This is a genomic window from Thalassospira sp., assembly GCF_030690045.1.
Lineage (GTDB): Bacteria > Pseudomonadota > Alphaproteobacteria > Rhodospirillales > Thalassospiraceae > Thalassospira.
The window spans coordinates 1-171,268 of record NZ_JAUYHK010000020.1 but is presented as its reverse complement, the minus strand read 5'-3'; the positions used below and the strand labels follow the sequence as shown (position 1 = coordinate 171,268).

The 171,268-nt window shown below is 54.4% G+C and carries 153 protein-coding genes and 2 pseudogenes; 79 read left to right on the top strand and 76 right to left on the bottom strand.

Features of this window, described 5'->3' with window-relative positions:
* Nucleotides 1–559 precede the first annotated feature (559 nt).
* A complete protein-coding gene (locus Q8O73_RS17355) occupies nt 560–1,873 on the top strand; it encodes a M23 family metallopeptidase (RefSeq protein WP_305559458.1) in 1,314 nt (437 codons plus the stop codon).
* A gap of 70 nt (nt 1,874–1,943) precedes the next feature.
* Here the strand turns inward: Q8O73_RS17355 and Q8O73_RS17350 are convergent, their stop codons facing one another.
* Entirely contained in the window at nt 1,944–3,740 is a 1,797-nt protein-coding gene (locus Q8O73_RS17350) for an ABC transporter transmembrane domain-containing protein (protein WP_305559457.1), read from the bottom strand.
* Between the two features lie 45 nt (nt 3,741–3,785).
* On the bottom strand, nt 3,786–4,118 hold the full coding sequence (gene cyaY / locus Q8O73_RS17345; protein WP_305559456.1) for an iron donor protein CyaY: 333 nt from the start codon (nt 4,116–4,118) through the stop codon (nt 3,786–3,788).
* Nucleotides 4,119–4,343: 225 nt separating this feature from the next.
* Here cyaY and rpmE point away from each other — a divergent pair, with 225 nt between their 5' ends.
* Nucleotides 4,344–4,571, top strand: coding sequence for a 50S ribosomal protein L31 (rpmE, locus tag Q8O73_RS17340; protein ID WP_305559455.1), 228 nt, complete (start codon nt 4,344–4,346; stop codon nt 4,569–4,571).
* 227 nt (nt 4,572–4,798) lie between these two features.
* Entirely contained in the window at nt 4,799–6,547 is a 1,749-nt protein-coding gene (locus Q8O73_RS17335) for an adenylate/guanylate cyclase domain-containing protein (protein WP_305559454.1), read from the top strand.
* 29 nt (nt 6,548–6,576) lie between these two features.
* On the opposite strand, the gene Q8O73_RS17330 is transcribed toward Q8O73_RS17335, so the two are convergent.
* Together Q8O73_RS17330 and Q8O73_RS17325 are read right to left on the bottom strand one after the other, a co-directional pair.
* On the bottom strand, nt 6,577–7,026 hold the full coding sequence (locus Q8O73_RS17330; RefSeq protein ID WP_305559453.1) for a DUF1465 family protein: 450 nt from the start codon (nt 7,024–7,026) through the stop codon (nt 6,577–6,579).
* A gap of 410 nt (nt 7,027–7,436) precedes the next feature.
* Complete coding sequence (locus Q8O73_RS17325) at nt 7,437–7,631, bottom strand: DUF1192 domain-containing protein (RefSeq protein ID WP_305559452.1); 195 nt, start codon at nt 7,629–7,631, stop codon at nt 7,437–7,439.
* Between the two features lie 107 nt (nt 7,632–7,738).
* Between Q8O73_RS17325 and Q8O73_RS17320 the strand changes: the two genes are divergently transcribed.
* From Q8O73_RS17320 to Q8O73_RS17310, 3 genes are all read left to right on the top strand, one after another.
* A complete protein-coding gene (locus Q8O73_RS17320) occupies nt 7,739–8,746 on the top strand; it encodes an NAD(P)H-quinone oxidoreductase (protein WP_305559451.1) in 1,008 nt (335 codons plus the stop codon).
* A 268-nt stretch (nt 8,747–9,014) separates the two neighbouring features.
* The gene (locus Q8O73_RS17315) at nt 9,015–9,683 is read left to right on the top strand and encodes a DUF1013 domain-containing protein (RefSeq protein ID WP_305559450.1); all 669 of its coding nucleotides are present in this window, start codon (nt 9,015–9,017) and stop codon (nt 9,681–9,683) included.
* Between the two features lie 163 nt (nt 9,684–9,846).
* Complete coding sequence (locus Q8O73_RS17310) at nt 9,847–10,656, top strand: DeoR/GlpR family DNA-binding transcription regulator (RefSeq protein ID WP_305559449.1); 810 nt, start codon at nt 9,847–9,849, stop codon at nt 10,654–10,656.
* Here the strand turns inward: Q8O73_RS17310 and Q8O73_RS17305 are convergent.
* A complete protein-coding gene (locus Q8O73_RS17305; RefSeq protein WP_305559448.1) occupies nt 10,635–11,540 on the bottom strand; it encodes a LysR family transcriptional regulator in 906 nt (301 codons plus the stop codon). The genes Q8O73_RS17310 and Q8O73_RS17305 overlap by 22 nt on opposite strands.
* Before the next feature lie 105 nt (nt 11,541–11,645).
* Between Q8O73_RS17305 and Q8O73_RS17300 the strand changes: the two genes are divergently transcribed.
* Nucleotides 11,646–12,212 carry a GNAT family N-acetyltransferase gene (locus Q8O73_RS17300; protein WP_305559447.1) on the top strand — a complete coding sequence of 189 codons (567 nt, stop codon included), beginning with the start codon at nt 11,646–11,648 and terminating at the stop codon, nt 12,210–12,212.
* Nucleotides 12,213–12,230: 18 nt separating this feature from the next.
* Here the strand turns inward: Q8O73_RS17300 and Q8O73_RS17295 are convergent, their stop codons facing one another.
* Together Q8O73_RS17295 and Q8O73_RS17290 are read right to left on the bottom strand one after the other, a co-directional pair.
* Nucleotides 12,231–14,132 carry a propionyl-CoA synthetase gene (locus Q8O73_RS17295; RefSeq protein WP_305559446.1) on the bottom strand — a complete coding sequence of 634 codons (1,902 nt, stop codon included), beginning with the start codon at nt 14,130–14,132 and terminating at the stop codon, nt 12,231–12,233.
* Nucleotides 14,133–14,500: 368 nt separating this feature from the next.
* Nucleotides 14,501–14,665 carry a YdcH family protein gene (locus Q8O73_RS17290; protein WP_305559445.1) on the bottom strand — a complete coding sequence of 55 codons (165 nt, stop codon included), beginning with the start codon at nt 14,663–14,665 and terminating at the stop codon, nt 14,501–14,503.
* Nucleotides 14,666–14,776: 111 nt separating this feature from the next.
* Between Q8O73_RS17290 and Q8O73_RS17285 the strand changes: the two genes are divergently transcribed.
* Complete coding sequence (locus Q8O73_RS17285) at nt 14,777–15,394, top strand: UbiX family flavin prenyltransferase (RefSeq protein ID WP_305559444.1); 618 nt, start codon at nt 14,777–14,779, stop codon at nt 15,392–15,394.
* Here Q8O73_RS17285 and Q8O73_RS17280 read toward each other — a convergent pair.
* Nucleotides 15,391–15,780 carry a helix-turn-helix domain-containing protein gene (locus Q8O73_RS17280; protein ID WP_305559443.1) on the bottom strand — a complete coding sequence of 130 codons (390 nt, stop codon included), beginning with the start codon at nt 15,778–15,780 and terminating at the stop codon, nt 15,391–15,393. The two genes, Q8O73_RS17285 and Q8O73_RS17280, sit on opposite strands and share 4 nt — an antisense overlap.
* Before the next feature lie 104 nt (nt 15,781–15,884).
* Here Q8O73_RS17280 and Q8O73_RS17275 point away from each other — a divergent pair, with 104 nt between their 5' ends.
* Nucleotides 15,885–16,997: an NADH:flavin oxidoreductase gene (locus Q8O73_RS17275; protein ID WP_305559442.1), complete on the top strand. Its 1,113-nt coding sequence runs from the start codon at nt 15,885–15,887 to the stop codon at nt 16,995–16,997.
* A gap of 43 nt (nt 16,998–17,040) precedes the next feature.
* Here Q8O73_RS17275 and Q8O73_RS17270 read toward each other — a convergent pair whose 3' ends face one another.
* Both Q8O73_RS17270 and Q8O73_RS17265 read right to left on the bottom strand, forming a co-directional pair.
* A complete protein-coding gene (locus Q8O73_RS17270; protein WP_305559441.1) occupies nt 17,041–17,544 on the bottom strand; it encodes a TIGR02444 family protein in 504 nt (167 codons plus the stop codon).
* A 41-nt stretch (nt 17,545–17,585) separates the two neighbouring features.
* The gene (locus Q8O73_RS17265) at nt 17,586–18,692 is read right to left on the bottom strand and encodes an ATP-dependent 6-phosphofructokinase (protein ID WP_305559440.1); all 1,107 of its coding nucleotides are present in this window, start codon (nt 18,690–18,692) and stop codon (nt 17,586–17,588) included.
* A gap of 121 nt (nt 18,693–18,813) precedes the next feature.
* On the opposite strand from Q8O73_RS17265, the gene Q8O73_RS17260 reads away from it, so the two are divergent.
* Nucleotides 18,814–19,020, top strand: a complete 207-nt coding sequence (locus Q8O73_RS17260; RefSeq protein ID WP_305559439.1) for a YdcH family protein — start codon at nt 18,814–18,816, stop codon at nt 19,018–19,020.
* Here Q8O73_RS17260 and Q8O73_RS17255 read toward each other — a convergent pair.
* A complete protein-coding gene (locus Q8O73_RS17255; RefSeq protein WP_305559438.1) occupies nt 19,010–19,894 on the bottom strand; it encodes a GGDEF domain-containing protein in 885 nt (294 codons plus the stop codon). The genes Q8O73_RS17260 and Q8O73_RS17255 overlap by 11 nt on opposite strands.
* Nucleotides 19,895–20,204: 310 nt before the next feature.
* Here Q8O73_RS17255 and purE point away from each other — a divergent pair, with 310 nt between their 5' ends.
* The 3 genes from purE to Q8O73_RS17240 all read left to right on the top strand — a co-directional run bounded on the left by purE (nt 20,205) and on the right by Q8O73_RS17240 (nt 22,653).
* The gene (purE, locus tag Q8O73_RS17250) at nt 20,205–20,708 is read left to right on the top strand and encodes a 5-(carboxyamino)imidazole ribonucleotide mutase (protein WP_305559437.1); all 504 of its coding nucleotides are present in this window, start codon (nt 20,205–20,207) and stop codon (nt 20,706–20,708) included.
* A gap of 99 nt (nt 20,709–20,807) precedes the next feature.
* Nucleotides 20,808–21,914, top strand: a complete 1,107-nt coding sequence (locus Q8O73_RS17245; protein ID WP_305559436.1) for a 5-(carboxyamino)imidazole ribonucleotide synthase — start codon at nt 20,808–20,810, stop codon at nt 21,912–21,914.
* Between the two features lie 130 nt (nt 21,915–22,044).
* The gene (locus Q8O73_RS17240; protein WP_305559435.1) at nt 22,045–22,653 is read left to right on the top strand and encodes a thermonuclease family protein; all 609 of its coding nucleotides are present in this window, start codon (nt 22,045–22,047) and stop codon (nt 22,651–22,653) included.
* A gap of 181 nt (nt 22,654–22,834) precedes the next feature.
* On the opposite strand, the gene Q8O73_RS17235 is transcribed toward Q8O73_RS17240, so the two are convergent.
* The 5 genes from Q8O73_RS17235 to Q8O73_RS17215 are packed head-to-tail and all read right to left on the bottom strand — an operon-like array spanning nt 22,835 to nt 28,162.
* Nucleotides 22,835–23,740 (bottom strand): SMP-30/gluconolactonase/LRE family protein, encoded by a 906-nt coding sequence (locus tag Q8O73_RS17235; protein ID WP_305559434.1) that lies wholly within the window; start codon nt 23,738–23,740, stop codon nt 22,835–22,837.
* A complete protein-coding gene (locus tag Q8O73_RS17230; RefSeq protein WP_305559433.1) occupies nt 23,737–24,738 on the bottom strand; it encodes an ABC transporter permease in 1,002 nt (333 codons plus the stop codon). The genes Q8O73_RS17235 and Q8O73_RS17230 overlap by 4 nt, the downstream gene beginning before the upstream one ends.
* Nucleotides 24,735–25,661 carry an ABC transporter permease gene (locus tag Q8O73_RS17225; protein ID WP_305559432.1) on the bottom strand — a complete coding sequence of 309 codons (927 nt, stop codon included), beginning with the start codon at nt 25,659–25,661 and terminating at the stop codon, nt 24,735–24,737. Before Q8O73_RS17225 ends, Q8O73_RS17230 begins: the two co-directional genes overlap by 4 nt.
* On the bottom strand, nt 25,658–27,136 hold the full coding sequence (locus Q8O73_RS17220; RefSeq protein WP_305559431.1) for a sugar ABC transporter ATP-binding protein: 1,479 nt from the start codon (nt 27,134–27,136) through the stop codon (nt 25,658–25,660). The genes Q8O73_RS17225 and Q8O73_RS17220 overlap by 4 nt, the downstream gene beginning before the upstream one ends.
* Before the next feature lie 12 nt (nt 27,137–27,148).
* Nucleotides 27,149–28,162: an ABC transporter substrate-binding protein gene (locus tag Q8O73_RS17215; protein WP_305559430.1), complete on the bottom strand. Its 1,014-nt coding sequence runs from the start codon at nt 28,160–28,162 to the stop codon at nt 27,149–27,151.
* Nucleotides 28,163–28,389: 227 nt separating this feature from the next.
* On the opposite strand from Q8O73_RS17215, the gene Q8O73_RS17210 reads away from it, so the two are divergent.
* The gene (locus Q8O73_RS17210) at nt 28,390–29,595 is read left to right on the top strand and encodes a sensor histidine kinase (protein WP_305559429.1); all 1,206 of its coding nucleotides are present in this window, start codon (nt 28,390–28,392) and stop codon (nt 29,593–29,595) included.
* Entirely contained in the window at nt 29,576–30,310 is a 735-nt protein-coding gene (locus tag Q8O73_RS17205) for a response regulator transcription factor (protein ID WP_305559428.1), read from the top strand. Before Q8O73_RS17210 ends, Q8O73_RS17205 begins: the two co-directional genes overlap by 20 nt.
* 101 nt (nt 30,311–30,411) lie before the next feature.
* On the opposite strand, the gene Q8O73_RS17200 is transcribed toward Q8O73_RS17205, so the two are convergent.
* On the bottom strand, nt 30,412–31,383 hold the full coding sequence (locus Q8O73_RS17200) for a 2-hydroxyacid dehydrogenase (protein WP_305559427.1): 972 nt from the start codon (nt 31,381–31,383) through the stop codon (nt 30,412–30,414).
* A gap of 115 nt (nt 31,384–31,498) precedes the next feature.
* Nucleotides 31,499–32,260, bottom strand: a complete 762-nt coding sequence (locus Q8O73_RS17195; protein WP_305559426.1) for a GntR family transcriptional regulator — start codon at nt 32,258–32,260, stop codon at nt 31,499–31,501.
* A 172-nt stretch (nt 32,261–32,432) separates the two neighbouring features.
* Between Q8O73_RS17195 and dctP the strand changes: the two genes are divergently transcribed.
* The 6 genes from dctP (at nt 32,433) to Q8O73_RS17165 (ending at nt 38,408) form a co-directional block, all read left to right on the top strand.
* Nucleotides 32,433–33,458, top strand: a complete 1,026-nt coding sequence (gene dctP / locus Q8O73_RS17190) for a TRAP transporter substrate-binding protein DctP (protein WP_305559425.1) — start codon at nt 32,433–32,435, stop codon at nt 33,456–33,458.
* Nucleotides 33,459–33,521: 63 nt separating this feature from the next.
* A complete protein-coding gene (locus tag Q8O73_RS17185; protein WP_305559424.1) occupies nt 33,522–34,049 on the top strand; it encodes a TRAP transporter small permease subunit in 528 nt (175 codons plus the stop codon).
* A complete protein-coding gene (locus Q8O73_RS17180; protein ID WP_305559423.1) occupies nt 34,039–35,343 on the top strand; it encodes a TRAP transporter large permease subunit in 1,305 nt (434 codons plus the stop codon). The genes Q8O73_RS17185 and Q8O73_RS17180 overlap by 11 nt, the downstream gene beginning before the upstream one ends.
* 17 nt (nt 35,344–35,360) lie before the next feature.
* A complete protein-coding gene (locus Q8O73_RS17175; protein ID WP_305559422.1) occupies nt 35,361–36,560 on the top strand; it encodes a mandelate racemase/muconate lactonizing enzyme family protein in 1,200 nt (399 codons plus the stop codon).
* A gap of 31 nt (nt 36,561–36,591) precedes the next feature.
* Nucleotides 36,592–37,359, top strand: a complete 768-nt coding sequence (locus Q8O73_RS17170) for an SDR family oxidoreductase (protein WP_305559421.1) — start codon at nt 36,592–36,594, stop codon at nt 37,357–37,359.
* Nucleotides 37,360–37,370: 11 nt separating this feature from the next.
* Nucleotides 37,371–38,408 carry an L-idonate 5-dehydrogenase gene (locus tag Q8O73_RS17165; protein ID WP_305559420.1) on the top strand — a complete coding sequence of 346 codons (1,038 nt, stop codon included), beginning with the start codon at nt 37,371–37,373 and terminating at the stop codon, nt 38,406–38,408.
* A 104-nt stretch (nt 38,409–38,512) separates the two neighbouring features.
* Here the strand turns inward: Q8O73_RS17165 and Q8O73_RS17160 are convergent, their stop codons facing one another.
* The 7 genes from Q8O73_RS17160 to Q8O73_RS17130 form a co-directional block, all read right to left on the bottom strand.
* Nucleotides 38,513–38,989 carry an Lrp/AsnC family transcriptional regulator gene (locus Q8O73_RS17160; protein WP_305559463.1) on the bottom strand — a complete coding sequence of 159 codons (477 nt, stop codon included), beginning with the start codon at nt 38,987–38,989 and terminating at the stop codon, nt 38,513–38,515.
* A 162-nt stretch (nt 38,990–39,151) separates the two neighbouring features.
* Nucleotides 39,152–40,807, bottom strand: coding sequence for an ABC transporter ATP-binding protein (locus Q8O73_RS17155; RefSeq protein ID WP_305559419.1), 1,656 nt, complete (start codon nt 40,805–40,807; stop codon nt 39,152–39,154).
* 2 nt (nt 40,808–40,809) lie between these two features.
* On the bottom strand, nt 40,810–41,649 hold the full coding sequence (locus tag Q8O73_RS17150) for an ABC transporter permease (protein ID WP_305559418.1): 840 nt from the start codon (nt 41,647–41,649) through the stop codon (nt 40,810–40,812).
* Nucleotides 41,650–41,651: 2 nt separating this feature from the next.
* Nucleotides 41,652–42,602 carry an ABC transporter permease gene (locus Q8O73_RS17145; protein ID WP_305559417.1) on the bottom strand — a complete coding sequence of 317 codons (951 nt, stop codon included), beginning with the start codon at nt 42,600–42,602 and terminating at the stop codon, nt 41,652–41,654.
* Between the two features lie 84 nt (nt 42,603–42,686).
* Nucleotides 42,687–44,300, bottom strand: coding sequence for an ABC transporter substrate-binding protein (locus Q8O73_RS17140; protein ID WP_305559416.1), 1,614 nt, complete (start codon nt 44,298–44,300; stop codon nt 42,687–42,689).
* Between the two features lie 333 nt (nt 44,301–44,633).
* The gene (locus tag Q8O73_RS17135; protein WP_305559415.1) at nt 44,634–46,007 is read right to left on the bottom strand and encodes an aspartate aminotransferase family protein; all 1,374 of its coding nucleotides are present in this window, start codon (nt 46,005–46,007) and stop codon (nt 44,634–44,636) included.
* Nucleotides 46,008–46,018: 11 nt separating this feature from the next.
* Nucleotides 46,019–46,855, bottom strand: a complete 837-nt coding sequence (locus Q8O73_RS17130) for a GNAT family N-acetyltransferase (protein ID WP_305559414.1) — start codon at nt 46,853–46,855, stop codon at nt 46,019–46,021.
* A 394-nt stretch (nt 46,856–47,249) separates the two neighbouring features.
* Here Q8O73_RS17130 and Q8O73_RS17125 point away from each other — a divergent pair, with 394 nt between their 5' ends.
* A complete protein-coding gene (locus tag Q8O73_RS17125) occupies nt 47,250–47,918 on the top strand; it encodes a haloacid dehalogenase type II (protein WP_305559413.1) in 669 nt (222 codons plus the stop codon).
* A gap of 13 nt (nt 47,919–47,931) precedes the next feature.
* On the top strand, nt 47,932–49,209 hold the full coding sequence (locus Q8O73_RS17120) for an FAD-binding oxidoreductase (protein WP_305559412.1): 1,278 nt from the start codon (nt 47,932–47,934) through the stop codon (nt 49,207–49,209).
* A gap of 100 nt (nt 49,210–49,309) precedes the next feature.
* On the opposite strand, the gene Q8O73_RS17115 is transcribed toward Q8O73_RS17120, so the two are convergent.
* From Q8O73_RS17115 to argE, 4 genes are all read right to left on the bottom strand, one after another.
* Complete coding sequence (locus Q8O73_RS17115; protein ID WP_371135100.1) at nt 49,310–50,770, bottom strand: NAD-dependent succinate-semialdehyde dehydrogenase; 1,461 nt, start codon at nt 50,768–50,770, stop codon at nt 49,310–49,312.
* 15 nt (nt 50,771–50,785) lie between these two features.
* On the bottom strand, nt 50,786–52,249 hold the full coding sequence (locus Q8O73_RS17110) for an aldehyde dehydrogenase (protein ID WP_305559411.1): 1,464 nt from the start codon (nt 52,247–52,249) through the stop codon (nt 50,786–50,788).
* Nucleotides 52,250–52,403: 154 nt separating this feature from the next.
* Nucleotides 52,404–53,327 (bottom strand): glyoxylate/hydroxypyruvate reductase A, encoded by a 924-nt coding sequence (locus Q8O73_RS17105; protein ID WP_305559410.1) that lies wholly within the window; start codon nt 53,325–53,327, stop codon nt 52,404–52,406.
* Between the two features lie 25 nt (nt 53,328–53,352).
* Nucleotides 53,353–54,477, bottom strand: a complete 1,125-nt coding sequence (argE, locus tag Q8O73_RS17100) for an acetylornithine deacetylase (RefSeq protein WP_305559409.1) — start codon at nt 54,475–54,477, stop codon at nt 53,353–53,355.
* 212 nt (nt 54,478–54,689) lie between these two features.
* Between argE and Q8O73_RS17095 the strand changes: the two genes are divergently transcribed.
* The 5 genes from Q8O73_RS17095 to Q8O73_RS17075 all read left to right on the top strand — a co-directional run bounded on the left by Q8O73_RS17095 (nt 54,690) and on the right by Q8O73_RS17075 (nt 60,371).
* Nucleotides 54,690–56,012, top strand: coding sequence for an FAD-binding oxidoreductase (locus tag Q8O73_RS17095; RefSeq protein ID WP_305559408.1), 1,323 nt, complete (start codon nt 54,690–54,692; stop codon nt 56,010–56,012).
* Between the two features lie 43 nt (nt 56,013–56,055).
* Nucleotides 56,056–56,958, top strand: a complete 903-nt coding sequence (locus tag Q8O73_RS17090; RefSeq protein ID WP_305559407.1) for a GNAT family N-acetyltransferase — start codon at nt 56,056–56,058, stop codon at nt 56,956–56,958.
* Nucleotides 56,959–57,609: 651 nt separating this feature from the next.
* Nucleotides 57,610–58,596 (top strand): ABC transporter substrate-binding protein, encoded by a 987-nt coding sequence (locus tag Q8O73_RS17085; protein ID WP_305559406.1) that lies wholly within the window; start codon nt 57,610–57,612, stop codon nt 58,594–58,596.
* Nucleotides 58,597–58,665: 69 nt separating this feature from the next.
* Nucleotides 58,666–59,445, top strand: a complete 780-nt coding sequence (locus Q8O73_RS17080) for an ABC transporter ATP-binding protein (protein WP_305559405.1) — start codon at nt 58,666–58,668, stop codon at nt 59,443–59,445.
* 2 nt (nt 59,446–59,447) lie between these two features.
* Nucleotides 59,448–60,371: an ABC transporter permease gene (locus Q8O73_RS17075; RefSeq protein ID WP_305559404.1), complete on the top strand. Its 924-nt coding sequence runs from the start codon at nt 59,448–59,450 to the stop codon at nt 60,369–60,371.
* A gap of 59 nt (nt 60,372–60,430) precedes the next feature.
* Here Q8O73_RS17075 and Q8O73_RS17070 read toward each other — a convergent pair whose 3' ends face one another.
* Together Q8O73_RS17070 and def are read right to left on the bottom strand one after the other, a co-directional pair.
* Nucleotides 60,431–61,123, bottom strand: coding sequence for a COQ9 family protein (locus Q8O73_RS17070; RefSeq protein WP_305559403.1), 693 nt, complete (start codon nt 61,121–61,123; stop codon nt 60,431–60,433).
* Entirely contained in the window at nt 61,120–61,686 is a 567-nt protein-coding gene (gene def / locus Q8O73_RS17065; RefSeq protein WP_305559402.1) for a peptide deformylase, read from the bottom strand. The genes Q8O73_RS17070 and def overlap by 4 nt, the downstream gene beginning before the upstream one ends.
* A gap of 243 nt (nt 61,687–61,929) precedes the next feature.
* Between def and rpsU the strand changes: the two genes are divergently transcribed.
* Nucleotides 61,930–62,133, top strand: a complete 204-nt coding sequence (gene rpsU, locus Q8O73_RS17060; RefSeq protein ID WP_007091098.1) for a 30S ribosomal protein S21 — start codon at nt 61,930–61,932, stop codon at nt 62,131–62,133.
* A 141-nt stretch (nt 62,134–62,274) separates the two neighbouring features.
* Here the strand turns inward: rpsU and Q8O73_RS17055 are convergent, their stop codons facing one another.
* The 8 genes from Q8O73_RS17055 to Q8O73_RS17020 all read right to left on the bottom strand — a co-directional run bounded on the left by Q8O73_RS17055 (nt 62,275) and on the right by Q8O73_RS17020 (nt 70,404).
* A complete protein-coding gene (locus Q8O73_RS17055; RefSeq protein ID WP_305559401.1) occupies nt 62,275–63,411 on the bottom strand; it encodes an ABC transporter substrate-binding protein in 1,137 nt (378 codons plus the stop codon).
* Nucleotides 63,408–64,625 carry an MFS transporter gene (locus Q8O73_RS17050; RefSeq protein WP_305559400.1) on the bottom strand — a complete coding sequence of 406 codons (1,218 nt, stop codon included), beginning with the start codon at nt 64,623–64,625 and terminating at the stop codon, nt 63,408–63,410. The genes Q8O73_RS17055 and Q8O73_RS17050 overlap by 4 nt, the downstream gene beginning before the upstream one ends.
* Before the next feature lie 4 nt (nt 64,626–64,629).
* Nucleotides 64,630–66,219, bottom strand: coding sequence for a TonB-dependent siderophore receptor (locus Q8O73_RS17045; protein WP_305559399.1), 1,590 nt, complete (start codon nt 66,217–66,219; stop codon nt 64,630–64,632).
* A complete protein-coding gene (locus tag Q8O73_RS17040; protein ID WP_305559398.1) occupies nt 66,197–67,006 on the bottom strand; it encodes a TonB-dependent receptor in 810 nt (269 codons plus the stop codon). The genes Q8O73_RS17045 and Q8O73_RS17040 overlap by 23 nt, the downstream gene beginning before the upstream one ends.
* 168 nt (nt 67,007–67,174) lie before the next feature.
* On the bottom strand, nt 67,175–68,134 hold the full coding sequence (locus tag Q8O73_RS17035) for a FecR domain-containing protein (RefSeq protein ID WP_305559397.1): 960 nt from the start codon (nt 68,132–68,134) through the stop codon (nt 67,175–67,177).
* A gap of 102 nt (nt 68,135–68,236) precedes the next feature.
* The gene (locus tag Q8O73_RS17030) at nt 68,237–68,776 is read right to left on the bottom strand and encodes an RNA polymerase sigma factor (RefSeq protein WP_305559396.1); all 540 of its coding nucleotides are present in this window, start codon (nt 68,774–68,776) and stop codon (nt 68,237–68,239) included.
* Nucleotides 68,777–68,929: 153 nt separating this feature from the next.
* Nucleotides 68,930–69,616, bottom strand: coding sequence for a Crp/Fnr family transcriptional regulator (locus Q8O73_RS17025; protein WP_305559395.1), 687 nt, complete (start codon nt 69,614–69,616; stop codon nt 68,930–68,932).
* A complete protein-coding gene (locus tag Q8O73_RS17020) occupies nt 69,598–70,404 on the bottom strand; it encodes a sirohydrochlorin chelatase (RefSeq protein WP_305559394.1) in 807 nt (268 codons plus the stop codon). Before Q8O73_RS17020 ends, Q8O73_RS17025 begins: the two co-directional genes overlap by 19 nt.
* A 187-nt stretch (nt 70,405–70,591) precedes the next feature.
* Between Q8O73_RS17020 and Q8O73_RS17015 the strand changes: the two genes are divergently transcribed.
* From Q8O73_RS17015 to Q8O73_RS16970, 10 genes are all read left to right on the top strand, one after another.
* The gene (locus Q8O73_RS17015; protein ID WP_305559393.1) at nt 70,592–72,319 is read left to right on the top strand and encodes a nitrite reductase; all 1,728 of its coding nucleotides are present in this window, start codon (nt 70,592–70,594) and stop codon (nt 72,317–72,319) included.
* A gap of 86 nt (nt 72,320–72,405) precedes the next feature.
* On the top strand, nt 72,406–73,218 hold the full coding sequence (gene cobA / locus Q8O73_RS17010; protein WP_305559392.1) for a uroporphyrinogen-III C-methyltransferase: 813 nt from the start codon (nt 72,406–72,408) through the stop codon (nt 73,216–73,218).
* Nucleotides 73,202–73,549, top strand: coding sequence for a cytochrome c (locus Q8O73_RS17005; protein WP_305559391.1), 348 nt, complete (start codon nt 73,202–73,204; stop codon nt 73,547–73,549). Before cobA ends, Q8O73_RS17005 begins: the two co-directional genes overlap by 17 nt.
* Entirely contained in the window at nt 73,546–74,718 is a 1,173-nt protein-coding gene (locus Q8O73_RS17000; protein WP_305559390.1) for a cytochrome D1 domain-containing protein, read from the top strand. The genes Q8O73_RS17005 and Q8O73_RS17000 overlap by 4 nt, the downstream gene beginning before the upstream one ends.
* Nucleotides 74,719–74,727: 9 nt before the next feature.
* Nucleotides 74,728–75,189 (top strand): Lrp/AsnC family transcriptional regulator, encoded by a 462-nt coding sequence (locus tag Q8O73_RS16995; RefSeq protein ID WP_305559389.1) that lies wholly within the window; start codon nt 74,728–74,730, stop codon nt 75,187–75,189.
* Nucleotides 75,180–75,725 carry an AsnC family protein gene (locus tag Q8O73_RS16990; RefSeq protein WP_305559388.1) on the top strand — a complete coding sequence of 182 codons (546 nt, stop codon included), beginning with the start codon at nt 75,180–75,182 and terminating at the stop codon, nt 75,723–75,725. Before Q8O73_RS16995 ends, Q8O73_RS16990 begins: the two co-directional genes overlap by 10 nt.
* A complete protein-coding gene (locus tag Q8O73_RS16985; RefSeq protein ID WP_305559387.1) occupies nt 75,712–76,170 on the top strand; it encodes an Lrp/AsnC family transcriptional regulator in 459 nt (152 codons plus the stop codon). Before Q8O73_RS16990 ends, Q8O73_RS16985 begins: the two co-directional genes overlap by 14 nt.
* Nucleotides 76,157–76,681 (top strand): Lrp/AsnC family transcriptional regulator, encoded by a 525-nt coding sequence (locus Q8O73_RS16980; protein WP_305559386.1) that lies wholly within the window; start codon nt 76,157–76,159, stop codon nt 76,679–76,681. The genes Q8O73_RS16985 and Q8O73_RS16980 overlap by 14 nt, the downstream gene beginning before the upstream one ends.
* Complete coding sequence (gene nirJ, locus Q8O73_RS16975; RefSeq protein ID WP_305559385.1) at nt 76,669–77,916, top strand: heme d1 biosynthesis radical SAM protein NirJ; 1,248 nt, start codon at nt 76,669–76,671, stop codon at nt 77,914–77,916. The genes Q8O73_RS16980 and nirJ overlap by 13 nt, the downstream gene beginning before the upstream one ends.
* Nucleotides 77,917–77,918: 2 nt before the next feature.
* Entirely contained in the window at nt 77,919–79,496 is a 1,578-nt protein-coding gene (locus Q8O73_RS16970; protein WP_371135101.1) for a cytochrome D1 domain-containing protein, read from the top strand.
* A 208-nt stretch (nt 79,497–79,704) separates the two neighbouring features.
* Here Q8O73_RS16970 and Q8O73_RS16965 read toward each other — a convergent pair whose 3' ends face one another.
* On the bottom strand, nt 79,705–80,826 hold the full coding sequence (locus Q8O73_RS16965; protein WP_305559384.1) for an iron-containing alcohol dehydrogenase: 1,122 nt from the start codon (nt 80,824–80,826) through the stop codon (nt 79,705–79,707).
* 425 nt (nt 80,827–81,251) lie between these two features.
* On the opposite strand from Q8O73_RS16965, the gene Q8O73_RS16960 reads away from it, so the two are divergent.
* The 7 genes from Q8O73_RS16960 (at nt 81,252) to pdxA (ending at nt 88,203) form a co-directional block, all read left to right on the top strand.
* On the top strand, nt 81,252–81,707 hold the full coding sequence (locus Q8O73_RS16960; protein ID WP_305559383.1) for a tripartite tricarboxylate transporter TctB family protein: 456 nt from the start codon (nt 81,252–81,254) through the stop codon (nt 81,705–81,707).
* Nucleotides 81,708–81,738: 31 nt separating this feature from the next.
* Nucleotides 81,739–82,695, top strand: a complete 957-nt coding sequence (locus Q8O73_RS16955) for a tripartite tricarboxylate transporter substrate binding protein (protein ID WP_305559382.1) — start codon at nt 81,739–81,741, stop codon at nt 82,693–82,695.
* A 70-nt stretch (nt 82,696–82,765) separates the two neighbouring features.
* Nucleotides 82,766–84,256, top strand: coding sequence for a tripartite tricarboxylate transporter permease (locus tag Q8O73_RS16950; protein WP_305559381.1), 1,491 nt, complete (start codon nt 82,766–82,768; stop codon nt 84,254–84,256).
* 11 nt (nt 84,257–84,267) lie between these two features.
* Nucleotides 84,268–85,155 carry a dihydrodipicolinate synthase family protein gene (locus tag Q8O73_RS16945; RefSeq protein WP_305559380.1) on the top strand — a complete coding sequence of 296 codons (888 nt, stop codon included), beginning with the start codon at nt 84,268–84,270 and terminating at the stop codon, nt 85,153–85,155.
* Nucleotides 85,152–86,117 (top strand): phosphoglycerate dehydrogenase, encoded by a 966-nt coding sequence (locus Q8O73_RS16940; RefSeq protein ID WP_305559379.1) that lies wholly within the window; start codon nt 85,152–85,154, stop codon nt 86,115–86,117. The genes Q8O73_RS16945 and Q8O73_RS16940 overlap by 4 nt, the downstream gene beginning before the upstream one ends.
* A 1-nt stretch (nt 86,118) precedes the next feature.
* Nucleotides 86,119–87,168 carry an Ldh family oxidoreductase gene (locus Q8O73_RS16935; protein WP_305559378.1) on the top strand — a complete coding sequence of 350 codons (1,050 nt, stop codon included), beginning with the start codon at nt 86,119–86,121 and terminating at the stop codon, nt 87,166–87,168.
* Nucleotides 87,169–87,210: 42 nt separating this feature from the next.
* Nucleotides 87,211–88,203, top strand: coding sequence for a 4-hydroxythreonine-4-phosphate dehydrogenase PdxA (gene pdxA / locus Q8O73_RS16930; RefSeq protein ID WP_305559377.1), 993 nt, complete (start codon nt 87,211–87,213; stop codon nt 88,201–88,203).
* 70 nt (nt 88,204–88,273) lie between these two features.
* Here pdxA and Q8O73_RS16925 read toward each other — a convergent pair whose 3' ends face one another.
* Complete coding sequence (locus tag Q8O73_RS16925; protein ID WP_305559376.1) at nt 88,274–89,020, bottom strand: FadR/GntR family transcriptional regulator; 747 nt, start codon at nt 89,018–89,020, stop codon at nt 88,274–88,276.
* Between the two features lie 21 nt (nt 89,021–89,041).
* Nucleotides 89,042–90,118 (bottom strand): four-carbon acid sugar kinase family protein, encoded by a 1,077-nt coding sequence (locus Q8O73_RS16920; RefSeq protein WP_305559375.1) that lies wholly within the window; start codon nt 90,116–90,118, stop codon nt 89,042–89,044.
* A gap of 218 nt (nt 90,119–90,336) precedes the next feature.
* On the opposite strand from Q8O73_RS16920, the gene Q8O73_RS16915 reads away from it, so the two are divergent.
* Nucleotides 90,337–91,239, top strand: a complete 903-nt coding sequence (locus tag Q8O73_RS16915; protein ID WP_305559374.1) for a LysR family transcriptional regulator — start codon at nt 90,337–90,339, stop codon at nt 91,237–91,239.
* Nucleotides 91,240–91,255: 16 nt separating this feature from the next.
* On the opposite strand, the gene Q8O73_RS16910 is transcribed toward Q8O73_RS16915, so the two are convergent.
* Nucleotides 91,256–92,200, bottom strand: coding sequence for an isoaspartyl peptidase/L-asparaginase family protein (locus Q8O73_RS16910; RefSeq protein ID WP_305559373.1), 945 nt, complete (start codon nt 92,198–92,200; stop codon nt 91,256–91,258).
* 359 nt (nt 92,201–92,559) lie between these two features.
* On the opposite strand from Q8O73_RS16910, the gene Q8O73_RS16905 reads away from it, so the two are divergent.
* The 5 genes from Q8O73_RS16905 to Q8O73_RS16885 all read left to right on the top strand — a co-directional run bounded on the left by Q8O73_RS16905 (nt 92,560) and on the right by Q8O73_RS16885 (nt 98,988).
* Nucleotides 92,560–94,389 (top strand): ABC transporter ATP-binding protein, encoded by a 1,830-nt coding sequence (locus tag Q8O73_RS16905; RefSeq protein WP_305559372.1) that lies wholly within the window; start codon nt 92,560–92,562, stop codon nt 94,387–94,389.
* A 112-nt stretch (nt 94,390–94,501) separates the two neighbouring features.
* A complete protein-coding gene (locus tag Q8O73_RS16900; protein ID WP_305559371.1) occupies nt 94,502–96,007 on the top strand; it encodes a glutathione ABC transporter substrate-binding protein in 1,506 nt (501 codons plus the stop codon).
* Between the two features lie 68 nt (nt 96,008–96,075).
* Complete coding sequence (locus Q8O73_RS16895) at nt 96,076–96,996, top strand: ABC transporter permease subunit (protein ID WP_305559370.1); 921 nt, start codon at nt 96,076–96,078, stop codon at nt 96,994–96,996.
* A gap of 9 nt (nt 96,997–97,005) precedes the next feature.
* On the top strand, nt 97,006–97,908 hold the full coding sequence (locus tag Q8O73_RS16890; RefSeq protein WP_305559369.1) for an ABC transporter permease subunit: 903 nt from the start codon (nt 97,006–97,008) through the stop codon (nt 97,906–97,908).
* 24 nt (nt 97,909–97,932) lie between these two features.
* Entirely contained in the window at nt 97,933–98,988 is a 1,056-nt protein-coding gene (locus Q8O73_RS16885) for a P1 family peptidase (protein WP_305559368.1), read from the top strand.
* Nucleotides 98,989–99,002: 14 nt separating this feature from the next.
* On the opposite strand, the gene Q8O73_RS16880 is transcribed toward Q8O73_RS16885, so the two are convergent.
* The 9 genes from Q8O73_RS16880 to Q8O73_RS16840 all read right to left on the bottom strand — a co-directional run bounded on the left by Q8O73_RS16880 (nt 99,003) and on the right by Q8O73_RS16840 (nt 108,925).
* Nucleotides 99,003–99,824 carry a M55 family metallopeptidase gene (locus Q8O73_RS16880; protein WP_305559367.1) on the bottom strand — a complete coding sequence of 274 codons (822 nt, stop codon included), beginning with the start codon at nt 99,822–99,824 and terminating at the stop codon, nt 99,003–99,005.
* Nucleotides 99,825–99,988: 164 nt separating this feature from the next.
* Complete coding sequence (locus Q8O73_RS16875; RefSeq protein ID WP_305559366.1) at nt 99,989–100,465, bottom strand: DUF3830 family protein; 477 nt, start codon at nt 100,463–100,465, stop codon at nt 99,989–99,991.
* Nucleotides 100,413–101,825 (bottom strand): dihydropyrimidinase, encoded by a 1,413-nt coding sequence (hydA, locus tag Q8O73_RS16870; protein WP_305559365.1) that lies wholly within the window; start codon nt 101,823–101,825, stop codon nt 100,413–100,415. The genes Q8O73_RS16875 and hydA overlap by 53 nt, the downstream gene beginning before the upstream one ends.
* Before the next feature lie 57 nt (nt 101,826–101,882).
* The gene (locus Q8O73_RS16865) at nt 101,883–102,611 is read right to left on the bottom strand and encodes an amino acid ABC transporter ATP-binding protein (RefSeq protein ID WP_305559364.1); all 729 of its coding nucleotides are present in this window, start codon (nt 102,609–102,611) and stop codon (nt 101,883–101,885) included.
* On the bottom strand, nt 102,608–105,565 hold the full coding sequence (locus tag Q8O73_RS16860) for an FAD-dependent oxidoreductase (protein ID WP_305559363.1): 2,958 nt from the start codon (nt 105,563–105,565) through the stop codon (nt 102,608–102,610). Before Q8O73_RS16860 ends, Q8O73_RS16865 begins: the two co-directional genes overlap by 4 nt.
* Nucleotides 105,566–105,576: 11 nt before the next feature.
* On the bottom strand, nt 105,577–106,482 hold the full coding sequence (gene dapA / locus Q8O73_RS16855) for a 4-hydroxy-tetrahydrodipicolinate synthase (RefSeq protein ID WP_305559362.1): 906 nt from the start codon (nt 106,480–106,482) through the stop codon (nt 105,577–105,579).
* Between the two features lie 20 nt (nt 106,483–106,502).
* The gene (locus Q8O73_RS16850) at nt 106,503–107,195 is read right to left on the bottom strand and encodes an amino acid ABC transporter permease (RefSeq protein WP_305559361.1); all 693 of its coding nucleotides are present in this window, start codon (nt 107,193–107,195) and stop codon (nt 106,503–106,505) included.
* Nucleotides 107,196–107,315: 120 nt separating this feature from the next.
* Complete coding sequence (locus Q8O73_RS16845) at nt 107,316–108,140, bottom strand: ABC transporter substrate-binding protein (protein WP_305559360.1); 825 nt, start codon at nt 108,138–108,140, stop codon at nt 107,316–107,318.
* 137 nt (nt 108,141–108,277) lie between these two features.
* On the bottom strand, nt 108,278–108,925 hold the full coding sequence (locus tag Q8O73_RS16840) for a GntR family transcriptional regulator (protein WP_305559460.1): 648 nt from the start codon (nt 108,923–108,925) through the stop codon (nt 108,278–108,280).
* 82 nt (nt 108,926–109,007) lie between these two features.
* Between Q8O73_RS16840 and Q8O73_RS16835 the strand changes: the two genes are divergently transcribed.
* The gene (locus tag Q8O73_RS16835; protein ID WP_305559359.1) at nt 109,008–109,700 is read left to right on the top strand and encodes a GntR family transcriptional regulator; all 693 of its coding nucleotides are present in this window, start codon (nt 109,008–109,010) and stop codon (nt 109,698–109,700) included.
* A 24-nt stretch (nt 109,701–109,724) separates the two neighbouring features.
* On the opposite strand, the gene Q8O73_RS16830 is transcribed toward Q8O73_RS16835, so the two are convergent.
* Nucleotides 109,725–110,642: a LysR substrate-binding domain-containing protein gene (locus Q8O73_RS16830; RefSeq protein WP_305559358.1), complete on the bottom strand. Its 918-nt coding sequence runs from the start codon at nt 110,640–110,642 to the stop codon at nt 109,725–109,727.
* Nucleotides 110,643–110,752: 110 nt separating this feature from the next.
* Here Q8O73_RS16830 and Q8O73_RS16825 point away from each other — a divergent pair, with 110 nt between their 5' ends.
* The 9 genes from Q8O73_RS16825 to Q8O73_RS16785 all read left to right on the top strand — a co-directional run bounded on the left by Q8O73_RS16825 (nt 110,753) and on the right by Q8O73_RS16785 (nt 118,868).
* Nucleotides 110,753–111,787 carry an ABC transporter substrate-binding protein gene (locus Q8O73_RS16825; protein WP_305559357.1) on the top strand — a complete coding sequence of 345 codons (1,035 nt, stop codon included), beginning with the start codon at nt 110,753–110,755 and terminating at the stop codon, nt 111,785–111,787.
* 83 nt (nt 111,788–111,870) lie between these two features.
* Complete coding sequence (locus Q8O73_RS16820) at nt 111,871–112,938, top strand: ABC transporter ATP-binding protein (RefSeq protein ID WP_305559356.1); 1,068 nt, start codon at nt 111,871–111,873, stop codon at nt 112,936–112,938.
* Entirely contained in the window at nt 112,935–113,795 is an 861-nt protein-coding gene (locus Q8O73_RS16815) for an ABC transporter permease (protein WP_305559355.1), read from the top strand. Before Q8O73_RS16820 ends, Q8O73_RS16815 begins: the two co-directional genes overlap by 4 nt.
* Nucleotides 113,792–114,589: an ABC transporter permease gene (locus Q8O73_RS16810; RefSeq protein ID WP_305559354.1), complete on the top strand. Its 798-nt coding sequence runs from the start codon at nt 113,792–113,794 to the stop codon at nt 114,587–114,589. The genes Q8O73_RS16815 and Q8O73_RS16810 overlap by 4 nt, the downstream gene beginning before the upstream one ends.
* Nucleotides 114,586–115,689, top strand: a complete 1,104-nt coding sequence (locus Q8O73_RS16805; protein WP_305559353.1) for an FAD-binding oxidoreductase — start codon at nt 114,586–114,588, stop codon at nt 115,687–115,689. The genes Q8O73_RS16810 and Q8O73_RS16805 overlap by 4 nt, the downstream gene beginning before the upstream one ends.
* Nucleotides 115,682–115,981 (top strand): (2Fe-2S)-binding protein, encoded by a 300-nt coding sequence (locus Q8O73_RS16800; protein ID WP_305559352.1) that lies wholly within the window; start codon nt 115,682–115,684, stop codon nt 115,979–115,981. Before Q8O73_RS16805 ends, Q8O73_RS16800 begins: the two co-directional genes overlap by 8 nt.
* Nucleotides 115,978–117,366: an NAD(P)/FAD-dependent oxidoreductase gene (locus tag Q8O73_RS16795; protein ID WP_305559351.1), complete on the top strand. Its 1,389-nt coding sequence runs from the start codon at nt 115,978–115,980 to the stop codon at nt 117,364–117,366. The genes Q8O73_RS16800 and Q8O73_RS16795 overlap by 4 nt, the downstream gene beginning before the upstream one ends.
* Before the next feature lie 12 nt (nt 117,367–117,378).
* Nucleotides 117,379–118,503, top strand: coding sequence for an FAD-binding oxidoreductase (locus Q8O73_RS16790; protein ID WP_305559350.1), 1,125 nt, complete (start codon nt 117,379–117,381; stop codon nt 118,501–118,503).
* A 20-nt stretch (nt 118,504–118,523) separates the two neighbouring features.
* Nucleotides 118,524–118,868: a RidA family protein gene (locus Q8O73_RS16785; RefSeq protein WP_305559349.1), complete on the top strand. Its 345-nt coding sequence runs from the start codon at nt 118,524–118,526 to the stop codon at nt 118,866–118,868.
* A gap of 241 nt (nt 118,869–119,109) precedes the next feature.
* Here the strand turns inward: Q8O73_RS16785 and Q8O73_RS16780 are convergent, their stop codons facing one another.
* The 5 genes from Q8O73_RS16780 to Q8O73_RS16760 form a co-directional block, all read right to left on the bottom strand.
* Nucleotides 119,110–119,784, bottom strand: coding sequence for a class I SAM-dependent methyltransferase (locus tag Q8O73_RS16780; protein WP_305559348.1), 675 nt, complete (start codon nt 119,782–119,784; stop codon nt 119,110–119,112).
* 425 nt (nt 119,785–120,209) lie between these two features.
* Nucleotides 120,210–123,341, bottom strand: a complete 3,132-nt coding sequence (locus tag Q8O73_RS16775; protein WP_305559347.1) for an efflux RND transporter permease subunit — start codon at nt 123,339–123,341, stop codon at nt 120,210–120,212.
* Nucleotides 123,338–124,459: an efflux RND transporter periplasmic adaptor subunit gene (locus Q8O73_RS16770; protein ID WP_305559346.1), complete on the bottom strand. Its 1,122-nt coding sequence runs from the start codon at nt 124,457–124,459 to the stop codon at nt 123,338–123,340. The genes Q8O73_RS16775 and Q8O73_RS16770 overlap by 4 nt, the downstream gene beginning before the upstream one ends.
* Entirely contained in the window at nt 124,440–125,843 is a 1,404-nt protein-coding gene (locus Q8O73_RS16765; RefSeq protein ID WP_305559345.1) for an efflux transporter outer membrane subunit, read from the bottom strand. Before Q8O73_RS16765 ends, Q8O73_RS16770 begins: the two co-directional genes overlap by 20 nt.
* A gap of 196 nt (nt 125,844–126,039) precedes the next feature.
* Complete coding sequence (locus Q8O73_RS16760; protein WP_305559344.1) at nt 126,040–126,870, bottom strand: MipA/OmpV family protein; 831 nt, start codon at nt 126,868–126,870, stop codon at nt 126,040–126,042.
* A gap of 341 nt (nt 126,871–127,211) precedes the next feature.
* On the opposite strand from Q8O73_RS16760, the pseudogene Q8O73_RS16755 reads away from it, so the two are divergent.
* Nucleotides 127,212–127,645 (top strand): annotated as a pseudogene (locus Q8O73_RS16755) (IS481 family transposase); the annotation flags it as partial.
* Here Q8O73_RS16755 and Q8O73_RS16750 read toward each other — a convergent pair.
* The 3 genes from Q8O73_RS16750 to Q8O73_RS16740 are packed head-to-tail and all read right to left on the bottom strand — an operon-like array spanning nt 127,642 to nt 130,289.
* The gene (locus Q8O73_RS16750; protein WP_305559343.1) at nt 127,642–129,078 is read right to left on the bottom strand and encodes a HAMP domain-containing sensor histidine kinase; all 1,437 of its coding nucleotides are present in this window, start codon (nt 129,076–129,078) and stop codon (nt 127,642–127,644) included. The pseudogene Q8O73_RS16755 and the gene Q8O73_RS16750 sit on opposite strands and share 4 nt — an antisense overlap.
* Before the next feature lie 8 nt (nt 129,079–129,086).
* Nucleotides 129,087–129,764, bottom strand: coding sequence for a response regulator transcription factor (locus tag Q8O73_RS16745; RefSeq protein ID WP_305559459.1), 678 nt, complete (start codon nt 129,762–129,764; stop codon nt 129,087–129,089).
* A 33-nt stretch (nt 129,765–129,797) separates the two neighbouring features.
* Nucleotides 129,798–130,289 (bottom strand): PepSY domain-containing protein, encoded by a 492-nt coding sequence (locus Q8O73_RS16740; protein ID WP_305559342.1) that lies wholly within the window; start codon nt 130,287–130,289, stop codon nt 129,798–129,800.
* A 666-nt stretch (nt 130,290–130,955) separates the two neighbouring features.
* Between Q8O73_RS16740 and Q8O73_RS16735 the strand changes: the two genes are divergently transcribed.
* Nucleotides 130,956–132,161 (top strand): AraC family transcriptional regulator, encoded by a 1,206-nt coding sequence (locus Q8O73_RS16735; protein WP_305559341.1) that lies wholly within the window; start codon nt 130,956–130,958, stop codon nt 132,159–132,161.
* 253 nt (nt 132,162–132,414) lie between these two features.
* Here the strand turns inward: Q8O73_RS16735 and Q8O73_RS16730 are convergent, their stop codons facing one another.
* Entirely contained in the window at nt 132,415–133,518 is a 1,104-nt protein-coding gene (locus Q8O73_RS16730) for a LysR substrate-binding domain-containing protein (RefSeq protein WP_305559340.1), read from the bottom strand.
* Between Q8O73_RS16730 and Q8O73_RS16725 the strand changes: the two genes are divergently transcribed.
* Nucleotides 133,468–134,745 carry a 3-phosphoshikimate 1-carboxyvinyltransferase gene (locus tag Q8O73_RS16725; RefSeq protein WP_305559339.1) on the top strand — a complete coding sequence of 426 codons (1,278 nt, stop codon included), beginning with the start codon at nt 133,468–133,470 and terminating at the stop codon, nt 134,743–134,745. The two genes, Q8O73_RS16730 and Q8O73_RS16725, sit on opposite strands and share 51 nt — an antisense overlap.
* A 16-nt stretch (nt 134,746–134,761) precedes the next feature.
* Here Q8O73_RS16725 and Q8O73_RS16720 read toward each other — a convergent pair whose 3' ends face one another.
* The 8 genes from Q8O73_RS16720 to Q8O73_RS20160 all read right to left on the bottom strand — a co-directional run bounded on the left by Q8O73_RS16720 (nt 134,762) and on the right by Q8O73_RS20160 (nt 142,581).
* On the bottom strand, nt 134,762–135,361 hold the full coding sequence (locus tag Q8O73_RS16720; protein ID WP_305559338.1) for a metallophosphoesterase: 600 nt from the start codon (nt 135,359–135,361) through the stop codon (nt 134,762–134,764).
* A gap of 73 nt (nt 135,362–135,434) precedes the next feature.
* Complete coding sequence (locus Q8O73_RS16715; RefSeq protein WP_305559337.1) at nt 135,435–136,313, bottom strand: phosphonopyruvate hydrolase; 879 nt, start codon at nt 136,311–136,313, stop codon at nt 135,435–135,437.
* A gap of 18 nt (nt 136,314–136,331) precedes the next feature.
* Nucleotides 136,332–137,549, bottom strand: a complete 1,218-nt coding sequence (locus tag Q8O73_RS16710; RefSeq protein WP_305559336.1) for a pyridoxal phosphate-dependent aminotransferase — start codon at nt 137,547–137,549, stop codon at nt 136,332–136,334.
* A 69-nt stretch (nt 137,550–137,618) separates the two neighbouring features.
* Entirely contained in the window at nt 137,619–138,593 is a 975-nt protein-coding gene (locus Q8O73_RS16705) for an extracellular solute-binding protein (RefSeq protein ID WP_305559335.1), read from the bottom strand.
* 14 nt (nt 138,594–138,607) lie between these two features.
* Nucleotides 138,608–140,248 (bottom strand): iron ABC transporter permease, encoded by a 1,641-nt coding sequence (locus tag Q8O73_RS16700; protein WP_305559334.1) that lies wholly within the window; start codon nt 140,246–140,248, stop codon nt 138,608–138,610.
* On the bottom strand, nt 140,245–141,324 hold the full coding sequence (locus tag Q8O73_RS16695; RefSeq protein ID WP_305559333.1) for an ABC transporter ATP-binding protein: 1,080 nt from the start codon (nt 141,322–141,324) through the stop codon (nt 140,245–140,247). The genes Q8O73_RS16700 and Q8O73_RS16695 overlap by 4 nt, the downstream gene beginning before the upstream one ends.
* Before the next feature lie 509 nt (nt 141,325–141,833).
* Nucleotides 141,834–142,334 (bottom strand): IS5 family transposase, encoded by a 501-nt coding sequence (locus Q8O73_RS16690; protein ID WP_305559332.1) that lies wholly within the window; start codon nt 142,332–142,334, stop codon nt 141,834–141,836.
* Nucleotides 142,335–142,455: 121 nt separating this feature from the next.
* Nucleotides 142,456–142,581 carry a transposase gene (locus Q8O73_RS20160; protein WP_371135099.1) on the bottom strand — a complete coding sequence of 42 codons (126 nt, stop codon included), beginning with the start codon at nt 142,579–142,581 and terminating at the stop codon, nt 142,456–142,458.
* Nucleotides 142,582–142,886: 305 nt separating this feature from the next.
* On the opposite strand from Q8O73_RS20160, the gene Q8O73_RS16685 reads away from it, so the two are divergent.
* The 14 genes and pseudogenes from Q8O73_RS16685 to Q8O73_RS16620 form a co-directional block, all read left to right on the top strand.
* The gene (locus Q8O73_RS16685) at nt 142,887–144,602 is read left to right on the top strand and encodes a PAS domain-containing sensor histidine kinase (RefSeq protein WP_305559331.1); all 1,716 of its coding nucleotides are present in this window, start codon (nt 142,887–142,889) and stop codon (nt 144,600–144,602) included.
* A complete protein-coding gene (locus Q8O73_RS16680; protein ID WP_305559330.1) occupies nt 144,568–145,956 on the top strand; it encodes a sigma-54 dependent transcriptional regulator in 1,389 nt (462 codons plus the stop codon). The genes Q8O73_RS16685 and Q8O73_RS16680 overlap by 35 nt, the downstream gene beginning before the upstream one ends.
* Nucleotides 145,957–146,198: 242 nt before the next feature.
* On the top strand, nt 146,199–147,536 hold the full coding sequence (locus tag Q8O73_RS16675; protein WP_305559329.1) for an ABC transporter substrate-binding protein: 1,338 nt from the start codon (nt 146,199–146,201) through the stop codon (nt 147,534–147,536).
* 21 nt (nt 147,537–147,557) lie between these two features.
* Complete coding sequence (locus tag Q8O73_RS16670) at nt 147,558–148,871, top strand: ABC transporter substrate-binding protein (RefSeq protein ID WP_305559328.1); 1,314 nt, start codon at nt 147,558–147,560, stop codon at nt 148,869–148,871.
* 75 nt (nt 148,872–148,946) lie between these two features.
* Complete coding sequence (locus tag Q8O73_RS16665; protein ID WP_305559327.1) at nt 148,947–149,846, top strand: branched-chain amino acid ABC transporter permease; 900 nt, start codon at nt 148,947–148,949, stop codon at nt 149,844–149,846.
* Between the two features lies 1 nt (nt 149,847).
* Complete coding sequence (locus Q8O73_RS16660; protein WP_305559326.1) at nt 149,848–150,795, top strand: branched-chain amino acid ABC transporter permease; 948 nt, start codon at nt 149,848–149,850, stop codon at nt 150,793–150,795.
* A complete protein-coding gene (locus tag Q8O73_RS16655) occupies nt 150,792–151,568 on the top strand; it encodes an ABC transporter ATP-binding protein (RefSeq protein WP_305559325.1) in 777 nt (258 codons plus the stop codon). The genes Q8O73_RS16660 and Q8O73_RS16655 overlap by 4 nt, the downstream gene beginning before the upstream one ends.
* Nucleotides 151,565–152,227, top strand: a complete 663-nt coding sequence (locus Q8O73_RS16650; RefSeq protein WP_305559324.1) for an ATP-binding cassette domain-containing protein — start codon at nt 151,565–151,567, stop codon at nt 152,225–152,227. Before Q8O73_RS16655 ends, Q8O73_RS16650 begins: the two co-directional genes overlap by 4 nt.
* A gap of 27 nt (nt 152,228–152,254) precedes the next feature.
* Complete coding sequence (locus tag Q8O73_RS16645) at nt 152,255–153,409, top strand: iron-containing alcohol dehydrogenase (protein WP_305559323.1); 1,155 nt, start codon at nt 152,255–152,257, stop codon at nt 153,407–153,409.
* 15 nt (nt 153,410–153,424) lie between these two features.
* Nucleotides 153,425–154,897 (top strand): NAD-dependent succinate-semialdehyde dehydrogenase, encoded by a 1,473-nt coding sequence (locus Q8O73_RS16640; RefSeq protein ID WP_305559322.1) that lies wholly within the window; start codon nt 153,425–153,427, stop codon nt 154,895–154,897.
* A 22-nt stretch (nt 154,898–154,919) separates the two neighbouring features.
* Nucleotides 154,920–156,074, top strand: a complete 1,155-nt coding sequence (locus tag Q8O73_RS16635) for an iron-containing alcohol dehydrogenase (protein ID WP_305559321.1) — start codon at nt 154,920–154,922, stop codon at nt 156,072–156,074.
* A gap of 401 nt (nt 156,075–156,475) precedes the next feature.
* Nucleotides 156,476–156,991 carry an MbcA/ParS/Xre antitoxin family protein gene (locus Q8O73_RS16630; RefSeq protein ID WP_305559320.1) on the top strand — a complete coding sequence of 172 codons (516 nt, stop codon included), beginning with the start codon at nt 156,476–156,478 and terminating at the stop codon, nt 156,989–156,991.
* Nucleotides 156,988–157,665 (top strand): RES family NAD+ phosphorylase, encoded by a 678-nt coding sequence (locus tag Q8O73_RS16625; protein WP_305559319.1) that lies wholly within the window; start codon nt 156,988–156,990, stop codon nt 157,663–157,665. The genes Q8O73_RS16630 and Q8O73_RS16625 overlap by 4 nt, the downstream gene beginning before the upstream one ends.
* 61 nt (nt 157,666–157,726) lie before the next feature.
* Nucleotides 157,727–158,063: pseudogene (locus Q8O73_RS16620) on the top strand (transposase); the annotation flags it as partial.
* 62 nt (nt 158,064–158,125) lie between these two features.
* On the opposite strand, the gene Q8O73_RS16615 reads toward Q8O73_RS16620, so the two are convergent.
* The 6 genes from Q8O73_RS16615 to Q8O73_RS16590 all read right to left on the bottom strand — a co-directional run bounded on the left by Q8O73_RS16615 (nt 158,126) and on the right by Q8O73_RS16590 (nt 170,890).
* The gene (locus Q8O73_RS16615; RefSeq protein ID WP_305559318.1) at nt 158,126–160,321 is read right to left on the bottom strand and encodes a site-2 protease family protein; all 2,196 of its coding nucleotides are present in this window, start codon (nt 160,319–160,321) and stop codon (nt 158,126–158,128) included.
* Nucleotide 160,322: 1 nt separating this feature from the next.
* Nucleotides 160,323–161,663 (bottom strand): efflux RND transporter periplasmic adaptor subunit, encoded by a 1,341-nt coding sequence (locus Q8O73_RS16610; RefSeq protein ID WP_305559317.1) that lies wholly within the window; start codon nt 161,661–161,663, stop codon nt 160,323–160,325.
* Nucleotides 161,663–162,445: an efflux RND transporter periplasmic adaptor subunit gene (locus tag Q8O73_RS16605; protein WP_305559316.1), complete on the bottom strand. Its 783-nt coding sequence runs from the start codon at nt 162,443–162,445 to the stop codon at nt 161,663–161,665. The genes Q8O73_RS16610 and Q8O73_RS16605 overlap by 1 nt, the downstream gene beginning before the upstream one ends.
* A gap of 23 nt (nt 162,446–162,468) precedes the next feature.
* Nucleotides 162,469–164,025: a TolC family protein gene (locus Q8O73_RS16600; protein WP_305559315.1), complete on the bottom strand. Its 1,557-nt coding sequence runs from the start codon at nt 164,023–164,025 to the stop codon at nt 162,469–162,471.
* Nucleotides 164,026–164,094: 69 nt separating this feature from the next.
* Nucleotides 164,095–169,782 carry a DUF4347 domain-containing protein gene (locus Q8O73_RS16595; protein WP_305559314.1) on the bottom strand — a complete coding sequence of 1,896 codons (5,688 nt, stop codon included), beginning with the start codon at nt 169,780–169,782 and terminating at the stop codon, nt 164,095–164,097.
* 172 nt (nt 169,783–169,954) lie between these two features.
* Entirely contained in the window at nt 169,955–170,890 is a 936-nt protein-coding gene (locus Q8O73_RS16590) for a sulfotransferase (RefSeq protein WP_305559313.1), read from the bottom strand.
* Nucleotides 170,891–171,268 lie beyond the last annotated feature (378 nt).

The following is a 171,268-nucleotide window of genomic DNA, read 5'->3' as shown; positions in this document are numbered from 1 at the left end:
GCGCCGCCCGCGCATCCCTTCCTTCTGATCTACAATGTCAAAGAACTAATCAAAATCTTCCAAGGACCGAAGCCCCGCACCAACGTCAACACCGCAGTTCCCTGCGCCGCACCCCGTCGGTGGAGGCGGGTTATAGGTCCCCATCCCCAAACTGTCAAACCCTTTTCGTAAAAAAAACGACATAAATCGCAAAAAAATCGAAAGGGTGATTTTCCGGGCGGCTTTCCGGAATTCAAGAGCCGGAATACTGGTTTGACCATCCATCCGGTGCAGCAGAGTATTATATATATGTGTCGATAAAAATGCCGACCGTGCCTTTATATTGCCATGGTGGCTTGGCATTTGACGGGCGCAAGAAAAAAGGGCGTCGCCAATCGGGCTTCAATCGTTCGTAAACTTCTTGCCTGCACTATGGGGCGAAGCAAGGGTTCTGGCGTCAACGCATTTGGCGGTTAACTTTTGTGAGTCTTTTTTGTATAAGGTTGGTACTGATGTTGCCATCAAGAGCAACTCATTGGGTACACTGTATTTTTTGATGAGACAGGGGAGTTCTGCCACCATGGCCGGAAGACAGATGGTATCGATTGCCGCGATTGCGGCCGTCCTTGGCGGAACAATTGGTTTTGTCTTTTCTGAAAATACTTCAAATCCCCATGACAGTGCCCTGTCTGCCCATGCGGCAGAAACCGGGCTTCCCCCCTCCGGCACCCCGTCTGAAACCGCCCGCGCCATTGGCCCCGAAGAACTTGAACCCCGACTTGAAACGGTCACCCTTGAAAAGGGGTCCAATCTGATGGTGGCCCTCACCAATGCCGGGCTGGATCGTTCCATTGCCTTTCAAGCGATTGAAGCGTTGCGGGATGTCTATAATCCGCGCAAGCTCCGGGCGGGTCAGGAATTCGACCTGGTTTATGCCAGCGAATCTGCCGGTGATTCTGATTTGCTTGACGCCCTGCGGTTCCAGCCCGACCCGGAAACCATTGTTTCGGTATCCCGAACGGAAACCGGCTTTGAAGCCAGCGCCGACAAAATTGAATTAACCGCCGCACGATCCATTTCCGCAGGCACCATTGACCAAAGCCTGTTTCTGGCGGCCGAAAAGACCGGCATGCCGATTTCAGTTCTGATGGATTTGATCAATATCTATTCCTATGAAGTCGATTTTCAGCGCGACATTCAGCCCGGCGACAGTTTCGAGGTCATGTATGAAGCCTTGCAGAACGACAAGGGCGACCTTGTGCGCCACGGCGGCGTTCTGTATGCCAGCATGACCCTGAGCGGGCAGAAAGTCCGGCTTTATTCCTATACCGACAGCACGGGCGAAACCGGTTATTACAATGAAAAGGGCGAATCGTATCGCCGCGCCCTGATGCGGACCCCGATCAACGGTGCGCGCCTGTCATCGGGATTTGGCAAACGCAAACATCCGATTCTGGGCTATACCAAAATGCATCAGGGGGTTGATTTTGCCGCCCCGCCCGGCACTCCGATTTTTGCCGCAGGCAATGGCACTGTTCAGCAAATTGGTCGCAATGGTGGTTATGGCAATTATATCCGTCTGCGCCACACGGATTCCTATGATACCGCCTATGCCCATATGAAGGGATTCGCCAAGGGATTGCGTCAGGGGGCGCGGGTCAAACAGGGCGATGTGATTGGTTATGTCGGCACCACCGGTGCCTCGACCGGACCGCATCTTCATTTTGAAATTTTGCAGAACAACAGGCAGGTCAACCCGATCAACGTCAAAATGCCCAGCGGCAAGACCCTGACCGGCAAGGAATTGAAAAGTTTTCAGGCCGAAGCCGAAGGGCTGCGCCAGCAATATGCCGAATTGTCGCTGGAGAATCGCCGGGTTGCCAGCGCCCAATAAAACGGGCGATCATCCGACAGCCAGACAAGAGCCCCGCCCGGCATTCCGGACGGGGCTTTGCTTTTATCTTTCAGGCGGCGTCGCGTTGGAATTGCAGGCGGGCCAACCGGCCATAAAGCGGATTGCCATCCAGCAATTCCTGATGGGTTCCAACGGCAACCAGACGGCCATCCTCGATCACGGCAATGCGGTCGGCATGCTGAACCGTTGACAGCCGGTGCGCAATAACCAGTGTCGTGCGCTGCGCCATGATGGTTTCAAGTGCCTTTTGCACCACCTGTTCGCTTTCGGCATCCAGCGCACTGGTCGCTTCGTCCAGCAACAGCACCGACGGATTGCGCAGGATGGCGCGGGCAATCGCAATGCGCTGACGCTGCCCGCCCGAAAGCCGCACGCCCTTCTCGCCAAGGAAACTGTCAAAGCCATCAGGCAGACGATCCAGAAATTCCGAGGCATAGGCCGCATCGGCCGCCGCACGCACTTCGTCATTGCTGGCATCGGGGCGGCCATAGCGGATATTGTCCCAGGCATTGGCGGCGAAAATCACCGGGTCCTGCGCCACCAGCCCGATGCGGGCGCGCACATCCACCGGGTCGGCCTGACGGATATCGACACCATCGAGCAAAATCTTTCCCGCCGACGGATCATAAAATCGCAGCAGCAACTGGAAAACCGTGGTTTTACCCGCCCCCGATGGCCCGACCAGCGCCACCGTCTCTCCCGCCTTCACATCCAGCGAAAAGCCGGTCAGGGCGGATTGATCCGGGCGGGCCGGATAATGGAAAGTCACATTATCAAAAGACACATTGCCCTGATGGGGTTCGGGCATTTTCACCGGATGGGCCGGTGCGGCAATCGCCGGTTGGGTCGCCAGCAGGGCCATCAGCCGTTCGGCCGCCCCGGCCGCACGTTGCAGATCGCCAATCACCTCGCTGATGGCGCCCACCGATCCGGCAACCACAACGGCATAAAAAACAAAGGCCGACAATTCACCGGCACTGATTTTCCCATCCAGCACATCATGGCCGCCAATCCACAGGATCGTGCCCACCGCCCCAAAGACCAGAACAATGACAATCGCGGTGAGCAACGCCCGCGCCGCAATGCGCGACACCGAGGTGCGAAAGGCCTGTTCGACAAACCCGCCAAATCGGTCGCTTTCGATTTTTTCGTGGGTAAAGGCCTGTACGGTGCGCAGGGCATTGATTGATTCTTCGGAAAACGCACTGACATCGGCAATGCGATCCTGGGTATCACGCGACAGGCGGCGGACCTTGCGGCCATAGATAATGATCGGGGCCACCACCAGCGGCACCACCAGCAAAACCAGCGCCGTCAGTTTCGGGCTGGTAATTGCCAGCATGGTCAGGCCGCCGACAAACATCAGGGCATTCCGCAGCGCAATCGATACCGAAGACCCGATCACGACCTGCAACAAGGTTGTATCGGTGGTCAGACGCGATAAAACCTCGCCGGTGCGGGTGACTTCAAAAAAACCGGCATCAAGGCGGATGATATGGGCGTAGACCGCACTGCGAATATCCGCCACCACCCGCTCCCCGATCCACGAGACCAGAAAAAACCGGCAATAACTGGCCCCGGCCAGCAACACCGTGACGGCAAACAGGACAAACAGCGCCTGATCAAGCAAACCGGTATTGCCACTGACAAAACCGCGATCCACCAGCATGCGCAGGCCATTGCCCAGCGCAAGCACCGTCCCCGATGCCACCACAAGGGCGGCCATCGCACCCGCGACATGCAGGCGATAGGGTTTGACAAACGGCAGGATTGCCCGCAGCGACGAGAAATCCCGGCTGGTTTCGCGATCTATCGGGCGGGATGAAGTCCGGGGATTGAAAGCCAAGGTTATGTTCCAGTTATGTCAGCCTGAATGCCTGCCCCGTCCGGCCTAGTCGAGAACGATCTTCTGACCGGTCTTGACCGACAGATCGGCAGACAATTGTTCATGCAGGGTGGTTGCCCCGCGGGTCGAGCGCCAGCTTTCGGTGTCTTCGTCATAATCATAATGGCTGGCACCGCTGACCGGCGAAGACATCCAGATTTGCCGGTTGGGGCTGTGCTTGTTGATCACAAACTGTTCCCCCGAATCGAGTTCAAGCGACAGGATGCCCGATTGCAGATCGACATCAAGCGTATCGCCCAAAAGATCGTCGAGACGATCCGAAACCGTTTCGATGGTCTCGTCTGCGAGGCGGTGAAATTCGGTTTCATCAAAGGCCACAGTCTGACTCCGTCTGTCACAGGGGCTGATCACGCCCCCCTTAAAAACGATCTTTTATTCATGCTGCGGCACCATACTATATAAAGACAGGGGTGCAAGTACACATCATAGGGAATGGGGGTGAAAATAGCGCGACATCCCGGTTTGCACTATTTCCATCACAGGGCTTGCGCAGTTGCTTTTTTTCCCCTATACACCGCCCTTCAAATTCCGGAGTGGCAGGCGATGAAAAAAGATATCCATCCCGAATATCATGAAATTACCGTTCAGATGACGGACGGCACCACCTTCAGCACCAAATCGACCTGGGGTAAACAGGGCGACTTGATGAAACTTGACATCGATCCGAAGAGCCATCCGGCCTGGACCGGTGTACACCGTCTGCTTGACAGCGGTGGGCAGCTTGCCAAGTTCAAGAAGCGTTTTGCCGGTTTCAATATCGGGAACAACTAAAACAGATTCTGTCATTTTGACAGTCTGTGGGATTTACGTCCGTTGCGTTTTGACGCTGCGGGCGTTTTTCTTTTGTACCCTCGCGCCCGCCCAAACCGCTACGGTTGTATAGGTCGGGAGTTCTTGGGTGGTCAGAATGTGTTTTTCTTGCCATAATTGGCGCAGGGACGAAGAATGTTGCCTTTTCGGGGGAAACCCCTGCTCGTCAGGAAGACCGGATCAGAACGATGAACCAGGTGATCGCGCGCAAGCAGGTCAGCTATGAGGTCTATATTAAAGACCGTTCGGGGAAGTGGGTCATCCACGCCCACTATAATTCTGCGCAAAAAAAGGCCGCAGAAGAAGAAGCATTGACTCTTGAGCGCATGTCCCATGTGCAGGCCGTCAAGGTCATCCGCGAAGTTTATCACAACGATTCGAACCGTTCCGAAGACTATATTATCTATCAGACCCGCGGTTCAGGCAAAAAAACCGAGGCCGTCGCCCAGCCAAAGGTAAAATCGGGCAACGATAACCGTCCGGCCGCCAAAACACCGGAACCGCAGGCCGACAGCCTTGATGACATGCCGGTGATTGAGCGCGTGCGCCACAAACCCGCCGCACAATCGGGCGAAACCGGTTTTGTTGGCCTGATCCTGAAAGTCGTTCTGATTTTTTGTGCCGCCCTTGGCATTGGTCTTGTCGCCATGCTGGGCGCGGCACGCCTGCTGGAATATCTGCCCGGTGTCGGCATCGCCATAAGTCAGGGTTTTTACGACAAGGCGAATTTCATCGCCTTTATCGTCGGTTTCCTTGCCAGTGCAGTGCCGATGTTGATGTCTGTCACCCGCAAAATACGGGGCCCAAAAAATTCTGGGGGCAATAATGTGGCGTCGCGTGCCCGAACCACATCAACAGCCCGGACCACCGGCAGGCCCACCCGCAGATCCATGCCGGGGAACCGCGGCATTCCCGACAGTGCCACCGATACGGCGGATGCCGACGAAACGTCCGAAAGTACCCCGGTCGAAGACAGCGCCGATACTGATACTGCCGCCCCTGAAATCGCGCCGGTGCCCGATACGCCTGCCCTGCATGCCACACGGCAAGTCATGAAATCCTTCATCACTGGTTCGATCGAAACGATCCGGCGCAATATTCCCAGCATGGATGCCTACCACAAATTCGGGATCAATCTGTATGTGGCCGGGGCCTGTGATGCGTGCAGCGAAAAAAACGCCCTGCCGATGCAGGATGGCCGCATCATCCTGAAAGACTGCATTGCCGCCCTTGGCGCCAATGGCAGCATGGCCGATACATTCTGCAAAAATGTCGATCAGTATCTGCTGGAACCGAAATACAAGGACATGTATGGCGCGGGCCGGTCCTCGATGGACAGCTATATGAAAGACGAGACCAGCATCACAACATCGGTTTCGCAGGCCATTAGCCAGTGGAGCGCACAGCCCGCAGCAGCCGGTGCCGCCCCCGCCGGGAAAAAGCTGCATGCCCTGATGTTCACCGACATCGTCAATTCCACCCAGATGACCCAGGAACTCGGCGATATGGGGGCACAAAAGATGGTGCATGCCCATAACAATATCGTCCGCACCGCCTTGCTGAACAATTACGGTAAGGAAGTCAAACATATGGGCGATGGCATCATGGCGGTCTTTCCGTCATCGGCCAGTGCGGTTGAGGCCGCCCTTGAAATCCAGAAAAACATGGCCGCCCACAATCAGCGCGGCGATCTGGTATTCAAGGTGCGCATCGGCATCAATGCCGGAGAAGCAATTACCGAGGAAAATGACCTGTTTGGTACGGTTGTGCAGCTTGCCGCCCGTGTCTGTGCCGCCGCCGGGGCCGATGAGGTTCTGGTATCGTCCGCCGTGCGCGATACCTATGCCGGAAGCCGGGCGGCCTTTACCTCACGCGGGACCAAAGCCATGAAAGGCTTTGCCAACCCGGTAGAGGTTTTTGCCGCCACATCCCGCTAAAATCCGGCCTGCCCCACCAAAACACCTGTTTATGGCGCGCTACGGGCGGCGACCTGTAATTCCATTCGGGCAACCCGCATATAAAGCGACTGCGCGCGTTCCATCAGGTCAAGCAAGGCCGGGGGTGTCATGACGCATTCATCCCGTCGATCTTCGATGCAGATTTTCAAATCAACCATCAGATCGTCGATATCAACCGCCTCGTCCCAGCCGATTTCCCCCGCATCCACCGCGCGGACCGACAACAGCCACGCCATCGCCCGGATCAACCGGGTTGTCATGCGCATTTCTTCGCGGAACTGGACCAGACGCAACCCGCCATTCAGGTTCCGACGGTCGTTTTTTAGGCTCCATGTCAGATAATTTCGGGCTTCAACCAAAAGGGTGAAAGCCTCGTCATATGTCCGGGAAAACGGCACAATAGCAAAATTGCTGTCATAGCGGCGTTCAGGACCAAGAGGGGGATATTTACCTGCCATTTCCCTTATATTGGGAGGATATCGAATGGCGTCAAGGCAACAAACGACAGCAGCATGGCTCAAAAACAGAGAGACCGTCCCAAAGGACGGTCTCTGCCTCAACCTGCTAAACTTGCCGGACTATCTTTGTTTTTTTGAGACACTATAGCCCGTTCCACAGGGGGTCAAGGCCCTAAATGGCAGAAATGTGACACTACGTATTAGTACGTATTCCAAACGGCACATAAAAGAAACCGCCCGAAAGACGGGCGGCAAGTTTAACAGGGAGGCATCGAAATATCATGTTCGACAAGAGGTCAGGATTTGACCCATGATTCAGATATAGGACATGAAGTTTAAATTTCAATTAACCCAGAGTTTTTTGTGTTGATTATTTTTATCCAAAAAGAACATGCTTCTTTTTGACGATATCAGGATCGAAACAGCGCCTCGGCCCCTTTGATAACACCATCGCGTTTTTCCAGCATCCCATCCACCCTTGCGATTTCATTTTCAAGGGCGGTCTTGTATTCCTTCAGGGCAACGACCGACAAATCATCAAGATTGCGGGGTAATCCAATGCCCGACATACCGGGGTCTTGCGGGAAAATATCAGCTTCATCCATTTTATACCTCCTGTCGTCTTCTTGATCCGGCAACCCTGATTGTGTCAGGGTTGATGTCTATCCGGATCAGATAGGGAGCAAATCACCCAATCGCCATGGAGAAAACAATGCCCGGTTCAACAGCCTCCGCAAAAATGCAGGCCATCGTCATCGATAAAACCGGCGAAACACCGGTTCTGATCATGGGCGAAGCCGATATGCCGGTTCTGACCGATGGCTGTGTTCTGATCCGCATCAAGGCCGCCGGGGTGAACCGCCCCGATCTGATGCAGGTGGCGGGCATGTATCCACCACCCCCCGGTGCGTCCGACATTCCGGGGCTGGAACTGGCCGGGGAAATTGTCGCCTGCGCCCCGGATGTTACCGACTCGCAGGTGGGCGATAAAGTCTGTGCGCTGGTAACTGGCGGCGGGTATGCGCAATATGCCGTGGTGCCTGCCGGGCAATGCCTGCCGGTGCCCGATGGATTTTCAATGGTCGAGGCCGCATCGCTGCCCGAAACCTTTTTTACCGTCTGGCATAATCTGTTTGAAAAAGGTCGGCTTCAGGCCGGGGAAACGGTTTTGATCCACGGTGGATCATCGGGGATCGGCACCACCGCCATTCAAATGGCAAAGGCCTTTGGCGCACATGTGATCACCACGGTTGGCACCGATGAAAAGGCCCGCGCCTGTCGTGATCTGGGCGCGGATGCCGTCATCCATTACCGCACCGAAGATTTTGTGGCACGGGTGATGGACCTGACCGATGGCAAGGGGGCCAATGTCATCCTTGATATGGTGGCAGGGGATTATGTCGGGCGCAATTTCAAATGTGCGGCCTTTGAAGGCCGGATTCTGATCATTGCCTTTTTAAACGGCCCCAAGGCGGAAACCAATTTCACACCCCTGTTGCTGAAACGCCTCACCCTGATGGGATCCACCCTGCGCGCGCAGCCCGTCGCCCGCAAAAGTGAAATTGCCATATCCCTGAAACAACATGTCTGGCCACTGATCGCGCAGGGCAAAATCAAACCGGTGATTTATCAGACCCTGCCCCTGTCCAAAGCACAAAAGGCCCATGAAATTTTGCGCGACGGTCACCATATTGGAAAAGTGGTGCTGGAAAACGGGTAATTAACCCGGTCAAATCACGAAAACAGGGGTAATTCGGCCCTGAAATAAATATTCTTGGGTTTCAGAGTGAACAGAATGTTGCTTTTGCGCGCGCATTGACCCAAAAGAACGCTGTGGCATTTCCGGTCACGCGCAGCGCCGACCCGTGGTTGCCTTGCGGCGTTGCCGGAATACCAAAACAGATTATATTCTGGGGCAGATATTCCCGCGTTTTTGGGGCGTTGAACCCATCGTCGGTCTCCAGAATTTGAATGAAACAGGAGGAATTATGGCTCAGCCCCTCATGCCAAAGGCAACTGCCGTCTGGCTTATCGACAATACCGGCTTGTCTTTCCGGCAAATTGCCGCCTTTACCGAACTGCACGAGCTTGAAATTCAGGCGATTGCCGACGGCGATGTCAGTCAGGGTATTGTCGGTGCAGACCCGATTGCCAATAGCCAGTTGACCCGCGAAGAAATCGCCCGCTGCGAAGCCGACCCGCGTCAGCTTTTGAAAATGGCAAAAAGCGACCTGCCACGCCCGCGTGCGCAGGCCAAGGGTGCCCGCTATACCCCGGTATCGAAACGTCAGGATCGCCCGAATGCGATTGCATGGTTGCTGAAACACCATCCGGAATTGTCGGATGCGCAGATTTGCAAACTGATTGGCACCACCAAGGACACCATTGGCAAGATCCGCGATCGCAGCCACTGGAATTCCAGCAACCTGACCCCGCGTAACCCCGTCACCATGGGGCTGTGCATCGAACTGGATCTGGAAAAGCAGGTGGTGATCGCCCGCAACAAGAACCCCGAAAAAGTGGTTCGCGATCTTGAGCCCGATCCGCTGCCCGAAGAATTGCAGATCACGCCGGAACCCGACCTGCCCGGCAAGGGCAAGGAAGCCAACCGGCCCCAGGATTACAAGGCCGCTGCCGAGAATTTGTTCCGCAGTTAAAACATTGGATAAGGGCTGCCTTCGGGTGGCCCTTATTGTTTGACAGATGAACAATTGCGGGTCGGCGTTGTTTCATATGAATGCCGTGAAACCGTCACACTATTGAAATGCGCAGGATTTACATTCATACGCAAATCATAGCGCCAGAAAAGAAAACGGTTTCATGCAAAAACGCCCCACTGAACGTCAGGCCAGCATCGTTGAAATGGTCCGTGCCGACGGTTTCCGCACCATCGAAGACCTTGCCGAGCGTTTTCAGGTCACCGCCCAAACCATCCGCCGTGATGTCAATGCCCTGTGCGACGAGGGATTGTTACGTCGCCGTCATGGCGGGGTCGAACCGGCCCTTGAACATGAAAACATCGCCTATCGCGCCCGCAAGGTGTTGCATGTCAATGAAAAACGCAAAATTGCCGCCCTTGTTGCCCGCATGATCCCCGATGGCGCATCCCTGTTTTTCTCGATTGGCACAACGCCGGAACTGGTCGCAAGCGCCTTGTTGCAGCATCGCAATTTGCGGATTTTCACCAACAATCTGAATGTCGCCTATGTCGCCGCCACCAATGACAGTTTTGATGTCACCCTGATTGGCGGGCGATTGCGCAACCGGGATCGTGATGTTCTGGGGCCCGAGGTCGAGGCCTTTTTCAACAGCTACAAGGTCGATTACGGTATCTTTGGCGTCGGTGGCATTGATCCGGATGGCAGTCTTCTGGATTTTGACGAACAGGAAGTCCGCGCACGGTCGGCGATTCTGGGCAATTCCCGGCAAAGTTTTCTGGTGGCCGATCATACCAAATTTGGCCGCAACGCCGTGGTGCGCGGTGGCAATATTGCGCAAGTCACCGCCTTTTTCACCGACTGCCCGCCGCCCGATGCCATTGCCCGTTTGATTGAAAAATCATCGGCCACCCTGCATGTCCCCGAACCGGGGGCGGAATTCCCGACCCTTTATGTGCCCGATGAAGATTGATCGGTGGCGGCTTGCATGATGCCATCGCGCACCTCGCGCAGGCCTGCGGTCAGTTTCTTGTCCCGCCGCATCACCAGGGCCAGTTGACGGCCCAGCGACGGGGTCAGGGGCCGGACGATCAACGGCAATTGTGTCCGCCCCGGCAAAACCCCCATCCCCGGTAAAATGGACGCTCCCAAACCGGCCCCGACCAGTTCCTTGATCGCCTCGACACTGCCCAGTTCCATGATGCTGCGGGTCGCCACTCCGGCCTGCTGTAACCAGCCATCGACGATCTTGCGGGTATGTGCGCCCCGTTCATACAAGACCAGCGGCACATCGGCAAAAAATGTCGGCGGGACAATATCGGGCAATCCGTTTTTGGTTGCGGCAATCGCGACAAAGGCATCCTCCAGAATCGGAATGGTGTCAAAACACCGCCCCGTGACCGGTTGTGTCACCAGCCCGATATCCAGACTGTTTTCTTCAATCAGTTTCAGGATATCCACCGTATTGCCGGTTTTCACGACAATTTCGATATTCGGAAACCGCCGTTGCAAGGCGTCCAGAACCTTGGGCAACAAATAGATACAGGCCGTCGCCCCGGTGCCGATCCGCACCATGCCCGTCATCCCGTCGGCATGTCCGGCCACCGCCGCAAGGGCATCGTTCATCGCCTGATCAATCCGCCCGATATGGGTCAATAATTCCTGCCCGGCCCGTGTCGGCATGGCGCGTTTGCCGACCCGCTCAATCAGACGCACACCCAGACGGGCTTCAAGTTGCCGGATTTGCTGGCTGATTGCGGGCTGGCTCAGATTCTGGCGCACAGCCGCGGCGGAAAAACTGCCCAGTTCAATCACATCGGCAAAGGCATGAAGCTGATCGGGATTAAGCCCACGCATACCAAATTTTTCCTTATGATTGGCATAACAAAACAATCTTTCATTTATACCAAATCACCCTCTATTGTCATGCCAACAGATTGACCCCAGCGAGACCACCTTATCATGACCCATATCAGCCCCTCCCTTGCCACTGCCATCCTCCTGCGCGATGCCCGTCCCGACGATATGCCCAAAATTACCGCCATTTATGCCCATCATGTGCAATCGGGCACCGCCTCGTTCGAGGAAACCGCGCCCGACATCGCCGAAATGGCAAACCGCCATGCCGCCATCCTTGATAAGGACCTGCCGTGGCTGGTGGCCGAATATCGGGGGGATATCGTCGGATATTGTTATGCCGCGCTTTATCGGCCCCGGTCAGGCTATCGGCATACGCTGGAAAATTCGGTCTATATTGCCGACGGCATGGCGGGAAACGGTATTGGCAGTTTGTTGATGGAATCCCTGATCGCGCGATGCGAAGCTGGCCCGTGGCGGCAAATGATTGCCGCGATTGGCGACAGCAACAATGCCGCCTCCCTCGCCCTGCACCGCAAATTCGGGTTCGAGCCGGTCGGCACCCTGCGTCATGTCGGTTTCAAATTCGGGACATGGCTGGATTCTGTGCTGATGCAACGCGGGCTGGGAACAGAAAAACCGCCCATCGCCCTGGCGGCAATGGACGGCTGATATCAGGCCGATATTGAATTACACCGGTTTGGCATATCCGATATCGCGCAGCGCCTCGGCGATTTCCGGCAAAATCGCCGGATCGTCGATGGTGGCTGGCGGGTTCCAGGCTTCGCCATCGGCGATGGATCGCATGGTTTTGCGCAAAATCTTGCCCGACCGGGTTTTGGGTAAACGATCGACAATGGTCGCCTGTTTGAATGCCGCCACCGGGCCGATCTGATCGCGGACCATCGCCACCACTTCGCGCACGATCTCGTCACCATCGCGATCAACACCCGATTTCAACACCAGAAATCCCAGCGGCAATTGCCCTTTCAAATCATCATGCACACCAATCACCGCGCATTCCGCCACATCGGGATGCCCCGACAAAACTTCTTCCATCGCCCCGGTTGACAGGCGATGCCCGGCGACATTGATGATGTCATCGGTACGCGACATCACATAAATATAACCATCCTCGTCAATGAACCCGGCATCGCCGGTGGCGTAATAGCCCGGATATTCCGCCAGATAGGATGATTTGAACCGCTCGTCATTCTGCCACAATGTCGGCAGGGCCGCGGGCGGCAATGGCAATTTGACGACCAGCGCCCCGATCTTGCCCGCCCCGACTTCCTTGCCGCCTTCATCCACCACCCGCACGTCCCAGCCACAGGCCGCCACCGTGGGCGAGCCATATTTGACCGGCAATAATTCAATGCCGCGCGGATTGGCACAAATCGACCAGCCGGTTTCGGTTTGCCACCAATGATCAATCACCGGCACCGCCAGATGTTTTTCCGCCCATTGCAAGGTATCGGGGTCGGATCGTTCCCCGGCCAGATACAGGGCCTCGAAACAGGACAGATCATAATCCTGCATCAATCTGGCGTCGGGATCATCGCGCTTGATGGCGCGGAACGCGGTGGGGGCGGTAAACAGCACCTTCACACGATGTTGCGAAATCACCCGCCAAAACGCCCCGGCATCCGGGGTGCCAACCGGTTTGCCTTCATACAGAACCGTGGTGCAACCTGCCAGCAACGGCGCATAGACAATATAGGAATGCCCGACAACCCAACCAACATCTGATGCCGCCCAATACACATCACCAATACCCACACCGTAAATATTCTTCATCGACCAGTTCAGCGCCACCATATGGCCGCCATTATCGCGCACCACCCCCTTGGGCTGCCCGGTGGTCCCCGATGTATACAGAATATAAAGCGGGTCGGTCGCCGCCACCGGCACACATTCCGCCGGTTGGGCGCCCTCACATGCCGCCTGCCAGTCCAGATCACGTCCGTCGATCAGGGATGCCGTCGCCTGCGGGCGTTGAAACACCAGAACCTTTTGCGGTTTGTGGCTGGCCTGTTCAATCGCCCGATCCAGAAGCGGCTTGTAGGCAATGACCCGCGATCCTTCGATCCCGCAACTGGCGGTCAGGATGGCAACCGGTTTGGCATCATTCAGGCGGGTCGCCAATTCATGGGCGGCAAAGCCGCCAAACACCACCGAATGAATGGCCCCGATCCGCGCACAGGCCAGCATCGCCTGGGCGGCCTGCGGGATCATCGGCATATAAATGATCACCCGGTCGCCCTTGCCCACACCCTGCGCCTGCAAGGCCCCGGCAAGGCGGGCAACATCGTCGCGCATTTGACGATAGGTAAAGGTCTGAACCGTATCGGTGACCGGGCTGTCATAAATCAGGGCCGCCTGCTCGCCGCGCCCCGCCTCGACATGACGGTCCAGCGCATTGTAACAGGTATTGACCATCCCCCCGGCGAACCAGCGGTAAAAAGGCGCCTTGCTGTCATCAAGCACCCGGTCCCATTTTTGATACCAGACAAGACTTTCTGCCGCCTCGGCCCAAAAGCCTTCCCTGTCATTGATCGACCGGGCATAGATATCCTGATAACGACCCGTCATTTGAACCCTTCCTCTTTGCGGCTTTGTGGGGTGCCGCTTTGTCTGCTGTTGGTGACGCCGGGGCTGTTAATGCCCCAAACGTTAAATCGGCATTATAATACCGATTTAAATCCATCCCGCCTTTTAGACATTGGTAGGGCGCAACTCCTGATCTTTACACGCATTCAAAATTGATCGGGGGGAGATCCTTGTCCGTACCGGAAATACAGATTTCAAAGGCAGGATAAAATTACCGCCTCGCGGTGTGGGCATAACCGGAGGCGGTAGCAGAAAACACGTATCAGGCAAACCGGTGATATCCCGAAAAAGGCAGATCAACAGGACCTGCAACCGGGATCAAACGACAGTTTGCCGCAGAAGATCGGTCGTCAATGGTCCATTCGGGTGATCTCGTCCTTGATTTCAAGTTTTCGACGTTTAATGTCATGCAAACGTGATATGTCAGGCGCCGGACGGCGTTGTTCGAGGTGGAGTTCCTGCTCTAGTGCAGCGTGCTTGGCAGTCAGAGCTTCGATATGGGATTGAACACTCATTCGCCTACTCCTCTTCTACTGGCCCACAATAGGATGGTAGTAATTCTGTAACGTGATTGCCAGTCTTTCGATGCAGATTTCTTGTAAATTTTGTCGCGGAACAAACACAAAATGTCCCAAAAGGATCGACTTATCATTGGCATAACCGGTGCATCCGGGGTGATTTATGGCATCCGGTTTCTTCAGTTGCTGCAAAACACCCCGACCGAGACCCATTTGATCCTGTCGCGTGCCGCCGAACGCACAATCGCCTATGAAACGGACTTCAAAATCCGTGAAATCAAGGATATGGCGGACATTGTGCATGACAATAGCGACATCGGCGCATCGATTGCGTCGGGGTCGTTCCGGTCCCGCGGCATGGTGATCGCCCCCTGTTCGATGAAGTCCCTGGCCGAGGTGGCAAGCGGAGTCGCCGATAATCTGATTGCGCGGGCGGCCGATGTGATCCTCAAGGAACGCCGTCGTCTGGTGATGATGGTCCGCGAAACGCCACTGCATGCCGGGCATTTGAAAAACATGCTGGCCGCCACCGAATGCGGCGCAATCATCGCCCCGCCCGTTCCGGCCTTCTATGCCCGCCCCGCCAGTCTGGACGAAATGGTCACGCAAAGCTGCGGCCGGGTTCTGGATCTGTTTGATATTGATCTGCCCGAAACGGCACGCTGGGGCGATGAAACAGCCCCCCACCACATCCCGGTCACCGGCAAGCCCCGCAAGGCGGATTAGGGGGCGGGCAATGCCACCGGTTCCGCGATGCGACGATCAAACATATCCTGCGCCTGACGCACTTCGGGCATATGGCTGATGATCCAGCCATACAGGGCTTCCAACGCCGGTTGCAATGTCCGGCCCAGCCCGGTGATTTCATATTCGACACGCACCGGCGATATCGGCACCACCCGGCGTTCGACCAACCCGTTACGTTCAAGACGGCGCAAACAATGCGTCAGGGATTTTTGTGTCACCCCTTCAAGACGCCGCCGGATTTCATTAAAACGCAGCGGCCCGTTATCCAGCACCGCCAGAACCATCATCGACCATTTGTCGGAAATCTGGTCGAAAATCGGGCGGGCGGGACAGCTATCGGCGAATTTCAAACAGTCTTCGTTCATGGCGGTTTCCTCAACGATACCTGGGTACGATAAAGTACCTTATTGACATCTAGTATATATCAGATACCTCTATCTCAACAAATCATTTCACGGAGTATCGATATATGTCCAATGCAGCCTCGTTGTTTCGCCCGTTTCAGTTAAAATCCCTGACGTTGAAAAACCGGATCGTCATGGCCCCGATGACCCGGCAATTCGCACCCGAAGGCATTCCGGGCGATGCCAATGCCGCCTATTACCGCAAGCGCGCCGAAGGCGAGGTTGGCCTGATCCTGTCCGAAGGCACAGTGATCGACCGTCCTGCCGCCCGGAACGAAGGCAATATTCCGTTCTTTCATGGCACAGACGCCCTGCGCGGCTGGCAGAAAGTCATTGAAGAAGTCCATGCCGCAGGCGGCAAAATGGGTCCGCAAATCTGGCATGTCGGTGCCGCACGCAGCCATTCCGGCTGGGTTGCGCCCGGCCCGGTGGACAGCCCGTCCGGCCTGAATGGCCCCAATGATCCCAATGGCACCCCCATGCGCGACGAAGACATCGCCGACACCATCGCCGCCTATGCCAGGGCCGCAAGTGATGCCAAACGGCTTGGCTTTGACGTTCTGGAAATCCATGCCGCACATGGTTATCTGATCGACCAGTTTTTCTGGCAGCAAACCAATCTTCGCACCGATAATTACGGCGGCGCGACGCTGAAGGAACGGTCGCGTTTTGCCGCCGAAGTCATTGCCGCTATCCGTACTGCCGTCGGCCCGGATTATCCGGTTTTGCTGCGGATCAGCCAATGGAAACAACAGGATTTCGCTGCCCGTCTGGCCGAAACCCCCGATGAAATGGCCGAATGGCTGCTCCCCCTCAAAGAGGCCGGTGTGGATATTTTCCATTGTTCGCAACGCCGTTTCTGGGAACCGGAATTCCCCGAAATTGATGGTGAAAACGGGCTGAATTTTGCCGGATGGGCCAAAAAACTGACCGGGGCGGCAACCATATCGGTCGGATCGGTCGGGCTTTCCAGCGATTTCATCGGCGCCTTTGGCGGCGAAGGATCATCGGTTGCCGGTATCGACAAACTGGTCGAACGCATGGACCGCGACGAATTCGACCTGATCGCGGTGGGCCGCGCCCTGATCAGCGACCCGCGCTGGGTGGCGAAAATACAGACCGGCAATCAAAGCGAACTTAAAAACTTTGACCCGTCGGCGCTGGCCGAACTGGTCTGACCCTGCGATGCGCGGATGCCCCGGTCCGGGGTGTCCGCGCATTTTATAACCCCGCATCCGCCGGGGCCATCGGGGCCGTGCCTTGCATGGCAATAACCTGCTGGCACAAAATGGCAAGTGCATGGTCGCATTCCTTTTGCGTCAGGTTAAACCGGGTCGGCGACACATAGGCATGGGCGGCGGCAAACGGATCATTGGCCGGAACGGCTTCGACCGCCGCGCACAGTAATTTCTGTTCGATTTTTTCGGCGGCCAGTTCATCCTGTTTGATCCGTTCGCGCAATTTCTCAATATCGGGTGCCGGGTTTCCCCGCAAATAACGCCGGGTGGCCCGCAACGGCACAATCACCTTTTCCCGCCAGTCGCGCACGGCGTTTTCAAGGGCGGCGATGCTGTGCGGGGCCTGTCCCTGTTGCCCCAGACACAGCAAAAACAACACCATATTCACATCCAGTCCGCATCGTTCCTGAAGGTCCAAGCACAGCGGCGCCACCCCTTCGCGTCCGTACAGACTGACGGTAAAATTCCAGACATTTTGCGCGTTCATTCCCATCCTGCCATTGTTTCCGGCAGTTTTCCGGTCTGGACTCAGACCGTGGCCGCCGTTCTTTTGTGTTTTGGCGGATGGCCCAGATAGGCCCCCATGCCAATTGCCGTTGAAACCATCGCATCATCGGTATCGACAAGGCGCGGCCCGGTAATCACATCGGTCATCGCCACATCAATCACCTTGCGTTGCGACCATGCCACCACACGGTCAAATTTGCCCTGTGCGATCAAATCCACCGCATGAACGCCAAACGCCGTGGCAATCACCCGGTCACGTGGCGATGGAATGCCGCCCCGCTGCACATGACCCAAAACCGTCACCCGCGTTTCCCAGCCGGTGCGTTCGCCCAACTTGTCCGCCAACCAGTGACCGATCCCGCCATAACGGGCCTTTTGGTCATCCGCGCCCTGATATACCGGTTCACCGGTATCGGTGCGGACCGCCTCGGCGACAATCACCAGCGCGTGGTGGCGTCCGCGTTTGCGGATGTTAAGGCAATGTTCAGCCAGATCATCAATGCTGTAATCCATTTCCGGCATCAAAATCGCATCGGCCCCGCCTGCCAGCCCGGCAAACAGGGCAATATGCCCGGCATCGCGCCCCATAACCTCAAGGATCATGATCCGGTCATGCGAGGCCGCCGTGGGCTGCAACCGGTCCAGTGCCTCGACCGCGACATTCGCCGCTGTGGTAAAGCCGACCGAATATTCGGTCTGGGCCAGATCATTATCGATGGTTTTGGGAATCCCGACCAGATTAAGCCCACCCTGCTGCGCCAGACGATGCAGGATCGCCATGCTGCCATCGCCGCCCACCCCGATCAACGCATCCAGACCCAGCGCCCTGTAACCGGCAATCACCTTGTCCGAAACATCGTCAAAACTGCCATCGGGCATCGGATAATGAAACGGGTCACCCTTGTTGATCGTGCCCAGAATCGTGCCGCCCAGCCGCAACATGCCATCATTATTGACATAATCATTCAGCGGGATCACCGCAGGCGGGTCCTGCATCAAACCATGCGTCCCCTGACGGATGCCCACCACGTCCCAGCCATAACCCAGCACCGCCCGGCGCACGACCGCCAAAATCGCTGCATTCAGCCCGGCACAATCTCCGCCGCTGGTCAGTATTCCGATCCGCATTCGTTTCCTCCGATCTTCTTTAACGTCTCTGATCCATTATGCATCAATATTCATATGGGTCACGGACACAGTTTCTGGTATTATCAACTCCCTTCGCGTTGATAACCAAGCTGGATCAAAAATGGACGAAATCAATCAGATCGAGATTGAAAAGAGACTCCTGTGGCTTCGCGAGGAACACCGCGATCTGGATGTTGCCATCGGCCAGATGGCAGATGGCCCGCATCATGACCAGTTGCGTATGGTCCGCCTGAAAAAGCGCAAACTCGCCCTCAAGGACGAGATTTTATATCTCGAGTCGCAGATTTTGCCCGATATCATCGCCTGACAACGCGCCCTTGCGGCAAGGGCGTTGACGCCATCAATCGTGCGCCATCCATTTCCCGGCAGGATCGCAACACCCCGTCTGTCGCGGCAAGGGCCTGATTGACTGTATCGCCAGGGCGAAGCTGATAAACCCCAAAGGCCGGTTGACAGGTCACCGTATGACCGCGCCAGTCAAAGGCCGCATCGCGCAGACTGCTTGTAATGGCTTCGGCCCGTTTCCAACCGCCCTGTTCATCAACATTGATCAGCAAGGCGGCAAAATGGTTGCACCCCAGATAACCCAGTTGATGGGGCGGCTGCACAAACCCGGCAATGACATTTGAAAACAGCGTCAGCACCGCGTCGCGACAGACATGGCCATGCCGCTGGGTCAGGGCTTCCATCCGGGAAATTTCACAAAACATCAGGGACCGCACCGCGTATTGCAGATGCGGCGACGATAATTCGTTCTCAAGGATTTGCAAAAACGCCTTGCGGCCCAGCAAACCGGTCAGGGCATCGTGACTGGCGGCGCGCATCAAGTCTTGCTGATGGCGGTGGACCCGTTCCAGCTCCCCTTTCAGGGTTTCAATGGTGCCCATCAGGCGCGAAACCGCAAATTCAACCGAAGGGGTAATTTCATCGCCGGGAATGCCATAAAGATTTGCGGCATCCACCACATGCGCGCTTAACCCGCCCTGCCCCCCGGCATCACCCGGGGCTATATTGCCGGCATTTGAACCCTGTTCTGATGCAGACTGATCACGCGATTGCCGACCATTGCCACGTCCGGCCAGCTTACCATAAGCATAAGCCGCACTTTGCCCGGCGGGGTTTCTGCTTTCGGAACCCGCGCCAGACGTCATTGCGGACGATCCGGTTTGTGTGACTTTCATGTCAATGTCTCTCGCGCTACCTGCGTCGGAGTTAAAATCACCGCAACTTGCGGTATGGAAAAACTATACCATAGCCTAAGCAGAATGGGAGATTTAATTTCACAGCAACACGGTTTTTCATCAACCTTTACGCGATTTTTGTGTGAAATTCCGCCAAAAGCCGTAGAACACCCCAACCACAGGGCAAAAACCCACCGCAATTTGCCGGGTCGGCCTGCCCTGCGATGGCGTTCCGCTTGCATGAGGCAAACACCCCCCTATAATGCCGGGCTTTGATGTTATAACCCCTGCGATTTACGGAGCCGCAATCATGAGCGCCACCCGCCCGGTCATCGGTATCATTATGGGCAGCCAGTCTGACTGGGAAACCATGCGCAATGCCGCCGAAATTCTTGATACGCTGGGCGTTGCCTATGAAACGCGGATTGTCTCGGCGCATCGCACCCCGGACCGTTTATATGACTATGCCAAAACGGCAAAGGATCGCGGGCTGAAGGTCATTATCGCCGGCGCAGGCGGCGCGGCCCATTTGCCCGGCATGGCCGCAAGCATGACGCCGCTGCCGGTTCTGGGCGTTCCGGTCGAAAGCCGGGCGCTAAAGGGCATGGACAGTTTGCTGTCGATCGTCCAGATGCCGGGCGGCGTTCCGGTCGGCACATTGGCAATCGGGGCGGCCGGGGCAAAAAATGCCGGCTTGCTGGCCGCCGGGATCATGGCACTGATGGATGATGCGCTGGCCACCCGCCTTGAGGATTGGCGCACCCGGCAAAGCGACGCCGTCGCCCAGGAACCGGTTGACCCTGCCCACGTCTGACCTTCCGTTCCTGTTCCGGCCCGAAAATTGCTTTGCCCGGATGACCCTGTTTTCGTAAAATCTGGGGCGGTTTGACCCGCCCGGCGAAGGACGACCGACATGACCCAGGATTTCAACAGCCGCATCATCGCACCGGGCGGCACCATCGGCATGATTGGCAACGGCCAACTGGGCCGCATGGCCGCCCTTGCCGCCGCCGAACTGGGATACCGCGTGCATGTTTTTGGCCCCGGCCATAACAGCCCGACCCAACAGGTTTGCGCCCAGGCCACCGTCGCCGCCTATGACGATCACGATGCCCTGCGCACCTTTGCCGCAAATGTCGATGTTGTGACCTTTGAATTTGAAAATGTGCCTCATGACAGCGTGAAATTGCTGGCCGGGCTGGTGCCGGTGCGGCCAGGCTGGCAATGTTTGCATATTTCGCAAAACCGCCTGCGCGAAAAAACCTTTTGCAACGATCATGGCATTGCCACCGCCCCCTTTGCCGCCGTCCGTTCGTTTGACGACCTGACAAATGCCGTGGCACGTCTGGGCCGTCCATCCGTTCTGAAAACCACCGAACTGGGGTATGACGGCAAGGGGCAGGTCAAAATCACCGACGACACCGACCTTGCCAGCGCCTGGACCGATATGAACGGTGCCGAAGCCATCCTCGAAGGATTTGTGACGTTCGAACGTGAAATTTCGGTCATTGTCGCCCGTGGCATTGATGGCAAGACTGCCTGTTTCTGTGCGGTGGAAAACCGCCATGCCAATCACATTCTCGATGTCACCATTGCCCCCGCCCCGATCCGCCCGGCCCTGCGGCAACAGGCCGAACATATTGCCTGCCTTCTGGCCGAAAAAATGGAATTTGTCGGCTTGCTGGCGGTCGAGATGTTTGTGACCCGCGACGGGGCCATTCTGGTCAATGAAGTTGCCCCGCGCCCGCATAATTCCGGGCACTGGACGATTGATGCCTGTGTTACCAGCCAGTTTGAACAATTCATCCGGGCGGTCTGCGGCCTGCCGCTGGGCGATCCGGCCCACCATTCCGAGGCCGAGATGAAAAACCTTCTGGGCGACGATATCGACGCATGGCAGGCAATTTTGTCCGACCCGGATGCCAAACTGCATCTGTATGGCAAGGATGAAGCCAAGCCGGGCCGCAAGATGGGCCATGTCACATGGTTAAAAACCACCCGGCCCAATTCCGCCCTTTAGGGCAACATCCTGAAACATCTGCATAATGCGCCCCAAACCGGGCGCATTTGCATTTTGGCCCGTACCCTTGCACAAACTGGCACCGCATTTGCTTTTATCCCGATACCCTCTTTTACCGGGATAACCGACGATGAAAAAATTGCTTGCCGCCCTGATCCTTGCCACTGGCTTTGCCCTTCCAGCCGTTCCGGCCCTTGCCGCACCGGGGGCGGCGGGTTTTCCGCAAGTCGTTCAGGGGGACCGGTTGCAATTCGGGTCGATGATTGTCGAATTGTTTGGCATTCGCGCCCCGCAACCCGGCATGATCTGCCGGGCAGGCAATGTCAGCTATCAATGCGATGTCGCCGCCACCCAGGCCCTGGACCGCATCATTGAAAATTACGCGATTGCCTGCCAGCAGGTTTCCGATACCCAACTGTTCCCGATGCTGACCGAATGCAGGATCGGCCAGACCGATCTGAACCGTCTGATCCTGCGCGCCGGATGGGCAATGGTGGATATGAACAGTTGCGATGGCAATCCGTCCTGCCCGGTTTATCTCGCCGATCAGGCCTTTGCCAAGGAAAACAGCAAGGGCATGTGGATGGGCACCCCGCCCGAAATGCTGGTCGCCCTGACCCGGCGCAATGGCACCTCCGGCGACATGATTGCCTATGCCCCCTTCACCATCGATCTTGCCGCCGAAAGCCGCCGCACCCCCGAACCCGACAGAACCCTGCTCAGCTTTTTGATGCCGTAATCATCTTTGGGGGGCAAGTCCACCCCACTGATATCATACCATCAATACACATCGACCGTCGCGGCACCCGCTTCCGGGTCTCGGATTCCACCTATGTAGCCACATGGACGGGGTTCGTTTATGTCTCCTTCGTCATTGATGTCTTGACCAGAAGGATCACCGGCTCGCGGCAAGCCGCATCTCAAGGTGTCACCGCCCCGCTATTGACATGAATGGCATAAACACTTGTGGTCGCTGTAATCAGCAATTCATTGCCGCGCACCCCGCCAAATGTCAGGTTGGATACGGTTTCGGGGACCAAAATCTTGCCAAGCAAGACTCCGTTGCGATCGAAACAATGCACACCGTCTGCGGCCGAGGTCCAGATATTGCCGTGGCAATCTACCCGAAACCCGTCCGGAATCCCCTGATCAAGGGAGGCAAAGTCACGGCCGTTATCAAGAAAATTATCCGCAGAAACATTGTAAACCCGAATAACGGCAGGCACATTGTCATCATGGCTGCGCCCGGATTCTGCAACATAAAGCAATGTTTCATCACGTGAAAAGGCCAGGCCGTTCGGCTGGATAAAATCCCGTGCAACAGAAACAATCCGCCCGGTTTCCGGATCAAGGCGAAAAACATTTCGATGGGGTTGTTCCGACGTCGCCTTGTATCCCTCATAATCGGATAAAATGCCGTATGTCGGGTCGGTAAACCAGATGGTGCCATCGGATTTGACCACCACATCATTGGGTGAATTCAGGCGTTTTCCGTCGAACCGGTCTGCCAGTGTGGTGATCATACCGTTATGTTCGGTCCGGGTAACTGACCGCGTCCCGTGCTGGCAACTGATCAGCCGGCCTTCGCGGTCCCGGGTGTTTCCATTGGAAAAATTTGAATTTTCCCGAAATACATTGACCGTTCCATCACTCATCCAGCGATAGATTTTCTGATTGGGAATATCGGAAAACAACAGGCATTGATGCGCTGGAAACCAGACGGGTCCCTCCGTCCAGAGATGTCCGGCAGAAATACGACGCAAACTGACATTGGACAGCACAAGATCGCGAAAACGGGCATCGATAATTTCGTATGGACCTTTCATATTTTGTGTCCCCTTTTGCTGGCCAGCGCCACCACGGACACAATAATCATCCCGGTCAAAATCAACCGGACTCCGGCACCAAAACCATAAGAATTAAGCATCGATACAATCAGGAACATAAAAAGTGCTGCCGCCCAAATACCGGGAACATTGGAATTTCCCCCGGCAATCGACGAACCGCCAATCACCACCACGGCAATCGACATCAGCATATATTCCGCCCCCATATTAAGGTTTGCGCCTCCCGAAAAATTCGCCAGCATAAAGCCTGTAAAACCGGCCAGAACCGCACAACTCAGATATACCCCGAAACGCACGGCATTCACCGGAACACCCCCCAGCCGGGCGGCACGACTGTTCTGCCCGGCTGCCGATATCCAGCGCCCGACAATCGCTTTTTCCAGAACGAACCATGCCAGGATGGAAACCAGAAGCGCGACCAGCGCAGCATTGGGTATGCCAAACGTGCCTCCGGTCGTAAAATCGGCCAGAATTTGCGGGGGCTTGATACGTAATCCCCGATTTGACCAAATCGCCAGCGACTGAAACAGGAAAGACGACGACAAGGTTGCAATGATCGGCGGAATCCGCAGCAACAGGATCAGCGAAAAATTAAACAGCCCACATGCCAGCCCAACCCCAAGCGCGATCAAAAGCCCCGGCAAGACCAACGCCCCGTCCGTTTCCATGAATTTCAGGGCAAGGGTTCCGGCAAGGGTCATGGTCGCAGGAATGGAAAGGTCCACATTGCCCGGGCCCAGAGTGATGACAAACATCTGCCCCACCCCGACAATAACGGCAAAGGATGCAAAGGTCAGTGCTGCATAAAGCAATGCCCAGGCCCCACCCCCAATCGAAACAACCAGAAGCGTTGCAAGATAGGTTATCCCCGCGGCCAGATAGGCCCATATCCATGGCTTGCGCAACATCGCACCAACCAGGTCTTTAAATCCCCGTTTTGCTATTTGCAGACGGTTGTTTCTGGTCAACATGTTCATACCAGTGCCTCCCGCCGGGTAAAGACAAGGCGCACCGCCAGAACAAGTATCAGGATCGCACCTTGCGCACCGATCTGCCAGTCAGGTGAAAGATGCAGAAAGGACAGAAAACTGGCCGCCAGTGTCAGGGTCAGCGCCCCAATGACCGCTCCGATAGGGGATACCCGCCCACCGGTGAATTCACCGCCCCCCAGAATCACACCGGCAATCGACAACAACGTATAACGCAACGCAATATTGGCGTCCGCAGATGTCGTCAAACCCACAAGTGCCATCCCGGCCAGCACACAAAACAGCCCGGCAATACCATAGGCAATCGCCTTGAGCACCATAACCGACCACCCGGATCGTTCCATCGCCTGTTCATTGCCGCCAACACCGCGCAACAACACCCCCAAAGCAGACCGTTTAACGAAATAATGCATGGTCAGCGCAATTATGATGGGCGCAATAATCGCCACAGGTAAAAAAGGCGTTTTGGCCGTCATCATCACCCGCAGCCATCCCGGCGCAGCACCGCCTGGCGATGGCAGGATCAAAATAGCCATGCCCGCCCAGAAAAAAGACATGCCAAGTGTCACGACAATCGCAGGCAAGCCGCGGGCATGGATGACGGCCCCCATGGCGGCATAAAGAAGGATGGCTGCCAACAGGATTGCGTATCCGACAACGGGATCACTTTGGACAAACGTTGCTGTCACACAGGCACAGAAACTGACAAAGGCACCGATCGACAAATCAATGTCATTGACCATCAGGATCATCATCTGGGCAATCGTTGCCAATGCGACCGGCACAGCCAGATTAAACAAAAGATTAAGCCCGAAATAGCTCATGGCGCGCGGTTGCATATAAAAAACGGCCCCCAGCAGGATCACCAGCGACATGACAGGCAGTAAAATGCGCACATGATCCCGGTTCATTGGCTCGTCTCCTGCATTTCAAAAGAGGCACGCAGCATGTTTTCTTCTGTAATCTCGTCACCATTCAGCTCGGCTGAAATTTTACCGTCCCGGAAAACAAAAACGCGGTCGCATTCCAGAATTTCATCGGTTTCAGTTGAATACCAAAGAAAGGTTCGCCCTTTTTCGGCTTCGTCGCGGATCATGCGGTAAACTTCCTTTTTGGTGCCGACATCCACCCCGCGCATCGGGTCATCCATCACCACAATCGGGGCCGATGATGCCAATGCCCGTGCGAACAGGACTTTTTGCTGATTGCCCCCGGAAAGAGACAGAATGGGGTTTTCAAGATTGTCGGTTTTTATCCCGATTTTACGGTGCCATTCCTTCGCCAGCCTGCCCTCTGCCTTTCGATCAACCAGAAAATTGCGGCTGAACTCCACAAGTGTTTGCAAGGTAAGATTGCGCATGATCGACCAGAGAGGCATCACACCATCCCGGCTCCGGTCGCCGGCGACAAAAACCACCGCAGGCGCACGTGATGCCCGCCAATCGGGGGACTGCTCAAGAAAACAACGTGCCAGTGCCTCGGCCTGTCCATGCCCGGCCAATCCGGCCAAACCGACGATTTCGCCTTTGCGCGCATTCAGGCCGTTTTCCATCCTGATGACTTCAGCGCCAAACACCTGTTTTTTCTTGGCTTCCGTCACTTCTGCGGCATCCGGCACAACTTGCCCCATGGCTGTCACAAGACTGGCGCGGGTAAAATTCCGGGCATCATCATTGGCAATAATGCGCCCGTCTTTCATCACAACGATACGGGTCGCCACATCAAAAATTTCACCAAGCATATGGGAAACAAAGATAATTGAACCGCCTTCGGCACAAAACCGCCGAATATAGCCAAGCAATTGATCTGCAATCGCCCCGTCAAGCGACGATGTCGGTTCATCAAGGATCACCAGCCGGGCATCCATATCGCGCCGGGAAAATGCGATGGCAATTTCGACCATTTGACGTTCGGCAATCGGAAGATCGTCAACCACGCGATAAGGGTCGATCCTGTTACCGGGAAAAATGGCATCCAGGGATTTGCGCACGGCCAACGCAGCCTTGCCCCGCCAGTTGCGAAGCGGCATTTTCCGGTACGGAATACGCAGATTTTCCAGAACCGTCAGGTTGGGACAAAGCGATAATTCCTGAAACACACTGCGTATTCCGGCATTTCTCGCCCGTTGGGCATTGCGGAAATCTGCCTTGCTCACTTCCCCGTTGTAACTGACATCTCCTCCGGTTGGAGACAAACGGCCATTGATCACATTGACCAAAGTGGATTTACCGGCACCGTTATGACCAACCACGCCGACACACTCGCCCGGCATGATTTTCAGTTCAATGCCGGTCAGGGCCTTTACCGTTCCGAATGAAACCCCGATATCCGTCAAAGTAATGATCGGCACCTCCCCGGTGCCGATCAATTTGCGGTTTACACCCATGATCCTATCGCCCTAATTCGTCGATTTGATCAGATTTTTCGCATCGTCCAAAGAATATTCCTGATTGGCGACCGAGCCTGCGGGCGTTTGGGCAAGGATTTCCTCAAGAGTATCCTGATCAACACGCAGGAACGGGACCGTCAGATCTTTGGCAACATCACTGCCATCAAGGATCTGCTGGGCAACCCAGAAAGCCAGCGTGCTGACCCCCGGTGCAATCGACAAAGAGGTGGTTTCATATCCGTTTGCCGCTTTTTGTTCAGACCACCATTGCAGTTCGTCCTGACGGTTGCCCATAATGATCGTCGGGGTCGGGCGGTTTGCCGCATGAATAGCCTGCGCCGCACCATAACCATCGCCCCCCTGGGTTACGACAGCCGTAATATCGGGAAGGCTTGGCAAAATACCGGCAACCGCTTTCTGGGCGACATCCTGTGCCCAGTCACCGTGCACGGACCCAACGATCTTGAAGTTGGTCCGGGCGACTTCTTCATGGATTCCGGCACTGATTTCATCATCGACAAAAACACCGGCAAGCCCCCGTATTTCAAGAAGATTTCCGCCATCCGGATGGCGATTTTCCAGATATTTGACCTGATCGCGGCCCATTTGTCTGAAATCAACCGCAATCCGCCATGCGCATGGCTCGGTGACAATGCCGTCAAAGGAAACCACGATAATACCGGCATCGCAGGCTTCCTTGACCGCGCCGTTAATGGCCGTCGGGGATGCCGCATTCACAACAATGGCATCATAGCCCTGCAAAATCATATTCTGAATTTGCGCGGCCTGCTCGGTCGCCTGATTTTCTGACGTGGTAAAGGCATCAGCGGCGGCAACAGTGCCATTGCTGACCGCCTCGGACGTAACCTTTTCCCAACTTTCGAGCATGGCCTGACGCCATGAATTTCCCGCATAATTGTTTGAAAGGGCAATGCGTTTGTCCGAAGTATCGGCCATGGCATGACCCGACGCCACAAAAGCAGTCCCGGCAATCATGCCGAGAAGCATGGTTTTGAGTTTCATTTTTCCTCCCTGACGCGACAGTGCCACGTCTTGTTTTGTTTCAATTTTGTCACCTTTGAACGGCGACAGGATTGTCTTGTTTTTTAGGAACGCGATTTTGGGCCACAGCAATAAAACCGTAAAGAGCACTCGCCGCATCAATATTGCGGGATCACACATCCACATTGCGGGTTCCCGCAAGACAGCCCAGACCTGTCGCCATATGATATGTGCGGGAGGAAACATTCATGTCGGATCTTGCTCATTACCTGCGCATTTCCAATCTGCTTGCAGGCAATCTTGATATCCATTCTGCCTTGCGTTCCGTAAAGGCGGAAATCGACAAGATTATCGAATTCGATCATCTGGATGTCTGCCTGACAGACACAGACAAGAAATGGAACACGTCCTACGAAGTCGGCCTCCAGACAAGCTGGAGCACCTCGCGCTCACTCGTACATAATTCCCCTGTCAGGGACATTCTGTTGGGGAAAACGGAATATCTGCTTACCGGGAATGCCCTGAAGGATCCACGGTATATATTCCCCGGTGCCGTAAGCGCCCCAATCCTCCATCATGAATTTCGCAGTCGCGTCAATGTTGCGATGAAAGTCCTGGGCGAAGGGATCGGATCCTTGAATTGCTCGTCGAAAAAGGAAAATTTCTATAACGAAAGCCATGTCGAACAGGTCCGCATTCTGGCCGATATGCTGGCCCCGTATTTCTATGCCCTGCGCGCCAACGAAAAGGCGAACAAAGAAGCCATCTTTCGCGCCGAAATTCTTGCCCGCGAAGAAGGATTACGTCTTGGCGCACTCAGCCTGACAGATGCACTGGAAACCGAACGGCAACGGATCGGAATGGATTTGCATGACCAGACCCTGGCTGATCTGACCCGTATCGCCCGCGATATCCGCCCCGGCCTGACAGAAGTGCAACATCATCGCCTGCAACAGCAGATCCAGAACATGATACAGGATTTACGCGATATTATTGACACCTCCATTCCTTCAATCCTTGAGCTTTTCGGCTTTCACCACGCGGTTCTCACCCATCTGGAACGCGCCGTCAGCAGCGAAAGCAAGATGCAGTTCAACGTCGAAGACCACACTGGCGGCGCCGTTGATACCTTGCCCGAAACGACCCGTATTGCCATTTTTCGTATCTGCCAGGAGGCCATCAACAACGCCGTCCTGCATTCGGGCGCAGCACAGATTTCCGTCATGGTATGCCATGATGCCGCAGAATATCTGACGATCCGGATTTCCGACGATGGCCGGTTCCGGTTACGCGATCCCAAACCGCGCAGTGGTCTGGCCCATATGAAAACCCGCGCGCAACTTATCGGGGCAAAATACGATATCACCACCCGAAAAGGAACGCGGATCACAATAAGACTGCCGGAAACCGCCAGAAAAAGCGAAGGGATCGGCCATGAAAATTTTGCTGGTTGAAGACGACAAAATGCACGCCGATTTTCTAAAGGAAATCGTCGAAAGTGCCTTGCCCGAATTTGAGGAAATCCTGATTGCCCGCGATGGCAAGGAAGGGGAAACGCTGGCACAACGCCACAAAATCCCCGCCATTGTGATGGATTTGCGCATGAAGGAACATAACGGCATCGAGGCGGCCAGAACGATCTGGGCCGAACGGCCCGAAACCCGCATTCTTTTCTGGTCGAATTATTCCGACGAAGCCTATTTGCGGGGCATTACCCATATCGTTCCCCATCAGGCAGCATATGGTTATGTGTTGAAAACAGCGACAGCAGAAAAAATGCGCCTGGCCCTGCGCGCCGTTCTGGTCGAAGCGCAGATCGTCGTTGATCGTGAAGTGCACCAGATACAAAATCAACAAATGCGATCCCGCAGTGCCCTGACCGAGTTTGAATACATCATCCTGCTTGATGTTGCGCTGGGTCTTCCCGACAAAGCCATCGCAACACGGCGCAAACTTTCGCTGCGCACCGTTCAGAACCGGTTGTTATCCTTGTATGACAAACTTGACGTCGAGGCACTCGATCAAAATGATCTCGGCATCCAGTTGAACAAACGTGCGCGCGCCGTCTCCAGCGCCATCGCCCGAAAAATCATCAACCGCGAGGGATTGGAAGCAGCGGAAAAAGAACTTCGGCTATGGCTTGCCCGCGCCCCGGCAACAGATAATTGACAAAAAGAAATACCAGGGTAGAGGGGCGGCCTCTGCCCCGGCTTCGACCGGACGCTTGGCGCATCCGGTCGGTGGGAGCCCATATCCAGAAAACACAAACTCTATCTGGAAATGCCATTCAGCGGATCGCGTCCCTGGCTGATCAGATTGACGTTATCCGCCATGGCTTTTCGACGCCGTTTGATGGTGCCGTGTGTCCAGCCGGACATGTGCGGCGTCATTGTAATATTGGCAAGCTGATGGAACGGCTTTGCCGCAGGCAGAGGTGCCGGGTTTTCCTTATCGGGATAACGGTACCAGGTATCAATGAACGCATGCGCAATCCTGTGATTGCTTAACGCATCATATAACGCGGCCTCATCGACAACCCCGCCACGTCCCACATTCACAAATACCGCATCCTGTTTCAGGCTTGCAAAAGCCGTGTCGTCAACAAGACCGGTCGTCGTCGCCGCAAGCGGCAGCGTGTTCACCACCACATCCACCTGTGGCAGCATATCCCTGAACCGTTCCAGCGACCAGAATACGTCAATCAGACCGGGATCCTCAACGCGGGAACGATTGGTAACATGGACCTGCATTCCAAACGCTTTTGCCCGTCGCGCAACCGCCTTGCCAATATGGCCATAGCCAAGAATACCGATCACTGTGTCACCAAGTTCCGTCCTCAACCCCGAAGGACCACCCGCCCAATATTTCCAGTCGCCTTTGCGCAAACGCGCGTCAGCATCGGCAAGCGGAACATGTCGCGAAAGCAAAGCCGACATCACATATTCGGCAATCGCGATTTCATGGCCAAAGCAATTGCAAAAAAACGCATTTGTCGGCAACCGGGACAGTTCAATACCGTCATACCCGGCACCCGGCACCTGATAAAGCTTCAGATTTTGGGGTTCAGGGCAATTGGCATCAAACTTTACCCCGATAATGACATCCGCCATGCCATAGGCAATCCGGTCAGCATCGCTTTCAAGATTGTCCGGCAACAAAACAAGTTCATGCTGCCCGTCAAGCAGCCCGGCAAAGCCAGGATAAAAAGTCGAGGCGTTTGCGCCATGGAATACGATTTTCACATTTCCTCCCATCATTTCTTTATCGTTTTTGATACCAAAAGATATATTCTGATATTTTTGAAAATATCAACGAAAAACATAACAGGTTCCCAACAGCATCCCCTTGGCCCGGTTTTTAAAACGGGTCGAAATCCTGCGTCACATCAAAGATATTGGGCGCAATATCATTTTCCAGAACCGGGAACATGGCATCAACAAATTCGATAAGCCGGTCGGACGCCGCCAAGGCATCCTCTTTTTTCCCCGCCACAACGGCGTTCAGGACATCAAGGTGGCTGTCTATCGTCACATCAAGGGACGCCCCATGTGCCGTCTGGGTATGATAAATCCAGCCCAGCCGCCGAAAAATCGTATGCAATGGGCGCAACGTATATTCAAGGAAAGGTTCACCACAAGCCGCCAGCATCAATTGATCAATGCGCCGGTCAAACTCATTGAATTCAACGATACTCATCTCGGCCCGGTGCGCTGTCAGCAACCCGGTCAGATGCCGCATCTGGCTTCTGTATGTGCTGCTGGCACGCTCGCTTGCCAGCGACACCACAAATCGCTCCATATCGCGACGCAACCATAACAACAAATGAGTCCGGGCCAAATCGATCGGCGAGATTTGAATCCCCTGGCGCGGTTGAATGATCATAAGCGTATCCGAAGACAGCCGCGTGACCGCCTGATGCACAGGCGTGCGATTGATGCCGGTCAGCGTCTGCAAATCCTGAATGCGCAAATAACTGCCCGGTTTCAGCGCACAGGTCACGATCAGTTCTTCAAGCTTGTAATATGCAAGCTCGTTAAGATTTTTTCCTGTACCGGAAAAATCGTTGCCCTTGGTGGCGGGATGGTCTGCCATATAGTCACTTGCCTGTATCGAGGTCATTGTTTTCTCGGGATATTTTTGCAAAGTTCATAATATATCTGTGTATATTCAGTATCATATAGACAAATTTCCCCGTTTGGGAAACTAAAACCTGTTGAAACACATACCCGGCAATGATATTGATGTTTTGTGAAATATCACAACATGTCACATAAGGGAGGAAACCAACGACATGAAAAACCTCAAAAAAAACCTGACGGCAATTGTAACAGCAACCCTTTTGACTTTCACCACAGGCCAGGCCATCGCGGATGAAGTCATGGAACTCCAGTTCCAGACACATCACAGCGCAACATCCCTGCAAGGAAAAGCCCTTCTGCGGTTTGCCGCACTGGCAAAAGAATTTTCCAACAACACTGTGCAGATCGAAATGCACACAAGCTCGTCCGTCGTAAATGCAAGCGAAGCATTTGAAGCATCCAGCATGGGCATCATTGATGGCGATGCAACCGGTGCCGGCTATATCACCGGCAAAAATCCGGCCTTCCAGTTTTATGGTGACATTATGGGGGGCTATAGCGATCCGGAACAACTTTTGGGCTGGTATGACGATGGCGGCCTTGATCTTGCCAATGACCTTTACCACCAGTTCAACATGCACCTTATCGGTGTCTTTATTGCAACCCCCGAAGCGCTGAGTTCAACCTCGCCCCTTTCCGGGATCGAAGATTTGAAAGGCTGGAAATTCCGGTCGCCGCCCGGCATGGAATCCGAAATTTTCCAAAGCCTTGGCGCAGGCCCTGTTGTCATGCCTTTCGGTGAAGTGTTTACCGCCATGACAACAGGTACCGTATCGGGCGCAGACGCCTCCACCCTTGCGGTGAACAAGGGTCTTGGCCTGTACGACATCGCGAAATACGCCACCTATCCCGGCTTTCATTCCATGCCCATCGAACACGTCACGATGAATCTGGAAAAGTGGAACGCGATGAGCGAGCTTCAGCAAAATGCCCTGAAAAAGGCAATTGCCACCATCGCTCCGGAAGTGGTCGGGGAATCAAGGAAACTTGATCAGGAAGCAGCAGAAGAACTTGTAAAAGCAGGCGTCACCCTCGAAGACTGGAGCGACGAAGACCGTCTCGTCTTCCGCAAAGCCGCACAGAAAGTCTGGGCAGACTGGGCAACCCGAAGCCCCGAGGCAAAAGTCGCCTATGACGCGCACATCGCATACATGAAAAAAACCGGCATCCTTGACTGATCAACAGTTCGAGCAACCAATCCCCGGGGCACCTCGCCCCGGGGCCCTCATTGGAGGCATGAGATGCAAGCTACCCCCAGACGCATTCGGAGCGTCCAGTTCGTTGTTGCGCTTTTTTCCCTGTTATTGCTGGTGATCGTCGCCGTTACTTTTTACGAAGTGATCGCACGGTATATCTTCAGAACACCCACAATTTGGGCAAATGAACTGGCTTTATGGCTTTCGGCGATCCTGTTTCTGGCTGCCGGCATTTACGCCATGCAACGTGATCAACACCTTAGAATCACCGTTTTCTACGACATCGCCCCGGTCTGGTTGAAACGTGTTTTCGACCTCATCACATTGCTGTGCACCCTTGCATTCTGCCTTGGTATTGCCTGGTCCGGGGCACCCAGTTCCTGGCAGGCTTTGATGAATTGGGAACCTTTCGGCACCGCATGGAACCCGCCAATTCCAGCAACAGTAAAGCCTGCCATTATTGTCGCAACCAGCCTGATGGCGGTCTACGCAATCGTTAATTACGTCAAAAAACTTCTGGGCTATGCCCCTGAAAATCAGGCTTTGCTGACGGAGGACAATCGTGTCGATTGAACTTGTCTCCGTTCTTCTTGTGGGGGGCGTTTTCGCCCTGATGATAATCGGCGTTCCATTGGCTTTTGCCGCCGGATCGCTCGCCATGCTGATCGGCTATCTGAAATTCGGACCTGCGGTCATCGCCCTCGCGCACAAAACAGTCTATGGCCTGGCCACCGAATATTCCCTGCTTTCCGTTCCATTGTTTATTTTGATGGCAACCTTGCTGGAACGCTCCCGTCTCGCCCTTGACCTGTATGACGGGCTGTATAAGGTTTTTGGCAACCTGAAGGGCGGCGTTGCAACCCTGACCCTGGTCATTTCCGTTTTCATGGCCGCAATCAGCGGCATCATAGGGGGTGAAATCGTCCTGCTTGGCCTGATCGCCTTGCCGCAAATGATGCGGTTGAACTATGATCACAAGCTGTCGATCGGCATCATTTGCGCGGGTGGCTCTCTGGGGACGATGGTCCCGCCCTCAATCGTCTTGATCATTTATGGCCTGACGGCCGATGTATCGGTTCACAAGCTGTTTCTGGCCTCCTTTGTGCCCGGCTTTGCGCTCGCATTCGCCTATTTTGCCTATATCTATATCCGCTGCACATTAAACCCGTCCCTGACACCAAAACCGTCGGAGGCCGCCGTCCCCTTTACCAAAAATGATTTCATTCGGGGAATTCTTCCCTTTCTGGTTCTGATCGGCATCGTTTTTGGTTGTATCTATGGCGGCATCACATCAATCACAGAAGCCGCCGCCATCGCAGTTGGCACAACCCTGATCATCATCTTTCTGCGCTCGGAACTGAATGTAACGATGCTGTGGCAGGCCTTGACGAGAACATTGCAATCCTGCGGCATCATACTCTGGATCACATTTGGCGCCGCCGTTCTGATCGCCATCTACAACCTGTCGGGCGGACAGCGTTATGTCACCGGATTGATCACCGGGCTCGACATACCTCCCATCATGACAATCATGATCATGATGACAATTTTCATTGTTCTGGGCCTGTTCATGGACTGGATCGGCATCCTGTTGCTGACCATCCCGATCTTTGTGCCCATTGTCACGCAGCTTGGCTACGACCCGGTTTGGTTTGGCGTTCTGTTCTCGCTCACGATGCAGGTCGCGTTCCTGTCACCGCCATTTGGCCCTGCGGCCTTTTATCTCAAAAGTGTCGCACCCCCGGAAATCACCCTTCAAACGATTTTCGCCTCTCTCTGGCCGTTCATGCTCATTCAATTGGCATTTTTGGCTTTAATGCTGGCGTTCCCCTCAATCGCACTCTGGCTGCCCAACGCTTTCAACTAATCATTCCGGATCAAATCATGAAGATAACTTCCATCAAAACCTTCCGCCTTGCGGAATTTTCAAATGTCCTTTGGGTCCATGTCGAAACAGATCGTGGCGTTACCGGGCTCGGCGAAACCTTTTATGGTGCGGGCGCTGTCGAAGCCCATATTCATGAAACGCTTGCCGGTCGCCTGATCGGCCAGAACCCGCTTCATATCGAAGCCCTGCACAAGGAAATGGTCAATCTGCCAATGGCACAATCGTCAACCGGTGCCGAATACCGTGCGGCATCGGCCATCGACATTGCCCTGTGGGATATTTTCGGCAAGGTCTGCGACCAACCTGTCCACCAGATGCTGGGCGGTCTGTGCTGGGATAAAATCCGGATTTACAACACATGTGCCGGATACCGGTATGTGCGGACCAACAACATCAAACCGGTCTCGAACTGGAACCTTGGCGAACCCGAAGGTCCCTATGAAGACCTTGATGGCTTTATGAACCGCCCGGCCCAATTGGCCGAAAATCTTCTGGAATCGGGTATCACCGCCATGAAAATCTGGCCGTTCGATCCGATGGCGGCCGAAACGCGCGGGCAATACATCACCACCGAACAGATGAAAAAGGCGGTCCGCCCCTTCGAGGAAATCCGTAAAGCCGTCGGCGACAGAATGGAAATCATGGTCGAGTTCCATTCCCAATGGAATCTGCCGACTGCCAAAAAGATCGCCCGCGAACTCGAACAGTTCAAACCCACCTGGTACGAAGACCCGATCCGGATGAATTCACCACAGGCACTGGCTGAATTTGCCGCATCGACCGATGTCTGGACCTGCGCCAGTGAAACACTGGGATCGCGCTGGCCCTACAAAGACATGCTGGACCGCGATGCAACCCATGTCGTCATGGTTGATCTGTGCTGGACCGGCGGCCTGACCGAAGGCAAAAAAATCGCCGCCCTCGCAGAAACCTGGCATCGCCCGTTTGCCCCGCATGACTGCATCGGCCCGGTCGGCTTTGCCGCCGCCATCCATATGTCATTCAGCCAGCCCAACACCCTGATTCAGGAAAGCGTCCGCGCCTTTTATAAAGGCTGGTACAACGAACTGGTAACCGCCGTTCCAAGAATCGAAAACGGCTATGTTTATCCGATGGAAGGACCGGGTCTTGGTGTGGAACTGCTGAAATCCTTCTTTGACCGCCGCGATCTGACCGTACGCGAAAGCAAAGCCTGAAAAAACAACACGCCACAGGAGGAAACATAACATGTCTCTGGAACTTTTCTCGCTTGCCGGAAAAACGGCACTGATCACCGGATCGTCGCGCGGCCTTGGCCGCGCCTTTGCCGAAGGTCTGGCCGCTGCGGGGGCGTCGGTCATCCTCAACGGCACCAATCCCGAACGCCTTGAACAGGCGAGAAAGGAGATGTCGGACGCGGGCATGACGGTCGGCACATCCCTGTTTGATGTCACCGACGAAATCGCGATCAAGGCGGCCTTTGACGGTTTTGACAAGGCCGGTATCGAAATCGACATCCTGATCAACAATGCAGGCATCCAGTTTCGCAAACCGATGCTCGAACTCGATACGGCCGATTGGCAACGGGTGATTGATACCAACCTGACATCCGCTTTCATGATCGGACGCGAGGCGGCAAAACGCATGGTTGCGCGCGGCCACGGCAAAATCGTCAATATCGGCTCGCTCACCAGTGAACTGGCACGGGCAACTGTTGCCCCCTACACGGTCGCCAAGGGCGGCATTAAAATGCTGACCAAGGCCATGGCGGCAGAATGGGCGGAACTGGGCCTTCAGGCCAATGCCATTGGCCCCGGCTATATGCTGACCGATATGAACGCTGCCCTGACCGCCAACCCTGAATTCGACGCCTGGGTCAAGGCCCGCACCCCGGCCCGGCGCTGGGGCAAACCGGAAGAACTGATCGGCACCGCCATTTATCTTTGCTCCGATGCCTCAAACTATGTGAACGGTCAAATCATCTATGCCGATGGCGGCATGATCTCCGTCCTGTAAGGAGAAACAGTATGTATTCGGTTGTCATTCATGCGCCGCACGACCTGCGTCTGGATCATATGGATGATCCGGACACGCCCGACGACAATGCGGTGACGGTCAGGATCGACAAGGGCGGCATATGCGGCTCGGATCTGCATTATTATCATCATGGCGGATTTGGAACTGTCAAAATCCGCGAACCGATGGCCCTGGGCCACGAAGTCGCTGGCACCATTATCGCCACAGGCAAAAATGTCGAAGGCTTTGCCATAAATGACAAGGTTGCCGTCAATCCGTCCATGCCCTGCAATCAGTGCCAGTATTGTCGGGCCAATATGCGTAACCACTGTACCGACATGCGGTTCTTTGGCAGTGCCATGCGCTTCCCACATCAACAGGGCCTGTTTCGTCAACAAATCAATATTGCCACCGGTCAACTGGTAAAACTTCGCCCGGAAACCCGCATGGAACACGCGGCGTGCAGTGAACCGCTTGCCGTTTGCCTCCATGCCGTGCGTCAGGCGGGCCCGCTATCGGGCAAAAAAGTGCTCGTATCGGGATGCGGGCCAATCGGCTGTTTGACGATTATAGCCGCGGCCCATTCGGGTGCGCATTGGATCACGGCGACCGATCTGTCACAGCCACCGCTTGAAATTGCCGCACGGGCGGGTGCCGGTCACGTTATCGACATCGCCCGCAATGCCATGGAGTTTGGGCAGCTTTCGCAAAACAAGGGAACACAGGATGTCGTGTTTGAATGCTCCGGCAGCCCCCGCGCACTTGCCGGTGCATTTGATGTCATCAAACCGGGGGGCACGATTGTCACCGTTGGCTTGGGCGGAAATGGTGAACTTCCCCTAAGTCTTGCTGTGACCAAGGAAGTCAAAATGATCGGAAGCTTTCGCTTTGATCCGGAATTTGCGCAGGCTGCCGAACTGATTGACCGGGGGATCATTGATGTATCGCCACTGATCAGTTCCGTCTTGCCGTTCCGTGATGCAAAAACGGCCTTTGACCTCGCTTCCGACCGCAGCCAATCCATGAAAGTACAACTGGATTTCAATTGACCGGATGGCAAGGAAAAACGGATCACTGTGATCTGGCAAGATTGCTTTATGATACCCGGAGGATACTCAACCACCTTTGAACAAACAATAATCCCAAAGTCAGATTACATCTCGAACAAGGCAGCAAGAGGCACCTGGTTTTTGGTGATCGGTGATTTCAAAACGACAAAGCTGAAATATTTGTCGATGCCGCTGTCGATATCGGTCAAATGTTCCATGATCAGCTGATATTCTTCGATATTCGACGTAACAAACTTCATCAAATAATCATACCCGCCTGAAATCAGGTGGCATTCCACAACCGCATCAATTTTTCTGACGGCGTCCAAAAATCTGGCAAAATCGATCTGCCGGTGATTTTTAAGGGTTACCTCGGTAAAAACCGTCAGGCTTGGCCCCAGTCTGGCAATATCGATCTGGGCGCAATAGCCGGTGATATAACCAGCCTTTTGCAATTTCCGGACCCGGACAAGGCAGGGGCTGGCAGACAGATTGACCATATCGGCCAATTCGACATTGCTGACCCGGCCGTTTTTCTGCAAAGCGGCAAGAATTTTAATGTCTATACGGTCAAGCTTCATATCCATGCCGGGGATTTTCACATTCAGCTGCGTTTTCGACCATACAACGGGGGGATATCGCGAAAAATCAAATCCGGAGAATGGCAAACCGGAACGAGCCTGCCACTGATCTGGCAGGATATCGCGCACAGATAAACATCACAATCGCGATTTTGCCTGTCATCAACGCCCCATCGCCGCAAAGCCCGAAATATCAAGATTGTCGAGCCAGTCCGGGTCAAGCCGCGGCACCGACGCATTCAATAATCGGGTATATTGGTGGTTCGACTCATCCCCCAATGCCTGCGCCGGGAACTGATCGACTTTCTGCCCCTCATACATGACGACAATTTCATCGCAAATCGACCGAACCGTCGAAATATCGTGACTGATAAACAGATAGGACAGCGAAAGTTCTTTTTGCAATTCCTTGAGAAGATCAACAATCGCCGCCGCCACCACGGTATCAAGGGCCGAGGTGATTTCATCACACAGGATCAAAACCGGGTCGGCCGCAAGGGCGCGTGCAAAATTGATGCGCTGCTTTTGCCCGCCAGAAAGCTCCGAAGGCAACCGATATCGTATGGATTTGGGCAGATGCACCAGATCAAGAAGCTGATCGATGCGGTCATCGCGTTCCTTGCCGTTCATGCGATGATAAAAGGTCAGGGGGCGGCCCAAAATCTCGCCAACCGGTTTAAGCGGGTTAAGTGCCGTATCGGCATGCTGGAAAACGATTTGCAGCTTGCGCAATTCTTCCCGCTGCCGATCTGCGGCCGCGGCTGCAATTTCGCGCCCGTCAAACTGAATGCTGCCGGAAAACGGCGGCAAAATGCCCGAAATCACACGGGCCAAGGTTGATTTTCCACAACCGGATTCACCAATAATGCCAAGGTTCTGACCTGCTTTCAGCTTCAGGGTAACGGAATCAACGGCAATAATGCGCGGTTCGCCGTTTTCGTCCCGTGCCCCGTAACCGGCCCGGATATTCTCGACCTCAAGAATATACCCTTTTCGGGGGGTGTCGGCATCGGCCTTTGCCCCGGCTGCCGGTGTCGGCGTAAAAGCCGCCAACAATTCGCGCGTGTAGGGATGACGTGCCGCTGTCAGAATATCGGCTTTCCGGCCTTCTTCCTGCACCTGACCATCCTTGAGAACGACAATCCGGTCCGCAATCTGGGCCACCACCGCAAGATCATGCGATACATAAACACCCGATGCACCGCTTAACCGCATCACATCCTTGAAAGCACGCAACACTTCAATCTGGGTGGTGACGTCCAGCGCCGTGGTCGGTTCATCAAAAATCACCAGTTTCGGATCTGATATCAACGCCATGGCCGCAGCCAGACGTTGAAGTTGCCCGCCCGAAACCTGATGCGGATAGCGATCCCCGATGGTTTCGGGTGACGGCAATGACAACGCCCGAAAAAGGACTATCGCACGCTGGCGCGCCTCTTCGGGCGACATCAAACGGTGAATAGCGGTAACCTCGATCACCTGATCCATAATCCGCAATGCGGGATTAAAGGCCGCCGCCGCACTTTGCGGCACATAGGCAATTTCTGTCCCGCGCAAGGAGGCCCGCTGTTTCTCCGACAGGGCCATGATATTCTGACCGGCAATCGAAATCGTACCACCACCAAACCGGCAACCGGGCCGCAAATAGCCCATGATTGACAGGGCCAGCGTGGTTTTCCCCGATCCGCTTTCCCCGATCAGGGCAACAATTTCGCCTGCCGGGATGTCCAGATCGACATTCCGGATGATGTCGATCATGCGCCCTGAATCGGTTTGCGCCTTGATGCCAAGCCCCCGGATTTCCACAAGATTTTCCATGATCAGCTCCGGTCGCGAATTTTTTGGGGCAGATTGTCGATCAGGATATTCACGCTGATGGTCAGGCTTGCGATGGCCAAAGACGGGAAAATGACCGCCGGTGCGCCATAGGAAAGCCCACCGACATTTTCCCGGACCAGTGCCCCCCAATCAGCATGGGGCGGCTGCACACCAAGCCCAAGGAAAGACAATCCTGACAACAGCAGAACGATAAAGACAAACCGCAAACCGAAATCAGCCAGAACAGGGCGCAGGATGTTGGGGAAGATTTCCGATATAATCAGGTAAAATGTCCCCTCGCCCCTTGTGCGTGCAACCGTGATAAAATCCATCGTATTGACATTGACCGATAAGGAACGGGCAAAGCGATACGAACTGGGCGCATAGATCACCGTCAACGTCATGATCAGCGCCGGGATGGACGACCCCACACCCGACACCACCACAAGCCCGAACAATTTGCTGGGTATGGAATTAAGCGCGTCCATCAGGCGGCTGAAGATTGTATCGAACCAGCCCCCCGTAACCGCCGCCGTCATGCCAAGACAAACCCCGATGCTGCACGCCAGAAAGACCGCAACCACCGAAATTCCGACCGTATAGCGCGTTCCCATCAAAATACGCGACAGCATGTCCCGCCCCAGATAATCGGTGCCAAGCGGAAAAGCCGAAGAAACCGGACCATAAAAATCATAATCGACAATCTTGCCGACCGGATGGGGTAAAATCAGCGGCGCAAACAATGCCACCATAATCCAGAACAGGATCACAATCGCGGCACACAGGCCAAGCCGGTTAAAACGATAGCCATATCGCTGAAAAACTGATGCGATGCTTGCCATGATCAACGCAACCTCGGATTGGCGATAATGGAAATGATATCTGCCAGCGTGATCAACAACAGATAGGCGACGCAGAAAATCATCGCACAAGACTGAACCAGCGGCAGATCCCGCGTTGCAACGGCATCGACCATCAGTTTGGCAATCCCCGGATAATTGAAAATCGTTTCAACAATGATGACCCCGCCCACCAGATAGGACAGGGATAATGCCACCGCATTGACAATCGGCCCCAGGGCATTGGGCAAGGCATGACGCAATACCATGCGACAACGTGATGCCCCCTTGAGCAAGGCCATCTCGACATAGGATGTCTTGAGCGTACCAATCACCGCCGCACGGGTCATGCGGATCATCTGGGCCGATATCACAAATGTCAGCACAATGACCGGCATGGCATAAACACGCAAAACTTCGCCAAAAGACCTGACCTCGCTAACGGTCACAATCGCAGGCAGCCATTTCAGATAAACCGCAAAAACCAGAACGGCAATCGTTGCAACCAGAAATTCAGGCACCGAAATCAGCGTGATCGAAGTGACCGTCACCATCCGGTCAAACAGCGATCCCTCGAACATCGCGGCCAGAATCCCGGTTGTCAGGGCAATCGGCACGGCAAAAAGCGTTGTCGCCGCAGCCAGTTTCATCGAATTGGCAAAACGGCTGCCGATCAGGTCGGCAACCGGCATGTTGTTGGCATATGAAACACCGAGATCACCCTGTATCAGACCACCAATCCACAGGAAAAACCGAAAAATTGCCGGTTGATCCAGATTCATGGCATGGCGCAGGCCCGCCACGGCCTCGGGGGTGGCAGACTGACCCAGCAGAATTTCGGTTACATCACCTGGTAAAAATGCTGTCGCAAAAAAAACAGCAAAAGACACGATCATAAGTGTCACCAAGGCAATACCGATTTTTCCCAGAACCAGAGAAAAAGCCAGCTTGTTCATTATGCCTCCTCACGGTTGGTCGATAATGACGGAAAGAAACGAATGACCGGGCCGCAACCGCAACCCGGTCATTCAGGCCTGGGCCTAGCTGTCCATCCAGACATATTCCGCAAAGGCATATCCCATCAACGCACCAAGCGGATTGGGTTTGAGGCCGTGCAATTTCGGCGAATGAGCCGCAACATCGGAAATGTAAACCGGAATGGCTGTTCCGGCATCTTCGGAAATCATGACCTGCATTTCGCCATAGATTTCCTTGCGTTTTTCCTGATCAAGCAGACCGCGTGCCTCAATCAGCATTTTATCAAATTTTTCCGATTTGAAACCCGACTCGTTCCAGGCCGCATCCGAGGCATAAAACAGCGAAAACAGGGTATCGGGGGTCGGGCGCGGATTGATATTGCCGAAATGGATCGGGGCCTTGATCCAGTAATTCGACCAATACCCATCGGACGGCACCCGGTCGATATCGAATTTCATGCCGATTTCAGCCCCGGCCTGCTGGATCACCGTCGCCATATCGACCGACGAAGACGCCGCGTCAGAGGCAACGATCGGCACGGATTGGCCCAAAAGACCGGCTTTCTCGAAATGGTATTTCGCCTTTTCCGGATCATAGGCTTTGGGTTTGAGATCGGCATTATGATAAAAACTTGCCGACGAGATCGGCTGGTCATTGCCGATTTCGGCCATACCGCGCAGGATCGATTTCTGGATCAGTTCGCGATCCAGCAAATATTTCATGCCGGTCACGAAATCGGCCTTGCTGCCCGGATCCATATCGAGACGCATATTCAGATTGGTGTAATTCCCCGACGTCGAGGCGAAAATACCCGCCGTCCCCTGATTTTCAAGCAAACGCACCGAACGCGGGCTGATTGATCCGGCAAGCTGGACATCCCCCGACAGAACCGCGTTGACACGTGCGGTATCATCGGGAATGGCAAAAAACTCAAAGGAATCAAGATAGGGACCGGTCGATTTCCAGTAATTCGGATTACGGACCGCAATGGATTTGACACCCGGTTCAAAAACCTCGCAGACAAAGGCCCCGGTACCATTCGCCTTGGAAAAATCAGTTGTGCCATCCGCAATGATCATGAACTGATGCAGGGCAAGCAAAATCGGCAAGTCGGCATTGGCACTGACAAGTGTAATCTCGATGGTTTCACTGTCCACGGCACGGATGCCCGTCATCTGTTTGGCAATCGCATTGGCCTTTGATCCCACAGCCGGGTCAAGATGACGCTGAAGCGAATAAACAACATCGCTGGCGGTCAGGGTTTTGCCGTCGTGGAAGGTCACACCTTTTCTGAGCTTGATCGTCCAGACCTGCGCATCCGCACTTTCAACAGTTTCAGCCAGTTCCATATGCAGTTTGCCCCCCTCACCAAGATAGGTCAGGCGGTTATAGAATGCACTGCACCGGCAATAATCGGTCTGATTCGCGGCCTTGGCCGGGTCAAGCGTGTCGGCGGTCGAGGATGTGTAACCGGCAACCTTGATCGCCCCGCCCATAACCGGCGTCGCGGCAAGTGCTGCGGTTGCCCGCCCCAGAATCGTCCCGCCCGCAAGAGTGGCAACACCCCCGACAGCCAGCATTTTAAGAAGATCACGGCGCGTCGCGCCACGGCGAATTGCGTCTTCGACCATGGCATCATCGGCCTTGGTCCAATTGGAAATGTTATATCCGGTCATGTGAAACCCCGTTCTGATAAAGCTTGTTTAAAAGTCTTCCAAATTCGCAAAGACGGGCGACAAAGAACGCAGTGGCATGGAAAACGCCGCAACGTTACGTGAACCCCGATCCGTATGTTTCCTGGACAGACTTTTTTTATTGCACCGTGACAACACAGACAGGTCGCGGTGATCCGTTATCATTTTCGCAAAAATCGCCATCCGGATGTGCTGAATCACCACAGACAGACAGCAGAAAATCACGAACATCGGCCCGAAACGGCATCCCGTCCCCAATACAGTCCCCGGAACCGCTACCTTCCGGCGGGAAAAGACGCCGTTTCAGACAAATTTTCACGACATCGCAGCACGAACATCGGGATCTTCAAGCGTCAGATCCAATGTTTTCCTTGTTCTTTCGATAATTAAATCAATATCTTGACTGGTACAGCACAGTGGCGGCGCATAACCGAGAACACCATTGCCAAACGCCCGGATAATCAGCCCTGCCTGCCAGGCGCGGTCAAAAATACGTGCAGCAGGATATGCTGCGGCGGGCAAAGGCGTTTTGCGTTCCTTGTCAACCACCAGTTCAATCGCCGCCAACATGCCCCGGCCCCGGACATCCCCGACAAGCGGGTGATCAGACAGGCTTTTTAACCCTTCCATCAGTTGCAATCCTGCCTTGCGGCCATTTTCCAGCAGTTCATCCTCATAAAGCCTGAGGACCGCCAGACCAATCGCGGCACTGACCGGATGCGCGGAATAGGTGTAACCGTGACCAATCGCGTTTGTCCCGGCGGCATCGGCAAGGGTTTGATAAAAACCGTCACGCATCAATACCGCCCCCATCGGGGCATAACCCGATGTCAGCCCCTTGGCGACCGTCATCAGATCGGGCACGATATCATCATCCGCACAGGCAAAAAGCGGCCCTGTCCGGCCAAATCCGGTAATCACCTCGTCGGCCACAAACAGAATGTCAAGTTCCCGGCAGGTTTCGCACATCGCTTTCATCCAGCCCGCAGGCGGCACCAGCACCCCCCCGGACCCCTGAATGGGCTCGGCATAAAATGCGGCGACACGATTCCCGCCAAGGTCATCGACCTTTTTGCGCAGGGCGGCAACAGAGGCGGCAATAATATCGGCGGGATTATCCCCGACCGGATTGCGATAGGCGTAATGAGAGGGGATTTTGTGTTGCCAGTCATACGGCACGCCAAAACCGTCATGAAAAAGCGGCAATGCCGTCAACCCGGCCCCAACGGTGGAAGACCCGTGATACCCGCTTTCCAGCGAGATGAACTGGTCTTTTTCCGGCCTGCCGGTTTTGGTGTAATAATAGCGGATAAACCGCACGGTGCTATCTACTGCGTCCGACCCACCAAGGGTGAAATAGACGTGATCAAGGTCCCCCGGTGCCCGTTCCGCCAGTTCGGCCGCCAGACGGATTGCACTTTCGGAACCCAACCCGAAATACCCGGTTGCATAGGGCAATTCCTGAAGCTGTCGCAGGGCCGCATCAATAATTGCCTTTTGCCCATACCCCGCATTCACGCACCACAAACCGGAAAAACCGTCAATCATCCGGTGCCCGGTTATATCGGTAACGGTGGCACCCTCGCCCGATTGCAAAACCCGCACCCCGGCCTTTTCATGTACGCGATAGGCGGACACCGGGTGAACCAGATGGGCGCGGTCCAGTTCGATCAAAGAATTGCTCAACATCTTTCGTTTCCTTATCCCAATGCCTGGCTGGCCAGGGCAAAGACCTGAACATCCATGTTTTTTTCGATATCAATCGCGTCTTTGATCATGACAACACCACCACCAGCCTTGCCAAGGCCGTGTTGTTCAAGCCAGGAAACCATCCCGGACTGGATCGGTGTATCCACCCGGACAAACGCGCCCGCACGCTGATGAAACATAAAAGATGCAAGGGCGATTGCATCCGCCAGATCGGCCGCAACAATCGGCCCGACAACATCCCCCCGCCCAAAAGGGCGCAGGGCGGCATATCCGGCAATGCCCCCGTCGCGGCGTAAAACGGCGATATCCGCCCGTGCGAATAACAGATCAATCAATCTGTGGCGGTCCATACCACAGGCCGCACGGTCCATGTCCCTGATCGCATCCAGATCGGCCCGGCTGGCCCGGTCTATATTGTCCGGTTTTTCTGCGGCCTGTGCGATCCCCTGCAACTGGACAATGTCACCCGTAACGACAAAGCCCAGCTTCTGATACAGCGGCAATCCCTCGGCGGTTGCCACAAGGCGGCATTCGCGTGACCGGGTGCGATCCAGTGCCGCATTCATCAAAACCCGGCCAATCCCCTGCCCCCGCAAGGACTGATCAACGATCACCATATTGATGGTTGCGGCATCATTGCCAAATTTGGTGGCCATCGCGGTTCCGATAACCTTGCCATCCTGAAGGGCAACCACCCCGTCGCTCAGTTCCTGCATCATGGCCCAGTCTTCCTTGCGGTGCGGCCAGTTCACCTGATCTGACAACCCGAACGCCGCATCAAGGTGACAGGGTTTAAAGTCTTCAAGCTCAATCGCCTGCTTTGTCATTGCCTGTGCCCAGTCATTCGATTTCGATAACCCAGCTTAACCGCCTGCCCAAAAAATAATGTTCCGACATTGCACCTAACAGGATCATCTTCGATCTGTTCCGGGCTTGTTTGCCGCATCTTCTGCCGTGTGCAAAATCCCCTTTCAAAGGCAACCTCTTGCTGACGACAATTCCGGCCCGGCCCCAAATCCTGACGGTTTCCGCCAGAAAGACCCCCCTGATGCATAGCCGGACGGATATTGACGGCACAACTCTGTGCCGTACCGTGCCGCAAATTAAGAACATTCTGCTTTGGATCCCGGCATATCCAGTGATCAAACAGTGTTGGTTATGCCTATCATGACATCCAGATCAAACCCGTCTGGCACATGACACATCTGGGGCAACGACGACATGACACAGTTCCGTCCGAAATATATTACCTTTGACTGCTATGGTACGCTGATCCATTTCGAAATGGCCGAAGCCGCAACCCGCGTCTATGGCGCGCAACTTGACAAAGCCCGCATGGCGCAATTTGTGACAAACTTTGCGGCCTATCGGCTTGATGAAGTCATGGGCGACTGGAAACCCTATAACGAGGTTGTCCATAACGCCGTCGAGCGGACCTGCCGCCGTAATGGCGTCACTTTTAAAGAAGAAGACGCCCGCCGGATTTATGAAGAAGTCCCGACCTGGGGACCGCATCCCGACGTTCCCGCCGGGCTGGCCAAAGTCGCAAGGGAAATTCCGCTGGTGATCCTGTCAAATGCGATGGATTCCCAGATCATGTCGAATGTTGAAAAACTCGGCGCACCGTTCCACGCAGTTTATACCGCCCAACAGGCCAATGCCTATAAACCGCGTTTTCAGGCCTTTGAATATATGTTCGACATGCTGGGTTGCGGCCCGGAAGACATTCTGCATGTATCGTCTTCTTTCCGCTATGACCTGATGTCGGCCTATGATCTTGGCATCAAAAACAAAATCTGGGTCAATCGCGGCCACGAACCGGCAAACCCCTATTACCAATATACCGAAATCAGGGATATTTCCGGCTTGCCCGGCGCTTTGGGCCTGTAAGAAAGCACAGACGATGTTCAGATCATACTGGCAGGATACCGCCCCGGCTTTTGACGGGTCGGCAACGGGCGACCCGGAACAATCCCCTTACGATGTTGTGGTGATTGGCGGCGGCTTTACAGGGCTGTCCGCCGCCCGCCATCTTGCCGCACAGGGGGTAAAAACCGTTGTTCTCGAATCATCGAGGATTGGCCGCGGTGCATCCGGGCGCAATGGCGGGCATCTGAATAACGGACTGGCGCACAGCTTTACCGCGGCCGTCCGGCATCTGGGCAAAGAACGTGCCGCGATGCTGTATCATGCCTTTGACCGTTCGATTGATATGATCGAAACCATCATTTCGCAGGAAAAGATCGATTGCGATTTCCGACGGGCGGGCAAACTGAAAATGGCGGAAAAACCTGCACATTTTGATGCCCTTCGGCACAATTTCGACGCCCTGCGTCAGGACGTCGATCCCGATATCGAATTGCTGTCCGCACAGGATATGAAAAACGACATCGGGTCGGATGCGTTTCACGGCGGCCTTTTATGGAAAAAAAGCGCCATGATGCACATGGGTAAATATGCCGTCGGTCTGGCAATGGCGGCGACACGTCACGGGGCGGCCATTTTTGAACATTGCCCGGTCACACAGCGCCACACGAAAAATGGCCTGCATCACCTCACGACACCAAGGGGAACTTTCGTCGCCCGGCATGTCCTGCTGGCGACCGGGGCCTATACCACCGGGCCATTCGGATATTTTCGCCGCCGTATCATCCCGGTCGGCAGTTACATTGTCGCGACCCGGCCGCTCGACACCAACGAAGTTGCAAAATATCTGCCCGGCAACCGGACCTATGTCACATCCAAAAATATCGGCAACTATTTTCGTCTGTCGCCTGATAACCGGCTGATTTTTGGCGGACGCGCCCGTTTTTCGGCGGCGTCAAACCCGCATGAAGATGAAAAAAGCAGCCATATTCTGCGTGCCCGGATTGCCGAAATTTTTCCGGGCCTTGCCGATATCGGCATAGATTATTGCTGGGGCGGGCTGGTGGATATGACCAGGGACCGATTCCCCCGCGCCGGTTTTGCCAACAATGTCTGGTTTGCCATGGGATATTCCGGGCACGGCGCACAGATTTCCACCCTGATGGGCATGGCAATGGCCGATGCCATCATGGGTCGCCCCGATCACAACCCGGTTGCCGGTCTCAAATGGTCGGCAATCCCCGGATATTTTGGCAAACCCTGGTTTCTGCCCATTATCGGTGCCTATTACCGCTATCGCGATCTGGTTTCCTGAGACGCTCCCTCGTCACACCCCGGGGAACCAGACAGGAAAAACGGCAACACCTTATGGGTATTGCCGTTTTTTCATTTTCCGGAATTTGACGGGGAATGGATCAGCCAAGACCGCCAATGTGGAAACTTTTGCTTTCGAGATATTCCTCGATCCCGCACTGCGCCCCTTCGCGGCCCAGCCCCGATTGTTTGACCCCGCCAAATGGGGCCACTTCGGTCGAGATACTGCCGGTATTCAACCCGATCATGCCAAATTCAAGGGCTTCACCCACACGCCAGGCCCGCTTGAGGCTTTCGGTATAGAAATAGGCCGCAAGGCCAAAGGGTGTCGCATTGGCGATGCCAATGGCCTCTTCTTCGGTATCAAAACGAAACAGCGGTGCCACCGGCCCAAATGTTTCCTCGTTTGCCAGCACCATATCGGGAACCGCTCCGGTCAAAACAACCGGCGATACAAATTGCATTCCTTCCGGCGTTCCCGAATGCCGGGACACAATTTTGGCCCCTTTGTTCAGGGCATCAGCAAGATGACGCTCGATCTTGTCAACCGCCGCCCGGTTGATCATCGGGCCGATATCCGTCCCCGCCGTCATACCATCCCCAACCGTCAGGCCAGAAACCCGGTCTGCCAGCTTTTTGGCAAAGGCATCATAAATACCGCCCTGCACCAGAATACGGTTGGCGCAAACACAGGTTTGGCCGCCATTGCGGAATTTGGACGCCATCGCTCCCTCCACCGCAAGATCAAGATCGGCATCATCAAACACGATGAAAGGGGCATTCCCGCCCAATTCCAGACTCAGCCGTTTGACCGTTCCCGATGATTGCTGCATCAAAAGCGATCCGATACGGGTTGATCCGGTAAAGGAAATTTTGCGCACCGTCGGGTTTTCCGTCAATTCCGCCCCAATATCGTGCGGCATCCCGGTCACAATATTGATCACCCCGGCAGGGACCCCGGCCCGTTCCGCCAGAACGGCAAGGGCAAGGGCCGAAAACGGCGTAAATTCGGACGGCTTGATCACCACACAGCATCCGGCAGCCAGGGCCGGGGCAACCTTGCGGGTAATCATCGCATTTGGAAAATTCCAGGGGGTGATGATGCCCGAAACACCGACCGGTTCCTTCAGAACAATAATGCGCCGGTCTGCTGTCGGGGATGGGATGGTTCCGCCCCCAATCCGGCGAGCTTCCTCGGCGAACCATTTGACAAAGGACGCCCCATATCTGATTTCACCTTCGGCCTCGTGAAGGGGCTTGCCCTGTTCTTTGGTCAGGATCACCGCCAGATCGCGCAGATTTTCGATCATCAGGTCATGCCAGCATTCCAGAATGGCGGCACGTTCGGCATGGGTCTTGCGTTTCCATGTGTCAAACGCCCTGGCCGCGGCCACAACGGCCTGCGCCGTTTCATCACGCCCCATATCGGGAACGGTTCCAAGAACATCACCCGTTGCCGGATTTGTCACAGCAACGGTTTTTCCCGAAATGGCATGACACCAGACGCCATCAATTACCGCCTGCTGGCGCAATAACCCCGAATCCTTAAGTTCCGTCATCATCTTTTGTCCTTGTCGCTAAAGGCTGATCAGTACACTTTTGGTTTGGCGGTTTGCCAGATAGGCTTCCCGGCCAAGGTCCTTGCCAATCCCGGATCGTTTGTAACCGCCGGTCGGCAATATGTGATCGCGGGACCGGCCATACCGGTTGACCCAAACCGTTCCGGCCTGCAATTGCCGTGTCACGCGCACCGCACGCGACAGGTCTTTGGTAAAAACCCCTGCCGCCAGGCCGTATACAGGATGATCGGCAAGTTCCAGTGCTTCCTGTTCGTCGGCAAATTCCTGCACCGTCAAAACCGGGCCAAATATTTCCTCGATGATGGCCGGGGATTGCTGCGTCACCCCGGTCAGGATTGTCGGCGCATAGAAATAACCGGGGTGATCCATCTGATGCCCCCCCAGAAGACATTCCCCCCCGTCATCCATTGCTTGCGCAACCAGACCATCAATCCGTCTGATCTGCCGTTCAGAGATAATTGGCGAATATTGTGTGCGTTCATCCCAGGTAAAGCCGGGCTGAACTTTCAATAAATGCCCGCAAATCGCATCGACAAGTTCGGCGGCGATTTTCCCGTCAACCAGCAATCTTGATCCGGAAACACAGGCCTGCCCCGCATTGGCCGTCAGGCTTTGGGCAATTGCGGCGGCGGCTTTTTCGATATCGGCATCGGCAAAAACCAGTTGCGGGCTTTTGCCACCCAGTTCCAGGGTCATGGGTCGAATGCCATGACGTGCGATATTTGTCATGATCGCCGCACCGGCCATCGTCGAACCGGTAAAACTGATTTTCGCAATATCGGGATGGGCGGTCATGGCGGAACCTGTTGTCGGACCATCCCCCAACACCACATTGAAAATACCCGCAGGTATCCCGGCCCGCACGGCCAGCTCCGCCATATATAATGTTGAAAAAGGCGTCATTTCCGACGGTTTCAATACCACGGCATTCCCCGCTGCCAGGGCGGCCCCCACTTTCCACCCTGCCATCGAAATCGGCACATTCCAGGGGGTTATCGCACCAACCACACCATAAGGCTCACTCATGGTCATGCCCAGATGATCGCCATCGGTCGGCACAAGATCGCTGCCTTCCTTGTCGGCGAATTCGGCAAAAAACCGGATCTGTTCGGCGGTAACGGCAATGTCACCCTCAATCAGTTGGCCAATCGGACGTGTGGAGGCAACCGCTTCAAGCTGCGCCAGTTTCACCGCCTCTTTCTCCATCAGATCGGCGAACCGATGGATCAGCCGCGCACGGTCGCGCGGGCGCATGCTGCCCCACTTGTTTGCACGCCATGCCGCTTTTGCATTTTCGACAGCCATATCGACAATATTCGCATCCGCCACCGGACATGCGGCAAAGGATACCCCGTCTGATGGGCGTTTCATTTCAAGAACACCTGCCGCATCCATCAGCCGACCACCGATAAAATGGCCTGTGGGCAAGGCAAGACGATCAGGATCAAAGCTTAAGGACATGGGTACGGTTCCGATATTATTGCTTGCTGCTACAGGGTCAGATTACGCCGGGCCGAACCAAACTTTGCGCCAAGGGTGACGCCGCAACAGATGCAAAGTTCCGTTTTGGCGCTTGCAACAGCGCTTTCTTTGGCCGTCGCATGACCTGACGGGTTCAATACCCTTTATACCGATCCACAAGACCAACCGGATCCAGACCGGCACGGTGTCGGCGAATATTGACGATGACCGCCGATGCGGCCGTTTCCGGCCGGGTAACACTGGCGATATGCGGGGTCAGGATAATGGCGGGATGCGACCAAAGCGGGTCATGTTCCGGCAACGGCTCCGGGCAGGTCACATCAATCATTGCACCGGCAAGATGTCCGCGATCAAGGGCATCGACAAGTGCCGCCGCGTCAAGCTGTTCTCCCCGGCCAACATGCAACAGGCGTGCTCCGGACGGCAGTTGCGCAAACAGCTCTGCGTTCAAAAACCCTCTGGTTTGCGGCGTAAGGGGCAACAGGCAGACAAGAATGTCCGACGATGCCAGAAACGGCGCAAGCCCCTTGGCCCCGGCATGGCACTCCACCCCGTCAATGCGCAGCTGTGACCGGCTCCAGCCCGACAATTCAAACCCGAACGGTTTCAGCCGGTCCAGTACCGCTGTGCCCAAAACCCCCAGCCCCAGAACACCCACCCGGCGACGGCTGGCGGGGGGCACCGGGCGGACATGCCAGTGCCGTGCTTTTTGCTGGGCAATATATCCTGGCAAATCACGATGCAGGGCCAAAACGCCAAGGGTCGCATATTCCTGCATCATGCGAATGATCCCGTCTTCAACCATCCGCACCAGTTTGATGCTGGCCGGCAATTTTGTCAGATCGAACTGATCCACACCGGCCCCGATGGAAAACAGGATTTCAAGGTTCCGGTATTTTTCAATGTCTTCCGGTGCTTTCCATGTCACCAGATACCGGATATCTGCCGGATCGAAATCCTCGTTCGGGCCAATAAAACCGACATCGGGCAGGTCTTCTGCCATGCGTGCCGCAAAAACCTTTGCCCGGCTTTCATCAGACTTGAACAACAATGTCATGTGCTGGGTCCTGTTGTTTGTCCGGCTATTGGCAAAGATGGGGGATCAATCCCCTGATCATATCCCGGCAGGCCGCCAGTTCGCCGGTTGTGATATATTCGTTGGGCCGATGGGCCCGCGAAATATCCCCCGGCCCGCAAATCACCGCAGGCATTCCCGCTTGTTCAAAAAGCCCGGCCTCGGTCCCGAAACTGACCGCCTGCGCAGGCGATTTGCCCGCAAGCCCGGTTGTGATTTTAACAATTTCAGCCGCTTCATTGCCGCTCAATGCGGGATAGCTGCTTATGATGTCCCAATCGATCTCAAACCCTGCCTTGCGCAAAGTCTCGGCCTCGTCGCGGATCGGAGACAACAGGCTTTCCGGGTTCACCCCGGAAATCGCCCGGACTTCAATTTCAGCCGTGCAAAGTTCCGGAATGATATTGATCGCACTTCCCCCCCGGATCACCCCGGCTTGCAAGGTGGAAAAGGGCGGGGCAAACCGGCAATCCTGTGCCCCGTGTTCCAGATCCTGCGCCTGTTCCACGGCTTTGGTGATGATTTTTGCCATGGCATGAATGGCGTTTTTGCCAAGATCGGGGCGCGACGAATGCCCGGATTGGCCCCGGACCGCAATTTTCACGGCGGCCTTGCCTTTATGGGCCAGAACCGGTTGCAGTCCGGTCGGCTCCCCGATGATACATCCCGTCGGGGGGGCACACAAATCGGGCAGTCTGGCAATCATATGGGGAACGCCCCGGCAACCGGCTTCTTCATCGTAACTAAAGGCCAGATGAATGGGACGGGTCAGTTTGCAAGCGGAAAAATCCGGCACTGCCGACAGGGCACAGGCCAGAAACCCTTTCATATCGCAACTGCCGCGCCCGACAAGATTGTCGCCATCACGGCGCAGGACAAACGGATTACTTTGCCATTCCACCTCATCGGCCGGAACAACATCCATGTGCCCCGAAAGCACAATGCCCGGCATGTCGCGTGGCCCGATACTGGCAAAAATATTCTCGCGGTCCCCTTCGGGGCCGGTCAAACGGGTGACTTCTGCGCCAATTTCGTCCAGATATGCACATATCCAGTCCGCAATCGTGCGATTGGACTGCCCGACAACCGACGGAAAACCAATCAGCCGCTCCAGTATCTCTTCGGTCTGCATACGCCCTGCCTTTGCGTTACCTGTCAACATCGCCCTGATCAGGGTTCATAAAAGGATAAGGCGGTTGCGGCTTCAGATACTGCGGAATAGCAATGGCTTTCAGTGTAAAATTGCAAAATCCGCCCTGTCTTGAGCGGAATCTGCTGCGCCGTTTCGCGATACTGAAACCCAAAGCATCCAGAACAGAAACACATGCCAAAGGTCCGCAGATCATGTCTCCCTCCCTCCGCACCATCGACAGCGACGAGATTTTTCCGCAAACAGCCGACGTTGTGGTGATCGGGGGCGGCATTGTTGGTGCAAGTACGGCCTATTATCTGGCGAAAGACGGCGTGTCGGTGGCCCTGGTGGAAAAGGGTGTCGTCGGTGGCGAACAAAGCAGCCGCAACTGGGGATGGTGTCGCCAGCAAAACCGTGACGAACGCGAATTGCCAATGGCGGGCCTTTCCTTGCGTCTTTGGGAACAATTCCAGACAGAAAGCGGCCATGATGCCGGTTTTCGGCGCTGTGGATTGCTTTATGCCACCGAAGACCCGCAACAATTGGCGGGTTGGGAAAAATGGCAGGAAACCGGCCACAGATTTGGTGTCGATACCCGGATGCTGAGTGCGAAGGAAACCCGCGACAGGACGGCAGGCGCCCACCGAAACTGGATCGGGGGTGTCCATTGTGTGGACGATGGCACGGCAGAACCGGCCCTCGCCGCCCCGGCATTTGCGCTTGCCGCCCGCGACAAGGGGGCCAATATCCAGCAAAACTGTGCTGTCCGGGGGCTCGATATCAGCAATGGTACGGTACGCGGTGTCTACACTGAAAAAGGTCTGATCCGGGCACGGGCTGTTGTCTGTGCGGGTGGGGCCTGGGCATCGATGTTTTGCCGTCATCACGGCATCTCTTTTCCCCAGGCCTGCATCCGTTCCAGTGCCCTCAGAACCACACTGTCAAACGGTTTGCCTCCCGCGTTTTACAATCCGGAATGCGCTTTCACGCAACGCCATGACGGCAGCTACACCCTGGCGATCAGTGGCAAGGGGCAACTTGAAATCACCCCGCAGGGTATCCGCTATGCCAAGGCATTCCTGCCGATATTCATCAAACGTCTCAAGGCGATTGAACTGGGTATTGGCCGTTCTTTTTTCTCCGGCCCGGAAAGCCTTGCCCGCTGGAAATCCGACGGCATATCGCCCTTTGAAAAAAATCGTATTCTTGATCCGGCCCCCAACAAACGTACGATTGCCGAACTGATCCGCCGGGCCCGGTCGCTTTATCCGGAAATCGAAAATATGGATATCCTCGAAAGCTGGGGATCCTATATTGACTCAACCCCGGATGCCGTCCCGGTGATCTCGCCGGTCTGGCAGATCAACGGTTTTTACCTGTCCGCCGGTTTTAGCGGCCACGGATTTGGCATTGGCCCGGCGGCAGGATTGCTGGGCGCGGAACTGGTGACAAACAAGACCCCGTCACTTGATCCGGCACCGTTTTCACTGGACAGATTTTCGGATGGCTCGAAAATCAAAGTCGGTGCACTCTGAAAGCCGAAACCATCCGTTCTGCGTTGGACAGAAAGAATATGTCATGATGACAGAAGACAGCTTTGACATCGGCTCTTTCAATCTGGCACTGCAAGACATTCGCAGCGTCGATCCGGACAGCCTGTTGCCGCTCTCGATCGGGGTAGGCTGGCCGCACCGGCTTTCGGACTGGTTGTTTCTGCTTGAAAACGGTCGCGGCCTTGTCGCACTCGATACGATCGGGCGGGTCTGCGCATCAGCGATGTGGTTTATACAGGATGACGATTACGCCACCATCGGCATGATGATCACCCCGCCCCGCCTTCAGGCCCGGGGAACCGCACGCCACATGATGGAACATGTGATCCGCGAAATCGGGCCACGGGCAATCGGCCTTAACGCCACACGCGCGGCCTACCGTCTGTATCTCAATTTCGGTTTCACGCCAGAACGCAAGGTATACCAGCATCAGGGAATTGCCGTTCCCTCTCCCTCCATGCCACAGCCCCTGAACGCTACCGGTGAAATCCGGGACATTACCCCGGATGATATGGCCGAAATCCACCGCCTTGACAGCACGGCCTATCATGCGGACCGGCGCGCAATTCTGACACACCTGATCACCGTGTCAGACGGGGCGGTCCTGACGGACAAAAACCGCATCAGGGGATATGCCCTGTGCCGGAAATTTGGCCGGGGGCGGGTCATCGGCCCGATCATTGCCCAAAACGAGGCCGACGCAATCGCTTTGACACGCTGGTACATCCGCAAACATCCGGGCGAATTCCTGCGGGTTGATACCCGCCATCAAAACGGAACATTCCGCGATGTCCTGTCGGCCTGCGGTCTGCAATTTTATGACACTGTGACAACCATGTCCCTGAAACGCCCTGTTACGACGGACAACGACTTCATCGACGACAATGGCCCCAACATTTTCGGCCTGGCAAGCCAGACTCTGGGATGAAATATCCCAGAATATCCAAATAATTGAACTACCCCCGAAAGTTGGACAACAACCTTCGGGGCTTCGCCAGCGGACCCGCCACCTGCTCCTGCCCCCCCAACTACCGGATGACACCCGACAACATCCGGGCACGGGCAGGTCCCGCCACCAACAAGACGCACCTCTCCCGTCTTGGCCAATGGCCGGGTTACAGCGTCCACACACTGCCCCCGTAATGACATTTCCACCCGCTGGTTACCCTCTTGCGGGTTCGCCCGCTGTCCTGTCTGTTATTTTGCCGCTGCATCATCGTCGTCTCTTTCAGTTGCCGCCAAACGCAAAAACCCGCAAGGCATGGTGCCTTGCGGGTTTTGTCCGGGCGCATTTGCCCCGTTGATTTTTCTGTTATGCCACAGCAAAAAGAACAAATCAAGAACTATTTTGCTCAAAAAGTAAAAAAACTTCACCCATCCTCAATAATGTCTTAAAATCAATGAGTTGAGAACAAAGTCAGGATGCAGAAAACAAGCCTGCATTCTTTGGCACCTCATCCGGGATCATATTTTACAATGAACAAGACATCTTGTTGACGGGATGTTTTGAACTCAGCATGATCCTTCCTGCAGGGCCGACACCCAAAGGACGGCCCCATGAATCAGGGAGTTACTGGTGATGAGAATACTGAAGTCCGGTGCGCTATCGGGTCTTGTTATGGTGGGCGCACTGATCGCGGCCCTGGGCAGTGCCGCGGCTGAACCGATCCGGGTCGGCATTGCCAATTTTGGCGAACATCCGCAATTGAACGCCTCCATTGCCGGTTTCAAGGAAGGCATGGCCGCCAACGGCTTTGTCGAAGGAACCGATATTGTCTATTCCGAAAGCCACACCAATTTCGATGCGTCCCTTGTCCCGCAGATGATTGCCAAACTGCAATCCGAACAGCCCAAACTGATTTATACCATCACCACCCCGGTTTCCCAGATTGCCAAACAGGCGCTGGCCGGGTCCGGCATTCCGGTGGTTTTTTCAGCCGTGACCGATCCGGTGGCGGCAAAACTGGTGCCCTCATGGGATGCCGGTGATACCGGCATGACCGGGGCCTCGGATTTGCAGGATATGGCCGCGGTGATGGCCTTTACCAAAAAACTCCTGCCCGGTGCTACCCGCCTTGCCCTGCCCTATAATCCGGGCGAGGCCAATGATGTGGCATTGCTCGAACATATCCGCGAACTTGCCCCGGCGGCCGGGTTTGAAGTGATCGCGGTGGGCGTTGATAACGTCAATGACATCCAGCAACGTGTCGCATCGCTGGCAGGCAAGGCCGATGTCATTTATGGCCCGGCCTCCAACCTGATCCAGCCTGCCATTGCTGCCGTGTCCGCCGCGGCCCGTCAAATCGGCATTCCAATTGTCAATTCCGATTCCTCGGCGGTTGCCAATGGCACCGTTCCGGCCAGCTTTTCGGTCGATTACCAGCAGGTCGGCGTCAATGCCGGTAAAATCGCCGCCGAAATTCTCAAGGGTGCCGATCCGGCCTCCCTTGCGCCATCGGCCCCATCTTATGAAGACCATGCGCCGCTGATCTCCAAAAAGGCGATGGCGGCCTTTGGCATCGAAATTCCGGCGGAATTTGCCGATTGCGGCTGCATCGTCGAATAATACCCGGCCTCATTTGCGTATTGGCGCTCCGCCTGAAACGGGGCGCCAATATTTTTAAGGAGCATACGGATGCTGGAAATCCGGTCTGCACGCAAAACCTTCTATAAGGGTCAACCCGACGAAAAAGTGGCCCTTGATAATCTTGACCTGACCCTTGCCACCGGCGAATTCGGGGTGGTGATCGGCTCGAACGGCGCAGGCAAAAGCACCATGCTCAATGCCATTTCAGGCGCACTGCCCCTGGATAGCGGGCAAATCCTGATCAATGGTGATGATGTCACACATATTCCGGTCCACAAACGCGCCACCCGGATTGCCCGGGTGTTTCAGGACCCGATGCTGGGCACCGCGGCCAGCATGACAGTGGCGGAAAACATGCTGCTCGCTGAATTGCGCAGCAAGAAACGCACATTGGCACGCGGCCTTAATGCCAAACGCCTTGCCGATTACCGCGAACGCCTGTCCATGCTGGGTCTTGGTCTTGAAAACCGGCTTGATACGCGGGTGGAATTGCTGTCTGGCGGACAACGGCAATCCCTGTCGCTGATCATGGCGGTGGGTGGATCGCCCGATTTGCTGTTGCTGGATGAACATACCGCCGCCCTTGATCCGCACACCGCCGATCTGGTGATGGGGGCAACCATCCGTGCGGTTGAGGCCCTGAAACTGACCACCCTGATGGTCACCCATAATATGCAACACGCGGTCGATTACGGCGATACAGTGATCATGCTTGATGCGGGCAAGGTCCGGCTGCGGATCAGTGGCTCTGAAAAAACCCATATCACCGTGGCCGATCTGGTCGCACATTTCGCCGTGAAATCCGATCACATGTTGTTGGGGGCGTAATCATGGATCTGATCCAGTCCATTTTCACAAGCTATGTCGCCCTGATCCCGGTCACACTGGCGCAAAGCCTGATCCTTGCCTTTGTCGTGCTGGGCATCATGATCCCGTTTCGCACCTTGCAATTCCCCGATCTGACCAGCGAGGGGGCCTTTCCCCTTGGCGGATGTATTTGCGGCATCATGATTGCCGCCGGGGCCAATCCGGCCCTTGCCATTGCCGCCGCCCTGTGTGCCGGTTTTCTGGCGGGCTGTTGCACCGCCTTCATTCATCTGCGTTTTCGCATTCACACGCTGTTGGCCGGTATCCTGATGATGACGATGCTTTACAGCATCAATCTGCGCATCATGGGAAAATCGAACCTGTCGGTGTTTGGATCGCCCACGGTTTATGAATGGGCCCCCTTTGTCACACCGGGCTTTCCGGTCAGCAAAATCATCATTGCCGGTTTGATCGGGGCGGCGGTTTTCATCATCCTCAATCTGTTTTTCAAAACCGAAAAAGGAACGGCCCTTCGCGCCGTTGGTGCCAACCCGGCAATGGCCGAGGCCCAAGGGATTTCGGTCTGGACCGCCACCATTGGCGGCGTTGGCCTTGCCAGCGCTTTTTCCGCAACCGGCGGGGCCCTGATGGTTCAGTCACAGGGCTTTGCCGATGTGAATATGGGCCTTGGCATTCTGATCAACGGCCTTGCCGCCCTGATGATTGGCGAGGCAATTGTCGGCAAAAAATCGGTGGCGCGACAATTGCTGGCCCCGTTTGTCGGCGCGATTGTCTATTACCAACTGGTATCGCTTTGCCTTGCCGCCGGTATGCCGCCGCCCGATTTGAAACTGGCGACCGGGCTGTTTGTGCTGGCCATGCTGGCATTGCCCAGCCTGAAACGATCACGCGGCGGCGCACCGGCACGCGAAACCATCCGCGAATGATAAAACAGGGGCGGGAACCCGCTGGCTCCCGCCCCTTTCTTTTAACGGCCTGACCGGTTTTAACGCGGACTGCCGAATTGCCGGAAAACCCGCAGGGGCGACGGAACGCACGATGCCGCCTTGCCGCCAAGGCGGGATACCCGTTCGGTGATCTTGCCTATTTGTGCCTGAATTTTCGGGATTTTCATCACATTGGCAATCCGCCGGTCCAGAAACGCCATCGTATCGCGATGGTCATCGGATGTATCATCCAGCCAATACAGCAAAGTCGAACCATACACCCCGGCCAGCAAGGCCCGTTTGGTATAACGGTTATAATCGGTCGCGGTATCGCCCGCCGCCACCCACATCAGATCAACCGTTCTGGCCGTCAATTTCGCCGACAGCGCCAGATTTTGTGGCAAGGCCAGCCAGGCCACCGCCGCCCGCACAGCATCCTTGTGCCCTTCGACCAGTTTCAGGCGTTCGCGCACCGCAGTCGCAATCCGTTCGCGGATTTTCATGTCGGGCAAATTCAGGGTTTCCAGATGCGCCACCATCTCGCGGTCTGTCATGGCGACATAATGTTCAATCGCCTGTCGCACGCCGCCGGGCAAAAGCCGGTCCACCTCCTCAGGTGCCAGACCAAGATCAACCGCCGCCGCCTTTAACGACATCATGCTCCAGCCATCAAAGGCGATATGATCAAGTGCAGCCCGGACCAGCGCATCGCGCTGTTGTTCCAGACGGGCAAGGCTTTCGGCGACACTCATTGTTCTTCTCCTGATTCTGCACCGGACAATGTAATCTCTGGCGGGTCGCGACGCAATTCTTCGGCAAAACCCAGCAGACTCATGTCTTCCATACGTTGCGGATACATCACCCCGATCAGATGATCATATTCGTGCTGTACGACGCGGGCGTGAAAACCGCTGGCAACCCGTTCCACCACATCACCCTTTTCATCGAGTCCCCGATATTGCACCTTCTGCCAGCGCGGCACATGTCCCTGCAAACCCGGAATCGACAGGCACCCCTCCCATCCGCCGACCATCTCGTCACCCAGCGGGATAACCTCCGGATTGATCAGAACGGTCAGGGGTATTTCGCCATCATCGGGGTCATCGGTGCTGCGCGATGGGGGCACGTAAAACATCATCACCGCCAGCGATGCAAACACCTGTGGGGCGGCAAGGCCCACCCCGCCCGCATCGCGCATGGTTTCCTTCATATCCCTGATCAGGCGCAGGATTTCCGGGTCTGCCGGGTTTTCAACCTGCGCTGCGACCTGGCGCAAAACCGGGTGGCCCATGCGGGCGATTTTTAAAATGGCCATGATTTCAACATCCTTCCGATACGCCCGAACTTTAACCACAAACCGGAATGAAATGCACGTTCGCAGCACGTCACCGGCCCCCATATCCCCGACAAACGCACCGGGCGAGAAACACGTAACCCTCTTTCCTTTTATGCCGGTTTGGATTATATAGCGCCCACGGTCGTTGTGATCGTATCAGCATCCGGAGGGCATCGCGCCCATCCGGTTACTTTTGTTTTTATTGAAAGGAGCGTGGTTTCCGTGCAGGTAATCGTTCGCGACAACAATGTCGATCAGGCTCTGAAAGCGCTTAAGAAAAAGATGCAGCGTGAGGGCATTTTCCGTGAGATGAAACTCCGCCGCCACTTTGAAAAGCCGTCGGAGAAGAAAGCTCGCGAAGGGGCGGAAGCAGTCCGTCGTTCCCGCAAGCTGGAGCGTAAGCGCATCGAGCGCGAAGGCTTCTAGTCTTTTTCACTTTCGGGGTTCCTCGAACGTGATACTGCACGATCGGTTTTGCTTGCAAAACCGGACCCGTGCGCCAAACCCGCCCGGAGCAATCCGGGCGGGTTTGGTTTTTTGGGAATGCGGGTGAAAGAAGAACCCCGGTTATTGCCCGGCTTCAAGGCTTGCAAAATAACCCGGTTTGTAATCAATCGGCAAAAACCGTTCATGCAACATCCGGAATGTTACATCCGGATCCAGATCGGCAAAAAGGTCGGGATGGAACCATTTGGCCATTTGTTGAATCGCAACAAACTGATAAGGGCTGTTGTAAAACTGGTGCCACACGGCATGAAAGGAACGGTTCTTTTGCGCAGAAATCCCGGTATAGGCGGTGCGCGTCGGATAAAATTCCAACTTCTTTTTAATTCTGTCTGCATCGGCACCGGGGCCGACCGGCACCCATTTTCCACCCGGAACATAAACGTCCCACTGGGCGCTTGTTACGATCACATGATCAGGGCTGGAAACAACGACCTGTTCGGCATTAACCTGACCGAATGTGCTTAATATCCATTCCTTGGCAACATTGTTGCCACCAGCCAGTTCTACCATGGCGCCGAAATTGCCATCACCAAAGGAATGGCAGCAATCTTCGTAAAAACCACCGGCACGATCAATAAAGACCTTGGGGCGTTCCGGATTGGTTTGGGCCAACCTGTCGGTAACGCGCGCAATTTGTTCGGCGCGAAACGTGATGAATTCTTCCGCCCGGGCTTCTTCGCCAAATAGCTTGCCAAACAAACGAATGGAAGGTTCGGTGTTTTGTTCCGGATTGTGACGGAAATCGACATAGATGACCGGAATGTTGAGTGCCCCGAGTTTTTCGACATAACTGGCTTCGTCGGCGGCTTGCTGTACTTCAAGGTTTAGAAAAACCGCATCCGGCTTTTGGGCTATCGTCGTCTCGATATCGATCAGACTTTGTTCAAGCCCCGAAAAAGTCGGGATATTGGCAAAATCAGGAAACTTTGCCAGATAAGCCTGATACGTGGCAGGATCAGCCTCAATCAGATCCTTGCGCCATCCGACAATCCGCTTGGCCGGATTTTCGCGATCAAGTGCCGCAATGATATAAAGCTGCCGACCTTCGCCCAGAACAGCACGCCGGATCGGAGTGTTTATTTCAATTTCGCGTCCGGTAATGTCAGTCACCGTTATCTTTTCAGCCAGAGCTGCATGACCGAACAGCAGACCCAAACCTGTGGCCGCGATCAGGCGGATTGTCATTTTTACGATCATTCCTGGTCTCCCGATATTTCTGATGGGTGGGCAAATGCGTTCATACGTGCTCGTACGGAAACGGTCAGAACCAGCCCGATGGCGTAAATAAAACCAACAAGGAAATAGATGTTTGAAAGCCCTGCCGCCTGACTGAACCAGCCGCCAAGCGCAATGCCCGCGATAGACGCAAATTGCGCAGTACTTTGTGCAAGCCCGAGAACATGCCCCTGCCGGTTATCCCCCGCTGCACCCGAAACAAGGGCGGTCAAAACCGGTGTGGTCGCGCCAAGCAACACACCCCAGACAAAATACATTGCGCTAAAAACAAAAATCGATCGGGTTCCCCCGGCCAACAGGGTCACAATGACGCATCCGGCAATCACCAGACACATTCTGCCAAGCACATCCCGCGCAACGCGGGATTCAAAATATCGCCCCCAAAACGAGGCCGAAACGACAAAACCAAGTGCCAAAAGCCCATAACACAATCCCACAGCCCAGTTTCCGACCTCAAAGATGCTCCGCACATAGATCGAAAATGGCGACTGCGTCACCATCCTTCCCAGCAAAAGCACCCCCAGAATGGTCAGAAGCCAAACGATTTGCGGTGATCGAAAGATACTGATCTTTGCCGCGGACCTTGCATTGGTGCCATCACCGATCCCTTTTGGTGTAACCCCCGGCAACAGAATCCAGACGGACACCAGGCAGGTGGCACACAGAATAGCCGCCGAAAAATTGATCCAGAAAAAGGCCGCATGATCAAGGATGACCCCGCCGGCCAAGGCCCCGATGAAAGATCCGATATTGGTCGATGCCTGAAGACGGACAAACAGCCGTGTCCGCCGTGCCGGATTTTCAATACTGACGCCATAGGCCTGTGCCGGTGCGATATAACCCGCGCAAGCCCCCTGCAAAAACCGCAGCATCAGGATCAACCAGACATCATTGGCATAGGCCAGTGCAAGCTGGGTAATGGCAAGTCCGAACAAGGCACGCATCATCATTGCCTTGTGACCAAACCGGTCGCCCTGATGCCCCCAGAAAGTACTGGTCAGCATGATCCCCAGCATCGGACCGACATAAACGGCAATACTGGTAAAAATGAACAGATCATCCGACGGGCTCAGTGAACGCAAATGAACGGGCCAAAAAGGCCCGCTCATTTCCATCGCGCCCATCGAAACAAGCTGGATGACAAACAGAAGATGTATCTGCCAGCGAACTGACATCACCCTAGAAATCGGCCGTCACAGACAAAAGAGCCGTACGGGGTGCCCCGACAGAAACCATGCTGAATTCATTCACGCCGTACCAATAATCCTCGTCAGTCACGTTCTGGATTGTCGCACGCAGTGTAATGGGTGTTTCAGCAACCTTGGTCTTGTAACGAAGCCCCAGATCAAGCGTCGTCCAATCCGGAATATCCTGTGTATTGGCTGTATCGATATATTGTTCGGAGGTGTGGGTGATCGTCCCGCTCAGCGTCATTCCCTTTACAAAGGGAGTATCCCATTCAGCAGTCAGATTTGCCTGCATTTCAGGCGCACCAACGGCACGGTTTCCACGGGTCGTGGCACTGTTGGTTTTGGTCAGTTCCGCATCAAGGAACATCACGCCGCCCAGCAGGCGCACATTTGACGTCACTTCGCCAAAGACGGTCAATTCAAGACCGCGGTTACGCTGCTCACCGTCACTGTCATAGCTGCCACTGACATTCTGGGCAAAGGGTTTGGAAATCTGGAAGACCGCCGCCGTCGCACCGAACGAACCAAAATCCAGCTTCACACCGGTTTCAATCTGTTCTGCAACATATGGGGACAATGCCTGCCCGCTGATCGGGTCGTTTGCTCCCTTGCTAAGACCTTCAAGATAGTTGGCATAAACCGAAACATGTTCCCAAGGCTTGAAAACCACACCGGCCATCGGCGTTACAACACTTTTGTCATACGCCGAGGTAACCGCCCCGGTTGCAGCACTGAAATTGTTGGTTTCAACACGTTGCTGGCGCACACCAAGCGTTACAAGAATCCGGCCATCCAATACCGACATTGTATCTGCCAGCGCCACACCGGTCATTTCGGATTCAGAAATCTTTGGCTTTGATGCCGGTGATGTCACTGCGATTGGTGCATTGGCAACAGGATTATAAATATTGGAAAACGGATCGGTGTCTGAAAATTCCTGCCCCCGTTTGAAAGTATCTTCGTAATGGCTGGCTTCCAGCGTTACCTTGTGCTTGATTTCAGATGTTTCAAACTCGCTTTTTACACCTGCATTTGCCGTCCATCGTTCTGTCTGAAACCGCATAAAGGACAGGCTGTCATCTTCGATCGTTCCATCATTTGCCCGAATGATCGGATAGCCGAACAAACGATCAACCTCTGTCTTGCCGCCACCAAAGCTGCCAAACAGGGTGTAGCTCTCATCAAAATCATATTCGCCTTGCAACATCGCGGATCGATCAACCGCATCCGACCATTCCCAGTCATGGGTGACGTTCTTGCTGCCATCCGGGGCAGAAGGCATCGTCAGGCCCGAAGCAATTCGGTATTCCCGGAACGGCGCATTCAGATTTTCACGCTGATCGATAACATCCAGCGATAAACGCAGGTCATCACCACGATAATCAAGGGCTAACGCACCAAGCGATGTTTCGCGCGTCTGGTGATCAAGATAGGTATCGCCATTGTGATAGCCGCCATTGAAGCGAACCCCGAATTCACCATCATCACCATAGCGGCGACTGATATCAACATTGCCGCCAGCCTGCTCCCCAAGCCCGTAATCAACGCTGACACGGTTAAGGTCGTCGTCCTCCTGCACGCTTGGGAACGATATTGATCACACCCCCGACACCGCTGTTCGGTGCCATGCCCGCCAAAAGGGCCGCTGGTCCTTTGAGAACCTCGACGCGCTCGGCAAAGCCCGATAGCGTGCGATAGGTGGGCGCAACACCATAAACACCGTTAAAGGCCATTTCACCGGAATTCCCGGTATTCACGTTAAAGCCGCGAATCTGATAGGTATCCAGCATACCACCGCCACTATTTGGCGTTCTGATCGATGGATCGTTTTTCAAAACATCCGCAATGGTTTGGGCTTGCTGATCGGCAATTTTCTCGCTGGTGTAACTGGTAATGCTGACCGGGGCATCCATGATATCGGTATTGCCCAACATCCCAAGTCGCCCGCCCGTCGCCACCTGACCACCGGCATAGGCAGGCGTCAGATCGTTGTTTACAGCATTGGCCTCAATCCGAACCGGATCAAGAAGCGTCGTCTCACCCTGTGTATCCGCGATACTCGGGTCCACCACAATCAGGGAATTGTTGCCTGTTTGGCGATAGGATAATCCCGTTCCCCGCAACAGCATCTCGACGGCTTGCGGCGTCGTCATCTCTCCCCGAACGACACGGTTTCCTTCAATTGGCGGCAAGTCGATGGTATAGGCAATCCGCCATCCTGAAATGGCACCGATTTCAGCTACACCTTCCGCCAGAGACGTTACACTGATATCAAATAAATAACTTGCCTGTGCGATCTCGGTCTGCGCCTGTGCGGCTGTCACCCCCAAGGTTGACGGCACGACAATTGCTGTTGAAACCAGCAACGCTGAAATCAGAGAATATGTTTTTGTTCTTGCCTGATTGAATATCAACTTCCCGCTCCATGAATTTCTTGTCTTTCAGGCAGGTCCCCCTGCTTCTGATAAAGACAAACGAGCGGGAAATCAGAATCCCCATACAGTTTTTAAATTTTTTGCGAATTTTTCGCATTATTAATACAAAACGGTCAGCCAGGGGGACGTTTTCATAACGTTGGCTCCGACCGCATCGGCCACAGTTTCCAGTGATCCGGCGATATCTGTCGTTGGAAAACTGCCCGAAATGGTTTGATCTGCAAGCCCCCCCAAAACGACGATCCGGCTGCTATCATAATTTTCAAGCCGAACCATCAAATCGGCAACGCGCATATTTTGCACAACCAGCCGCCCCTTCATCCATGCCAAAGCCTGCTGTATTTCGACAGTATCTGAGGATACAAGCAGGTCATCGGCTACCGTAATTTGTTGCCCCGGCCCGATCAAAACGCCACCCGTATCGGTCTTGCTGGCGACACGGACTGCGCCTTCTTCAACCATGACAGTCGTGTGTCCGGACAGAAAATCGACATTAAAGCGCGTCCCGACGACCTGAACCGTCGCATCCTGAGTATTAACCCGAAACGCATCCCCATTGCGGTGAACAACATCAAAAAATGCCTGACCGCGCAGCAGTTCAACATTCCGACGTCCGCCCGAAAAATCGGTCGCCACTGCACTGTTCGCCGCAAGATGGGCAACCGACCCGTCAGGCAACCCGATGCTGGTAACAACCGTCTGACCCGAAACGATATCGGCCCGGAAATTTTCAACAATGTCAGGATTGATGAAAATCATAACGACGGTGGCAAGAGCAATCCCAACAAGGGCGGTGATTGATCGGCGTGGAGAACAACGCGACATAACCATTGAAAACGCTGTTTTTCGTCGGCTTTCCGAAAACTGCCGGGCCGGTTCTTCAATCCGGGCCCAAAGAACGCGCATCTGATCAAAGGCAAGCCGGTTGCTCCGACTGGTATTCAGCCAGTCTTCAAATTCCTGTTCCTGCGCCACAGACATCGATCCGCCTGCACGCCGAACATGCCAGAGTGCGGCTTCATCTTTTTGCTGCCTGGTCGGCTCGAAATCGTCTTGCATGGCTTCCCGGACTATCCAGACGTTCTGCGGTTTATAGCAACACGGATTACGATCCGCCAACGACCTTCTCTATAAACAATAACGAATAACGGGAGAATATCCTCATCGTTCGTACGGGAATGATCCACTTTTGTCGAGATGGTCGGAAAGCCGCTCCTGACAATGCCGCATCGTGCGCGCCAGTTGCTTTTCCACCGCACTTACCGAAATACCATATTTTTTGGCAAGCCTTGCATTGGAAACCCCATCAACACGATGCAGGATAAACATCTCGCGCGCCTTGGGTGACACTTCAAGCAAGACCCGATCAAGGGCCGAAAGAGCTTGGCGGGCTTCGGCCTGATCATGCGGGGAAGATGTTTCACTCATCCACAATTGATCCGGCAGAATGCCGTCCATTGCGTGTCGGCGGCGGATGGTACTGCGATGATGATCAATGACGGCATTGCGTACGGATGCATAAAGTATTTTGGTATCCGCCTCATCTTCTCCGCTGCTGCCTGCCTGCATCATTCTGGCATAGACATCCTGCACAAGTTCCGCAGCAACTTCGCGGTCACGGATACGGCGAACAACCATGGCAATCAATTGTCGCCGATGATCCTCGAACAGTTTCGCAATCGCGCGGCGCCAGAACTTCATGTTCAGGTTCAATCACTATGACAGGAAGAAATCCGCTATTTACCTTGTCGACCGGCTCAAGCCAGCCACCCCAAAGCAGCATTGCGAGGGAACCTAACAGCAATGATAATCAGTTTCAATCTCAAAAACTTTGCTGTCCTGCCCTCTGATACCTCAACTTCTTTTGCCATCCGTCCGGGCGAACAGGCGCAAGGCTTTGTGGTCAAGGATTCTCATATCGCCCTCTGGCGCGACAAAGCCGCTTTTTTCCAGTTTGCGCAAAGACCGTGAAAAGCTTTCCGGTGTGACGCCAATCCGGCTTGCGATAATATGTTTGGGAATTGAAGCCCTGCTTTTCTCGGGGTGGGACAATAAAAACTGTGCCAGCCGCTGGGCCGGGGACCGCTGCCGGATCTGGTTGATTTCCCGATAGAAAAACCGTTCCCGTTCAATCAGGGACTGCATGACACGCCCGATCAGGCGGGCATCCTGTTTCAGATACGCAATGATGGCAGCCCTCTCAAACGCCACCAGTTCGCTGCCCGGATCACATTCCGCCGATACCGGATAAGCCTGCCCGGACAGAACCACCGCCTCGGCAAAGGATTCGCCGGGCGAAACCATGTGAAAAAGGCTGAAACGGCCATCTCCCTGCATGCGAAACAGCCGGACCTGCCCCTTCAGAAGAATAAAGAACCGTGTCGCCGGTTCCCCTTGCGAAAACAACAAATCGCAACCTTGATGCAACCGGACCGGCGAACGGCCGGTCATATCGCGAATTTCCGATGTGGAAAACGCGCCCAGCAACGGAATTTTCGATATCCTGTCAAAATCGGCGCGGGTCAGATTGCGGTGTTGCATAATACCCGTCTTTCCGAACCAAACAGGATATGTTCCGCCTCAAAACCGGGAAAATGGCACCGGATATACGCCATCAGCACGGATGGTAATTCCGGCCATATCCCGACCGGCTCCAGAATGTCCGCATCCTCCCCCGCCCCGGGGGCAATAAGGGCCGGAACATCCTGCGCGGCATGAACACCGCCCCCGGTCAGCAAGGGCAGAAACACCGAATGCCGCCCCCTCGCCTTGCTGCGCCAGTCAGACAGCGATGGATGCCCGTCAATATTGGCATTGAAAATATTCAATTCCGGCAAGCCTGTCTGGATATGCGCCATCAGATGCAGGATTTCCGGCAAAGGTGCCATTAGCGTTTTCAAGCCATGTGTCACCACAAACAGGGTGCTTTCCCGACCCGAACGGTGTCGCACTGCCAGATGATCCCGCAATCGCCGGGCCATCATATCGGCCAGTCCGTCCAGCGTGATGGCAGACGGAAGAAGCGTCGCCGCCCCGAAACCGGCATCACACAATCCGGCAGGCAATTCTGTTTTCACAAGATGCCCTTTGGAAAAAAACAGGGGGAAAACCAGCATTTCCCTTGTCCGATCATGATGCATCTGGGCCAAAACATCGGCGATTTGCGGTGATGCACGCATAAAGGCCAGCATCACCGTTTTCCCCGGCACCAAAAACCGCAACCTGCGCACAAAAATCGCCGCCGGATTGCCGCCCCGCAGGCTTGCACCATGCGCTACGACCAGAATGTCCGGTTGTTTTATGCGTGTATCTGATCTGGCATCTGACATCGCGGCAACCCTTGCTTTGGTGGGAATAACAACCGGTTTGCCCTGTCCGGGCGATCCGGTTCTTGACCGCGATCAAAAACCCTACTGGCGAAAGGGTCTATTTGACCATCATCAAGGTCACAAAGCCCCATCGGTTCGATTGTCCCGGCTTGTTAGCAGCCGCTTTCATATTCCTGAGGAGGGACACATGAAATTCACCGTTCGCCTGAAACATTCTGCTGCGCCGGTGGTGCTTGGAATCGGGTTGATGTTATCCGGGGTCGCATTTGCCCAGGACAAACATCCCGACCCCGACGCCACTTATGAACCCAGTCTGGAATCCCTGCCGACCGATGGCAGCCAACCCGGCGCCCATCCCGACGTTCCGTCAATGACCACAGATGAGTTTAATCAGGGTCGCAAGATTTTCTTTGAACGCTGCGCGGGCTGTCACGGTGTTTTGCGCAATGGCGCAACCGGTCCCGCATTGACCACCGATCTGACCCGCGAACTGGGTTATGATCATTTGCACGCCTTCATCACCTATGGCTCGCCCGCGGGTATGCCGAACTGGGGCACATCGAGCGATCTGACCGAGGACGAAGTCGATATCATGGCGCGTTATGTCATGCAGGATGCGCCGCAGCCGCCGGAATGGGGCATGGCCGCGATGAAAGAAAGCTGGAACGTGATTGTTCCGGTCGATCAGCGTCCGACCAAAAAAATGAACGATCTTGATATCGAAAACCTGTTTTCGGTGACCCTGCGTGACGCAGGCCAGATTGCCCTGATCAATGGTGCCACCTACAAGATCGAATATGTAATCGACACCGGTTATGCCGTTCATATTTCGCGCGTTTCAGCATCGGGCCGCTATTTGCTGGTGATCGGTCGCGATGCCAAGGTCGATATGATCGATCTGTGGATGAAAGACCCGCAAATCGTCGCCACCATCAAGGTCGGCCTCGAAGCCCGGTCGGTTGAAACCTCGAAAATGAAGGGATGGGAAGACAAATACACCATTGCCGGGGCTTACTGGCCACCACAATTCACCATCATGGATGGTGAAACGCTGGAACCGCTGAAAATAGTATCGACCCGCGGCATGACCTATGACGAACAGGAATTCCACCCGGAACCGCGTGTCGCCGCCATCGTGGCCTCGCACTACAATCCTGAATTCATCGTCAACGTCAAGGAAACCGGCAAGGTGATGCTGGTCAATTATGAAAACCTTGATGCCCTTCAAGTCACAACGATTGATGCCGAGCGGTTCCTGCATGATGGCGGGTTTGATTCGACCGGCCGTTATTTCATGGTCGCGGCCAATGCCCGTAACACCGTTGCCGTGATCGACACCAAGGACCGGGAACTGGAAAAACTGGTTGAGGTCGGCACCACCCCGCATCCGGGCCGTGGCGCAAACTTTGTCCATCCAACCCTTGGCCCGGTCTGGGCCACCAGCCATCTTGGCGATGAAACCATTGCCCTGATTGGCACTGATCCTGAAAACCACCCGGATCAGGCATGGACAATGGCCGGAACAGTGGATGGTCAGGGCGGCGGTTCGCTGTTCATCAAGACCCATCCGAATTCGACCAATCTGTGGGTCGATACCCCGCTAAACTCGGAAGCCGAACTGTATCAGTCGATTGCCGTCTTCGACATCAACAACCTTGATGCCGGTTACGAAGTCCTGCCGATTGCGGCCATGGCCGATCTGGGCAGCGACGGTGCCCAGCGCGTTGTGCAGGGTGAATACAACAAGGAAGGAACTGAAATCTGGTTCTCGGTCTGGAATGGCAAGGATCAGAAATCGGCCATCGTCATCATCGATGACAAGACCCGCAAACTCAAACACGTGATCCATGACGACCGTCTGGTTACGCCGACGGGCAAGTTCAACGTCTACAACACCCAGCACGATATCTACTGATCGCGCGGCCCATCGTTCGGGAGGGCTCCCGCCCCTCCCGAACAGCTTCCACTGCTTTTGCGACAGTCTGTCCGGGGATGAAAACAATGCAACAAACAGGACATGTCTATCTGGTTGGTGCCGGTCCGGGCGATCCGGAATTACTGACGATCAAGGCGGCCCGTCTTCTGGACCGTGCCGATGCGGTGGTTTTTGACCGGCTGGTTTCCGATGAAATTCTGGATCTGATCAATCCTGCCGCCCGCCGCATCTTTGTTGGCAAGGAAACCGGTTGTCACAGCCTGCGGCAGGAAGACATCAACGCCCTTCTGGTCGCCACCGCCCGTCAGCATCAACATATTGTCCGCCTCAAGGGCGGTGATCCCTATATTTTTGGCCGGGGCGGTGAAGAAGCCCTGTTTCTGGCGCAAAACGGCATTCCGTTTGAAGTGGTGCCCGGCATTACGGCTGCCGCCGGATGCATGGCGCAGTTAAACCTCCCTTTGACCCATCGCGGCCTTGCCACCAGTGTCCGTTTTATCACCGGTCATATGCAATCCGATGCCGAACCCGCGCATGACTGGCGGTCCCTGGCTGATCCCGATACGACGCTGGCAATTTATATGGGGGTGCGCACCATGCCGGTGATTGCCGCCCGTCTGATGGAAAACGGCCTGTCGGGTGCGACCCCGGCCATCATCATTGAAAACGGATCAACCCCGGAACAACGCCATCACCGCACGACATTGTCCCGGATTTGCGCCGATCTTGACCGGCTGAATTTTGATCCGCCCTGCATGATTGTGATTGGCCGGGTTGTCGGCCTGATCGACCATCTGCCGGTCCCCGTCATACAGGCCCCCAACAGCGCCTTTAAACGCGCCCCGCAAAATGATTATGCCCATGCCCACACCGCATGACATCCCCATCGCCGCAATCCTTGCGGGCGGACTGTTCGCTCTGTTCCTGATGGGCACCCGACCTGCGGGGGCCGCAGATGCAATTGATCCGCGGCAACTGGAAAATTTTGTCTTGCAGGATTGCGGATCATGCCACGGCATGACCCTGAAAGGCGGCCTCGGCAGTCCGCTAACTCCCGAAAACCTGACCCTGTTCAGCCACGATGATCTTGTGTCGGTCATTCTGGATGGCCGACCGGGCACGGCCATGCCGCCCTGGCGCGGCATTGTCAGCAATGCCGAGGCCGACTGGATTGCCAATTTTCTGAAAACAGAAGGACCCCGGCCATGAAAACAGCCTTTGTTCTGGGCGCACTTGCCATTCTGGCTGGATGCACATCCCTTGAACCGCGTGGCACCCACGATCTGGCCACCGTCATTGCCCGCGCCAGCGGCGAAGTCGGCATTATCGATACCAGCAACCGGGAAATGATTGCCGTCATTCCGGGGCTGGGCGATTTGTCCCATGCCTCGATCGTCTATTCGCGCGACGGGCGTTATGCCTTTGTCTTCGGCCGCGATGGCGGTCTGACCAAGGTCGATATCCTGACACACCGCATTGCCGGGCGGATCCTTCAGGCGGGCAACAGCATCGGCGGCGCCATCAATCAGGATGGAAGCCTGATTGCGGTCGCCAATTACGAACCCGGCGGTGTTCGGGTGTTTGATTCCCAAACCCTGAAAATGGTTGCCGATCTGCCCGCCCTGATTGGCCACGGCCCGGACCGGTCCAAGGTCGTCGGTCTGGTTGATGCGCCGGGCAACCGGTTTGTTTATAGCTTGTGGGACAGCGGAGAAATCCGCATTGCCGATTTTTCCCGCTCCCGTACCGATCCGGACATCACCGTCTTTGAAAATATCGGCATCCAACCCTATGACGCGCTGATTTCGCCCGACGGACGTTATTACATTGCCGGTCTGTTTGGCGAAGACGGCATGGCCTTGCTGGATCTTTGGCATCCCGAACGCGGTGTGACACGCATCCTGCCGGATTACGGCAAGGGCGAGGAACGATTGCCGGTTTATAAAATGCCCCATCTTGAAGGCTGGGCCATGGCCGGAGATCGTGCCTTTGTCCCCGCCGTTGGCCGTCACGAAGTTCTGGTGATCGACACGCACAACTGGGCCGAAATCGGCCGCATTCCTGTCCACGGACAGCCGGTTTTTGTCATGGCCCATCCCGATCAACGGACCATCTGGGTCAATTTTGCCGTGCCCGATTACGACACCATTCAGGTGATCGACAGCGAAACCATGACGATCATCCATGAAATCAAGCCCGGCAAAGGGGTTTTACACATGGAATTCAGCCCGCGCGGCGATCAAATCTGGATGTCTGTGCGCGATGACAATCAGGTTCTGGCCTTTGATCCCTACACCCTTGCCCCGATTGCCAGCCTGCCCTTAAACAGCCCCAGCGGCATTTTCATGTCGGCCCGCGCCGGTCAAACCGGATTGTAAGGATACGCCATGCCCCGCCCCGTCACCCCATTGCAAAAAAAACTGATCGATTGTTATCAACGCGGATTTCCCGTCACCCCACATCCCTATGCCGATATCGCCGCTGCAATCGGCAGCACCGAAGACGCCGTGATCAACGCCCTGGCCGATTTACAGGACCGAAAAATCTTGTCCCGGATCGGGGCAACCTATGCCACCGGGCGCGCCGGGGCATCGACATTGGCGGCAATGGCCGCTCCTGCCGAAAATCTTGAAAAAATCGCCCACCTGATCAGCGGCTTTACCGGAATCAATCACAATTACGAACGAGAGGATAAACTCAATTTGTGGTTCGTCATCACCGGCCCCGATCAGGAGGCCATCCGGCAGACCACCCGTGCGATCACCGATGCCACCGGTCTTGCGGTACATCACATGCCAATGATCGAACATTATCGTCTTGATTTGGGATTTCCGCTGTCATGGAACTAGGCACCCTGCATAAAAAGCTGATTGCAGCCCTGAAAGACGGCTTGCCGCTGGTGCCCGAACCCTATGCGGCACTGGCCGAAAAGCTGGATGTTGAAACCGGCAGGCTGTGTCAGGCACTGGAAGAATTGCACGACGGCGGCATCATCAACCGGTTTGGCCTGATCGTGCATCACCGGGCACTGGGTTATGATGCCAATGCCATGTGCGTCTTTGACATCGACGACGCCCGTGTTTCCGAAACCGGCCGGGCGATAGCGACCCTGCCCTATGTTACCCTGTGCTATCAACGCGACCGGGTTCCCGGCGTCTGGCCCTATAATCTGTATTGCATGATCCACGGGCGGGACCGCCTGACGGTCAAGTCGCAAATCCGCCATCTGGTTGCCCGGCTGGATCTGGCCGCCATTCCCCATCGGGTTTTGTTCAGCCGCCGCTGTTTCAGCCAATGCGGCGGCGATTACGGTCAGGCCGACAACCCTGGCACGGTCACGCCCCTGCCAACCCCCATGCCAGGAGAATATCATGACCCCGCTTGACCGCGCCCTGATCAATGGATTGCAGGGCGGCTTTCCGGTTTGTGATCGTCCGTTTGCCGAAATTGCAAAACAGTTTGGCAGTGACGAAACCACCATCATTTCCCGCATTGCCGCCCTTCAGGAGGACGGCGTGATCAGCCGGTTCGGCCCGCTCTACAATACGGAAATGCTGGGTGGAGCCGTCACGCTGGCCGCCATTGCCGTACCCGAAGAACGGTTTGATGAGGTGGCCGATATCGTCAATGGTTTTGACGAAGTGGCCCATAATTACAAACGCCACGACCGGTTAAATATGTGGTTTGTCATTCTGGCACAAAGTCAGGATGCGCTTTTTGATGTCATTGCTCACATCCGCACGGCTACCGGGCTTGATGTTTTGAACTTCCCCAAGGAACAGGAATATTTCCTCGAACTGCGTCTGGAGGTGCCCGATGACCAGTTCTGACACTGTCGATGAAATCGACCATGCCCTGATCCGCGCCACCCAGAACGGCCTGCCCCTGACGCCCCATCCCTATCGCGATATCGGGTTGGGTATCGGCCTTGGCCCCGATGATGTCGAACAACGGTTGCAACGCCTGCAAGATATCGGGGTTATCCGCCGGATCGGTATCATCCCCAATCATTATCGCCTGGGTTATCGCGCCAATGGCATGAGTGTCTGGGATGTGACCGATGACAGGGTGGATAATCTGGGATTTCAGATCGGGGCTTTGCACTTTGTCTCGCATTGTTATCGCCGCCCGCGCCATTTGCCCGACTGGCCGTTTAACCTGTTTGCCATGATCCATGCCACAACACGCGATGAAATCGATACCCGCATTGCCGATATTGCCAGCATTCTGGGCAAAGAATGCCGCAGCCACCGCGTATTGTTTAGCGAAAAAATCCTCAAAAAAACCGGCCTGCGATTACCCAAACCCAAAAGATGCGGAGCAAGACCATGCTCAGATTAAGCCAGTATATCCGCGCCGCCATCGATATCACCGAAAACGGTGCCCCGCCACCGCTGGCACCGGGCCGCAAAACCGCATCGCTGGTCAATCGCGGGCCGGTGGTGATCTGGAATTTGATCCGGCGATGCAATCTGACCTGTCGGCATTGTTATGCGTCGGCGGTGGACAAGGATTTCCCCGGCGAACTGACGACCGAAGAAATCTTTGCCGTGATGGCCAATCTCAAGGATTTTGGCGTGCCTGTCCTGATTCTTTCGGGCGGCGAACCCCTGATGCGGCCTGATATTTTTGATATTTCCGCCGCCGCCAGGGAAATGGGATTTTATGTCGCGCTGTCAAGCAACGGCACCCTGATTGACGAACACAACATCGACCGGATCGCCAGGGCGCAATATGATTATGTCGGGATCAGTCTGGACGGGCTGGACAAAACCCACGATTATTTCCGGCGACTGGATGGCGGGTTTGACCTTGCACTGCGCGGGGTGCGGCTTTGCCGCAATGCCGGGTTGCCGGTGGGTGTGCGGTTCACCATGACCCGCGAAAATTATCAGGATTTGCCGGGTTTACTGGATCTGGTCGAACGGGAACGGATCGACAAGTTTTACTTCTCACACCTGAATTATGCCGGGCGAGGCAATCATAACCGCAAGGATCATGCTTTTTTTGAAATGACGCGCGCGGCGTTGGAAATGCTGTTTGCCCGGTGCGAACAGGATATCCGCAAAGGTGTGATGCGCGATTATGTCACCGGCAACAATGATGCCGACGGCGTCTTTCTGAAATTCTGGATCGACCGCCATTACCCGCAGGCCAGCCCGCGCATCGAACAGATGTTACACCGCTGGGGCGGAAATGCGTCCGGCGTCAATGTCGCCAATATCGACAATCTGGGCAATGTCCATCCTGATACCATGTGGTGGCAACATACACTGGGCAATGTCCGCGAACGGGCCTTTTCCGATATCTGGATGGATACGGCAGACCCGCTGATGGCGGGCCTCAAACAACGCCCGCGGACCGTTCATGGCCGTTGCGGCCAATGCCGCCATCTCGATATTTGCGGCGGCAATACCCGCACCCGCGCCTATCAACTGACGGGCGATCCCTGGGCCGAAGACCCCGGCTGTTATTTGTCCGATGACGAACTGGGCATTGTCGGCGGCGATTTGCGCCTTGAAACCGTTCCCTTTTCAAAAGGCCCGCGTTACGGACAGATCGGGGTCGCATCATGAAGATGTTTCGGCGTTTTGCCACCGCCACAGCCCTTGCCTGGATGATATTGGCCCCGCTGGGTTTTTCCACATTCGCCTCCGAACATGGTCCGGCCACGGCCCTTTATGCCACCCATTGCGCGGCCTGTCATGGTGGCGATCGTCTGGGCGGCATGGGTCCGGCATTGCTGCCCGAAAGCCTTGAAAAATTGCGGGGCCATGCCCTGAATGATGTCATCACCCATGGCCGCGCCGCCACCCAGATGCCTGCCTTTGCCGATGAAATAACGGCGCAGGATATCGCCGGGATTGAGGCATGGCTGCGTGCGCCCCTGCCCGAAATCCCGCAATGGCCGATGGCGCAAATTCTTGACAGCCATGACATTCTGGTCGATCCGGCAAGCCTGCCTGACCGGCCACAATATGATGCCGATCCCCTGAACATCTTTACCGTGGTCGAGGCCGGGGATCATCACATCACCATTCTGGATGGCGACAGTTTCCGGCCCCTTGCCCGTTTTCCCACCCGCTTTGCCCTGCATGGCGGCGCCAAATATTCACCGGACGGGCGGTTTGTCTATCTGGCTTCACGTGACGGCTGGGTCGCGATGTATGATCTTTATTCCCTGCAACTGATTGCCGAAATCCGGGTCGGCCTCAACACCCGCAATGTCGCGGTATCGGGCGATGGCCGTTATGTGATGGCGGGCAATATGTTGCCCCATAATCTGGTATTGCTGGATGCCCGCGACCTTACCCCGATCCGGGAAATTCCGGTGGTCGGCGATCATGGCACATCATCAAGGGTGTCTGCCGTTTATACCGCTCCGCCACGCCAAAGTTTTATCATCGCACTAAAGGATTTGCCCGAAGTCTGGGAAATTTCATATGCCGACAATCCAAGGCCGGTTTACCCCGGATTTGTCCATAATTACGAACCGGGCATGATCGAGGCCCTCAATGTTCAGGACGGCCCCTTTCCCGTCCGGCGCATCCGTCTTGAAGACAATCTGGACGATTTCTTTTTTGACCAGGATTACCGTCATCTGATCGGCGCGGCACGCAATGGCCGCGATGGTCAGGTCGTCAATCTGACGGTTGGTCGCAAGATCGCCGATATCGCCCTGGATGGCATGCCGCATCTGGGATCGGGCATTACATTTGACTATCAGGGACGGTCGGTACTGGCGACACCGCATCTGAAAGATGCCAAAATCAGCATCATCGACATGCAAAACTGGCAAACCATCCGCACCATCGAAACACTTGGCCCCGGCTTTTTCATGCGCAGCCATAAAAACACCCCCTATGCCTGGGTCGATGTCTTTTTCGGGCCGGACAAGGATGCGGTGCATGTGATTGACAAACGCACCCTTGAAATCGTCAAAACCCTGCGCCCCGAACCGGGCAAGGTCGCCGCCCATGTCGAATTTGACCGCAACGGCAAACATGCCCTGGTCTCAATCTGGGATGACGATGGGGCGCTGGTCATCTATGACGCCGCAAACCTTGAGGAAATCCGGCGCATCCCGATGAAAAAGCCGGTCGGCAAGTACAATGTCTTTAACAAGATCACCTATTCCGAAGGCACCAGCCATTAAAAGACCTGTGCGCAGATAGCTGTAGACGCTGAGAATCATTGATGCATCAACACTGATGCAGAGTTCAGGAGATCAGCAATGAACCCTCATCGTATTGCGCACAAATCCCTTAAGCTGGCCTCACAAGACAAATCATCACCGTGCGAACAAACAAATTGAACCTGAACACCTCAATTCCGAACCCGAAAATTATTCCGGCAATGCAAGTTCACGATGCTGCCTTGTATAGCTCCAGGATATCCTGTTTTGACAGATCAACCGGGTTCCAATCGAGAAGGCGGCGAATGGCATGGGCCTCGGCCGCCATGTTTTCGAAATCGCTTTCAGGAACACCGTAACTGCCAATATCCATACGCATGCCCAGCGATGCGCAAAATGCCACGGACGCTTCCCGCAGGTCTTCGGTGCCATTATAATCTGCCAGCCCCAGTGCGCGGGCGATCTGGCGGGTTTTCTCAGGAACGGCAGGCTCGTTGATCGCAAGAACATGCGGAAACATCAACGCATTGGCCAATCCATGCGGAAGCTTGTGTCGCGTTCCAAGCGGATAGGAAACGGCATGACCCGCAGTTGTATTTACCGGACCAAGGCAGATACCCCCGTAAAATGCCGCCAATGCCATGCCTGATCTGGCCTCGATGTCGGCTCCATCCCTTACCGCCCGCGCAAGATATTTCCCCACCAGTTCGATACCCTGCAAGGCATAACCATCAATCAGCGGATGCGCACGTTTGGAGGTAAATGCCTCGACGCAATGCGCCAGAGCATCCACACCGGTTGCGGCCGTAACGTGGGGGGGCACAGAAACCGTCAGGGCCGGGTCGATGATTGCAATATCCGCCAGCATCTCGATGCTCTCGGTGGCAACCTTGTTCAAGCTCGCCGGATCCGTGACAAGCGCCCGCGTTCCAACTTCCGATCCGGTTCCCGCTGTCGTCGGTATCTGAACCAGCCCGACACGCCGTTTGGGCGCACGACCGGGGCCCGAAATGTTCGAAAGCAGCACATCCCGATCAACCATCACAGAAACAAGCTTGGCAAGGTCCATCGCAGACCCCCCGCCAAATCCGATGACCAGATCGCATCCGGCGGCCGCCTTGACCGCCGCATTGAGATTATGCGCGTCCGGCTCGGGTATCACATCGCCAAAAACAGCAACATCCAAAAGCCCGAGAACATCAAGCCTCACAACATTGACACTGTCCGAAACAACAAAGGGTTTCCTGAAACCATGCCCGCGAACCCATTCCGCCAGCGTGGACACCGCCCCCTCGCCAAAACGCAGAATGGACGGGCGTTGAATCTCGATCTGGCGAGAAAGGTTAAGCATCTTCGGACCTCTGGGTTGGTGACGACTTGTTAAATTCAGTAATTTACCGGCATGCCGTTTTGCGACTAGGGCCGCAAAACCCCTCAATATTTAGAGAGAATCGCCGCAGGAAGATGCCCACCATAGAGGCCGGTTTGTTAATTTGTCAATTTGTAATAATCATCATATTGAACAACATCATGCAACCTTTCAATCATATTCCAGAACGCAAACAAAATACAAAAATACACACAATATATTGATATAATTAAAATTTTTCCCAGTTTGCGAACTGCAAAAGCAGGGCTTTCTGATTTAAGGATCAAAAAGAAAGATGCCCAAAAAATAAAATAAGTTGACATATTTTCAAGCGAACTTAACCTGCCCGGTAACAAGAAGCAGAAAATGCCACGCAAACCCATCACACGCCCACAAGGGAGGAACGCGTGAGTGCAATCAGCGAATCACGCAGCAGCATCTGTATCGGCAGCGGACTTCTTGTCTTCTGCGGCTTTGCCGCATGGCGCACGTCGCTTGTAAAGGTGCAGGCTGCCAATACCGTGGCCGGGCCAACTTTTCTTCCGTGGATCATGATCGGGTTGCTCGCAATTCTGTCAGCAGCCCTGATTGTCCGTGCCCTGAAAAATAGAACGGGCACCACAACCATCCCGATGCCCGACAAAAAAATCCTGGCACGGATGGGAATATTTATCCTCTTGCTTGTCGCCTATGCCGCCGCGTTTATGCCGCTGGGCTATCTGCCTTCGACACTGATCACCTTTTGCGCCGGGCTGTATCTGATCGGCGAACGGCGTCTGACTGTCCTGATTGCGTTTCCATTACTGACAACCGGCATCATCTATCTCGGCTTCACAAAATTCCTGCAAGTGTGGCTGCCCTGATCAAAATCAAAATTCTATCAAGGAGGAACCCATGAACAAGAAACTCATCATGGCAGCGGCCCTGCTGTCAGCCACCCTTTCGACCGAAGCCCTCGCTTTCCCCGACCGGCCGATTCAGATCATTGTTCCTTATGCCGCAGGCGGCGGAACCGATCTTTCAATACGCCTTTTTGCCGAAAGTTTCGAACGCAACATCGAAGGCAGCACGATGGTCGTACGCAACCAGCCCGGTGGGGGTGGTTCGATCGGTACATCGGGTGCATTGTTTCCCCGACCCGATGGATACACGCTGGGCACCGGCGCACAGGGGCCCCTGGCCCTCCTGCCGCATCTGGGTGGCACGCCCTATACGATTGACGATGTTGAATTCATCGGGCTTTTTGGTCGCAACCTGCAAGTCCTGGTTTCCTGCAAGGATGCACCTTTCAGCAATTTCGACGAATTCCTTGAATATTCGAAAACCAAAGCTGCCCAAATCGGCAACTCGGGCGCAGGCGGGGCCAATCACATTTCGGCCGAAGCCTTTGCCAAGGCGGCCAAGATCAAAATTGAATCCGTTCCGTTCGGCGGATCGTCCGAAGCACGCACCGCATGCGTCGGCGGACATATTGATGCAATGGTTGCATCCCCGGCCGAAGCCCTTGGTCAGGTTGAAGCTGGCAATGTTTCGGTGCTGTTTGTAATGGAACCCGAACGGATCGACCTGTTCCCGGATGCGCCAACCGCCGTTGAAAAGGGCATCGATTTCACCTGGTCGTCATGGAAGGGTGTCATTGCACCCAAAGGCATCCCCGCAGAAGAACTTGCTTTCCTGCGTGATGCCGTCAAAACCACTGTTGCCGACGACGAATTCCAGAAAAAAATGGAAGAAATGGGCGAGTTCGTGATCTACGAAGGCCCCGAACAATACGAAGCACGCGCCCGCGCAGACAGCGAAACAGCAGAGGCTGTCATTCGGGATCTCGGCATGTATGGAATGAATAACTAAACCGGACAAACTCAGGGCTTCAGGTCACCTGAAGCCCCCTTCTTTTGTCGGTTTGAGCGAGTAGCTTTTTATGGATGTTCTTTCATCACTTTCACAGTTGTTTGAGTTCAACACCCTGTGGACCATTGCCCTTGGCACCCTTGGCGGGCTGATCATCGGTGCCCTGCCCGGCCTGACCGCGACCATGGGGGTTGCGCTGCTGATCCCGATGACATTCGGCATGGCCCCGGTTGTCGGGCTGAACATGCTGATCGGGATCTATATCGGCGGAATTTACGGCGGCTGTGTCTCGTCCATTCTGCTGCGCACTCCCGGAACGCCGGCGTCCGCAGCCACCGTTCTTGACGGCTACCCAATGGCCCAAAGAGGCGAAGCCGGAAAAGCCTTGGGCATGGCGACAATTGCCTCGATGATCGGGGGGCTTTTCGCTGCCATCATATTGGCAACACTGGCACCGCAACTGGCATCCATTGCGCTTGAATTCGGGGCACCCGAATATTTTGCTCTGGCCCTGTTTGGCCTGACGATCATCGCATCGCTGTCCGGTGATCTTCTGAAGGGTGCGATTTCCGGCCTGCTCGGCATCCTTGTTTCCTGCGTTGGCGCGGACCCGATTACCGGTGTGCTTCGATACACATTCGGCTTTTCGGGATTTGCATCCGGTTTTGCCTTCACCCCCGCGCTTATCGGGCTTTTTGCATTGTCCGAGGTTTTCACCCAGATGGAACGCCTTGGCAAATCCGAAATCCCTATTCGCAACGTTTCCGGTCGCTGGCCATCAAGATCGGACATGCGTGAAAGCAGGGGGGCGCTGGTCCGCGGATCGATCATCGGTACCATCATCGGCATTATTCCCGGCACTGGTTCAGGAACAGCATCCTGGATTGCCTATAACGAAGCCCGGCGATCCTCGCGCCATCCCGAAAAATTCGGCACTGGCTATGCCCCCGGCATTGCGGCAACGGAAAGTGCCAATAACGCCGTTTGCGCCGCCGCCCTCATTCCGCTTCTGGCACTGGGCATTCCCGGTGACGTGGTCACTGCGGTTCTGATGGGCGGGTTGATGATTCAGGGGCTGGCACCGGGACCGATGCTGTTTCAGACCAACCCCGATGTCATCATCGGCATTTTCGGCGGCACCTTTATTGCCACCATTTTCATGTTCATTTTCGGCATGGCACTCATTCCGGTTTTTTCCCGAATATTGCTGATCCCGCGTCAGATGCTGACAATGACCATTGTCATTTTCTGCTTTATCGGGTCCTTTGCCATCAACCTGAACCCTGTGGACCTATACACGATGGTCGGTTTCGGTGTGCTTGGCTGGGGCATGCACAAATTCGGGTTCAGTCAGGCGGCCCTGTGCATTGCCCTGATTCTCGGCCCGATGATGGAGGCCAATCTGCGTCGCGGATTGCTGCAATCCGGTGACAATCTTGTCACATTTGCATCCGGCCCGATCACCCTTCTGTTTTTGTCTCTTACGGTCCTTTCCCTTGGCTGGCCGATGGTTTCACGCCTGAAACAGCGCCGCCGCAACCACATCAAATCCCCGGAATAACAGGAAACATCATGACCAAATCGGCATATGTCGCCCTCGTCACCTGCTTTAATGACGATGAAACAATCAATTATCAGGCGACCCGCAATCAGGTAAAACGCCAGATCGCAGCGGGTAACAACATCATGTGCGCAGGCACTAACGGCGATTTTACCGCCCTGACCTTTGATGAAAAGGTCCGCCTGACCGAGGAAGTCGTTGATGAAGCGGGCGGCAAGGCAAAGGTCATTGTCAATGCGGGCATGCCCGCAACCTTTGAAACCATCAAACTTGCCCGTGAATTTGACCGTATCGGGGTTGATGGTATTGCGGTCATCACCCCGTTTTTCATTGCCTGTACGCAAGACGGTCTGATCCGCCATTTCACCGCAGTCGCCGATACTGTTTCGGTCCCCGTATATCTTTATGACATTCCGCCGCGCACCCAGAACCATATCGAACCGGAAACCGCCAAAACCCTTGCCCGTCACGGCAATATCGCCGGGATCAAGGATTCCGGCGGCACCAATGAAAGCCTGAATGCCTATCTTGGCATCAGTCGGGAAATGGATGGTTTTGATGTCTATTCCGGGCCGGATCATCTTGTGCTGTGGTCGCTGCAAAATGGGGCTGCTGGCGCAATTTCGGGGCTGGGCAATGTCTTGCCCGACATTCTGGCCGGTATTATAGACGGCTTTAATTCCGGCGATATAGCCAAGGCCGAAGTCAATCAGGAAATCTTTGGCAATTTCCGCAAGGACCTTTACGGCCTTGGATATCCCCCGGCCTTGGTCAAACGTGCGCTTTACCTGATGGATGAAACTGTCGGTGCATCGCGTCAGCCCGCCCTGCTGCCTGATCCGGAACAGGATCGAAAAATCGTCGAAATCCTTAAAAAATACGGACGCATCCAGCCATGACAGTCCTTCTGACAACATCGCCGGGATTTGGCAAATATGGGGCGGTTTCGGCCCGTCTTGACGAACTCGGCTGGGAACTGATCCGCTGTGTGGACATGACAAAACCGGATGGCGGTGTCAGCCAACATATCGCACGCGCGGATTATCTGGTGGTCGGTCTGGTGCCGGTAACACCTGAAACCATTGCGCAGGGCAAGAACCTCAAGGCCGTCCTCAAACACGGTGTCGGCGTTGACAATATCGATATCCCTGCCTGCACCGGATCGGGCCTGCCGGTCCTCAATACCCCCGGCGCCAATGCCGATGCCGTGGCGGAACTTGCCATCGGCATGATGTTTGCGCTGGCACGCAATATTGTCGCCGGTCACAATTCGGTCGTTTCGGGCGGATGGAACCGCACAATCGGCACCCAGATCGGCGGCAAGACACTGGGTATTATTGGCCTTGGCAATATCGGCAAGTCGCTTGCGCTCAAGGCGCGTGCGCTGGGCATGACGGTTATCGCACAGGATGCCTACCCGGATATTTCCTTTGCAAAAGCAAACGGCATTGACTTCGTCGATGTGAATACACTTCTTGCAAAATCGGACTATGTTTCGTTGCATATTTTTGGTGGCACAGAAAACACGGCCTTCATCAATGCGGAAAAGCTCGCACGGATGAAACCGGATGCCTGTCTTCTAAACCTCGCACGCGGCGAAGTGGTGGACCTTGATGCCCTGTCTGATGCCCTGTATGACAAAAAACTGGGCGGTGCCGGTATCGACGCCTATATTGTCGAACCCCCGCAAACCGGCCACCCGGTTTTTTCTCATCCGCGCGTTGTTTTCACACCGCACACCGGGGCCGATACTCAAGAGGCCTTGGCAAATGTCGGCCTGATGAATATCAGCGATATTGAATCCCTGATGCGCGGCGAGCATCCCCGGCGCGTCCTCAACCCCGAAGTTTTCGGGGGCTGATATGAGCGAAACCTTTGATCTGGCAGAACTGACGGATTTCGTATCAACCCTGTTTGTCAGGGCGGGTCTTGAGACCGACAAATCCGCTGCGGTTGCCTGTTATCTGATCGAGGCCGACCTGATGGGGCATACGACCCACGGGCTGGCGCTGGCCCCGTGGTATCTGCAAAGTGTGCGTGACGGCGTCATGAAGACAGGCGGAACTTATGAAATTCTGTCTGATCGCGGGGCGGCACAATGCTGGGACGGAAAAAGATTGCCCGGTGCATGGCTGACAAGCGAGGCCATGAAAATCGCGGTCAACCGTGCCCGCACGTTTGGCTCGGCGACCATTGCGATTGGTAACAGCCACCACATTGGCGCACTTTCGGCCTATCTTTCGATTGCAACCGACCAGTCGATGCTGGCATCGGTTGCGTCCTCCTCTCCCTCCGGGGCACAGGTGGCCCCGTTTGGCGGACTGGATGGCGTTTTCACACCGAACCCGGTGGCATGGGGCATTCCAACCAATGCCCAACCTCTTCTGATCGACATCTCAGCATCCATCACGACAGTCAATATGGCCACCCGTCTGAAACGCGAAGGGCGGGTATATGATCATGACTGGCTGATGGATCGCGATGGTCGCATCGGCAACGATCCCGAAATTCTGGATGATGGCGCAACCCTTCTACCCACTGGCGGCGTTGATCATGGGCAGAAAGGCTATGGCATGGCCCTGTCCGTCGAAGCCCTGACGCAGGGTCTTGCCGGGTATGGCCGCGCAAACGCCCCCAAGGGAACCAATGCCGCCGTCACTGTCAGTGTATATGACCCGGCGGCCTTTGGCGGGGTTGAAAACTTTGTCACCCAGACCGGCTGGCTGCGCGATGCCTGCCTTGCCAGCCGCCCCAAAGATCCATCGCATCCGGTGCGCCTGCCCGGACAGGCCGCATTGCTACGCAAGGCCGCATCCATCCGTGACGGGGTTCGCCTCTATCCCGGCATCGCCGACAGCCTGAATGCCGAAGCACAGCGCTATGGCATCGCCACGATTTCCGCACAAGCATAACCTTGGAAAACCGGGTCAAAAAACCCGAGACAGGAGACACAGATGACAATCGCCAGCACACCAGTTGCCATTACCATGGGCGATCCGTCCGGGGTGGGTGCCGAAGTCACCGTTCGGGCCCTGACAACCCTGACACCGGAAAAAAGACAGAACTATACCGTAATCGGTGATATCGACGTCCTGAATCGCGCCATTCGGGCCTGCGGGCTTGATATCGGCACCCATCAGGCTGGCGACACCCCGTCCGGGCCCTCTATCGTGGTGAATCATATCGCCATTGACAGTTTGCCCGACAAATTCGGCATCCTTTCGGATCGTTGCGGTGAAGCCAGTTTCCGTTACATCGAAGCTGCGGTGAAAATGGCGCAATCGGGTGAAGCAACCGGCATTGTAACCGCGCCGATCAACAAGGAAGCCCTGAATGCCGCCGGGCATCACTATGACGGTCACACCGGCATGCTGGCACATCTGACAGGATGCAAATCCTCGTGGATGTTGCTGGCATCCGAACGCCTGAATGTCATTCACGTTTCAACGCACGTATCCCTCAGGGATGCGATTGACCGCGCAACGACGGACCGCGTTCTTGAAACCATCCGCACCGGATATCGTCATTTCAAACGAATGGGATACGAAAACCCGAAAATCGCGGTTGCGGGCATCAATCCGCATTGCGGTGAAAACGGCCTGTTTGGCAATGACGACCCGGAACGGATTGAACCGGCTGTGAAAAAGGCACAGCAGGAAGGCATCAATGTTCACGGGCCGATTTCCGCAGATTCCGTCTATCACCGTGCCTATCGCGGGGATTTTGACCTTGTCATCGCCCAGTATCACGATCAGGGGCATATCCCGGTCAAACTCGTGGCATTTGATACCGCCGTGAATGTGTCGCTTGGCCTGCCGATTGACCGTACATCGGTCGATCACGGCACGGCATTCGACATTGCAGGCACCGGCCGCGCCAATCATGAAAACATGCTCTCGGCACTCAGCTATGCGGACAAACTGGCAAATGCCAGACGCCCATCGTAACGGCGTCGAAACCTTGTAAAACCAACAAGGCCCGGACTGAACTGGTCCGGGCCTTGTTATTGTCGAAAAGTCACATTTTCAAACTGAGTAAACTGCCCCCAAAAAGCCGATCCCTGGAATGCTCGATATGTCGGTGCATCAGGGTTCTGGCCTCTTCTGACTTGCCATCGCGGATTGCCTTGTAGATTGCGGAATGTTCCTCCAGAACTTCTTGCAAACGTTTCAGGCCATCCGACATCAACGACTGCCCATGCAGCTTCATCCCGATATTGATATGCTCGCGCAAGGCCCGCATCGATGCCTCGAAATAATGGTTGTTCGCCGCCCGGGTAATCGCCAGATGAAAGGCAAAATCGGCATCTTCGCGGTGCTGGTGCGATCCTGTCGCAGCCTTGAGCAGATCCAGCGCATGTTCGATTTCCTTAAGGATCGTTTCATTATGCCGCGTCGCCGCAAGGGCCGCGGCCTCCGGCTCGATCGTCAGGCGAAATTCGTAACAGCGCTGAATATCGGCCAAAGTTTCGACCTTGGCAAAGCCAAGCGGCGCGTGTTTGGCAGGCCGCACATAACTTCCCGCCCCCTGACGGGAATAGACCAGCCCCTCCTCGCGCAACCTCTCAAGGGCCGTGCGCAAAACAGGGCGCGAAACCTCAAGATCGGTTGCCAAAACATTTTCCGGGGGCAACTTGCTGTTCGGCGCGTACTCGCCATTTGTGATCCGGCTGAAAAGTGAATGATAAACCCGATCAGCAAGAGCTACGCGGGGTTTTCTGACCTGCTCTTTCACCGGGGAACTTTCTGGTTTGTCCTGTGTCATAAAAACCTTAAGAAAATCTGTTTATGCAATTAATGATAGTACATTTTGAAATGTATCTTCAGTCCCAAATCCACCGGATTTTGTCACGACAGTAATTTTTTGATTGTTCAGGACCGTTTCCGCAAACGGCATACCCGGCAGAACCTCTCCTTTTACCGTCAGAAATTTCATACCGGCTTCATTCAGAATTGCCGCAGCAGTTTCTCCGCCACAGGCCAGCAAGGTTGCCGGCACATTTCTCCGGATTTCCCGGACAATTCCCGACGAGAATGCCCTGCCGGCCTCAGTGCCCGAAACTGTTTCATTGCCAGCCACCATCTCGACAATCGTCACTTTTCCGTCGTGCTGCCGATCCGTGCCGGGGCCATGTAAATTTTGCCCGTTGGGTGCTTCGACAATGTCACAAACCGACCGGATTTTATCAATCTGCGCCTTGGTGATCGGATCTCTTGAACCGATTGCAAACAACGCAGGCGCAGGTAACGCAATTGGCTGCCTCGGTGACATTTCGGGTCTCAGCCGGATCGCCAATGCTTCTGCCAGCCCTGCGGCACCGACGAAAAGACAATCTTCCAGTTTCAATGGCAATGCCACAACAATATCAGAAAGGTTTTGGGCATTTGCAATACTGTCAGACGGAAAGTCCCCCGGCAGAATTTCGGAAATATCAATCGGTTCGGTTACACCATTGCCGACAATCCGCCCCCCTTCGACCAACCGGCCCTGTGATGGAACCGCAGGGCAGACAAACATGTTCCGCTTCAGCTTCTTTTCCCAAAACACGTCAAGCTCGGCCTTGATGTTGCCCTTTAAACGGGAATCCACTTTCTTCATCAGGACCGGCGGATCAAAGCACATACAGCCCAATGCTTCCGTGATCTTCTGTCTCGCAAGTTCTGCTGAAATCTCGCGTGAAGATGTGCTGACCGCAACCACATCGCACCCGCTTTGCAGTGCTTCGGCAAAGGCGTCAACAGTTCCCGCGACAACGGTGCTCATTCCACGATTGGCAAAACAAACCGCGCTATCAAGCGCCCCTGTCAGATCATCTGCCAGAATCACAACGGAAACCATCTGCAAACCTTGTTTTTTTACCAAAAAACTCCGATATGTAAATTTGTATATTATTTGTAAAATTTAGCAAGTATCGGTACAGCATCAAGGTGCAGAACAGGCGTTCTGACATGCGCCCGGACCGAAATGAAATGCACCTTCCACCGTGCAACCCCAGACCAGACACCGTATGGAAGGGGGTCGCCTTTTCTGACATTAAAATGTTACAAACGGCGTGTTGATCGTTTGGCGGGGATTTTTAAATGGAAATAAAATGGCTTGAAGATTTTGTTTCTCTCGCCAGAACTCACAATTTTTCGCGTTCTTCCGAAGAACGCAATGTGACACAACCGGCTTTCAGTCGCCGCATCCGCGCCCTTGAAAACTGGATCGGGACCGACCTGATTGACCGGCGAAGCTATCCCATCAAACTGACCGAAGAAGGAAGGTTGTTTCGCGATACGGCCGAAACGGTTTTGCACGACATCTATCGCGACCGTGCGCAATTTCATCAGATACAACATACCCGCCGTCCCGATATCCGCATTGCCGCCGCCAGCACACTGAGTATCAGTTTTATTCCCAACTGGCTCAAAGGGGTGCAACAAACCATCGGCCCGTTCACAAGCCATATCATGACCGAGAATTTTCATGATATGGTCCGGCATCTGGCCGATGGCGACATTGATTTCGTCCTGCAATATTGCAGCCCGAAAGTCCCGGTCCTGTTCGACACGGCACAATTTCGCGCCCTGACACTGGCACGCGAAAAAATGATCATGGTTGCCCCGCCCGACAACAAGGGCAATCCGGTAGTCCATCCGGATCAGGACGGCGAAATTCCATATGTCGGCTATTCCAAGAACGGCTATTTCGCCGAAATAGAATCACTGATTTTCGGCGAAAATCCCGGCACCGGAAAAAGGCTCAAACGCATCAGCGAAAGCCCGACATCCGAATTTGTAAAACGCATGGCCATTGAATTCGGCGCCATGACACTGGTGCCTGAAAGCTGTGCAAAACCCGAACTGGCCCGCAATGAACTGGTCCTGATCGACGCCCCGAACTGGAGCCACGAACTCGATATCCAGATTTACCGCAAGGCCGACACCAAACGCATGGTGACCCGCAAACTTTGGGATGCGCTGACCGATAGCGTGACGTAACCGGCGCAATGCACCACTATGCTGGTTCTTCATCCCGATAAATAAAGGTTTCAAACCGGCCTGTCTGGGTAACAAAGCCGCGATACATGCCTTCGCTATTCATCGGCATGACAATGTTGCCTTCGCCGTCCACCGCAACAAGGCCGCCCGACCCATTATTCCTGGCAAGGTCCTCCATCACCACGTGATGTGCCGCCTTGGCAAGGGTTTCGCCCGCATGGCGCATCCGCGATGCAATCTCATGCGCCGCACAGTATCGGATAAAAACTTCGCCATGCCCGGTCGCCGATACCGCACAGGTCTGGTCGTCCGCAAAGGTCCCGGCACCAATGACCGGTGAATCGCCAATCCGTCCGGGGGCCTTGGCTGTCATCCCCCCTGTCGAGGTCGCCGCCGCAAGCCGCCCCCGCATATCGCGGGCAACCGCGCCAACCGTGCCATGACGCCGGGCGGGATCACGGCTTTCCTTGCCTTCGGCCCGCATCTTCAATGTTTCCTGCAAGGCATTCCATCGGGCTTCTGTATAAAAATAATCGGCATCTTCAAAAGGTAAACCGGCATCCAGGACCATTTTCATCGCCGCTTCGGCGCTAAAGAAAACATGTTCGGAACGATCCATAATCAATCGGGAAACTTTTATGGGATTGCGCGGACCCTGTATTCCGGCCACGGCCCCGACATTCCGGTGCGTTCCCTCCATCACGGCCGCATCCATTTCATGTTTGCCATCCGCGGTAAAAACCGCACCACGCCCGGCATTAAACAACGGATCATCTTCCAGCGCACAGACCGCCTCCACGACCGCATCAACCGCATCTCCGCCTTTTTCCAGCACGGCATAACCGGCCCGAAGCGCCGCCTGAATGCCCGCATGATAGGCTGCTTCTTTCTCGGCCGTCATTTGACTGCGCAAAATAGTACCGGCACCACCATGCACAGCCAGCGAGAAACGATTTGTCATCTGAATGCTCCTGGAAACAAAATCGGGGGATCTGAATAATCCGTTGCGAAACTATTATCGCCACCGGGTGCAACGGCAAATCACTGATTTTTCCCCGCCAGACCTCTCATACGCCCTGCGCATAGTCCGAAAAGATGCGCAAAATGTCCGGGCTACAGAAACAAATGCCTTCCGGGATACGCGCACAGATCAGGCAGGGGGGACACCGGATCAAACCCCGATCAAAACTATGCAAAATCGGCATAGATGTTGCCAAATCAGCTTTGGCCGAACTTCCCCCTGATCGTTAACGTCGCACCAACCAGCAAAAAGAGACCCCCGGTGCCGAACCGGGCCGTGACAGATTCAGGGAATTTTGAATGCCAGAACAAACGCGCCAGCCACTTTTATCCGTCCGTAACCTGACTGTCGCCTTTGGTAATGATACTGCGCCGACAACCGTGGTCAAAAGCCTCGACCTTGATGTGCACAAAGGCGAAACCGTTGCCATTGTCGGGGAATCGGGATCGGGCAAATCTGTTACCGCCCTGTCCCTGATGCGTCTGGTTGAATTTGGCAACGGCACCATTGTTGATGGCACAATCAATCTTGTGCGGCGCGACGGCAAAACGTCCGACATCTGCAAGCTGGACGACGAAAATGCCCGCACCCTGCGCGGCGACGAAATCTCGATGATTTTTCAGGAACCGATGACCTCGCTCAACCCGGTTTTCACAATCGGCGAACAATTGATCGAAGCCGTCGCAACCCATCAGAAAAAACGACGCAAGGATGCCGCCGCCATCGCAATCGAAATGCTGGAAAAAGTCCGCATTCCCGATGCACGCAATCTGATGAAGCGTTATCCCCATCATCTGTCTGGTGGCATGCGCCAACGTGTGATGATTGCCATGGCCTTGTCGTGCCGCCCGCAATTATTGATCGCAGATGAACCAACAACCGCACTTGATGTCACCATTCAGGCCCAAATCCTGCGTCTGATCCATGATCTTCAGGTCGAAAATGGCATGTCGGTCCTGTTCATCACCCACGATATGGGCGTTGTCTCGGAAATTGCGGATCGCGTGATCGTCATGTATCGCGGTGAAAAGGTCGAAGAAGGCCCCGTAAAGGACATCTTCGCCAACCCGCAGCATCCCTATACCAGGGCCCTTTTGCAGGCCGTCCCGCGACTGGGTTCGATGGAGGGAACCGACCTTCCAAAGCGCTTTGCCATTCCCGGCGAACACCCAAAAACCGACGCAGCACCCGCCGCAAGTATCGATTACACCAAACCCCCGCTTCTGTCGGTACGTGGCCTGACAACACATTTCGATATCAAGGAAGGCCTGCTGGGCAAGACGACCAAACGTGTCCATGCTGTCGAAGGCATCGATATCGACATCTGGCCGGGCGAAACACTGGGGCTGGTCGGGGAATCAGGCTGTGGAAAATCAACAACCGGGCGCTCCATCCTCAAACTCGTGCAATCGCAATCTTCCCGGTTGCTGTTTGACGGTCAGGACATGTCGTCCATGTCCAACACCGATCTGCAAAAACTGCGTCGTCAGATCCAGTTTGTCTTTCAGGACCCCTACTCATCGCTAAATCCGCGTCTGACCGTTGGCTATTCCATCTGCGAACCGATGTTGATCCATCGTCTTGAAACACCGAAAAATGCCATGGAAAAGGCCGTCTGGCTGCTTGAACAGGTCGGCCTCTCAGCCGAACACGCCAAACGCTATCCGCATGCCTTTTCGGGCGGGCAACGTCAACGCATTGCGATTGCGCGTGCGCTGGGCACAGACCCAAAACTGATCATCGCAGACGAAGCCGTATCGGCACTGGATGTATCGGTACAGGCACAGGTCATCAATCTGATGATGGACTTGCAGGAAAAATTCGGTCTGGCCTGGTTGTTCATCTCGCACGACATGGCCGTTGTCGAACGGGTCAGTCATCGCATTGCCGTGATGTATCTGGGTCAGATCGTTGAAACGGGAACACGCCGCAATGTGTTTGAAAAGCCCGGCCATCCCTACACCCAACGCCTGATGGATGCGGCCCCCATTCCCGACCCATCCTTACGCATAGAACATCGTCCCCTGATTACCGGCGAAGTCCCAAGCCCCGTTCGGGCGATCAACAATCCCCCTGTCCGGCTCGACCTGCGCGAAATCTCGCCCGGACATTTCATTACAGCGGAATAAACGTCCACCTTCCTCCCCATACAGATGGTCAAAAAATAACAACGGCCACCACATCAGTTACGAGGCATTAAACATGAAACTATTGCAAACCGCCGCTTTCAGCGCCGCCCTCATGGCAGGATCCCTCGGGGCCTTTCAGGCGGCACACGCGGCAGAAATGTCGATTGCCCTGAACCAGATTGTTCAGGGGCTGAACCCGCAAGACTCAAATTACAATGTCGATTATTCCGTCGCGAACGGCATTTTTGAACGCCTGATTGCATTTGATGGCGACATGAAACTTGTTCCCCAGCTCGCAACAAGCTGGGAAGGCAGCGAAGACGCGAAAATCTTTACCCTGAAACTGCGTCAGGGCGTAAAGTTTCAGGATGGTACGGATTTCAATGCCGCCGCTGTCAAAATCAACCTTGATCGTCTGGCCGACCCCGACCTGAACCTGAAAAAGCACAGCCTGTTCAAACTGGTTGAATCGGTCGAAACCCCCGACGAAAACACCGTTGTGATCAAGCTGAGCAAACCGTTCGGTGCCATGATCAACACTCTGGCCCATCCGTCGATTGTCATGCAAAGCCCGGCCGCGATCGAGAAATATGGCAAGGACATTGCCAAACATCCGGTCGGAACCGGCCCCTTCAAGTTCGAGGAATGGGTTCCGGGCGAAAAACTGGTTGTTGTGAAGAACGAAGGCTACTGGGACCCGGAATGGCCGAAACTTGACAAGGTCACCTTCTATCCGGTCCCTGAAAACGGCACCCGCGTTTCAATGCTGATGTCGGACGAAGTCCAGTTTGTGCCAATCCTGCCCGCCGAACTGATGAAGCGTGTCAGCGAGTCCGACTCATACGAAGTGCTTGAAAAACCGGGTATTTCGGTTTGGGTCATGGCCATGAACATGATGCGCAAACAGTTCCAGGATATTCGCGTCCGCGAAGCCTTTAACCTTGCCATTGACCAGCAAGCCTTTGCCCAGGTCGTTTATGGCGGTCATGCCATTGTGCCCGATGCTCCGCTGGCACCGGCAACCCAGTTTCATGCAACCCAGTCTCCGGCCCTGTCAACCGATGTTGCCAAGGCCAAAGAACTGATGAAAGAAGCCGGATATGAAAACGGCTTTGAGGTCAATCTCTGGGCGCGCAACAATTCAACCGAAGTCCGCATGCTGCAATTCCTCAAACAGCAGCTGTCGCAGATCAATGTCAATGTCCAGATCGTCCCGCTCGAAGGGGCAACCCGTGCAGAAAAACTGTTCGGGGCCAACCTGACACCGGAAACCGCCGAATTTGACATGACGATCGGCGGATGGTCACCCTCGACGGGGGATGCCGACTGGCATCTGCGCCCGGTTTATGCGACCGAAGGCTTTGTTCCGAACATGTATAACCTGTCGTTTTATTCCAACGCGGTTGTGGACAAGGCCGTTCAGGATGCTCTTGAAACAGCGGACCCGGCAAAACGTGCTGCGGCTTATGCAATCGCCCAGGACCAGATCTGGAAAGACAAACCTGTTGTCTGGCTGGCCATCGATAACGCCCTGGCCGGGCGGAAAAAAGGTCTCACCGGTGCATTTCCGATGCCCGATGGCACCATGCAATATGCCCGCGCTGCCTACGAAGAATAGGCCCGCCTGAAACCAATGACCCGGTATGGCCCTGTGCGATACCGGGTCGCTGAGACCAAGAGCATCAAATGGTTCAATATTTTCTGCGACGGCTTTTTGCCCTTATCCCGGTTCTTTTTCTTATTTCAATATTCGTATTTCTGTTTGTGCACGCACTGCCGGGGGATCCTGCGCGTGTGCTGGCCGGTGACAATGCCACATTGGAAGAAGTCGAAATCCTGCGTCGCTCTCTTAATCTTGATGCCCCGTTACATCAGCAATATTTTGATTTTATTGGCAATATTCTAAGCGGCAATCTTGGCGTATCTCTGCGTACCGGCGAACCGGTGGCAACCATGATCGGTCGCGCCTTTATGCCGACAGTATGGCTGGCATTATGTGCGCTTGGCTGGTCCGTCATATTCGGATTGATCTCTGGCGTCATTTCTGCGGTCAAACGCGGCAGTATTGGCGATCATGTCGGCATGTTTGCCGCCGTCTCGGGTATTTCGATGCCGCCCTTCTGGCTTGGATTGCTGCTGATGCAGTTTTTCTCGGTCCAGTTGGGCTGGTTTGGCACCAGCGGTTTCGACAGCCCTTCTGACCTCATCCTGCCCTCGATCACGTTGGGTGCGGGGGTCGCGGCAATCATGGCCCGCTTCACACGCTCTGCCGTCATCGAGGTCATCCGCGAAGACTATATCCGCACCGCACGGGCCAAGGGACTGCCTGAAAAAATTGTGATCTGGAAACATGCCCTGCGCAATGCCCTGATTCCGGTGGTCACGATGGCCGGTCTGCAATTCGGCTTTTTGCTGGGCGGCTCAATCGTCATTGAACGGGTGTTTCGCTGGCCCGGCATGGGGTCCCTGCTGCTTGATGCGATCAGTTTCCGCGACTATGCCGTGGTCCAGGCTGAAATCCTGATCTTCTCTCTTGAATTTTTGCTGATCAACCTTCTGGTCGATGTGCTCTATGGGCTCATCAATCCGAAAATCCGCTATAGCTAGGATACCGTCATGACGCAACAAACCGATATTGTCATTGATGCTGCCCCGGCACATGGCGAAACGGCCGCCAGCCCGTTCAAGGAATTCTGGGAACGGTTTTCAAAACGCAAGGTGGCCGTGGCAGCGGGTCTTTTCCTTCTGTCCATGTATGTTGTCGCCTTTCTTGCCCCCGTCATTCTGCCGTTTGGGCCCGACAGCTTTGACTATATGAACACCCTGCAAACACCGACAGCATTGCACTGGGCCGGCACCGATGAATTTGGCCGCGATATTTTTGCCCGTCTGATGAATGGGGCAAAACTGTCAATGTTTATCGGATTCACCTCGGTTTCTGTCGGGGCGATCATCGGTGTTCTGGCCGGTCTTTTTGCCGGGTATTATGGCGGCTGGCTTGATGCCTGCACCATGCGGGTATCCGATGTCCTGTTTGCCTTTCCCGGTATTCTGCTTGCAATCGGGATTGTCGCAATTCTCGGCCCCGGATTAGCCAATGTCATCATTGCCGTTGCCATTTTCAGTGTTCCTGCCTTTGCCCGCATTGTGCGTTCCGGGACACTGACCCACAAGGAAAGCACCTATGTCGAAGCCGCCCGTGCGGCCGGGGCATCGAACATGATCATCATGTTCCGGCATATTCTTCCGGGTGTTCTGGGGGCGGTCATCGTCTATTTCACCATGCGGATCGGCACATCAATCCTGACCGCAACCAGCCTGTCTTTTCTGGGATTGGGGGTGGAACCTTCAACTGCGGAATGGGGGGCGATGCTGTCGACCGGGCGCGATTACATGATGGCGGGTGAATGGCACCTCACGCTGTTTCCCGGTATTGCGATTTTCATCACGGTTCTATCATTTAACATTCTGGGCGACGGGCTGCACGATGCGCTCGATCCGAAACTTGACAGGGAATAGGCTACCTTTGTGTGGCACAAATCAATGACTGAACAATTCAGAAATACGTTTTCCCCTGCGGACTGGTGGGTCCATCCTGCCGGTCCCAAGAACCTGATCACAGATGTCCCCGGCGTCACCGTCGGACATTACACCCATAATAACGGCGATACGGCACGGACCGGGGTTACGGCGATCCTTCCCCATGACGGCGATCTGTTTGACCGGCCGGTTCATGCGGCATCTGCTGTGTTGAACGGATTTGGCAAAAGTGCGGGGCTTGTGCAACTTGACGAACTGGGTGAAATCGAAACGCCCATCATTCTGACCAATACCTTTGGCGTGGGGGATTGCAGCAAAGCCCTGACCAAACGGGCCATCCGGCTCAACCCGGAAATTGGCCGCAAAATGCCAACCGTCAATCCATTGGTTCTGGAATGCAATGATGGTGTCGTCAATGACATGCAGGCCTTCCATGTCACCGAAGAAATGGTCAATCTTGCAATTGACCGGGCCGGAACGGACTTTGATCAGGGCACCGTCGGGGCCGGTACCGGCATGAAGACTTTCGGCTTTGCCGGGGGTATCGGGTCGGCATCGCGCCGGGTCAAAACGGCCGACAACACCAAATATCATCTTGGCGCACTGGTCCTGTCCAATTTTGGGCAGAAATCCGAATTGCGGGTTTTCGGGAAAAAACTCTCGGCCTTTAACCCTGTGGTCCCGGATGCCAAAGACAAGGGATCGATCATTATCGTTCTGGCAACCGACGCGCCGCTGGATTCACGCCAACTGGGCCGTATCTGCAAACGCACCGGCGCGGCTTTGGGGCGCCTGGGCAGTTATTGGGGACATCAAAGCGGCGATATCGCCGTTGCGTTTTCCACCGCCAACAGTCATTCCCGTTCGGGCCAAACGCTCTACAATGCCACCCGCCTTTCCGAAAGCTGCATGAACGATTTTTTGCATGCAACGGTTGAAGCCGTGGAAGAGGCCGTCCTCAATGCCATGTGGTTTGGCCGCGCCCATCCGGGATATACGGGTAAAACCCTGCCGGAACTGTCCGCATTTCTGGATCAGGCCGCCGCACCCCGGGGTTAGGGTGCGGCCCCTGACTATTGCAAGGCCGCGATCATCAGCGACAGTGCGGAAATTGTGCCAATCGCCCCCGCGTGGCTGTCAACATGGAAACATACCGTATGGGCATCCGGCCGTTTCATCATCGGCAACAACGCCGCCGCATCGGCATAGAGTGATTTGTGAAACCGTACCGACACATCCAGCGGCGCGGTGCAAGGGGCCTCGACCTTTGCCGATCCGGCACTTTTGACCGCTTTGGCGACCTCACGTCGGATCAATTCGCGTGATTTCGCCGGTGACAGGCTGCTTGCCGCATGGGCTCCCAGCGCCTCCTTGACGATGATCGTGCCAGCAGCGGGAAATTGTTCGGATATTTCACGTGCCAGACAATCATCGCCACTCACGGCAAGCAACGGCACGCCGATTTCGGCGGCATATCCGCCAAACAGGGTCGGTTCTCCGGCGCGCACGCCATTTATCTCGATGGAATGAAACGCCATGCCACTGACCGTATGGGCCATGATGCCGTAATTCGATGCCGCCGCGTGATAACCAATCAGCACCACCCCGTCATGGTTCCCATCAATCCCCTGAATCATCGACAAGGGTCGGGGCTTGCCTGAAACAAGGCGCGCCCGTTCGTCAAGATCTTCGGCAATGATATTGCGCATTGGCCCGTGGGAATCCGCAACGATCACATCCGTTGCCCCGCCATCAAACGCCCCGGCAATTGCCGCATTGGCTTCTTGCGTCATCAGGCGGCGCGCCACTTCATATTCCGGATTGCCCCGCCGCCCCTGAATCGTCTCGTTGACGCCTGCCACACCTTCGATATCGACCGATATCATGATCCGCATTTTGATCTCCGAAATCCTCACATTACGTCGCAAAGCCTAAACCGTATGACGCCGGAATAACCAATGCCAATCTGACATGATGTATGCGAAAGGCAGGAGCCTATCTTGTGGCTTGCCCGCAACATCCTTCCGGGCCCGCTGCCCTTTTGCGTCACATCACGGGCTCAGGCTGCCGCGAAATGTATCTTCTGCGCGCCCTTCCAAAGGCACGCCTGTCCCAGTTCGTGAAGCTTGTCGAGGTTGGATGTGATGGTAATGAAATGATTCCCGGCAAGCTGCCCGACCTTCGATGAAAAATCGACCCCGCCATAGGCAAGCAGAATTTCGGTTTCACTGATCCCGCCCGGATAAAGAATGAAATGCCCCGGAGCCGGATGGCTGGTGTGATTTTCATAATCAACACCGAAATCGTAATCCCCCAAGGGAATCCACACGCCTTCACCCGACCAGCGTACATGCACAAGCTGCCCGTCATATGGCAGGCACTTGATAAAGGCCGCACATGTTTTCGGGGCTTTTTCCACCTCAAGAACGGCATCGAATTCGTATTCACCAGCAGTAATTTTAAGTTTCATCTTTTCTGTTCCATTATTTGCAGTTTGTCTTTGGATGCGTCGAGGCGGGGCGATACTGACCGTCACCTTTTTTACCGGTCAACTTGCCGTTATCGACCATGACCTTGCCCCCCAGAATGACCGTTGTCGGCCAGCCGGTAACAGCAATGCCCTCGTAGGGGGAATAATCAGATCCGTCATGCAGATCGGCATGACGAATGGTCCGTTTTTCCGTGGGGTCCCAGATGGCAATATCCGCATCCGCACCGATCGAAAGGGTGCCTTTGCGGGGATAAAGACCATATGTCTTGGCATGATTGGTGGATGTCAGCGCGACAAAGCGGGGCAGGTCAATACGACCTTTCATCACACCTTCGGAAAACAGAATGGGCTGGCGCACTTCCACGCCGGGAATACCATTCGGAATATGCCGGAAACTGCTGCGCCCTTTCGGGCTGAGCTTGCCCTGTGGATCATCATAGCGAAACGGACAATGATCCGACGAAAACAGGTCAAACACCCCGGTTTCAATGCCCCGCCAGCATTCCTGCTGTTCGGCTTTGGTTCGCGGGGGTGGCGAACAGACAAATTTCGCCCCTTCCCAATCCATGCCATCAAGATCATCCGCCGTCAACATCAGATATTGCGGACATGTTTCGCCCAAAACCCTGACACCACGGGCACGACCGCGCAGAACCTCGTCCATGGCCTGACCATTTGAAATATGCACGATCACAATTGGCACACCGACGATTTCCGCCAGCGATATCGCACGATGGGTTGCCTCGCGTTCGACGGCGACCGGGCGGGTTTGTGCATGGGCTAACGGCTTCACATCCCCGGCAAGCTCGTGTTTTTCGACAAGAAACCGAATGGCATCTTCGTTCTCGCAATGCACCATCACGGTTGCCCCGGTTTTGCGGGCCACATCAAGCGTTTTAAGAATGGCGGCATCGTCAAGGCGAAGGTCTTCATACGTCATGAAAACCTTGAGTGAGCTATAACCATCGGCAACCAGCGCCGGAATATCCTGCCCCAGAACGGCATCGGTCGGATCACAAATGATCAGATGAAAACTGACATCGACATAGCACTGCCCTTCGGCCCTGGCATGATAGTCCTTCAGGGTTTCACGCAACGGCACACCGCGTTCCTGCAAGCAGAACGGCATCACGGTTGTATTGCCGCCAAAAAGCGCCGAAAGCGATCCGCTTTCAAAATCATCGGCCATCACGATACCCTCGCCCGATGGCTGTGAAATATGAACGTGGCTGTCAATCCCGCCCGGCAACACATATTTGCCTGCGGCATCGATTTCACGCACCGCCCCGACAAGATTTTGCCCCATCTGAACAATTTTCCCGTCCCGTACGGCAATGTCGCATTCAAACACATCCGATGCCGTCGCCACGGTTCCGTTTTTGATGATCAGATCATACATGCTCATTCGATACTCTTTTCAGTTTCAGCCCGAATCAAAATGGCTGTTCGTAGCAGCAGTCGTTCAGTGATTGAGAATTTTACTCAAAAAGCTCTCGGTTCTGGGATTTCGGTTACCGGCAAAGAATTCGTCGGTCGGGCAGTCTTCCACAATTTCACCGCTGTCGATAAAAATCACCCGGTTCGCGACCCGGCGGGCAAATCCCATTTCGTGGGTAACCACCATCATTGTCATGCCGTCGCGGGCAAGCCCGGTCATGACGTCGAGAACCTCGGAAATCATTTCCGGATCAAGCGCAGAAGTCGGTTCGTCAAACAACATCGCCTTGGGGTCCATCGCAAGCGCACGGGCAATCGCCACACGCTGCTGCTGTCCTCCGGACAGTTGCGAAGGATATTTCGGTGCCTGATCGGCAAGTCCGACCCGATCAAGAAGCCCCTTTGCTTTCTTGCGCGCCAGTTCTGAACTGCGACCAAGCACATCGCGCTGTGCCAGCATGATGTTCTGTTCAATCGTCAGATGGGGAAACAGTTCAAAATTCTGGAACACCATGCCGACCCGTGTGCGCAAATCCGGAAGATCCGTTTTGGGATTTCCGACTTCGATCCCGTCAACCAGGATCGCCCCCTCCTGATAGGGTTCAAGCGCATTGACACATTTGATCAGGGTCGATTTGCCCGAACCGGAAGGCCCGCAGACAACCACGACTTCACCTTTTTCAACGCGCGTGGAACATTTTTTAAGGACCTGATAATCCCCGTACCATTTTGTGACCTGATTTATTTCGATCATTTCTGTCCTCTTGAAAAACGCGAAATCGCGAACGGTTCCAAACCGGCACCATTCATACGCCCGGTAATCAGGGACGCCGTCAGATGTCCGACCATCGGACCAAGCGTGTATCCGTTCGATGTAACCGCATTGAAAAATCCGGGCTGGTCGGGGTGTTCCCCCAATATAGGCGCACCATCAATGTCAATATTCATCGCAGCCCAGCTGCGGATGACATTCACTTTACGCAAGGCCGGAGCCACATGCTGGGCGATCCACAAATTACCCTCAAGACTGTCAAACAATGGTCGCGGATGCTGATGCACAGGGTCAAGTCCGGCGGTCCAGCCCCCCCCAATGATGAAATTGCCGTTCGCAGCCTGCTTGAGAGTCAGATGACGATCGGCATGCGCAACCAGACATGATATCAGGGGCTCAACTGCTTCGGTGACCACCATCTGCAACGGCGCCCCGAAAACCGGAACATCAAGCCCCAACATCGCACCAATCCGGGATGCAAAGCCGCCTGACGCATTGACGATATGACGGACCCTGATATCCCCACGCGATGTTTTCACCTCGAACCCGCCATCGGGATTGGCCGAAATCGCAAGAACCTCGGCGCGATCAAATATCTGCGCACCAGCCTTGCGGGCGGCCCCAAGAATGGCCGGTGTTGCCAAAAGCGGATTGATCTTCCCTTCCTGGGAACAATAGGCCGCACCGACAAAGATCGGGGCCAGTGCCGGTTCGATATCGTACAGGGTATTTTTGTCGATGACGCATGTATCAATGCCAACAGTACGTTCCAGCGCCGCTTTTTCTTCAAGGAATCTGAGATCGGTGTCATTTTCGGCAACCATCAGGCCGCCGGTTACCTTCATTTCAAAGTCAATCTGAAGTTCTTTTTGCAGTTCCCCCCACAGCACAATTGAATCACGCTGAAGCGGCAAGGTTTGCACCGCAGCCGATCCGCGACCCTGTGCCCGCGCACCATGGTCAAAGGATAATAATTGCGCGTGCAGACTGCCTGCATTCCCACCCGATGCCAATGAATTCGGATATGCCCGGTCCAGTGCGACGACCTCGTGTCCTTCACGCGCCAGAAACAGTGCTGTTGATAATCCGGCGATACCGCAACCAATCACCAGTGTTTCAACCTGTTTTACCGGCAGGGGTTCGTCACAGCGAAGCGGCGCCTTTTGCGGCAGCATTGTCCGTTTGTGCCCGCCCCATTCCCGTTTCTCGCAGGCAAGAACCGCAACCGGTACCGGACGCAACGGCATTTGTGGTGCAAGAAAGCCATCGGTTTCCCCATTTCGCTTTTCCGAATGCGAAAAGGTGGCAATCTTTTGCAGATTGGAACCGCAATACAGTCCCTGACAACGCCCCATCCCTGCCCGCGACAGCCGTTTGAGACTTGAAACATCACCCCGCGCCTGCACAGACACCTCGCGCAGCGTCTGCAACGTCACGTTCTCACAGCGACAGACAACAGTATCGTCTTCGCCATCCCGTATATCCGCCGAACGCCCCCGATAAAGCGACCACAAGACTTTCTGGAAACGGGAATGACGTTCGAGCTGCCGCAAATCGCCCGCCCTGTCGGGTTCACCCAGTCCCAGTGTCCGTACGATTTCAGCACCGGTCACATGCCCCTGGGCAAGGGCGATATGAGCCCCGCCAAAACGGGCCGCTTCACCAACAGCAAAAATATCGTTGCAAGATGTGCGGCCATACAGATCGCGCCGAACAAGCAGCACGCCATTTTCAACATCATGGGCACATCCCAAAAGGCGCAGCAATTCATTCGAGGGTACAAAACCGCCCCCCATCAGAACAATGTCTGCCTCAAATGTCTTGATGCCCTGCGGCGTTGTCAGGACGGCACCGGTTACACCATCCGTCCCGGTGATCCGGGTAAGCCTGCTCTGCCAGAAAACCGGTATTCCGGCAGAAACCAGCGACGTCAGTTGGCGCGCACCGCGTAATGCCAAAGAGGCATTCGCCATCACAAGATCAAATATCACCCCCGGCTGTTTCCAGGGCGATGCGGCGATTTCGGCCAGGGCCACAATGTCACACCCCTGCTGGCGAAGTTCCATCGCAACCTGCATGTTGAGCGGACCGTTCCCGGCAACAAGGACACGACGTCCGGCCACAACACCATAATTGCGCAGCAATGTCTGGGCGGCCCCGGTCGTCATGACACCGGGCAACGTCCATCCGGGAACCGGATCTGGCCGTTCAAATGCACCGGTCGCCACAACAAGCTGCCGCACAATGACATAAGATGCCCCGTCAGGACCATGCAGGCCAATCCGCAGGCGGCCATCGGCCATACGTTCACCGCCCCAGACCACCGTCCGTTCATAAAAGACAACGCCTTTCTGACGGGCATCTGCAATCAGGGCCGCACCATCGGAAGACTGTCGATCATTGGCAAAAAACGCCTTTGCGTCCCGGGTATGTGGTTGCTTGAAATACTGCCCGCCCGGTGCCGAACGGTCATCAACCACGACAACCCTGCCCCCGTAGCCAGCAACGGTTCGGGCCGCGGCAAGCCCCCCCGGCCCCGCCCCGACGACAAGAACATCCAGTTCCGTTTCAACAATCTTTTGCGGAACGGGGCAGATGTCTGCCATTCCGTCATCCGAAAGATCACTGCGCGACGGTTGTGGTTCGACTTTCATCCCGTCACAGACGGGAACCATGCAAGACCGTTGCCCGGAAACACCATCAATCCGGACGATACATTCGTTGCACACACCCATGCCGCAGAAAACACCGCGCGGCGTATCGTCAACGCCACGGGACAGGCAATATATGCCCGCCGCCGTCAGCGCCGCGGCCACCGTTTGTCCCGGCTGGGCGGAAACGGACTTTCCGCCAAAATCAAACGTCACCGATGAACTTTCTCGCAGTTGCGAAAGTTGCGGTGCCATGCCGGAAATATTCGGTCCGGGGGTCGTCATCAACTATGCCCCTATGCCCTGACGAATGACGGGGTAAAGGACAGACCGAAATCCTCTACAAGTTTTTTCATATGCTGATCACGCTCGATCGGTAAGGGCAAGCGCGGCGGACGCGGTGCGCCGGACTGGAACCCCATGTGACGCAACAGCGATTTGGAACCGGCAACATAGGCCTGCCCGCCGACGGCTTCGATGACCGGCAACCATTTCAGATAAAGGTCGCGGGCCGCGTCATACCGTTTTTCATCGGCAGCCAGTTCAAAAATGCGGGCCATCGGCCCCGGCGCGATGTTCGATGCAACGGCAACCCATCCCTGCGCGCCCATGACAAAGGATTCAAAGCCAAGAATCCCGCCAAACACAGTCATGTTATCCGATGCAAGGCGAACGATATCGCGTACACGGGTGACTTCCAGCGTGGATTCCTTGATATAATCACAGCCATCAATTGTTGCCAGACGCGCCACAAGTTCCGGTTTCAGATCCACATTTGCAGTTGCCGGATTGTTATAGACCATGACCGGGATGTCGATTGCCCCGGCAATGGCGCTGTAATGGGCAAAAAGTTCGTCATCGGTCGGCGTGCAGTAAAAGGGTGGGATGACCATCACACCATCGGCCCCCATTTTCTGGGCATCCTGACTGAGTTTCACAGCAAGACGGGTATCTTCGGCGCCCGTACCGATCAGGACCGGCACACGTCCTGCCGACACATTGATGACGGTCCGCGCCACGGCATCGCGTTCCTCATCCGAAAGCGACAGAAATTCGCCGGTCGAACCCAGCGGAATCAGGCCGTGAATACCTTCACGTATCTGCCAGTCGGTAAATTCGGCCAAGGCCTTCAGGTCAACCGACCCATCGTCGGCGGTCGGGGTGATCATAACGGTGAATACACCGCGGAAACGGGTGGTCATTCGACGGATATCCATTCAGTTTAACGTTGATCTTCAAGCGATAATTTTTGGGTCGATTGACCGAATTTCTTTTCAATCCGCCGCTGCACAAAATCCCAAAGCGTGGTCAGCAGCAGGTAATAGATCGCAGCGACGGCAAACAGTTCAAGCACCATGAATTTCTCCTGGATCAGAACCTGCGTCCGGCGCAGCAATTCTTCCATGGAGATAACCGACGTCACCGAGGTTGTTTTCAGCAAACCGTTTACCGAATTGCCCAAAGGCGGAATGATAACCTTGAACGCCTGCGGCATGACGATATGACGCATGATGCTGCGTTCAGTCATGCCCAACGCCCGACCGGCGCGGCTCTGCCCGTCGGGGACGGCGTCAATCCCGGCACGGATGATTTCGGCAAGATAGGCTGCCTCGTTCAGGGCCAATCCCAAAAGTGCGGCTTCAATCACGGAAAACCGAATGCCAAGTTGCGGCAGGGCGGTATAGATCACGATCAGCTGAACCAAAAGCGGCGTCCCGCGAAACAGCCAGATATAAAACTTGGCAAATACCGTAACCAGACGCAGGTTGCTGCGGCGCATGAGGGCAACCACAAATCCAAGCACAAGCCCGCCGATCAGTGACACGACCGTCAGCCAGATCGTTGTCAGAACACCATTCAGAATGTATGGGTTGATCAGATAACTGAAAAATCCCGACCAATTCCAGATTTGCATGCGTGTTAACTTTCCTGGCAGAAACGGCAGGCAAGGCAACGGGCCCTGCCTGCACCATATCGGGATGCATTGCCTGCCGCCCGGATTGACAGGCAGCAGGCAAATACCGGAAACAGGAACTTACCTGATCGCGTAATCGCCTTCCGGAAGGGCAAGTGCGTATGCGTCAAACAGCTTTTTCATCGACCCGTCAGCCTTCATGTCCTCAAGGACTTTCAGCACGGCTTCGGCCAATGGCCTGTCTTTCATCGCCAGGGCAACCGGGGTCGGATACAAACCGCTCAGGGCGCGTTTGAAATCGCCGCGGGCATCATATTCACCGGCAACCGCGTCAATCGAGACAACCCCGTCAAGCTGCCCGGCCCGCAGCGCCTGAAACGCAAGAGCAAAATTGTCGAAGGTCCGAACATCAAGACCTTCCTTGCCCGCGGCTTGAATATCCTTGTCAATTTCCCGCAGCTTGGCTTCTTCAAAGCCGCCGATTTCAACGCCGATGACCTTGCCTGCCAGATCTTCTTTCGACGCAACGATTTCTGTCGAATCCGGGGCGACAGAGATGCTGATCGCCTGATCCTCATAAGGGATCATTTCCATCAGCTTCGCCCGCTCTTCATTATAAAAAATGCCCGTATTGATCATGTCCCAGCGGCCCGATTGCAGGCCCGGAATCATCGCAGAAAATTCGATCCGGATATATTCCGGCGTCAGGCAAAGACGCTTTGCAATTTCGCGCCCCATCTCGACGCGCATCCCCTTCAGGTCACCACTGGAATCAACAAATTGAAGCGGCGGCAATGTCGGGTTGGTTGACATGACAAGTGTACCGGGCTTGACAAGATCGGCATCGCTGATCGGCGATTTGCAATCAGCCGCCTGGACCGACGTCACGGAAATCGCACACAAAACCCCGCACAATGCGGAAGCAAAAAAAAGACGTGAAATCATGACTGCCCCTGTTGCAGATGTTAATTGTTCATTCTGTTCTACCATTCGCATTCGATTGGTATACCACTTAAATACAATTTTTTGCCCAAAATGACAACACCTGTTTTCAGTGCCTGTTTTGCAGGCACCTGCGTCAGTCAGAAATGAGCCAGAACCTTGCCGCGAATGGCTTCAAGATGCGCCTTCATCAACCCGGACACCCCGGCTTCATCCCGGTTACGCAGGGCATTGACAATCGCCCGGTGATCATCGGTTCCGGGCTTGGTCCGCCCGGTTAACTGATGACGCTCGAAAATGGATGTGTAACGCCGCATCTCGACAACAGCCTTGACGATAAAAGGATTGCCGCTGGCCCCGGCAAGGGCATCATGAAGAATATCGTCAAACGCCCACAAGGCATCGTGGCTGGGGTCGTCTTGTTCTTCAAGGTGCGTCAAAAGACCGTCAAGCCGGGCAATTTCCTGTTCCGGCATTTTGCGGCAGGCCAACGCCGCAGCGGATGGCTCGATCAAAAGACGCAAATTCAGGCAATTCAGATAATCTTCAAGCGTCACAATGCGGATCGTCAGAATACCGCGTGGATTGCGCACCAGCAGTCCCTGCCCCTCAAGCCTTCCCAACGCATCGCGCAGCGGAGAACGCGACACCCCCAGACTCTCGGCCAGACGCCGTTCCTGCACAATACTGCCACCGGGAAGCCTGCCCGACAAAATGTCATTCAACAGTTTTGAGAAAACTTCATCAGCCAGCCTTCCCGCAAATCCTGAATCCGGATGATTCTGCACGCTCAAATGTTATATCCCCCTTGGCGTTGGCATAGTATAGAATCGGTATACCGCACAAATAACGGACGGGACAAAGAATTAGATGACGGCAGAAAAAATATCGCCAAAGGCAAAGCCGCACAGCGAAAACACCGATGGCGCGCACAGCCTTGCTTCGATGGCCTATAATGCCGTCTCGGAAATGATCCGCCACCGACGCCTGAGCGGCGGCGACGTGATTGTCGAGGCACGCCTTGCCGACATGCTCGGCATTTCCCGCACTCCGCTGCGCGAAGCCCTGCAACGTCTTGAAGGCGAAGGCCTTGTGCGCAAGGGCAACGGGCGGAACTATATCGTGCGCCGGGTGGATGTCGGGGAATATCTGCAAAGCCTTCGCCTGCGCCAGTTGATCGAACCCGAAGCCGCCGCCCAGGCCATCAATGCCATCCCTACCCCGAAGCTTCTGGCCGTCAAACGCGAAATCGAGGACCTGATGGGCAGCACCGCCTATCATACCGACGCCCACTGGTTTTCGGACGACAATCTGCACAACATGATTATCGATCATTGTGGTAACGAGGTCATGGCGCAAACATTGCGGGACCTCAGGGCAACGACACGCCTGTTTGAAATTGACCGTCTCAAGGAACGTCTGCTGCCGGACTCATCCGAACATCTTGATATCATCGAGGCCATAAGCCTTGGCGACCGGGAAAAAACCCGCAAGGCTGTCCATACCCATATTGAAAGCCTGATCAACTTTACCCGGCATCATCTGGGAATCCCGTCATCCTGACAGGATCCGAACGACCTCAACCCCCTAATGCAGATCACCCGGATTGCGCTCAAGACGATTGATGGCAGCACGGATTGTCTCCATAAGCTCAAGCGCCAGCTTGGATTGTTCTGTGAACCGCGGCGTGATCAGCCAGACCGGCGTCCTGATGGGTTGAAGCAGGGGGCGATACACAATGCCATTATCCTGTGGTCCGACAGTCGCAAAAGACGACACGATGGTCACCCCGTAACCGGCACTCACAATTGCGCAGGCGGCTTCAGACATCTGGACCTCCGCAACCGGCCGCATCGAAAGGCCAAGACGATCAAATGCAGCACTGATCATCGGAAAGGAAAGGTCCTCTCTTCCCAGCGCGATCAAAGGCTCCTTTTGCAAATCGCTAAGTGAAATAACTTTCTTCCCGGCCAGCGGATGTGTGCTTGGCAGCCCGCAAATCATCGACAATTCGGCAAATTTCTCGCATTTCAGTGCCGGATTTTCTGTTTGAACCAGGGACAATCCAAAATCAGCTGACCGCGTAATCATGGAATCCTCAATGCTGCGCGATGTCCGCGTCAACAGCGTGATATTAATGCTTTCACGAGTCTTCAGCAGATTTGCGACTTCCCGTGGAATCAACTGCATACTTATGCCCGGAAAAGCAACCAGAGCAACCTCGCCCCGCTCAAGATTCCGAATGGAATTGGCGATTTTTTGTACACGAATCACACCTGCTAAAAGTTTGTGCGTTTCAGCAAAAAGCTGCCGTGCCTCGGGTGTTGGCACAAGGCGTCCGGTGGTTCGGCCAAACAGGGAAAACCCGCAAGATTCTTCAAATGATTTCAAAAGCTTGGTCACAGCAGGCTGACTGATAAACAGGGTTTCCGCAGCCTTGGTAACAGAGCCAACTTTCATCACAGCATTGAAAGCTTCTATCTGCCGAATGTTTGCCTTTGCCATGATTGGTATAACCTTTTGGAATGATAGAGCCAATTAATATCATTTGAATATTATACGCAATAGACTTCCACTGGCCCCGCACCAAAAAAATATTCAATCAGGGGTAACCAATGAAAAATCTGATGGCAATAATTGCGGCAGGCACATCGCTTTTTGCGATGGGTGCTGCACAGGCAAATGACAAGGTTCTGACGGTTGGCGGCTATGGCGGCTCGTTTGAAACTTTGATGAAAGAACTTATCATTCCCGAATTCGAAGCAAAACATGATGTCGAAATTCGCTTTGTGTCGGGCAATTCCACCGAAAACCTGGCACGTTTGCAGGCCCAAAAAGACAATCAGGAACTTGATGTCGTCATTCTGGATGATGGCCCGATGTATCAGGCGGATGCCCTGGGTTTTTGTGCGCCCATGCAAACTGCCGCCGTCATGGATGACGTTTATGACATCGCCAAACTGGGGCCGAATTCCATCGGCTTTGGCTTCGTCGCAACCGGCTTCACATACAATGCCGATTTTTTTGCAGAAAAAGGCTGGAACCCGCCGTCAAGCTGGATGGATCTTGCGGATGAAAAATACGACCAGATTCTGACAATCCCGCCGATCTCAAACACCTATGGCCTGCATACCCTGATTATGATGGCGCGCCTGAATGGCGGCAGTGAAACCGATATTGATCCCGGCTTCGATGTTATGGCCGATCAGGTTGCCCCCAACGTTCTGGTCTTTGAAGCATCATCGGGCAAGGCATCTGAATTGTTCCAGTCGGGCGAAGTCGCCCTGTCCATTTGGGGGTCCGGCCGGACAAAATCGCTGGCAGATACAGGCTTTCCCGCCAAATTCGCATATCCCAAAGAGGGGGCCGTTGCCCTGATGCTGGCGGCTTGCCCCGTCGTTGACAGTAACGTTCCCAAAGAAGCCGCAGAATTCATCGACTATCTGCTGGCCCCGGAAATTCAGGTTCGCCTTGCCGACGCCATGGGGTCAGGTCCGGTAAACCGTCATGCCGTATTGTCCGATGAACTGGCGACAGCCTTGCCTTATGGCCCGGAACAGATCGCAAAACTCGTCGCTGTTGATTGGGATGTGATCAATCCCGTTCGCGAAGAATGGACCAAACGCTGGTCGCGTGAAATCGAACGCTAATCTTGCGGGTGCTGCCTGATTGTTTCAGGCAGCACCCCGTCGATCCTCAATTGGCTCCTTCCCGCGCGACAAGAGAGAGAAAAATGTCTTTTCTTGAGATCAAGGCGTTAACAAAACGCTTTTTTGACATGACTGCCGTTGATGACTTTTCCCTGAGCGTTGAACGCGGCGAGTTCGTATCGCTGCTGGGTCCATCGGGGTGCGGCAAGACGACCACCTTGCAAATGATTGCCGGTTTCGAAGACCCGTCATCAGGAAGCATCATCCTGAATGGTCGCAACCTGTCCAAAGTACCGGCCCGCAAACGTGGCCTCGGCATCGTTTTTCAAACCTACGCCCTGTTCCCGCACATGACGGTCGAACAGAATGTTGCCTTTGGTCTGGAAATGCGGGGTATTTCCGGCGACGACAGGCGTCAGAAAATCGCCAATGCCCTTGATCTGGTCAAACTGTCGCATCTGGCGAAACGCTTTCCCAAGGCGATGTCCGGCGGACAGCGCCAGCGTGTTGCACTGGCGCGCGCCCTGGTCATCGAACCCGAATTGCTGCTGCTTGACGAACCCCTGTCCAATCTGGATGCAAAACTGCGCGAAGAAATGCAACTTGAACTGCGCCGCATTCAGCAGGATGCCGGGGTGACAACCCTTTTGGTAACGCATGATCAATCCGAAGCCATGGCGCTAAGTGACCGGATCGCCGTCATGCAAAACGGCAGACTGATGCAGATCGGCACACCTTTTGATACCTATGAATCACCGAAATCATCCTTTATTTCCAATTTTCTGGGCAAATCAAACTGTCTGGATGCCCGCCTGATATCAACCGGTGACGACGGCGCAAAACTCGACGTCAACGGCATTCAAATCACGGGTCCCGCCGTAAATCTCCTGCCCGGAAAGGTTCTGATTTCGTTGCGCCCCGAACGGATCGACATCGTCGATAGCGCAGAAGGCGTTTTACCGGCCAGGGTGCTGGAGCGCATCTTCCTGGGCGATCAGTGGTTGTTCCGTCTGGAAACCACCATCGGCAACTTGCTGGTCGTGCGCCGAAACCGCGGTCGCCGCGAGGCAGAACCGGGCGAAACCGTCCACATTGCCTGGTTGCCCGAACATCTCCGGATTTTACCGCAAAGTCAGGAGAATGTTGCATGAACAGACTGGCATCCGCAAAACCGTGGCTCCTGAGCGGACCGGCACTGTTGCTGTTTCTGGTCTTTCTCCTGATCCCGCTGGTCATGACGTTTCTATTGAGTTTCAACAGCTTTTCTTTCTATGGCGGCATAGAAGAAAGCTATGGGCTCGGAAATTACATCGAAATCCTCAGCGACAGCTATTTCTACGAAATCTTCCTCAGAACCTTCCTGATTGCATTGGGGACGACTATTTTATGCGTCCTGCTTGGGGTGCCCGAGGCTTATATCCTGCTGCGGATGCGCCCTTTTGCAAGATCCCTCATGCTGCTTGTCGTTCTTGGCCCGTTGTTGATTTCAGTCGTCGTGCGAACGCTCGGCTGGTCGATCCTTCTGGGCAACAAGGGTGTCATCAACGAATTTCTGATCAGGCTGGACCTGATCTCGTCGCCGGTCAAAATGCTCTATACGTCAGGCGGAATCGTGGTGGCACTTGTGCATGTGATGATCCCCTTCATGATTATCGCCGTATGGGCCGCCCTTCAACGCCGGGACGCATCGGCCGAACAGGCCGCAGAATCGCTTGGCGCATCCCCCGTAAAAGTCTTCACCCGCATCGTCCTGCCTCAGGCCATGCCCGGCATCCTTTCCGGATCCCTGATTGTATTTTCACTCTCTGCCAGTGCCTTTGCCACCCCCGCCATTCTGGGCGGGCGGCGGATAAAAGTCATCTCAACCACCGTTTATGATGAATTCCTCAACACCCTGAACTGGCCGCTTGGCGCGGCAATTGCGGTGCTGTTGCTGGTATCCGTCCTCGTCATCATGCTGAGTTGGAACCGTCTGGTGGAAAAACGCTATTCGGGAGTCTTTGAATGAACAGCAATGGCAAATACTCCCTGATCTTCAATGGCCTGTTCACGATATTCATGGTGGCACCATTGGTCGTCGTGATTGGCGTCTCCTTCACCCCGACAGGCTATCTCGAATTTCCGCCAAGCGGTCTGTCGCTTCGCTGGTTCCGGGCCATTCTGGATAATCCCGACTTTATCGACGCTGCATGGATCAGCCTGAAACTGGGCGTATGTTCTGCAACCGTTTCAACGATTGTGGCTGTGCCTGCGGCCCTTGCCATTGGACGGGAACGGTTTCTGGGGCGTGAAGCCTTACAGGCTTTGTTCCTGTCCCCCCTGACCGTTCCAACAGTGGTTCTCGGAATTGCCTTTCTGCGTCTGCTCAGCCTGCTTGAAATCAATGGCACATTCATCGGCCTGACCCTGTGTCATGCAATCATCATCACCCCGTTTGTCCTGCGCCTCGTTCTGTCTTCGGTCGTTGGCATTGATCAATCGATTGAAAAGGCGGCCGTTTCTCTTGGTGCATCGGGATGGGTGGTATTTCGCCGCGTGACTTTGCCGCTGATCATGCCCGGCGTTGTCGGGGGCTGGGTACTGGCCTTTATCACCAGTTTTGATGAACTGACCGTAACGGTCTTCATCGTCAATCCATCGACGACAACCCTGCCGGTACGGCTGTTTTCGCACATCACACAAACAACCGACCCCCTCATCGCATCGGTATCAACAATGGTCATTCTGTTCACGGTTGCCCTGATGCTTTTGATCAATCGCTTCTACGGGCTCGATCGCCTTCTGATGGGAGAGTCCAGATGAAAACTGTCGATACGATTGTTGTAGGTGGCGGCCTTGTTGGCATTGCCGTCGCCTATGGATTGGCACGTCTTGGTCAAACCGTCGAGGTTATGGACGAAGGGGATATTGCCTATCGTGCATCACGCGGAAATTTTGGTCTTGTCTGGTTTCAGGGAAAAGGGGACGGCACCCCGGAATACTCCCGCTGGACCCGCGGTTCGACCGAAGTCTGGCCGGAATTTTCCGAACGGCTGCGCGACGAAACCGGCGTCGATGTGAATTATCACAAACCCGGCGGCGTTCATCTTTGCCTGTCAGAAGACGCCTTGCAATCACATGCTGCCTTGATCAGGCGGATGCACGACGTCCATGGCGCCGCCAATTACGGCGCTAAAATTCTGAACCGTCAGGAACTGGACGAAATCCTGCCCGGACTGGGGCCCGATGTCATTGGCGGTTCCTGGTCCCCCCATGACGGACATGCCAGCCCGCTCTACCTTCTCCGCGCACTTCATAGCGGATTTCAAAAACTTGGCGGCACCTATCATGCCGGTGCCCGCGTTGAACGGATTGACCGTGACGAAGCGCGATTTGTCGTCAGAACAAACTCTTCTTCGCATTATGCCGACAAGGTTGTTCTGGCCGCCGGTCTGGGGAACCGTGCCTTGGGCAACATGGTAGGCCTGAATGTGCCGATATCTCCGCTCAAGGGCCAGATATTGGTCACCGAGCGCGTCAAATCGACCCTGTCAATGCCGACAACCTTTGTCCGTCAGACCGAAGAAGGATCATTTCTGCTTGGCGACAGCCATGAGGATGCCGGTTTCGATACAACATCGAAATCAGCCATTATGGCCGATATCGCCAACCGGGCAATCCGGACATTCCCGTTTTTGAAAGACTTGCGCGTGGTCCGTTCGTGGGCGGCCCTTCGGATCATGACCGATGACGGCTGCCCGATCTACGAGCAATCCGTCACCCATCCCGGTGCATTCACCGTCAATTGCCATTCTGGCGTCACCCTTGCGGGGGCGCACGCCATGACACTCGCCCCGATGATCGCACAAGGTCGTCTGGAAGACCGGATGTCTGTGTTTTCTGCGGAGAGATTCAATGTTTAAGCGCGTCCAGACCGATATCAGCAACCCGGTCAGTATCGAATTTGAAGGTCAAAAAATTGACGTCGAACAGGGCGAAACTGTCGCGGCGGCCCTGATGCTGGCAGGGAAAAGGAAATTTCAGGAATCCGCCGTGTCACATGCAGGGCGCGGGCCGTTTTGCCTGATGGGGGTGTGTTTTGAATGTCTTGTTGAAATCAACGGCACCCCCAACCGTCAGGCCTGCATGATTTTGGCCGAAGACGGCATGAAAATTCGCATCCAGAAAGCCGCGATTGAGGAGACAGACCGATGAAAAGCTTTGATGTTGCAATTATCGGGGCAGGTCCGGCCGGCATGGCATCTGCCATCGAAGCAACCCGAAACGGTTTGTCCGTCATTGTCCTTGATGAACAACCCGCCCCCGGCGGCCAGATTTATCGCGCGATTGAAACGGTTTCCGATCAACGGGCGGCAATTCTGGGAACCGATTATCTTGCCGGTCGCGATCTGGCGGCGGCATTTCGGAATTGCGGCGCAACCTATGTCTCGGGCGCAACCGTCTGGAACATCGATAACGGGTTGAAAATCAACTATTCGCGGGCTGGTTTGGGATCGGATCAGATAAGTGCGACTTCATTGGTCATCGCCACCGGCGCGATAGAAAGACCAACACCGATGCCGGGCTGGACCTTGCCGGGTGTGACAACCGCCGGTGCCTTGCAAATTTTGCTCAAGGCTCATGGCGCGGTCAATGACGATGTCGTGCTGGTTGGCAGCGGACCGCTCCTCTATCTCGTCGCCACTCAAATGCTGACGGCCCGATATGCGCCCAGGGCAATTGTCGAAACCACCCCGGCTGGCCGCTTGATAAAGGCAGCCCGCCATTTGCCCCGCGCACTCACGGCGTTTTCCTATCTGCGCAAAGGGTTGGCAATGAAACGCAAACTGCACAAATCGGGCATCCCGTTTTATGCCAATGCCCGTGCGGTTGCGATTGAAGGCACAACCACCGCACAAGCCGTTATTTTCCAATCGGGCGGAAAATCCCATCGCATTGAAACGACCGCCGTTGCCCTTCATCAGGGCGTCATCCCAAACCAGCAAATCACCCGGCTTCTGCGGTGCGAACATGACTGGAACGCAAATCAGCATTGTTTTGTCCCCCGCCTTGATGCGTTTTTCCAAACCACCGTCGAAAACATTTATGTTGCGGGCGATGGTGCCGGAATTGGCGGCGCTGTCTCTGCGGCCCTTCGCGGGCGTCTGGTGGCATTACGTATTGCCGAAAAACAGGGCAAGGACACCATCGCCCGGCAAAACGATGTATTGAAAAAACTCAAAGCCGATCAGGCCATCCGTCCGTTCCTTGAAACATTATATGCGCCGTCGCCGGAAAATCTTTTGCCCGCCGATGATGTCATGGTGTGCCGCTGCGAGGAAATCACCGCCGGACAAATCCGTCATGCCGTTGATTTGGGCGCACCCGGCCCAAATCAGGTCAAATCCTATCTCCGATGCGGCATGGGTCCCTGTCAGGGGCGCATGTGCGGGCCCACGGTGACCCAGATTATTGCCGATCATCGCAAAAAAGAGGTCGGCGAGATCGACTATTATCGTATCCGCCCGCCCCTCAAACCTCTGGCCTTGGCCGAATTGGCCGCAATTGAGTCAGAACCGACCCGACACACACCTTTGTAAGGGACATTCAAGGTGAACAATCGATTAAGTGCCGATCTTCTTGTCATCGGCGCGGGCATCCATGGTTGTTCGGCGGCGTTGCATGCGGCCAAACGGGGAATGTCCGTCATTGTCATTGAAAAGGACACCGCCGGACGACATGCCTCTGGCGTGAATGCCGGTGGTGTCCGGCGGCTGGGGCGGCTGTTCCCCGAAATTCCGATATCGGACCGCTCCATGAAAATCTGGAACAATATCGGCGACCTGCTGGATGACGATTGCGGCTTTCAAAAATCCCCGCAAATCAAGGTTGCCGAAAACCAGGCCGAACTTGAAAAACATCGCGAACGGGTCCGCAAACTCAACGAAATGGGCTTTCATCACGAAACCATACTGTCCCGTTCGGAATTGCAGGCGCATTTGCCTGCTGTTTCAGATCATTGCGTTGGTGGCCTTGCAAGCCTTGAAGACGGCTTTGCCCTGCCCTACCAGACAACTTTTGCCTTTCAACGCAAGGCAATCGAATTGGGGGTGCGGTTTTACGAAAATACCCGCGCCCAAAAAATCCGGCGCGATGGTACCGATTGGCATGTCATCACCGACAACGGAACATTTTCCGGGCGAAACATCCTGAATTGTGCCGGGGCTTGGGCCGGTGAATTTACCCGACAACTGGGCGAACCGGCCCCGGTCGAACCCATTGCCCCCATGATGATCGTAACCAGCCGAATGCCGCGATTTTGCAATGCCGTTGTTGGGGCAACGGGGCGCCCCTTGTCCTTCAAGCAGATGCAAAACGGCACCGTGGTCATTGGCGGCGGTCTGCGCGGCATTGCGGATCCGGCGACCAACGCATCCCATATGCTGTTTGAAAAACTCAGGCAAACCGCCCAAACCGCCATCGCCATTTTTCCGATCATGCAAAAAGCTGCAATCGTCCGGTCATGGTCGGGCATTGAAGGTCGCATGCCAGACGACATGCCGGTTATCGGCCCGTCTTCGATCCACGAAAATGCCTTCCATGCCTTCGGGTTTTCGGCCCACGGCTTTCAGATGGGGCCGGGCGTCGGGGAACTGATGGCTGAACTGATTGCCACCGGGAAAACAAATTCCCCGATCGAACCCTTCCGCATTTCCCGCTTCACCAATTCTTGTTGATCAAAACCAAGGAGTTACCCGTGATCAAACGTTATATCCAAACCAAAATCAATCACCGCGTTGTTGAATATAATGGCGTTCTTTATTTCGGCGGACTGGTTGCCGATGACAAAACCAAAGACATGAAAGGTCAGACGGCCGAAATCTGCGCAAAGATCGATGCCCTTCTGGCCGAAACGGGATCGTCAAAGGACAAACTTCTGACCGCGATGATCTATATCTCCGATTTCGATGCCAAGGACGGCATGAACGACGCATGGCTTGAATGGCTTCCGGGCGACATTTTGCCAACACGCGCCACAATCGGCGTCGCGGAACTTGGCAAAGACACCCTCATTGAAATTGTGGTTTCTGCGGCAAAATAACACCATTCAAAAACAAACACGCCGCCTGATGCTGGTCAGGCGGCGTGTTTGTTTTGAATAGCCCCGCCTTTTCTAGACATCCTGCGGGTTCAGTTTTTGCTGCCGCTCGAAATTGATTTAGCTGTATGTCGGCTTTGGTAAGCTCGTTTGTCTTGTGCCACGTGGCCGCCACCTTGCAGATGTTCGATGCCCATATCGTCGGGGTAAGTGGAAGCCGCTTTGTCGTTTTTCATCCAGATATTCAGGTTCGGTACGCCACCCAGCCCCTGAACGTGAGGGCAGCATAGAAGAGTTCGACCTGCGAGAATCCAGCCTCCAGCAAGGTGGAAACATCCTGTTCGGGTGACAGGACCGGAAGCCGTTCCTTCATCGCCTCCACATTTATGCCGTTTCCGGCGTCACCCATCTCAGATGTGGCGATGTAGGTAGCGAAGCGTGAGAGCCATTTGTCCTTTCCGGCATCGTCGTTTTCGAAGCTGTGGTGAACAATCACGAGAGGAGCGCCAGTGTGGAGCCGCCGGCAGATATCCCTCAGAGTGCGGACACGCTCTTCCTGGGAAAGAAAGTGTAGCGTCAGAAGGCAAGTTGCACCGTCGAAGGGACCTTCGGGCCCGTCCTCGATGTAGCCTTCGTGAAGCGTGATGCGGTCTGTGAATTCATGCGTGACGGCGCGTGCCTGATCGAGCATCTGCGGAGAGGGATCAACCCCGTCGAACCTCCAGTCCGGATTCTGTCTGGCCATGGCCCTGAGTTCCAGTCCTCCGCCCGCGCCCAAGACTAGGATCCGGCCATCGGCTGGAACCTTCTCGGCAAGAAGCAGGCTCACCATGCGATGGAGATCGCGGAGGGCGGGAACATTGCGCTCGGCCATCTCCGCGTAGGAAGAAATCGTATCGGGATCGGAGAAAGTGGACATGGCAACTTCCAGTCATGCGATTGATTCATGTAATATCTAAAGATACGTAATATTATCACACAGCAAATCAATATCGGGCGCTCAGAGAAGCCGGTTATGCGCGGTCCGAGAAGGGTCCCGGCGGCGGCTGGACACTTGCACGTTCGAACGTGTGGTCGCAGAGTGTCATCGGGTGTGGTTCATTGGAATCCCTCTTCCAACCCGCCCGACCTCGAGCAACGTGAAGGCCGCATCCAACGCTATGCAGGCCTGTCGATCAGACGAAAGCTATCAAAAGAACTGCGCGACGAAGTGCTGAGCGACACGGGTGTGACTCACGCCTCTCCTTGGCAAGGGAAGAACACCGATCACCGTCTTCATGGACGGTCTGCCGAAACCGAAAAACGACAAGGAGGACACCGAGAAAAAGCCGCTAACCTAACCCCTCAAGAGCGGCGACTGACAGGTAATTTCCGTCTCTGTACAGTCAGTGTCCGAATCTCGGGAGGCAGCTCAAACAACAGCAATAAAACTGGCATCAAACACAGAACAATAAACGTTCCAAACGCAAGGCCGAAGGTCATCGAAACAGCCATAGGAATTAGGAATTGCGCTTGTTCGGATGTTTCAAGCATCATTGGTGTTAGGCCAAGGCACGTTGTCAGGGTTGTTAGAAGAATGGGACGCAAACGGCCACATGTTGCTTCGGTGATTGCTCTCACATGCGGCACTCCTTGCATGCGAAAACGGTCATAAGCCGTAACCAGTACCAAAGAGTCATTCACCACCACCCCGGCCATTGCAAGAATACCGATGATGGAGATAATGGAAATGTCATATCCCATCAGGATATGCCCCCATACAGCCCCAATACACGCAAACGGAATGACAGAGAGAACCAGAAGCGGCTGCACATAAGAATTAAATCGCAACGCGAACAAAGCATACATAATGCAAAGCGTAATCAAAAACCCGTTGCCCAATATCTCCATTGATCCATCGGTTTCTTCTTCATCACCGGCAAATTCAACTGTGAGTCCAGGATATTCCGCCAGTATTTGCGGAACCAAACTATCTTCCAGTGCGTCCTCCACCGCATCATCGCTGACCCCGATCATAATATCGGCTGTCACAGGGTAAATGCGTTTTCCATCACGGCGAGCAAGCGTAGTGGTGCTTTGTCCGGATGTGATTGTGACAAGTTCTGTTAGTGGCACTAAATATCCGCCAGGTGTTTTAATCAACGCATGATCAAGGGCGCTGCGTTGCTGACGTTCTTTTTCAGGAAGGCGTACCATCATCTTAACATCGTTACCGCTTCGAGAAATACGCAGGGCTTCTGCGCCATAAAAACGATGCCGGATTTGCCTTGCAATATCACCTGCCGTTAATCCCATTTGTACGGCATTATCTTTGAGTTTGATCTTTAATTCAGGTTTGCCAGCACGCAAACCATCATCAATTGCCGTTAGACCGGCAATTGATCGCATACGTTCACCTAGTTTCAATGCAGCTTCACGCGCTATAGATTCATCCGGATGGAAAAGCTCCATTTGAATCGGCTCTCCGCCGGTTACGTTCGTTTCACCGGTAAAGGTCAATGCTTCAAGCCCACCGGGATCGCCAAATCGTTCTTGCCATTGACGCGCAAATTCTATTCCGTTTATCACCCGTTCATCTTCGGGCGGCAGAACGGCCAGTGCTGAGATATAATGTGATCCAGCCAGAGATTCCGATTCAATTTCTCCTTCATCAAGGCGCGCACCGATTAAGGAGAAAATGCCGGGTGTTCTCATGCCTGATTCTGAAAATACAGCCTGCGCGTCCTTGACCATTTTGTCCTGAATGGCAATGGACTGTGACTTTGGTGAACCATAGGGAAGTGTTGCATGGGCAATAACCGTGTCAGATTGCACAGGCGGGGTAAAAATGAAGCCAACCATGCCGCTGACAGTTGCAGAAACCGTAATAAACAATAAGGATAAGGCCAGACATAATATTGCCATCGGGCGTACCAATGTCGCACGGACAAAGCGGCGGAACGTTTCGCGGGTAAAATTCTCCAGCCATGCATTGACCCTTTCCTGCGGACGGGACAAAGTTTTAAGCCAGGGACGTTGGGGGTTATCCTGTGCCAGATGTGTTGAGAGAACAAAAAGGCATTCAATCAGGGAAACCAGCAAGACCGACACTACCACAGCCGGTATTTGCTCCATCATCGTTCCCAGTGGCCTTGGAATAAAAAACATGGGCATAAAGACAAGCATGGTTGTGCTGACTGCCAGCAAAATCGTCACGCCCATTTCTTTAAGCCCTTCGACCGCAGCGCTTAAATTATCCATGCCCTTACTGCGGTTGGTGTGAATGGTTTCACCCAGCATAATGGCATCATCTACCACCACGCCAATGGTGACGATAAAGGCGAATAATGAAATTTCGTTAATCGTTGCGCCAAACAGCGGCAAAAGCATCAACCCGCCTAAAAGCGAGGTGGGAATCCCCATCATCACCCAAAATGCCAGGCGCGGCGTGAGGAAAAGCGCAAGCACAATCATCACCAGCACCAGCCCTAAAAAAGCATTACTAATGAGCAAGCTGAGACGGTCACGATACGTTTGCGCGTCATTTTCAAAAATATCTAAAGAAACGCCTTTGTATCTCTGTGTGGCGCCAGGCAGGTAATCATTGACAACTTTTTCAACTGAGGTCGGTGTTTCTGCTCCGGCTGTAAAAATGTCAATCTGGATCGCCGGTTTGCCGTTATACCAGGCTTCAATCGGAGAGTTTCCAAACCCGTCTTGTAATGTGGCGATATCCGAAAGCCTTAGTGGTAAGCCTGTCTTTGTTTCCTTGATTATAATATCTGAAAATTCGTGCGCCCATTCGCGGCGCTCATTCGTACGCAGCGCAATATCAGCCTGCGGCGTATAAATCGTGCCCCCGGCTAAATCCAGCGCTGTATCTCGAATGCGGAGGGCAACATCTTCCAATGATAAACCATGTGCGCGTAGCGTTTTCTCACTGATTTCGGCTGTGATTTCTTGCTCACTCGGTGCTGCCAGCTGAACTTTGGTTAATCCTTTCTCGGTAAGAAGATCATCGCGAATGTTTTCTGCCGTTTGCCGCAACCAGAGCAATGGCTGATCACCAGATACGATCAGCGACATAACTTTCTCAATTTCTACCGGGATGCTTACAACCGGTTTTTCTACCTCCAATGGGAAGGTATCGATACGGTCGATCGCATTTTTGATATCACCCAGCATTTGATCGGGATTGGCACTCCGAAGCAACGTCAGTGTGACAGTGCCCAATCCTTCACGTGCAACCCCCTGAACCTTTTCAAGACCTTCCATACCGCGCACAGCATTTTCAATTGGTAACAGAATGGCGGTTTCAATTTCCGCAGGTTGCGCCCCATCAAATGCGACAGAAACTTCCACGGTTTTGGATTGGGTGGTGGGTAAAACTTCCTGACGGATTGATTGTGCGCTTAACAAGCCGCCGACAATGAAAACAGCCATCAAGATATTGGCAATCACATGACGCTGTAGAATGTTTTCTAAAAATCTATTCATAACGCCTCATCCTGATTCTGTTTGATTTCAGGTAAGCGAAGCTCCATCCCTTTTAGGGGCGATGCGATATGAGAGAGGATAACCTGCGCTCCGTCTTCCAGCCCGTTAGCAACTAAAATCCGTTCGTCATTTTGCGCAGCAAGCGTCACTGAACGAATATCAAGCGTATTGTCGGCTGTTAAAATCCAGACCGTGTTATTTTCTCTTAACGCGGTTTTTGGTAAAGCGATCACATTTTGAAACTCAAGACCGGGAAGGGTTACGGCAGCATAATATCCTAACGGCAAGACCACATCGGTCACGGACACCAAAGCCTGCTTTTGTCGCGTATCCGGATCAATTTGCGGCAAGACGGCTTTCAGGGTTGCCGGATACGCCTTGTCGTTGATTGTAATTGTGTGTTTTTGCTTTGTAACATCAACGCTATAGTCAGAGGGGAAAGATGCGGTGATATGATAGCTGTCTGTACAGGCTATACTCAGTGCAATTGTGCCGTTTTCCGCATATTGTCCGGCAGCGATATTTTCTTTTATGATTTGACCGTCACAAGGCGCATTAAGCGTTGTGCGTTCGAGATCAAGCTCTGCCTGTTTTAATTGCGCTTTTGCTATACTTAGCACGGCTTCCCGCTCTTTTAATTGTGGCTGCCGAAGGGCTAAAGCATTGCTTCTTATGGTGCTGTCATTTTGCTGCAGCAATTTATATTCTGCACGGGCAATATTTTGATGTCCCTTTTCAATTTCAAGGGCTTGCATGGCTTGTTCATAAGTGGCTTTGGCTTCGGCTAAGCGATTTTCAAAATCCCGGGGATCAATGGTAAATAAAACATCCCCCTGTTTAATGGCTGCACCTGCGACAATATGATCAGAAACCGAAACGATAGAGCCTTCAACTTGCGGACGAATATCAACTTGTTCGCGCGGCTCTACCAATCCCCAGGCCGGAACATCAAGCTGTAATGTGCTGCGTTGCGCTTTTATGACATCAACCGTCAACGGTTTTGAAAGCAAACCGGAAGGCAGTTCATCTTCTTCACTAGCCATCAGCAAAACAGCTATCATCAGACCTGCAATCAAGATCGCAGGTGCAAGCCAGCGTTTATGTTTCGGGTATTTCACTCATATTCCCTTCTTTTAAATTCCATGGAGCACCAAAGGCTTTCAAGATTATTGCCCTGTTGATCAACAAGTCACGTTGCAGATTAATTTCGCGTCTATGCAGGTTTTGCAGATTTTCCAGCGCACTCAGAACGCTAAAATAATTCTCTTGCCCGTTGACGTAACGCAGCTTGGCTTTGCTCACGGTTTGCTGGGCGATAGAGATTTCTTCGCTCAGTAAAGTTCTCTCTTTAAACAATGCCCGTTCACGGCTTAATCCGTTCTCAATATCCTGCACAGCAACCAGCATGGATTGTTCAAGATCTGCCAGGGCTCCTTTAGCGATTGCCTCGCGGCGTGATACTTCGGCTTTGCGCCGCCCAGCATCAAAAATCGGTGCAAGCAAACCGGTGGTAAAACTCACAATTTGTCCATCACCGATATTGGAAAGCGTATTGCCTGTGATATTGTAATTCAGTCCGATAGAAAGCTTCGGCAGACGATCGGCAATCGCTGCGGCAACATCCTGATCTGCCGCCAAAAGAGCAAGGAAAGCTGCCCGAATATCGGGACGACTTTCCATGAGTTCTTTGGAGGTGGGCAGAGAGGAGAACGGTTTTACATCCGGCCATATTTCAAGCGGCAAAGACTGTCCATCAGGAATTTGCCCCAGCAAAACATCATAGGCGTTAGCAGCCTTGATCTTATCGGCCTGAACAGAGGGGATCTCGCGTTTGGTTGCCGCTAAACGCCCACGCTGCTGGAGAACATCAAGTGCGCTTCCTTGCCCTTGTTCAAGACGCAGTTCTGTAAGCTCTAAAAATTGTGTATTTGTTGTTTTTTGTTGCTGTAAAATCATTTCCAGCTTGGAGGCTGTATGATGAGCAATCCAGCTTTCCACCAAAACAGTGCTTAAATTAAGTGCTGTTTGATCAACCAGTGCTTTTTGTTCTTCAAGGCTGAGGCTTGCCGCTTTTCTTTTTGCACGCAAACGCCCCCAGATATCCAATTCCCAATTCAGCGCCCCCCCAAAGGAAATGACACTGCTTGTCTCCGGTGAACCGCCATCCTCTTTTTCTCTTTTGCGTTCAAAACCAGTTGTGGCATCAAGGCTAGGGAACAGATCAGCCCGTTCTATACCATAACTGGCGGCGGCTTGTTCTACTCGTGCACGGGCTGCTTCGAGTTCAGAACTTTGCGTATTAAGTGCCTCAATATCCTTTCGTAAAACCGAATCACTGAAACTTTCTGACCAATATACTGAACCGGCATTCACCCTTTCATCGGCACTAAAGAAATGTTCTGGCATGTGCGCAGAAAAATCAGGCCGATCCGTGGCTGAAATCACGGAACATGCCGGTAATAGTAAGAGACATATAGCTAATGGCGCATATTTTAATATCATGTTTTAATTCTAAAAAATGCTTCCTCACCATTGGGTGAGCAAATTATTATATTTTGGAAAGGTTCCATGTTTTAAGTGAAGTACGTTTGTAATTTTGCCCTCTTTATCTTTATCAACCGGCTACAAGCGCCTGAAAACCGACTTGTCGATGAAGTCGGTTTCCAGTGCGAATGAGAACAAATGAAAAAGTGTTAGATTAGAATGTGTAGGCCAATCCCACACCGACCCTAAAGAACCCTTCGTTATCAACAATCGGGGAATCTTTGGCATCGCCTAGCAATCTTGTATAGCTGGCAGAGGTTGTCGCAGACCAATTCTGTGTAATTCTGTAATTTGCTTCCAATTCAATGCCGTAGTTTTCAAAGCCACCATCGGCATCATATTGGCTGTAGGTCGCAGAATTTGCAGCTTGTGAAGCAGATACACCGTAAAAGCTCCGGGTGTACTCCTTATCGGCATAGGTGATAAATGGCCCTACACCGACAAACAAGCGGTCTGTCACAGGCGCATCAACACCAGCAGAGAGTTCGGCAGTAAAGCCATCATGGCCGCCAAAAGCTTTTGCGACCTCAAGCCCGACTTCAACAAATCCGATTTCACCCTCGGCAAAAAAAACAGCTTCTGCTGCCCCGTCGATATCACCCAGCCCATCCAGTTCTGCTCTGGCATCTGCTTCATCCCGACCTTCGGCATATCCTACAGCGATACCCAAAGCATATTCAGGACCATCCTTTGATCGCAAAAGATACGCACCCAAGCCTCTTTCAAAATTCAGAAATAAACGATCTTTGTATTCAATATCGACATAGGGCAAGACGTCGAACTCTGTTTTATCAATACCTGGAGAAACAGGGCCATATTCTCCAGCTATACCGATGGTCACATCCCAATCTTTCCAGTTACGTGTTCCCATTTTTTCTTCATCATGTTCGTATGAGAAAGTTCCCGAGCCACGTTCTTCGGCATACACTGCGGTACTGCCCAATGCCGTACAAGCCGCGAGCGAAGCTATTATAAGCTTTTTCATAGCATCCCTTTTCATTGTGTTAGTTGGCCTCCCACCCGCCAAAAATACTTAAAGGGTGATTGAGTAAATGTAGCTTAGATGATCGCGTCTAACTGACACGTTGCGAGCACATTAACGATTGTTAACGTTGAAGCTGAGCTGAGACCGTATTCACCTGACAGTTAAGCCCCCCCCGACCCGGGTGCCGGAGGAAGTCGAACAGGCGGCGCTCGATCGCCCATCCCAGCCTCGGACCACGGCGGACCGCCCACGAACCGGCGCAGAGGAGATCCAGGTCTCCTCCGGCGGCATGTGGGACCTAGGCGCGCTACAACCTACTGTACGTCTTGGACAGGAAAATCGACCTGGTGGCCGTCGACACCTTTCTGGTGGGAACGCTCGGAGGCGTCGGGAAGGTTTATCTCCAGACCGCCATCGACTGCTTCTCGCGCTATGCCTGGGGCAAGCTCTAGACCCCGAAACTGCCGGTCGCCGCCGCCCACATCATGAACAACGACGTCATTCCCACCTTCGAGGGCCACGGCGCGAAGATCACACCGTGCTCAGCGATAACGGGCGGGAATATTGCGGGCGGCCCCGATTGGCATCCCTGCGAACTCTTCCTACGCATGTTCTTGGATGAGCACTTCCGCCTCATGGGCAAGACCAAGTTCTATAGAGCGTGGAGGAGATGCAGGAAGGCCTCGACATCTTCCTCAAGACTCACAACACCAAGCGCCCGCACCCGGGGCGGAACATGAAGGGGAGGACACCGAGAAAAAAGCCGCTAACCTAACCCCTCAAGGAGCGGCGACTGACAGGTAATTTCCGAATCTGTACATTAAAAAAAACCACTGTAACAGATAAGCCACAGGGAATATGGTCTTCCAGAAAAATTTGCGCTTTATGTAAATCTATAACGGCCTTTGCAAGCGCCAATCCAAGGCCGCTTCCAGGTGTATGGCGACTGGCTTCAGCGCGGTAGAAGCGCCGAAACACTTTTGCCTTGTCTTCATCAGGGATGCCAGATCCTGTATCTGTTAATACGATGTGTATTTTTTCATCCTTATTGAGAGCCTGAATCGTAATAATGCCGTCCTCAGGAGTAAATTTCATCGAATTTTCAATAATATTGGAAAAAACCTGAAACAGCATATCCTTATCTCCCATTATATTAGGGATAAATTCAGGTAAATCTATATTCAGTGTAATATTTTTTTTCTGCGCCAAAAGCATATAATATTCATATAAATCATTTAAAAGTGATCTCAGATCAACAATTCCAAATGATGAACGCCGATTTCCATGTTCTATATTGGCAATTCTCAAAAGAGCATTAAAAGTTTTAATAATATGGTTAGTTTCATCAGCGATATCATCAATACTAACATCGCCCTCTCCTTTTTTGAGAGTCTCGATATGATGATTTAATCGTGTTAAGGGAGTGCGTAGATCATGAGCAATATTGTCTGAAACTTGCCGTATGCCTGCGACCAAGTCTTCAATGCGCTCCAACATGGTATTAAAAGTATCGGCAAGCGGCTTAAAGTCGCCCGTTGCATGTTCAGCGGGAATACGCGCAGAAAGCCTGCCTGTTTCAATAACCGCATCTGCTGCTTGATGAATCAAGCGCATGCGCTTCAAAATCATGGCTCCCATCAAAAACCCGATAAGCGCCATCATGCAAACCAAGGCAATTGTAATCCAGATCACCCCCATAATAGCGATTTCAAGTGTTTGAAACGCGTCAACATCGCGCCCGACAAGCAGGCTCATACCGTCACCCACGGTGATCGTTTTGGCTATAACATCATAATGCGGAAAAAATGCATCCTTTTGCTCCGGTGCATTGCCAGTCACATCACTATAAGGGATATCAAAAAGAACAAAATCGCCGTCTTTATCTTCCATAACGCCAGGCACTGTATGCAGGTTGCCGGTTATGCGGTTTCCGTTTTGATCACTTAGTAAATAAAAGCTGCTGATATCCCGGCTTTCCAGGCGCCGTTCAACGGCCCTACGAAGTGCCACCTCTGGATTTTCAGAGAAGTCATAAACATCAATAAAACCGTAAATATCGATATTTAACGCGGTTTGTGTTTCCGCATAATTATTTCCATAATAAGTGATATACAAAAATCCGCCTACCACACAAGCAGCAATGATCAATACGCCCATATAAAGAATGGCCAAATTGCGAACATTGCTAATCCATGCGCCGATTTGCATAAAACGCCCTAATTTTCTCTAAAAATATAGCCAGATCCGCGCACCGTTTCTATAAAGGATGCTTTTCCTTTATCATCAATCTTGCTGCGAATGCGGCTGACATGTACATCTATCACGTTGGTTTCCGGAGCGAAATGATAGTCCCAAACCTGTTCCAGCAGCATTGTGCGTGTCACCAATTTACCTCTATTCCGCATGATATATTCCAGCAAACGAAATTCACGTGGTTGAAATTCTATGGCCTGGCCGTTCTTGGTGACTTTATGTTTCAGCAAGTCCAATTCCAGATCCGCGACCTTAAGTATGGTATCTGCTGACTGTCTAGGGTTATGGCGTTTGGCAATGACCTCAAGCCGTGCCATCAATTCGGAAAACTGAAACGGCTTAACCAGGTAATCATCTCCGCCGGCCTTTAACCCGTCCACGCGATCATCAACATCCCCCAATGCGCTTAAAATCAACACAGGGGTTTGGATTCCACTGGCGCGTAGTGTTTTTAGGATCCTTATTCCATCCGGTGCAGGAAGCATGCGATCCAGAACAATGGCGTCAAATTCTTCTGTTGTCGCCATAAATAGACCATCACGGCCAGAGTCCGCCTCCTCTGCGGCATGGCCGTGCTCCCTTAATCCTTTCAGGATATAAGACCGAACACTTTCATCATCTTCTACAACTAAAATGCGCAACAAAACCTCGCCTTCTTTCATTTTAAGCTAAATCTATTGCAGATCACCGGACATGCCATCTATGAGATATTTTGCACCGTCTTCAAAAATGATTTCGAAATAGCTATTATTGTTATCAATTTGAAAACTTGCTTCTTCAATTGGCGAGTTCTTTTTTTCGGAAACTGCTTCTATAGCCTGCCACAGAGATATTTTTGTCTGCTCGAAAGCCCGTTTTTGATCGTCACTTAAAGGAGTCCAAAACATTGTTTCCTCCTTTTCATCTGAGAGAATTTGGCCGCTTTGCGGATCTATAAAAGATTCATAAAAATCACCGTTACGCAGTGTCTCAATTTCATAAACCTGCCGACCTTTATATTCTGCCGCCTCAATTTTGTAGGTCCTTGCATTATGGGTTTGTTCAATTTTCTGAAGCATTTTACTAAGCATATGATTATCGGCAGAACTTGCCGAAGAAACATACAAGATAAGGAAAATTCCTGTGGCAACGATTATTGATTTTGCTGTGGATGTAATGGGAGCCATATCTATTTTCCTTTCGTTTGGTTTTAACAACAAAACAAAGGATAAAGGATTCCGGCTTTTCTCAGGGTTGCTGACACATTAAATTTTGTTAATGATAGCCTCTCCGAATTTCTGAGCTATTCTCGATCGGCTGGACAGGGTCTGGCGTAAATTAAGCTACTCGTTGCACCTGCTGATCGGGGTTGATTGTTTCATTTCTCTGCTCATAGACTACGTCTGGCGGCATACCCACCAAGGCTGCCTGAATTCCAAGCTGCATGTCGGCACGGCAAGCCAATTGTCCTGCTGCCAACTGAAGGTCAGATGAGCAACCATCTTGGCCTAAGCTTACCCGAACAGCATACGGAAATGACCACCTCGGTACGCCCGAAAATGCGCAGATAATCGACGTGGCCGACCACCTTGCTGGTAATGGTGTGCACACTCGCATGCGGTTTGTCTGCGCCATTAACACTTTTCACATCTGATTCGGCGCTGGTGGTGCCATCTTCGGACGGGCGCGCGGCGTCGTCACGGTCCTAAATATCCAAGCTGACGAAACTTGCACGGGTTTGCGTCCGTTTGTACATAATCGGACACCTTCTGTGTCCGATTATGCCTATTGAAACGATACAGATAGTTTGCAATTCACCAGATATCGAAAATCAGGATCAGGAGCATGCCGGAATGACCGGTTGGACGGATTACGTAAGCATCACGGTTGCTGTGATCGGAGTGGCTCAGGCGGTTTTCCTATGCCTTATCCTGCGGTCCGAAGGGGCACGCGCCTTTGGTGCAAACCGCTGGATGATCCTTTTCATCGCCACGATTGCCATCAACCTTATCGAAGACGTTCTTGAACAATTCGTGTCTGCCGATCTCGGGCAGATTTTTGATTTGTTCTTTGATCCGATCAATTATGTGATTGCACCGGCGATATATCTGTACTTCTGTGAAATTTCGGGACGTCCATCCCGCCAGCCATGGGTTCACTTCATCCTGCCATTGCTGGTCCTGAACCTGATTGGCTGGGCGATCACACATGATAGCAACAATACTGTTGTCTGGTCAGACGGATACAGGGCCAGTGATGTTATCGGTGGGTTTTGCTGGACGGCGATCTTTATTCAGATCTCGCTTTATATTGCGCTGCTCTGGGGGGTGAGCTGTCGTTATTTTCGCCAGACACAGGAACAGCTCGGGGCAGATCGTAATATCATGCGCCGCTGGCTGGGTGTTATTCTCGGCGGGTTGATGTTTGTTTTTGTGACGGTTGTCGTTGACCGGATCGTCAGCCTTTATTTGCCCCATGATACCGAGATGTTTGGCACCGAAATCGCTTTTGTCGCGGTTCTGTTCGCCATGAGCTATGAAATCGCCGCCAAACCGGCCTTGTTTGTCATGGCTGACTGGCCGACCGATTTCGATGACGCGGCCGCCAGACCGGTCAGCAAACGCTCAGAAGCTCCCGGCATGACACGGGATCATGAAAATGACCCGCCCCGTCCGGAACCCGAACCAACGGTCCGTCCGCTGCTTGACGAAGACGAGGCCAATCGCGCACTTGCCCAGCTTAAGGATATTCAAAAGTGTGGCGATATCCTGCTTGATCCGATGGTCTCGCGATCCAAGCTCGCTCGTGCGGTTGGATTGACCCCCAATCAGCTGTCTTATGTCCTTAACCACCATGTCGGGCAGAGCTTTTTTGATTTCGTCAATCGGGCGCGCATTGCCGAAGCCCGCGCGGTTCTGCTACTGGAGCCCGACCGGACGATTTTGGACATCGCGCTCAGTGTCGGGTTCAACTCGAAATCGACTTTTAATCTGGCCTTCAAGAAAATGACCGGGGAAACGCCAAGTGCGGTGCGCGAGGCCGCGCGCAAAGCAGTCTGAATGAAGCGTTCAGCCTTTCTTAGGGGTATAGGGCTTTGTCCGCAGATGTTTGATCCCGAGGGCGATGATACGTCTTTATTCCGAGCTAAACAGACAGAATCTCGGCCCCATTCAGACTCAACGATTTAGAGCATTATTGCATGTTTGATGTCAGGAACCATAAAAAGTGGCGTTGGGATTGTCGATAAATCAATTACTTAACATTTTCCATTGCCAGAAAAGATGACATTTTTCCAAAATCGGATTTTCAGGCTTAGGAATACAATTCCCATTCAATGTCTTGCTCTTCAGGATTTGCGCTTGTGTCTTTAATCTTGAGCCAGTCGAGCAAACTTTCAATGTTTCGGATGCTCCGGTTTTCCTTGTCATAAAGCGCATAGAAACCGGACCCAACAACAACAATTTCAGGGAAAAGGTTGATCAACCTTTCCTCCTTAAGTTCCTGTTCGACCAGTACCTTCGGAGCAAGAGAGATACCAGCACCATTTTTGGCCGCTGTAATGCTCAGGAAGATATGATCAAAAACCTGCCCTTTGAGTGTTTGACTGGATTCTATGCTGGCCTTGCGAAACCAATGTGGCCACGCGGAGATCCTGCTTTTGATATGCAGAAGGTTAAACTCAAGTAGTTCAGATGGTTCAATCAAAATCCTGTTTTTCAGCAAAGAGGGAGAAGCCACTGCGATCGTTTCGTCATCAAGCAAGCGAACACATTCCATCCCCGTATGCTTCATCGGGTATCTTCTGATGATGACGTCGTTGTTCTCATACTCTTTTTTGAGTTCATCAGTTGTTGAAGTCTCCGTCCGGACCTCGATCCTGGGGTATGCGCGCTGAAACTCGGCAACCCGCGGCAAAAGCCATTGCACAGAGAATGTCGGCGTCGCATTTACGCGTACACGATTGAGAACACCGGAGTTAGCAAGGTTTTCTGACGCAACAGCAATCAGATCAAAACTCTGCTTGATATCTTGCAGATAATTTCGCGCCTTTGGCGTCAGCTCAATGCCGTTCCCTTTCTTCTGAAACAGCTTTTGATTGAAGTGATGCTCAAGCGCTTTGATTTGCTGGCTGACAGCACTGTGGCTAACATTTAGTTCGTTTGCCGCTTTCGTAACACTCTCGTGCCTGGCAGCAACTTCAAAAGCATGTAAAGCCTTCAATGGCGGCAACCGTCTCATCGCGCTCTCCGTTAATTCTTCTAACGATTGGGTGAGTACATTGTTCTGTATAAAGCGGCAATTTTTTCCTAATAAACTGGTCGCATCGGACGTTTCACCAACCTTTTCCGGAACCAGAGAAAACACATGCTCCCCCGCACCATAGCGACAATCACCCCCATAAATCAGCCAATGCATGGTGCTGTCACGGTTCCGGGTTCCAAATCGATCACAAACCGGGCTCTTCTGACTGCAGCACTGTCCTGTGGCACAAGCAAGTTGTCAGGCGCATTGTTCAGCGATGATACAATCTACATGATGAAGGCACTGAATGAATTTGGTGTAACGGTGCAGCGAACAGGGGAAACCAACATCGAAGTGGTCGCGACCGGAAAACTACATTCCCCCTCAAAACCCTTAATGCTCGGGAATGCAGGAACCGCCATGCGGTTCCTGACGGCGGCAGCAGCTCTTGCCGACGGCAGCGTCGTTTTGGATGGTGACAAACACATGCAAAAACGACCAATCGCGCAGCTGATCGCATCTTTAAATACATTAGGGATCGACGCACGGTGTGAAACCGGATGCCCGCCATGCGTTATCAAAGGTGTCGGCACTTTTCCTGGCGGAAAGATTGAGGTTAATGGCACGTTATCAAGCCAATACATATCCGCCTTGATGATGATTGCCCCGATGGCGACCTGCCCGACCACCATCAAGATTATGGGTGGCGAAATTGGTGCGCGTGGATACCTGGATATTACCACCTCCGTCATGAAGGCTTTTGGAGCTTCGATAAACTGGCAGGACCGTGACATCATCACGATCTCCAACAAACCATACAGTGCATGCAACTACCACATAGAGCCTGATGCATCCGCCGCAACCTATTTCTGGGCAGCGGAAAAACTATCAAATGGAAATATTGCAATAGGAACGTCACCGGCTGAACTTTCCCAACCGGATGCAGCCGCATACCCCATTATCCAAAAATTTCCACAAATGCCCGCTGAAATTAATGGAGACCAAATGCAGGATGCCATTCCTACATTGGCGGTCTTGGCTGCATTCAACAACTCCCCGGTCCGGTTCACAGGCATTTCCAATTTGCGGGTCAAAGAATGCGACCGAATTTACGCAATAAACGAGGGACTAAACCGCATCAACCCGGGATTATCGTCTGTTGATGGTGATGCTCTGCTTATACATGGAAACCCCGGACTGATCGGGCAAACACACCCCTGCCAAATAAACAGCTTTTCAGACCATCGTATTGCAATGAGCTTTGCACTGGCAGGATTGCAAGTTGGCGGCATTCAAATCCTCGATCCCGAATGTGTTGCCAAAACATTCCCCGAATATTGGACAGAATTAGAAAAGCTTGGCGCCAAGATTAATTTCTCGACCACAGTAAGGAGACCCTGACCAAGACGAAAACAGCCTATAGTTCAATCCAGTTTATCGTGGGACCCAAATTCATCACTTTGGTCTGTCCGACATATTCATGCATGCCGATGCAATGATGGATATGCCCGCAAAGATGCACCCGTGGCTTTTTATCCCGCACGGTTCTAAGCAACGCTTCGCTTCCTTCATGCCGTCCGTCTGCCTGAAAATCCACGACACCATAGGGGGGCGAGTGTGAAATCAAAACCGCACCTGTCGGACAACCTGCCAGCAAGTTACTCGCCTGCTCCTCACTATACGACTCACTCCAGAGAGCATCTTTCTGAAAAGGAATTTCTCGGCTGATGCCATAAAACTCATGTCCCTTGATGTTGACCCCTGCACCATCAAGCAGTGTAAAGTTTGGCACTGCGCCGCAGATTGCCTGAAGTTCGTCAAAGGAATCGTGATTGCCAGACACCGCCAATAGCGGGGCATCTGCACTGGCAAGAATATCCAGCGTATCCCTCAGCCCAATACCCCGCATTGCAAAATCCCCGGCCCCCACCAGAATATCGGCGGCACAGCTTTCACGAACAATTTGACGCGCGATTTCCTGATTACGATGCAGGTCGCTAAATGCCAGTATTCTCATTTCTTCCTTCCAAGCGCTTCATAAGAAGTTAGGCCGGAAAGCCCTCACGAACAGACCATCCGGCCTGAAATGTCTAACGCAGGAATCTCGCCTCGTTTTCCTTGACCTGATCCATGCGTTGAAGCCGGAAAATCTCTGAGACAGGTACGATATCTTCGTTGGCGTTCTGAATACCACCATCCTTGATAATACGCGCGAAGACCTGCTGCATCCCGGTTACAGCAGCCCGAATGGCATGGTTACCGTAAATAAGAATACCAATCTTTTGCAGGGCCTTGGCGCGTGATTCGGTCATCTCCGGATAGGCCGTTGGGACGATGACAATCGGAACGCTACCATCCCAGTTCCTGACAAAACTTTCGATCTCATCGGGTGTTTTTTGCTTGGAATGCACAAGAATCAAGTCCGCGCCAGCCGCTTCGTAGGCACGAGCGCGTTCAAGTGCTTCGCTTTCACCACGGCCCGCAATCAATGCTTCTACCCGCGCTATTATCAGAAAATCCGGATCTTTTCGCGCACTAACCGCTGCTTCGATTTTCCCCTGAAACTCCGCAATCGGCAAAAGGTCCTGCCTGCCACCAGCAACCAACGAGGTGACTTTCGGGAACATCTTGTCCTCGATCACCACTGCTGCCGCACCGGCTGCTTCATATTGCTCTACCGTATGCAGGACATTGATTGCATTGCCATATCCGGTGTCAACGTCTGCAACAATGGGCAATGATATCCGCGCAGCCATGTTACGCATGTTGGTCAAATGCTCCGCCATGGATATCAGGGAAACGTCTGCCAGCCCCATGGCAGCGGAGAACTCAAACCCGCTGGCCCAAATACCATCAAATCCCGCTTCTTCTACCAGCATGGCTGACAAGGGATCATGTGCCGCCATCACCCTTGCCATTCCTCCCGATGCCACAATTTCGCGCAAATTCTTGGATGTTTCTCGCATCATTTTTAACCTTTTCAGACGTCAACCTGCATAAGCACGGGATAATTTCGCCACAGCGTCACCAATCGCGACGCATGCCTTTTTCAACTCTTCTTCGGAGGAGGCATATGAAATGCGAACAAACCCGTCGGCCAGAAAACCAGACCCCGGGACAACGGCGACCCCGGCTTCTTCCAGCAGGTACATCGCAAAATCCATATCCGTCTCGAGACGTTGTTGTGACGGTGTTACTGATCCAAGAAGCTCCTGACATCCGACAAACACATAGAAGGCACCCTGGGGGGTATCGCATGTCAGACCGGGGATGTTATTGAGCATACCAACAACCAGATCCCGACGCTTTTTGAACGCATCGCGAAAGCCGCCCATGAAGCTTTGGTCTCCATCCAGGGCTTCGATTGCTGCATACTGGGCAATGGAACATGTGTGCGATGTGGACTGGCCTTGAACAGTATTCATAGCCTTGATCAGTTCTGACGGTCCGCCGGCATAACCAACACGCCACCCTGTCATGGCGTAGGATTTGGAGACCCCGTTCACCGTCAATGTACGTGATGCCAAATCAGGCGCAACTTCTACCATCGTGTAGAATTCTGTCTCATCATAAACAAGGTGCTCATAAATATCGTCCGCAAGCACCCATACATCTGGGAAATCACGAAGAACCTCCGCCAGTTTCTCAAGATCCTGACGAGAGTAAACCGCCCCCGTCGGGTTAGACGGGGAATTTAGCATGAGCCATTTTGTTTTCGGTGTAATCGCCGCTCGAAGAGCCCCCGGCTGCATGATAAATCTGTCTTTTACGTCGGTTTCCACAGCAACCGGAACCCCACCAGCCAGCTTCACCATTTCAGGGTAGGAAACCCAGCATGGCGTTGGAAATACGACTTCATCGCCTTCGTCCAGAGAGGCAACAAGTGCGTTATACAAAAGCTGTTTGGCACCACATCCGACAGTTATCTGATCGACCGTGAAGTTAAGGCCGTTTTCGCGTTGGAACTTGCGAATAATCGCCTCGCGAAGCGGTGTAATACCGGCAACTGCTGTGTATTTGGTATGCCCGGCCTCAATGGCTTTGATCGCCGCCCGCGATATATGATCTGGTGTTTTGAAATCCGGCTCACCCTGACTCAGGGTAATGATCGTTTTCCCTTCGGCACGCATCGACGCGGCCAGCGCCGTCATTGCCTTTGTTTGTGAAGGTTTCACTGCCGACAGCTTTGCTGACAGGATGCCCATATTATTGTCCTCTGTATTTAGGAAAAGTGGGAGCCGGATAAACCGGCTCCCGAGTAAAGGGAGAGCTCATCACCCCCGGGCCTTGGCCCAGAGATCCAAAAGCATGTCGCGATCAGCGCCTGCTTTAACTTGATCAACATCAATAATTTTGAGGTCCCCCATTAGCGGCAAACCGCTATTTTTGATCGCTTCGTCCAGATCGTCTCGGGACGGGCGTCTCAGCGTAAGGCCAACCAGTTCTTCCTGCACCCGCTTGGAAAGCAGCAGATCATAAACCCGTTTCGCATCATCCGGGTTCGGCCCATTGGCAATCAGGGCCAAACCTTCCGGTGACAAGAACGTGCCGTCTTTCGGATAAACCAGACTGATTTCTTCTTGCCCACCGGCAACATACCGTTGAACAGCATATTCCATCGTCATGCCGACGGGATATTCACCCTGTGCAACAGCCTTGTATACGCCACTGGTACTGCCTTGCGTTTCCACAATGCTGGCAAGCTGCGTTACGCCTTCTTCGCCATACATTGTGTAAATGCCATACAACTGGGCATAGGCTGAACTGGAGTTGGCAGGATCGGCCATGGTGACCTTGCCTTGCCATTTTACATTCATGATGTCCTGCCAGGTTGCCGGGGCATCTCCCTCAAGAACATCACCATTAATCATCAGAACCATCACATGGGTATTTGTTCCGGTCCATGGATCATCCTTGGCCTGCAAGGCTGGCATCAGACTCTCAACAGCAGGAGACTCATATTGTGCAAACAGGTTCGAAAAGCCAGCCAGTGTTGAAAAACCGCTACTCCAGAAAAGATCGGCAACGGTTGACTCTTTCTCTGCTTCAATGCGGCGTAGCAATGATCCAGAGCCGCCAGCAATAACGTTGACTTTGATGTCCGGCGCCTCTTCGCGGATCACATCAAGGGCCATTGCCACAGAGTCTTCACTGTTCGAGGTATAAAGATTGACGTCGCCAGAAATCGCTTCCCCAGATATCAAAAGAGTAGCTATTGCTGTTAGCCTGAATAACGCGGTTTTCATCATATTCTCCCTGGTTGTTAAGATGAAAAAAGCTTCACTTTCATCACCTTGATGCCAAAGAAGACCGGCACGAGGATGATGAGCATATTGATGACGCCGAATGCAGACGCACGGGCCATCAAGTCACTGCTGATAAGTCGGAAAATCTGGATCGGCAGGGTTTCCTGCCCCGCCTGATAGATCACAACGCTTGCGCTGAGCTCGGCGACAGTCGTCACCCAGGTTAAAATCGCGGCGGCTGCAATCCCCGGCGCCATCAATGGCAACACGACATTAAAAACCGTACGTACCGGAGGAACACCAAGACTGACCGATGCTTCTTCGATGGAATCGGAAATACTGTGCAGGTTTGACGCGGCATTCCGAACACCAAAAGGCAGCCGGCGCAGCATCATTGCCAGAACCATCAGACCCGCGGTTCCCGTCAACACCAGTGGTCCCGAATTAAACCCATGGGCCAACGCAATCCCCAGAACAGTGCCGGAAATGGTCAAAGGCAACAGAAGCAGGTAATCAAGGCTCGTACTTAGAACATTCCGCTTCTTGACCAGAAGGTAGGAAACCAGTGTCGCAAAGATCACACCCAACGCCGAAGCCAGAGAGGCAAACTTCAGGGAGTTGAAAATCACCCCCATATTGAAGTCCCAAATCCGTGCATAGTTGCTCAGCGTAAACTCACCCCAATACATCACCGGACCACGTGAATAGGTAAAGGAGCCAATCAACACGACCAGCGCAGGCAACAAGGACAGAACGATGATCAGGCCGGCACCACCCGATGCAAGAAACGATTTCCAGCCCTTTAGCTTCTTGCGAGGCGGTGTTCGCCCGGCGACCATCTGATAATTGCGCTTGCTGATATACCGCTTTTGCAGGAACAAAACAGCCACCACTAACAGAATCGATACGGTCGCCAAGGTAGACTGCATCGTCGGGTTTCCACCCAACTCACTGATGAAGCTGCGATACGTCATCACAGACAACAGGGGAACACGTTGCCCCAACGTGATCGAAATCGCGAAATTGCCAACAACAAGAGTGAAAACGATCAATCCCGCCGACAGGACCGCAGGCATGATCGCCGGGAAAACAACCTTGAAGTACGTTTTCAAGGGTGTCGTACCCAAGCTCAGCCCAGCTTCTTCGAGATTGTGATCAAACCCTTGCAGGGCCGCCAGGGCCGCGAGGAAAATATGGACGTAAAACGTCAGCGTCATCACGTAAATCAGGCCAAGCCAGCCGTAAAAACGCGGAAATGGAATCCCTATGGCCTTGAACAGGTTGGTAACCAACCCGTTATTGCCCAAAACCATGATCCATGATTGGGCGGAGATGAGCTCTGGAATAATCAAAATGGACAAGGGCAACAAAAAGATAATGCTGCCAAACGGGATCTCGTATCTGGCGACAATGAAAGCCAGAAAGACACCGACCACTGAACAGGTGAATGTTACAGTGACACCAAGCAGGACCGAATTGAACAAGGCTTCAAGGTACTGTCCTTTGGTCAGAAAAATCAGGAATCCGTTAAGTGAGAAGCCCCCGGTCTCCCCAAGAAAACTTCTAAGAAGCACACCGAGAATTGGATATGCCACAAAGACACTCAAGAAGACCAAAGAGACAAGACTCAAAAGCCCCCACGGCAGGAAACGGTTCATCTCGAAGCCTCCGGTACGAAGAGACATTTCTCATTGAACGAGATTGTTACCTCGTCTCCACGGGCAGTCGCATGCCCCGTGGTTTCCCCGAATGTTTCGACATAGACGTCAGCACCATTTTCAAGCACCACGTGAAAACTGGTTCGATACCCTTGGAATTGCAGGGTTTGAATATGGCCGTTCAATTCACCTGCGCCAGCAGGACCGGAGAATTTCCGAATTCCAAGATTCTCGGGACGTGCCACCATTAGATAGCGACCATCGTCTGCCTTGGACATGGTTCGTCCACTAACCCGCGTACCGTTTACTTCATAGGTATCAATGCCGTTTTCTTCTTGCCCCAGATAGCGCGCCGGCAGCAAATTAGCCGACCCAACGAAACTTGAAACATAGGCAGTCTGGGGATTTCGATAGACGTCATCCGGTGCCCCACACTGATCAATACGGCCATCTTTCATGACAGCAATCTGATCAGACATTGCCAGGGCTTCTTCCTGGTCATGGGTCACAAAAATCGTTGTGGTATTGGTCTCAAGTTGAAGCGAGCGGATAACGTCGCGCATCTGCACCCTAAGAGATGCATCAAGGTTGGAAAGAGGCTCATCCATCAGCAAAACCCGCGGCTCAACAATCAGTGCACGCGCCAGCGCCACACGTTGACGCTGGCCGCCACTCATCTCCGCTGGCAATCGATGGCCAAAACCTTCCAGCCCAACTTTTTCCAGATACTCGGGAACTTTGTTTCTGATGTCTCTTTCTGATTTCTTGCGTGCCCGCAATCCATACGCCACGTTGTCAAAGACCGACTTGTCAGGAAACAGCGCGTAATCCTGAAACACCATGCCAATCTCACGAAGGTGCGGTGCCGTATGCGTTACATCTTGCTGACCGAAATGAACTGCCCCGGATGACGGCGACACAAAACCCGCCACCACACGCAAAAGCGTGGTCTTTCCACATCCGCTGGGCCCCAGAAGCGTAAAGAAAGTTCCGTGAGGAATGCTCCGGTTAATATCCTTGAGGACGTCAAAATCCCCATATGATTTCTTGATATTTTTTAAGTTAAGCTCAGTCACTCCCAGCCTCCCAAAGCATGGCTACCACTGCACATCAAATGTGCCCGGCACTCTCATTGGGTAAGGCGCTTCCTCAGGGAGTCATAGCGCAAATCACGAACATAAATGTTAGATTTACTAACATTGCAGATATTAATCCGCGATAAATTTGCGTTTTTATTTCACTCTTGTGAATTTTAAATTACATTCGACTACTTAGCACAGCTCAATCTGCGCAGCAGAACGGAAATATTGTGGCATATCCCCAACTCACGACAAATTTTTCTATGTGCTTACTACCAACTCATATTCACTCAATTGAACGATACGCCGAACTGACACCTAGGTCGGATTGGAAGATTTTCTCAAGGCATAAATGCCGATACGCAAGTTTATCTGAGAAGGATAAATGCGTGAAAAAAGAAAAGCGGCGCAACCGAAGTCACCCGCTTTAAATCTCATGCCGCAGGGTTTCCTCACTCGGGCAAAGGAACTAATCCCGCAACTCACACTACATCTAGGGTCTGGACTCAATTGCACCAACACCTGATTGCGAACAACCGGACCATGTTGAGAAAATTTTCTGCGTGCTTTTCGTATCGGACGGTCAGTCGCCTCATGTCTTTCATGCGACAAAAGAAGCGTTCAACCAGATTGCGTTTGGCATAGAGGTTCGCATCGTGAGGGATCGGGTCTTTGGCATTTGCCTTGGCCGGGATAACAGGCAGAGCTCCTTCATCTTTGATTTCCTGACGGATGCGTCTGCTGCCATAGGCCTTGTCGGCGACAATGGCCAATGGTGGTTTCGACCAGTTCAGGAAGCAGTCGATCCTCTTGCTGTCATGGAGTTGTCCACCACTGATTGCAAGGCGTAATGGACGCCCCAAGGCATCTACAGCGGCGTGAACTTTACTTGTCCTGCCGCCGCGTGAGCGTTCAATACCTTCTGCCAGTTCCCCTTTTTTGACCCGGCCGCTGCGCGGTGAGCCTTCACAATCGAACTGTCGATAAAGACGAGAGCATCCTCGCATTCCGTCGCCAATGCCTCGAATATCTCACGCCAAATGCCACGCTCTCCCCATCGGATATACCGATTATAGACCGTGGCAGGCGGGCCATATCTTCCCGGAAGGTCCCGCCAGAGGCGCCGGTTCACAAAATGTAAAAGATGCCATTGAGAACGGTTCTGTCGTTGCGCCGCTTTGGACCTCGCCCCTCAACCGGAAGCAGCGGGGCGATAATCGTCCATTCTTCATCGCTCAAATCAAATCGTACCATGTGATAACTCCCTTTCCATAAGGGTGAATCACATTTCCAATATCAATTTCAAGCATTCCAATTGGGTTCAGACCCTAGTCCAGATAGATCAGCGGTTTTGATTGATCTACAGAATGAGTATTTTGTCATACGCCTTCGATGATCAGACACCTATCAGCCTTGAACTCCTCCACACCTTTATCTTGCTGATTTCGCGGAAATGCGGCAGAACTTGGACAACAATCAACATGATCGTTGCGTAGTTCCGCATACAGGGGGCGATCATATCCGCGTTTCATTGGTCCCGTGATCAACGCCTAAGTCTTGTGGCCCGATATACGCTTTTATCGGTTGGCGTTGTTGTGTGCGCGCTGATTGCCTTAAGTTTTTTCTATCAGCGTTTTTCCAATGAACTGATTGACCGCCTTACCGGTGAGCGCCTGAGCGCGCAGGTCGCGGCCACATCGAACAAGCTTTCTGCGTTCCTTGATGCCCGCATCTATCAGCTGGTGACACTCTCAAATCATCCCGCATTGCCCGCCTTTATTGACGCACCAAACACCCCGCAGGCTGATGAGGCGCTAACACTTTTGCGGGTTGAGGCAGACACACCTGATTTGTATGGCGTGCTGTTTTTTGACTGGCAGGATAACCTTGACCGTCTGGTCGCCGGGCAGGCCGCGTCCGGCCCACCTTACTGGTCAAAAACCGATTGGGATATTAGCCAGCTTCCACGTGTCACCCACGAAGGGGTCGAGTTTATCGGCCCGAAATTGCCAGAGAATGGCAATTCCGGCTGGATTTTGATGCGCCAGCAAATCCGTGATTCCGGCCTTGGCCAAAACGTTTCGGTTGCCCTGCATGTCCGGCTTTCATCCCTGACGGAGCTTCTGGCGAGTGCCGGGGTTGCCGGCGTGATTGAGCCGTTATTACGAACGCCAGGCGGGGCGGTTCTTGATCCGACCGGCCGCCCGGCCGAGGTCACCGGTGAACTGGTTGAAGGACCAAGCATCCTTCCGGGCTGGAACATTGTCATGAGCGTTCATCCCGGCACCATCTTGCAACCAATTGATGAAACGCGCCTATGGCTTTATGCCACCGCCATTCTGATCATTGCGGTGATTTTGGCCATTTTCTTTGCCCTGTCTCGCAGCCTGCGCCGGCGGGTTGATACCCTTGTCCAAGGGGCAAACAGTCTTGCGTCGGGTGACCTTTACTATCGCCTGCCCGAAGGCCGCAAACGTGACGAGATCAGCACAGTTGCCAAGGCATTCAACACCATGGCCTGGCAGTTAAAGGACCTGATTGATCGCACGGTTCGCGCCGAAAAACTGGCCGTTCTGGGCCAATTTGCCACCGGTGTCGCCCACGAAGTCCGCAATCCGCTTGCCACCATGAAAACAACCGTTCAGGCCCTGACCCGGCGCGAACAGGATGAAGAACGAAAAACGCTTCTGGATGATATGGGCAATCAGATTGACCGGCTTTCGCGCGTGGTCAATGATTTGCTGTCCTATGGACGTCCGGGTGAAGCCGCACCTCAGCCAACCGCGATCCGTGAGCTATTTCGACAAACATCACTGTTACTTGAACCTGTCGCGACAGAGGCACATGTCGGCTTCTTCACCAGTGGTGATTCGCGCCTTAACGTCTTTGTCGATCCCGAACAGATCTTGCAAATTTTGCTTAATCTCGGGATCAATGCGGTGCAGGCCTGTGATGCAGGCGGCACCGTTAGCCTGCGCGCAGAAGACCATGGTGAAGCGGTCGAAATCCGGGTCACGGATGATGGGTGTGGCATTCCACGTGAGCATTTACATGACGTAACCCAGCCATTTTTTACCATGAAAAGCAAAGGTACCGGATTGGGACTGACAATCAGCCAGCAATTGGTTGACGCCAATCACGGTACGATCAATATCGAAAGCGCCCCAAAAGAGGGCACAACGATAATATTGACTTTCCCGGCCGCAAGTCCGGGAAACAGTCGGGAGGAAGTACCAAAAAATGCCCAAGAGGATCAGAATTCTGATCGTCGATGACGAAGAGTCGTTTGTTCGGTCATTAAGTTTTGCGCTCCGCACAGAAGGTATGGACGTCACCGGCGTTCATTCGGGCGAAGACGCATTTCTTGCTGTGCGCAAGGAACAGTTTGATATCATATTGCTCGACCTGCGCCTGCCCGGTGCGGATGGCATGGAAGTGCTTAGCAGCATTCAGAAACTTGATATCAGCATTCCAGTCATTATGATTTCGGCACATGGCGATACCCGGGCCGCCGTACAGGCGGTTAAAAGTGGTGCGGCAGATTATCTCAGCAAGCCATTTGAACTTGATGAGCTGATCCACACCATCAGAACCACGCTTGACCAAAATCAGGTCGCGCTGGAACTTGATTATCATCGTCGTCGTGATGCCATACCAACCAACGGACTGATTGGTGAATGTGAGGCCATGAGCGCCCTTCGCACCACAATTGACCGGGTCGCGCAAAGCAGTGCCAGCCGTATTTTACTTCTTGGTGAATCCGGCACCGGGAAAGCATTGGTCGCACGCGCCATTCACAGCCAAAGCCCGCGCAAGGACCGTGCCTTTGTCGAAGTCAATTGCGCGGCATTGCCCGAACAATTGATTGAATCCGAACTGTTCGGAGCGGAAAAAGGTTCTTATACCGGAGCCCACCAAAAACGGACCGGGCTGGTCCGGCTTGCCGATAGCGGCACCTTGTTCTTGGATGAAATTGGCGAGCTCCCCCTCGCCCTTCAGGCCAAGTTTTTACATTTTCTGGAAAACGGTGATTACCGCCCGGTGGGCGCAGAACGATCTGCGTCGGCGGATGTCCGCGTGATCGCAGCGACCAATCGCGACCTTGCCGAACAGGTTCGGCTTGGTCATTTTCGCGAAGACCTGTTCTATCGCCTGAATGTCATAACCATCGACATTCCCGCCTTACGGGAACGGGGTGAAGATATTCTAGGCCTTGTTTGCTATTTCGCCGACCGGCAAGCACAGGCAGAAGGGTGCCATTCGATCCAGTTTGATGGTGAAACGCAAGGTATATTGCGGGCCCATCCGTGGCGCGGCAATGTGCGCGAGCTTAAAAACCTGATTGAGCGCCTGACAATCCTTTATCCGGGCAAAACAATCGGTACAGATTTACTGCCCGGTGAATTTCACGCTCAAACTGGGCTACATGACCCCATTGACGTCGCTGGACAGAGCAGTTCCACAAACGCCGCCCATCCACAATTACAAGACCGCTTGGATGTGACCGAACGCCATCTTGTCCAAGATGCCCTTGACCAAGCCGACGGGCACAAAGGCCGCGCGGCCGAGATCCTTGGCATTTCACGCCACGCGTTAAAACGCCGCTTGCAACGGCTTGGCTTGCAATAATCACCCCGTTTTGTCGTGTTAACAGCCCCTCTTGAGCGAAAACCGCTCCTGAGGGGTTTTTATTTGGAGCGTCAACCGCTCAACCCGGCGCTCATCTCCATGCCCACATTCTCCTAAAATCCATCCAGAACCGCGCTCTGACTGTCTTCCAGCCAAATCGTCGAAACTGGCACAGCCTTTGCGAAACAGGTCGACAAAGGTACAAACACGAATGGAACAACCATTCGTAGGGAGGATACGTCATGGAGATGCTTAAACGCCCGGTTTCCGGGTGCATCACCATCATTGCAGCAACGTTGGTTCTGTTGGCAGGTAAACCTGCACAGGCCGAACGTTTTGAACTCGGCGCGGCCCCGACAGAGGCGGACGCGGTCGTAGGCTGTTTGTACCCAATGACCGGACGATCTGCGACCTATGGTCGCGACAGCATCGCCGGTATCCAGATTGCACTTGATGATCTTGCAGCAGAAGCGGCAAGCGGGCTACCCGCCCCGAAATTGCGTGTCATCGCCGACGATCCAAGGTCAAAGGCATCCTATGCCGTAAGGCTGGCACAGGATTTTATCACCAATGACAAGGCCCGTTTCTTTTGCGGCATTGTCTCATCTGGTGTCGCCCATGCGGTCAGTGATCTTGCACTACGCGAAAAGATCATCATGGTCGGCACAGATCATGCGTCGTCGCGCCTCAGTATCGAAGCCGGACATAAATATTACTTCCGCGTAACCAATGACAGCTGGACGTCAATGGCCGCCGGTGCCCGGTATTTGCGTGACCTGCAAAAGGAAACCGGCTGGCGAAAGCTTGCCTTTATCGGTCCCGATTACGATTACGGCCATGTGTCTTGGACCGACCTTCAACTCGCACTCGATGAACTCGATGTTGAATATGAAACTGTCAGCGACCTTTGGCCAAAGCTCTATGAGCCGGACTATTCGATTTACATCAATGCACTTCAGTCGGCCAAACCCGATATCGTTGTCACGGCCCTTTGGGGTGGGGATTTCATTGCCTTTATCAAACAGGCTTCAACCACCCGGTTCTTTGAAACCACCCGTTTGGCCAACTTTGATACCGGGGCCAATTACGATGTGATGATGGCGCTGGGCGATCAGCCTTATCCGGGGCTTATCCTGTCGGCACGTCACCATAACAATTGGCCAGAAACCGGACGCAACAAGCGGTTTGTCACCCAGTTCCACGAAATGACCGGACGCTATCCGACCTATGCCGCCGAAGGCGCATATACCGGGATCATGGCGATTGCCCGTGCGATTGAAAAAGCCGGCAGTGCGGACAATGACGAGGCCCTGATCAAGTCGCTTGAAGGCTTGCAACTCGCCCTGCCCGAAGATCCACCGGGCTTTGCATCTTATATCGATCCAGACACTCACCAGATTGTCCAGGCGCAAGCCGTGGGCACGGTCGTCCATAACGAAGATTTTCCACCCTCAAAACTGATGGTGGGGAATTGGGCGATCTACGACGCCGAAGACCTCAAACCGTCACAAGAGATGGTCAAACGCCGCCGCGATGCAGTGGCGGGCGGGTCGGAGGCAGTACCACCGCCAACACCATAGAACTTTCCCAGGGAGGAAAACGTGAAGAATAATAAAGCAACTTTCAGCAAATACCTTGTTTCGAGCGCCGCCGCCCTCGCCCTGACTGCTGGTATAGCATCAGGTGCATCTGCGGCCGAAAACGGTAAATTCCGCGTTGGTATCGTGACATTCTTGTCAGGTGCCGCTGCTGGTCCGTTTGGTGTTCCGTCTGCCAATGCTGCCAAGATACTTGTTGAAGGCCTGAACAAGGGCGAACTTCCGGCCCCTTACGACAAAATGGGCATCAATGGCGTCGAAATCGAAGCTGTGATCATTGACGAAGCCGGTGGTGCGACCAAGCAGGTCGAAGAATACCGCAACCTTGTACAGCGTCAGAAAGTCGACGCGGTTATCGGGTATGTTTCATCGGGTGATTGCCTTGCCGTCGCACCTGTCGCCGAAGAGCTTAAAACCTTCACTATCGCATACGATTGCGGGACCCCGCGCCTGTTTGCTGACAATGCAGGTGCCCAGTATATGTTCCGTACTGGTCTGGATGCATCCGTCGACAACATCGGTGCTGCCCGTTATCTGGTCGCAACCCGCCCGGACGTCACCCGTCTTTCAGGCATCCAACAGAACTATTCCTGGGGCCAGGACAGTTGGGCAGACTTCACCGCAGCGGCTGCGAAACTTCTTCCTGAATCCGAAATCGTCGAAGAACAGTTCCCGAAAATCTATCAGGGCCAATACGGTGCAGAAATCTCTGCCCTGTCGGTTAAACGTCCGGAAATCGTTCACAGCTCTTTCTGGGGTGGTGACATGGAAGCACTTGTCTTGCAGGCAAATGCCCGTGGTCTTCTTGAAGATGCAACCGGTCTTCTGACCTGTGGTGAAGCAAGCTTTGCCACCTATAAGGATCAGGCACCGAATGGCATGATCATTGGCGCACGCGGCCCGTTTGGTGCCTTTGCACCGGACAATGCGCTCAACACCTGGTTCAAGGGTGCCTATAACGCGGCCTATGATCTTGATCCGGTCTATCCGGCCACCAAAATGGCACAGGCGATCCTCGGTCTGAAATTTGCGGCTGAAAATGCCGGTGTTGCCGACAAGGAAATCCCGACGGCAGAACAGCTTGCATCTGGCATCAAGGGTGCAACCTTTGAATCGGTTTCGGGTACCGTCCAAATGGCCCGTGCCAATGGTCATCAGGCGATGCAGGGCATCACATATGGCGAATACCATTACGAAGATGACAAAGCATCCATCGTGAATGCTGTTTCGTTCTCTGGCGAATGCGTTACCCCGCCAGAAGGCGTTTCCGCTGCTGAGTGGATTGCCGAGGGTTTCCCAGGCGCTCAGTGTAACTAGGCGTATTCTTCCTGTGACTGCGGACATCCCCATTGCGGGATGTCCGCCCCTTTTCCTGCACATTGGATATTTGTGATGACAAGTTTTCTTGCCGTCCTGATTGATGGCTCGATCTATGCATCGTGGCTGTTTCTTGTTGCTGCCGGCCTGACCGTTATTTACGGCGTGATGCGCATTCTGAACATGGCGCATGGCAGTTTTTACGCCATTGGTGCCTATTCCGCGGCATCCTTGGTTGGCTGGTATTTCAACAATGGCATTGGTCCCGCATGGATCAGCTATCTTTTACTCGTTGGTGCCGCACTGCTTGCTGGCCTGATTGTTGGTGTGATCGTTGAACGTGGATTGCTGCGCCTGATGTATGGCCGCGATGAAATCCTGATGGTGATCATTACCTATGCACTTCTCCTGATCCTTGAAGACACGATGAAAATCGTTTGGGGGGTCAGCCCGTATTTCGCCTATCAGCCCTATACTGAACTTGGGCGAACGGCGTTCGGATTGCTGAAGGTCTCAAATTACGATCTGGCACTGGTCGGTGTCTCGTGCTTGCTTGGTCTTGGTCTTTGGGCCTGGCTTGAACGCACCAATCAGGGCAAGGTCCTGCGTGCTGTGATCCATGACCGCGAAATCGCGGTTGCCATGGGCGTTAATGTCCGCCTGATGTTCACCATTACTTTTGTCATGGGAACGACCCTTGGTGCACTTGCCGGTGCGTTAACAGCCCCCGCCATTTCAGTTGTACCGGGCATCGGGATCGAAGTGATCGTTCTGGCCTTTGCCGTGGTCGTCATCGGCGGCCTTGGCAGCATCGGCGGTGCAGCTGTTGGTGCCCTTCTTGTCGGACTAAGCCGTGCCGCCGCCGTTCATTATGCCCCGGAATTCGAACTTTTCGTCATTTATGGCGTGATGTCGCTGGTCTTGGCGTTCCGCCCCGAAGGCCTGTTTGGCCGTACCATGGCGAGGAAAATCTGACATGCGTTTTGATAGAACTGAAATCTCGCTTGCGTTGATCGCAATCGCCTGTGTCCTGTTTGGTTTTGTATCACCCGGCTGGCTGATCTTCCTTTTGACCATTGCACTGTCCAAGGCACTTGTTGTGCAGGGTGTGGTCATGCAGATGCGTTCCGGTCTGGTATCATTTGGTCAGGGCCTTTTTTACTGCATCGGCGGTTATACTGTCGGCATGGGCGGGCAATTCTTTGGTATTCATGATGCGATTGCTGCCCTTGCACTGGGCATAGCGGTTGCCATTGTTGTTGCCATGATCCTTGGCCTGCTGTTGACGCGCTATCGCGACATCTTCTTTGCGATGCTGTCACTGGCATTTTCCATGATCCTGTTTGGCATTCTGGTCAAAAGTCAGGAACTGGGCAGCACGGATGGCTTTAACGTTCATAACTGGACAGTGTTTGGCTGGGCCCCGGAAACGGGTGCCGACAGTCAACAAACCGTCTTCACCATGACCATTCTTGCCGGTTTGGTGATCGCAATAATGATCCACCGTTATACCAAGGCCGGTATCGGGGTGATCTGCGAAGCGGTGCGCGAAAACGAAGTCCGGGTCGAATATCTTGGCCTCTCCCCGCGTTGGCTTTTGTATGGCAACTATGTTGCTGCTGCGTCTGTGTCTGCACTTGGTGGTGGCTTAACCGCCCTTGCCACCGGTCACGTTGACCCGGAAATGGCCTATTGGACCACATCGGGAGAGTTCATTTTCATTGCCCTTCTTGGCGGTCTTGGCCATGTCGCAGCACCGTTCATTGCCGCGATCGTCTTCTCTGTCGTTCGGACCTATTCGATCGAATTTGTCCCCAACACTTGGCAAATGATCCTTGGTTTCACCCTGCTTGGCGTCATCGTGTTCCTGCCCAAGGGTCTCTGGAGCCTGGTCTCACGTGAAAAGTCAGGAGAGCGCACATGACCACCATTCTTGAAACCCGTTCCCTGAACAAAGAATTCGGCGCCGTCATTGCGGCAAAGGATCTGGATGTTCAGGTCGCCAAGGGCGAAGTCGTCGGGGTTATCGGTTCCAACGGGGCTGGCAAAACGACCTTCATCAATATGGTCACCGGCTATTTGAAGCCAACGCGTGGTGAAATCCTGTTCAATGGGAAATCAATCCTTGGCCATTCGCCGCGGGCTATTACCCGCGCAGGAATGGCACGGTCATTTCAAGTAGCACAATTGTTTCCTGAAATGTCGGTAATTGATAATCTTATCGTTGCGCTTGCCGCCGCCGAAAGCCCGCGCCCGAGCTTCCTAAGCCCGCTTCGCAGCGATGCCCGCATCGCACGGGCTGAGGAAATCTTGGTCGAATTCGGCATTGAAAACTACCGCCATTCAAAGGTCACGGCTGTCCCGCAGGGGGTCCGTAAACTGGTTGATATCGCCATGGCCCTGATCGGCAATCCGCAGATGCTTCTGCTTGATGAACCGACCAGCGGCGTCAGCATGGATGAGAAAACCGGGCTTATGGATACGGTGATGAATGCGGTTCGACAACATGGCGTAACCGTTCTGTTCGTTGAACACGATATGGATGTTGTCGAACGCTATGTCTCACGCGTGTTGGCCTTTTACAGCGGTGAAATCATTGCTGATGGCAAACCGGCTGCTGTTCTTGCCGATGAACGGGTCCGTGATCTTGTAACGGGCCATCGGCATACTCATAAAAAAGGGAATGGCGCATCATGACCTTGGAAATCAAGAACCTGAATGTTTCGATCGGCAATATTCCGATCCTGCGCGACGTCTCGCTGTCGGTCCCATCGGGTCAGATGTTTGGTCTTATTGGCCATAATGGTGCGGGTAAAACCACATTGATGCGTGCCATCATGGGCCTGCTTGAGATTGATGGCGGCGACGTCAGTTTCGATGGCAAAGATCTTCGTAAGATGGCCGATCATGCACGCGCAAAGAACGGCATCAGCTATATGCCCGAAGACCGTCGTTTGATCCCATCCCTGACGGTTGAAGAAAACATCCTCATGCCCGCATGGACCAATGGCATTACAGATGCCAAGGAACGGCTTGAATGGGTTTATGACCTGCTGCCTGAAATTGCCCAGTTCCGGCAACGCCGTGCCTTGCAACTATCTGGCGGGCAACAAAAACTGGTGTCGCTTGGCCGTGCTTTGATGCCCGGCCGGAACCTGTTGCTGCTTGATGAGCCGTTCGAAGGTGTCGCACCTGTTTTGTCGCGCCGCCTGTCCGAAGTCATCGCCAATCTCGGCAGCAGTGGTCTTTGTGTCCTGATTTCCGAATCAGATGACAGTCATTCTTCCGATCTGGTCACAGGCAGCTACCGCATTGAACGCGGCACAGTTCACGCCGCCGACATGCAGTCCGCATAAACCGACCCGCCAAAGACGAGGTTTTCCATGTCTGACTTTACGTTTGAAACAACACCGCGCGTGATTTGCGAATTCGATGGCGCGCTGAAGCTTGGCACATTATGTGCCGAGCTTGGCACAAAACGCGCAGTTCTGATTACCGATCCCGGCCTGGAAAAGGTCGGACTGATTGATGCCCCATTCGAAGCACTCAAACAGGCCGGTATCGAAACGCTCCTTTGGACCCGAGTTGAAGCCGATCCGCCCGAAAGCACCATTCTTGACGCCGTCAAAGGCGCAACTGATTTCAAGGCTGATATTATCATCGGGCTTGGCGGCGGGTCATCGATGGATACGGCAAAACTGGTCGCCCTTTTGTGCGGTCAGGATCAGAAACTTTCAGATATTTATGGCATCGGATTGGCCAAAGGTCCGCGCCTGCCGTTGATACAGGTGCCAACAACTGCTGGGACCGGATCGGAAGTCACCCCGATTTCAATCGTTACGACGCCGTCACTGGAAAAGAAGGGTGTGGTATCGCCGCTGCTTTATCCTGATATCGCACTTCTTGATGCCAAACTGACCATGGGGCTTCCGGCCTCTATCACTGCTATGACCGGCATTGATGCCATGGTTCACGCCATCGAAGCCTATACAACCAAGCACAAGAAAAATGCCCTGTCTGACGGTTTGGCCATTCGCGGCCTGCAACTCATGATCAGCAATATCGATGATGCGGTTTCATCAAATCCAAGTCAGGCCGCACGCGAAGCCATGTTGCAGGGATCAATGATGGCCGGAATGGCTTTTGCCAATGCCCCGGTCGCGGCCGTCCACGCACTGGCCTATCCGCTTGGCGGGCATTTCCATGTTCCGCATGGGCATAGCAACGCGCTGGTCCTGATTGAAATCCTGAAATTCAATCGTGATGCCGCGCGCGCTCAATATGCCGAACTTGCCCGTGCCATGCTTCCCGATGAGCGTTTTTCCGATGACACAATGGCATGTGATCGCTTCATCGCCTTCATGACCGATATGGTTGCACGCATGCCATTTGCCAAAACCCTGCGTGAAGTCGGTGTTTCAGAAAACGATCTGGATATGCTCGCGACCGATGCGATGAAGGTCGAACGCCTTTTGATCAACAATCCGCGTGAAATGACCTTCGATGCTGCCCGCAAAATATACGCCACCGTACTTTAACGACGGAGCCCCACAATGCTTATCCTGAACGATCCCGGCCTTTGGCAAACAAAGGGCCACATCAACGGCGCATGGACAGATGCGGTATCTGGTAAAATCTTTGCCGTTCTTGATCCGGCCACCGGCAAGCATCTTGCAAATGTTCCAGACATGGGTGCAACTGAAACACGTCAGGCCATCGAAAGTGCCAATAACGCGCTTCCTGCATGGCGTGCGCGCACGGCCAAGGACCGAGCAACTGTTTTACGTAAATGGTTTGACCTTTGCATGACGGCCAAGGATGACCTTGCCCTTTTGATGACTCGCGAACAGGGTAAGCCACTTGCCGAGGCCGCCGGCGAAGTCGCATATGGCGCATCCTTCATTGAATGGTTCGCCGAAGAAGGCAAACGCATTTATGGCGATGTCATCCCCTCGCATGGCGCGGACAAACGCATCATCACCATCAAACAGCCAATCGGCGTTGTTGCCGCAATCACGCCTTGGAACTTCCCCATGGCAATGATCACACGCAAATGCGCCCCTGCACTGGCTGCGGGCTGTACGGTTGTGATCAAACCGGCTGAAGATACGCCGTTAACCGCATTGGCCTTGGCCGAATTGGCGAAACGTGCCGGGTTCCCTGATGGCGTGATCAATGTTGTCACAGCATCGCACGGGATTGAAATCGGCAATGAACTGACCGGCAATCCGATTGTGCGCAAATTGTCCTTCACCGGATCGACACAGGTTGGCAAACTTTTGATGCGCCAATGCTCTGAAACCGTCAAAAAAGTCAGTCTGGAACTTGGCGGTAATGCACCGTTTATTGTCTTTGACGATGCTGATCTTGACGAAGCCGTCGCTGGTGCCATCGCCTCAAAATACCGTAATGCAGGTCAAACTTGTGTCTGCGCCAATCGCATTCTGGTGCAAGACGGCGTTTACGATGAATTTGCCAGAAAACTTGCCGAGGCCGTTGCAAAACTGCGCGTCGGCAACGGCATGGAAGAAGGCGTGACCCAAGGCCCCCTGATCAATAGCAAGGCCATTGAAAAAGTCGAAACACTGGTGGCCGATGCCCTTTCCAAGGGGGCGACAGCCATACTTGGTGGTACACGCCATCAAGCCAACAGTAATTTCTTTGCCCCGACCATTCTGACCGGTGTGACGGCTGACATGCGGATGTTCTCCGAGGAAATCTTTGGCCCGGTCGCACCACTGTTTAAGTTTGGCACCGAAGAAGAAGCCATCCGCATGGCCAACGACACACCGTTTGGTCTGGCCGCCTATTTCTATGCCCGTGACATTGGCCGTATCTGGCGTGTTGGCGAGGCATTGGAATACGGCATTGTCGGCATCAACGAAGGGATCATTTCAACTGAATCCGCTCCGTTTGGTGGTGTCAAAGAATCCGGTATCGGCCGTGAAGGATCGAAATACGGCGTCGATGACTTTGTTGAAATCAAATATATGTGCCTCGGCGGTCTTGCCGGGAAAGCCAACTGATCTGCGATCAAGGAGCCCCACCATGAGTTTCATGTTCCGAAGTGTCCCCCGCATTGTTTGTGAAGCGGGCGGGATCGCCAAGACCGGACCGCTGATGAAGGAACTTGGTGCAAGCCGCGTCAGCATCATTTGCGATCCGGGCATCGTCGCGCTTGGCTTTGCAGATCAGGCGCAGAAATCGCTTGAGGCTGTTGGCATCGCTGTACAGGTATTCTCCGACGTTGCCGCCGATCCGCCCCAGCATATCGTGCAACATGCAATTGACGGTGCGAAAGACTGGAACGCCGATGGCGTCATTGGTCTTGGCGGCGGCAGTTCGCTTGACAGTGCCAAGCTTGTCGCACTTTTGGCAAATAGCGATCAGACCATCGAGGACATTTACGGCATCGACAAAGCAACCGGGGATCGCCTTCCCCTGATCCAGATCCCGACCACGGCAGGAACCGGGTCTGAAGTGACATGGGTATCAGTGATTACCGACCCGGATAACCTCAAACAGGTTGTCTATACGCCACAATTGATGCCCGATATCGCGCTTCTTGATGCGGAATTGACCTATGGCCTACCGCAAAAAGTGACTGCCGCGACCGGCCTTGATGCGATGGTCCATGCGATTGAGGGCTATACCAGCCGCACGCGCAAAAACCCGATTGCCGATGGTATGGCGGTCACGGCCCTTTCGCTGCTGGGCAAAAACCTGATGAAGGTGATTGAAAACCCCGGTGATAAAGATGCCCGTTCCGCCATGCTGCAAGGGTCCCTGATCGCCGGGATGGCTTTCGCCAATGCATCGGTTGCCGCCATTCATGGCCTGGCTTACCCGCTAGGCGCGCGTTTCCATATCCCGCATGGCCATGCCAATGCCTTGGTGATGGCCCAGGTTCTGCGTTTTAACCTGCCTGCGGCGGGTAAACTCTATGCAGAACTTGCACCGTGTATGATCGATAATGCAGATTTCGCAACAGATGAAGAAGCCGCCGAAGCCTTCGTCAAACGGATCGAAGAAATGGTCCCGGCAAGCGGCCTTGAAACAAGGTTGCGTGATCTTGGCGTCACCGAAGATTCCCTGCCCGAAATGGCCGAGGAAGTCTTTACCAAGATCTATCGCCTCATCGAAAGCAACCCCCGCGACATGACCGCAAGCGACATTGAGGCCATCTACCGCGTAGTCTATTAATCGGAAAGACCCTGTTTGGTGGTCCCAAAAGGATCTGTCGCAGACATTACATCTCGGCCCATCAGCGCTGACGTAATTAGGGTCTGAACCCAATTTCAAGCATTCCAATTGGGTTCAAACCCTAGGATTCCCAGATACATGCGTCAAAAATGTATCTTTATATTGAAGAATTCTGGGATAGTTTCGGCTAAAAGGTCCCGACTCAGGGAACCACTCGGTAAACACTTTCGAGGCCGATTCAGGCTAGATCTGCACCATCAAATAAGGGACAAAGATGTCGGAAGAATTAATACTGGTTCGTCTGACCATACAGTCTTCTACGATTGCAAATAGCACGCACGAATCTTGACAAGTCCAGATATGGACAGTATGCTCGCATGTAGACAGTTAAGGAGATAGACATGCGTGTAGCTTATGCCCATGAAGCAGAGCGTGGTGTTCCGTCGGGTGATCTGGAAATCATTACAGACAAAAATCGCCGCGACGTGAGCGCGCCCGGATTGAAGGCTTTCAAGGCGATCACAGAACGTTGGGGTTTGAATGAAACTCAGCAACGCACGCTACTTGGTGAGCCGAGCCGGTCAACCTTCTATGGCTGGCTTTCTAAAGCTGCAAAGGGCGAGAAGATCACACTGAGCCTGGACACTTTGTTGCGTATTTCCAACATCCTTGGAATTCACAAATCGCTGGCCATCCTGTTCATTCAGAAGGGGGAAGCAATGACTTGGCTTAAAGGCAAACACAATGGGCTGCCTTTTGCCGGTCAATCACCGTTGGAGGTAATGCTCAACGGTAAACCCGACGATCTTTCAACCGTCCGCCGTTATCTTGATGGTTGGAGAGGAGGATTGCACGGTGCGCCGGATGTCGAAAGCGGCGTGCCCCCTGTGGCAGCAGGAGATATTGTCTGGGCATGAGTGCGTTCGATTTGGACGATGTCAAAGGCACCACTGCTCCCGACAGAACACACCGGATCATCCCTTCGCGATTTCCGCCGCTGGACGCATTTGATATGGCGGAAACTGCGGAGGATGCCCGTGCTATCCTGGAACTCGAAAGCTGGACGAATGACCGCCTATCGGAATCTCGCCTGAAACGTCTTCCAGCTGAAGAACTGGTGTTCGGTCGACCGAATGCGTCTGTTGTGCTCGCCGCCTTCTTGCATAGCTCACCCAATGGACTTCGCTTTTCCAGTCCGTATCTGGGCGCGTGGTACGCTTCAAGCACCATCCAGACCGCAATGACTGAAGTAACCAATGGTTTGCGGCGCGAACTGTCACTCAGCGAATTGGAAAGCATCACACAGGAATATCGTGAATATACCGCCAAGCTCGATGGTAACTTTGTCGATATTCGCGACGACCATGATGATCTGCACAACCCGGACGTCGCCTGTTACCCAACAACCCAAACGTTTGGGGAAGCCGTTCGCGCTTCAGACTGGCACGGGATCGCCTATCGCAGTGTTCGAGATCCCGATGGAGAAAATTGGGTCAGCTATCGGCCATCTCAAGTCAACAATGTCCTTCAGGCGAGACACTTTCGCGTGAAGCTCGGCCGCGAAGGCAAAGTATTTGTCGAAGAGCTGTAAACCCGACTTCTATCCGGTTCGGGCGCAGATCACGTAAACAGTTAAAGCATTCCAAAAAAGGGACCTCGACCCAAAACGGCTGATCTTCATTGACGAGACCGGTGCCTCGCGCGGCTCTATAGCCGGTCGCCCAAGGGAGAACGCTGCCGGGCCAGCATACCCCCCATGGCCATTGGAAGACGACCAGCTTCACCGCTGGTTTGCGGCTCGGTGGCATGGTAGCTCCCATGGTGCTCGATGGCACCATGAACGGCCTTGCCTTCCTGGCCTATGTCGAACAGGTTCTGGTGCCGGAACTGCATAAGGGCGATATCGTGATCATCGACAAGCTGCCTGCCCACAAGGTCGCGGGTGTCCGACAAGCCATCAAGAAAGCCGGGGCGGCGGGGTGTTTTATATTAAATGTTCAATATATCCAACGCCTTGGGATTTCAGTAAACATTTCCCCCGACTTCCCACCCTAAAAATTCATCTCGCGGATAAAAACGCTCGTGATGGTTTCGTATAACCGGCGGGCAAAACTGACCGGTGGCGCATCAATTTCCAAGGTGCCGCGCAGCATCATATAAACCGGATCGCTTTTTCCCCGATTATCGCCCCGATCAACAGAACCCGGATCATCAACACCCCCCGATACCCTGAACACAGCATCCAGCGGCACCATAACGCCCTGTTCGTTAAGACGCGCGGCAATCGGCCCGCCATGCGAGGCGGCAAGGGATGCTTCTTCGAGGATCGGGGCGCTAAAGCTGTCAATGCTGTTCAGATGAACTTCCATTGCGGGCAAGGTAATCTGATCGGGATAAAACCATGCCGTTGCCCAAGGGCCAAGGCGCGCAATGTCGCGCTGGGAAACATATCCCAAAACGCGGCGCGGTTCCCGGTCCTCGATCACCCGCAACAGCGGCACTTTTTCGCCCAGCCAATTGTCGGGCCGCACATGATCGCCCATATCGCGCACCGTCCCGGCAATCGGCGCCCGTAAAACAAGCTGTTCCTGCCGGATTTGCAACAGCGAAAGCCCGGCTTCAAACCGTAAAACTTCTTGCAGGCGCGTGGCGATCACATGGTGTTGCGCGGCCTCGCGGCTGCTTTGCGCCTGCGCCAGCAAAATCCGCGCTTCTTCCAGTTCCAGTCTCTGAACCGCAATCCGCGCACTCAGTTCCGGCGCATGCAGGGTCAGTAACACCTGCCCGGCCTCCACCCTGTCCCCCTCGCCAACCAGAATGTCTGCAATCCGGCCTTCGGCGGGGCTGAGGATGTCGGCCGCGGCACTGGCCTGCATGACGGCCGCCGCCTCGACCGAGGCCCGCCACGGCACAAATAGCAACGCCGTCATCATCACGACCAAAAGGGCAACCGCCACGCCCAAAGGGGTCATGCGGGCATGGCGGCGTTCCTGCCACCAGATTTTCATTTCTTTCACCACGGGCAACACAATGAACCACAGGATTTCAATGACAAACAGGATAATGCCCAGCACCTTGAAAAACAGGTGATAAACCAGCACGGCAATGCCCAGAAACAGGAAAAACCGGTAAATCCAGACGGAAACGGCAAAAATCACCAGCAATCGCCGACGCGGCCGTGCCATCGGTTCGGGCGGGGCCGCGCCCAACCCGAACAGTTTTTCCCGCAAATACCAGCGCGCCATCGCAAAGGCGCGATCTTGCAGATTGGGCACCCGAAGATAATCCGACAGCAAATAATAACCGTCAAACCGCAAAAACGGGCTGAGATTGATCAGAAGAGTCGTGATCCAGGTGGCACTGGCCAGCAAGAACAACGTGCTTTGCACCGGTCCGGGCGGCACCAGATGCCAGAAAAACGTCGCCAGCAACGCCAGCGAAAGTTCAACCCGGATACCCGCCGCCGCAATCCGCAATCGCTGATCCCGCCGGGTCAATCGCCACGCATCCGATGTATCGGTATAGAGCACCGGATACATGACCAGAAACGCCACCCCCATGCTGGGCACCCGGCAACCATACCGCGTCGCCGTATAGGCATGGCCCAGTTCATGCAGGATTTTGGTCACCACCAGCGTCACCGCCATCCAGATCATGCCCTGCCAGTTGGCAAAGCCCATAAAGGTGGACAAAAACCTGTCCCATTGGCGCAGGGTCATGAAAATGCCCGCAATCCCCAACACCAGAATGGCCATCTGTATCGGCCGCGAGGCGACAAAATCGGCAATGCCCTGTGTCGCACGCAACACCCGGTCCGGCCGGATCAACGGCACCCGGACAAACAGGTAATTATGCACCAGCCATTTCAGAAAGGGCGGCTTTCCGGCCTGTGTGATCCGGGAAAATTCGGCAATGGCGTCTTCGCCCTGGCGGCGCAACAATCCATTGCCATGCAGAAATTTGATCAGGCCCAGAACCTGTTCGCGGTCCGGCATCAGGATGGTTTCAGCCCGGATTTTTGCCAGCAGGGCCGACACCTTGCCCACCGGCCAGCGGCGCAAAAGCTCGAATGCCGAATAGCCGATCCGGTAATAACGGTTGCGCACCGGATCATGAATGGTCCAGCACGGCGAACCATATTCATCATGTTCGGCGGGCAAAAGCCGCAAATCATCGCGCAGCGGCGGCAAATCCGGATCATCCCCGCCAGATTGGGCCGCTTGTGCGGTTTGCGCCGGACCGGCCATGCTACATCCCGATCATCTGGCGCAATGCCGACAACGGACGCCGGAACAAAAACAGCGCCAGCGGCACCGCATCCCCCGATATCCGCGCCGACCCTTTCAGGCCGATCCGCGGCGGGTTTTCCTGGTCCTCAAACCGCGCCACCGCCCGATAGGCCAGAACCCCCTCGGCACTTTCCATCGGCTGATAGGATGACAGTTCCAGAACCGCCGGAAAGGACCGCAACGGATCGACATCCAGAAACAGCCGCACATCGGCCCCCGGACGCAGATTGATGGCATCCGATACCGGGATGAAAATGGCAATTTCGGCATTCTGGGGCCGGGCGACCAGCATCACCTGTTCGCCCACCGAAACAGGCCGCCCGCGCCAGCGATTGGGATCGCTGAAAATCGCAATGCCGTCTTGCGGGGCGATGACCTGCACCTGCGACAATTGATAATTGCTATACGCCGCCTGTTCTTCGCGCATCGCCAGCCGCGCCTGCATCAGGGCAATTTCGGCCCGGCCCTTGGCATCGCCAAACGCCTGTTGCGATACCCGGCGCAATTCGGCCCCGGCTTCGTCCACCGCCCGCATCGCAACCTGATGATTGGCGCGCAATTCGGCATCTTCAAAGGAAAACAGCACATCCCCCTGCCGGACTTCGGCATTGGGCCGGACATGAATATCATGGATCACCCCCCGGATCGGGGCCGATACCGGCAAGGCATCGCGCGGGATCACATCGGCCGGGGCAATCACACTTTGCGGCACCGGAACAAACAGTGCCGCCAGCAACGCCACCGCCCCCCCGGCGACCATCCCGCGTTTGATCACCGGTTTTTTGGGGGTGTTGCGCCGCGTTTTCCGCAAGGCCTGCCAGGCATGCCCCATCGCATCGGCCAGTTGATCCAGCAAAACCGGTTCCGCATCCTGCCACGGTTCGGCCCGCATCAGAACCAGCCCGCCAAGCGCCGTTCCATCCATCGCCTCAAGCGGTTGCCAGAACAGATGGGCCGGCAAAAATTCGGACCATTCCGGCACAAGATTTTCAGGGATATTCGCCGGGGACAGACCCGTTGCCTTTGTCAGGCCACCGGCCTTGTCAAGGGCCGACAACATCCGTTCGACATACAGGATATAAGGCGCATTACGGTCAATCGACGCCACATTCGATACCGCCGCCACCCGCAACCGGTGGGTGCCCGAACGTTCCACCAGAACCGCCTGCTGATAGGGGATCAGGCGGCGGGGTTCCGATACGGCGGTAAAACGCCATGCCGTCAGGTCGGGCGCATGACGCAAACTGCGCTCGATCCCCAACAGAACCGTACTGGCCGAAGGACGCGGAAGACCGGCCATCACATTTTCGATGCGTTCTGGATCAGGGCGGTGCCGCTCATGCCGGGCAAAAGTTTTTCCTGCCCGTCAAGAATCACGGCATACACCCTGACCGACTGGCTGACCGGATCAATCCGCGCCCCGATCCGGTCAATCCGGGCGGCAATTTCCGATCCGGTTTCATCAATCCGCGCCTGCACCGCATGACCGGGGGCAAGCCACGCCAAAGACGGCGATGGCACAATCAGTTCCAGTTCCAGCCCGCCAAACCCGACAATCTCAATCAGCTGATCCCCCGGATTGGCGGTTTGATGCGGTTGCCCCACCCATTCCACAACCGCCCCGTCATAGGGGGCGGCAATCTTGCAGCGGCTGAGGTGAAAATCCTGAAGCTGCAATTCGGCCCGGGTCTTTTCAAATACCGCATGGGCGATTGTCACATCCAGTTCGCCCACCGTGCGCAATTCCGCCAGACGTTTTTGCGCCTCATACTGGGCTTCGGCCTGCCGGACATCGGCGGCGACCGAGGCCCGCTGCGCCCGATAGGCACCACAGTCAAACACCGCCAATATGTCGCCTTTGGCAAATTTCTGGCCGGGGCGTTTTGGCATTTCGGCAATACGCGCCGATACTTCGCTCGACAGAATGGCATGGTCGCGGGTGGTCACCAGAACGCGGGCTTCAAGATTGCCCCCGTCCATATTCTGCTGGGACAAGGCGGGATATGACCCCGCCCCCCATAACAGCAATGCAAGGCCAAGGGCCCTGCATTGCCATCCGCTTTGTCGTTTGGAACCCTGCATGGGTTTTGTCGCTCCGATGCGGATTATGGGGTTACGTTTTGCGATACGACCTGTTCCGGGGTGCTGGCATCCGCCAGAACAGGCGCATCATATTCGCCGTGATCCCAACGGGCCAACACATCACCGATTGCCGCCGACAGGCTGGAAATCGTGTCATCGGCCACATCGCCGGGCAACGGATCGGCCCCGATGGTGGCAAACAACCGGCCATAAGACGCCTGAAGATCGGCATAGGCCATGTCGCGTTGCAGATTGGACAACAGGGCGCGGACTTCGGCACGGATCGCCTGGGCATCGCCCACCGTATTGGCGGCATTGCTGGCCGAAACCCGGTCAAAAATCTGATCCTGCACATCGGCAATCTGCCCGGTCAGTTCATAATCGGACTGTGCATGGGCAAATCGCAGCCGGGCAATATTGACCTGGCTGATCACTGCCATCGACAGGGCAAGACGCCGGACTTCGGACAATTCAATCTGGCTGTCGGCCAGTTTCATATTGGCCGGGGCGCGCATGATCTGCATCAGGTTCCATGACAGGTTCAACGACCCGTCATACCATTTTGAATTGACCTTGTAGCTGTCGGTCGTGTGATTGATCCCGGCAGAAAAATTCAGGCCCGGCACCATTTGCAGAATGGCAATTTTGGAATCGCGCTGATTGATGCGCAACTGATAGGCCTCGGACCGCAATTCCGACCGGTTGCGCAAGGCTTCCAGTTCCAGCGTTTCCCCATCCATCGCCAGTTCAGGAACCGGACGGTCCGTATCGACCGCCGCCTGAACCGAAAAATCGCTGTCGGGATGAATATTCATCAAAACCGCCAGTTCGGTCCGCGCCTCAACCAGTTGACGGCGGCGGGTTTCCAGTTCCCGCAGGGTCAACAGCAAATCTTCCTGATAGGACAGGGCATCAAGCGGCGCACCAATGCGTTCCGACACCTGGGTTTCGGCCCGCGTCAATGCCTCGCGCACCCGGTCCAGAACCGGTTCAAATTGCACCAGCGCCCGTTCGGCCGCCGCCGCCCGCCAATAGGCGCTGCGGGTATCATTAACCACATTGTGGATCACCTGACGGCGGCGTTCGGCCACAATCAGGGCCAGATCGGCCTGCTGGTTGGCCCGCATATAGCCGATGGCAAAATCCAGAACATTCCAGCTGACCGACAGGTCACTGTCGCGCACCGTGCGGTCCGAACTGGTCGATGTCGATGTTTTGGCTTCGTTATAGGTGGTATCGGCATTGTTGCGCGTTGACCAGCCCGTCTGTGCCACCACATTGGGCAACAGATTGACATTGGCAACATCAAGCTGCCCCATCGACACGGCTTCTTCCGCCAGTTTGAGACGATGATCCAGATTGTATTTCAGGGCCCGCGCAATCGCTTCTTCCAGCGACAACGGCCCGTTGATCACTTCCTGATGGGCAAATAACCGTTCCAGATCAAGACTGACCCGGTCATCATTTTCCTGTTGCGTCAGGCGTTCCGGCGTTACGGCACAGGCCGACAAAACCATCACCCCCGCCAATGCCGCCGTCACCGCACGCCACCGCCCGCCTGTTTTCTGCACGTTAGTCATATTAAACCTGTTCCCCCAAAATGCCTGTCGGCACCTGTTTTCGTCACGCAAAATAGCCCGTCTGTTGTTCTATGCCGCAGGCGGATAATATGTTTCCAAGGCCTTGTTCAGCGCATCGACCTGCCGCTCGAAACTGTTCCCGGCGATTTCCAGTTGCTGCCCGAACCCGGCAAAGGCCAGATCGACAAAACCGTCTTCACCTGCCACCGGCAACGCGGCCTGATCACCGGCCGGTGCATCCTGCGGCACATCCCCTGCCGGGGTATCCCCACCCCCGGACGGAGCCGGTTGCCCTTGCGGCAATTCACCATCGCCCAGACCGGGATTACCGCCCGAATTGCTGCCCGGAGTGCCAACAGATGGTGTGCCCCCCGGCGCACCGGTGCCGCCAATACCGGCACCACCTGCCGTATCCCCCCCAAAGCCGCCGCCAAGACTACCACCGCCAAGGCCGCCGCCGAAACTGCCGCCAAATCCACCACTGCCAGAAGACCCCAGACCACCGCCCAGTCCTCCGCCAAGTCCTCCACCACCCAGTCCACCCCCAAGGCTGCTGCCAAAGGAACTGACCGATGCCCCGATTTGCGATGTCGTCAGACCGGCCGAAACCGGCGTGCCGGAATTGCCGATCGGGCTGGTATTGCCAAGCTGCCCGGTCACGGTTGTCTGGATGGTCGCCCCGGCAATCTGGTTGCCAAGGCCCGTGCCACCGCTTGTAACGGCCATCGAATTACTGACCGGGGTGCCGCTATCGCCCAGATTGCTGCTGCCCGGCGATATCTGCAAGGGCGGCACAACAACCGTCACCGGCACCGGCGTCGGCGTCGGAACCGGCGGTGGCGGCGTTTCAACCACCGGGGCGGCAATCTGTACCGTGACCGTGCTTGCGGCACTGGTGTTGTTATCAATATCCGTAAGCGTCACACTGATTGTACGATTGCCTGCCGCCGGGCTTCCTGAATTGTTTTCATAGGCAAGGGCCCGCACCACTTCCTGAATATTTGCCGGGGTTGCATCCGCATTGAAATTGATCCGCAGCGTATTGCCCGCCTCAATATCGTTGGCCAGTGTGCCGATCACCGTGCCCCCGACACTGACCGTTGATGTCGCGGTCGTGCCCGATAATGTGACAGTGGTGCCCGTGGTATCAATCGTCAGGATATCCTGTGCGGTGTTCCCGCCGCCGGTAATGCTGACCGTAAGGTTCCCGACGTTGCGGAAATCACCGGCCGTAAAATCCGCATCCGATACCGTGGCATTCTGCCCGACATCAAGTTTGACGGTCTCACCGGTGGTATAGGCAACACTGTCCCCCGAAAGGCCACCAATCACCGGGCGGGAACTGACATCAACCGTGAAGGTGTCGGTATCCGTATCGGTTCCGTCCGATGTTTCGACCGTGATCGTTTGCGTACCGGTCGCATCAGGCGTATAGCGCAGATTTTCCAGCGTGGTCTTGACATCGGCAACACTGCCCGAAATCTGGATCGAATTGGTGCCGCCACCGGTGATGGTTGCGGCACCGGTGGCGGTAAAGGTGCCATTACCATTCGGCACGGAAACCGTGGTGGTGACGGTCGCGCTATCGACATCCGCAACCGAAATGCCGGTGATCGCCTTTGCCTCGCCCGTTAAGGCGGACTGAGCGCCCGGTACGGTATTGACCGGCGCGTCATTGACCGCCGTCACCGCGACAGTGGCGGCAATCGAGACTGCCGTTGTCGCCACCCCGCCATTGGCGGTACCGCCGCTATCGGTAATCCCGGTCAGGGTGACCACACGGTTGTTGGTGCCGGGGTTTTCACTGACCGAGGAATAGGTCATACCGTCAATCACGGTTTGCGTGGTGGCCGTGTCCATCGCCCCGCCGGTAATCGTGACGGTGGCCGTTCCCGCCGTGACCGATACATTATAGGTCAGGCCGTTGGTGGCGGTGGTCCCGGTTCCGTTGACAAGCGAGATCGCCGTGCCGTCCAGCGTGATGCTGTCACTTGCTTCGGCATTGGTGACGGTAAAGCTAAAGCCCGAAATCGTCTGACCAGCCTCGACCGTCCCCACACTCACGCCCGAGAACAGATCAACCGCCGATCCGTTTTCGGTAAAGGTCGGCGTCCCGCCGGTCGCGCTCAGGGTCGGCGCATCATTCACCGCCACAACCGTCACCGTGACATCGGCGGGGCTGGAGGTAAACCCGCCGGAATCATCGGTAATCGTCACACGGATCGTCCGCGCCCCGGCAGTCGGGTCATCGGCATTGCTGTTGTCATATTGCAGGGCCTGCAACAGGGTGGCAACCCGCGCCTGTGTGGCATTGCTGTTGAAATTGATCACCAGATCATTGCCCGCCGCAATGTTGTTGCCCAATGTACCAATAACGACACTATCGACAGTCACATCCGACCCGGCGGTTGTTCCGGCCAGCGTGACCCCGCTGCCAAGCGTCAGAATATCCTGCGCAGCATTGCCGCCTGCGGTGATGCTGACGGTCAGATTACCGCCATTAAAATTGGGATTGTCATTGTCGGAAACCGTCGCATTGCTTCCGGTATCAAGGGCAACCGCCCCGCCGCCTTCGGTAAAGGTCACGCTGTCGCCATTCAGATTGCCGATCACCGGCGCAGAGACGATATCGACATTACCGCCGCCAAGTGACTGATTGACGGTGCCGTCATCGGCATGGATCGTAAAGGTCGCGACATTGTCGCCCGCTGCGTTTAATGCACCGGTATATTGAATATTGGATGTGGTATCGAGCCATGTGTTGATATTCGCCGCTGTGCCGGTAAGCGTCAGCGTGCCGCCCGAACCGCCCACCGTAACACTGCCAGACGAAGTTGCGGCAAATGTCCCGGCAGTGGCCGCAATCGTAACGGTCAGACTGTCGCCATCGACATCTTCAAAGGTGACGGCGGACAAATCAAAATTGCTGGCCGTGTTCTCAGTCACCGTCACATCGGTCGGGACACCCGTTACCGTCGGCGCATCATTGACGCCGGTAATGTCGATATTGCCACCGCCAACCTGTGGGTTCACCATGCCGTCATCGACGTGAACCGTAAAGGTCGCGGCATTCTCACCCGCCGCATTTGATGCCCCGGTATATTGAATATTGCTGACAGTATCGAGCCAGGCATTGATATCGGCTGCCGTCCCATTAAGCGTCAGGGTGCTGCTGCCCGATCCGCCGACGTTAACCCCGCCCAACGAGGAGGCGGCAAACGTGCCTGCCGACGCCGTAATCGTAACGACCAGGTTATCGCTATCAACATCGGCAAAGATGACGGCGGACAAATCAAAATCGCTGGCGGTGTCCTCGGTCACGGTTATATCTGTCGGAACACCGGTGACTGTCGGCGCATCATTAACACCGGTAACGGACACTGTTTTCGTCACGGTATTGGAATTGTCCGTCCCGTCATTGACCGTGATAGAAATCGTCCGGTTGGCGGTATTCGGCGATTGTGACGTATTGTCAAAGGTGATGGACCGGATCGCCGCCTGATAATCGGACACTGATGCCGAACCGCTCAGGGTCAAAACGCCGGTTTCGGCATCATAAATGCCGGTAATGCTAACCGTGTCGGTAAAGGCCAGAACATCCGAACCGTCTTGGAAATTGCCGGTGATCGAGATCGTCGCGCTGGTCATATTCGCACTATCCACATCCGACAGGGTAAAGCCGCTGTCGATGACCACCGGCGTTCCTTCGGTAAAGGCGGTGGTGGTGCCCGTTGCGGTCGCCACCGGCGCGTCATTGACCGGGGTCACATCCAGCGTAATGGTGCCATCCGCCGGGCCAGTATCCGCCGCATCGCGAATTCGGGTGGAAATTGTCACATCCTGATCCCAGTTCGCCGATGGTGTAAAGGCCACGGCGGCAAGAGCCGCATTCACATCCGCCACCGAACCGGTCACGGTCCACGCGCCAGTACCCGCATTATAGGTCGAGGTTGCCGACCCGAATGTCCCGGTCGTCAGGCTGCCTGCCAAGGCATTGCTCAGTGTCAGGGTCGCGGTGATGGTATCATTGGTATCCACATCCGTCACCACAATGTCGCCAAGCGCAACACTGCCGCCATCTTCGGTAAAGGGAACCGTCTGCGTCAAATTGGTCGCGGTCGGCGCATCATTGACCGGGGTCACATCCAGCGTGATGGTGCCATTGGCCGGACCCGCATTGGCGGCATCGCGGATTTGGGTTGTGATCGTCACATCCTGATCCCAGTTCGCCGACGGCGTAAAGGCCACGGCGGCAAGAGCCGCATTCACATCCGCCACCGAACCGGTCACGGTCCACGCGCCAGTACCCGCATTATAGGTCGAGGTTGCCGACCCGAATGTCCCGGTCGTCAGGCTGCCTGCCAAGGCATTGCTGAGCGTCAGGGTCGCGGTAATGGTATCGCCGTCATCGGCATCCGTCACCACAATGTCGTCAAGGGCGACGGAACCGCCGGGGTCTTCGGTATAGGTCACGGTCTGCGTCAGGTTGGAGGCGGTCGGGGCGGTGTTTGATGCTCCGCCAAGGTTGGCAATCCCGACATCATCCATGAATACATTGATGCTCCCGCCTGCCGCCGGAGTGATTTTGATCCATGCAACTCCAACACTGTTGGCGAGATTAGTAAAATCTCCAGAAGTCAAGGAAACACCACCCTGATTACCATCAGCAAAAAAAGAAGATACAGAACCTGTCCATATTGCTCCCTTATCCGATTCTATTGTGATATTTCTTGAAAAATTTCCACCACTACCGTCATCAACGGCCATCACTATTGAAGTAAAATTGAACGTTGATCCGCCATCAAAATATATTTCGATACCGTCAGCCGAACTAACACTTGGAAATGATCCATATGACCCAATAAAATTATTGTTACTGCCATTCACATAATCTGATGCCTGAGAATAAACATTAGCTGTAGAACCGTTATTTTTCACCTTCATCGTGTAACCACCAACGGATACAGACACTACTTCCGTACCACTACCACTGGTGCCAGTTTGAAAATCTACTGTCCCGTCATAAAGCACCCCGGAAAAATCATTCATCGCCACCGATGAAAACGGCACGGTGGCCTCGATATCGCCGGTGGTGATTTCAAGGTCCCAGTCGCCGCCAAGGTTTTCCGCCCCGGTCAGGTCGTCTGATGCCGCAATATCGGCCCCGGTCAGGGTCGCGAGCGCATCGACAAAGCCCTGCCCCTCGCCGCCCTCGCCAACAAGGCAGCCATACAGCAGAATATCGCCCTGTTCGCTCAGTGATTGCCCGATAATCGACAGGGAATCGGCATAGGCGGCCAGGGTATCGCCGGTCAGGGTATCGGTGCCCAGCCGGACCATGCCGGTATCGCCATGCGACAGGACATGGATGGCGTCAATGTCGCTGCGGCCATTCAGGGCCTCTGCCAGTTGCGCAATACCGCCCTGTGTGCCGTCAATCAGGATGGTTTCCGTGCCGGGCGCCAGACCGTCCACAAGCCCCTGCCACCCGGCGACCGAGGTATCGACAACGACAATCTCCTTGCGCTCCCCCGCCGCCGGAACCGCGGCGGCATCGTCGGCGGAATAGACATCGCTGTCGCCGGTATGATCGGCGGCATTTTGCGCCTCGGCATCGGCCTGGGCGTCTTGCGCCGCATCGGCCCCGGTCGCCACCCCGGCGGCATCAAACATGAAACGCGGCTCCAGCGCCAGCGGCATCACCGCCGATAATGAGTCATGCGCCAATCCGGCCTTGATTTTCCCTGCGACTGTCATTATCCGCCCCGCCTTTATGGTTGCGATTCTATACGCACCCCGATCAATACTCATACAAAGATATAGCATCGGCGCAAACGGGGCAGCAAGCCCAAGTTGTATCAACGCCAAAGATATCTTCTTATGACGCCGCACAGATTGGCAAGATGGAAATCAGATATGTCAGAATTTGTCAGACTTGCGGGCGGTTCCCCGCCAACCGGCTGGCCAAGTCCCCCGGATTGATGCCAATGTTTTTACCCGCGTTTTTGCCAGCATTTTTACCACTGTTTTTTCCGGTGCTTTTGGCGGTAATCACACTGGCCGCGCTGCCGCTGGTATCTTTCCAGAAATCCATATTTTCAAATTTGTGAAACAGGTCGGGCGGCAGGATGGTTTTGCGTTCCTCGAACGAAACCCTGGGCCTGACACGATGCAACCCGGCAATGCCCAGTGCCTCGTCAAATTTCGGGGCGTCATACTCGACATTCTCAAAATCATGCCCGTCATGCCACGGCTCGTCGATGAACTGATACACCAGCCGCAGGGTTTTTTCCGGTGCCTTGGCCAGCAATTCATAATCAACCAGCAACAAATCCGCCGCCTGTTCGCCATAAAATGCTTCTTTAAGCGCCGTCCACGGATAACCGACAAGCCGGTTGTGCCGCGCCAGACTTTCCATGCGGCTATAAACCGTGGCGCGTTCGCCATCATTGCCAAAAAGCCGTGTATTTTCATAAGGATCGCGGCGAAACAGCCGTTCCAGACTGTCCAGAACCCACGGCACATCGCGCACACAGGCAATCACCTTTGCGCCGGGAAACAGATCGGCAATCAACGGCATTTTCGCGCACCAGGACCGGTTGGTATCGAAAAAAACCTCGCGGTCGCTGGTGGTGCGGCAAAAGGTCGCGGCAACGCTGCGCAAAATTTCCGGGCGCTGTTCGGGCGCCATCAAAAGCGAAACCTCGTGGCCCGAACTCATGATATCCAGATTGGCACTGATCAGCGGGGCCAGCGCACTGGACATCGCGGCATGAAACCGCGGATTTTGCCGCAACAACGCGGCCAGCAAGGTCGATCCCGACCGCGGCAGCCCGGAAATGAAATGGAATTTCTGTACCGTCATAAGTCCCCCGATGATCGCCATGTGCCATGTTAGGGTGCGGCCCCACCATACGAAGGGTCAGGTATTTTTCAACAAAAACCCGATCCCCCATCCAAACCGCAGTGCCGCCAACCCGGAATCCGGACCGCCGACAGCCGCACCACCCGAACCTGCGACAAGATGGCCTCCCGCTTTCGGGCTGTGGCACCTTGCCATTTCAATGATCACACCCGATTAATGAAATCAAAAAATCTGGCCTCGCCGACTCGCTTTCAGTAATCAATCATGATCCCTGAAAACAACCGCTAAAGTTGCTGCATCACACCCTTCCGCCCCGGAAAACCGCCAGATAACGGCTGTGACAGCCCCCGAATCGCCAACCCGGCAGGACCGATGCAC

Coding starts and splice junctions, on each gene's coding strand:
- Q8O73_RS16900 (WP_305559371.1), top strand. CDS start 94,502: ATGGCAGGATCCCTCGGGGCCTTTCAGGCGGCACACGCGGCAGAAATG.
- Q8O73_RS16850 (WP_305559361.1), bottom strand. CDS start 107,195: ATGCAAATCTGGAATTGGTCGGGATTTTTCAGTTATCTGATCAACCCA.
- cobA (WP_305559392.1), top strand. CDS start 72,406: ATGCAACAAACAGGACATGTCTATCTGGTTGGTGCCGGTCCGGGCGAT.
- Q8O73_RS17090 (WP_305559407.1), top strand. CDS start 56,056: ATGATGACAGAAGACAGCTTTGACATCGGCTCTTTCAATCTGGCACTG.
- Q8O73_RS16795 (WP_305559351.1), top strand. CDS start 115,978: ATGAAAAGCTTTGATGTTGCAATTATCGGGGCAGGTCCGGCCGGCATG.
- rpmE (WP_305559455.1), top strand. CDS start 4,344: ATGAAAAAAGATATCCATCCCGAATATCATGAAATTACCGTTCAGATG.
- argE (WP_305559409.1), bottom strand. CDS start 54,477: ATGCAGACCGAAGAGATACTGGAGCGGCTGATTGGTTTTCCGTCGGTT.
- Q8O73_RS16885 (WP_305559368.1), top strand. CDS start 97,933: ATGACTGAACAATTCAGAAATACGTTTTCCCCTGCGGACTGGTGGGTC.
- Q8O73_RS17035 (WP_305559397.1), bottom strand. CDS start 68,134: ATGCAAGACGATTTCGAGCCGACCAGGCAGCAAAAAGATGAAGCCGCA.
- Q8O73_RS17330 (WP_305559453.1), bottom strand. CDS start 7,026: ATGGCAGGTAAATATCCCCCTCTTGGTCCTGAACGCCGCTATGACAGC.
- Q8O73_RS17075 (WP_305559404.1), top strand. CDS start 59,448: ATGGATCTGATCCAGTCCATTTTCACAAGCTATGTCGCCCTGATCCCG.
- dapA (WP_305559362.1), bottom strand. CDS start 106,482: ATGACCACCCGTTTCCGCGGTGTATTCACCGTTATGATCACCCCGACC.
- dctP (WP_305559425.1), top strand. CDS start 32,433: ATGAAAAACCTCAAAAAAAACCTGACGGCAATTGTAACAGCAACCCTT.
- Q8O73_RS16800 (WP_305559352.1), top strand. CDS start 115,682: ATGTTTAAGCGCGTCCAGACCGATATCAGCAACCCGGTCAGTATCGAA.
- Q8O73_RS17145 (WP_305559417.1), bottom strand. CDS start 42,602: ATGAACAAGCTGGCTTTTTCTCTGGTTCTGGGAAAAATCGGTATTGCC.
- Q8O73_RS17325 (WP_305559452.1), bottom strand. CDS start 7,631: ATGGATGAAGCTGATATTTTCCCGCAAGACCCCGGTATGTCGGGCATT.
- Q8O73_RS17005 (WP_305559391.1), top strand. CDS start 73,202: ATGCCCACACCGCATGACATCCCCATCGCCGCAATCCTTGCGGGCGGA.
- Q8O73_RS17240 (WP_305559435.1), top strand. CDS start 22,045: ATGAAAAAATTGCTTGCCGCCCTGATCCTTGCCACTGGCTTTGCCCTT.
- Q8O73_RS17290 (WP_305559445.1), bottom strand. CDS start 14,665: ATGAGTGTTCAATCCCATATCGAAGCTCTGACTGCCAAGCACGCTGCA.
- Q8O73_RS16980 (WP_305559386.1), top strand. CDS start 76,157: ATGACCAGTTCTGACACTGTCGATGAAATCGACCATGCCCTGATCCGC.
- Q8O73_RS16710 (WP_305559336.1), bottom strand. CDS start 137,549: ATGGGCATCCTGTCAGCAAAGCTGTCGGCAGTGAAACCTTCACAAACA.
- Q8O73_RS17225 (WP_305559432.1), bottom strand. CDS start 25,661: ATGAACCGGGATCATGTGCGCATTTTACTGCCTGTCATGTCGCTGGTG.
- Q8O73_RS16810 (WP_305559354.1), top strand. CDS start 113,792: ATGAACAGCAATGGCAAATACTCCCTGATCTTCAATGGCCTGTTCACG.
- Q8O73_RS16780 (WP_305559348.1), bottom strand. CDS start 119,784: ATGTCCACTTTCTCCGATCCCGATACGATTTCTTCCTACGCGGAGATG.
- Q8O73_RS17270 (WP_305559441.1), bottom strand. CDS start 17,544: ATGAACGCGCAAAATGTCTGGAATTTTACCGTCAGTCTGTACGGACGC.
- Q8O73_RS17255 (WP_305559438.1), bottom strand. CDS start 19,894: ATGAAAGTCACACAAACCGGATCGTCCGCAATGACGTCTGGCGCGGGT.
- Q8O73_RS16865 (WP_305559364.1), bottom strand. CDS start 102,611: ATGATCGAAATAAATCAGGTCACAAAATGGTACGGGGATTATCAGGTC.
- Q8O73_RS17125 (WP_305559413.1), top strand. CDS start 47,250: ATGACACAGTTCCGTCCGAAATATATTACCTTTGACTGCTATGGTACG.
- Q8O73_RS16830 (WP_305559358.1), bottom strand. CDS start 110,642: ATGGCAAAGGCAAACATTCGGCAGATAGAAGCTTTCAATGCTGTGATG.
- def (WP_305559402.1), bottom strand. CDS start 61,686: ATGGCCATTTTAAAAATCGCCCGCATGGGCCACCCGGTTTTGCGCCAG.
- Q8O73_RS17355 (WP_305559458.1), top strand. CDS start 560: ATGGCCGGAAGACAGATGGTATCGATTGCCGCGATTGCGGCCGTCCTT.
- Q8O73_RS16880 (WP_305559367.1), bottom strand. CDS start 99,824: ATGCGGATCATGATATCGGTCGATATCGAAGGTGTGGCAGGCGTCAAC.
- nirJ (WP_305559385.1), top strand. CDS start 76,669: ATGCTCAGATTAAGCCAGTATATCCGCGCCGCCATCGATATCACCGAA.
- Q8O73_RS16895 (WP_305559370.1), top strand. CDS start 96,076: ATGGTTCAATATTTTCTGCGACGGCTTTTTGCCCTTATCCCGGTTCTT.
- Q8O73_RS17105 (WP_305559410.1), bottom strand. CDS start 53,327: ATGACATTGTTGTTCAAGTCTGATGAAAGCCGGGCAAAGGTTTTTGCG.
- Q8O73_RS16730 (WP_305559340.1), bottom strand. CDS start 133,518: ATGCATTGGCTGATTTATGGGGGTGATTGTCGCTATGGTGCGGGGGAG.
- Q8O73_RS16950 (WP_305559381.1), top strand. CDS start 82,766: ATGGATGTTCTTTCATCACTTTCACAGTTGTTTGAGTTCAACACCCTG.
- Q8O73_RS16725 (WP_305559339.1), top strand. CDS start 133,468: ATGCTCCCCCGCACCATAGCGACAATCACCCCCATAAATCAGCCAATG.
- purE (WP_305559437.1), top strand. CDS start 20,205: ATGAGCGCCACCCGCCCGGTCATCGGTATCATTATGGGCAGCCAGTCT.
- Q8O73_RS17170 (WP_305559421.1), top strand. CDS start 36,592: ATGTCTCTGGAACTTTTCTCGCTTGCCGGAAAAACGGCACTGATCACC.
- Q8O73_RS17175 (WP_305559422.1), top strand. CDS start 35,361: ATGAAGATAACTTCCATCAAAACCTTCCGCCTTGCGGAATTTTCAAAT.
- Q8O73_RS16970 (WP_371135101.1), top strand. CDS start 77,919: ATGTTTCGGCGTTTTGCCACCGCCACAGCCCTTGCCTGGATGATATTG.
- Q8O73_RS16605 (WP_305559316.1), bottom strand. CDS start 162,445: ATGCAGGGTTCCAAACGACAAAGCGGATGGCAATGCAGGGCCCTTGGC.
- Q8O73_RS17020 (WP_305559394.1), bottom strand. CDS start 70,404: ATGTCAGATGCCAGATCAGATACACGCATAAAACAACCGGACATTCTG.
- Q8O73_RS16635 (WP_305559321.1), top strand. CDS start 154,920: ATGAGTTTCATGTTCCGAAGTGTCCCCCGCATTGTTTGTGAAGCGGGC.
- Q8O73_RS17305 (WP_305559448.1), bottom strand. CDS start 11,540: ATGCGTGGGCTTAATCCCGATCAGCTTCATGCCTTTGCCGATGTGATT.
- Q8O73_RS17275 (WP_305559442.1), top strand. CDS start 15,885: ATGTCCAATGCAGCCTCGTTGTTTCGCCCGTTTCAGTTAAAATCCCTG.
- Q8O73_RS16775 (WP_305559347.1), bottom strand. CDS start 123,341: ATGAATAGATTTTTAGAAAACATTCTACAGCGTCATGTGATTGCCAAT.
- pdxA (WP_305559377.1), top strand. CDS start 87,211: ATGACAATCGCCAGCACACCAGTTGCCATTACCATGGGCGATCCGTCC.
- Q8O73_RS17160 (WP_305559463.1), bottom strand. CDS start 38,989: ATGAAGCTTGACCGTATAGACATTAAAATTCTTGCCGCTTTGCAGAAA.
- Q8O73_RS16590 (WP_305559313.1), bottom strand. CDS start 170,890: ATGACGGTACAGAAATTCCATTTCATTTCCGGGCTGCCGCGGTCGGGA.
- Q8O73_RS16910 (WP_305559373.1), bottom strand. CDS start 92,200: ATGACAAATCGTTTCTCGCTGGCTGTGCATGGTGGTGCCGGTACTATT.
- Q8O73_RS17300 (WP_305559447.1), top strand. CDS start 11,646: ATGACCCATATCAGCCCCTCCCTTGCCACTGCCATCCTCCTGCGCGAT.
- Q8O73_RS16890 (WP_305559369.1), top strand. CDS start 97,006: ATGACGCAACAAACCGATATTGTCATTGATGCTGCCCCGGCACATGGC.
- Q8O73_RS16665 (WP_305559327.1), top strand. CDS start 148,947: ATGACAAGTTTTCTTGCCGTCCTGATTGATGGCTCGATCTATGCATCG.
- Q8O73_RS16630 (WP_305559320.1), top strand. CDS start 156,476: ATGCGTGTAGCTTATGCCCATGAAGCAGAGCGTGGTGTTCCGTCGGGT.
- Q8O73_RS16675 (WP_305559329.1), top strand. CDS start 146,199: ATGGAGATGCTTAAACGCCCGGTTTCCGGGTGCATCACCATCATTGCA.
- Q8O73_RS17115 (WP_371135100.1), bottom strand. CDS start 50,770: ATGATGACGGAACTTAAGGATTCGGGGTTATTGCGCCAGCAGGCGGTA.
- Q8O73_RS16765 (WP_305559345.1), bottom strand. CDS start 125,843: ATGATATTAAAATATGCGCCATTAGCTATATGTCTCTTACTATTACCG.
- Q8O73_RS16940 (WP_305559379.1), top strand. CDS start 85,152: ATGACAGTCCTTCTGACAACATCGCCGGGATTTGGCAAATATGGGGCG.
- Q8O73_RS17280 (WP_305559443.1), bottom strand. CDS start 15,780: ATGAACGAAGACTGTTTGAAATTCGCCGATAGCTGTCCCGCCCGCCCG.
- Q8O73_RS16845 (WP_305559360.1), bottom strand. CDS start 108,140: ATGATTTCACGTCTTTTTTTTGCTTCCGCATTGTGCGGGGTTTTGTGT.
- Q8O73_RS17095 (WP_305559408.1), top strand. CDS start 54,690: ATGTCTCCCTCCCTCCGCACCATCGACAGCGACGAGATTTTTCCGCAA.
- Q8O73_RS16955 (WP_305559382.1), top strand. CDS start 81,739: ATGAACAAGAAACTCATCATGGCAGCGGCCCTGCTGTCAGCCACCCTT.
- Q8O73_RS16815 (WP_305559355.1), top strand. CDS start 112,935: ATGAACAGACTGGCATCCGCAAAACCGTGGCTCCTGAGCGGACCGGCA.
- Q8O73_RS16985 (WP_305559387.1), top strand. CDS start 75,712: ATGACCCCGCTTGACCGCGCCCTGATCAATGGATTGCAGGGCGGCTTT.
- Q8O73_RS17025 (WP_305559395.1), bottom strand. CDS start 69,616: ATGCAACACCGCAATCTGACCCGCGCCGATTTTGACAGGATATCGAAA.
- Q8O73_RS16715 (WP_305559337.1), bottom strand. CDS start 136,313: ATGATGCGAGAAACATCCAAGAATTTGCGCGAAATTGTGGCATCGGGA.
- Q8O73_RS16740 (WP_305559342.1), bottom strand. CDS start 130,289: ATGGCTCCCATTACATCCACAGCAAAATCAATAATCGTTGCCACAGGA.
- Q8O73_RS17030 (WP_305559396.1), bottom strand. CDS start 68,776: ATGAAGTTCTGGCGCCGCGCGATTGCGAAACTGTTCGAGGATCATCGG.
- Q8O73_RS17080 (WP_305559405.1), top strand. CDS start 58,666: ATGCTGGAAATCCGGTCTGCACGCAAAACCTTCTATAAGGGTCAACCC.
- Q8O73_RS17195 (WP_305559426.1), bottom strand. CDS start 32,260: ATGACCTCGATACAGGCAAGTGACTATATGGCAGACCATCCCGCCACC.
- Q8O73_RS17050 (WP_305559400.1), bottom strand. CDS start 64,625: ATGTCAGTTCGCTGGCAGATACATCTTCTGTTTGTCATCCAGCTTGTT.
- Q8O73_RS17230 (WP_305559433.1), bottom strand. CDS start 24,738: ATGAACATGTTGACCAGAAACAACCGTCTGCAAATAGCAAAACGGGGA.
- Q8O73_RS17335 (WP_305559454.1), top strand. CDS start 4,799: ATGAACCAGGTGATCGCGCGCAAGCAGGTCAGCTATGAGGTCTATATT.
- Q8O73_RS16965 (WP_305559384.1), bottom strand. CDS start 80,826: ATGCTTAACCTTTCTCGCCAGATCGAGATTCAACGCCCGTCCATTCTG.
- Q8O73_RS17155 (WP_305559419.1), bottom strand. CDS start 40,807: ATGGAAAATCTTGTGGAAATCCGGGGGCTTGGCATCAAGGCGCAAACC.
- Q8O73_RS16595 (WP_305559314.1), bottom strand. CDS start 169,782: ATGACAGTCGCAGGGAAAATCAAGGCCGGATTGGCGCATGACTCATTA.
- Q8O73_RS17165 (WP_305559420.1), top strand. CDS start 37,371: ATGTATTCGGTTGTCATTCATGCGCCGCACGACCTGCGTCTGGATCAT.
- Q8O73_RS17215 (WP_305559430.1), bottom strand. CDS start 28,162: ATGAAACTCAAAACCATGCTTCTCGGCATGATTGCCGGGACTGCTTTT.
- Q8O73_RS17245 (WP_305559436.1), top strand. CDS start 20,808: ATGACCCAGGATTTCAACAGCCGCATCATCGCACCGGGCGGCACCATC.
- Q8O73_RS16610 (WP_305559317.1), bottom strand. CDS start 161,663: ATGGCCGGTCTTCCGCGTCCTTCGGCCAGTACGGTTCTGTTGGGGATC.
- Q8O73_RS17110 (WP_305559411.1), bottom strand. CDS start 52,249: ATGTCCTTAAGCTTTGATCCTGATCGTCTTGCCTTGCCCACAGGCCAT.
- Q8O73_RS16925 (WP_305559376.1), bottom strand. CDS start 89,020: ATGACACAGGACAAACCAGAAAGTTCCCCGGTGAAAGAGCAGGTCAGA.
- Q8O73_RS17265 (WP_305559440.1), bottom strand. CDS start 18,692: ATGCGGATCGGAATACTGACCAGCGGCGGAGATTGTGCCGGGCTGAAT.
- Q8O73_RS16700 (WP_305559334.1), bottom strand. CDS start 140,248: ATGAACCGTTTCCTGCCGTGGGGGCTTTTGAGTCTTGTCTCTTTGGTC.
- Q8O73_RS16615 (WP_305559318.1), bottom strand. CDS start 160,321: ATGGCCGGTCCGGCGCAAACCGCACAAGCGGCCCAATCTGGCGGGGAT.
- Q8O73_RS17320 (WP_305559451.1), top strand. CDS start 7,739: ATGCCCGGTTCAACAGCCTCCGCAAAAATGCAGGCCATCGTCATCGAT.
- Q8O73_RS17185 (WP_305559424.1), top strand. CDS start 33,522: ATGCAAGCTACCCCCAGACGCATTCGGAGCGTCCAGTTCGTTGTTGCG.
- Q8O73_RS16825 (WP_305559357.1), top strand. CDS start 110,753: ATGAAAAATCTGATGGCAATAATTGCGGCAGGCACATCGCTTTTTGCG.
- Q8O73_RS17150 (WP_305559418.1), bottom strand. CDS start 41,649: ATGGCAAGCATCGCATCAGTTTTTCAGCGATATGGCTATCGTTTTAAC.
- Q8O73_RS16760 (WP_305559344.1), bottom strand. CDS start 126,870: ATGAAAAAGCTTATAATAGCTTCGCTCGCGGCTTGTACGGCATTGGGC.
- Q8O73_RS16905 (WP_305559372.1), top strand. CDS start 92,560: ATGCCAGAACAAACGCGCCAGCCACTTTTATCCGTCCGTAACCTGACT.
- Q8O73_RS16995 (WP_305559389.1), top strand. CDS start 74,728: ATGCCCCGCCCCGTCACCCCATTGCAAAAAAAACTGATCGATTGTTAT.
- Q8O73_RS16650 (WP_305559324.1), top strand. CDS start 151,565: ATGACCTTGGAAATCAAGAACCTGAATGTTTCGATCGGCAATATTCCG.
- Q8O73_RS16835 (WP_305559359.1), top strand. CDS start 109,008: ATGACGGCAGAAAAAATATCGCCAAAGGCAAAGCCGCACAGCGAAAAC.
- Q8O73_RS17055 (WP_305559401.1), bottom strand. CDS start 63,411: ATGATCGTAAAAATGACAATCCGCCTGATCGCGGCCACAGGTTTGGGT.
- Q8O73_RS20160 (WP_371135099.1), bottom strand. CDS start 142,581: ATGGTACGATTTGATTTGAGCGATGAAGAATGGACGATTATCGCCCCG.
- Q8O73_RS16600 (WP_305559315.1), bottom strand. CDS start 164,025: ATGACTAACGTGCAGAAAACAGGCGGGCGGTGGCGTGCGGTGACGGCG.
- Q8O73_RS16820 (WP_305559356.1), top strand. CDS start 111,871: ATGTCTTTTCTTGAGATCAAGGCGTTAACAAAACGCTTTTTTGACATG.
- Q8O73_RS17210 (WP_305559429.1), top strand. CDS start 28,390: ATGTCGGATCTTGCTCATTACCTGCGCATTTCCAATCTGCTTGCAGGC.
- Q8O73_RS17000 (WP_305559390.1), top strand. CDS start 73,546: ATGAAAACAGCCTTTGTTCTGGGCGCACTTGCCATTCTGGCTGGATGC.
- Q8O73_RS16990 (WP_305559388.1), top strand. CDS start 75,180: ATGGAACTAGGCACCCTGCATAAAAAGCTGATTGCAGCCCTGAAAGAC.
- Q8O73_RS16640 (WP_305559322.1), top strand. CDS start 153,425: ATGCTTATCCTGAACGATCCCGGCCTTTGGCAAACAAAGGGCCACATC.
- Q8O73_RS17295 (WP_305559446.1), bottom strand. CDS start 14,132: ATGACGGGTCGTTATCAGGATATCTATGCCCGGTCGATCAATGACAGG.
- Q8O73_RS17260 (WP_305559439.1), top strand. CDS start 18,814: ATGGACGAAATCAATCAGATCGAGATTGAAAAGAGACTCCTGTGGCTT.
- Q8O73_RS16750 (WP_305559343.1), bottom strand. CDS start 129,078: ATGCAAATCGGCGCATGGATTAGCAATGTTCGCAATTTGGCCATTCTT.
- Q8O73_RS17135 (WP_305559415.1), bottom strand. CDS start 46,007: ATGTTGAGCAATTCTTTGATCGAACTGGACCGCGCCCATCTGGTTCAC.
- Q8O73_RS16690 (WP_305559332.1), bottom strand. CDS start 142,334: ATGCGAGGATGCTCTCGTCTTTATCGACAGTTCGATTGTGAAGGCTCA.
- Q8O73_RS17205 (WP_305559428.1), top strand. CDS start 29,576: ATGAAAATTTTGCTGGTTGAAGACGACAAAATGCACGCCGATTTTCTA.
- hydA (WP_305559365.1), bottom strand. CDS start 101,825: ATGAGCATGTATGATCTGATCATCAAAAACGGAACCGTGGCGACGGCA.
- Q8O73_RS16860 (WP_305559363.1), bottom strand. CDS start 105,565: ATGACGACCCCCGGACCGAATATTTCCGGCATGGCACCGCAACTTTCG.
- Q8O73_RS16680 (WP_305559330.1), top strand. CDS start 144,568: ATGCCCAAGAGGATCAGAATTCTGATCGTCGATGACGAAGAGTCGTTT.
- Q8O73_RS16915 (WP_305559374.1), top strand. CDS start 90,337: ATGGAAATAAAATGGCTTGAAGATTTTGTTTCTCTCGCCAGAACTCAC.
- Q8O73_RS17310 (WP_305559449.1), top strand. CDS start 9,847: ATGCAAAAACGCCCCACTGAACGTCAGGCCAGCATCGTTGAAATGGTC.
- Q8O73_RS16705 (WP_305559335.1), bottom strand. CDS start 138,593: ATGATGAAAACCGCGTTATTCAGGCTAACAGCAATAGCTACTCTTTTG.
- Q8O73_RS16935 (WP_305559378.1), top strand. CDS start 86,119: ATGAGCGAAACCTTTGATCTGGCAGAACTGACGGATTTCGTATCAACC.
- Q8O73_RS16735 (WP_305559341.1), top strand. CDS start 130,956: ATGACCGGTTGGACGGATTACGTAAGCATCACGGTTGCTGTGATCGGA.
- Q8O73_RS17140 (WP_305559416.1), bottom strand. CDS start 44,300: ATGACCGGATATAACATTTCCAATTGGACCAAGGCCGATGATGCCATG.
- Q8O73_RS17085 (WP_305559406.1), top strand. CDS start 57,610: ATGAGAATACTGAAGTCCGGTGCGCTATCGGGTCTTGTTATGGTGGGC.
- Q8O73_RS16655 (WP_305559325.1), top strand. CDS start 150,792: ATGACCACCATTCTTGAAACCCGTTCCCTGAACAAAGAATTCGGCGCC.
- Q8O73_RS17015 (WP_305559393.1), top strand. CDS start 70,592: ATGAAATTCACCGTTCGCCTGAAACATTCTGCTGCGCCGGTGGTGCTT.
- Q8O73_RS16805 (WP_305559353.1), top strand. CDS start 114,586: ATGAAAACTGTCGATACGATTGTTGTAGGTGGCGGCCTTGTTGGCATT.
- Q8O73_RS17120 (WP_305559412.1), top strand. CDS start 47,932: ATGTTCAGATCATACTGGCAGGATACCGCCCCGGCTTTTGACGGGTCG.
- Q8O73_RS16945 (WP_305559380.1), top strand. CDS start 84,268: ATGACCAAATCGGCATATGTCGCCCTCGTCACCTGCTTTAATGACGAT.
- Q8O73_RS16625 (WP_305559319.1), top strand. CDS start 156,988: ATGAGTGCGTTCGATTTGGACGATGTCAAAGGCACCACTGCTCCCGAC.
- Q8O73_RS17070 (WP_305559403.1), bottom strand. CDS start 61,123: ATGAGTGTCGCCGAAAGCCTTGCCCGTCTGGAACAACAGCGCGATGCG.
- Q8O73_RS16720 (WP_305559338.1), bottom strand. CDS start 135,361: ATGAGAATACTGGCATTTAGCGACCTGCATCGTAATCAGGAAATCGCG.
- Q8O73_RS17220 (WP_305559431.1), bottom strand. CDS start 27,136: ATGGGTGTAAACCGCAAATTGATCGGCACCGGGGAGGTGCCGATCATT.
- Q8O73_RS16660 (WP_305559326.1), top strand. CDS start 149,848: ATGCGTTTTGATAGAACTGAAATCTCGCTTGCGTTGATCGCAATCGCC.
- Q8O73_RS17315 (WP_305559450.1), top strand. CDS start 9,015: ATGGCTCAGCCCCTCATGCCAAAGGCAACTGCCGTCTGGCTTATCGAC.
- Q8O73_RS16645 (WP_305559323.1), top strand. CDS start 152,255: ATGTCTGACTTTACGTTTGAAACAACACCGCGCGTGATTTGCGAATTC.
- Q8O73_RS17130 (WP_305559414.1), bottom strand. CDS start 46,855: ATGACAAAGCAGGCGATTGAGCTTGAAGACTTTAAACCCTGTCACCTT.
- Q8O73_RS17235 (WP_305559434.1), bottom strand. CDS start 23,740: ATGAAAGGTCCATACGAAATTATCGATGCCCGTTTTCGCGATCTTGTG.
- Q8O73_RS17285 (WP_305559444.1), top strand. CDS start 14,777: ATGTCCCAAAAGGATCGACTTATCATTGGCATAACCGGTGCATCCGGG.